Origin of the sequence: Lysobacter claricitrinus (assembly GCF_045866565.1) — a bacterium.
Taxonomy (GTDB): domain Bacteria; phylum Pseudomonadota; class Gammaproteobacteria; order Xanthomonadales; family Xanthomonadaceae; genus Cognatilysobacter; species Cognatilysobacter claricitrinus.
On the sequence record NZ_BAAFZV010000003.1, the window covers coordinates 57,672 to 278,721 of the forward strand.

The following is a 221,050-nucleotide window of genomic DNA, read 5'->3' on the forward strand; positions in this document are numbered from 1 at the left end:
TGCACGCGGCCGTCGTCGGCCCCGGTCAGGCCGAGCATCAGCGCGATGGAGGTGGACTTGCCGGCCCCGTTCGGGCCGAGCAGGGCGAGCAGCTCGCCGCCGCGCACCTCGAGGTCGAGGCCGTCGAGGGCGACGACGTTGCCGTAGCGCTTGCGCACGCCGGCGAGTCGGGCGAGCGGCGAGAGCGTGACCGTGGATCCCATGACGCGTCTCCGGTGGAAGGTGGCGCCACGATGCGCCGCGTGCGGACGGCGCGGCAGTCGCGGCTGTCAGCAATTCGACATGACACTCGTCAGGTGACGCGGGCCGGGGCGCGCCGTACCCTGCCGGCCAGTCGTCGCCCGATCGCCAACCGGCCGCAGAGCCGGTCATCCGGGCACACCCCGCCGTCGTAATGGAACGCGATGAACACGTCTGCTGATCTGCTCAAGGAACTCCGCATCGACCGCAACGCCGCGCCGCCGCCGACGAATCGTCGCGGGCTTTGGATCGGCGTCGCGATCGCCGTCGCCGTGCTCGCCGCGGGCGGCACCGCGTTCGCGCTGATGCGCGGTGGCGCCGCGACCGACGTCCACGTCGCGGATGTCACCGCGATCGGGGCCGGTGGCGCGAACGCGTCGGTGCTGGACGCGACCGGTTACGTCGTCGCACGTCGCATGGCCACCGTGTCGTCGAAGATCACCGGCAAGGTGCGCGAGGTGCGCATCGAGGAAGGCCAGCACATCGAGGCGGGTTACGTGATGGCGACGCTCGATCCCATCGACGCCGATGCCGCGCGTTCACTCGCGGGCGCGCAGGTCGCCGCATCGCGTTCGCAGATCGCCAGCGTGCAGGCGCAGTTGCGTGACGCCGAAGCGAATGCGCGACGCTTGTCGACGTTGGTGGGCCAGCAGCTCGTGTCGAAAGCGCAGTACGACCAGGCCGTCGCGCAGCGTGATGCCTTGCGCGCCCAACTCGCGACCGCGCAACGCGGCACGCAGGTGTCCACCGCGAACCTGCGCATCGCCGAGAACGGCGTCGACAACACCGTGGTGCGCGCGCCGTTCGCCGGTGTCGTCATCGCCAAGGCCGCGCAGCCGGGCGAGATCGTGTCGCCGCTGTCGGCGGGTGGCGGGTTCACCCGCACGGGCATCGGCACCATCGTCGACATGGATTCGCTCGAGGTCGAAGTCGACGTCGGCGAGGCCTACATCGGTCGCGTGCAGCCCGGCATGCCGGTCGAGGCGGTGCTCAATGCCTACCCGGACTGGAAGATCCCCGCCGAAGTGATCGCGATCATCCCGACCGCCGATCGCAGCAAGGCGACGGTGAAGGTGCGCATCGCGCTAAAGCAGAAGGACGGCCGCATCGTTCCCGACATGGGCGTGCGCGTGAGCTTCCTCGAACGGGAACAGCCGGCGCAGGCCAAGCGCGCGCCCGCCGCACTCGCGCCTGCCGCCGCGATCGTCGACCGCGACGGCAAGCAGGTCGCGTTCGTTGTCGACGGCGACGAGGGCAAGGCGACGGTGTCGCGGCACGACGTGAAGGTCGGCCGCACGCTGGGCGACGACCGCGAAGTGCTGTCGGGCCTCTCCGGCGGCGAACGCGTCGTGCTCGACCCGCCCACCAAGCTCGTCGACGGCGCGCGCGTGCGCATCGTCAAGGACGACGCCGAGACCGCGTCCGAATAACGCATCGCAACGCTCACAGGGAGAAGTGTCATGACGTTGGATCTGCAACAGGCCCAGGCCGACATGCGCCGGGCGTACTACGGCGGCGCGACGGGCATGGCCGCATCGGCGATCGCGTGGCTCGCAGCGGCGTGCGTCGCGTTGCGCGGCAAGCCGGACGCCGCGGTGTGGACGTTGCTGGTCGCCGGCATGTTCATCCATCCGGCGGCGATGCTGCTGTCGCGCGTGGCGGGGCGTTCGGGCGCGCATGCCAAGGACAATCCGCTCGGCCGGCTCGCGGGCGCGAGCACGTTCTGGCTGATCTTCAGCCTGCCACTCGCGTACGCGGCGTCGCGCCTGCACATCGAATGGTTCTTCCCGGCGATGCTGCTGGTCATCGGCGGCCGCTATCTCACCTTCGACACGCTTTACGGCGAGTCGCTGTACTGGCCGTGCGGGCTCGCGCTCGCGGCTGCCGGCCTGGCCCTTGGCCGCATGTTCGCGACGCCGTCGCTCGCCGCATTCGTCGGCGGTGCGATCGAACTCGCATTCGCCCTCGTCATCGCACTTCGCGAGCAGCGCGCATCCCGCGTGCTGAGCGCCGCCTGATCCATCCGACCGTTTTCGTAAGCAGGAGATCGCCATGTCGTCGCTCGTCAGCATCCGAGGCCTGCGCAAGACCTACCAGCGCGGCGCCGAACGCGTCGAAGTCCTCCACGGCATCGACCTGGAGATTCCCGAGGGCGACTTCGTCGCGCTCATGGGCCCGTCGGGCTCGGGCAAGTCGACGCTGCTCAACCTTATCGGCGGACTGGATACGCCCACCGGTGGCGAGATCGATGTCGGCGGTCGCCGCATCGACACGCTGCGCGCCGGCCAGCTCGCGCAATGGCGCAGCGACAACGTCGGCTTCGTATTCCAGTTCTACAACCTGATGCCCACGCTCACCGCGCAGAAGAACGTCGAGCTGCCGCTGCTTCTCACCAAGCTCAACGCCGCGCAGCGCGCGCGCAACGCGGCGATCGCGTTGCAGCTGGTCGGCCTGGCCGATCGCGCCAAGCACAAGCCGAACGAGCTGTCGGGCGGCCAGCAGCAGCGCGTTGCGATCGCTCGCGCCATCGTCTCCGATCCCACGCTTCTGATCTGCGACGAACCGACCGGCGACCTCGATCGCCAGTCCGCCGAAGAAATCCTCGGCCTGCTGCAGACGCTCAATCGCGACCACGGCAAGACGATCGTGATGGTGACGCACGATCCGAAGGCGGCCGACCACGCGCAGCGCACCGTGCATCTCGACAAGGGCGTGCTGGTCGACCAGCCGGCCTTCGCACACTGATCCCGTCGCGGCGCGCCATGCGCGTCGCCGTCTCCGCACCCGCGGAGCCTTTCGACGATTCGAAGAGGCGGTCATGAAATACCTGCATCTCATCTGGGCTTCGTTGTTCCGAAGCCGCACACGCACGCTGCTGACACTGCTGTCGGTGTTCGTCGCGTTCTTCCTGTTCGGCATGCTCGATTCAGTGCGTGTCGCCTTCAATTCGGGCGGCGACGTCACCGGCGCGAACCGCATGGTCGTGGCCTCGCGCCTGTCGATCACGCAGATGCTTCCGTACCGGCTGGATCCGCAGATCGCGTCGATTCCCGGCGTGCGCAAGTCCTCCTTCGCAGCGTGGTTCGGCGGCATCTACCAGGATCCGAAGAACTTCTTCCCGAACTTCTCGGTCGGCGACAAATATCTCGATCTCTATCCGGAGTTCCAGATGCCGCCCGCGCAGCGCAAGGCGTGGGAGTCCGACCGGCAAGGCGCGATCGTCGGCGAAACGCTGGCCAAGAAGTTCGGCTGGAAAGTCGGCGACATGATCCCGCTGCAGGCGACGATCTTCCCGACCAAGGGCAGCAACGACTGGCAGTTCAAGCTCGACGGCATCTTCCATATCGAAGACGTCAAGCGGAAAGGCCAGGAGCAGATCCTGCTGTTCCACTGGAACTACTTCGACGAGGCCAACGACTACGTCAAGGGGCGCGTCGGCTGGTACATCATCCAGGTCGACAACGCGGGCGTATCAAACCGTGTCGCAAAGTCGATCGACGCGCTGTCGGCCAACTCCGACCACGAGACCAAGACGCAGACGGAAGAAGCGTTCAACCAGTCGTTCGCCAAGCAGATCGGCGACATCGGGTTGATCGTCACGGCGATCATGGGCGCCGTGTTCTTCACCCTGCTACTGCTCACCGGCAACACGATGGCGCAGGCCGTCCGCGAACGCATTCCGGAACTCGCGGTGCTCAAAACGATCGGGTTCCAGGATCGCGCGGTGCTCGGGCTGGTGCTCTTCGAGTCGATCTTCCTGGTCGCGATCGGCGCGGTGCTCGGCCTCGTATTCGCGCCGCTCGCGATGCAGGTGGTGAGCCGCGGCAGCGGCGGTTTCATCGCGCTGCCCGATCGCCTGCCGCCGGAAAGTTGGGCGACCGGCCTCGTGCTGATGGTGCTGTTCGGCGTGCTCGCCGGCCTGCTGCCCGCCCTGCGCGCCATGCGCCTCAACATCGTCGACGCCCTGGCCGGGCGCTGAGGAGGACATCGTCATGCGCAACAACAATCGATTCCGCCGCCTGAAGCGTTTCCTGGGCAACGCGGGCGTATTCCTGCTACTCGTCGCGGCACTTGTGGTGTGGACGATGCTGCCGTGGCCCGCGGTGGCCGGGCTCGCCGTGCTCGTCGCGTTGTGGCTGTTCCTCACCCGCAGCGGGCGCCTCACGCTCGCGGCCGCGCAGGTCGGCATCGCCGGGCTGCCGCAACGGCTCGGTGCATCGTCGGTGATCGTGGTCGGCATCGCCGGCGTGGTCGGCGTGCTGGTGGCGATGCTCGCGATGGGCGAAGGCTTCCGCGCGACGCTCGCGAGCACCGGCGGCAACGACACGGCGATCATCCTGCGTGGCGGTTCGCAGGCCGAAACGAATTCTGTGATCACCCGTGATCAGGTGCCGCTGATCCAGTCGCTGGACGGCATCCAACGCGGTACCGATGCGCGCGCATTGATTTCGCCGGAGCTTTCGCAAGTGGTCAACATGCCGTCGATGGCGGATGGCACCGATTCCAATGTGCAGTTCCGCGGCGTCGGCCCATCGGCATGGCTGGTGCGGCCGAAGGTGAAGATCGTCGATGGCCGCAGGTTCACGCCGGGCCTGCGCGAGATCGTCGTCGGCCGCGGCGCGCAACGCGAGTTCCGCGGGCTCGAGGTCGGCCACAAGCTCAGGCTCGCGCAGCAGGAGTGGACCGTCGTCGGCGCGTTCGAATCCGGCGATTCGCACGAGTCCGAGCTGTGGGCCGACGTCGACGTGCTCGGCCCGGCGTACCAGCGCCAGGCGTTCCAGTCGGTGACCGCAAAGCTCGACGGTGCGACCGGCATCAAGCGCCTGAAGGCCGCGCTCGCCGCGGATCCCCGCCTCAAGCTCGACGTCATGACCACGCACGACTACTACGCCAAGCAGTCGGAAAACCTCACCAAGCTGATCAACATCCTCGGCAAGGTGATCGGTGTGATCATGGCATTGGGTGCCGTGTTCGGCGCGCTCAACTCGATGTACGCCGCCGTGTCCGGCCGTGCACGCGAGATCGCGACGATGCGTGCGCTCGGTTTCCGCGCGGTGCCGGTGGTGACCGCGGTGATGCTGGAGACGATGCTGCTCGCGTTCGCAGGCGGCGTCATCGGCGCACTCATCGCGTGGCTGATGTTCAACGGCCACTCGGTATCGACGCTCGGCAACAACTTCAGCCAGGTCGTCTTCCAGTTCCGCGTCTCGCCCGACCTGCTCTGGACGGGCCTGAAGTGGGCGCTCGGCATCGGGCTGGTCGGCGGCCTGTTCCCGGCGCTGCGTGCGGCGCGGATGGAAGTGACGGACGCGCTGCGGGCGCAGTGATGCCTACGCCGGCGGCTCGCTCTCCGCAGCCGCCGGCACAGCGGGCTTCGACGCCCGCGCCTTCGACAACGTGATGATCACGACGCCGACCAGGATCACCGCCATCGCGCCGACGTCGCCGGCGGTGAACCGTTCGCCGCCAATGAGCGCACCGAACACCACCGCGAGCGGCGGGTTCACGTACGCGTAGCTCGTCGCCAATGCGGGTCGCACGTGGTGCAGCAGCCAGATGTAGGCGGTGAAGCCGAAGATGCTGCCGGCGACGACGAGATAGAGCATCGCCAGCGTCGACGACGTGCTCGGCACCGCAGTGAAACGCTCGCCGTGGATCAGCGCGGCGACCAGCATCCAGCCGCTGCCGGCGATCATCTGCCCGCTCGCTGCCATGAAGGGTTCGGGCAGGTCCTGGTCGCGGCTCCAGATCGAGCCCCAGGCCCATGCGATCGGTGCGATGGTCAGGCACACCAGGCCGAGCGTCGAACCGCGCAGTGCGCTGCCGGCGTTGAGCCAGACCACGCCGAGAAAGCCGACCACCAGTCCGATCCATTCCACGCGCGACGGATGACGTCCGCGCAGCATCGCGAACAGGCCGGCGAACAGCGGCATGGACGCGACCGCGATCGCGGCCAGCCCGGAACTCACCTGCGTCTCGGCAAGGTTCACGAAGCCGTTCGACAGCAGCACCATGAAGATCGACAGCACGACCAGCGTTCGCCACTGCTTCGCGCTCGGCGCGGGCGTGCCGCGCAGTCGCAGCACGATGAACATCAGCAGGCCCGCGATGAACATGCGGCAGGCGCCGAGCATGAAGGGCGGATAGCCCTTCAGCGCGAAGCGGATGGCGAGGTAGGTCGAGCCCCACAACACGTAGAGCGAGGCGAGGGCGACGCCAACAGCTAGGGGCGACGCGGTGCGCGCGGACGGGGCGTGCATCGGGTGGGATCCGGGAAGAGCCGCGAGAGCGGCCGATCCGCACAGCCTATCGCCTGCGACGATGCATCGTCCGTGCCGGAGGTTGGATCACCGTGTTGCGCGCGGTGCGTCAGTAGCCGCTGCCGGCGTCCTCGATCACCTCGTCCTCGTAGTCGGTGAAGCGCTGCAGCTCGACGCCATCGAGCTGGAACTTCTGCGCCGCGGCGGAGAACGCCATGATCGACAGGATGCGCTGCGGTTCGCGCGCCCACGGCGGTACGTACACCGGCCGGGCGATCAGGCCCGACTGCAGGTACGGTTCCAGTGCGACCACGTCGCCCGTGGTGAGCCGGCCGACGAACAACATGCGCAGCAATTCCGCACGGCCTTCCTGCAGCGCCTTGCGCACGAACAGGTGGGTGATGAACAGTCCTTCGAGATATGCGCCGTCCTTGGTGAAGCAGATGCGTCCGCGCACGTCGCCGCCGCGGAATACTCGCGACGCACTGCGATAGCTTTCGACCTCGTTCTGGCCGGCCTCGAGGAAGCCCTTGAACACCTCGATGAAGTCGGCGCCGTCGAGCGCGTTCTGCACCATGATCACGCGCAACGCGATGCGTCGAAGCCGGACAATGTCCATTGCCCCGGTGACGCATTCCGCGAACGTCGCCAGGCCTTCCTGCGTGCGCGTCGTGCGCGGCGCGCCGAGTCCGAACGATTTGAGATGCGGCTGGTGCTTGCCGTTGAGCAACGTGGCGGTGTGGATGAACGCCTCGTGCTCGAGCAGCTGGTCGAGGTCCGCGTCGGAGAACATCGCGGTCGACCGCAGGCGCACCTTGCTGCTGCTCGCGGTCGCTTTCGACGACAGCGCGGGGTCGAGCACGACGTCGACGCGGTCATGGGTGAAAAACGCGCCGATGCGTTCGCGCAGGCGCACCGCGAACTGGTCGGCCGTCATCGAACATTCGACCGGCGGAAGCAGTTCGCGATCGACCAGGTCGTCGGTGATGCTCAGAACTTCGCGTGCGCCGTCCGCCGCGGTGGCGTGCTGGCTGCGGTATTTGATATCCGGCCGTCCGTACAGCAGCACCGAGCAGCGCGTGAACCCGGGGTGCCCGATCTGTTCGAGCATCCGCGCGGCGACGCGATAACTCCATGCGGTTTTGAACAACCAGTTGCCGACCGGATGGCCGCGGTCGAGCCGATGCATGATCGCGTCGAGCGCATCGAGTTCGCTGTCGAGTTGCACGGGAACGGTCGGCGGCTGCGGTAGTTGCGGCTTGCCCGCGCGCCAGCCGTCGAGGAACTGCGCCTCCATGGCGGCCGGCCAGCCGATCGCATTGAGCACGCGGATCTTGCGGCCGACGCTGCACAGGGCGCGGTCGCATTCGAACAGCGCGTCGAGACGCGCGTCGTTGTCGGCAAGGGGCGATACGGTGGCCACGATGGTGTGCTCCGCGGAATCGGCGTGCTCACGCGTCGCGTGCGACGCGACGCGCTCGTCGTCGATTAGAGGCGCTGCACGTCGCGCTGGATAGTGGCCCAAGGTGCATCGAAACCGCCGGTGCGGGACGCCGCGACGCGGTCTTGAACGCAACGCACGTCGATGCCGCATCCACCGCCGGCTCAGTTTTCTAAGCGGCTTTACGCGGCAAGCGTCCATTGAGCGGCAGGCGGGTCACCCGATAAGGTGGCGTCAACGTCCCGTGAAAAGCCCGGCCTTCGCCGTGCGGAGCACAGCTGCTGATGATGTTTCAGGCGATCCCACCGTTCGACGAAACGCCGTCCCACACCCGCTGGTTGCACGACCTGCGCAACCTGGTGAGCACGGCGAGCGTGGCAGCAAGCGTCGGTCGGACGCTGCTGCATGACGACGTCGAGTCGGCGCGCGAACTGCTGGTCGAAGCGGAGCGGGCGCTGCACAAGTGCCGCGAATTGCTCGCGAACGGTGGCGACCACGTGCGCGATGACGATTCGTTGTCGAACGAGCCGCCGCCGGTTGACGGCGATCGTCGGCACGGCAACGGTGGTCGCCGCACCGACGCTTAGTCGTCGAGCGGCAGTAAGGGCCGACTACGCGCGCTCGCGTTCAAGCACGCGCTGCTTGAGCGGCAGACCCCAGCGATATCCACCGAGCGAGCCATCGCCGCGCACGACGCGATGGCAGGGCACCACGATCGCCAGCCGGTTGCCCGCGCAGGCACGCGCCACTGCGCGCGCACCGCGCGGCGCACCGAGCGATTCCGCCAGTTCCGCGTAACTGCGCGTCTCGCCCTTCGGGATGCGCATCAGCGCGTCCCATACGCGCTTCTGGAACGCGGTGCCGATCAGGTCGAGTTCGACATCGGCTTTCAATCCTGCCAACGCATTCGCCACCGCCTGCAGTCGCGGCGCGAGATAGTCGTCGCGACCGTCGTCGACGCGCTCCAGCGTCGCCTGCGGAAACTCGCGACGGAGCTTCGCCTCGAGCGCCGTGTCGTCATCGCCGAGTTCGATCGAGCAGATGCCGCGTTCCGTCGCCGCGACCAGCGCACGGCCGAGCGCGGTGTCGATCAGGCTCCAGCGCACCGACTCGCCCGCACCGCCACGGCGATAGCGCGACGGCGCCATGCCCAGGCGCGCTGCGCCCGCTTCGTACACGCGTGAGGGTGAGCCGTAGCCGGCGTCGTACAGCGCGGTGGTGACGTCGGCACCGCCACGCAACGCCTGTTTGAGGCGGCCGAGCTTGCGCTGGGCGAGGTAGTCGGCCGGGCTCAGGCCGAAGCGCGCGGTGAAGCGGCGCTGCAAGTGCGCGGGACTCCAGCCGACCGCATCGGCCAGCTGCTGCAGCGTCGGCTCGCCGGCGTCGAGCAGGTCGCGTGCGCGGTCGAGTTTTTCGTTCGCTGTATCCATGCCGGAAACGATAACGGGCGCCCGGAGGCGCCCGCTATCCGTTTGTTGCGATGTGCGATGCGGTCAGTCGGCCCAGTGGCCCGGGCTGCGCGCCGTCGGCAACACCTTCGCCGACAGCTGGCGATCGGTGTTCAGCACGCTGACGGCGTCGCCCAGGATCGAAGCGGCTTCGCGCAACAGCGGGTCCGGACGCTTCTCGGCGAGCTTGTCGCGCTGCGCATCCTTGGCGATGTCGCGCTCGTTCGCCTGCAGGCCGTCGTCGTCGTCATCCGCAAGCGGATCGAGCGCGAGGCCCATCTTCGCGCGCTCGGCCTGGCGCGTCTTGCGCTTGGCTTCTTCCTGGTCGCGCTCGGCGCGGCGGTCGGCCTCATTGAGCGACACCGTCTTCTCCGCGCGTTCCTTGCGGAACTGCTCGACGTCCTGGCTCCACCACTGGAACTCGCGATCGGCGGCGATGCGCTGCTCGTGGTGCTGCAGCAGCGTGGGCAGGATCGGGCGGAAGTCGCCGTACGCGGTGTGCGGCACCGCGGCGATGCGCGCCCACGGCAATGCATTGTCGTAGGTGCTCTCGCCGAACTCGCTGGCATCGACCGACGCCGGGAACGCGATGTCGGGCACCACGCCCTTGTGCTGCGTCGAGCTTCCGCTCACGCGGAAGAACTGCTGCACGGTGAGCTTGACCTGGCCGAAGCGCGCCTGCTCGTTCGCGGGCCAGCGGTCGAGGTCGAGCAGCGTCTGCACGGTGCCCTTGCCGAACGTGGTCTCGCCGATGATGAGGCCGCGGCCGTAATCCTGGATCGCGCCGGCGAAGATCTCGGACGCCGATGCCGAACCGCGGTTGATCAGCACCGCGAGCGGGCCTTCCCAAGAAATCTGCTTGTCGTCGTCGCCATTGACCGTCACGCGGCCGCCGGATTCGCGCACCTGCACCACCGGGCCCTGATCGATGAAGAGACCGGTGAGTTCGATGGCTTCGTCCAGTGACCCGCCGCCGTTGTTGCGCAGGTCGAGCACCACGCCGTCGACGTGCTGGCCCTGCAGCGTCTGCAAAAGCTTGGCGACGTCGCGCGTGGCGGACGCGAAGTCCTTGTCGCCGCGGCGGCGCGCGTCGAAGTCCTGGTAGAACGCCGGCAGCTTGATGACGCCGATCTTCTGGGCAGGCTTGCCGTTCGTGGCCGGCACGTCGATGGTTTCGGCCTTCGCCGCCTGGTCCTCGAGGCGCACGCGGTCGCGCACGATGTTGACGCGCACGGGCTTGGAATCGAGCGGCGCTTCGGCCGGCACGATGTCGAGGCGCACGTTCGTACCCTTGGTGCCGCGGATCTTGGCGACGACATCGTCGATGCGCCAGCCGACCACGTCTTCCATCGCGCCGCTGGTGCCCTGGCCGACCGCCATGACGCGATCGCCCGGCTTGACCTTGCCGGTCTTCGACGCCGGGCCGCCGGCGACGATCTCGCGGATCGCGACGACGTCATCCTGCTTCTGCAGGACCGCGCCGATGCCTTCCAGCGTGTTCGACATCGTCAGGTTGAAGTTGTCGGCGCTGCGCGGGGTGAAGTAATCCGTATGCGGATCGACCGCGTTGGCGTAGCTGTTGAGGAAGGACTGGAACACGTCCTCGCCCTTCAACTCGCCGATGTTCTGCGCGAGATTGGCATAGCGCTTGTCCAGCGTCTTGCGGATCTCGTCGGGCTGCTTGCCGGCGAGCTTCAGGCGCAGCCAGTCGTTGCGCACCGACTCCTTCCACAGCGTGTCGAGCGCGGCGTTGTCGGCCGCCCACGGCACGTCCTTGCGGTCGTACTGGAAGTCGTCCTTGCCGCTGAAGTCGAAGATGTTCTGCTTCAACAGGCTGCGCGCGTACTGCGCACGCGCGGTGGCGTGCTGGCGATACGACGCGAAGATCGCGTACGCCGGGCTGAGGTCGCCGCCCTTGATCGCATCGTCGAGCTGCGTCTTGTAGACGTCGAACTTGGCGATGTCCTGTGCGGTGAAGAACTGCTTGTTCGGGTCCAGCGCTTCGAGATAGCGCTTGTAGATGTCGGCCGACAACGAATCGTCGAGCGCACGCGGTCGATATGCGTAGCGACTGTCCGACAGCAGCCCGTACACGAGCTTCGCCGCGGTCGCCTGGTCCGGCGTCGGCGCGTTCGGAATGGTGGTCGATCCGCTGTCCGGACGCGCGAGCAGCGCGAGCGGCGCGGTGAGGAGAAGGGCGAGCAGGGGAGTTTTGAGCTTCATCGGATCCGGGCGTGGGGACGCCGAACAGGTCCGGCGGATCGCCGGGATACCACGGTGGACACGGTTGAGACCGCAGCCCAGTGCCGAAAGTTGCACGAGGCGTCTTCCGCATATGAACGCGATGCGCGGCCGGGCGCAACCCGTATTCCGCATTCGTCGCCGTACGTTCAGGCCGGACTGCGGGCGTCGTCACCCAGCGGCCGTGCCTTAACGAAAACGTTCGCCGACTATGCGCCGCACGCACGGCAATGCGGCGTGGAGATCACGCGACAGTGCGTGTCGCGATCGAGTCGCTCAGGCGGTCTCGACGACGCCGGCTTCGGCCGCGGACCGGTCCGCGTGATACGACGAGCGCACCAGCGGGCCCGACGCGACGTGCGAGAAACCCAGCGCGTAACCGAACTCTTCGAGCTGCTTGAACTCGTCGGGCGTCCAGTAACGCATCACCGGATGGTGGTGCGGCGTCGGCTGCAGGTACTGGCCGATGGTGATCATGTCGACGTCGTGCGCGCGCAGGTCGCGCAGGGTGTTCTCGACCTGCTCCATCGTCTCGCCGAGGCCGAGCATGACGCCCGACTTGGTGGCGATATCCGGATGCTGCGCCTTGAAGCGCTGCAGCAGCGTCAGCGACCACTGGTAGTCGGCGCCGGGGCGCACGTTCGGATACAGGTCCGGCACCGTCTCGATGTTGTGGTTGAACACGTCCGGCGGGCTGGTCGCGAGGATCTCGAGTGCGCGATCCATGCGGCCCTTGCCGCGGAAATCCGGCGTCAGCACTTCGATCTTGGTGCGAGGCGAATGCGCGCGGATCCCGGCGATACAGTCGGCGAAATGCTGCGCGCCGCCGTCGCGCAGGTCGTCACGATCGACGCTGGTGACGACCACATAGCGCAGGCCCATGTCGGCGACCGTCGTGGCGAGGTGCAGCGGCTCGGCCGGATCCGGCGGCTTCGGACGACCGTGGGCGACGTCGCAGAAGCTGCAGCGTCGCGTGCAGACCTCGCCCAGGATCATGAAGGTCGCGGTGCCGTGGCTGAAGCACTCGTGGATGTTGGGGCAGCTGGCTTCCTCGCAGACGGTGACGAGGCGGTTCTCGCGCAACTTGGCCTTGAGATTGGCGACGGCGTTGCCCGACGGGATGCGCACGCGGATCCACGACGGCTTGCGCAGCACCGGGGCGTCCTCGAACTTCACCGGGCTGCGGCCGATCTTGTCGCCGCCGAGCTGCTTCGCGCCCTCGACCAGCGGCGCAGGCGCGCCTTCGACGACGGCGAGGGGAATGGTGCGGGGAGCGGGCTCGGTCATGGCATCGGCCGTGGAGGAAGCGATCCGGCGACGGCCGGGCCTGCATTGTCCCGCGCCGGGGCGGTCAACGCCAAAACGTGCGGGAAACGGTGGGGCGGCGTCAGGAGAACGCCGGTCGGTATCAGGCCGCGACGGGCGCCAGTTCGGGCGCGGAGGCGCCGACGGTCGACAGTCCGAACTGCCGGGCGATGTGCCCGATCAGTTGCGGCTTGATCACGTCGAGCCCCGGCCCGCCCAGGTCGGCGACGCTGGTCACCTGCAGGCCAGCGTAGCCGCAGGGGTTGATGCGGCGGAACGGTTCGAGGTCCATCGCGATGTTGAACGCGAGGCCATGGAACGTGCAGCCCCGGCGCACGCGGATGCCGAGCGCGCCGATCTTGGCGTCGTTGACGTAGACACCGGGCGCGCCGTCGCGGCGTTCAGCGTGGATGTTCCAGTCGGCCAGGGTGTCGATCATCGCCTGCTCGACCTTGCAGACGTAGTCCTTCACGCCGACCTTGAGCCGGCGCAGGTCGAGCAGCGGATACAGCACGATCTGGCCGGGGCCGTGGTAGGTGACCTGTCCGCCGCGATCGACATGGATGACCGGGATGTCACCCGCCATCAGCACGTGTTCGGGCTTGCCGGCCTGGCCGAGGGTGAACACGGGCTCGTGTTCGACAAGCCAGAGTTCGTCGGGCGTGGCGTCGTCGCGGCGGTCGGTGAACGCCTGCATCGCGCGCCAGACCGGTTCGTAGGGCTGGCGACCCAGGTCGCGCACGCGCGCGGGCGGCAGATCCCCGGCCGGCGGCGACGTCTCGCCCAAGTCGCAGGCGGCGGTTACAGCGTCCACTTCACTTCCGGATGCCCACGCAGCACCTCGTGCGCACGCTCATGCTCTTCGCGGTTGTTCGCGCGGAAGCGGATGCGCACGGAAACGTATTTGCCGCTCGACGACGGCTTCCAGGTCACGTCCTCGTGCAGCACGTCGACGCCCGCGTCGGACAGCAGGCGAGGCAACGTGACTTCGAGCCCGGCCTCGGCCGGGCCCATCGCGGAGAGTTCGAATTCACCCGGGAACTGGTACCCGTGCGTGGGGTTGTCGGAATGGATGTCCATCCGCCCACTATGGGGGCCGCCGCGTCGATCGCAAGCGAACCCCTACCGGCTGACTCAGTGACCGCGCTGGGCGGCCGACAGCGCGTCGCGCGATGCCGCCGAAGACGCGTCGAGCTCGGCGCGCGTATGGCAGACGCGCTTGGCGCGATTGCTTCCAAGTTCGCGTTCGAGCTTGCAGATCTTCTTGTCGCTGTCGTCGGCGACCTTCGGTGCCGCAGCCGGCTGCGTCGTGTCGGACGCCGCGGCCTGCGTGGCGCTCGTCGACGTCGTGTCAGCCATCTGGGCCTGGGCGGCGCCAGTCACGAGCATCAACGCGAGCAACATCGTCTTCATACGGAAAATCCTGGCGGGAAATGGATACGGTGCCACTGACGGCTCGCAATGGAGCCTGTCGAAGGTCAGGGATATGGCGTCGGTTCATGCAGGCGACGCACTTCGACATTGCCGCAAACGGCACGCGTTGTCCTGTGCCCTTTTGTTACAGCGGCCGGACCAGCGTCGCAGAACCGGGAAAGCCGGCGGCCGCCGGCTTTCCGCGCATCGTGACGGGTTTACTTCGACATCTGCAGCAGCATCGACGAGACCCAGCCCTTGTTGCCGAACTCGTCTTCGACCTCCCACATCGCGCCCTGCTTCTGGCCGGTCGGGTACAGCATCATGCCGACGTCGAGCGCACGCACGACCTTGCCCTTGCCGGCCGCGTCGCTGAAGAGGCGCGCGGGCTTGGCGACGGTGACGGCCTGCGTCGCGTTGGCGGCGCTGGCGTTGGCCGGCAGCCCGCCGAGCTGGGCGATCACGTCGGTATAGGCCTGCAGGTAGGCGAGGGTGATGACCTGGCCGACTTCGGTATTCGCGTAGCCGCCGGCGCCCAGGCCGCCGAGCCCCGAGCTGCCGAACAGGACGCCGCTTCCGGACCAGCCGAGGTCTGTCTTCTTGGCGTTGCCCTCGGCCATCGCGACCTGTTCGGACGAACGCACGTCGGTCACGGTCAGCACGACGTTGGCGGTCTTGCTCTTGAAGTTCAGGCCGCCGATGGCCGCGCCCGCCCGGCCGCCGATCAGGCCGCCCAGCAGGCCGCCGACATTCGCGCCGCTGGCGTTGTTGTTGGCGTTGACCAGGTCCGGAACCATCACGTAGTCGGCGGCCTTGACCTGGCCCTTGCCGATGTTGGAGCGGTTGCGCAGCTCGCCGCTGGCGGCCAGTTCGCGCTCGTGCATCGCCGCGTTCATGCCCGCGCCGCGATCGACCAGCGTGAAGCAGTGCGACTTGGCGACGAACAGCTTGATGAGCTTGCTCGGTGCTTCGAGCTGCTGGCCGGTCCACCAGTTGACCGCATCTTCCGGCTCGAGCACCGAGATCGTGCCGAGCGGACGCGCGCACGTCGGGATCTGCGCGGTCTGCTGCTGGCGGACTTCGTTGACGCTGGCCGCGGCGGCCGGCAGGGCAACGAAAGCGAGGGCGAGGAGGGTGGCGGTCCGTACGGTCATTGCGGTGTGCTTCCTGGCAGTTGGGTCGTCGGCGCGGCGCGCCGGCCGCAAGCATAGCGGCAGTAAAGACACCGCCGATCGGTTCGTCGCGCTAAAGAATCGCTAAGACGAAAAAGCCGGCACGAGGCCGGCTTTTTCAGTCAACACCATGCGTGGTGCTTACGAGTTCCACCACATCAGCAGCTCGTGCCAGAGGCGCTTGAAGAAGCCGGCTTCCTCCACCGCATCGAGCGCGATCAGCGGACGCTGCGCGAGCACCTTGTTGCCGAGCATCACCCGCACCATGCCGATCTTCTGACCCTTGGCGATCGGGCCGACGAGCTGCTTCGGCACGTCCATCACCGGCTTGAGCTGCTGGTAGCGACCGCGCGGCAGCGTCACCAGCATCGGTTCGGCGAGGCCGAGTCGCACTTCGTTCTGCTGGCCCTTCCACACCTTCTGCACCGCGACCTGCTTGCCGGCGTCGTAGAGCTTGTGCGTCTCGAAGAAGCGGAAGCCCCAGTTGAGCAGCGCCTGCGAATCGTTGATGCGCTGGTCGTCGGACGGCTCGCCCATCACCACCGACACCAGGCGCTGGTCGCCGCGCTGCGCGGACGCCATCAGGCAGAAACCCGCGGTGCCCGTGTGGCCGGTCTTGATGCCGTCGACCGACGGATCGCGCCACAGCAGGCGGTTGCGATTGTTCTGCGTGATCGGGCCGACCGTGTATTCCTTGATCTTGTTGAGCGCGTACGACTCGGGGTAGTCGTGGATCAACGCGCGGCCCAGCAGCGCGAGGTCATGCGCCGTCGTGTAATGGCCTTCGGCGGGCAAGCCGTCGGGATTCATCCAGTGCGTGTGCTTGAGGCCGATGCGCGTGGCATAGGCGTTCATCAGCGAAGCGAAGGCGTCCTCGCTGCCGGCGATGTGCTCGGCCAGCGCGATGGCGGCGTCGTTGCCCGACTGCACGACCATGCCCTTTTCCATCTCGATCAGCGGCGCGGTCTTGTTGACCTCGAAGCCCGAGTACGAGCCTTCGGTGCCCGCGCCGCCTTTGCGCCACGCGTTCTCGGTCATCATGACCTGATCGTCGCGCTTGACCTTGCCGGCCTTGAGTTCGGCGGCGACGACGTAGCTCGTCATCACCTTGGTGATGCTCGCCGGTTCGACCTGCGTGTCGTAGTTCTCGCCCGCGAGCACGTTGCCGCTGGCGTAGTCGATGAGGATCCACGCCTTGGCCTGCACCGCCGGCGGCGGCGGGACGGGCAGCTCGTCGATGGCCGGCGGCGGTTGGTTGTTCGGCACCGGGCCGGTCTGGGCAACGGCCAGGCCGAGCGTCAGGGAGAAACCGGCGGCGAGCAGGCCGGCAAGGCGGACGGGGGACTTCATCGTGACGGGACTCCGGGCCGGCGGGCGGCGATCGAACGGATGCGGACGGACATTCTGGACGCGTCGACGCCGCGGGCGAAACCCGCGCGGCGAATCAGTCGTGGACGCGTTGTGGCGTGGCGAAGCCTAGACCGCGGACGCGCGCGGCGAGTTCCGCCTCGGAAGCGGCGGGCAGCGGACCGATGCGCAGGCGCCAGATCGGCTGGCCCTTGGCGACGGCGTCGAACAGGCGGGCGTCGGCGATGCCGGCGCTGCGCAGGGTGGCGAGCGCGCGATCGGCGTTGTCGCGCGCGGAGAAGCTGGCGACCTGCAGGACCACCGCGTCGTCGGACGCGCTGGCGACCGGCGCGCTGGCGACTGGGGCGCTGCTCCCGGCTGGCGGCGGCAGCGGCGTTACCGACACCGGCGGCGGCACGAGCACCGGCGCAGCGGCCGGTGGCGCGATCACGGTGCGATCCGCCGACGCGACCTGCGTCGTCGACGGCGCGATCGCCGCCGGCTTGCCGGTGGCGACGTGCACGCCGCGCTGCGCCATCCAGTCCTCGAAACCCTGCGTCTGTGCGGTGCCGTCGGCGGCGCGCATCGCATAGCGGTAATCGCGCGTGGCGACGTCGAGGGCGGTGGGTGTGGGCGCGGGCCTGGACGGCGCGGTCGCGGCGGGCGTGGTCGACGCGAAGGTCGTGCCGGTGGCGGTGTCGCCCGGCTGCAGCGCTTCGACGCGCACGCGGCCGGTGCCGGCCGGATAGATGCCGAGCTTCACCGCGGCGGCGAGGCTGAGGTCCATCACGCGGCCTTCGTGGAACGGGCCGCGATCGTTGACGCGCACCACCACCGAATGGCCGTTGGCCAGGTTGGTGACGCGCGCGAAGCTCGGAATCGGCAGCGTCTTGTGCGCGGCGCTGAAGGCGTACATGTCGTACACCTCCCAGTTCGAGGTGCGTCGACCATGGAACTTCTCGCCGTAGTACGACGCGAGGCCTTCCTCGACGAAGCCGCGGGTGTCGTCGAGCACGCGGTACTGCTTGTCGAGCACCGAATACACCGGCTTGTTGCCGAGCTTGGAGCGCGGCAGCGCGACGACCTGCGGCTCGGGAATGCAGTCGATGTCGGGAATGGCGTTGGGAACGCGATCGTTCTCGTCGGGCCGGTACAACCCGCCAGCGACGTAATCGCCACGTTTGCTGACGTCTTCCTCGGCGGGGCGGTACCAGCTGCAGTCATGTCCTGCCGCAGTCGGCGGCGCCTGCACGACCGACACGCTCGGCGCCGGCGATGACGATGGGCGCGGAGCACTCGCGCAGGCGACCAGGCCCGCGCAGACCAGCACGACGACGATGTTCTTCATGGGGCCGGAGCAGTTCCCGATGCGGCGGCAGGAAGCGGCGGTATGTCGCGGCCGGCGATCGACTCGGCCAGCTGGTACACCGCCATCGCGTAATGCTTCGAGATGTTATAGCGGGTGATCGCGTAGAAATTGCGGAAGCCGAGCCAGTATTCGACGCCATCGGCGCCGTCGAAACGCAGCGGCATCGCAGTCGCATTCGCTGGTACGGGCCCAAGCGGACGGTAGCCGCGCGCCTGCAGGTCGGCGAGCGTGTAGATCGGATCGAGCGCATCGGGCTCGAACGCCGGCATCGCCGGATCGTGCGTCGCGCGCACCGCGACCGGGCCGCCACGCGTCCACCCGCCCTTCTTCACGAAGTAGTTGGCGATCGACGCGAATACGTCGGCCCGGCTGTCGAACAGGTCGCGACGGCCGTCGCCATCGGCATCCACCGCGAATTCGCGATAGCTCGACGGCATGAACTGGCCCCAGCCCATCGCACCGGCGTAACTGCCCTTGAGCTGGGTGATGTCGAAACCGGTTTCCTTGCCTAGCGCGAACAGCTGGCCGAGTTCGCCGCGGAAGAACTGCTCGCGCTGCTCCTCGCGCGCCGCCTTGGCCGGGTCGCCGCTGCGCGGATACGAGAACGCCAGCGTGTAGAGCGCATCGACGACCGGATAGCTGCCCTTGTTCGCGCCGTAGCTGGTTTCGACGCCGATGATCGCGGTGATGATCTCCGCGGGCACGCCGAAGCGCGCCTCGGCGCTGGCGAGGTCCGCGCGGTTGTCCGCGAGGAACTGGCGGCCGCCGTTGATCCGCGCATCGGTCAGGAAGATCGGGCGGTAGTCGCGCCACGGCTTCGCCTCGGCCGGCCGCGACATCGCCGCGACGATCGAATCGCGGACCCGCGCGTTGGCGAGCACCGACTGGATGTACGCAGGATCGATGCCGTACTGCTGCGCGGTGTCCTGCACGAACTTCGCGCGCGCGACTTCGAACGGCACGCGCGGCGGCAGCGGCGCCGGCGCGGGTGTTGCGGCTGGAGGCGGCAGCGTGCCCGGTGCTTTCGGCGGCTGCACCGCGCACGAGGCAGCGGCAAGCACGAGTGCACAGGTGAGCGAGCGAAGGATCGGGCGGCGAATCGTCGTCATCGTCGCGAGGTTATCACGCGATTTTCGCGCGAATCACACGATCTGCAGCCGCTACGGCGACGGTTCAGCGCCCCGTCGCCGCCAGCGCCACGCCGCCTGCGCGATCGCTGCGCCGAACGCATCGGCGATCGCGTCGAGCGGGTCGGCCGAACGGGTCGTGGTGAACACGCCCTGCGCGATCTCGATCGCAATGCCGAACGCGATCACGCCGACGAGCACGCGCAGCCATCGCGCCGGATACAGCCGCGTGCCGTATGCGGCGAGCAGTGCGTAGCCAAGCGCGTGTTCCAGCTTGTCCATGCCGTCGAACGCGGGCGGCGGCAGGTCGTGCGCGGGCAGCAGCGAACCGACCGTGATCGCGACGAACATCGCGATCCACACGGGCATCGCCCACGCCGGACGCGACGTCACAGGCGATGGCTCAGGTCGCCCACCAGGAATGCCGCGCCGAACTCGACGTCCTTCGAGAACCCCATCGCCTGGAAACGCTCGCCCATTTCGCTCGGCAGCGTCAGGTGCTTGACCTCGTTGGTGCGGCGCAGGCGTTCGGACTCGTCGTCGATGTGCTCGATGCGCGACAGCACGCCGGCCAGCCCGTTGCCGAGCAGGAAACTCGCCTGCGAGCAGTAACCGGCGAAGTCGAAGCCCGCCGACACGCCGGCTTCGGCCAGCGCGGTGAAATCCACCGACGCGGTGAGGTCCTGCAGGCCCGGCCATGCGAATACGTCGTCGTGCATGCGGTGGCGATAGAAGGCGCGCAACGTGCCGTCGCGGCGCTCGTCGGCGTAGTACTCGCCGCGCGCATAGCCGTAGTCGACGAACAGCATCGCGCCGCGCTGCATCCCGCCCGCCACCGCCTGGATCCAGTACGGCAGTTGCGGCAGCACTTCGGAGACGTAGCCGTCGGGCAACGATCGCCCGAGTCGACGCTCGATATGACGGACCGACTGCAGCAGCATCGAATCACCGGGACGCCATTGCGTCACGAAGCGCTCGCCGTCGCTGGCGACGTAGTGCTCCATCACCTCGCTGCCGCGCACGCCGAAACGCGGCGTCGGCAGCGCGTCGATGACCTCGTTGGCGAACAGCACGCCGTTCCAGTCGTGTGGAACGGGGCCGTCTATCCATTCGACCAGTTCGAACAGCATGGGATGCAGGCGCTCGAACAGCCGCGCGCGCTGGCGTTCGCGCAACTGCGCGGACGGTTCGAGGATCAGGTAGCGCGCCGGCAATGCGTCAAGTTCGAGCAACCGCATCAGCGCGACCTGCGCGAACGCGCCGGTACCGCCGCCGAGTTCCAGCATCAATGCGCTCGGGCCCAGTTGCTGCAACACCGGCGCGACGGCATCGGCAACGCAGGCGGCGAACACGGGACCGAGTTCCGGCGCGGTGACGAAGTCGCCGGCTTCGCCGAACTTCGTCGCGCCCGCGCTGTAGTAGCCGAGCCCGGGCGCATACAACGCGAGTTCCATGAAGCGCGAGAACGGAATCGCGCCGCCGGCCGCGGCGATCTCGGCGTCGATATGCGCGGCCAGTTTCCGGCTGTGCGCCTGCGCGGCCTCGTCGGGTGTCGGCAGCTCGGACGCGGCGCGCGCAGCAGGATCGATCGGCATCGGGACACGGGACGTGGGAGACTCGCGCAGGATACGGGACGGCTGCGGTAAGGAGCGTCGATGCAGGCGATGGCGACAGGCGATGCACGCCCGGTAGTGCTGGTCACGGGCGCGGCGCGGCGGATCGGCGCGGCGATCGCGCGCGGGCTGCACGCCGCGGGATGCGACATCGCGCTGCACTACCGCGCTTCGGCTGGCGAGGCGCTGGCATTGCGCGACGAACTCGAGCGCGCACGACCGGGATCGACGTTGCCGCTGCAGGCCGACCTCGGCGAGTTCGATCGTCTTCCCGAACTCATTGCGCACACGGTCGGACGCTTCGGTCGTCTCGACGGGCTCGTCAACAATGCATCGACGTTCCGGCAGACGCCGCTCGGCGACGTCACGCCGGCGCAGTGGGATGAGCTGTTCGCGTCGAACGCGCGCGCGCCGTTCTTCCTCGCTCAGGCCGCCGCGCCGCACCTGAGTGCGACGCGGGGCGCCATCGTCAACATCGTCGACATCTATGCCGACCGGCCGCTGCCGCGGCACGCGGTGTATTGCATGGCGAAAGCCGCGCTGGTGATGGCGACGAAGTCGCTCGCGCTCGAGCTCGGCCCGGACGTGCGCGTCAACGCGGTCGCGCCGGGCGCGATCCTGTGGCCGGAAAACGACGGCGACACCGCCGCGCGCGACGCGATGCTCGCGCGCACCCCGCTCGCACGCACCGGCACGCCGGAGGACATCGCCGACGCGGTGCGCTGGCTACTGTTCGACGCGCGCTATTGCACGGGGCAGGTCGTGGCCGTGGACGGCGGGCGGACGATCGTGGGCTGACTTCACCCGGGCACGGCGGCGGGCGTGCGTAAGTCGGGTGGCACGTCGATGCCTACCGCCATGCCGAACGATCGCGACACCAGCGCCTATCTCTACGTCCGCCCCGGCAGCGACCTTCCGTTGCACGCGGCGCGCGCCGCCACCACGGCGGCCATCGACGACGCCTGTGCCGCGGGCAAGCGTGGCGTGCTGGTCGACTTCCATGAGTGGCACGGCGTCGAGCGCCCTTCGCTCGCGCTGCGCATCGACAGCGTCTTCGAATGGGCGGCCGCGGCCGAGAAGGTGCAGGGCTTCGTGATGGCGCTGGTGATGCCGCCGCAGCTCGTCGATCCCGGCCGCATCGGCTTCATCATCGGCCGCCGGCTGGGTTTCAACTTCGACGTGTTCGGTGCGCTGGACGAGGCGAGGGCATGGATCGAAACCGAACTCGCGGCGCTGCCGCCGCGCGACGACGATGGCTTCGTTCTCAAACCAGACTGACGACGTCGCCGGCCAAGCCATGCTCGGCATGTTCCGCCCACAACGCGGCCAGCGTGCGTCCGGTGCCCGGCACGACCGCATCCGGCGCGATGTCCGCGAGCGGACGCAATACGAACGCATGCTTCAGCTCGGAACGGGGAATGCGCAGGTTGCCGGCGCCGTCGAGCACGCGGTCGTCGAACAGCACGATGTCGATGTCGAGCGTGCGGTTGGAAAAACGCGGGCCGCTGCGATCGCGGCCGTGCGCGTCCTCGAGCGCGTGCAGCCAGTCGTTCAGCGCCTGCGGTTCGAGGTCGCTGTCGATGATCGCCGCGGCGTTGAGGAAGGCGGGGCCGTCGAAACCCACCGCCGGCGTGCGGTACACCGGCGACACCACGAGATTGTCGAAGCGCGCATGCAGAGCGGCGATCGCGGCGCGCATATGGCGCTCGGGCTCGACGTTGCTGCCGAGGCTCAGGTAGGCGCGTCCGCTCATGCTGCGCGCGAGCGTTCGATCATCACCCCGACCGCGCGCGCGCCGCGCACCGCGCCGGGCTTGCTGAGCTTCAGCCGAAGGTGCTGCACGGGGAATTCGGCCAGCACGATTTCCGCGATGCGCTCGGCCAGCGTTTCCACAAGGCCGAAACCCGACGCGGCCACGTAATCGCGGATCCGCGTGCTCACGTCCTTGTAGTTCAGCGTGTGCGCGATGTCGTCGCTCGCGGCCGGGATGCGGTTGTCGAAGGCCATTTCGAGGTCGAACACCAGCGGCTGGCGCACGCGGCGTTCCCAGTCGTAGATGCCGATCAGCGCCTCGATCTCGAGGCCTTCGATGAAGACGTGGTCCATGGCGGCGTCCGGATGCGGTGCGGCGATGCTACGGAGGCGCCGCGCGATGTGCACTCATGCCGGCGCGATCTCGACCGCCGGCAGCGTCGACATGTCCCAGCGCGGCGTCACGTGCACGCCGAGGTCCGCGTGCTGGCCGGCCTGCAGGCGCAGCGCGCCGGCGAACGCGATCATCGCGCCGTTGTCGGTGCACAGCACCGGCGGTGGGAAGCCGACCACGGCGTCGCGCTTGGCCGCGAGTTCCTGCAGCTTCGCGCGCAGGCGGCGATTGGCGCCCACGCCGCCCGACACGACGAGCCGCCGGAAGCCGGTTTCATCGAGCGCGAGTGCGCATTTGATGGCGAGCGTGTCGACCACGGCGTCCTCGAACGCACGGGCGATGTCGGCGCGGGTGGCGTCGCTCTGGTCGGAGTCGCGCCAGGCGAGCAGCACCTGCGTCTTCAGGCCGCTGAAACTGAAGTCGAGGCCGGGGCGGTCGGTCATCGGCCGGGAGAACTTGAACGCGCCGGGCCGGCCGTTTTCCGCGATCGCCGCCAACTGCGGGCCGCCGGGATAGGGCAGGCCCATGAGCTTGGCGGTCTTGTCGAAGGCCTCGCCGGCGGCGTCGTCCAGCGTCTCGCCGAGCAGGCGGTAGCGGCCGACCGCATCGACGCCGACCAGCTGCGTGTGACCGCCCGACACCAGCAGCGCGACAAACGGTTCGGGCGCGAGGCCCGCGTGCAGCGCAGTGCGCTGGTCGGCGTCGTCCATCAGCGGCGCCAGCAGGTGGCCTTCCATGTGGTGGACGGCGACGGCCGGCACGTCGAGCGACCACGCCAGCGCGCGCGCCACGCCAGCACCCACCAGCAGCGCGCCGACCAGCCCCGGGCCCGCGGTGTAGGCGATGCCGTCCAGGTCGGTGGTGGCGATGCCGGCCTCGGCCAGCGTCTGCCGGATCAGCGGCAGCGTCTTGCGAACGTGGTCGCGGCTGGCGAGTTCGGGCACGACGCCGCCATACTGCGCGTGCAGCGCGATCTGGCTGTAGACCGCGTGGGCGAGCAGGCCGTCGGCGGTGTCGTAGACGGCGATACCGGTCTCGTCGCAGCTGGTCTCGATTCCGAGTACTTTCAAGGACTTGGCCTCGTTTCGGCGGTCCTGCCGTGGCCTGCGGCGGGCGGCATGACGAAAAAGTGAGAGCGGCGGCTTGCGGCGCCGCGGGGCAGGCCGATATCATAGGCGGCTCGCCAGCCTCGTGAGCTGGCGGTCCTAATCACCGAGATTCCTATGCCGAGCGTCAAAGTCCGCGAAAACGAGCCTTTCGAGTTTGCCCTGCGCCGTTTCAAGCGCACCTGCGAGAAGGCTGGCGTGCTCGCCGAGACCCGCAAGCGCGAGTTCTACGAGAAGCCGACGCAGGAGCGCAAGCGCAAGGCCGCTGCGGCCGTTAAGCGTCAGGCGCGCCGTTCGTCGCGCGACGTGACCAAGCGCCAGCGCATGTACTGATCCGCGACGCCGGTTCGCCGGCGCGCGTTGATGCAGAACGAAAGCCGACCACGCCCTGCGTGGCCGGCTTTTCTGCGTTCGGACACCGTGAGGTTGCGGTAACGACGCCGGGTCGGGTCATCCGCCGGCTCGGACGTCCCGGCGCGCGCTCGACGTGCGGCCTTGCGTCCCGTTCGGTCTCGCGAAACCGATCATCAGAACGGCCGTACCCACTGCAGCGTGCCCTGCCGGTAGCCATAGCCGGTGCCCGCGACGCCCGGGGTATCGCTGTACGAAAACGTCGCGCGCAGGTAGCTGCGGCCGGGCCGGATCGGGCTGGTCAGGGTCGCCTGTGAGAGCCGCGACGGTCGCCAGTCGGCGCCGGTCTGGCGCTGGCGGCCCCAGCCGGCGACCAGGCTGCCCACCCAGCCGCCGCTCAGGCGGTGGCGCAGCTGCAGCGCCGGAATTAGTTCGATGTAGTCGCCCGGCGCGAAGTAGTCGCCCGCATGCGGCGAGCTGTCGTGGAACGCACGCAGGCGCAGCTGGCCCGACAGCCCGATCCGCTCCGACAGCGTCTGCACGTAGTTCGCGCGCAGGTGCGTACGCAGGTTGCCGTCGTCGAAATCCTGCACGCCGCCGAGCAGGGTGACCTGATGGTGGTCACCCTCGCCGACCGGGAGGTCGATCGCGGCGCCGGCGAAGGTCACCGTCTGGCCCGTCGCCACGCCGTTGCGCGTCTCGAGCACATCGCGTTCGACGAAGAACTCGCTGCGATGGCGGCCCGGGCGCACGAAGCTCGTCGAGCCCAGCAATCGGTCGCCGTCGGTGCCGACGCGTCCGCTCCACTCCCAGGTTGTCGACGTTCCGGCGAAGCGCAGGAACGCGCGGTCGAACTGGTGCGCCGGGCCGCCGAGCGGCGAGATGCGCGCGCGTTCGAGTTCGATGCCGCGGTAGTGCTGCGCATCGACGAACGCCCAGTCCGCGGTGACGCCGATACGCGTGACTTCGGTGTTGTCGGCGTCGTTCGACAGGAACAGGTCGACGCCGGCGGCGGGCCGCGGATCCGCGTCCTGCGCGAAAGCCGCGGCGGCAACGAGCGCGAGCAGCGCGCATGCGGCGCGCATCACTTGGTTCCCCATCGCTTGTGCACGCCGAAGACTTCCTTGATGTAGCCGAGCACGCATACCGGTTGCAGCAGCATCGAATAGATCAGCATGTAGAAGAGGAAGCCGAAGATGTTGCGGCGGACGCGAAGTTCCTGTCGACGGAACATGCGCCGCTGGACGCGGAAGATGATCGCGTTCCAGACCAGCGCGAGCGGAAGCACCGCCAGCGTCATCGGGCCGGCGATGTAGTACCAGTGCAGGAAGATCGCCGCGAACACGCCTGGAATGAAGATCAGCGAGTAGACGAGGTCGAGCGGCAGGAAGAATGCGTTCCACCAGATGAAGAGCGTGGTCATCCGCGCCTTGAACAGCATCGACGGATGCGCCTTGAACGCTTCGAGCATGCCGCGTGACCAGCGTTGGCGTTGCCGCGCGAACACGCGCAGCTTTTCCGGTACGCGGGTGAACAGCACCGCGTCCTCGCAATAACCGATGCGCCAGCCGCGCTTGAGCATCGCCCACGACAGCACGATGTCCTCGCCGACACTTTCGGGCCAACCATCGATCTCGCGCAGCGCTTCGCGTTCGTAAAGGGAGAACGCGCCCTGCGCGACCAGCGTGCCGTGGTACATGCTCTGCATGCGCTTTACCGCGGCGATGCCGTGGAAGTAATCCCACTCCTGCGCGCGGGCGATCCACGTATCGCGCGAGTTGCGCACCAGCACCGCACCGGCCACCGCACGCGTGCCGGCGGGGTCCCCGAGGTAGCGTTCGACGATGTGCCGCAGCGCGCCGCCGTAGAGATAGGAATCGCCGTCGATGGTGACGACGAGTTCGTGCCGCGCGATTGCGAGCCCGCGATTGAGAGCGGCCGCCTTGCCCTCGTTGCGTTCGGCAAGGACGACGTGGACGTCGAAACGTTCGGGCAGGAGGTCGGGCTGCGCTGCGGTGGCTTTCGCGATCGCGACGGTCTCGTCCGTCGACCCGTCGTCGATGACGAGTATTTCGAGCGCGCCCGGATAGTCCTGCGCGCCGATGCTGCGCAGCGTGTCGGCGATGTTCTCCGCTTCGTTGTAGCAGGCGATCAGGATCGTCAGTGGCGGATAGCGGGACGCGTCGCGAAGCGCGGGCCGGCGGTCCAGCGAGATCGTCGCCAGCAGGAAGGCCTGCATGAAACCGGGGACGTAGGCGATGAACGTGATCGCGCCGATCGCGGCGGGCGCGCCGACGATGCCGGCGAGGCCATTGACCCAGGGCACCGACAGCCAGACGCTGAGCGCGGTCCAGATGATCGCGAACAGCAGGGAGAGCGTGTACTTGGCGGGGACCGGGATATAGGGCGCACGGCTCCGCGGCCCTCGCGGGCCCGGTAGCAGCGGATAGCGCTCGCGCACTGCCGGTGTCGGCTGCGATTCGGGCAGCTCGGCGCCGTACGCCAGAAGATTCATGGACGGTCCGCGGTCCGGATGAGCAGGTCCCCTTGTCCTGCACGACCCGTTCCAAGGGCCCTCGCATCCGTGCGGGGCTCGGCCGCGCTTCAGCGCGAGCCAGGTGATGGCCCGGTGAAGATTAGCAGAGCGGTCTCATCCGGCCGTGTAGGCGTCAGCCCAGCGTGCGCCCCGACTATCCGGCGTCTATCGCCTGTGCGACGCCGGCACGTCCGCCGCGGATTTCACGCCCGGCCCCGACTTGCCGGCGGAGGGCGCTTCAACGGGCCGTCGTGGGAAATCGGGCGCGAGTTCGGCGTCGACGCGGATCGGGCGCGCCCAGCGGTCGTAGGTGGCGACGATGTCGCGCTTGAGCGCGTGGAACCCGGGCGAGCCCGGTACGACGCCGACGTCGCCCGACACCGTGTCCCACGCGGGCGCCGGGTCCTTCGCCCGACGATCGGCGACGCTGCGACAGGGCTGGCCGGCCTGCTGAGCGAGGCTACACGCGTAATAGACGTCGCCGGGTGTCCAGCCCGGACGCGCCAGCAGCTCCTGCACGAGTTCGCGCGGCGCGCGGTGGTAGCGCGTCATCTCGTCGACGAACGCATCGCGATAGGTGGCGGCGTAGGCGTCGATGTCGGCGAGGCGCGCATCGACCCACGCGTCGCCGGTATGGCGCGCGGGCGCGGCTGCAGCCTGGCCGAACGCAGTGCCAGGAATGGCGACGCAGGCGATCAACAGGGCGGCAATGCGAAGGCGGGTCATGGGCGTCGCTCGGCTCGTGCGGCGCCGATCATGCGCGCGGTAGCGGCGTCCCGCCAGCGCCACGCGAAAAAGCCACGGCCGGGCGGCCGTGGCTTCGACGCGAACGAGTTGCTGAGGTTAGCGACCGTAATAGCCGTGCTGGTCGTAGCGCGGGTCGTAGTACTCGGCCTTGCACTTGCCGTTCTTGTTGCACTTCACGCGCTGCGCCTGTTGCGTCTGGCGGTAGTAGCCCGTCGCGCGGCCGTAGGGCGGGGCGGTGCGGTACGACGTGCCGTTGTAGTACGCGTTGTTGTAGCCAGTGCTGTTGTAGCCGGTGTTGTAACCGTTGTAGCCGTTGTCGACGACGCGGTAGTAGACCGGACGTCCGTAGGCATCCTGGCGCACGATCAGCCGATCCTGCGGGCCATAGTTGCCGCCGCTGTAGTACGGCTGGCCACCGCGGAACGCAACGTCCGCGATGTTGACGATCATCTGCGTGAGTTGATCCATCGACTGCGCCTTGGCCGGGGCGGGCGCGAGCGATGCGACGCCGAGCGTCGCGGCGAGGACGGCAGGTGCGACCCAGCGGGTAAGAGCCATGGAAACCTCCATTCGCCCCGCACCGTGCGGGACATGGGTCGACCATGCACCGTGCGAAGTGAATCCCTATTTAATTTCGGCCCGCAGCCGTGATCGGCTCAGCTCACGTTCGCTTTGCGGTCATCCCGCGTTCGATCTCGTCGAGAACGTCGAACAGCCCGCTCGCATCGTCGAGCGTGCGCACGCGCGACGCGTCGGCGATCGGCGCTTCGCGTTCGTGCACCCAGGTGAGGTGATACGGAACGTGCACGCCATGTCCGCCGAGTTCGACCACGGGCGCGATGTCCGACCGCATCGCATTGCCCACCATCACGAAGTCGCGCGCGTCGATGCCGAACTCCTGCAGCAAACGCGCGTAGGTGCCGACGTCCTTCTCGCTGACGATCTCGATGCGGTGGAACAGGTCGGCAAGGCCGGAGTCGCGCACCTTCGCTTCCTGATGGAACAGGTCGCCCTTGGTGATTAGCACCACCGGCCAGCGCGCGGCGACGCGTTCGACTGCGTCGCGGATGCCGGGCAGCAGCTCGACCGGATGCCGAAGCATCGACTGCGCCAGCTGCACGATCCGGTGGATGTCCGACGCGGCGATGCGTGCGTCGGTGATCTCGATGGCGGTCTCGATCATCGACAGGGCCATGCCTTTCACGCCGTAACCGAATACCGCGATGTTGCGTTTCTCCACCGCGTACAGGCGTTCGTGCAGCGCGTCGCCACGCAGTTCGACATACGGCGCGACGATCGATTCGAACGTCGCCTGCGCCTGCGCGAAATAGTCTTCGCTTCGCCACAGCGTGTCGTCGCCGTCGAAGCCGATCATCTTCAGTGCCATGCGCGGATTATCGCAGACAGCCCTCACGCCTCGTGTACCGGCCGCGCGCCACGCTGCCGCGATCCGGCACGTCCGCAACGCGTGCATACGAGGAGTCGCGATGAAGACCCGGCACGTCTACAGCACCACCGACCTCGACATGACCCGCGCGGCGATGAATGCCGCGCGCGGCGCCGGCATCGGCGAGGAATGCCTGATGCTGGTCGCGCGCTCGGACATCGAGCTCGACGCGATATCGAACGACCACAAGGAAGCCGACAGCGACGCCATCCCCGGCGCGATCAAGGGCATGGTCGCGGGCGGCGCGACGGGCCTGCTGCTCGGGCTGGCCGCGATGGTGTTTCCGCCGGTCGGCATCACGCTGGCGGGCGCGGGCATCGCCGCGTTGGCCGGCGCCGGCATCGGCGGTTTCTCGTCGGCGCTGTTCGGCTCGGGCCTGCCGGATCCGGTGCGCCAGAAATTCCATGACGAGATCGCCGCCGGCCGCATCCTGCTGGTGACCGACAGCGACCTGGCGACCCACAACCTCGCGCGTCCTGCCATCGAAGCCACCGGAGCGACGCTGCTGCCGTTCGAGCAGTCGACCAGCACACTGCGCTGATCAGCCGCTGCAGGCGCGCAGTGCGAGGTTGACCAGGATGGTCAGCACGACGGAGATGATCAGGCTCGGCAGGCAACCGGTGAAACGGACGCGGTCGGGCATGCGCACGTCTGGAAACGAAGGGCCGACGATGGTCGGCGTGGCGCGGTGAATGCGTCGTCGCCCCGACGTCGCGGTCGTACGCTGCCGCGCGCGTTCTATCGGCGCGATCCGCGCGTCGTCGCGGTCGAACTGCTCAACAAGGTGCTGGTGCGCGATGACGGCCGCCGCGGTCGGATCGTCGAAACCGAAGCCTATTGCGGCGCCGAAGACCCGGCCGCGCACAGCTATCGCGGGCCGACGCCGCGCACCGCGACGATGTTCGGCCCACCCGGGCATCTCTATGTCTATTTCACCTACGGCATGCACTGGTGTTGCAACCCGGTCTGCGGCGAGGTCGGCGACGGCGTGGCGGTGTTATTGCGCGCACTCGAGCCACTCGAGGGCCTGCCGCTGATGCGCGCGGCGCGACCGGGCGCGAAGCGCGACCTCGATCTCTGCCGCGGCCCCGCGCGGCTCTGCGCCGCGTTCGGCATCACCGGCGCGCAGGACGGCGCGAACCTCGTCACCGGCGTCGGCGGGCTGAGAATTGTGGACGACGGCACACCACCACCCGAACGCCCCGTAAGCGGCCGCCGCATCGGCATCCGTTACGCGGTCGATGCACAGTGGCGGTGGTACGTTCCTTGCAGTCCGTTTGTCTCGAAAGCCTGACACCCGTCACGACCCGCCGTTCAAGCAAAGCGCGCGCCGGGCCGTTATGACGGTAGGGAGGACTGCCCTCCCATTGGCGTGGCCGAGATGGCGGTCGGAGATGGACTCGATGGGAACGGCATTGAACGCGATGAGGAGCGAACGGGCACCGGCAGCGGAGCGTCAGCGCATCGGGCGCTCGCTCGGCGGCCTGCTCGACGCTGCCGACATCACGGACTTCGCCGAGCGCGTCGAGGCCTACCTGCTCGGCGAAGGCTACGAGCGGGTTGCGGTGGTCTGGCGCACCGCCGGCAGCGAACTGCATGCGTCGGCGACCGCGACGCTCGTGGACGGTGACCTCGACCTGGCGCGTTCGGCGCGTTCCAGCAACGACTGGGCGGTGGACCCGTCGCGCGGCCGCGTGGCCGCGTGCATCGAAGTGCAGGCCAGCGGCGACGCGATCGGTGTCGTCCTCGATGGCCAGGCGCACATGCGCGCGCAGGTGCGCGAGCAGTGCGAGCTGCTCGCACCGGTTGCGCGCGCGGTGTTCGAGAAGAACCGCCTCACCGAATCGATGCGTGCGCTGGAACGCTCCGAGCAGCTGCAGTCGGCGCTGTTCCAGATCGCCGACATGGCGAGCTCGGAAATGGACCTCGAGGACATGCTGCGCGAGCTGCATGCCATCGTCGGCCGCTTCATGTACGCCGAGAACTTCTACATCGCGCTGTACGACGAACAGAAGGACGCGATCCGCTTCATCTACCTCGTCGACACCGAAGACACGATCACGCGTCCGCCCAACGAGTTCATCTCGATGGACGTGCTCGAGCGCGGCCTGACCTGGTACGTGATCCGCGACAAGCATCCGCTGATGGGTTCGATGGCTGCGATGCGCAAGCAGATCTCGGGCCCGATGCGCGACATCGGCATGGACGCCTACGACTGGCTCGGCGTTCCGATCCTCGTCGGCAACAGCGTGCGCGGCGTGCTGGTGGTGCAGAGCTACATCGAGCGCCCGCGCTACACCCCGGCCGACCAGGCGCTGCTGGCGTATGTCGGCAGCCACATCCTGACCGCGCTCGACCGCAAGCTGCAGCAGGAAGAACTCGAGCGGCGCGTCGAAGAGCGCACGCAGGCGCTCACGTTGGAGGTGCAGGAACGCCAGCGCAGTGTCCGCATCCAGGAGACGCTGTACCGCATCGCCGAGCTGTCGCACACCGCGACCAATCTCGACGAGTTCCACGCGGCGGTACACCGCATCGTTGGTGAGTTCCTCGACGCGCGGAACTTCTACATTGCGCAGCTCTCCGACGACGGCAACACCCTGCATTTCCCCTATTTCGTCGACCAGTACGGCAACAAGGCGGAAAGCCGCCCGCTCGGCCGCGGCGTATCCGAGTACGCGATGCGCTACGGCAAGCCGCTGCTTCTCGACATGACGGACCCGGATACGATCGAACATATCCGCGACCTGCAGCGTCGCGGCGAGCTCAGCATGATCGGCAAGGAGTCGGTCGCATGGCTCGGCGTCCCACTGGTGCTGGGCGACACCGTCATGGGCCTGCTCGCGGTGCAGAGCTATACCCCGGGCGTCGGTTATTCCACGCGCGACCGCGAACTGCTCACCTTCATCAGCTACCAGATTGCGAATGGCCTCGAGCGCCAGCGCGCGGCGGCCGAACTCAAGAACGCGTATTCGGATCTCGAAAAGCGCGTTGCGGAGCGGACGTTCGAGCTGTCCGAACAGATCGAGGTGCGCGAGCAGATCGAGCAGCGCCTCAAGCACGAAGTGCTGCACGACTCGCTGACCGGCCTGCCCAACCGCGCCTACCTGCGCGACCAGCTGGTACGCGCGCTCGCCCATCGCGAACGCGACCCGCACTACCGCTTCGCCGTGCTGTTCATGGATCTCGACCGCTTCAAGGTCATCAACGACTCGGTCGGCCATCTGGTCGGCGATGCGTTGCTCAAGGAAGTCGCGCGCCGCTTCAGCAAGTGCGTGCGCGGCGGCCGCGACATGGTGGCGCGCCTGGGCGGCGACGAGTTCGCGATCTTGATGGAAGTTGATTCGCCCGAATCGGCGATGCGCATGGGCCAGCGCGTGATCGATGCGCTGAAGGAGCCGGTGCGCGTCGAAGGCAAGGAACTGTTCTCCGGCGTCAGCGTCGGCATCACCCTGAGCAGCCCGCACTACACGTCACCGGAAGACCTGCTGCGCGACGCCGACATCGCGATGTACCGCGCCAAGGCCGGCGGCCGCCATCGCATCGAGGTGTTCGACGAACAGCTGCACGAGCAGGCACTGCAACTGCTCGAAGTGGAAAGCGACCTGCGGCGCGCGATCACGCGCCAGGAATTCGAGCCCTACTTCCAGCCGATCGTCCGACTCATGGATGGCGCGGTGGTCGGTTACGAGGCGCTGATCCGCTGGAACCATCCGGACCGGGGCGTGCTTGCGCCGGGCGCATTCCTGCATGTCGCCGATGCGAGCGGCAGCATGGAGGCGATCGACTGGCAGATGTTCGAGCGCACGCTCGACTGCATTCCGGGGCTGCTCAAGCCGGGGCAGTACGTCAACCTCAACTTCTCGCCGCGCCACTTCCGTTCGCAGGAACTCGACGAACGTTTCCTGCAACTGGTCGCCGCCAAGGGCGTGTCGCCGTCGCAGGTGCGCATCGAGGTTACCGAGGGCGCGCTGCTCGAGAATCCCGAGCAGATCGGCCTGGTGTTCAACCGCCTGCGCGAGAGCGGCGTGCTGATCGCGCTCGACGACTTCGGCACGGGCTATTCGTCGCTGAGCTACCTGCACCGGTTCAAGCTGCACACGGTCAAGATCGATCGCTCGTTCATCAGCGACCTGCAGATCGAGGAAGAGGGCGGCAGCACCGCGGTGGTGCGCGCGATCCTCGCGTTGTCGCGCGCACAACGGCTCGAGGTGGTCGCCGAAGGCATCGAGACCGAGGCGCAGCGACACGCACTGCTGTCGCTCGGCTGCGAGCTCGGCCAGGGCTACTTCTTCGCCAAGCCGGCGTCGCTGGGATCGATCCTGGCGTCGCGCGGCCAGTGAAGCTCGCGGCATGTCCGCACCACGCGGGCCAGCGCGTCGCCGGGAACGCCGGTGCGCACCGCACGGCCACCGCCGTACAGGGTGAATGACCTCGCCAGCAGCATGCGGTCGAGGATGGGCGCGTCGAGGGCGATCTTGGACCGGTAACCCCCGGCCGTCGTCCGCTCCAGCGGGTATTCCATGCCGATGCCGTCGGCGATCAGCGTGACCTGCTGCAATTCGTCGGGAAGGATCGACGCGTCGATGCGCAGCAGCACCCGGGGATCGCCGCGGTCGCATTGCATGATCACGCCCGCATCGCCGGAGGGCGCGAGCCACGCCGCCTGCGCGCCGAGCCCCTCGCCGCGCGCCTGCCAGCGAATCGTCGCGGAAGCAGCCGTCGTCGCCTGACCAACTGCCGCTGGCGCGGCGTTCGCCCGCGCAGACACCAGCAGCGCCATCGCGAGCGCCAGCCTTGGCAATGTTGCCGCGGAATGTGACGACGGTCTCATTAAAGGCGCAACCTACCGCCCGGCCGTGCCGGTGGCGTGCATCTGGCGCAGGTTTCCGACCGGCGGCGTTATCCGGGCCTCACTGGCCCGTGGCCTCTATCTAACGCACGAGCGGCCAGCATCGTGGACATACGATGGAGGACGCCATGGGCAAGAACACCCACGACAAGCATCGCGACGCCGCCGGCCGCAGCAACCCGCCGCCCGGCCCCGACGACCTGGGCGGTCGTACGCACGCGCTGCGCGCCGGCAAGGACGGCCCGACCCAGCGCAAGTCGGCACAGCCGCACGAGTCGGCTACCCGCGATGCGGGCCGCGACGACCGTCGCGACGGCAGCGATAGCGGCCGCGGCTGAAAGCGGGCTGTGCACACCGATCCCGCCGAACAGCATGCGACCCGGCAGGCCAGCCGCATGGACGGCGTGGGCGACCTCGGTCATCGCGGCCACGAGGCCTCGCCCGCGAGCGGGCAGCACGCCCACGCGGCGGACACTGCCGCCGGGTTCGAACGCGTCGGTTCGCGCGGTCCCACTTCCCGTCACGGCCACCACTGACGCGTGGCAGCGAGCCAGGCCTACGTCGCACAAGAGCCCGATCGCGCAGCGGTGGACGCTATGCGCGGCAACGTGCTGCTGGAATTCGGCGCACCGTGGTGCCCGCACTGCATCGCCGCCGAGCCGCTGGTCGAACACGCGCTGGCGAGCCGCGACGACGTCGTCCACCTGCGCATCGAGGACGGGCGCGGCCGCCGGCTGGGGCGATCGTTCCGCGTGAAGCTGTGGCCGACCTTCGTGCTGATGCGCGACGGTGTCGAATATGCGCGTGCGGTGAGGCCGCGGTCGTCACGCGAAGTGGCGAGCCTTTTCGACGACGAGTGACGTGCGCTCGTCCAGCGGCGTGCGCCGCTGCGCAATCACCGACGCCGCGTGCACGACGCGCATGCATACCCGTCGCGATCGTTAGCGCGACCTGACTCGAATCCACGCGAGTCAGTTTCCAGCCGGGTCCCATTGCCTAGATTCGCAGCGTCTTTCCGAATCGAGTCCGCCATGCACGCCATCCGTTCGCTCGCCGTTGCCGTCCTTCTTTCCGCGACCGTCGCCGCACCCGCCGCGCAGGCGGCGTGCCACGACCGCGTCGTCTATCACAAGAAGCCCGTGCAGGATCCGCATCGCGTTACCGGCACGGTGCTGGGCGCCGCGCTGGGTGGCCTCGTCGGCCACCAGATCGGTGGCGGCACCGGCAAGGATCTCGCGACCGTGGGCGGCGCCGTCGCCGGCGGCGTCGCCGGCCACAAGATCCAGCGCCACCAGCAGGAAAAGACGGTCAAGGAAGTCGTGCGCGTCTGCGACTGACGCACATCGACTCGCATGACATCGCGGCGACGGCGTCGATGCCGTCGCCGCGCGTGCGTACACTGCGCGCCCCGCCGCACGACGCCCGCCGATGAGCGCCTACACCGATGTCGCCGAGGCCATCGTCGACCATGCCGATGCGATCGCGCGGCTGAGCGCGCAACGCCTGGACGCCACCGCATTCGACGCGGCGATCGACGAGCACGTCCACGCGATCCGCGTGCTGGCCGTGTCCCACATCGACCCGCTCGCCGACCGCGCCTTCTTCAAGGCGATCAAACTCGCGACGTCGCGCGTTGATGGCGTGTTCGTGCACATACCCGACGGCATCATCGAATTCATCATCGACACCGCGCGCGGCCAGCGCCGGTTCGAGCTGTGGAACGCCAAGGAACTCCGCGAGGGCGGGCCGGGCTGATTCACGGCTCCGCCGCCTCGCCGGCGTGCAGCGTCCTTGCGTGTTCTCCCGGCGGTCGCGAATACTCCGACACCGTAGTACCCATCATCGTTACCCACGCCGCTCGGCCCGCGACGGCGGCGTATGCATCGTCACGGTTTGTTTCGACTGGAGACGTCAGCCGTGATCGTTCCCATCAGTGTTCGCCTGTTCCTGATGGGACTGCTGTCGATGACGCTCGTCGGCCTGCTCGCGCTCGGTCTGGTGCGATGGAGCCTGGCCGACGCGCCGTCGCCGATGCCGCAGCGGGAGTCGCAGCGCGTGGATGCCCTGGCCGCTTCACTGTCGCAGCAGTTCGAGGCGCATGGCGATTGGCGTTTCCTGCCGGCAGACGCCGATGCGCGCACTGCGTGGCTCCGGTCCAACGTTGCGCGGTCGGCGGGTATTTCCGCCTACGCGCCCGGCGACGAAGCATCGACCCTCGCCGAACGCATCGCGCTCATCGATGCCAACGGTCGCCGCCTCGCCGGCACCGAGCCCGCGCCCGCGCTCGTCGCCATCGCATCGATCGATCGCCGCCGCTTGACGATTCCCGCGCACGGCGGCGTCGCCGGCTACCTGTCCGTCGCGCTGCCGCGAAACGCCGACGACGCGTTGACGGTCGCGTTCCTGATGCGCAAACAGCCCAGCCTCGCGGGGCTCGCCGCCTTGGCGTTCGCACTCGCGGCGCTCGCATCCGCGGTGGTCGCGGCGAGCTTCCGCAAACCATTGCGCGCACTCGTTGATGGTGCACGGCGGCTCGGTGACGGTGAATTCGACACACGCATCGACGCGCGTCGTCGCGACGAGTTCGGCGAACTCGCGCGATCGTTCAACGAACTCGGCGCGCAACTCGACGCGGCGCAAGCGTCGCGCCGGCGATGGATCGCCGACACATCGCACGAACTGCGCACGCCGCTTGCGGTGCTGCAGGCGCAGGTCGAGGCGATGCAGGATGGCGTACGGCCCGTCACCGCCGAAGGCCTCACCGCGATGGCCGCGCAGGTCGCTGCCCTGGGCACGCTGGTGAACGATCTCAACCAGCTCGCGCGCGGCGATGTCGGCACCCTGCAGCTCGACCTGCAGCGCATCGACCCATGGCAGGTGCTGGCCGCCGAATGGGCGCGTTTCGAGGACCGGCTGCGCAGCCGTCAGCTGCACCCGGAGTTGATCGCGCTATCCGCCCGCCGCGTCGCAACCGGCGACCCCGTGCGACTCGCGCAGGTGCTGCGCAACGTCCTCGAGAACTGCGCGCGCTACGCCGCGACGGGCGGTCGCGTCGTGCTGTCGGGTGAAGTCGACGCTTCCACTCTGTCCGTGCATATCGACGACAGCGCGCCCGGCGTTGCCGACGACGCGCGCGATCGCCTCGGCGAACGCTTCTTCCGCGTCGACGCATCGCGCAGCCGCGAACACGGCGGCAGCGGCCTCGGCCTCGCGCTCAGCCGTCAGATCGTCGAGGCGCATGGCGGACGATTGACCTTCGACGCCTCGCCGCTCGGCGGCCTGCGCGTCACCATCGCGCTTCCGGTGGACATCGCATGAGTGCAACCGTGCTGATCGTCGAGGACGAGCCCGAGCTGGCGGGGATCGTCGCCGACTACGTGCGTGCGGCCGGACACGAAGCGGTCGTCATCAGCGACGGCGCCAGCGTGCTCGCGCAGACGCCGCAGCTGCGGCCCGACGTGATCGTGCTGGACCTGATGCTGCCCGGGGTCGATGGCCTGACGTTGTGCCGCGAGATCCGTCGTGCGTCCGACGTGCCGATCATCATCACCACGGCCAAGGTCGAGGAGATCGACCGCGTGATCGGGCTGGAGACCGGCGCTGACGACTACGTCTGTAAACCGTACAGCCCGCGCGAACTGGTGGCGCGCGTCAATGCGCAGCTGCGGCGTTATCGCGGTAGCGCGGAAGTGGCACCCGCGATCGTCGTCGACACGGCGACGCGCAGTGCACGCATGCACGGACGCGCGATCGACCTGACGCCAACCGAATTCGCACTGTTCGCGGCGATGGCGCGCCGGCCGGGCGTGGTCTTCAATCGCGCGCAGCTGCTGGACGCGGTTGGACGCGACAACTTCGATGTCACCGAGCGCGCCGTCGACAGCCACATCAAGAACCTGCGTCGGAAACTGGTCGCGCAGGGTGGCGACGACGTGATCCAGTCCGTCTACGGCGCCGGCTACCGCGTCGAGTTCTGACCGGCTCCATCGTTCCTCCACAATCGCGGAAGACCCTGCGCGTGTCGATCAACGACGGACACGGAGCAGGACATGCACACGAGCAAGCGCAGGACGGGCATGACGACGGTGGCGCGCGCATGCGTCATCGCGATGGGGTTGTCGCAGGCGGCGTGCGCGGCGGCGCCGGATGCGACCATCGATGCGGCATCGCGCGGGCAGGTGATCTCGGCGGTGGTCGCGCAGCTGCAACGCGCCTATGTGTTTCCAGGCACGGCGAAGGTGATGGTCGCGGACCTGCGGGCGCGCGAGAAACGCGGCGACTTCAGCGGCGTCGACAGCGCGAACGACTTCGCCGACGCATTGACCAAGGCCATGCGCGACGCCAGCCATGACGCGCACATCGAAGTGCGCTACTCGGCCGATGCCGTGCCGGACATGTCGGCGAAGCCCGACGCCAGCCAGGCGCCCGACGGCGATGAACTTGCACGGCAGCGACGACTGAACTTCGGTTTCTCCGGCGTCGAACGGCTCAAGGGCAATCTCGGCTACCTCGACGTGCACCAGTTCGGTCGCCCCGCCGGCGCCGCACCGCGGATCGCCGCCGCCATGGCGTTCCTTGCGCAGACCGACGCCCTGATCATCGACCTGCGCAAATGCGGCGGCGGTGATCCGGAGACCGTGATGGCGTTCGCCGGCTACCTGTATGACAAGCCGACGCATCTCAACGACGTGTACTGGCGCGACGAGAACCGCCTTGAAGCGCGCTGGACCCCGGCGACGGTGCCCGGCCCGCGCTATGGGCAGCGTCGCGACGTCTACCTGCTCACCAGCAGCGATACGTTCTCCGGTTGCGAGGACCTCGCCTACGCGATGAAGAACAACCATCGCGCGGTGCTGATCGGCGAGACCACCGGCGGCGGCGCGCATGCGGGCGCGCCGCAACGCCTGACCGACCACTTCATGATGTTCGTGCCCACCGGTCGGCCGATCAATCCGATCACGCACGGCGACTGGGAAGGCGTCGGCGTGAAGCCGGATGTCGCGATCGATGCCGACGATGCGCTCGACACCGCGCAGATCGCCGCGCTGACGGTCCTCGCCGGCAACGAGCGCGACGCCGAGTGGAAGCGCAAGCTGGAAGAGCGCATCGGCGAGCTGAAATGAGCGGCCGGCGCGTGTGCGCGACCGTCGCGCGCGCGCGTCGTCCGGCGACGGCGTCCTCGGCTACAGCAGGTGTCGCAGCGCCGGCAGGTATTTCTCGCTGGAGCCGGTGTTGACCGCGACCACGCGATCGCCCGCCCGCAGCAAGCCGCGATCGAGCAGCTGCGGCAGTGCGGCGAGGCAGGCCGCGCCTTCCGGGCTGATCCAGTCGTGCGTGCGTCGCCATGTCGTCGACAACTCGTTCGCGATGTCGTCCTCGTCGACCGCCACTGCGGCGCCGCGGCTCGCACGGATGATCTGAAGCACGCGGAAGTGGCCGACGCCGCCCGGCACGTTGAGGCCGGTCGCCAGCGTGTGGCCGGCGTCGACGGCGGTGGTGTCGTCGGCGCCGGAATCGAATGCGCGCACCAGCGGCGCGGTAGCGGCGCTCTGTACGCACAGCATGCGTGGGCGCCGCGAGTCGATGAGCCCGAGCGCTTCGAGTTCGTCCCATGCCTTCCACATGCCGAGCACGCCGGTGCCGCCGCCAGTGGGGTAGATCACCGCATCGGGCAACGACCAACGCGTTTCGCCGGGCGGAGGCTCCGCGAGCTCGAGCCCCAGCGACTTCTTGCCTTCGATTCGCCAGCCCGGTTCCTGGAAGGTCGCCACTGAAAACCAGCCGCGCGGAATGTAGTGATCGCGGAGGAACGCGCCGGCTTCGCGAATGGTCGGCCCGACCAGTTCGAGCGTGACGCGACCGGGCCAGCGACGCGCGGCCGCGGCGACGCTGCCGAGGATCGGCATCGGCGTGTCGTCCGGCATCGCCACCACCACCGACAACCCGCCGGCAAGCGCATAACGCACCAGCGAGTCACCGGCATTGCCCTGCGTGGGCACCGCGAGTTTCGACAGCCCGAGTCGTCGCGCCTGCGCGGTGACCATCGCCATGCCGCGGTCCTTGAAGCTCTGCGTGGGGTTCGCACCGAAACCCGCATGCGCCTTGCCCTCGTCCTTGAGCTGCAGCTGCAGGCCGGCTTTCGAGGCGACGGGATGCGACGAATAGTCGAGCAGCGGCGTCGCGCCTTCGCCGAGCGGCACCAGGTGCGCGGCATCGGCCGGGTCGTTCGCGTCCAGCGCCATCAGCGCGCCGAAGCGCCACATGTCGCGACGCTGCGGGCGATACCACGCGGCGTGCGGTTGCTCGGCGGCGAGGCGTTCGAGGTCGAGCACCATCTCGACCGGCCGGCCATCCACCGGATCGAGGTTCATCGGCACGTCGGCGGAATATTCGACGCCGGACGCGATGCCGCGGACGCAACGCACGTAGCCCATGGGCGGACGCTCGAAAGACGATGCGTCCGTATCGCAGGCCCGCGCGCGGATTTCAACCGCGCGCGGTTCTTTCGATATGCCTCAGGTCGCGGCGGCCAGCTCGCCGCTCGTTTCCGGTGCTTCGGCCAGCCGGCGGAGCTTCGGCGCCACCACCGGCACCGTCAGCATCGTGCTGCCGATCGCCATCAGCAGCAGCGCGGTGAACGTCGCCGGCGTGATCAGCTGTTTGTCGAGCAGCACGTTGACGAAGATGATCATGATCAGCGCCTTGGTCTGCAGCAGCCAGCCGATCATCGACGCTTCGCCGCGCTTCCAGCCGAGCACGCGCCCGGCGAGGTGCACGCCGGCCAGCTTGCCGGTCACCGACGCGACGAGCAGTGCACCGGCGGCGAGGAACACCGTCGAACCGCCGAGCGACCACGCGGTCTTCAGGCCGGTGCTTAGGAAGAACACCGGCATCATCACCATCAGCACGTGGTGGCGCAGCTGGTCCATTTCCCTCTGGTCGAACCAGTCGGCGTCCATCACCACGCCGGCGAGGAACGCGCCGACCATGAAGTGCAGGCCCGACCAGTCGGCGCCGAACGCGCATAGCGCGAGCCAGATCAACGCGACGAACCAGCGGTCGCGCGCCGGCAGCTTCGGCATCAGTCGCCGATACAGAACGACGGCCACGGCGAACGCGACGAGGAACGCGACTTGGCGGCCGATGCGCTCCCAGTCCATCAGCACGACGGCGAGCACGCCCCAGATCGCCACGTCGTCGAGGCTGGCGTAGCGCAGGATGCGCTGGCCCATCGGCGATCGAAGGATTTCGAGCTTCTCCATCAGCAGGATCAGGATCGGCAACGCGGTGACCGCGCAGGCCATGCCGATGCCGACGACGAACTGCCACGACTGGCCCTTCTCGCCGATCCAGCCCGGAAACGCGAGCATGCCGATCGCGACCGCCGAGCCGAACAGCATCGGCACGCTGAGCGCGAGGCCGGCGGTGATCGAACTCTCGCGTCGCTTCGCCCATGCCTTGCGCAGGTCGAGCTCGATGCCGGCGATCATCACGAACAGCATCACCGCCCACCACGCCAGGCCGCTCAGCGACTTCACGACGTCGGCGGTGAATACGAAGCTGTAGTACTCCGGGTAGGCCTTACCGAGAATGCCGGGGCCGAGCAGGATGCCGGTGACGATCTGCACCACCACCAGTGGCGCGAAGTAGTCGGTGCGGCCGAGCCGCCATAGCAGGTAGGGAACCGCGAAGATGATCGCCATCGCGATCAGGAAGACTTCGGTGGTGCTCATCGCGTGCGGCATGCGGCGTCCCGGCCTTGAGGAAGCGCCGATGATGCCAGCCCCGCAAGGCGACGCGACGACGTTCGTCAGATCACCGCGGCGCCGCGTTCGATCAACAGCTCGCGCAGCAACGAACGATGACAGCGGGACTCGTCCTCGCAGTAGCAAACCACCGAAAAATCCGCGCCGTGCGACAACGCGGCCAGCGTATCGAGCACGTGGCGCGCCTCGCCTTTCGACATCTCGCTGCGGTAGCGCCGGGCGAACGCCGCCCAGTCGCGCGGCGTGGTCGCGGCGAAGGCGAGCGCGACGGTGTCGGCCTGCGGCGCGAGCGTTGGCAGCCAGACGTCGTAGAAGTCGCGCGATGCGAACTCGTCCTTGCGCACCCCACGTGGCGGGCGTCGCACGGTGCCAAGCCGCGTGCCTTCGTTGGGCAGGCGCGGCGAACCCAGGCGGACGATGCGGATGGCCATGGCGCACTCCGGAAAAGCGACGTCGCGATGCTCGCGCGCCGCGTCCCGGAGGCGCAAGCGATGGATCAGGCGGCGCGACGCAGCGCGGGTGCCGGGCGCGGGGTGCGACGGCGTTCGATGCCGACGTAGGTGCGGCTGATGACGGTCGGCAGGCGGAACACACGCGCGCGGCGGCGCATGCGCGCGTCGTCGTCGAGGTGTTCGCGATGCAACGCATCGGCGGTGAGGAAGGACAGGGCGAGCACCAGAGCGATCGTCAGCACGGTGCCGATAAGCATGAAGGCGGACATGGCGATGGAACGGATGCGTGCCGGGGCGGCACTCCTATTCCGATGCGCGCGGGACACCAAAAGTTGCATCGAAATGCGCCACTAGGTCGTCAGTCATGCAAGCGGCGGGATGGCCCGCAGACGCATGGCGCGCGCGTCCATTCGGCCGCCCGGCACGCGCGGTCCGCGCATCGACGGCATCGACATGCGTCGAGGCCCCGTCGGGAACCGCGACCGGCCTTCATGTCCAAGCGACGCTAGTGCGATCTACTAGTGCCATGAGTCCTCGCTACATCGCCGCCCGCCGCCCCGACGGCAGCCCCTCGCGACACCTGACCCGACGCCAGCTCGGGCGCATGCGCACCCGCTTCCAGCGGCTCGTGCTGTTGATGGCGACGACCCTGCTCACCGCGGCCTGCGTGATCCGCTGACCCCGCACGTACGCCTGCGGAGCGACTAGCATCGGCCGATCGTCCCGCCGGTGCTCCGTGATGTCGACGCCCGCTTTCGAAACGCACGAGGTCGCCAACCAGCCGCCGGAGTTCGCGCCACGCGACCTGTGGCGCGACGATGTCGCATTGCGCGATGCGATGCACCGCGAAGGCGGTGCCGCATTCGAGACCAACGTCGCCACGTACGGCGCGCTCGCCGGCGACGCGCTGTACGCGCTTGGATTCGACGCCAACCGCGATCGGCCGCGCCTGCGCACCCATGACGCGCGCGGCGTGCGAATCGATCGCGTCGAATTCCATCCCGCCTACCACGCGCTGATGGACGCGGCGATCGGTCACGGCGTCGCCGGGCTGTCGTGGCACGCCGCGCGTCCCGGCGCGCATGTCGCGCGTGCCGCGTTGAGCTACCTGCACCACCAGGCCGACGCCGGCACCAGCTGTCCGCTGACGATGACGCACGCAGCGGTGCCCGTACTACGTCGCGAGACGGAGCTGCGCGACTGGGCCGACAAGGCCGCCGCGCCGCACTATGACCGGCGCGAGGTGCCGATCGCCGAGAAGCGCGGCGTCACCCTGGGCATGGGCATGACGGAGAAGCAGGGCGGCAGCGACGTGCGCAGCAACGCGACGGTCGCCACGCCGCAGGCCGATGGCCGCTATGCGCTGGTGGGGCACAAGTGGTTCTTCTCCGCGCCGATGTCCGACGGTTTCCTCGTGCTCGCGCAGGCGCCGGGCGGACTCAGCTGTTTCCTGATGCCGCGCCTGCTCGACGACGGCGCGAAGAACGCGTTCCGGTTGATGCGTCTGAAGGACAAGCTCGGCGACTGGAGCAATGCGTCGTCGGAAGTCGAATTCACCGGGGCGCAGGCGTGGCGCGTGGGTGTGGAAGGTCGCGGCGTGACGACCATCCTCGAGATGGTGATGCTGACGCGTCTCGACTGCATGCTCGGTGCGTCGGCGGAGATGCGCATGGCACTCGCGCAGGCGATGCATCACGCGCGACACCGCATCGCGTTCGGTGCGCGGCTGCTCGAGCAACCGTTGATGCGCAACGTGCTGGCCGACCTTGCGCTGGAAGTCGAAGCGGCGGTGGCGCTGTCGATGCGCGTCGCACGTGCGGTCGATGGCGCGCCGCACGACGCCAGCGAAGCCGCGTTCGCCCGCATCGCCACGGCGATCGGCAAGTTCTGGCTGTGCAAGCGCGCGCCGGTTGCGGTGAACGAGGCGCAGGAGTGCCTGGGCGGCGCCGGCTACGTCGAGGAGTCGATCCTGCCGCGCCTGTACCGCCAGGCGCCGCTCAATTCGATCTGGGAAGGCAGCGGCAACATCCAGTGCCTCGACGTGCTGCGCGCACTGTCGCGCGAGCCGGCCGCGCGCGATGCGCTGTTCGCCGAACTCGATGCGGCGCGCGGCATCGATGACGCCTACGACGCCGCGATCGACGCGCTGCGGCGATCACTCGAACGCGGCCTGCCAGCCGAATCGCAGGCGCGCCGGCTGGTCGAGTCGCTCGCATTGGTGCTGCAGGCCGGCGTGCTGCTGCGCGCGGCGTCGCCGGTCGCGTCGGCGTTCGTGGCGACGCGCATCGCCGAGACCCATCGCCTCGCGTTCGGCACGCTCGACGATGCGCGCATCGATGTCGGCGTCGTCATCGATCGCGTGCTGCCTGCCTAGCTGCTGCGCGGCGCCCACGCCATCAGCACCGCGCCGCCGGCGATCATCGCGATCGCCAGCCATTCGCGCAGCGACGGTCGCTCGCCCAGCGCGACCGTCGCGAAGATCGCGACCAGCACCACGCTCAGCTTGTCGACCGGCGCCACCTGCGATGCGTGGCCGAGCTGCAACGCGCGGAAGTAGCAGACCCACGACGCGCCCGTCGCCAGCGCGGACAGCGCGAGGAACAGCAGCGTGCGCGGGGGCAGCGCACGCGGGTCGCTCCACTTGCCGGTGAACGCGACGAACATCGCGAGCACCGCAACGATGACGAACGTGCGCAGCAGCGTCGCGAAATCCGAGTCGACGCCGTGCAGGCCGATCTTCGCGAAGATCGCGGTGAGCGCGGCGAACGTGGCCGAGAGCAGGGCCCAGACGAGCCATCCGGTGGTGGTGGGCATGTGCTGGCTCCGTGGCGGATGGACGCAGCCTAGCCGTGCGAGGCGTCGACGGGCGTGTCGATGCCGCTGGCGGTCGTCGGATGGCCGCTGCGCAACCGCGACAGGCGGTGGCGCCACGTTTCGGCGGTCTGCGGCTTGACGAACAGCATCACCACCTCCGGATGCGCGGCCTGCACGCCCGATTCGATGCGGCGGATGCACTGTTCGATGCGTGGGGTGTCGAGGTGGTCGTGGAAGTCCGCGCTGAGCGCGGCGACCACGGTGTCCGGGCCGAACTGCTGGGTGATCACGCCGTTCGCGCAGCGTACGTCGGGGTCTAGCGATGCGATGCGCAGGATGTCCTCGCGCACCGCACGCCCCGCGCTCTCGCCCACCAGCAGCGCCTTGGTCTCGCGCGCAAGCAGGGCCGCGGTGACGGCGAGGATCAGGCCGATCACGATCGACGCGGCGCCATCGAAGCGTGGGTCGCCGGTCGCCTGCGCGAGCGCGATGCCGGCCAGGGCGACGACCAGGCCCGCGAGCGCGGCGGTGTCTTCGAACAGCACGGTGAACGTGGTTGGATCCTTGCTCTGGCGGAACGCCTGGAACCAGCCGAGCGCGCCCTTGTCGCGGCGGAACTGGCGGATCGCGACCACCCACGAATAGCTTTCGAACAGCATCGACGCGGCGAGCACCGCGTAGTTCACGAGCGGCCGCACCATCGGCGCCGGATGCCGCAGATGGCGCACGCCTTCGTAGAACGAGACGCCCGCGCCGAGTGCGAACACCAGCAGCGCCACGATGAAGGCCCAGAAGTACAACTCGCGGCCGTGGCCGAACGGATGCGCTTCATCCGGCGCGCGGTTCGCGCGGCGCATGCCGTACAGCATCAGCACTTCGTTGGCGCAATCGACCAGCGAATGCACGCCTTCGCTGAGCATCGCCGAACTGCCGGTCACGGCAGCGGCGACGAACTTGGTGACCGCCACCGCGACGTTGCCCAGCAACGCGGCGATGACGACCCTGTGGCCGGAAGACGCCATCGCACCATCGCGGAATCGGGGCGGCCGATGCTCGGCTGCATGGCGTGAACCGGTTGTCGTCCCGCAGGTTTCGCGCGACGGTCAGCGCGCGGCCAGCTTCGCGCCTGTTCATCGGCGGCGTCCTCACGCATGCGGCGACAGGCTGTCATGCCGGTCGCATCCGCGGCCGAATCGAGGAGAGGCCATGACCACGTCGAAGAAGCCCGCGTCCGAGAACCCGAACATGATCCGCGCCGCCAACCAGGGCGAGATCGACACGCAGACACAGGACGACGCGCAGCTCGCGCCGAAGGGCAACAACGCCGACCAGTCGGAAGGCGCGAAGACCGAAGGCCAGTCGACGGCGATGCACGGGCAGGGCGCCGGCTTCAATCGCAACATGCATTGACGGCGATGCGCGCGCCGATCTCATTCGACGATCGGCGCGTGCATGCACTCGATGAACGGTGCGGTGCGCAGACGACACCGTCGCGATGCGTGCGTAACGCGCAGGGTGCGAGGGTCGGGACGTCCATGACGGAGGCGGCGCAATGAGCACGACCGGCAACGAAAGTCATTCCAATCCGATCTCGCGGGTGTTCTCGCGGATCTTCCACCGCGACGACGCGCCGAAAGCTACGTCGCCCTCGGTGACCACAACCCCTCCGACGGCTGCGACGAACGAGCCACAACAGATCACGCCCCGCGTCGTGCCGCCTGCGCCCGCGCTGCAGGCATCGAACGCGCAGCCGGCGCAGACGCCGGCGACATCTCCCGCCGCCGTCGCACCCACGCCGACCGCGACGCAGCGCACGTACACCGTGCAACAGGGCGATTCGCTGTCGAAGATCGCCAAGCATGTCTACGGCGACGCCGAACGCTGGCACCTGATCTTCGACGCGAACCGGGAGCGCATCAGCGACCCGGATCGCATCTATCCGGGACAGGTCCTGATGCTGCCGGATCCGCCGTCGCTGCATTGAGTCGACGCGACGCCCTGCGTATCGAACGAAGCCGGGTGCATGCCCGGCTTCGTCGCATGTGCGCGTCGCTCGCCACCGCTGCTAGCATCCCCGCGCCGGCCGGGGAGCCGGTGCAATGGCCGCGTGGCGGCCCAACCCAGGGGATGAATCAATGAAGACCGGATTCGCGGCCGCGACCGCTGCGCTGCTGCTCGTTGCAGGCGCCGCGCAGGCGAAGGGCGCCATCACCAAGACCGACACGGCCATGTACGAAGGCCAGGCGCCGCAGGCCGCCGCTAAGGCGCTGCTCGACGCTGCGATGGTGCAGACCGAAGGCGGCAGCTGGGAGCGCATCGGCGTCGGCCGCGTGCTGTACCTCGGCGGCAGGAAGAGCGATGCGCAGGCGATCTTCGACCAGGTCCTGGCGGGCAAGCACGACGCCGGCGACGTCTACCGCATCGCGCGCGTGTACGCCGAGGCGCACGACTGGGCCAAGGCCAAGCCGATGTTCGACCAGTTCCTCGCGATGGGCGACTTCGACGAGAAGGAGCTGTCGGAAATCGGCGCGTACTACCTGCTCAACGGCGATCGCGCCACCGCCGAGAACTACTTCCGCCAGGCGATCGCGCGCGACCCGAAGAGCACGTGGGCGTCGATGCGCATGGCCGGCGCGTACATGGGCGTCGAACCGCAGCCGTAAGCGGCCTCGATGCGCTGGAAAGGCCGGCCACGCGCTGGCCTTTTTTGTTGACGCGTCGATGCTGAACGCGACAGGGCGCGACGCGGCGATGCGTCAAGAAGCGCCGCGTGGCGCCGATAGACGATCCGAGTCGCCGGGCCCGGCGATCCAACGGATCCCCGCATGAGTTCCCCGCCGGCGCCGGCCGCGACCGCCGCCTCGCCCTACCAGCACGCACTCGACCGCGGCTTTCCGAAGCTGCGCTTCGAGCCGTTGCTCGAACGCGAGTTCCAGCGCTTCCACAGCCGCGTGAACCTGCCGCGCGTGCGCTGGTCGGCGTGGCTGGCGTTCGCGCTGTACGGCGCGTTCGTGGTGCTCGATGTGCTGACGCTTCCGCGCGACGTGAGTCGCTGGACCGCACCCATTCGCCTGTTCGCGATCATGCCGCCGTTCCTGTGGGTGATCGTGGCGACGTATCGCGACGCGTGGCAGCCGCGCATGCAGGGGCCGATCACCGTCGCCGCGGCGATGGCGGGGCTCGGCACCGTCGTGCTCATCGCGATCGGCCTGCAACGCGGGCACCCGCTGCCGTATGAAGGCATCCTGCTGGTCGCGATGTTCATCTACCTTCTCGCCAGCCTCGGCTGGTGGCGCGCGCTCGCGGTGAACGTCGCCACGCTGGTTGCGCTGATCGGCGCCGAGCTCGCGTGGCAGTCCGATCCGCAGGCGCGGCTGTACCAGGTGGTGTTCATGCTCGCGGCGAACGTCGTCGGCGCGACCGGCGCCTACTTCCTCGAACATTCCACGCGCTCGGTCTTCCTCGTGCAGCGCCTGCTCAACGAGCGCGCGTCGCACGACGGCCTGACCGGCCTCGCCAACCGCGTCGCGCTCGACGAACACGTGTCGCGCGCGTGGCGACAGGCCGTTCGGGAGCGTGCGTCGATCGCCATCGCGATGGTCGATGTCGACCACTTCAAGCGCTACAACGACCGCTACGGCCATGCCGAGGGCGACGTCGCGCTGCAGGCGGTGGCCGGCGTGGTCGGCGCGCAGGCGCGACGTCCGCTGGATCTCGCCGCGCGCTACGGCGGCGAGGAATTCATGCTGGTCTGGTATCGCCCGGCCGACGGCGAGCTCGACGCGCTGGGCGAACGCCTGCGCGCGGAGATCGAAGCGCTGCGCATCCCCCATGCCGACACCGACGGCGGCGTGCTCACCGCGAGCGTCGGCATCGCCTGCGTCGTCGCCACGCCCGCCGGCTCGCCGCAACGCCTGATGGAAGCCGCCGACGCGGCGCTGTACGCGGCGAAGCAGGCCGGCCGCAACGGCGTGCATGTGGACGCTGCACCGGTCGCGGCGATGGCGCCCGTCGTCGCGTCTTGATGCGCGCTTGATGCGGTGTGCGGTCCGATGCCGGCAGCCCGACGAGCCGCCCACATGCACGACGCCGCTGTACCGTCCCTCCAAGCACCGGCGCGTTGCAGGGCGCAGTACCCGCGTCGCCGCGCATGCTGAGCCCCGGCGGCCCGCGCTGGCCATGGACCCGGCCTCAAGTGCCGCCGCACGCGGCCGTTAATGCCGTTATCCCTTCCCCGGCCCGCGAGATGACGCACGTCCTGATCGTCGAAGACGACGCCACCACCCGCGACGGCCTCGCCGGGCTGCTCGAGCTCGAGGGCTTCAGCGTCAGCCGCGCCGAGAACGGGCAGGTCTCGCTGAGCCTGCTGCGCGCCGGCCTGCGGCCCGACGCGATCGTGCTCGACCTGGTCATGCCGGTGATGGACGGCCTGCGGTTCCTCAAGACGATCCGCAGCACCATCCACTCCACCATCCCGATCCTGGTGATGACCGCGGTCGGCGACCAGGTCGACCTCGACAACCTCGCCGAGGACATCGGCTGCCGCGTGCTGTCCAAGACCGGGCCGATCGAGCCCCTGCTCGACGCGCTGCGCGCGCTCGGCTGACGCGTTACTGCGCGAGCGCCATCGCGTCGAACGCGGCGTGCGCCAGCACCACCGGCCACAGCCGCCCGGTACGCGCGTACCAGCCCGCGAACAGCAGGCCGACCGGAATGATCATCACCGCCGGCGCGCCCTGGTAGAGGTGGTACGACAGGCGCAGCGCGGTGCTGACGTTGATCGCGAACGCCGCGCCGCGCAGTGGCTTCAGCACGCCGACCACGTAGCCGCAGAGGACCAGTTCCTCGAACAGCGGATTCACCATCGACACCAGCGCGACCATCGCCAGCGGAATGCCGTGCGCGACGATCGCATCGGGCGGCATCGGCGGCACCTGCACAAGGACGCGCATCGCGATGTCCACCGCATTGCAGGCGAACGCGGTGACGACGGTCAGCAGCACCGCCGCCGGCAGGTCCCAGCCGCTCCAGACCACGCCGAGGTGGCCGCGCTGCCAGCCGCGCACGCGCAACAGTGCCAGCAGCGCGACGAGCACGATGGCTTCGTACACGACGAGCCCGCGCAGGCCGTCCTCGGTGATCATCGGTTGCGTGGACGGCGCGAACAGCGACGTCAGGCTCGACAGCACCGGCAACGCGAACGCGGCCAGCACGACGAGCACGAATTCGGTGCGCTGCGACATGGTCCGCATGCGGTGTGCGCCCTCCCGGATCGCGCGACGCGGAAGCATACCGGCCGTTGGCGACGCGCTGCACGCGTTCGCCAATGCCGCCGTGCTTAGATGCGGCGACTGCCGGAGTCCGTCATGCGCGCGTTCGCCGTCCCGTCGTTCCTGCACCCGCGGCGTCATCCCTCCGCCTACCTGCTGGGCGTGCAACTGCTCAGCCTGGTGCTGTACGCGCCGCTCGGCGGCACCGAATCGGAGGCCGGGCGCGCACTGTTCAGCGCGGCGACGCTGGCCGTGGTGCCGCTCGCGGTGTGGGTGGTGCGGCGGAGCCCGTCGGCGAACTCGGTGGCGTGGGCGCTGGCAATTCCGGCGATGCTGCTGTCGATCGCAGCCATCGTGTTCGACCGGCCCGGGCTGGTGGTCTGGTCGTCGCTGATCGAGTCCGCGCTGTACTTCTACGCCGCGACCAGCCTGATCGGCTACATGCTGCGCGACCACGAGGTCACCACCGACGAACTGTTCGCGTCGGGTGCGACGTTCACCCTGCTCGCGTGGGCGTTCGCCTACAGCTACGTCGTCTGCCAGGCGTGGTATCCGCAGAGCTTCACCGGTGCGATGGAACCGGAACGTGCGCGCACATGGCTGGAGCTGCTGTTCCTCAGCGTGTCCACGCTGTCGAGCGTCGGCAACGGCGACATCGTGCCGCTCGGCCCGCAGGCGCGCGTGCTGGTGATGTTCGAGCAGATGGCGGGCATCGGCTACGTCACCGTGGTGGTGTCGCGGCTGATCGGCCTGTCGACGCGGCGACGGCGCTGACGTCGCGTCGCGGCGGGTGTCGCGGTCGAGGTCGCTGCGGCAACGAAGGCGACCGTCGCGCAACGACGCCGCGCGGCGGTCAGGACATTGACATCGCGTCGCGTGGCGTACTGTCGGCCCACGCGCATCCGCGGGAGACCGCCATGTCACCGAATCGTCTGTTGCCCGTCGTGCTCGCGTTGGCGATCACGGCCTGCGCGAGCACGGCGCCGTCGTCCATGCCGACGTCCGCCGCCGCACCGAAAGTCCGCAGCATCGCCGTGGTCTGCGCGCCCGGTGGCGTCGACCTGAAATGCTTCGAGCGCGCCAGCGAGTTCTGCCGGCCGAACGCCTACGACCTGTTCGACAGCGACGGCCGCCCGGCGACGGTCGCAGACGCCCAGCTGCGGGTCGTCGAGGCGCGCTGCAGGCCCTGACGCCGCACGTCGGCCTGCGCCACGACGCCGGCCGACCGCACGTAAGATGCCGCCATGGACGCGGCCCCGCTCGAAATTTCCACCCGGGACGACGGCATCGCCGTATTGGCGGTGCACGGCAGCGGCACGGTGGCGGCCACGCGTCGCGCCGTGCGCGCCGCATTGATCGACGTGCAGCACGCCGGCCATCGTCGCGTGGTGATCGACGTGCGCGCGGCGACGGGTCTCGGCAATCCCGGCGTGATCGAACGCATGGACACCGTGCGCGAATGGGCGCAGATCGCCGTGCCGGGGCTGTCGCTCGCATTCGTCGCGCTGGCGGATTTCCTCGACGAGGACCGCATCGGCATGATCGTCGCCAATCGGCTCGGTTTGAATGCGCAGGTGTTCTGCTGCCGCGAGGAAGCGGTCGACTGGCTCACGCGGCAGAAGGCGTTCCGCGTCGCGGATGTCGACGACGCGCTGGCGCTGCAGCGTGATTGATTCGCGCGCACATGCGCTCCCGCAGGCAGCGCACGCACTCGCGTATGACGCGCGCGTCGACGACTAGAAGCGATACACCGCGCCGATGCGCACGCCGCTGTCGCGGAAGTTGAGGTTGCCGGTAAAGCTGTCCTTGTCGGCGTCGATCTTGACGCGGCGAGACGTGTAGTCGGCGGAGAAGCCCCAGCGTTCCCACGGGAACCATTCGACCCCGACGCGCGCGAAGTACACATCGCCATCGAGGCCGCTGGAGTTGAGCGAGAACCAGCCGCCGTCGGCGCCGAAACGCCAGTCCGAATCGCCGCCCGGCACCCAGCGCCATGAACCGCCGAGCGTCGGTACCGGAAGGTCGGCCGACACTTCGCCGCGCGCGTTGTTGGTCACCGGCGCGCCGTTGGCGTCGCGTTCCAGTTCGATCGACAGGTCGATGCGGTACCAGGTCAGTCCCAGTTGCGGGCCGATCGCCCAGTTCGGATTGTTGACCGCCCACCACGTGTAGTACGCCTGGTACGCGTCGATCGCGCTCTCGGCGTGCACCGTCGCGTTGGCCTGGTAGGTGTTGCCGTCGAAGTCGATGGTGCGGCTGAGTTGCCGCGACGCACTGGTGTCGTCCTGGTAATAGGCGATGCCGAACTCGTGGTTGTCGAGCGGGCGCCAGCTGAAGCCGACGTAGGCGATCGCGTTGCCCTGGCCGAGGTCGAGATCGCGGTCGAGGTCGACATCGTTGCCGCGCTGCGTCGAGCCGTCGGCGCGCACCTGCGTGTCGAATTGGGTGACGTAGCCGCTCAAGCGCGCGCTGAAGGTGTCGAGCGGCGTCACCGCCTGCGCGATCAGTGGCGACGACGCGACCATCGCCGACAGCGCGAGCACCAGCGGGCGACCGGCGACGGAAAAGCGAGGGATCGGTTGCATGGTCGACGTCCTCGTCGGGGGAGTTTCATCGTCCCGCTCGGTTGGCCGCAGGCAAATGCCGTCTGTCGGCCTTGCACGACGGGGCAGCGGTGCTTGCACGCCAGCCCGCGCCGCGCGTCGTCGATGCGGCCGCGCTGCACATCGACGGCGACCGCCCGACTCTCGACCGCAGCTTGCGGCGAAAGCCTGCATGGGACGGACCCGACGTCCCGCCACCACGTCCACCCGCCGCCCCCGCGTGCCCGCGCACTACACTCGCGGCTTCGATCAGGGGGCGACATGAAAGCCAGCGGCATTTCCTTCCACCATGCCTGGGCGTTCTGGCTCGGCTGCGCGCTGATTACCGCCGGTGTGTTCGCGCACGTGCCGATGTTCATGATGGGTAAGTACACGCACTGGCAGATGGTAGGCATGCCGATGACCAGCGGCATGGTGCTGGGGATGCTCGCGATCCCGCTGGGCCTCGCGTTCTCCTGCTACGGGCTGATGCCGCGCATGGCGCGCATGCGCATCGCCGGCGGTGCGTCGTCCGCGCCGTTGCAGTTCCACATCGCCGACGGCGTGCCGCTGAACATCGAGCACTGGAAGCTCGTGCTGGTGCTGACGGTGACGCTGGCCATCGACGTGATGAAGCCGGCTACGCTCGGCTTCGTCGTGCCCGGCATGAGCGCCGAGTACCAGATCGCCAAGCCGACCGCGAGCCTGCTCGCACTGTGCGCATTGACCGGCACCACCGTGGGTTCGGTGGTGTGGGGACGCATCGCGGACGTTTCCGGGCGTCGCGCGGCGATCCTGCTGTCGGCGCTGATGTTCATCGGCACCGCGATCTGCGGCGCGATGCCGTCGTTCGGCTGGAACCTGGCGATGTGCTTCCTGATGGGCGCATCGGCCGGCGGCCTGCTGCCGATCACCTTCACGCTGATGGCGGAGACGATCCCGGCTGCGCATCGCGGCTGGTTGCTGGTCGCACTCGGTGGCATCGGCACGTCCGCCGGCTACCTGCTCGCGGCCGGTGCGGCGGCAACGCTGGAACCGATGTTCAGCTGGCGCGTGCTGTGGCTGCTCGGCCTGCCAACCGGCGCGGTCATCATCATCCTCAACCGCTTCATCCCGGAGTCGCCGCGCTTCCTGTCGACCATGGGCCTGGAACACGTCGCACGCGCGGTGCTGCAGAAATTCACCGGGCGCGTGCCGGACGGCATCGAGGTGGAGGACGCCGCGCATCCCGGACCGCCGGTCATCGACGAACAACACGCGGCCTCGGGCATGCGCATGCTGATGCGCGGCCGCCATGCGCGCATCAGCGCCGGATTGATGGTCTGTGGCATCGCCTGGGGGCTGGTGAACTTCGGCGTGCTGCTGTGGCTGCCGGTGAACCTCACCGCGCTCGGTGTCGACGCCAAGGCCACCAGCGCATTGCTGGCGAAGTCGGCGATCTATGCGTTGCCCGGCATCGCCGTTGTCGTGTGGCTGTACCACCGCTGGAGCAGCTACCGCGCGCTCGTGCTGTTCATCGGGCTCACGGTGCTCGCGCTGCTCGCGCTGGGCGCGATCGGCCTGCTCGGCCTGCGCTCGCAGGCGACGGTGATCGCGGTGGTCGTCGCGCTGCTGGTGAGCGTGAGTGGCGTCATCGCGATGCTGATTCCGTACGCCGCGGAGATCTATCCCGTGCATCTGCGCGGCACCGGCTCGGGCGCCGTTGCCGCCAGCTCCAAGCTGGGCGGCATCCTCGGTGCGGGCCTGGGCGTGTATGGCTTTTTCCAGAATTTCGCGATGTCCGCACTGCTGATCGCGATTCCGATGGCGGTATCGATGGTGATGCTGCTGCTGAGCGGCATCGAGACGCGGGGCATCGCGCTCGAGGACATCCAGGCCTCGCTCGAGCACTGATCGCGCCGATTACGCGCGCACCGGCGATTCCGGGCGCGCACCGCGCGCGGCGCGATGGAACAACCAGGCCGATGCGAGCCACATCGGCACGAACATGCCGGCTGCGTAGACACCCTTGCCGTCGTGCCCGGCGACCATCGCGTACATCGCCGCGGCCATCTGCGCGGCCGCGGTGGCGAGCAGGGCGACGGCCATGCCGCGTGCGCGGAATCGGGCGATCGCCGCGCCGATCGCGCCGACCATCAGCACGCCGGCGAACACCAGGTTCGCGACGTCGCGTTCGCTGTCGATGATGCCCACGGCGAGGTCGACCCACACCAGCAGGAAGCCGGTCATCGCCGCAACGCCCGCACCTGCGCGATACCACCGGTCCGGCGACATGCGCGTCGCGACCTCGTACACGCCACAGGTCCCGTAAAGCAGCACGCCCATCACCGCGAAATCGAGTGCGGTCCAGTCGACGTCGCGGGTGAAGCGCATCGCGATCGCGGGCACCAGCAGCAGCGCAGTGGCGACGCCCCAGATCAGCGGGCGCAGTCGATTGCGTGGCGTAGTCGGATTCGTCGTGGCCATGTGGGGGTCTCCTTTGCCTGGGATGGCGGCGGCGCGAGGCCGCGCGATGGAACCAGCGTGCATCGCCCGGATGCGTCGGCGATGGCCCGGATGTGAAGCGGAGACGAAGTCGCGGCGGGCGATGCGGCCGTCGCGCCCCGCCATGAACCGCGCCCTCCCGGCGGTCGCCGCGGCCGGCCGGGCCCGGGGAATGAGCGTAGGATGGGCCGGGTCTTTGCATCATTCGCGCGCTGCGCACGGCCGCTCGGCCGCCCGTCTCGCTCTCCCTCCACGCGCAACCGCTTGCCGCGGACGCCCCTTCGGGAGCAGCAGCATGTCCCGTATTTCCCTTTTCGTTTCCGATGCCCGTACGTCCGGCCTCCGCGGCCCGCGCGTTGCCGCCGGTCCGCCGGCGCCCGCGCGAGGCCTCGTCACGTGAGCGCGCTACCCGTCGTCGCCACCGCCGATTGCGGCCGCTGCGACGCCGTGTGCTGCCGGCTCACGGTCGTCGTCCAACCCGAGGACGGCATCGCCGAACACCTCACCACCGTCATGGACGGCGGGCTCACCGTGATGGCGCGCGACGCCGAGGGCTGGTGCGTCGCCGTCGACAGCGCGCGCATGTGCTGCTCGATCTACGACGCGCGCCCGGAAGTCTGCCGCCGCTTCGCGATGGGCGGCCCGTACTGCGATGCGGTGCGCGAGGACTACGCGGTGCACGGCTCGCGCCTCATCGAATCCATGCTTGTCGGAGAACCCACATGACCGGTAAACCCCCCATTCGCCCCCTCGTCACCGCCGTGCCGTACGCGCGCCGCGTCGACCTGTCGCGCCAGATCACCAGTGAGCACATCAACGAACACCTCGCGGCGTTCCAGGCCGCCGGTGGACAGGTCGAAGTGCTCGGCAACACGCCGACGCGCAAGCACAAGGACGGCGCCCCGCCGGTTCAGCCACAGGCCTGATCCGGCGTACTCTCCAACTTCCCCACAGGAGCAATCCACTTGCCGAAGCCCAACTACGCATTCGAAAAGCGCCAGCGCGAGCTCGCGAAGAAGAAGCAGAAAGACGAGAAGGACGCGCGCAAGCGCGAGGCGCGCGGCGAAACGCGCACCGGCACGACCGACACCACACCGCCGCCGGAAGGCGCGCGCTAGTCGACCATCGCGCGGCCGGGCACGCCCGGCTCGCAGGCGATCCGTCCGCGATGCGCATCCGCGCGCATCGGGGACAACCGATCCACCATCATCCAGCGACGCGATCGCGCGTCGCGCCTGACCGGCTACGCGCCGGCCGGACGCACGTTCATGCCCAGCGCCGCCGCGATCTCGCGCATTCCCTCGTCGTCGCGGCTGTGCGTCATCCAGCCCGCCTGCACGTCCGGGCCGGCGTCGCGCACCCACAGCGTGTAGTGATGCTCGCGCAGCCGGTCGAACGCGATGTCGAGCAGCTCGGGCACGTCGGTGCCGTCGAGGAACTCGTCATCGGTCGGGTCTTCGACGCCCCAGTCGATCTGCAGGTCGAAGCGCGATGCTAGCTCGTCCAGGCTTTCGACCAGCCCGCGTGTGTCGTCATCGCCGACGTGGAACCCCGACTTCCAGTCGATCGCATCGCGTAGCGCCTCGACGCCCGCATCGACGTCGTCGGTGCCACCGGTGGTTTCCCGCCACGCGGCGAACTGCGCCTGCGCGCCATCGACGTCGTCGGGATTGATGAGCAGCAACAGCTGCCAGATCACTGCCTCGAGCGCGGCCTCGTCGTCGAGGTCGGCATGCGATTCGAAGGCGTGCGCGAAGTTGTCGTCGGGATCGAATTCGGAATGCATCGCGGTGGCCGGCGGAGGCGGGCGGCCATCATCGCGCCGCCGCGGTGAAGATGCGCGTGCCGGGCGGTGGAATTCGGCGCGCGGCGGCATCGCCACGCGCACGGCTCATCCGCCGTCCGCGGGAACCTCGGTGGTGACGGCCGGCGCGGTAAGCACGACCAGGTTCGCGTCCCGACCCTTCGTGCTCAGCAGCGTGAGCCGCGTGGTGTTGTCCTGGCCGTCGTGAAGCACCTCGATCGCCGTGCTCGCGCCGTTCGCGCCCGACATCCGCGTGTAGAGCGTCTCCATCGTGTCGCCATCGCGAAGCGTGGTCGACTCCGCGCCGCTCTCGACCGTCTGTCCGCCGGCTTTGCGCGTCATTGCGATGGGTCGTCCGTTCGCGAACAGCACGCCACCGTCGTCATCGAATTGACGGAAGCAATAGACGTAGCTGAGGTCGGCGGCGGCTTCGACCGGCGCGCCTTCCCAGCGGAAGTTGCCGTCGTGCAGCGCAATGAAGTCACGATGGCTCGACGTCAATCGCGGCTGCTCGCGCACCGGGCCGCTCAGTTGCCGGGTAAACGTGCTCTTCCAGCACCGCGTCAGCGGCGACGGCTCACGTGCGGCCACGGGGCCTGCAAGGGCCAGCGCGAACAACGCGAACACGGCGGGAGTCTTGGCGGACATGGAGGGCCTGGCGGGGTGGGTTTCGCCGAATGCTAGCTGACCTTCGGCTGGTTTTCCGCCGGCCGGTCCGCCATCGACCGGGCCGTTCGCGTCGACGCCAAGTGTCGAAATGGGCCGGGCAGCGTTGCCACCCGGCCCGATGCATCAGCTCCGGCTCGAGCGCTTGCGCGCCGTCGACTTGCGGGCGCCGGCCTTCTTGGCCGTGCTCTTGCGTGCGCTCTTTTTAGCGGCGGACTTGCGCGCGGTCTTTTTCGCGGCCGACGCGCGTCCGCCCTTGCGGGCCGCCGCCTTGCGTGCGGTCGAGGTCGACTTGCGTGCGGCCGACTTCTTCGTTGCGCTCTTGCGCGTCGAGCTCTTCTTGGCCGCGCTCTTGCGGGCGCCGCTCTTCTTCGCGGCGCTCTTGCGGGCCGTGCTCTCTTTGACAGTGCTCGTCCTGGCCGTGCTCTTGCGGGCGCCGGCCTTCTTTGCGGTCGACTTGCGGGCCGTCTTCTTCGCGGCCTTCTTCGTCGACTTGCGACCGCCGGATTTCTTCGCACCGCCGTCCTGCTTGTTCACCGTGGCCCAGGCGATACGTTCAGCGGCGCCTTCGGAACGGCCGCGAGCGCGCTCGCTGTCTTCGATGTGTTCGGCCTGGCGTTTCTGCTTGCTGGAATACGACGACTTGTCACCACGCGGCATGTCGGTCTCCTTGTGCGGCGCTCGGGGTTGCGCCGCCGCCGGGATAACAACGCGGTTGTCGACGCGATGACAAGATGCATGCGACATCAGCGCGTCGCCGGTCACCACTTGGAGGTCAGGGACCGCAACGCAACTCGCCGCGTTCGCGTTCTCCGGCGCTCGCAATCCATGCGTCGCTGCCGGCGCCTTCAAGCGTGAACGAAGGCGGCAGCGTGGCGTCGCCCGGATTGCGGAACTCGAAGCGGATGCGCGATGCGCGCTCGTCGAACTCGACGAGCCGGTACGCGCGTGACGGCAGCGATCGTGGGCCATTCGGCATCTGCACATAGACCATGGACACGCGCGCGTCGCCGGCGAATTCGATGTCGTGGTCGGCGCTCGAGAACGTGCACAGCGTGGTGTCGGCCCATGCGGGCGTGGCGATGGCGATCAACAGCAGGGCGGGAAGCATGCGCATCGTGGATCCCCTTGACGTAGCAGACGTGCGTCGCGCGACCGTCTGGCTCGGCGTCGACGATAAGGGATGGCGAAGCTGCGGAGCGGAGCAACCCGACGTGCATGACGAATCACGCGCGCCCGACGTCCGCATCGCCTGAGTCACCGGCGCTGCCGATCCGCGCGCTTCGACGCCGCTTCCGGCACAGACGCCACCACGGCGCGCACCAGTCGATTCACCGCGATCGCGGTCTGGTCCTCGTCGTAGGCGCCGGCGGTCGTGACCATCACGATGTCGAGCTCCGGAACCACGAACACGCGCTGCCCGCCGTTGCCGAAGCCCGCGTGCCAGGCGAGCCTGCGCCCGTGCCAGTCGGCGGTGCCGGCCCACCACTGCGCGCGATAGGTGAAATCGGAGACACCGGTGGTGCGGCCGCGTGACCACGAGTCGTCCATCCACGCCGCCGGCACGATCTGCGCGCCGTGCCACCGGCCGTGGTCCTGCGCGAGGCGGCCGATCTTCAGCAGGTCGCGCGGGCGCAGGCGCAGGCCGTTGAACGCCATCGGGCGACCGTGCAGATCCTTGACCCAGTCCCAGTGGCGAATGCCGAGCGGCACGAACAGGCGTCGCGCGGCGTATCGCTCGATGTCGTCGCCGGTACCGCTCGCGATCATGTCGGCCAGCAGCGCGGTGCCGCCGCCGTTGTAGTTGAAGGCGGTCCCGGGCGCGGTGGCCATCGGGCGCTTGAGCACGTACAGCGGCAGGTCGCGACGCGAGAACAGCCGCAACTCGTCGTTGATGCCGGGCGCGCCTTCCGTCCAGTCCAGGCCACTGCTCATGTCGAGCAGGTCGCGAACACGGACGCGGCTCGCGTTCTCCGCGGCGACGTCCTGCAGTTGCGGATACACCGTCGACAGATACGCGTCGGGCGGCGGCACCTTACCGTCGGCGAGGGCGATGCCGTAGAGCAGCGACGTCACGCTCTTTCCGATCGAGCGCACGTCGTGCAGCGTGGACGGACCGAAGCTGCGTCGGATCGACACCAGCGCATAGACCGAACGGTCCCGGCCACCCTGGTAGTACTCGGCGACGATGCGCCCGTGGCGTTCGACCAGCACCGAGTGCACGTTGTACGGGCCATCGAGCACGCGTTCGATCGCGGTGGTCAGCGCCGTGCCGTCGAAGCCTTCGGCGGCGGGTGTCGAGAGCGCCCAGCCGTCGTCGAGCGCCACCGGCGTCGGCCCCGTCCGTGGCTCGACCGGACGCCACCACACGAACCACGCGGCGGCGACGAGGACGAGGACGAGCTGGACGAACCGGAGCGCTCGGAACGACATGCGTCGCCTTCAGGCGGGACGAGTCGCGATTCTGCACGCAAACCGCGTCGGCCCGCGCCGTGGGTTCGACGCGCGGCCTGCGCGCGCTCAACCCGGCCAGTAGCCGTCCGGCCAGCGCTGCATCACCGCGCGATAGCTGTCGGGATCGACGTACCACATCTGCGGCGCGCGCCAGCCGATGCAGCGGTCGTCGACGCGCAGCGTCAACTGCTTCGGGCTCTGGCCGAGCAGTTCGCACAGAAGCGCCCAGTTCGGCGCGGTGATGGACACGAAGTCCTGGGGTGGGCGGGTCGATCGGATGGCGGCCATGCATCCAGTCTCGACGCGCGCATCTCACCGGCTGAGAAGCCTTGCGCGGCGCGGGTTTGGCGCCGCCGCCGGCGTCCGCCTCAGCCCTTGCGCACCAGCGCGACACCGGCAACGACCAGCAGTGCGCCCATGACGCGAACCGCGCTGACGGGTGCGCGCGTGAGCCCGAACGCGCCGTGGTGGTCCAGCCACAACGCCATCGCGATCTGTCCCGCGATGCCGAGCGTGATCAGCGATGCCAGGCCGATGCGCGGCGCCGCATACGCCGCGATGGCGACATAGGTCGCGCCGTACACCCCGCCGATCCACGCGTACCAGGGCAGCGGCGCGAACGACGCCAGCCCGGGTCGATTGCCACTCGCGAGCCAGGCGACGAACAACGCGGTGGTGCCGACCGCGAACGAAATCAGCGCCGCTAGCAACGGCGACCCGCCCGCACGCGCCAGCATCACGTTGGTCGGCGCCTGCAGCGCGATCAGCGCGCCGGCGAGCACGACGAGGAGCATGGGGAGCAGCGCTGCGAGATTCATCGGGTGGTACTCCGGGAGCGAGAGGGGCTTGGGCAGCGCGGGGTCATCGCACGATCAGAGCTGCGCGAAATGGCTCGTGTCGGCGGGCAATTCGATCGGTGCGATCGGCGTCGCGTAGTCGAAACGGAACGTCGCCACGCGCGGCCCGTCTCCGTCGTCGCCGATTCTCGACTCCTCGAACACGACCGGAAGACCGTCGGCGCGGATCGTCACGTCCAGCACGCGGGTCGTCGCCGGTTGCCCGGCATTTTCCGGCGGCGACATTCCCGGACCAGCGGCGAATACCACCATGTCGCTCAACTCGATGCGTACGCGCCGGCACAGCTCGCCGTTGCAGATGCCGATCAGGCGGTGCGCAGCGACCACCTGGCCGTCGTCGAAGGGGCGCAGGCCGAGCTCGATGGTGTCGTCGGCGCAATACGGACCGACCGGTTGGTCAACGCAGACCCTGTCCACTACCGCGACCGCCCGATAGTCGCTGCGCACTTCGCGGAGCCGGATCGGCGACGCATTGAGGTAGTCGTCGTAGCCGCCGGTCGTCGTGCCGTCGTCGTGCTGCAGTGCGACGCGCGCATGCACGCCGGTGCGTTCGCGCTCCAGTAGCCGCGCGTTGGCGAGGCGGAACAGCAGGACGGCCACCGGATCGGGTCGCATCGCCGACGAGGGCACCACGGCGAGAACGCCGAAGATGACGGTACCGGCAACGACGATCGCAGTGCGCCGCATCTGGGGCTCCGGAGGAACCGGCGCAGCGTAGCAGGCCGATCACGCGCGTCGGCGCCAGCGGGAACGCGCCGCTCGCCGGTGTGTGCAGACGGGCGGTCGCGCGTGGACTGCGATGGGCGGCAACCTTGCCTTCCCCCAACCGAAGGAGTGCGACATGTACATCGACGGCATGGTGCTGCCGCTGCGCGAAGAGAAGCTCACCGAGTACACGACGATGGCCGACGTCTTCGCGACCAAGGCGAAGGCGCTGGGCGCGATCGGTACGGTCGAGGCGCTCGGTGACGGCCTCGAGCACGGTCACACGACGGACTTCTTTCGCGCGGTGAAAGCGGAAGACGGCGAGAACGTGGTGTTCTCGTTCATCGTGTGGCCCGACAAGGCGACGCGCGACAGTGGATGGGAAAAGCTCATGGCCGATCCCGACATGCAGCCCGGCGCGCAGCCGATGCCGTTCGACGGCAAGCGCCTGTTCTGGGGCGGTTTCAAGCCGATCGTCAACACCATCGACATGCGGTGAGCTGGCGCGCCGCGCGCCGCATGCGCGGCGCGTTGGCTGCGGTCGTTCGACCACATCGTGATGGACGCGTGCCTGCAGCACGTAGCCGCAGTCCATCGATCGTTGTCATCTTCGGCTATGCGCGCTGTGCTTGCGTCGAGCATGAGCAGGATTCACCGATGTACACGTCGGCCTGCAAAGGCGTTCCGCTCGGCATGGTCGAGCGTTGCTGTGTAGCGATGGAGGCGGGCGACGCGATCAATCGGCACTACGACGGTGTCGACAAGGCGTCATTCGCCGCCATAGCCGGGCAGAGCGCGCAACGGACGGCTGCGCGTCCCGGCAGTCGAACGAATTCCGCGCCTACGACACGTCGTCGCAGCGCTGACACCTCGCACCACCCGCGCGCCTACGGCGCCTTGAACGACAGCACCACCGATTCCGCGCTGCGCTCGGCAGGCCCGTGGAATACCGCTTCGATGTTGTTGCCATCGGGGTCCAGCAGGAATGCCGCGTAGTAGCCGGGATGGTAGGGGCGCTCTCCGGGCGCGCCGTTGTCGGGTGCCGCCCGCGGCGAGCCCGGTGCGATGGAATGCATCGACCGCCGCGCGATCGCGTGCCTGGAATGCGAGGTGGTGCCGGCCGGTGAGCTTGCCCTGCGCGGCCGGGCTGTCTGCCGAGGAGACGAACAGTTCGTCGTACCAGAAGTGGTCGTCCGTCGCCCCGCCGAGCGGAATGCCGAGCGTCGAAAGCACGGCGTCGTAGAAGCGGCGACTCGCGGCCAGGTCGCGAACAACCAGATGGACGTGATCGATGAGCCGTCCGCGATGCAATGTCTGGGCTGCCATGCGTCTATGTCCCGGATGCGCGTCGCGGCAGCGTGGACCGCGGGGCTTCGAGGCGGAGTGGAGACGACTGTGGCAACGCACGGTCATCCCGCATGGATACGGCCGTCGTCGCGGCGATGCGGACACGCGACCCCGATCCGCACCATCGGGCGTTGATGACCACGTCCGCTCCGGACCCGCGCGCCGCTTAAGCTGTAGGCGAGCTGCGGGCCGGTCCTGGGGAGGGCCGCGGCCGTTTCCAACGCCATCTCATTCCAAGGGGAACACCATGCGTCCAATCACGCTTGCCGCGCTGTCCTGCTGCCTGCTCGCCGTCGCTCCGCTCGCCCATGCCGACGCCTCGATCGAAAAGCGCCTGACCGAGCGCGGTGTCCGCTTCCAGAAGGACGGCGATGGCGACTATCGCGTCGTCTACAACTACAGCAAGGAAGGACGGACGCAGCTGGTGTTCGTCAGCGGTTCGACCGAGACGACCGATGCGTTCACCGTGCGCGAAGTGTTCGCACCGGCCGGTAACATCGACGACGACAACATTGACGGCGCCGCCGCGCTGAAGCTGATGACCGACAGCCGCCGTAGCAAGCTCGGCAGCTGGGAGCTCAACGGCAAGACGCTCGTCTACGTCATCAAGCTTCCGGACAGCGTCAACGCCGCCGAACTGGAAGACGCGATGGACATGGCCGCGACGAAAGCCGACGACATGGAAATCGAACTCTCGGGTGGCAAGGACGCGTACTGACCGGGCGCGGCGCGCGGGTGGCGGATGCCGTCACCCGTGTCGCCGCCGCGGGAGCGCATCGACAGCAATGCACGCCCGTGCATCACTCACTGCAGACCCGTCCACGCGCGAATGAATGGCGCGAGCTGCGGCAGCAGGTCGACCATGCCGTGCAGCGGCACCACCAGCCACAGCGAGCGCGTGCGCGTCCACAGCACGCCGAACGCGACACCCGCGGGCGCGACCATCACCACCGAATAGGCGATCGCCCACGCGGGCGTGGCATGCGCGACGCCTTCCATCAAATGGCCGCCGCGCATCCACAGCCCGGGTGCGTGCGCGAGGCCGAACAGCAACGACGCCCATGCCACCGCGGCGACGGGCGAGCGTGTCGCATCCTCCAGGCGCTGCTGCAGCACGCGACGGAACAGCACTTCCTCGCACAGCCCGGCTTCGATCACCTGCCACGCCAGACATGCCGGCACGGCCCACAGCAGTGTCGACGTCGGGGGTGCGAGCTCCGCCAGCGTGTGCAGGCCGCGGCCGAACGTCGCCTGGAACGCGAGATAGGCGAGAGAGAGAACACCGAACGCCACCGCCAGGCGCGTCGACGACAGCCGCACGCGCATGCGGTCGCCGTGCAGGAAGACTGCCGCTGGCAGCAGCACCATCGTCACGAGTTTCAGCGCGAGTTGCGCCGTCGTCTGCGCGGGCTCAGTCGGTACCGCCGCATTGAGTGCCGAAAAGCCCCAGCCCAGCACGAACACTGCGAACGTCGCGAGGTAGGCCAGCACCGGCGTTGCGCGCGCCGCCGGTTGCAGCGATGCGGGGCGCAGCCGAAGCGTCAATCCCCACGCCAGCAGCGGAAACACGACGGCCAATGCGGCGAGCAGGAACAACGGCTCGGCCACGCTCGCGTCGGGCATGCGCATGAGCACGGCGAACGAGGCGGCATAGGCGAAGGCGACGACGGCCAGCGCGAGGCCGGCATGGGTTCGGGCTGACCATGAGCGAGGCATGCGGCAAAGGATGCCGCGCCGCGCGCGACCCGGCACGCGCGGGTGGTCACCGGGACGATCGGCACGTGCAGCGTGCCGGCGTCGCATCCGGATCAGCTCAGGCCGCTACCAACACGCCCCGTCATGCCCCACGGGCGCGGCGTGCCGTGTGCGCGCGGCCGAAATCGCCGCCGGAAATCCGCGGCAGCGCTACTCGCGCGCGAAATCCTCGACGCGCACGATCTTCAGCCACGCGTGGCCCTTGGCTTCTTCGTCCGCGACGTAGTCGTCGAGCGCCGAGGCCGCTTCGTCGCGGCTGTCGAAGCTGCCGGAAACGCTCATGTTCTGCGCGCTGATCTCGGCGGTGCCGCAGGACTCTTCCGCGTAGTTCTGCTCGGCGTAGTTGCCGAAGCCGAAGCGCGCCGAATCCCTGCTTTCCTGCGGCTCGTCGCCGCCGGCGTCCTCGTCGGTCTGGATGCTGACCACGGCGGCGAACATGTAGACGTTCTCGTCGGCGGCGTCGCTGCATTGCGCGGTCGCCCAGTACCAGCGCTCGCCGGCCATCGCGAACGCGGGCAGCGCGGCGAAACCCAGCACGGCGAGTCGGATCAGACTTTTCATGGCGACGGCCCCCTGCCGCGTCGCCCGGGTTGGCCGCCGGCCACACCCGGGATGCCTCGTTGTCGTGTCGCACCGTGGGCCGTGCCCGTCGCTGCGATGCGCCGGTCGACCGCGCCGACGCCGCCGGTTCGACTCAGGTCGGCGTGAACGGCTTGCCCGCCTTCTTCTCGTTCTTCGCCGCGCGCTTTTCCTGCGGCGTCTTCGCGGGCTTCTTCTTGGTTTCCTTCTTGCGGTCCATTCCCTTACTCATGGCGCACTCCACGTCCGCAGGACGGCTGCGGGTCGCGCAGAGCATGGCACGGCGCCGGCATGCACGGCAGCGTGGGCCGGCAGTCCGGCCCCACCGCGCACCACGCCGGCGTCGTACGGCCGCCGTTACTGGCCGACGCGGCCACGCTGCAGCGTCTCGGCATCGAGGTTGAGCAGCGGCGTCGCGCCACCGCTTACCGTCGGCAGGTGGCCGTCCCAGCGTTTGATGGCCTCCAGCTGCGCTTCGACGCGACGCAGCTCGATGAGTTCGGGCGTCACCGCCGTGCGCTGCGCCTGCAGGGCGACTGCCTGCGCCTCAGCGTTCAGCTTCTGCGACTCGGCGAGGCCGCGCGCTTCGGCGACGCGCTGCTCGGCCTCGACCTGGATGCGGGCAAGGTCGCGCTCGGCCTTGAGCTTCTGCTGCTCGGCCACCGTCTTCGCTTCGATCGCGGTGTCGAACGACTCGCTGAACTTGAAGTTGGTGATGGCGAATTCGTCGACGATGACGCCGTGCCGCGTGAGCCGGTTGCTGACCGATAGCCGGATGCGGTCGGACACTTCGGGACGCTTGGTCACCAGCTCTTCGGCCGTGAACAGCGCGGTCACCGCCTTCATCGCCTCCTGCACGGTCGGGTCGATGATGCGCGGCTCGATATTTTCGAATTCGCCGATGGTGCGGTAGACGCGCACCACCTGCGTCGGGTCGACGTGGTAGTTCAGCACCACCTGCGTGCGCACGCGCTGCAGGTCGCGCGATGCGGCCTCGCTCTCGGTCTCCGACCGCTCGATCAGCACCGGCATCTTGTAGACGGTCTGTACCAGGGGCGTACGCCAGTGCAGGCCTTCGGCCAATACCTCGTTCGACGCGCTGCCGAACGTGAGGCGGACGCCGCGGTGCCCGTTCGGCACCACTGCGAACGGCAGGAAGACGAACAGCACGACGAGCGCGACGAGCGCGATCACCACCCACTTGACCAGGCCCGCGCCCGACCGGCTCGGGCCGGCGGACATTGTGTTGAAACGCATCGAGAGTTCCCCTTGCAATCGAATGACGCGTGCGACGAGCCCCCGCCCATCGAACGCCGCTGTCCCCTGCGTGCAGGGCAGCGTATGAGACCACCTGCGCCACCGGGCTGCCAGATGCCGGCGTGGCGACGGACCTTCGCGGCCGGGTGCACGAGTGCGAACCGCGCCACGACGCCGGCGGTCATCGCCATATCCCGACGCCGCCGCCCCGGCGTCGCCTATGCTCCGTGGCGTGCCAGGCCGCGCGTTGCGTAGCGCATGCGACGCACCCCACCGATGCCGTCCCCGGAGACCACGCGTGATCGATCCGCTCGCGAACACCACCGTCGCCGCGACCATTCCGACCGCGCCGCCGCCGTTCTATCGCCACCTGTATTTCCAGGTGCTCGCTGCGATCGTCGCCGGCGTGCTGCTCGGGCATTTCGATCCCGGCCTCGGCGCGTCGATGAAGCCGCTGGGCGATGCCTTCATCAAGCTGGTCAAGATGATCATCGCGCCGGTGATCTTCCTCACCATCGTCACCGGCATCACCGGCATGCAGCACCTGCGTGGCGTCGGCCGCGTGTTCGCCAAGGCGATGGCGTACTTCCTGTTCTTCTCGACGCTCGCGCTGGTGATCGGGCTGGTCGTCGCGAACGTGGTGCAGCCAGGCGCGGGCCTGCACGTCGGCCTCGACACGCTGGATCCATCCACGGTCAACGACTACGTCGCGCGTTCGCACGAACTCACCCTCACCGGCTTCCTGCTCGAGATCGTTCCGACCACGCTGGTCAGCCCGCTGGTCGGCGACAACATCCTGCAGGTGCTGTTCGTCGCCGTGCTGTTCGGCATCGCATTGACGCTGACCCGTGCCCGCGCCCAGCCGGTCATCACCTTGCTGGATGCGCTGCTGGCGCCCGTGTTCCGCGTCGTGCACATGCTGATGCGGCTGGCGCCGATCGGCGCGTTCGGCGCGATGGCGTTCACCATCGGCAAGTACGGGCTCGGTGTGCTCGCGAAACTGGCCTGGCTGGTCGGTACGTTCTACCTGACGTCGCTGCTGTTCGTGCTGGTGGTGCTCGGCATCGTCGCGCGACTGTGCGGTTTTTCGGTGTTCAAGCTGATCCGCTATCTCAAGGCCGAACTGCTGCTGGTGCTCGGCACGTCGTCGTCGGAGTCGGCGCTGCCGTCGCTGATGGAAAAGATGCAGCAGGCCGGCTGCGCGAAGTCGGTGGTCGGGCTGGTGGTGCCGACCGGCTATTCGTTCAATCTCGACGGCACCAACATCTACATGACGCTCGCCGCGCTGTTCATCGCGCAGGCCACCGACACGCCGCTCACGCTCGGCCACCAGATCGCGCTGCTGCTGGTCGCGATGCTCAGCTCCAAGGGCGCCGCCGGCGTGACCGGTGCAGGCTTCATCACGCTGGCGGCCACGCTCGCGGTGGTGCCGGAAGTGCCGGTGGCGGGCATGGCGCTGATCCTCGGCGTCGACCGCTTCATGAGCGAATGCCGCTCGCTGACCAACTTCATCGGCAATGCGGTCGCGACGGTGGTCGTCGCGCGCTGGGAAAACGCGCTGGATCGCGGCGCGCTGGCCGATGCACTGGACGGACGGCCGCGGCTCGCCGCCGCGACGGGTGATTCTGGCGACGTGCCGATCGACTGATCGCCATTGCGCGACCGGAGCATCGCCTGTCGCCCGTCGCCCGGGCGCAGCGCCGCGTCGCTGATTGGTTGTGCGCCACGCGCACGCGTCGATCGCGGGTGCCCTACACCGGCGCGTGCAGCGGGCGAATCGATGCAGTGCCTCTCGATGTGCGTCGCTGTCGCGTGTATCGCGACATCCACTACCGCTGCTTCGATTCACGACGACGCCACCACGCGCCGCCTACGGTCGCGTTCGTCCCACACGGAGCGCGCCCATGGCCACACCGAGCAAACGCATCGCCATCCTTGCCACCGACGGCTTCGAGCAGTCCGAACTGATGAAGCCGCGCGCGTTGCTGAAGGAGGCGGGATTCCACGTCGACGTAGTGTCACCGAAGGCCGGCGCGATCCGCGGCTGGTCGAAGAAGGAGTGGGGCGACAACGTGCCGGTGGACGTCGAGCTGTCGCAGGCGCGCGCCGACGACTACGACGCGCTCGTGCTGCCGGGCGGCGTCATCAACCCGGACCAGTTGCGCACGCAGGAGGCCGCGGTCGAGTTCGTGCGCGCGTTCGATCGCGCCGGCAAGACGCTCGCCGCGATCTGTCACGGTCCGTGGCTGCTCGTCGAAGCCGGCGCGGCCAAGGGGCGCAACGTCACCTCATGGCCATCCGTGCGCACCGACCTGCAGAACGCCGGCGCAACATGGAAGGACGAAGCCGTGGTGCGCGACGGGCATGTCATCACCAGTCGCAAGCCCGACGACATTCCCGACTTCACGCAAGCGGTGATCGACGCGCTTCGGTGATGCAGGGCGCGCTGGCGGACATCGACGCCGCGCGTCGACGTCCCGTCGCATGTTCGCCGTCGCCGACGTGGATGGCACATTTCCGATCCGCCGCTGTGCGTACGCGGCAGCACCGGATGTGCGAAGCCGGCATCGTGCCGCGTTGTTTTCGACTAAACGCGACGGTTGGCTGTCGTCAGCCGCCGCGCACCCGCAGCGTCAGCCCGCGCAGGAAGTAGCGCAACAGCTGGTCGCCACACAGGCGGAAGTTCTTGTGGCCGGGCTGGCGGAACAGCGCGGACAGCTCGGGTTTCGAGATGGGATGCCCGGCGGCAGCGAACACCTCGTGCATGTCGACGTCCTTGAGCTCGAACGCCACGCGCAGTTTCTTCAGCACCGCGTTGTTGTTGACGCGCTTTTCCGGCGCACGCGGCACGGCGTCCTCGCGCGGGCCGCGGCAGTGGATGACCAGGCCATCGAGGAACAGCCCGAGCAGGCGGTCGTCGAAGTCGGCGAAGCCCGGCTCATCCTCCTTGCGCAGGTAGGCCTGCACGTCGGCTTTCTCCAGCACCACGCCCGGGTCCGCCATCTGGACGAGGTTGGCGACGTGGGCGTCGCTGAGGTCGAGCATGTAGCGCACGCTGCGCAGGACGTCGTTGTTGATCATGGGAATGCACCGCGCAGGGCTGAAATACCCGCGCAGCATAAGGGACTCGTCGCGCGGCGATCGCACGTTGGCCGCCGCTGGTCACCCGCCGCGACCGCCGGCGGGCGCCTCAGTGCGGTAACGGGAACGATGGAATCGGCTGCACCACGCCGTAGGTCTCGCGCGCGGGTTTGCCGGTAAGCGGCGGCAGTGCGAGCACCGCTTCGCTGTATCGCGCGCCCGGCATGCGGTCGAGCAGGTCGCGGATCAGCGTCAGGCGGCCGCGTTTCTGGTCGTTGAAATCGACCAGCGTCCACGGCGCCTGCTTGGTGTGCGTGGCGAGCAGCATGGCGTCGCGCGCGTCGGTGTAGGCCTGGTAATGCGTGCGCGCCTGCAGGTCGATAGGCGACAGCTTCCAGCCCTTGAGCGGATCGTTGCAGCGTTCCTCGAAACGTTGTTCCTGTTCCTTCTGGTCGACACACAGCCAGTACTTGAACAGGTGGATGCCGTCGTCGACGAGCAGGCGTTCGAACAGCGGCGCCTGTCGAAGGAAGGCGTCGTACTGCGCATCGGTGCAGTAACCCATCACCCGCTCCACGCCGGCGCGGTTGTACCAGCTGCGATCCATCAGCACGATCTCGCCCGCCGCCGGAAGGTGCGCCACATGGCGCTCGAAATACCACTGCGCGGCTTCGCGATCGGTCGGCTTGGGCAGCGCGACGACGCGACACTGGCGCGGGTTGAGATGCTCGGCGATCGCCTTGATCGCACCGCCCTTGCCCGCACTGTCGCGCCCTTCCATCAGCACCAGGACGCGACCACCGCTATGCAGCAGCGACTGCGAGAGCGCGATGAGTTCCAGTTGCATCGGCTTCAGCAGGTCGCGGTAGGCGCTCTTTTTCAGCTGGCTCATGGCGGTCTCGGCGAGGGCGGTGCGGGTGGGGGTGGAGGATGGCGTCGCGGCTGTGCTCGGGTGGTGGCGCGTCCGACGGGTCCGGCTTCGGTGCGTGCACGCCTGGAGCGCCACGCGTCGAGTCTTCTGCGTGCTGGCGCGCCTGCGCCTAGGCGTCCGACTCGGACTGCACGTGCACGTCCACGTCGTCGTCGCCGTGCACCTCGAGGAGCACCGTGATCGGCCGGCAGCAGACCTGGCAGTCCTCGATGTAGCGCTGCGAGCCGCCGCTGCTGTCGAGCACGAGGTCGATGGGTTCACCGCAATACGGGCAGCTCACTTCCCGGGTCGACAGCATGGCGTGCTCCTCAGCGTGTGCGTGGATCGTCCGTCTTGCAGGCGAGTCTGCGGTCCACGACGTGAGGGTTGCTGCGTGGTGATCACCGCGGTCGACCTCATCATGCTGCGGCGACCGCCTGCGTCGCAGCCGTTCCAGCGCGTCAGGAAACGCCGGGAAGCGGTGGCGGCTCGGCGCGGGCGACGTCGGTGGTTGCCGCCGGCGCCCGTCCGCGCAGGTCGCGGTCGAACAGCACGTAGGTGCCGGCGACCATGTCGCCCAGGCGCTGCTTGTGTCGCGACGCGATGACCGCGATGCCGGCCGGTATGCCGCCGGCGAGCACCGGGTTGACCTCGATCAGACGGAACAGTGTGCGCACGACGGCCTGGCCCAGCGAGGGGCGACCGCCTTCCGCGTTGACGACGCGCGTGAATGTCAGGAACTTGCCGACCGTCTTGCCGAATACCGCTTCCATCGCCGGGAAGTAGGCCACCAGCAGGCCGAGCCACACGACGATCGTCGCCTGGTACCGCGCATTGCCGAGCACGTAGTCGGGGATGAGCAGGAACGACACCAGCACGATGAAATCGATCCAGGCGCCAAGCCATCGGCGCACCACGATCGAGGCGTCGTACCCGGCGGCGATGGATGCGGCTGGATGTGTCGGCGTGTGGCCTTGCGCGTGATTCGTCATTCGGGGTCCCCTGTTCCTGTTGTGCGCGCGTCGGTGTCGACGGCTGGGTTGCATTGTGGCGTGCCGTTCTCGCCCGTGTCTTCCGCGTGGCAAGACCAGCGAGCTGGATGTGGGCGATGGCGCGGGGAGGGCAGGGGTTCGATCCATCGCAAGAACGGACAGATCGCTTACCTCGGTCCCGGCTCGACCCGCTCGGGCTGTGCGCATCACGACAGCGACGCCCACGCCGATCAGTAACGAAACCCCGCCTGCCCTTTGTTGCCGCGTCATCACCCGTGCGAAACGTCCGCGGCCGATCATCGACCGGACGACCGCCCGCGGTCTGCTGTCCTGCTGCCCGGAAGGACGCCATGTCCAGCCTCCACCCCAGCGATGCGCTCGTGCCGGTCGTCTGCGACGCCGACCAGCTCGACGCCTACCTCGCCGCCTGCGCGGCCAGCAGGACACGGCCGGTGCTCGACGCGCTGTTGATGACGCGATCGGCCTGGATCGAGCGCGCCGCCGGCAATGGCGAGGCCGCGTGGGAGCACGCGACCAAACTCGGGCTGCCGCTGATCGACCTGATGCGCGTCCCGCAGCATCCCGACGTCAAGAAGATCTTCCCGGACACCGCCGCGCGCCGCCTGCATGCCACGCCGATCCTCAGCGCACACGGCTACCTCGCGGTGGCGGTCGATCCCGGCACCGACGAATCGATGGTGTCGACGCTCGGCTTCGTGACCAACCAGCCCGTCGTAGCGCTGGTGTCGACCACGCAGGCACGGCTGGGAAACATCGGGCCGCACGACGACCACGACGAAGACCAGCTGATCGCGTTGCAGATGGGCATCAAGCTCGGCCAGCGCGAAGCGCAGCGCGTCGAACAGGAAGACGAACTCGCCGCGAAGTGGACGATGATCCAGGCGATGCGCTCGCTGGTGGCGTCGGCCGTGCGCCTGCGCGCTTCGGACATCCACATCTCGCCCGGCCCGAAGAGCTATGAAGTGCTCTTCCGCATCGACGGCAACATGGTCCACCAGCGCAACATCCTGCGCGACGTCGCCGCGCTGGTGCTCAACCGCGTCAAGGTGTTCGCCGACATGGACATCGCCGAGCACCGCCGTCCGCAGGACGGCCGCGGCACCTACCAGCTCGACGACACGCATTCGGTCGACCTGCGCATCTCGATCATTCCCACCGTGCTGGGCGAAAGCGTAGTGGTGCGCCTGCTCGACACCGAGGAAAGCCTCAAGACCATCGACCAGATCGAGCTGCCACCTGACGACCGCGCCGTCCTCGACGAGTTGATGAGCCGCTCGCACGGCCTGTTCCTGGCCACCGGGCCCACCGGTTGCGGCAAGTCCACGACGCTGTACGCGGTGTTGCAGGAGTTGCGCCGCAAGCCGATCAACATCCTCACGGTCGAGGACCCCGTCGAGTACACGCTCACCGGCATCCGCCAGATGGAGGTGAACACCAAGATCGACGTCAGCTTCGCCAATGCATTGCGTGGCTTCCTGCGCCACGACCCCGACGTGATCATGGTCGGTGAGATCCGCGACCGCGAAACCGCGCGCATGGCGGTGGAAAGCTCGCTCACCGGCCATCTCGTGCTGAGCACGCTGCACACCAATACCGCCGCAACGACGGTGACGCGGCTGCTCGAGCTCGGCGTGGAGGCCTTTCTTCTGCGCGCCGCGCTGACCGGCGTGATGGCGCAACGATTGGTGCGCCTGACCTGCGACCACTGCCGCATCAAGGAGAACCCGGCGCCTTACTTCCGCGCCGCGCTCGGTGTCGGCGACGACGAAGAATTCACCATCGGTCGCGGCTGCGATCGATGCCACCACACCGGCGTTTTCCGGCGGTGCGCCGTGTACGAGCTGATGCGGATCACGCCAGCGATCCGTGAGCTGATCGCGCCGGGCGTCGAGGCCGACCGCATCCACGCGGCGGCGCTGGCCGGCGGCATGATTCCCATCACCCAGGCCGCCGTGCGGATGGCGCGGAACGGGAGGATTTCGCTGGCGGAGGCGTATCGCATCCGCGCGGATTGAGCGCGATGCGTCGCTGTGCCGCAGCCGTCATGCCTGCGTGTTGCAGGAAACGACGGTCAGGAGAAGGGCGTCTTCTCCGACGGAACCACGGCGTTGCCCGAACTACTTCGCTGGAGTCGCCTCGGCCGCGCGGGTCTTCTGCACGAGCTCCCTGTAGGCGTCGTCCGATGCGCGTGTCTTCCTGTCCGATGCCTCGATCGTGCGACACGACTGCACAAGCGCCTCCCGCTGAGCCGATGCCATCGTGCCGCTTCGGAAGTCGGCGACCAGTTTCGCGATCGATGGAGCGTTCGTCTGCTCCTTCAGCTGGGGCATTTGTCGCGTGGCTGCGAAGCACGACGGATTGTCGTCGCGGTAGCGGGCCAGCACGCGATCGAACGAAGCGCCGGTCTCCGGTGCAACCTGGCTGCAGACATGCGCCATCACCGAGATGTCCAGGGTCGCGGAAAACACGACGCGCCCCGCGCCCGCGCACTCGGGCGGCGCCTGCTGCGCCTTTAGCGTGGTCGCTTGAAGCATCGCTGCTGCAGCCACGAATACGACGTGGGACACCTTCATGGTTCGGGCCTCGATTGGCAGGGCTGCGGCCGGCGATCTGTCTAGATCACCGCGTCGGCGTTCGTCCTGTAGCAAATCGAACCGGACCCGGTTTGTCCACGCCCACGGCGCATCGCCAGCCGTCGGCCCGCGATTGCAGCGTCGCCGACCGACGCGCCACCATGCCGCGTCGTGCACGGCTCGCCGTCGCATCCCCATCCATTCCCGCCGGAGGCCGCATGTCCCAGTCCCGATCGCGCATTCCCGCCTGGCTCGCCACCCTCGCGCTATGCAGCGTCGCCGCGTCCGCACAGGCCGCCGACGTCGCACTCGCGCGGCTCGACTGCGGCAGCGAACCCGAGCCGGTCAGCGTGGCCTCGTTCTCCGACACGTTCGAGCACGAGTCGCTCAAGCTGCCGCTGACCTACAGCTGTTACGTGATCCGCCACGGCGACCGCTACCTGGTCTGGGACACCGGCAACGCGATGGACGGCGCGCCGGACGCGCCGAAGGTGTCGCTCGTCGACCAGCTCGCGCGCATCGGCGTCAAACCCGACGCGGTCGACTTCGTCGGCATCAGCCACTACCACAACGACCACACCGGTCAGGCCGCGTCGTTCCCGAAGGCGACGCTGCTGATCGGGCAGGGCGACTGGGCCGTCATCAGCGCCGACGCGCCGCCCGCGGGCGTTGACGCGAAGTCGCACGCCGCGCGGCGTGCACGCTTCACGCCGTGGTTGAGCGGTGGCGCGAAGGTGGTGCCGGTCGCCGGCGATCGCTACGACGTGTTCGGCGACGGCTCGGTGCTGATGCTCGACCTGCCGGGGCACACGCCGGGCCACCACGGGCTGCTGGTGAAGCTCGCGCAGAAGGGCAACGTGCTGCTGACAGGCGATGTCACCCACTTCCGCGAGAACTATGCGAGCGATGGCGTACCGACGTGGAACAGCAACCGCGCGGATTCGCTGGCGTCGCTGGATCGATTCAGGAAGATCGCGGGGAATCTGAAGGCCACGGTGATCATCCAGCACGATCCGCGCGACATCGCGAAGCTGCCGGTGTTTCCGGAGTTCGCGAAGTAGGCGGTCGGGTTCGATCCAATGGAGAAGGGCCGGCCGTTCGGTCGGCTTTTTTCATTGGTGACGGCGGAGATTGTGTGGGGTCTTGCGTGTGCACTAGCCGAGCGACATCGGAGCGAAGATCGAAAACCGAGCCGGACCGCTCTTTCGGGTCGGGTTCGCGTCAGGTCGTGCGCATGCACCGTGCGCGGCGGGTGGGTTTCGTTCGCGGGCTAGACTGGAGACCCGCATGGAATATCCCGATGACCGACGCGTCCGCTGAACCCCTGTACCGGCTCTATGGCGAGATGGCCGCGTTGAAAGCTGTCGTGGGCGTGATGTTGCCGTTCAGTTCACAGCCGCAGGCGCTGCTGGCGGTGATCGAATCGCTGGAACAGGCGACGCTCGAAACGCTGGGCGCGTTGCCCGAGGAACATCCGATGCGCGACGGATTCCAGGGCACGCTCGCGAATTACCGGCTGATCCTTCGGAAGTCGATCGAGGATGCGGCGCGCGCGGCCGACAGCGCGGCGAACGACGCCGGCTAGTCGTGATGGGTTGTGCGTTCGGGGCGCGTCCGCGCGCGGCGGTCGCGGCGTGAACGGGCCCGGGGTTAGGCAAGGGCGTTTCGTGCGCTGGCGTGCCTGAGTCACTTTTCCTTGCTGGTGCAAAGAATAGGCAACCAAGAACAACGCACGTTTCCCTACGGATCTACAGCTCGCGCAGACGGCGTGTCGCGAGCGCAACACTCGGTCTCCTGCTTAGCCCGCCGCAGCGCGGCGCGCGTTCGGACGCGCGCGAGCCACTTGCGACCAGTGCGCGCTCACCTGGGGTGCGACGGCCGAAGTCCTGTCGGCCGCCGTTCGGGTCTGGTGTCGTTACGCGGCCGTTGCAGCTACGAAGATCGGGAAATGGAACCTGATTACTTTCCCGTAGTCGCGGTGCAGGATCAGCGCGACGCGATCTGCTGTACCGCGCGTCAGGCGCCGAGCAACTCGACCTCGAATTTCAGCGTCGCGTTCGGCGGAATCACGCCGCCGGCGCCGCGCGCGCCGTAGCCCAGGCCGGGCGGGATGATCAGCGTGCGGACGCCGCCTTCGCGCATGCCCTGTACGCCTTCGTCCCAGCCCTTGATGACCATGCCGCCGCCCAGCGGAAAGATGAAGGGCTCGCCATGGTCTTTGCTCGAGTCGAACTTCTCGCCCTGCTGGCCGTTCTCGAACAGCCAGCCGGTGTAGTGCACGACCACGTTACGACCGGGCCTGGCTTCCGGGCCCGTGCCGACGACGGTGTCTTCGTACTGCAGGCCGGAGGCGGTGGTGGTGTAGGGCATGGGGAGTCCTGTCGGTCGATGGGATCGCACCGAAGTGTAGCGGTCAGCAGGAAACGCCCTCAGGTTCGTTCTGCTGGAAATATTGAACACGGCTTTTCCTCGCCGGGCTGTTCACGTCCGCGGAGGCAGTCTTTTCCGATTCCGACTCCTGCGAGCCCGCCATGCGCCGTATCGCCGTCTGTTTCCTCGCCGTCATGCTCATCGCCACGCCTGCAGCGGCCGCGGAACTCAATCGTCCGGTGGCCAGCGTCGATCTGCAGCGCTATGCAGGCACGTGGTACGAGCAAGCGCACCTGCCGATGTTCTTCCAGCGCGACTGCGCGCGCGACACGACGGCCACCTACACGCCGCGCGCCGACGGCCGCATCGACGTGCTCAACCGCTGCACCACGGCCGACGGCGCGCGCAAGCAGGCGCAAGGCATTGCACGACGCGTCGGCGACAGCACGTCGCAACTCGAAGTGCGCTTCGCGCCCGCCGCGCTGTCGTTCCTGCCGTTCGTATGGGGTGACTACTGGGTCGTTGCGCTCGACGACGACTACCGCTGGGCGATGGTCGGCTCGCCGGGCCGCGACTACCTGTGGATCCTCGCGCGCGATCGCGTGCTCGATGCCGGGGTGCGTGAACGGCTGGTCGAGCGCGCGCGGGCGATGGGGTATCCGGTGGAGCGGCTGGTGGTGACGCCACAGACGACACGGTGAGTCGGGTAGACCTCTGGCCGGAACTCCCCGTGGGAGCGCGCACTCCCGAATGACTGCGGAACGGGACGCTGCTCCCATCCTCGCTGACCGCGTTTCGCTCCGGCCTTGGGCCGCGCATTGGCGACGTCCTCACCCGGTGAGACGTTCGCAGCGGATCGTGTCGCGATGCTGCCGCCAATGACACGCGCCGACCTTCCCGCCACACCGCTTCCACCCGGCTTCCGCTGGGCATGGTCCGATTACGGCGCGCAGATCCATCTGCTGCATGGCGATGCGCCGACATGGGTCAGCGTCGCGGTGGTGGGCGCCACGTATTACGGGTCGTATGAAGTACTGACCGGCAAGCATCGTCGCGTGTACATGCGGCGATGCTTTTCACTGCTCCCGCGCGCGTTGGGGTTTGCGCAGCGCTGGCTGGTGCTGCGGGCGGAGGATGTCGTCGCCGAGCTGGACGGTCGCAAGAAGGATCCGACGCTTGCGCTGGATCCTGGCGAGCACGATTGGCGGGAAGTGCGGGCAGGGCGCGGACGTATGCCGCGGGGCGCCATGCGGTCGATGAATCCGCATTCGTCGAAGGGGATTTGCCGGATTGAGCGGGCTTCGAAGGGTGGGTTGGGGTAGCGGTTCGACGAGTGCCCGACTTGTGGCAGAAGGGAAATTCCGTTCGACGCGGTGAGTCGTTGCGCGCGAATGTGCGTCGGAGATCGGCGCTTAGGAGCGTTTCGTGCGCTGGCGCGCCCGAGTTACTTTTCTTTGCTGGTGCAAAGAAAAGATAACCAAAAGAAAGCACCTTCCCCGACGAATCTACAGCTCGCGACGTGCGGGCTCCTCGCGATCGCCACACTCGGCATCCTGCCTCGGGTGGCGACGGCCGACGTCCTGTCGGCCGCCCTTCGGGTCTTGTGTAAGCACGTCAGTGTGCGAGTTTCGAAATGGAACCTGATCCCGTTTCTGTTCGCGACAGCTGAGAAGTGAACCTGGCCCGCTATTCCTTGTTAATCCGGCGATCTGGTTGGATCGGGGCCAAGTGACGTCGGACTGTAGAGAGCACCTTTCTCTTCCAGGAATCGAAACTTCGCCGTTCCCGAGAAGCCGTCGATGCTCTTGGCAACGATGGTCTCAACAAGTCCATGGTCGACGCTATTCGGTCCGTAGTAGAGCTCGTCGCGATAGCAGAAGACCACTTTCGCACAAAACGTTTCAGCGCCCTGCCATTCCCTCAAGTCGCGAAATAGAGGGCGCTTATCGGCTCGACGTTCTGCTTCAGGCCCTAATGTCAGAGTGCAAAGTACAGCCTTGCTCGCTTGCCTAGCGAAATCGCACAAGCACAGGAGCACGCCACGCTCTTGATTTTGTTGTCCGGTCGTTAGGTACTCGAGGCCATCTACAAGCACGAAGTCATACGCGTCGTTGGTTGCCGCTTCCAACGTCCTTTGTAGATCTGCTAGGGACCTTATCGGTGTGTCGTCCACTGTGATGTCAGCTTCCCTCAGCGCCCGGATGGCTCCTACTACGCGCGACCAGTCTTCATCCTCCAGCTCCCCCCCTTAACAGACGTGGGCGAGATATCAGGCCAACAGCACACAGCAAGCGATTCGTATATTGGTTGGCGGCCATGTGCTGGCTGAGAACTAGTACTTTCTCCTTGCCGGTTAGCGCGGTGTGGATAGTCGCCGCGCAACCTAGATCGATATGGCCGTGTTCAGGTCTTGAGGCAACGAGGGCAACTTCGCCCCGCCAGATCCCGTCAGTCATTTCGTCGAGCTCGGCGAGACCGAATCCGATATTCGGGCGTACCTGATTGACGTAGCGGGTTTGAAGCGTGTCGAAGTTCGCCGCTAGACGTTCTGTGAGCTTCTTCGGCCGAGAAATCGAAGGTGCTTCCACGCCAGGCAGGTCACGTATTGCCTCTCGAACGCCCCGGGCGACGCTCAGCCACCCTTCGTCTTCGTTAATCCAACTTGTGATCGGGCGGCCATCGTACGGAAGGCGCTTGATGCGCTCGAAAGGTACGCCTTCAAGGTCGGTTGGGCGAACCACGATTGGTATAACAACGCAGCGACCGTTGTCATGCCGCTCAAGTGCCGTTTGTAGTTCTGTTTTGTAGCAGTAGTCCGAGGCAATGAAGTCGTGGGACACCAGAAGCAATACGACGTCTGCGTCTTTAAGTTGCGCGAGGATGGCGTCGTCGATGTGCTTACCAGGCGCGATTCGATGGTCCGACCAAATCTCGATTTCGTTGGCACGCGTGGCAGTTGCGAGTGCATTCACCAGCGCCAGCCGGTGATTTTCGTCCTTGTGGGAATAGCTGATGAGCGCTCGTACTGGGCGTTTCATGTCTTCTTATCCGACGGTCCTAACGGTCAAAAAATTAAGGCCAAGCACATCCGAAACGTGCTTGGCCTCAATCGAGCGTGTGTAGGCGACTCTACTCACGTGCCGATCAGATCGAGCTCCTCCATGCGGATCGCCATCGCCGTCGGAGAGACCTGAAACATCGACGACATCGATTGAACGTGGCGACCGCCATATGTGATCGCCTGCGCCAGTGCCAGCGAAATCCCCCGTGTGCACTTCATCGAGTTAATGACTCGCGTGATGGACGTGCAATAGAGAGCGAAGGCCGTCTCTTCAGTGAGGACGAACCGTTGGGTCAGGAAATTTTCTTCGAAGCGCTGGCGTACCTGCCTTTCGGGCATGAGAAACACGGACGCGAAGTAATCGGCTTCCAGTTCTTTCTGGCTTCGACGGGTGGTGGGCCCGTTCGAGGCGCGGTCGCGGTGAACGATGCCTTTTGGCGCGTGTAGTACTACGTGTCCGAGTTCATGCGCTGCAGTGAAGAGTTGGGCTTCACGCGATAGCTTCGTGGAGATCGTCACGACCTTCTGTTCGGGATCTAGCGTGCCGGCAATCTCCACTTGCCTTCCCTCGTCCCAGTCGACGCCAGGTGTGTCAGTGGATTCAATCTCGTAGCCCTTCGACAGCAGGGCCACACCCGGGTCCAAGACATCCATGGGATGGGCGGGAACATTGCGACGCCAAAGCTTCTGTCGATCGTTCCACATCGACATCTGGACGAAGCGCGCCTGATGCGCGATCTGAATGCGACGTTGCGGCGGTAGCGCAATAAGAGCGGCCATTTCCTTTTCCTAGCAGTAAGTGAAAGTTACTTAGCTGCTCGGGATTAGCCGCACTTGCTGTATCCGCAGTTCAGACACGTTGCACATCCATCCATCAGCACCAGCGCCTTAGTGTTGCACTTGTGGCACATGGTCGCGCTCGGCGGGAAGCTGGTGCCGTCGCCGGTGACCGACACGCTCTCGTTCGCGGCGGGCTGGCTGGCGCGTTCGTAGGCGGCGCGCTTTTCGGCGATGAGGGCGAGCTGGGCGTCGGAGAGGTCGTGGTCGACGATCATGCCGATCGACTTCAGGTGGTCTTCCACCACCGCGCCGATCTCGGCGACCAGGCTCGGCATGTACACGCCGCCGGCCTTGAAGTAGCCGCCGCGCGGGTCGAACACGGCCTTCATTTCGTCGACCAGGAAGGTGACGTCGCCGCCCTTGCGGAACACGGCGGACATGATGCGGGTGAGGCCGACGATCCACTGGAAGTGGTCCATCGACTTCGAATTGATGAAGACCTCGAACGGGCGGCGCTGCTCGTGCTCGGTGCCGGCGTTGAGCACGATGTCGTTGATCGTCACGTACATGGCGTGCTCGACCAGCGGCGTCTTGATCTTGTAGGTCGAACCGATCAGCACTTCGGGGCGCTCGAGGCGCTCGTGCATCTGGATGACGTCGGCGGTCTTGGGTTCCGCCGGGGCGGGGCTGCTGGCCTGGGCGTCGCGCGCGCGGTCTTCGGCGCTGATCACGGTGTAGCCCTTGATTTTCTTCTCGATCTTGACGGCCATCGGCCCGGTCCCCGTTGCTGCTTTCTGTTGTTGATTGATGGACGCGTCGCCGTGGCGGCGTGTCGTGGAAGCGAAGGTGCCGGCGGCGGACCGCCGGCACCGGGTGCTGCGTGGATCAGCGGCCGCGCGCGGCCGTCTTGCGTGCGCCCTTCTTGGCGGCGGTCTTGCGAGCGCCTGCCTTCTTGGCTGCCGTCTTGCGCGCGCCCGCCTTCTTGGCCGTGGCCTTGCGCGCGCCGCCCTTCTTGGCGGCGGTCTTGCCCGTGGCCTTCTTGGCGACCTTGCGCGCCGTGCCCTTCTTGGCCGCGCTCTTGCGAGCGGTGGCCTTCTTCGCTGCGCCCTTCTTCGCGGCGGTGGAGCGACGTGCGGTGGACGCGACCTTCTTGACCGCGGCGCCTGCGCGCTTGACGGCCTTCTTGGTCGCCTTGGTCACCGCCTTCTTGACCGCACGCACCTTGCGGGTGGTGGCGGCCTTCTTGCCGGCGGCGACGCGCTTGGCGGACTTGCGTGCGCCGGTCTTCTTGGTGGCGGCCTTGCGGGCCGTCGTCTTCTTGGCGGTGGCCTTCTTCGCGGTGGACTTGCGAGCACCGGCCTTCTTGGTCGCCTTCTTGGCAGCCGACTTGCGCGCACCGGTCTTCTTGGTGGCGGCGCGGGCTTCCTTGCGAGCAGCGGCAGAAGTGCGGGCGAGGCTCTTCTTCGCGTTCTTGACCGCGCGGCCGACCGCGCGCTTGGCGGTGGTGGCGGTTTCGCTGACCTTGTCGACGGCGGTGCTGGCGGTGTCGGCGATCGCGCTGCCGATGGTGCTTGCGGTCTCGGCGACGGTGCTCGCCGCGTTCGACAGCGTGGTCGTCACTCCATTTCCATTGCTCATGGGACTGCCCTCCTCGGGGCTTTGTTATGCGGAATCGGGATAACGGTGAAGCGTTATCGCGGCGACCTATAACGTCGCTGCACACAACATGGTGTGAAAACTACACGCATTGCATCGGGGGTTTTTTTATCGGGACCGATGCGTTCCGTCGACTCGAATCGGAACGCACGCGCCACGCGCGCGCCGGATACGTGGCCCGGCGCGTCGCGGGTACCGGTCAGAACTTGCCGTAATAGCCTTCCTTCAGCGCATCGAAGAGGTTGGCGGCGGTGTGCTTCTCGCCGTCGTATTCGATCTCCTCGTTGCCGCGGACTTCCACCACCGAACCGTCTTCCAGCTCGAAACGGTAGGTGGTGTTCTCCAAGTCCTTCTCCTTGACCAGCACGCCCTGGAAGGCGGCCGGGTTGAAGCGGAACGTGGTGCAGCCCTTCAGGCCCTGCTCGTGGGCGTAGCGGTAGATGTCCTTGAAATCCTCGTACGGGTAATCCGTCGGGACGTTCGCGGTCTTGGAGATCGAGCTGTCCACCCACTTCTGCGCGGCGGCCTGCACGTCGACGTGCGCCTTGGGCGTGATGTCGTCGGCCGAGATGAAGTAGTCGGGCAGGGCGGCACCGGGCTCTTCCGAGAACGGCATCGCCTTGTCGTTGACCAGCTCGCGGTAGGCGAGCAGCTCGAACGAATAGACGTCGACCTTTTCCTTCGACTTCTTGCCTTCGCGGATCACGTTGCGGCTGTAGTGGTGCGCGAACGACGGCTCGATGCCGTTGGACGCGTTGTTCGCCAGCGACAGCGAGATGGTGCCGGTTGGCGCGATCGAGCTGTGGTGGGTGAAGCGCGAACCGGTCTCGGCCAGCGCCTCGACCAGCTCCGGCGCGACCTCGGCCACGCGCTGCATGTAGCGCGAATACTTCGCGTGCAGCACCTTGCCGGTGATTTCCTGGCCGATCGTCCAGCCGTCCTTCGCCATTTCCGGGCGCTTGCGCAGCATCTCGGCGGTGACGGCGAACGTCTCGTCCATGATCGGGGCGGGGCCCTTCTCCCTGGCGAGCTCGAGGCCCATTTCCCAGCCGGCGACGGCCATCTCGCGCGCGATCTGCTCGGTGAACTCGCAGGACTCCTTCGAGCCGTACTTCATGCGCAGCATGGTCACCGTGCTGCCGAGGCCGAGGAAGCCCATGCCGTGGCGGCGCTTGCGCATGATCTCGTCGCGCTGCTGCTGCAACGGCAGGCCGTTCACTTCGACCACGTTGTCGAGCATGCGGGTGAACACGCGCACGACTTCGCGGTACTCGTCCCAGTCGAACGTGGCCTGGTCGGTGAACGCATTGCGCACGAACTTGGTGAGGTTCACCGAGCCCAGCAGGCAGGCGCCGTACGGCGGCAGCGGCTGCTCGCCGCAGGGGTTGGTGGCGCGAATGGTTTCGCACCACCAGTTGTTGTTCATCTCGTTGACGCGGTCGATCAGGATGAAACCCGGCTCGGCGTAGTCGTACGTCGAGACCATGATCATGTCCCACAGGTGCCGCGCACGGATGTGGCCGTAGATGCGGCAGGCGACCAGGCCGTCCTCGCGCGACACGTAGTTGCGGTGCGTCGGCCATTCGCGCCAGACGACCTGCTCTTCATTGGTCAGGTCGAGGTCGTTCTGTTCCTTGACGTGCACCGGGAACACCAGCGGCCAGTCGGCGTCGGTCTTGACCGCGTCCATGAAGCCGTCGGTGATCAGCAGCGAGAGGTTGAACTGGCGCAGGCGGCCGTCTTCGCGCTTGGCGCGGATGAAGTCTTTGACGTCGGGATGCGAGACGTCGAACGTGCCCATCTGCGCGCCGCGGCGACCGCCCGCCGACGACACGGTGAAACACATCTTGTCGTAGATATCCATGAAGGACATCGGGCCGGACGTGTAAGCGCCGGCGCCGGCGACGAACGCGCCGCGCGGACGCAGGGTCGAGAACTCGTAGCCGATGCCGCAGCCGGCCTTCAGCGTCAGGCCCGCTTCGTGGACCTTCTCGAGGATGCCGTCCATCGAGTCCTCGATGGTGCCGCTGACGGTGCAGTTGATCGTCGACGTGGCCGGCTTGTGCTCGAGCGCACCGGCGTTCGAGGTGATGCGGCCGGCGGGGATCGCGCCGCGGCGCAGCGCCCACAGGAAACGCTCGTTCCAGTACTTCTGCTTGTCGGCCGTGGGCTCGGCCTCGGCGAGCGCCTTGGCGACGCGCTGGTAGGTGCCGTCGATGTCCGCGTCGACCGGCGCGCCGGTCTTGGTCTTGAGCCGGTACTTCTTGTCCCAGATGTCCAGCGACGCGGGCTGAAGTGAAATTTCCCCATCCGCGTTCGGGGTCTTGCCCATGCCGACTACCTCCAGGCGCACCGTGCTCATTCCTGCGTCATCTCCGATCAAGGCCGCGCGAGACGGCCGAATGTTTGGGGTCGACCGACGTCGTGGCGGCGGTCGTAATAGGGTGTGTTTCACGGGGCGACAGTCCGTCGAAGCGGCCGTGAAACCACTCGAAAGGGCGTCGGGATGCGCGGTCCGGAGCCTCCCGCCCCGAAGCCTGATACCTCAACCTGTTCCCCGTCGAGCCATCGTGAACCACAAGACTTAGTGGTCACGCGAAGACGTGAAACTACGCGCACCCCCCGCCGGACGTCAACGTCTTGACGACCGTCACGTACCGACTTTTCGCCGTGTTTCGATGCTGCGCCGCGGCGGCCCGACGAGCGGTGCCGGGAACTGCACCAAGCGGCGGCGGTCGGTGATGGACTTGAATCGACGACGCGATGCCGCGACATCGATCACGCGACCGCTATTCAGCCTGCCGAGGACCGCGATGGCTTCCCCCCGCACCACGTTGCTCACGCTCTCCATCGCCGCCGCGTTCGGCGGATTCGTCGCCACCGCCTGCCGCGAGGCGATCGACCACGACGCGCAGGCCGCGCCCGCGACCGCGATCGCGCTGCCGGCCACCGCGGCGCTGCCGACCGCAGTCGGCTCGACGCCGATGCCCTCGCTCGCGCCGATGCTCGCGCGCGTCACCCCGGCGGTGGTCAGCGTGCATTCCAAGCAGCGCGTGCGCGTCAGCCCGTTCAACGACCCGGTGTTCGCGCAGATGTTTCCGGGCCTCACCCAGGAGCGCATCAGCGAATCGCTGGGTTCGGGCGTGATCGTCGACGCCGCGCGCGGGCTGATCCTCACCAACCACCACGTCATCGAAGGCGCGGACCAGGTGTCGATCACGCTCGCCGACGGGCGCACGCTGCCGGCCGAATTCCTCGGCAGCGATCCCGACACCGACATCGCCGTGATGCGGATCAAGGCCGACAAGCTGCAGGCGATCAACTTCGCCAACTCCGACCAGCTGCGCGTCGGCGACTTCGTGGTGGCCGTCGGCAACCCGTTCGGCATCGGCCAGACGGTGACCAGCGGCATCGTGTCGGCGGTGGGCCGCAGCGGCCTGCCGGGGCTCGGCTACCAGAACTTCATCCAGACCGATGCGTCGATCAATCCGGGCAATTCCGGCGGCGCGCTGGTCAATCTCAACGGCGAACTCGTCGGCATCAACACCGCGAGCTTCAATCCGCGCGGCGCGATCGCCGGCAACATCGGCCTAGGCTTCGCGATCCCGGCCAACCTTGCGCACAACATCGCCGAGCAGTTGCTGACCAACAAGGTGATCCGTCGCGGCACGTTCGGGCTAGAAGCGCAGGACCTCACCGACGCGATCGCACGCGGCCTCGGCATCAACGCCGACGGCGGCGCGGTGGTCACGCGCGTGTTCGCGGGATCCGCGGCGGCGCAGGCGGGCCTGCGCGCGGGCGATGTCATCACCTCGGCGAACGGCCAGCGCATCACCGGTCGCGATGCGCTGCGCAACTTCGAGGGCCTGCAGAGCCTCGGCAGCCGCACCACGCTGCAGGTGCTGCGCGGCGGCAAGCCGGTGCAGGTGCAGGTGGGGCTGCAGGAACAGCCGCGCGCGCTGGCCGGCGCTGACGTCGACCCGCGCCTGGCCGGCGCGTCGTTCACCGAATTGCCCGCAAGCCTGCGCAGCGCGGGCGTGTCCGGCGTGCTGGTGGAGTCCGTCGCACGCGGCTCGCGGGCGGCGCAGAACGGTCTCCAGTCCGGCGACGTGGTGCTCGCATCGTCGACCGGCGCGTTCGATGACCTGCCGGCCTTCCGCGCCAGCTTCACACAGCGGCCGTCAGAGTTGGCGCTGCGAGTGATGCGCGGCAATCAGCAGGGCGTGCTGCCCATGCGGTGAGCCGCCGAATTTCCACGGAACATCAGGAGAGCGTTCATGGCCACCAACAACAACGGTTCGTCGAGCGAAGTGGCGACCACCGGCACCTTCCGCTCCAACATCGGCGAGGCCGGCAGCAGCCTGAAGCAGGCGGCGGTCGACACCGGCGATGCGCTGAAGAACGCCGCGGTCGCGGCTGGCGAGGAACTGCGCGTCGGCAAGGCCAACCTCAAGGCGGACCTCGCCGACTCCGCGCTGGCCGGCATCGCCGCGGCCGAAGTCGCCGGTGGCGCCGCGCGCGAGCAGATGGACCAGTTGATGGACAAGGGCCGTGATCTCGTCGACAGCGCGGCCGAGCTCATCCGCGAGCGTCCGCTGGCGAGCTTCGGCGTCGCCTTCGCGGCGGGCTGGCTGATCGCGAAGCTGGCGCGCGGCGGCGGCAGCGACCGCTGAGTCGACCCGTGACCGGCGCGGGGAGCGCGAACGATACGGAGCGCCCGGGTCCGACGGACCCGGGCGTTTCGCATGGCGATGCGCCGCCGCCCGATCTCGAGGAATCGCTGCGGCAGGTCGTCGCCGCGGGGCGTTCGAGCCTGTCCGCGGCGAACGATGCATCGAAGGCGTTCCGCAGCCTCGTCGCCGCCGACATCTCGCTCGCGCGCAGCGCGCTCGGGCGCACGCTGGCGTTCACCGGCCTGGCCATCGCGTTCGGTGCGAGCGCCTGGCTGCTGCTGATGGCGAGCGTGATTTCGGTTCTGGTGGGGCGGGTCGGTTTGTCGTGGACCGTCGCGCTGCTCATCTGCGCGATCGTCAGCGTCGTGCTGTGCGCGCTCGCCGCGTGGATGTCGATCCGCTACTTCGAGCACACGCGCCTGCAGGCGTCGCGACGCCAGCTCGCTCGGCTCGGGTTCGGCGAGCTCGCCGACTTCACGCCGACTCCGGGTTCGGCCGACACCGCAGCGGACATCGAAAGCGGGGACGTCGAGAACGCGTCGGGCAAACCGGTGAAAGACAAGAGCGGCGTGCCCGTCACGCCGCCCTGAGACGAGCACATGGCGACGTCATTCAAGCAGCTCATCGAGAAGGTCGGGCAGGCCGAGCTCGCGCTCGAAGCGAAGGAGCGGCAGGTCGCCGCCGACTGGCGCCAGCTCAAGGCGTCGTGGAAAACCGGATGGACGCCCGGGCGCATCGTCATCGCGGGCCTGGTCTCGGGTTTCGTGATCGGGCGCGTCGAGCCCGCCAGGAGCGTCGCCAAGGGCAGTTCCATCATGCAGATGATCACCGCGCTGTCCGGCCTGTTCGCCAGCGCGACCGCACAACACGCCGCCAGCCACGTCGACAACGTGGCCGACGATGTCGGCGAGGTCGCCGACACGGTGCAGGCCGTAGTACCCGACACCGCACCGCTGGATATCTGACGAATGACTAGCACGACCCCGCAGCACACCATCGTCCCGCCGGGCGACCCCATCGCGCCGCCCGACGACGACGCCACGCAGGCGGTGCACGCGCGGCCGCGCGCGTCGTTCGCGGTGGTGACGCTTGCCGTGCTCGCCACCGGATTCACCCTGTGGGCGGCGCAGGGGCTGATCCTGCCGGTGCTGCTCGCGATGTTCTTCGCGCTGGTCGGCAACCCGATCATCCGCGTGCTCAAGCGCATCTACGTGCCGCGTTTTCTCAGTGCGCTGCTGGTGATCACGCTGGGCTTCACCGCCGCGGTGCTGCTGGTCGAACAGCTCGTGCAACCGGCGACCGAATGGGTGCACGACGCGCCGAGCGGCATCCGGCAACTCGCGCCCAAGCTGCGCGAAATGATCAAGCCGGTGCACGAGGCCAACCAGGCCGCGCAGCGCCTCGCGAACGCGGCCACGGCGGGCGCGAATGGCGAGAGCCGCAACGTGCAGGTGGTGCGCACCGAAAGCAGCGGCGACCCGTACCGCTGGCTGATGGGCACGCCGAAGCTGGTGAGCTCGCTGCTCGCCGTCGTGCTGCTCACGTTCTTCTTCATGGTGTACGGCGAGAACCTGCAGCGACACGCGCTCGCACTCGTGCCGACACGCCAGCAGCAGAAGCTGACGGTCGAGATCCTCACCTCGATCGAACGCGAGATCTCGCGTTACGTGCTCACCATCAGCGTGATCAACATGGTCGTCGGCGCGGTGATCGCGCTCGCGCTCAACCTGATCGGCGTGCCGACGCAGGAAGCACTGCTGTGGGGCACGATGGCGATGCTGCTCAACTTCGCGCCCTACGTCGGCCCGTTGATCGGCATCCTCACGCTGCTGGTCATGGGCTTCCTGCGCTACAAGGACTGGATGGCGCTCGCGCCCGCCGGCATCTACCTGCTCGTGCACACGCTCGAAGGCCAGCTGATCACGCCGATCGTGCTTGGCCGCAGCATGCGCCTGTCGCCGCTGATCCTGATCCTCGCGCTGATGGTGTTCGGCTGGGTGTGGAGCATGATCGGCCTGCTGCTCGCGGTGCCGCTGCTGGTCTGCGTCAAGCTGGTGCTGTCGCGCATCGAAGGCCTGGAAGGCTGGGCGCGACTGCTCGAATAGGCCTCAACGCGCGAACGGCGACGGCCCGTAGAAGCGCGCGAGATGCTCGGCGACTTTCGGATACACGCGACGCAGGACGTCTGGCGCGCTGAAGTGGTATTCGCTGACGACGGCGAAGAATTCGTCCGGCGCTTCGGCCGCGTAGTCGTCGATCGGTGCGCGGCGACCGCCATCGAGCCGCGCAGTGAGATCGTCGAACGCGGCCTGGAAATCGGCGCTCCACCGCGCATGCCAGTCGGACGGCAACGGCGGCGTGCCGTCGAGTTCGCCGTCGAGCAGGTCGAGTTTGTGCGCGATCTCGTGCACCGCCACGCAGAAGCCCTCGTTCGGCGACGCGCAATCGGCCTGCACGTCGGCCCAGGACAGGATCAGCGGGCCGGCTTCCCAAGCCTCGCCGATCAGGTCGTCCTCGCCCTCGTGCAGTACGCCGGCGGCGTCGACGTGGCTGCGATTCACGCGGAACGCGTCGGGATAGACGATCAGCTGCGACCAGCCGCGCAACGCGGCGACGCCGAGTTCCAGCACCGGCAGGCAGCACACGGCGGCCAGCAACGCGCGATCGCGGTCATCGAGTTCGAGATCGCCCACCGGCGTGATCGCGCGATTGCGCAGGAACCACGCGGCCAGGCAGGACAGGCGCTCGCGGCGCGGCGCGTCCAGCGCAGCCGCCCACGGCAGATGCGCGACGACGTGCGCGTCGAGCTCAGTTGGAAGCGGTGTGTCGGGTCGATCGGGTCGCGCGAGGCGACGCAGCCAGCCGATCACGCGTCAGCGGAACATGCCCGGCAGGAAGCTGTGCCAGCGCAGGCGCGGCGCGTTGCCGACGTCACCGTGCACGCTGGGGCGCACGTGGCTTTCGCGCGCGGGCGCCGCGTCGCGGATCGGGGCGGCAGGCTTGCGGACCTCGGCTTTCGCCGCCGACACGGTGTCCGGGCAGGCGCCGCTGTCCGGGCTCGCCAGGCGCACTTCGCGCGCCGCGACATCGGCGCAGGCGAGAAGCATCAGCAGGCACAGGCAGATACGGCGCATGGCGACCCCCGGATCCGGGCGTGTCCCGGAACCCCGTGAGGATAACGCGAATCCCCGCGGCCGACCGGACCGGGCGTCGGCGCCGGTTCACGGCCGTCATAATGGCCCGATGACCTCCGCGCCTCCCGACCGCCCGGCCCGCCCGATGGACGACCGCGCGCTGCTCCGGGCGCTCGCGGATGGCCCGGTATCCGGCGACGCGCTGGCCCGGACGGCCGGCACCACGCGTGCCGCCGTGTGGAAGCGGATCGAAGCGCTGCGCGAGGCCGGCGTGCCGGTCGAGGCCGCCGCTGGCAAGGGGTATCGCCTGGCGATGCCGCTGGACCTGCTCGACGTCGACGCCATCCGCGCCGCGCTGCCGGCCGACGCGACCAGCGGGCTCGCCGCCCTCGATATCGCGTGGACCATCGATTCGACCAACACCGCGCTGCTGCGCGAGCCGGCGCCGCAGCGCGGTGCGCGCGTGCTGTTCGCCGAGCGCCAGACCGGCGGACGCGGGCGTCGCGGACGCGCCTGGCAGTCGCCGCTGGGCGCGAGCCTGCTGCTGTCGGTGTCGCGCGCGTTCGACGGCGGCCTCGCACGCCTCGGCGGGCTCAGCCTCGTCGCCGGCATCGCAACGGCGTCCGCACTGCGCGCCGCGGGTTTCCACGACGTCGGCCTGAAGTGGCCGAACGATGTCGTCGTCGAGCGCGACGGCGTGCTTCGCAAGCTCGGCGGCCTGCTGGTCGAAGGCGGCGGCGAACATGCCGGCCCGGCGCTCGCGGTGATCGGCATCGGCCTCAACGTGCGCTTGTCGGACACCGCGGCGAGTGCGATCGACCAGCCGTGGATAGACGTCGCGACGCTGGGCGAGGCGCCATCGCGCAACGCGCTCGCGGCGACGCTCCTCGCGCACCTGCTGCCGGCGCTCGACGCGTTCGACCGCGACGGCTTCGCACCGTTCGCCGCGCGCTGGGTGGAGTTCGACGTGCTGCGACATCGCGACGTCCTGCTGCACCTGCCCGATCGCACCGAGCCCGCGCGCGTGCTCGGCCTGGCTGACGACGGCGCCCTGCGCGTGCGCACCGCGGACGGCGAGCGCGACGTGCACGCCGGCGAAGTCAGCCTGAGGGTCGCGGCATGAGCACCTGGCTGTTCGACTTGGGCAATACGCGGCTCAAGTGCGCGCCGCTCATCGACGGACGTGTCGGTGGGGTGCAGGCGGTGCCGCACGTCAGTGGCGGCATTGCGGACGCGCTCGACGCGGTACTGCCGGCGCGTTTCGACGTCGCCTACGTCGCGAGCGTCGCCGGCGAGGACTTGCGAGTGGAACTGCTCGACGCACTGGTGACGCGCTGCACGCGAATCGAACTCGCGCGCACGCAGGCGCGGTTCGCCGGTCTTCGAATCGCATACGCGGTGCCCGCGCGGCTCGGCGTCGACCGTTTCCTCGCCATGCTCGGTGCGGCTCGACACGCGCAAGGCGCGGTGCTGGTCTGCGGCGTCGGCACCGCGCTCACCATCGACCTCGTCGACGCCGATGGCCTGCATCGCGGCGGCCGCATCGCGCCCTCGCCGGAGCTGATGCGCGACGCCTTGCACCAGCGCGCATCGCAACTGCCCGTTGCCGGCGGCGACTGGGTCGACTGGGCCGACGACACCACCGATGCGCTCGCCTCCGGCTGCCTGGGCGCCGCGCTCGCGCTGGTTCGCGACGCACGCGACAGCGCGCGCACGACCCTCGGCGTCGAACCGACGCTTCTGCTGCACGGCGGCGGCGCACGGCCGCTGCACGAACGGCTGCACGGTGCGCGCTTCGCCGAGTCGCTGGTGCTCGACGGCCTCGCACGCTGGGCCACGACGTGAGCGACGTCACGTCGCGGCGCCACGCCCGGCAAACCGCGCTCGCTAGAATCGACCCATGCTGATGCGTGCGCTGCTCGTGCTGTTGCTGGTGCTCAACGCGGGTGTCGCCGCGTGGTGGGCGCTGCACGCGCCTGCGCCGACGAGGTCGACGCCGATGCTGCCGGCCGATGTGCCGACGTTGCGGCTGGTCGGTGAGCCGACCGCGTCGATCGCCGCGTCGACCGTGCCGCCGCGCGTGGCGACGTCGCTGCGCTGCTACCGGTACGGGCCGTTCTCGAATGCGACCGCGTTCGACGCCGCGCGTCGCGCGATCGTCGCCCAGGTCGCGTGGACCGCGACCGCCGAGCAGCTGGCCGGTACGCCGCGCGCGTGGCGGGTCGTGCTGCCGCAACCGGACCGCGCGACCGCCACCGCGACCGCTGCGCGCATCGGCGCCGCCGGTTTCCGCGACTACCTGGTCATGCCCGACGGCGGCACCGACGCCAACGCGATCGCGCTCGGGCGTTACCGCAACGAAACGTCGGCCCGCGAGCGCGTCGATGCACTGGCCAAGGCGGGCTTCCCCGCGCGCGCCGAGCCCGTCGGCGCGCGGGTCGTGCGATGGCTCGACGTCGCCGCGACCCCTGCCTTCGCCGCCCATTCGGCGACGCTCGGCCTGGAGGGCGCGCCCATCGACTGCGCCGGGGTCGTCCGCGACGGGCGCTACACTATCGCCGCGCCGGCTTAGCTCAGTTGGTAGAGCAACTGATTTGTAATCAGTAGGTCGTCGGTTCGATTCCGACAGCCGGCACCATCCCCGCCCGCGCCATTCGCCGGTGGGGTTCCACCCGACGTACGAAGCCGCCGCGGTGTTGTAGTGTGACCTCCATCGCGGCCGGGGGGCGTCGCGGGGAGGACACCGGTGTCCGCACGGCCCGGAACGCGCAAGGGTTCGATCGACGTGGGCACGATGCTGCCGCACGTCGTCGTCGGGTCGGCGATGTTCGCGTTCGCCGCGATGCTGGCCCTTGCACTCGGCCGTGTCACCGGCGGCACCGCATCGCTGTGGATCGCCAATGCGCTCGTCGTCGGCTACGCCGTTCGCAGGCCGCAGGCACGCGTGGCGCCGCTCGTCGCGATCACCTTCATCGGCACGCTGCTGTCGGCCGGCTATCCGTGGCAGTACGCGCAGGCCGTCCTCGCCGCGGGCGTCGCCAACGCGGTCGAGGTCGCGATCGTGCTCGCCGTATTCCGGCGCATGCGGCTGGGGCTCGACGCGGCGCCCGACGGCGTCCGCGTGCTCACCGGATTGACGATTGCCGTCGCGCTCGCGCCCGCCGTGGGCGCGCTCATCGGCGCATCGGCTCCCGGCCCCAGCAGAGGCTGGGGCGACCTGTTCCTGCGCTGGTTCTTCGCCGACGCGTTCGGCATGTTCGTGGTGCTGCCGTTCGCATGGTCGTATTCGCGCGCGGAGGGCCGCGAACTGCTACGAGGTCGACGCGGTGCGGAACTTGCCGCGTGCGTGGTCGCCTCGGTGGCGGTGTCGTTCGTCGCGGTCGCGCAGCTGCGGCACCCGTACGCGATCATCGCGCTGCCGTTGCTCGTCGTCGCCACGCGCGGTGTGCTCGCCACGTCGATCTGCAACGTCGCGGTGATCATCACGGTGGTGACCGTGACCTCGTTGCAGCAGCACGGCGTGCTCGCGGCGCAGGACGATGCGAACGATCCCGCACTGCAGTTCGCCTGGTTCCAGGCCTGCGTCAGCGCGATCGGGCCGCTGTTCGTCGCCGTGCTGACCGCCGACCGCGACCGCGAGCGCACGCGTGCCGCGCAAACCGCCGAACGGCTGCAGGTGATCGCCGACAACCTGCCGGCGTACGTCGCCGAGTTGGGTCCCGACCTCAGCTATCGCTTCGCCAACCACAAGTACTCGATGTGGCTCGGCAAGGCGCCGTCGTCGCTCATCGGGCGCACGCCGGCCGAAGCGCTGGGCGAAGACGCCGCGCAGCGCGTGCGCCCGTACATGGATCGCGCGCTGGCTGGCGAACCCCAGCGCTTCGAGTTCGACCTGGCCGGCCAGCGCCTCGACGTGTTCTACGAACCGCTCGCGCATTCCGGCGGCTTCGTGCTGATGGCGCACGACGTGACGTGGCGTTACGAGGCGGAGCGCCGCTTCCGCCTGCTGCTTGAATCCGCGCCGGACGCGATGGTGCTGTTCCACCCGGAAACACGGCTGATCCTGCTGGTGAACCACCAGGCCGAACTCATGTTCGGGCGCCCGCGTGCGGAACTGCTCGATCATCGCGTGGCGGAGTTCGTCGAGGGCTTCGATCGAATCGACTGCGAGGCGATCCGCGCGCATCTGGAAGCGCGCGCCGCGCGCACGCAGGGCGACGTGCTCGAGCTGCAGGCGATCCATCTTGGCGGCATGCATTTCCCGGTCGAAGTGGTGCTCAGCGAATTGCGCTCGGGCGACGAGCTTCAGTTCGTCGCCGCGATCCGCGACGTCTCCGCGCGACGCCGCACCGAACGCGCACTGCAGGAAGAACGCGAGCGCGCGCAGGTCACGCTGAATTCGATCGGCGACGCCGTGGTGACCTACGACACCGCGCGCGTGGTCACCTCGCTCAACCCGATCGCCGAGGCGATGACCGGACTGACGCGCGACGACGCGATCGGCCGCCAGTTGCAGGACGTGGTGCGGCTGCACCACGCCGACGGCCGCCCGGAATCGCGCGAGGGCGCCGCGCTGCTGCATTGCCACGATGGCCAGGAACTGCACGTCGAGTACGCGCATTCACCGATCAGTGGTGCGGACGGGCGCGTCGTCGGTGGCGTGACCGTACTGCGCGATGTCAGCGAAGTGCGCGCGATGGCCGAGCGCATGTCGCACCTCGCGCAGCACGACTACCTCACCGGCCTTCCGAACCGCGTGCTGCTGCAGGATCGCCTGTCGCAGGCGATCCACCAGATCGGCCACGGCGCGCACGGCGCGGTGCTGTTCGTCGACCTCGACTTCTTCAAGACGATCAACGATTCGCTCGGCCACCAGGTGGGCGATCGCGTGCTGCAGGAAGTCGCGCGCCGCCTGGCCGCGGTGGTCGACGCCGAGGACACGGTGAGCCGGCAGGGTGGCGACGAGTTCGTGCTGCTTCTCACGCGCCTGTCCGATCCGAGCGACGCCGCGCGCGTGGCGGAGAAGCTCATCGCGTCGATCGAGGCGCCGCTGGAGATCGATGGCCGCGCGCTGCACGTGTCGGCCAGTGTCGGCATCGCGCTGTTCCCGGAAGACGGCCAGGACATCCGCACGCTCACCAAGCAGGCCGACACCGCGCTGTACCACGCCAAGCAGACCGGCCGCGCGCGCTACAGCTACTTCACCGCGGTGATGAGCGAACGCGCCGACCAGCGCCTGCGCCTTGAAAGCGAATTGCGCACGGCGGTGAGCGACGACCAGCTGTTCCTCGTCTACCAGCCGAAGATCCGCATGCCGGGTCGATCGGTGTCGGGCATGGAGGCGCTGGTGCGCTGGCGGCATCGCGACGGCCACGTCGTGCCGCCGGGCGATTTCATCCCGGTGGCGGAGGAAACCGGGCTGATCGTGTCGATCGACGAGTGGGTGCTGCGCGAGGCCTGCCGGCAGAACCGCGCATGGATCGACGCAGGCCTGCCGTCGCTGCCGATCGCGGTGAACCTATCGCTTGCGCGCTTCGATCCAGAACGCATCGTCGGCGGCATCGCGCGCGCACTGAGCGATAGCGGCCTCGCGCCGTGGCTGCTGGAAGTCGAGCTCACCGAGAGCCAGATGCTCGACCACAGCGAGCGCGCGTCGCAGCTGATCCAGGGCATCCGCAAGTTGGGCGTGCGCGTGTCGGTCGACGATTTCGGCACGGGCTATTCGAGTCTGGGCTACCTCACCCAGCACCGCTTCGATGCGATCAAGATCGACCGCTCGTTCGTGCAGGGCCTGCCGGGCGAGCCGGGGCAGAAAGCGGTCGTCGAAGCGATCCTCGGCATGGCGCGCGCGCTCGACTACCGCGTGGTGGGCGAGGGCGTGGAGACCAACGAGCAGGCCGACGCGCTGCTCGCGCTGGGTTGCCACGAGATGCAGGGCTTCCTGCTCGGACGGCCGATACCGGCGGCGGACATGGAGCGCCGCCTGCGCGAGGAGCCCGCCGCGCCGCTTTCGCCGTCGCCTCACCCGGATCGCGCCAACCTCGAACCATCCCGGTAACGAGGAGTACGACCATGGCAGATGACATTTCCGGCGGCGCGCCGGCGAGCGGCGTCGGCCGCCAGAACGACGGCGACCCGACCGCGCGCGGCGCGGACCGCATCACAACCTCCATCGACGATCGGCAGGCCATCGAAGGCCGCGACGACGACGATCTCGCGGCGGCGAGCGAGCGCGAAGCCGTGCGACAGGCCGCGCGCAGCACGCCGTCGTCCGCTGACGTCCGCAGCGACGATCGCGGGCTGCCGGACGACGAACCGCGCTGAGCAACAACGCGCGCCGGGGTCGCCGATACAATGCGGCCACCGGCCGGGCCTGCTGGGACGGGTGTCGCGGCGCCCGGGCGCGGAGATCCGCATGTCCCGTTCCTATCTCCCCGTCACCCTGATCGGTGCGCCGACCGACGTCGGCGCTGGCCATCGCGGCGCGCGCCTCGGGCCGGACGCCCTGCGCATCGCCGGCCTCGGCGAAGCACTCGTCGCACGCGGCGTCGACGTCGTCGACCGCGGCAACATCGACGGCCCGCGCAACCCGTGGCTCGATGCCGTCGACGGCTATCGCCACATCGCCGAAGTCACCGAATGGAATCGCCTCGTCATGGACGCGATGTACGGCGAGCTGCAGGCCGGCCGCATGCCGATCCTGCTCGGCGGCGACCACTGCCTCGGCCTCGGCTCGATCACCGGCGTCGCACGCTGGTGCCGCGAGCAGGGCAAGAAGCTGCGCGTGGTGTGGCTGGATGCGCACGCCGACTTCAACACCAGCGACGTCACCCCGTCCGGCAACATCCACGGCATGCCGGTCGCGTGCCTGTGCGGGCTCGGCCCGACGCCGCTGACGCACCTGGGTGGCAGCGCGCCGGCGATCCGCGCGGAGGACATCCGCCAGATCGGCATCCGTTCGGTCGACGAAGGCGAGCGTCGCCTGATCCGCCAGCACGGCATCGACGTCTACGACATGCGCTACATCGACGAGGTCGGCATGCGCGCGGCGATGGAGGAAGCGCTCGACGGCCTTGACGACGACACCCACCTGCACGTGAGTTTCGATGTCGACTTCCTCGACCCGTCGATCGCGCCGGGCGTCGGCACCACGGTGCTCGGCGGCCCCACGTATCGCGAAGCGTCGCTCGTCATGGAGATGATCTGCGACACCGGTCGACTGGGCTCGCTCGACATCATGGAACTCAATCCGCTGATCGATGACCACAACCGCACGGCGATCCTCGCGGTCGACCTGATCGAAAGCCTGTTCGGCAAGTCGACGCTGCTACGTGATTGACGCGTGATCGCGTTGTCCGCGTCGCACGCATGAATGCACCATGACGACGAACCGCCTGTCGCAGCAGCAGTCGACATTTGTTTCACACGCCTCCCTGTGTCATTCGCCCCACGGATATTCCATGCCGCATTTGCGGCTCTCCAGGAGATGACACCATGAAGCGTCTGACTGCCCTGCTGCTCCTCGCAATGTTTTCGATGAGCACCCTCACCGCCTGCAACACGATGGCGGGCGCCGGCAAGGATGTTCAGAAGGTTGGCGAGAAGGTCGAAGACAAGGCACAGGACTGCAAGGACGCGCATTGCTGATCTGCGCGCGTCGCGAATGACCAAAGGGCCGGAGCAATCCGGCCCTTTTTCGTTGTGTCGCGACGTGCTGCGTCGAATCACCAGCCCGGCGGCGGGTCGGGCACGAAACCGCTGCCCGGAAACGCGCGCGGCGCGCGCGGGTCGCGGCTGCCGTACGGAATGACGCCGCGTTGCACGAGCGCATACCGGTCGTCGTAGCGGATCTCGCTCACCTGCACGGGCGTACGGCTGGCGCGCACGAATCCAGTGCGCGAGACGGGCGAATACTCCCTGTCGCCATGCCCGGTGCCGATCGACTGCGCCTCCTGCGGCGCCGCGTTGGCACGTGGCTGCGCACCGGCGGCGTCGGCCTCGCGGCGCTCCGGCAGGTACACCGGCGGAGGCGGAGGCGGCGGCCGCGCTTCGTCGAACACCGCGATCCCGATTACGCCCACGTTGCGCGGACGCCCGGTGCGCGCGGCATAGCTGTCCTGCAGGTCGGCGAAATAGAACTGCGCGACGTCGTTCAACGACTTGCGCCAGCCGGTGATCTCGGTGGTCGCATACGGCTCGAGCACGTAACCCGCCTGGCCCGCACTCGCTGTCTGCCCGGTCACCGCGTTGACGCCGTCCACGCTGAGCACCACCAGCACGCGCGCGCCGCTGTGGTTGGCGAGCCGCACGGCGTAGCGGTGCCCGGGCGCGCCCGCCACCCACGCCTGACCCCGCCAGCCGTATTCAGGTAGCGCGCCGTACGCGGTGCGGTCGACGATGGACATGTCGACGCGATCGGCGTTCCAGCTGCGGGCGTGGGCGACGCCGGTGGCGAACAGGGCGGCGAGCGCGAGGACGGCGGCACGGGATGGGCGGGACATGGCGGTGCTCGGCGGTGGGATGCAATCGTCAACGCGCGACGCCGCCCGACAGGGTTGCGACCCCCGCCCGCGTTCATCGCGCACCGGCCCGGGCCGCCCGGCGCCGCGCGGTAAACTCGCCGGCCACACGGTTTCGCGCACCACGATGACCCGCACCCGCGTCCTTACCGGCATCACCACCTCGGGCACGCCGCACCTCGGCAACTACGCCGGCGCGATCCGGCCGGCGCTCGAGGCCAGCCGCTACCCGTCCGTCGAAAGCTTCTATTTCCTCGCCGACTACCACGCGCTGATCAAGGTGCAGGACCCGGCGCGCGTGCAGCGCTCGACGCTCGAAATCGCCGCCAGCTGGCTGGCCTGCGGGCTCGATCCGTCGACCGTCTGGTTCTACCGCCAGAGCGACATCCCCGAGATCCCGGAACTCACGTGGCTGCTCACCTGCGTCGCCGGCAAGGGCATCCTCAACCGCGCGCATGCCTACAAGGCGGCGGTCGACAAGAACCGCGAAGCCGGCGAGGACGACGATGCCGGCATCACCGCCGGCCTCTTCATGTACCCGGTGCTGATGGCCGCGGACATCCTGATCTTCAACGCGGACAAGGTGCCGGTCGGGCGCGACCAGATCCAGCACATCGAGATGGCGCGCGATTTCGGCCAGCGCTTCAACCATCTGTTCGGCGAGCACTTCACGCTGCCCGAAGCGGCGATCGAGGAGCACGTCGCAACGCTGCCCGGCCTCGACGGCCGCAAGATGAGCAAGAGCTACGACAACGTCATCCCGCTGTTCGCGCCGCGCGAGCAGCTGAAGAAGCTCATCTATTCGATCCTCACCGATTCGCGCGCACCGGGTGAGCCGAAGGATCCCGACACGTCGAACGTGTTCCAGCTCTACCAGGCGTTCTCGACGCCGCAGCAGGCGGCGGAGATGCGTCGCGCGTTCGAATCCGGCATTGCGTGGGGCGACGCCAAACAGGCGCTGTTCGAGCGTATCGACGCGGAGATCTCGCCGATGCGCGAGAAGTACGAAGCGCTGATCGCCAAGCCGCAGGACATCGAAGCGGTGTTGCGCGATGGCGCATCGCGGCTGCGCGCGCGCTACGCGACGCCGCTGCTCGCCAGCCTGCGCGATGCGGTCGGCCTGCGCGATCTGTCCAGGGTGGCGGTCGCCGCGTCGAGGGACGACGACAAGCCCGCGCCTGCGATGTTCAAGCAATACCGCGAGAGCGACGGCAAGTTCTACTTCAAGCTCGTGCGTGGCGATCGCGTGCTGCTGCAGAGCGCGGGCTTCGACGCGCCGCGCGATGCCGGCCAACGCGTCGCAGCGCTCAAGCAGGCCGCGAAGCTGGATGACGAGGCATTGCTCGCCGACGGCGCGACGCGCGCCGAAGTGGACGCCGCCCTTGCGCAGATGGCGGAGGCCGCTGCGTGAGCCTGTCCATGCAGCAGATGCTCGCGCTGATCCTGTTCCTCCCGTGGTTCGCCATCCTGATCGGTTTGTACTGGTTCTATCCGCGGCAGCCGCGCAACGCGGCGCGCCGTCTGTTCGATCTCGCATCGATCGCCATCGCACTCGTCGCGTTCGTGCTGATGATCCGCTGGGCGCATGGCTACGCCGTACCAACGGGCACCGCGGGCAACATCTGGCGACAGGTGCTCGCGACGACGGCGGGCTATGCCGTGTTCCTCGGTGTGATGACCGTCGCATGGTTCCTGCGACGTCGCTGGCTGCGCAGCGAAAACGCCAACCGATAAACGGCGTTTAAACCTTCGGCCCACGCGCCGCATCGATAAGCCATGTCGACGACGCCTCCGTCGCGACGTCCGCTCACACAAGGCTTGTCCATGACTCATCGTCCGACCCGCGAGGCGCTCTGCGTCGCGCTGCTGCTCGCCGCTGCGACGCTGCACGCGCAGGAATCCGCGCCGCCCGCGTCCGCCGCGCCCGCGGTGAATACCTACCTGCCCGCGGACTTCGCGCGTTACAACCCGCACAACGCGCTCGACATGCTCAAGCAGGTGCCGGGCTTCGTGATCCGCGAGGCCGAGCAGGAGCGCGGCCTGGGCGAGGCGACGGGCAATGTCGTGATCAATGGCCAGCGCATCTCGGGCAAGTCCAACGACGTGCTCACCGAACTCACGCGCGTGCCGGCGGCGAACGTCGTGCGCATCGAGATCGTCGACGGCGCGAAGCTCGCGATTCCCGGCCTGAACGGCCTCGTGGCGAACGTGGTCACCAAGGCCGGCGGCATGAGCGGTCAGTGGTCGTGGAAGCCCGACATCCGCAAGTACTACACGCGCCCGCAGATCACGCGCGGCGACGTGTCGGTGAGCGGCTCGAAGGGCGGGCTGCAGTACAACGTCGGCCTGAGCAACAACGGCAACCACAGCGGCGCAGGTGGCGGAACGGTGATCTACAACGCCGACGGCAGCGTGCGCGACGTGCGCGACGACGCCTGGACCGGCGAATCCGACAACCCGACGCTGAGCACGCGCCTGACCTACACCGCGGCCGACGGCGACATCGCCAACCTCAACGCGTCGGTGTCGAAGGAGTTCTACCACTACCGCGAGGACGGCACGCGCAGCGGCCCGGGCCTGCCGGATCGCACGCGCGCCGTGCGCGAGAACGAAGGCGGGCATTCGTACGAGATCGGCGGCGACTACGAGTTCGGCCTCGGTATCGGCAAGCTCAAATTGATCGGTCTCGATCGCTTCCAGCACCAGCCGTACGACCAGACCGTCGTCACGCATTACGTCGACGGTTCGCGACCGGACGACGGCAGCCGCTTCGCGCGCGACAGCGAGGAATCCGAGAAGATCGCGCGCGCCGAATACAAGTGGACCACCGGCAAGAACGACTGGCGCATCTCCGCCGAAGGCGCGTTCAACTCCCTCGACAGCGCGTCGAGCATCGCCGTGCTCGACGCGACCGGCGCGTTCATCGGGGTGCCGCTGCCGGGCGCCAACGCGACGGTGAAGGAAGACCGTTACGAAGTGATCGGCAGCTGGGGTCATCCGTTCGGCGATGCGGTGAAGTTCCAGATGTCGGCCGGCGGTGAGTATTCGAAGCTGCAGCAGGCCGGCGCCGGCGGACTGACGCGCACCTTCATCCGCCCCAAGGGCTCGATGTCGCTGGCGTGGAAGGCGAGCGACGTGCTCGACGTCAACGTGAAGCTGCAGCGCAAGGTCGGCCAGCTCAACTTCTACGACTTCCTCGCCTCGGTGAACCTCAACGACGGCGTGCAGAACGCGGGCAACCCCGACCTGGTCCCGCAGCAGAGCTGGGAGCTCGAAGTCGAGACGACGCGCAAGTTCGCCGACTGGGGCACCACGACGCTGCGTCTCTACGATCACCGCATCGACGATTACATCGACACCATTCCGATCGGTGCCGACGGCGAAAGCCCCGGCAACATCGACAGCGCGCACGAGTACGGTTTCGAGTGGAAGGGCACGTGGAAGCTCGACCACGTCGGCTGGCACGGCGCGAAGGTCGACACGCGCTGGTGGGTGCAGCAGAGCGACGTCAAGGATCCGCTGACCGGCGAACAGCGTCGGACCAGCTGGAGCCTGATCCATTTCTGGGACGTGTCACTGCGCGACGACGTGCCCGGCACGTCGTGGGCGTGGGGTTTCGACGTCAACCACGAGCTCGATTCACGCAACGTGCGCCTGACCGAGATCGATCACACCTGGGAAGGCCCGGTGTGGGGCTCGCTGTTCCTCGAACGCAAGGACTTCTTCGGCCTGACCGTACGCGGCACGCTGAGCAACGTGCTGGGCGCCGGCAGCTATCGCGACCGCTACGTCTACGACGGCCGTCGCACCGGCCCGCTGGATTTCCACGAAGTGCGCGACCGCCGCATCGGTCCGATCCTGTCGCTGGCGATCACCGGCACGTTCTGATCCGCGCACTCCGTGTTCCGCCCGCGCGGTCGACCTTCGCGTCGTCCGCGCGGACAATGCGTGCATGCACGGCCTTTTCGTCACCGGTACCGACACCGGCGTGGGCAAGACCCGCGTCGCCACCGCGCTCGCGCATGCGCTGACCCGCGCCGGCGTTCGCGTGCACGCGCGCAAGCCGGTCGAATCCGGCGTCGACGCGCGTATCGGGCCGGCCGATGCGCAGGCGCTGCGTGACGCGGCGGGCGCACACGAAGCGATTGACATGGTCTGTGCGTTGACGCTGCGCGCCGCGCTCTCGCCGGAGCGGGCCGCGGCGCTCGAAGGCGTTCCACTGCCGCTTGAACGCCTGGTGGAAGCGGCGAAGCGCGGTGTTCGCGACGACGGTTTCGTTCTGGTCGAAGGCGCGGGCGGCTTCTACTCGCCGATCGCGGACGGTGCGCTCAACGCGGATCTCGCGAGTGCACTCGGCCTGCCGGTGTTGCTGGTCGCATCCGACCGGCTCGGTGCGATCAACCACGTGCTGCTCAGCATCGAAGCCGTGCAATGTCGGGGGCTCCACCTCGCGGCGATCGTGCTCAACCGCACCACCGCCGACGTCGATGCGGCGATGGACAACGCCGCAGACCTGCGACATCGACTCGCCATTCCCGTGATCGAACTGCCGCACGGCGACGATGCCGGTCGTGACGCGTGGTCACGCGAAGCCGATGCACTCGCGCCGCTGGTCGATCACCTGCGCGCAGCGCGATGAATACCACCATGCGCGACGCCGATATCGAGCGTGCGGTTTCGCTGCTGCGCGCGGGCGGACTGGTCGCGTTCCCGACCGAAACCGTCTACGGGCTCGGCGCCAATGCGCGCGATGCCGAAGCGGTATCGAAGATATTCGCCGCGAAGGGACGACCTTCGGATCATCCGCTGATCGTGCACATCGCATCCGCGCAGGCGCTGTCGCAGTGGGCGTCGCGCGTGCCGGAATCCGCAACGAAACTCGCCGCGGCGTTCTGGCCCGGCCCGCTCGCGATGGTGCTGCCGCGCGCGGCCGGCGTGCCGGATGCGGTGACCGGCGGCCTCGACACCGTCGCGCTGCGCGTGCCGCGGCATCCGGTGGCGCTCGCATTGCTGCGTGCGTTCGACGGCGGGCTCGCCGCGCCGTCGGCGAATCGCTACGGTCGCGTCAGTCCCACGCGCGCTGCGCACGTGCGCGAGGAACTCGGCGATCGCGTCGATCTGGTGCTCGACGGTGGCGCCTGCGACGTTGGCGTCGAATCGACCATCGTCGATCTCTCCGGTGACGTGCCGGTATTGCTGCGCCCCGGCGCGGTGACCGTCGCGATGCTCGAACGCGTGCTCGGCACGCCGGTGCGCGCAGCGGGCGAGGGCTCGACGCCCGCGCCCGGCCGCAAGCCGTCGCACTACGCGCCGCGCGCCAAGGTGCTGCTCGCCAGCGACGCCGAAGCAGTGAGCCTGGCGCGCTGCTTCCAGTCCGGCGGCGCGCGCGTCGGTCTGCTGTCCACCACCGCACCGATGGAGGCCGGCATCGACTGGCTCGGCCTTCCCGCCGATCCCGACGCGCAGGCGCGCGAGCTCTACCAGCGGCTGCGCGACGCCGATGCGCTCGCACTCGACATCGTGGTCGCCGTCGTACCGCCGCTGCGCGATGGCATCGGCGAGGCGCTGCACGACCGGCTGCGCCGTGCGGCCGGTCTGGGCGACGGCGCGCCCGATGCGTCAGACTTGCACGCATGACGAACCGCCTCACCATCACCCGTCCCGACGACTGGCACGTGCACCTGCGCGACGGCGCCATGCTGCGCGACGTGCTGCCCGACACCGCGCGCCGATTCGGCCGGGCGATCGTCATGCCGAACCTCGTGCCGCCGGTGGTGACAACGGACGATGCGTCGGCATACCGCGGCCGCATCCTTGCCGCGCTGCCCGGTGGCGCGACGTTCGAACCGCTGATGACGCTCTACCTCACCGAAGGCACCACGCCCGACGAGATCGAGCGCGCCAAGGCCAGCGGCTTCGTGCACGGCGTAAAGCTCTACCCCGCGCATGCGACAACGAACTCGAGCCACGGTGTCAGCGACCTGCGTCGTTGCGCGGCGACGCTCGAAGCGATGCAGCGCATCGGCATGCCGCTGCTCGTGCACGGCGAAGTGACCGATCCCGACGTCGACGTGTTCGATCGCGAGGCGGTATTCATCGACCGCGTGCTGGCGCCGCTGGTGCGCGATTTCCCGCAGCTCAAGATCGTGCTCGAACACATCACCACGAGCGCGGCCGCGGACTTCGTGACCGCCGCGCCCGCCAACGTCGGCGCGACGATCACCGTCCACCATCTTCTGCTCAACCGCAATGCGATCTTCGCCGGCGGCCTGCGCCCGCATCACTACTGCCTGCCCGTACTCAAGCGCGAGCTGCATCGCCAGGCGCTGGTGAAGGCGGCGATCTCCGGCTCGCGGAAGTTCTTCCTCGGCACCGACAGCGCGCCGCATCCCAAGCATGCTAAGGAATCGGGCTGCGGTTGCGCAGGCATCTACACCTCGCACGCGGCGATCGAGCTGTATGCGGAAGTGTTCGACGCCGCCGGCGCGCTCGACAAACTCGAAGCCTTTGCGAGCTTCCACGGGGCGGATTTCTACGGCCTGCCGCGCAATGCGGATCGCATCACGCTGGTGCGCGAGGACGTCGCGGTGGCCGACACGGTGCAGGCCGGTGGCCACGAACTGGTGCCGTTCCGCGCAGGCGCGACGGTGGGCTGGAAACTCGAGGCGTAACCGTTATGACGCGGCTTCGGCCAGCGCGAAGTCGGTGTAGTAGAAGCGGTCGTCGCGCAGCACCTGGTGACCCGGGCGCACGTCGATCGCGGCGTCGAACATCGGGCCGCCGACGACTAGCGTGTGGAATTCGCCGTTCTCGCCGCAGGGGTCGCAATCGCCGGGTAGGGCGGCGAGCAACGTGTCATCGAACGCGCGGCCGGAGAACGTGGCGTCGAGTTGCTGGGTGTCGACGCAGCACAGGTGCGCGCGAAGCCCGCCGGCGATCATCTCGCGCGCGAGCCGCGCGGTGTCTTCGCCGAACAGCGGCGTTTCGATACGCCAGCCGAGCGCCGCGCACGACGCTTCGCGCCAGCTGCGCACGTCGTCGAGAAACAGATCGCCGAACGCGATGGTGTCGAGCGTCGGCCAACGCGCCCTGGCGCGCCCGAGCGCATCGGCGATCGCCGCTTCGTAGCGCGCGTTGTCGCACTGCGGCTCGATGGTCGCTTCGATCAGCGGGAGGCGGGTCGCGCGCGCCTGTGCATGCAGCACGTCGCGACGGATGCCGTGCATCGCGATGCGGTCGTAACCGCTGTTGACCGTGGTGAGCAGCGCGACGACGTCGACGTCATCGCGCTGTTGCAATGCGAGCAGTGTCCACGCGGCGTCCTTGCCGCCGCTCCACGAGAGCAGCACCGGACGCCGCACGGCCGCGATCAGGCGGCGGTGACGTCGCGCAGCTGCCAGTGCGTACCGGCGAGCAGGCGAAGGCGATGGCGGACGACGTCGCCGGGCAGGCGCGTGGTCAGCACGAGGTCGATGTGCAGGTCGCGCTGTTCGCCGGTCGCGGTGGCGGACGGATCGGTCGCGCCCAGCGCGGGATCGACGTCTTCCGGATCGCCTTGCCCGTCGCGCCAGCGGTCGAATACCTGCGTGGTGCGCATCGCCTGTTCGAGTTGCTCGGCGAAACCGTCCGCGCCGTGCGCGGTGAACGAGGTCGCGGAATCGTCGCCACGGGCGGCGGCGCCGTCGGGCAGGCGGATGTAATAGCGCGTCGACATGGAACAGCTCCTGGGCGTGTCGCGTTCAGAGTATTCAGGATGCCACGGTCGCTTTGTGAAAACGCGGCATGCGGCCTGAACGACGACGGCCCGCCGAAGCGGGCCGTCGTCCGTGCTGCGCGACCGGCGATCAGTCGCGGTCGGCGCCGGCGGTGGCCTCCTGCCCGAAGCTGCGGCCGTCGTGGCCGCGCTGCCAGAAGAACACCGGCGCGGGCGTGCCGCGGCCGCCGATCTCCTTCATGTCCGCATCGACGTCGAACAGCCGGCCGTCGACCATCACGTAGCGCGTATCAATCGTGCTGCGGATGTTGTCGAGCGGGTTGCTGTTGAGCACGACGAGGTCGGCCTTCTTGCCGACTTCCAGCGACCCGGTCTGCTTCGAAAGGCCCAGGTAGTCCGCGCCGTCGATGGTGGCGGCGCGCAGCGCGTCGAAGTTGCCCATCGCCTGCGCGAGCATCCACGTTTCCCAGTTCGCCGACAGGCCCTGCAACTGGCCGTGCCCGCCGACCTGGATGTGGATGCCGGCGTCGCGCATCTTCTTCGCCGACTTCGCGATCTCGACGTGCCAGTAGTCCCAGTCGGGCGCGATCTCGCGACGGATGCTGCGTGCATCCAGCGTCTCACGCGGGAAGAAGCGCGCGAGCTTCTTGTCCTCCCACACGTTGTCGTGCGCGTACCACCAGTACTCGCCCGACAGGCCGCCATAGGTGACGACCAGCGTCGGCGTGTTGCGCACGTCGGTCTGCGACCAGACGCCCAGTACGTCCTTGTACAGCGGCGCGACCGGGATGTTGTGCTCGATGCCGGTGACGCCGTCCAGCATCATCGGCATGTTGTGGTTGAACGTGGAGCCGCCTTCCTCCACGACCAGCATGCCGAGCTCGCGCGCGGCCTGGTTGATCTGCTGGTGCTGCTCGCGACGCGGCTGGTTGTAGCTCTTGACCGAGAACGCGCCGACCGCCTTCATGCGACGCAGGTGGCTGCGCGCATCATCCAGCGAATTGATCACCGCCTTGAAGTCGCCGTCCGCGCCATAGAGGATCGTGCCGGTCGAATACAGGCGCGGGCCGACCATCTTTCCGGCCTTCAACAGTTCGGACTGCGAGAAGACGTACTCGGTGCTCGCCGACGGGTCGTGCATCGTGGTGATGCCGAACGCCAAGTTGGTGTAGTACGCCCAGTTCTGCTGCGGCACCACGCCCGAACCGAAGTTCGCCGAGTGCGCATGCACGTCGATGTAGCCCGGCACGATGGTCTTGCCGTGGGCATCGATCACGCGCGCGCTGCCCGGAACGCCGACCTGCGACGCAGGGCCGACCGAAACAATGTGATCGCCCTGCACGACCACCGTGCCGTCGTCGATCACCTCCTGCGTGTGCTCGGCATCGCGCATGGTGACCACGCGTGCGTGCGTGAACGCGACCGTGCCGTCCGGTGCGTACACCGTCTGCGTGAGGCCGACCGCGACGCCGCCATCGTTGCTCGGCTTCGGAATCTCCTTCGGCGCACCCGGCACGAACGCGAATGTTTCGCGCAGGTCACGCGAGAAGTAGCGGTCACCGACCATCCAGTGCAGCGATTTCGAGTCCGCGGCCCAGTGCAGGTAGCTGCCGACGTCCGCGGTGACCTGCGTCACCGGCACGGCCTTGCTGTCCTTCGACAGTTCGACCGACTGGCCGGTTTCCACCAGCGGCGTCACGTAGGCGTTGAACAGTTCGGTGAACGCGACCCACTTGCCGTCGGGGCTGATGGTTACCGTGTCGGGATACTTCAGCGAGAACACTTCGCGCGGTTCTTCGCTGTTGAGGCCGACCGACATCAGCTTCTTCTTCAGCCCGCCGCCGGTGAAGTAGTAGACGCGCGTGCCATCGGCGCTGAACTGCGGGGTGTCGCCTTCGTCGGCGATGCGGTGCGCGCCGCTGCCGTCGGCATTCATCACGTAGATGCCCTGGTCGCGCGTCCACGCCGAGCCGGTCATGCCGCTGCCGCCGCTCTTGGCGTAGACGATGCGACGGCTGTCGGGCGAGAAGCGCGCGCCGTAGTAGTAGCCCTTTTCGCTGGTGAGCTTGCGGCCTGCGCCGCCGCCGTTCGCATCGCGCAGCCAGATCGCCGACAGGCCTTCGTCCGACCACGTCGTGTAAAGCAGCTTGCTGCCATTCGCGCTGAAGCTCGGCTGGTATTCGTAGACGCCGCTGTTGTTCGTCAACCGCTCCGGCGTGCCGTTCGGCAGCGTCTTGAGCCACAGCTGGCCGACGGCGTTGAAGATCAGCGTCTTGCCGTCGGCACTGGTGGCGACGTCGCGGATCATCTTCGGTGTGAAGGTGCCGGTCTCGATGTCGTGCGTGAAGCGCAGTGGTTCGGCGACGGTCTGCTCGATGTCCGCGGTGAACGGAATGTTGGTTGGTTTGCCGCTCGCCATGTCGACGCGCCACAACTTGCCCTGCGCCCAGATCACGACGTTCTTCGAATCCGGCGTCCAGTTGAAGTCGGTGTACGGGCCGAAGATCGCCCACGCTTCCTGCTGGTCGTGCGACAGGCCGTCCCACACGGGGCGCACTTCGCCGCTCTCGAGATCCATCACGTGCAGCACGGACTTCTCGCGCACGCGCTTCACGAACGCGAGCGACTTGCCGTCGGGCGAGGGCTGCGGACGGACCGCGCCGCCCGGCGTGTCGATGACGGTCTCCACCTTGCCGGTCTTCCGGTCGAGGCGCTTGATCGCGTAGATGACGCCGTGCGGATCCTTGTTGTACTGGAACGTCGGACCGGGGCTGACGTCCTCGGAGAAATAGACGTAGCGGCCATCCGGCGACACCGCAGGTTCGCCGAGATCCTGCTGGTCGTTCTTCTGCTTGGTCAGCTGCAGGCCGGTGCCGCCGCCGGCGACGTGGTACATCCACAGCTCGCCCGCGCCGAGCGAACGCTCGCCGGTGAAATGCTTGCGACCGATCAGGAACTGGCCGTCGGGCGTCCATGCCGCGTTGTTGAGCAGGCGGAAATCTTCCTTCGTCACCTGCACCGCATTGCTGCCGTCAAGGCGCATGCGCCAGAGATTGTTGCCGCCGCCGCGATCGCTAGTGAACGCGACCTGCGTGCCATCCGGCGAGAAACGCGGCTGCACGTCCCACGCGGGGCCGCTGCTGATGCGCGTCGCCTTGCCGCCGCTGATCGGCAGCAGATACAGGTCGCCCATCATCGAGAACGCGAGCTGGCGACCGTCCGGCGACACGTCGACGTCGAGCCACGTGCCTTCGTCGGTGCTGAAGCGGATCGTCTTGGTCGGGCCGTGCGGCGCGTTGACGTCCCACTTCTTCTCGTCCGCCGCGTCGGCCTTGCCGCGGCCGCGTTGGGCCTGGCCGGGGTCCTGCGCCTTCGGCACGCCGGCAGGATTGAGCGCGTCCTGCTCGAGTTGCGCATCCGGCGGCGCGGGCGGCGGCGCATCGCCGGCTTTGGCGGCCTGCGCGAACGCGGGGGCGATGGCGAGCGAAAGCGCGCCGGCGAGTGCGACGGAAAGCAGCGAACGATTCGGGGTCATGGCGTCGAAGGGCGTGATAACCCTTCGACGGTACCGGAGCGGCGGTGGCGCGGACCGGGCCGGAAGTCAGGTGCGCGTGACGCGCGTCGCCATCATTCCCAGGCGGGTGCGTCGGATGCGAACGCCAGTGTCAGCGAGCCGCGGCCGACGTTGACCATGCCGGTCAGGCTCATGAGGCTTTCGAACATCTCGACGCGATGCGTGCGGCAGGTTTCGACCAGCTCGTTGTAGCCCGGCAGGCGATGCATTTCCTCGAGCGGGCCGCCGTAGCTGATCGCCACGGTGGGCGTGAGCAGCTTGCCGTCGCGCACGCGGCGCGCGGCGAAGGTGAAGAGCTTTTCGGCGGCGGTCTCGAAGCCTTTGACCTTCGCGACCGGGCCGGTTTCGCCGCGGTTGCAGTGCAGGATCGGCTTGATGTCGAGCGCGCTGCCCAGCGTCGCGCTGAGGAAGCTGACGCTGCGGTCGCCGCGATGGCGCGTGCGGGCGCGCAGGTAGTTGAGGTCGCGCGGGACCATGTAGGCCTGCGTGGCGAGCGCGACCTGCTCGATGCGCGCGCGCATCTTCGGCGCGCCTTCCTGCGAGTCGCGCAGGCGCACGGCTTCCACCGCCGCGACCGCCTGGCCGGAGAACACGCTCTGGGTATCGATCACGCGCAGCGAGAATGGCGTCGTGATGCCGGCGGCGCTGCGCGGTCCCTTGTATTCGTTGAGGATCGCGAAGCTCGCCTGCGACGTGTTGTCGAAGATCGGGCTGCGCGTCTTGGTGATCGTCATGCAGAAGACGTAGTCGTACTCGACCACCAGCTTCTTCAGGAACAGGTCCTGCACCTGCTGCACGGTGAACGGCTGCGTTTCCGCCTGTGCGATCAGTTCGACCGACTGCGCGTCGAGGAACTCGAGCGTCGCCTGTTCGTTGCGCTGGTCGGCCAGCACGGCGTTGCCGATCTTGACGGTGATCGGCAGCAACGTGATGTCGTGCTGCGAGAAGTAGTCGAGCGGAAGATCGCAGGCCGAGTCGACGACGAGTCCGATGCGCATGGGTCAGGCCCCTTTGGCTTCTGATTGTTTTTTGGCAGAGAGGATTATCGGCGGCGGCGCTGGAATCTTGATCGCGCCGCGCTGTGTGTCGTTCAGCAACCCGTGCTGCGGTGCAGCGCGACCTGCCGCACCAGCGCACCGGCATCCGTGCCCGATGACAGGTACAGCGTCGGCTGGCTGACGTTGTAGTGATCGGTGCTGTCGAGGATCAGGTCGAGGTGGCCGTCGTGGTCGAGATCACCCGCGAACAGCAACGCGGGCGCCGCGTCGTCGCCCAGCATCAGGCTGCCGTCGTTGTAGCGGCCGGCCGGAAGTCGCAGCAGTACCTGCGCGTGCGCGCCGCCATCGAGTACGACGTTGCAGGCGTCGCCGCGCGCCGTGCAGTCGAGCCGCAGGCGATATGTCGCGCCGCGCAGTTTCAATGCCAGCGGCGTGATGGACAGCGGGAGCGGCGCGACGCCGGTCCATGCGGTGGCCACCGGCCCGGCGTACAGCCGCGGGCCGCGCAGCAGGAAGCTGGCATCAGCGACGCGGGTCGAGACCTCGTGCGCGGTGGCGTCGCCGGCCGCATCCGCTACTTCGTCGTGCACGCGGCGCACGCGTGCGGTGGTCGCGACGAGCGCGCTGCGCGGCCGCGTCACCTGCAGGGCGAGCCAGGCCTCGCCGTCGCGGGCGGCGGATTCGCCGTCGTGGAAGGTACCGACCGGCTGCAGCGCGAAGGCCGCGACGAGCGCGGCGGCGATCAGTGCCATGCCCCTAGGATCGCGCCGTACAGCAGGAACTGCACGATGTGGTAGCCGCCGTCGATCAGCCACAGTGTGAGCGGGCGATTGGCGAACGTGTAGTTGATGCCGAAGCTGGTGGCGACGAACAACAGCCCGATCACTGCGCCGATGCCGGCACCGCGCAGCGCCCCGACACCCGCGGGCAGTGCGAGCGCCATCGCGGTCGCCGACACCAGGCTCAGCACGAATGCGGTGCCGAACACGCGCGCGGGATGTTTCGGCGATGCGTTCGAATCAATCCCCGCGGCGCGCGACCACGCCTTCAGGAACAGGGGGCCATACCAGAAGCCGCCGAGCGCGAATGCGGAGGCTGCCGCGACGAGCACGGGCCAGGGGTTGATGGTGGAGAAGACGGGCATGCGAGGTTCCGGGGCAGGGCGGCGCTCCCCGGCGCCGGACCGTCGCGGAGCGTACGCGAAGTGACGCAGCGCACAATCACCACGTGTCGGCCGTCGCAGGCGGCACCGCCGGGGTCACCGGCGATGCCGCGGGTCGATCGGGCGTCAATGCGCCTGGTCGGGCACCGAGTAGGCGCGCGGCAGGGGGCCCTGCGGCGCGAGGTAGCGATCGCGCAGGTCGGTCTGGCGGCTGCGCATGGTGATCGCGCGGCCGTCCAGCCACACCTGCTTCGCGACGTTGGCGACGTCGAGCGGATCGCCGGTCCAGAGCACCAGGTCGGCACGCTGGCCGACCGCGATCTGGCCGCTGTCGCGGATGCCGAACACCTCGGCCGGCACGCGGGTGAGCGCGGCGAGGCCGTCCTCCCACGACAGGCCGTTGGCGACCGCGTTGCCCGCCAACTGGCGCGTGTTGCGCGCGTTGTGCGTCGGGTTCTCGCCGCCCTGCACGATGCCGACGGTGACGCCGGCCTGGCGCAGGATCGCCGCGTTGTCCATGCGCGCGCCGATCTCGTCGAAGTTCGCCGGCAGGTCGGCCAGCGGATCGACGAACACGGGCACCTTGGCCGCGGCGATTTCGCGCGCGACGCGCCACGCCTCGACGCCGCCGACGATGCCGACGCGCAGATGCTGGCGCTGCGCGAACTTCAGCAGCTGGTGGATGTCGGCCGCGCGGTCGACCTGGAACATCACCAGGCCTTCGCCGCGCGCGAACTTCGCCAGCACGGCGCGCCCGGCGGGCGTCAGGCTGGCGGCGTTCGTCGTGGCCGGGATGCGACCGCGCGCTTCGTCGAGCCATTGCTCAAGCAGCATCCACTGGCCGGCGCGCGAATGGCCCGATTCCTCGCTCACCTGGTCGCCCAGCGCGACGAACAGCACACGCGGGCCGATCGGATCGGGCGAGCCGTCGAGCCGCACCATGCCGCCCTGGCCCAGGATGATCGAGCCGCCTTCGCCGAGGCCCGGCATCAGCATGGTTTCGCCGATGCCTTCGATGCGGTTGACCGGCACCGCGGTCGCATCCGGATTGAAGGCGAGGGTGACGTCGAACTCGGGGCGCACGTTGATCGCGCGACCGTCCTGTCCCATGCCGAGACCGGCGTCGACGGTCGAGTCCTCGCCCGAGACTTCCTCGACACCGAGATGCGTGAGGCCACCGAACAGCGCGGGCGTCACGGGGGCGCCGTTGGCGTCGACGGTGGGGGTGTTCGCCGGCGCGGCGAGGTCCGCGCCGACCGCGACGATGCGGCCGCCATGCACCAGCACGTCGGCGCTGCGCAGCGTGCCGCGCGCGGTGGCGGTGTGCACGGTCGCGTTGCGGATCAGCAGTTCCTGCGCGGATGCGGAGCCTGCGAGCGCGAACAGCAGCGCGCCGGCGAGGATGGAAACGCGGCGGTTCATCGCACACCTCCGGTCGGCGCGGCGCCCTGGCCGAGCATGAAATCCGACACCGGCTGGCGCGAACGATCCTTGCGGTCGTAGACGCGTGCGCCGTCGACGTAGACCTGTTCGGCCTGCGCGTAGCTGCTGAACGGCGTGCCGTTCCACACGACCACGTCCGCCATCTTCCCGGCCTCCAGCGTGCCGGTCTTGTCGAGGATGCCGAGCGCCTTCGCCGGGTTCTGCGTGATCCACAGGATCGCGTGTTCGGGCGCGATGTCGATGCCGGCGAGTTTCGCGTGCGCGATCACCTTCGCTGCTTCCTGGTTCAAGCGCTGGATGCCTTCCTCCGAATCGGAGTGCACGATCGCGCAACCGTTCTTCGCCCGATCCACCAGCGCGATGTTTTCCTGGATGCCGTCGTAGGCCTCCATCTTGAAGCCCCACCAGTCGGCCCACATCGCGCCGCAGACGCCTTCGGCGGCGAGGCGGTCGGACAGCTTGTAGGCCTCTACCGCGTGGTGGAATGCGGCGATCTTGAAGCCGAATTCCTTGGCGAGGTCGAGCATCGTCGCCATTTCGTCAGCGCGATAGCAGTGGATGTGCACGCGGATGTCGCCGTTGATCGCGCCGGCCAACGTATCCATCTTCAGGTCGCGCTTGCCGCCGGTGGCGTTCTCGCTATCGGGCTTGGGGTCGGCCGACCACCAGTGTTCCTTCTTCGCCGGCTGCGGACGGTTCTTCTTCAGGTATTCGGTGGCGTCGATGAACGCCGCGCGGTAGCCCGCGACATTGCCCATGCGCGTCGACGGGCCGCCCTTCTTGCCGTACACGCGCTTCGGGTTCTCGCCGCAGGCCATCTTCAGGCCCCACGGTGCGCCCGGGAATTTCATGCCCTGGTAGGTCGTCGACGGCACGTTCTTGAGCGTCACGCCGCGGCCGCCGATCAGGTTGGCCGAACCCGGCAGGATCTGCAGCGAGGTGATGCCGCCCGCGAGCGCGGTGAGGAAGCCTGGGTCCTGCGGCCAGATGGAGTGCTCGGCCCAGACGTTCGGCGTGGTCGGGCTGGTCGCCTCGTTGCCATCGCTCTGCGCGCTCACCGACGGACTGGCGTAGACGCCGAGGTGCGAATGCACGTCGATGATGCCGGGCGTCACCCACTTGCCGGTGCCATCGACGACGGTGGCGTCGGCCGGCGCCTCGAGGCCGCGGCCGACGCTGACGATCGCGCCGTCGCGCATCAGCACGTCGGCGCCGTCGAGGCGTTCGCCGGTGCCGGTGAGCACGGTCGCGTTGCGGATCAGCACCGGATACGACGGGAGCCGCGTGTACGTGCTGGGATACGGGTCCTGCACGAAGCGCGAGGGCGCGCTGGCGGCGCCCGCGGCGAGCGGGACGGCCAGTGCGACCGTGCAGACGAATGAGCTGAGCAACCTGAGCATGGTGGTTCCGCGGGCAGGACAGCCGACGACCGTAGCCGCCCGCCACCGATCGTCACCGTGCCCTTGGTCATGCCCGGGCGGACGCACATGCAGGTTCCCGCAATCCGGCGACGTATCTCGGGAGCGTGTCCCCGGGCGCGTCCACCCGCCACGTCGTGCGACCATTCAAAAGAAAAAGGACGGAATCGATGAAAGACAAAGACCAGATCGTCGCCAACTGGCTGCCGCGCTACACCGGCGTGGCGCTCGAGGATTTCGGCAGGCACGTGCTGCTGACCAACTTCGGCGGCTACCTGCAGACCTTCGCCCGCCTGATGGGCGCGCCCATCGTCGGCCTCGACAAGCCGATGCCCAGCGCCACCGCCGACGGCATCACCATGATCAACTTCGGCATGGGCAGTCCGAACGCGGCCACGCTGATGGACCTGCTGTCGGCGATTTCGCCCAAGGCGGTGCTGTTCCTCGGCAAGTGCGGCGGCCTCAAGCGCCGCAGCCAGCTGGGTGACCTCGTGCTGCCGATCGCCGCCATCCGCGGCGAAGGCACGTCCAACGACTACATGCCGCCCGAAGTGCCCGCACTGCCCGCGTTCGCCCTGCAGCGCGCGGTGTCGACCATGATCCGCGACCTCGGCCACGACTACTGGACCGGCACCGTCTACACCACCAACCGCCGCGTCTGGGAGCACGACGAAGCGTTCAAGGACTACCTGCGCAAGCTGCGCTGCGAAGCGATCGACATGGAGACCGCAACGATCTTCGCCGCCGGCTTCGCCAACCGCATCCCGTGCGGCGCGTTGCTGCTCGTGTCCGATGCACCGATGACTCCGGAAGGCGTCAAGACCGCCGAATCCGATGCGCGCGTCACCGCCGATTTCGTCGACAACCACATCCAGGTCGGCGTCGAGGCATTGCGTCTCATCCGGCGACACGGCAAGTCGGTCAAGCACCTTCGTTTCGACGAATAAGCGGGCCCGACAGGCGGTCTGCGACGTCGCGACCCCTGAGATGTCGTGCACGCAGACTGTCACACCAGACAGGAGCGGGACATGGAGCAGGCCTTCCTGGTGGTCCTCGGCGCGGCGCTGACGTGGGCCTTCTATTTCATCCAGCGCCGCGTGGAACGCCGGCGCACCACCGAGGCGATCGAGCGCAGCCAGAAGCTGCTGACGCTCAAGCAGGGGCTAGAAGGCTCGAAGACCAGCCTCGGTGACCTGCAGCGGTTCGAGGCGGGGCTCGTCGGCAAGGCGCAGAGTGCGGTGGAGATCGCCGACGGCTATCTCGCGCGCGCCGAGGAAGTGATCGAGCGCGGTGCGATCGACGTGCTGCGCGACGACGAGTTCACCGCGCAGGCGCGCGAGCGCTTGCTGTTCGCCGATGCCAGGCTGCATCGCGTCGTCGCGCGCCTGCGCGAACAACTCGATGGCGAAGGGCAGACCGCGTTCGACCGCACGCACGCCGCGTGGCTGCAGTTCCGCGACCGGCACGCGCTGTTCATCGCGCAGTCGTATGCTCGCGGCCCGATCCGCGCGCTGATCCAGGCGGTGACGCTGGAAAGCCTCACCGCCGCATGGATCGCCGAACTGGAGACGCAACTCGGTGAATGACGCGATCACCACCGCCGCCGATGTCGTCGCGTTCTGGCGCGACGCTGGCCCGTCGAAGTGGTTCACGCGTGACGACACGTTCGATGCACGTTGCCGCGGCCTGCTCGACCTGCACTTCGCTGCCGCACGTCGCGAGCTTGATGCGTGGGGCGCGGATGCGGTCGGCGCACTCGCACTGGTTCTGCTGCTCGACCAGATTCCGCGCAACGCGTTCCGCGGCCACGCGCATGCATATGCGACCGATCCGTTGGCGAAGTCGATCGCGATGCAGGCGATCGACGCCGGCTTCGACCTCGCGACCGAGGAACTGCTGCGCAGCTTCTTCTATCTGCCGTTCGAGCATTCCGAATCGCTCGATGACCAGCGCCGCGCGCTCGCGCTGCATCGCGAACGCCTTTCCGCGCCCGACGCCGATCACTGGGCGAAGCTGCATCTCGATGTCATCGAACGCTTCGGCCGCTTTCCGCATCGCAACGCCGCGCTCGGACGCGTGACGACGCCGGAGGAGAAGACGTTCCTCGACAGCGGCGGATTTTCCGGCTGACGCGACAAAGAAAAACGGCCGCGTTCGCGGCCGTTTTCGCATGCGTCGGTTGCGTGTCGATCAGTAGCGCGGCACTGCCGTGTCGACCTGCTGCGACCACGCGTCGATGCCGCCCTCGACGTTGTGCACGTTGGTAAAGCCCAGTCGGCGGAAATGCTCGGCCGCGGCCGCGCTGCGACGCCCGTGGTGGCACAGGAATGCGAGCGGCGTGTCTTTCGGCAACGCTTCGACCTCCGCGGTCGCGTCGCCGTCGAGCACAGAGAACGGCACGCGCACCGACGCGACCGCGCGTTCTTCCGGCGGCCGCACGTCGACCAGTGTCAGCGCGCCGTCGCCGAGCATGCGCGCCGCGTCGGCCGCGCTGATCGACTTCACCGTCTTCGCGTTCGGGTTCTCCACCACCAGTCCGCGACCGCGTTCGTCGTCGACCCAGTCGATGCGCAGGCCGTTCGCCCGCGGCGCGCTGGCCAGGTCGAACTGCGCGCGGATGCCATCGACCTCGGCCGCGATCGCCTGCGGATCGATCGGCCCGAGCTGCAGCTGCGCGCGATGGTCGGCGTCGACCGCCACCTGCAACGCATAGCCCGGGCCGGCATCGGCGATCGCGCTGCGCAGCATCTCGGCGGCGGCCGGCGTGATCTCGATCGACGGCGGCGTGCGGTCCGGCGCCTGGACGCCGAGCAGTGCGTGCAGCTCACCCGAGTTCGCCATCTGCACCACGATGTCGCTGCCACCGACCAGCTCGCCGTCGACGTACAGCTGCGGAATCGTCGGCCAGTCGCCATACGCCTTGATGCCCTCGCGGATCTCCGCATCGGCCAGCACGTTCACGTGCGCGTAATCGATGCCGAGCCCGCCGAGCACGCCGACAGCCTTCGCCGAGAACCCGCATTGCGGCGCACGCGGAGCGCCTTTCATGAAGAGGACGACGCGGTTGGACTGCAGCAGCGTGTCGATGCGGGCGCGCAGGGCGGGGTCGAGTGACATGACGTTAACCTTCGGGAAATCGAATCGTCATTCTACGGCGCGGCGCGTGCAGGCCGGCGTGGCATGATGCGGCCATGACTGTTCCGCCCGTGGCAATGCATCGCGTTCCGCGTCACCCGCACGTGTGGTGGATCGCCCTGCTGCTGGCGCACGTCGTCGCCATCGGGCTGTGGTGGCACTACGGCCTGCAGCGTGGCTGGCATGTCGCGTTGCCGCTGCTGATCGCCTCGCATCTGGCGCTGGTGTGGGGCACGCTTCGGCCGGATTCGCGGCTGTTCGGACCGGCGCTGACGCGGCTGGAGACCGACGAGCGCGTGCTGTGGCTGACTATCGACGACGGCCCGTCCGACGAGACGCCCGCCGTACTCGACCTTCTCGACGCGCATGGCGCCCGCGCGACGTTCTTCCTGGTCGGCGAGCGTGCGCGGCAGCGACCTGAACTCGTGCGTGAAATCGTCCGGCGCGGTCACGGCGTCGGCAACCACAGCGATTCGCATCCGACTGCGCGCTTCTGGGCGCTCGGCCCGCGTGCCATGCGTCGCGAGATCGAGCGCGCGCAGGCCACGCTCACCGAACTCGTGGGTTCGCCGCCGGTATGGTTCCGCGCCGTGGTCGGCATGGCCAACCCGTTCGTGTTCGCGCCGCTGCAGAGGCTGGGCCTGGCACGCGTCGCATGGACGGCGCGTGGTTTCGACGGCGCGGTATCGGATCCGCAGCGGGTCGTAGGTCGCGTCGAGCGCCTGCTCAAGCCCGGCGTGATCGTGCTGGCGCACGAGGGCGCGTCGCATGGGCGCAACGTCGAGACGCTCGCGTTGATGCTGCGCAGGTTCGACGAGCTCGGTTATCGCTGCGTGCTGCCGGTGCCGGCGCTGTCGACGCGTGGCCCGAGCCTGCCCGCCGCCGAGTCGACCGTCGCCGACTGACCGGTTACGCGCCTACTCGCGCCAGGCGACGATCTGCCAGTTGTTGAACGGCGTATTGCCGTTGAGTGGCGTGATGTCGTAGCGCAGGCCGGCGGCATCGAGGCGGCCGCGCAGGAGCGCTTCTTCGGGATAGCGATGCGGCGCGGAATACATCCAGCCCGCGACCGCCGCGAACGTGTCGAATGCCTTGCTGGTGCGCGCACGCCAACCCGGCGTTTCCAACCCGCTGCGAATGAACAGCCGTGCGCCCGGCGCCAGCATCGACGTGACCGCGTCGAGCACGCGAACCTGCGCCGCGGTATCGATGTATTGCAGGACGTCGAGCAGCGCGACGCTGCCCGAATGCTCCGGCATGACGTGCGCGAGGTCGACCGCGTCGAATGTCACGTCGCGCAGGCTGCTGCGCGCCGCGACGCGGCGCGCACGTTCGATCTTGGCGGCATCGATATCCACGCCGCGATACGGAAGGTCGACGCCGGCTTCGCGCAGCGTGTGCGCGAGCAGGCCGATGCCGCAACCAAGGTCGAGCAGCGGTGCGCGCGTGTCGCGCAATGCGTTGGCGACGGCCGGGTACAGCGGGTCGCTGCCGAGCTTGGTGCGCGTGTAGTAGTAGTGCCAGCGATTGCCGAACGAACGTTCGGGCAGGAAGGCGCGCGCGATGGTGCGTGCGCGCGCGCCGTCGAGCGGGCGACCGACCACCACGGCGCTCACGCGTCGTCGCCGAGAAGGCGATGCGCGGCGGGCAACGCCGCCTCGACCCAGCGCGCATACATCGCGCCGGATGGATGCAGTCCGTCGGCGACGAGCATGTCGTCGTGATCGCCGCCATCGCGACTGATCGGCGTGATGTCGACGAACGCGATGCCGCGCGCGGCGCACATCGCGCGCGCGACGTGGTTGAACTGGTCGATTTCGCGCGCGACGGCCACGCTGTCCCGGCCTTCGTTGCGCGCAAAGCGCGTGGCGCCCCAGTCGGGAATCGACAGCATCAGCATGCGGTCGACGCGGCCGGCGGCGAGCGTCGTCGCGGTGTCGAGCAGCGGGCCGAGTTCCTCGCGGTAGTCGCCGACGCTGCGGCCGCGGTACTGGTCGTTGACGCCGATGCCGATCGTCACGAAGTCGAACGTGCCGAGCGGTTGCGCCAGGACGATGCCGGTCCCGAGTTCGTCGCTGGTCCAGCCGGTGGTGGCGATCACGTGCGGGTCGTCGATGTCGACGCCACGATCGCGCAGCACGCGCGCGAGCTGCACCGGCCAGCGGTCGTTCGCGTCGACGCCTTCGCCGCAGGTGTAACTGTCGCCGAGCGCGAGGAAGCGCACGTCAGGCGACCTGTACGCGGCTCGCGCTGGCGGACTGCGCGCGTCGCTCGAGCACGCGGTCGACGCGCGAGAACACTTCGCGCAGCTGTTCGGGTTCGGGCAGCAGGGTGACGCGGAAATGGTCGCGGTCGCGCATGTTGAAGCTGGTGCCGGGGACGATCAGCACGCCTTCGGTTTCCAGCATCTCGAGCGCGAAGGCCTGGTCGTCGAAGCCGACCGCGGCGTCGCCGACGACTTGCGGAAAGCCGTACAGCGCGCCGGCCGGCGTGCTCATGCGCAGGTGGCGGCTCGCGGCGATGGTTTCGACGACGGCGCGTCGTGCTTCGAACAGGCGGCCGCCTGGCGCGGTGAGCGCGTGGATGGTCGACGCGCCCGACAGCGCGGCGTCGATCGCGAACTGGCCCGGCACGTTGGCGCACAGGCGCAACGCGCCGAGCAGGTCCATCGCGTGGTGGAAGTCGCCGACCGCGAGCGGGTCGCCGCTCAGCACCGCCCAGCCCACGCGCCAGCCACAGGCGCGATGCACCTTCGACAGGCCGCCGAACGACAGGCACGGCACGTCGCCGGCGAGCGGGGCGAGCGGCTGGAAGGTCGCGCCGTCGTAAAGGATTTCGTCGTAGATCTCGTCGGACATCAGCAGCAGGCGATGCTTCGCGGCGATCGCGACGATGCGCTCGAGCAGCTCGCGCGGATACACGGCGCCGGTCGGGTTGTTCGGATTGATCACGACGATCGCGCGCGTGCGCGGGGTGACCAGCGCTTCGATGACGTCGGGGTCGGGCAGGAAACCGTTTTCGGCCGCGCACGGGTAGTGCACCGCACGGCCGTCGTTGAGGATGGTCGCGGCCGTCCACAGCGGGTAGTCCGGCGACGGCACCAGCACTTCGTCGCCCGGGTTCAGCAGCGCGCGCAGCGACAGGTCGATCAGCTCGCTGACGCCGTTGCCGATGAACACGCGCTCAGGCGAGGCGTTGGGCGTGCCGCGGCGGCGGTGGAAGTCGGCCAGCGACTCGCGCGCACCCGGCAGGCCCTGCTGGTGGGTGTACGGGTCGGTTTCGTGGATGCGGTCGGCGATCGCGCGCTGCAGGTGTTCCGGCGCGCGGAACCCGAACGCGCCCGGGTTGCCGATGTTGAGCTTGATCAGCTTGCGCCCCTGGGCTTCCAGCTCGCGCGCTCGCCGGGCCAGCTCCCCGCGGATTTCGTAGCGGACTTCGGACAGGCGTTCGCGGGTCTTGAGGGCGTGGGACATGGAAGCGGCGGTGGGACGCGGAAAATGGCGGCCAGCCTACCGGAAAACCGGCCCAGCCCGCCCGGCGCTGGCGCCCGGTCTGGCTAGAATCGGCGCATGACGCAAACGCCGGCTTCCCCCACGCCCGACCCCGGCGCCCTTCAAGCGATCGGCTGGCCGATGGGCGAGGCCGGAGATGGCCCGGCCGCCTGGCGCGACGCCCTCGCGGCGCACCCCGGTGCGCGACCGGTCCGCGTGGTCGAGCAGCACCGCACCGGGTATGTGGTCGCAGACGCGCCGGGCGACGGCTTCAACGTCGAATCGCTGGGCGACTGGCTGCGCCCCGCCGGTTATCGCGACGGCCGCACGGATCCCACCGACCGCCCCGGCGTCGGCGACTGGCTGCTGATCGAGGGCGACCGTCGCCAGGCCAAGGCGGTGGCGCTGCTGCCGCGCTGGTCGGCGATCAAGCGCGGCGCGGCCGGCGAGCATTACCGCCAGCAGCTGATCGCCGCGAACATCGACGTTGCTTTCGTGGTCTGCGGGCTCGACGGCGACTTCAACCCGCGCCGCATCGAGCGCTACCTGCTGCTGGTGCAGGGCGGCGGCGTCGAGCCGGTGGTGGTGCTGACCAAGATCGATCTGGCCGACGCGGACGCGGCGGCGGCGATCCTGCGCGCCGCGGTCGGTGAATCGCTCGCCGTCGTCGCGGTGAATTCGAAGGACGCCGCGAGCGTCGCGCAACTCGATCCGTGGCTGGGTGCGGGCCGCACCGCGGTGCTCGTCGGCAGTTCGGGCGCGGGCAAGTCGACGCTCACCAACACGCTGCTCGGCATCGAGAAGATGAAGACCGGCGAGGTGCGCGGCAACGACTCGCGTGGCCGCCATACCACCACGCATCGCGCGCTGATTCCGCTGCCGCAGGGCGGTTGCCTGATCGACACACCCGGCATGCGCGAACTCAAGCCGACCGGCGAGGAGGACGTCACCGACACGTTCGCCGACGTGGAAGCGCTCGCCGCCGAATGCCGCTTCCGCGACTGCAAGCACGAGAAGGAACCGGGGTGCGCGGTGCGCGCCGCGGTACAAGCGAAGACGCTCGATCCATTGCGTCTAGCGAACTTCATGAAGCTGTCCGGCGAGGTCGCAGGCGCGGCGACGCGACTCGCCACGCGCCGCCAGCAGAAGGCCGAGTCGAAACCGGGAAGCAAGCCGGGCGGCCGGCGTCCCGACGACAAGTACGGGAAGCGCTAGTGGCGACGCCCGCTTCGCTGACACCGGACATCGTGCATCACGCCGCGCTCGACGCGCGCATGGTGCGCGTCGCCCGCGACATCCGCGTGCTCGCGCTGGTGAGCTGGCCCGCCGGCGAGGAAGCCGCGTTCCTCGCCGCTTACGCGGCCGGCACTGCGAAGCCGCCGGTGATCGCGTATCCGAAGATCGATTTCAGCGCCGCGCGCGCCGAACTCGAAGCGCTCGTGCGCGAAGCCGACCCGCAGCATCCGCTCGGCCAGTACCTGATCGACTCTGCGCGCAGCTGGAAGATCGCCGCGCTGATGTGCGAGTCGCTCGGCACGCCTACCGTGCTCGCGCATTCGAAGGAGTTGTACGGCACGCCGAACGAGGCCCTGCCCGGAAACGGGCCGACCGCGCGCGAGGCCGCGCAGCATTTCATCTCGATCGCCGACGAGCTCGACAGCGGCCTGCTGTCGCCGTCGGAAAGCGTCCACATCTCGGCGACCGCGCTGCGCCTGCAATTGCAGAACGATCTCGACGACTACTTCAACCGCCGCGTCATCGACGTCGAACTCGATCCCGACCTCATCGCCAAGGCCGCCGCCGGCGCCACGCGCATCCGCCTGCGCGCCAGCGCGAACTTCAGCCTGTACGACCGCGACCAGCTGCTCAACCACGAAGCCTTCGTGCACTCGATCACCGCGCTCAACGGCCGCGAGCAGCCGGTGCTGTCGAGCCTGTCGCTGTCGTCGCCGCGCACCACCGCCACGCAGGAAGGCCTTGCGACGTTCGCCGAGCAGATCACCGGCAGCATCGACATCGGCCGCATGAAGCGCATTTCGCTGCGCATCGAAGCGGTCGCACGCGCGCTCGACGGCGCCGACTTCATCGAGGTGTTCCGCTTCTTCCTGGAGTCCGGCCAGACAGAGCAGGAGAGCTTCTCGTCGGCGCAGCGCATCTTCCGCGGCGTGCCGACCACCGGCGGCTACGCGTTCACCAAGGACACCGTCTACGTGCGCGGCCTGGTCGGCGTGCATACGTTCTTCCGCTGGGCGCTGCGCAACCGCAAGCTGCCGCTGTGCCGCTACCTGTTCGCCGGCAAGATGACGCTGGCCGACGTGCAGCGCTTCGAGCCGCTGTTCGAGTCCGGCGCGCTGCTGCCGCCGCACTGGCAGCCGCCGTGGCTGACGCGCATCAACGGGCTCGCCGGGATGCTCGCGTTTTCGCTGTTCGCCAACCGCATCCGGCTCGACAGCATCGCCGACGAAGGCGGCTTCATGCTCGATTTCTGACGCCGGGCGCCCCCCACCGTGCGCGTGCGTCCGAACCGACCGATCCCGCCGGGTAGAATCGAGAGCCCGCCCCGCCTCGCGACCCGATGACCCAGAGCAGCAGCGACGATCTGAAGCAGGCCGCCCTCGAGTACCACCGGATCGACCCACCCGGGAAGATCAAGGTGTCGCCGACCAAGCCGCTCGTCACCCAGCGCGACCTCGCGCTGGCCTACTCGCCCGGCGTCGCCTACGCCTGCGAGGCGATCGTTGCCGACCCGAATGCCGCTTCCGAGCTCACCGCGCGCGGCAACCTGGTCGCGGTCATCTCCAACGGCACCGCGGTGCTCGGCCTCGGCGACATCGGCCCGCTGGCCGGCAAGCCGGTGATGGAAGGCAAGGGCGTTCTGTTCCAGAAGTTCGCCGGCATCGACGTCTTCGACATCGAGGTCGACGAGCGCGATCCCGACAAACTCGTCGACATCATCGCCTCGCTCGAGCCCACCTTCGGCGGCATCAACCTCGAGGACATCAAGGCGCCGGAATGCTTCATCGTCGAGCGCAAGTTGCGCGAGCGGATGAACATCCCCGTCTTCCACGACGACCAGCACGGCACCGCGATCATCGTCGGCGCCGCGGTGCTCAACGCGCTTGAGGTCGTCGGCAAGAAGATCGGCGACGTGAAGCTCGCGACGTCGGGCGCCGGCGCGGCCGGCATCGCCTGCCTCGACATGCTGGTCGCGCTCGGCATGAAGCCGGAGAACATCCTCGCAGTCGATCGCGACGGCGTGCTGTACACCGGTCGCGAGCACATGGACCCGGACAAGCAGCGTTACGCGCGCGACACCGACAAGCGCACGCTGGCCGACATCATGGTTGGCGCCGACCTGTTCCTCGGCCTGTCGGCGGGTGGCGTGCTCAAGCCGGAGATGGTCGCGACGATGGCCGACAAGCCGGTCATCCTCGCGCTCGCCAATCCGTATCCGGAGATCCTTCCGGAAGACGCGAAGGCGGTTCGCCCGGATTGCATCATCGCGACCGGTCGCTCGGACTATCCGAACCAGGTCAACAACGCGCTGTGCTTCCCGTACATCTTCCGCGGCGCGCTCGATGTCGGCGCGACGGAGATCAACGAGGCGATGAAGCTCGCCTGCGTGCGCGCCATCGCGAAGCTCGCGCGCATGGAGTCGTCGGACCTCGGCAGCGCGTACGGCGGCGACGTGCCGAAGTTCGGCGCCGAGTACCTGATTCCGCGTCCGTTCGACCCGCGCCTGCTGGTGATGCTCGCCCCGGCGGTCGCGCAGGCCGCGATGGATTCGGGCATGGCCAAGCGCCCGATCACCGACATGCGCGCCTACGAGGAAAAGCTCGGGCAGTTCATCTACCGCACCGGGCTGATCATGAAGCCGGTGTACGACCGCGCGCGCAGCGATCTCAAGCGCGTCGTCTATGCCGAGGGCGAAGAAGAAAACGTGCTGCGCGCCGTGCAGACGGTGATCGACGAAGAGCTCGCGAAACCGATCCTGATCGGTCGCCCCGACGTCATCCAGACCCGCATCGAGCGCCTCGGCCTGCGCATGCGCCCGGGCGTCGACTTCGAACTCACCAACATCAATTCCGACCCGCGCTTCGACAGCTACTGGCAGCAGTACCACGCGCTCACCGAGCGTCGTGGCGTCACCCCGGCGGCCGCCAAGAACCTGCTGCGCTCGCGCCCCACGCTGATCTCCGCGCTGATGGTCGAGCGCGGCGAAGCCGACGCGATGATCTGCGGCGTGGTCGGCCGCTTCCACAAGAAGCTCGGTTACCTGCGCAGCGTGTTCAACTTCGACCGCGGCGTCACCGGCACCGCGGCGATGACGGCGGTCATCAACAACCTCGGCACCTGGTTCTTCCTCGACACGCACGTGCAGCTCGATCCCTGCGCCGAGCAGATCGCCGAAGCCACGCTGCAGGCGACATACCGCCTGAAACTGTTCGGCATCGAGCCGAAGGTCGCGCTGCTGTCGCACAGTAACTTCGGCAGCCACGACAACGCGTCGGCGCACAAGATGGCGAAGGTGCGCGAGATCCTGCTCGACCGCGCGCCCAAGCTCGAGATCGAAGGCGAGATGCAGGCCGACACCGCCTGGGACGAGGAACTGCGCTTCCGCATGTTCCCGAACTCGCGCCTGCGCGGCCGCGCCAACCTGTTCGTCATGCCGAACCTCGACGCCGCCAACATCGTCTACAACATGGTGCGCGTGATGACCGACGGCGTCGCCATCGGCCCGATCCTGATGGGCCTCGACAAACCCGCGCACATCCTCACACCCGCATCCACGCCACGACGCATCGTCAACATGACGGCGATCGCGGCGGTGGACGCGCAGATAAGGGCGGCGCAGGGCGCGAAGCGGGGCTGATCGGATGGGCGCGGCGCGGCCCACGGCAACCATTCTCGTCATTGCGTATCGCAACGAAGGGACGATCGCCGACGCACTTCGCTCGGCGCTCGCGCAGACGGTGCCGTGCGAGATCATCGTGTCCGACGACTCGGGCGGCGACCGCACGCTCGATGTCGCCCGCGAGATTGCTGCAGGCTACGACGGGCCTCATCGGATCACCATTCGTAGTACGCCCGTCAACATTGGCCTGTGCGCGCATCTAACTGAGCTTGCGCAACTTGCAACGGGCGACGTGCTCGTCTGTTTCGCCGGGGACGATGCCAGCTATCCACAGCGCGTAGAGAAGCTGCTCGATCGCTTCGTTGCGTTTCCGGATGCGCAGATCGTCGGTTCGCATGTCGATGATGTCGATGCAACGGGCGCGCTTCTGAAAGCGGGAACGCGCGGAACTCCGGAGATGATCGACCAGCGCTGGCTGTTGCGGCGCGGCAAGCTCGCCGCGGTGCTTGGCGCATCGATGGCGATCCGGCGGACACTCCTGACCGAGTTTCCGCCGCTGGAGGGCAAGGTCGAAGACAACATGCTCACCCTGCGCGCCGTTCTGGCTGGCGAGTGCCACTGCCTGCCCCAGGCGCTCGTTGCCTACAGGCGGCATGACAGCAACCTGGGCGACTGGGTCTTCGACCGCAGCGGCACCGACTACGCCGCGTTCGAGCGCAGGCAGCGGCGTGTTCTTGCGATGTATCGGGAGATTGCGGCAGATCAGCGTCGGTGTATCGCGGCGAGACCGGATCTCCCGGTAGCGCGCCGGATGGCGGGGCAGCAGCTCGCTGACATGTACGCGCTGGAAGCCGACATGCGCGAAGCGGTTCTCGATCGTCCACGCCGGGAGTGGCTCGGTCCACTCTGGTCCGGTCTTCGTCATCCGGGCCTGCGCCGGAAAAGTGCGGAGCGCGCGCTCAAGCTACTGCTGCCGCGGAGCATCTTCGGCCGCGGCTGATCAGGCAGCGTGGGTCCGGCGCACCTTTTTTGCGAATCGCGTCCACAACCGCAGGGCGTCAAAGCCTGTCGCACCGGACCAGTGGGGTGCGGCGTCCCGCTGGGACCACAGGGTTGCGAGCAAAGGTCGCAGCGTCCCGTCATCAAGTGCACGCTCGATGTCGGCATGCAATCGCGCTGCGGTGCCTGCATCGCGCAGTCCACGCGTCGAGTACGCCGCAGCTAATGCGCGACGTGTCTGCAACCAGTCGACACTCTCGCGACGCCGACTTGTCGGCGCATGTTCGCGTCCCATGGCCGAGAACGCGTCGCAGTGCCGGCGAAATCGCACGAGCGGCTCAGGCACGTACCGCACGCCATTGCCCCCTGCGGCGCATAGCGCGAGCCACCAGTCATGATAGGTGTCATCCGGAAACGGTCGCGCGCGCTCCAGCAGGCCGCGTCGGATCAGCGTTGCGTGACCTGACACCGAATTGGCGAACAGGAATTTCACCGGCTGCGTGCCGTCGAGCATGTCGGTGTCATCGGAGACACGTCGCCCGAGGTCGGCGCCTTCACAGTCGATGTATAGCGAATCGCAATAGACGAGGTCAGCATCGCCGATCGAGTCGAGGAGACGACGAAGCTTGGTCGGCTCCCAGAAGTCGTCCTGATCGCACGGCGCGAGGAAGGTGCCGCGACACAGAGACAGCGCTCGCTCGAAGCTTTTCGCAGGGCCCAAATTGGTGTCATTCGCCGACCACGACACGCGCACGTCGCGCGCAGCGTAGTCGGCCAGAATCGCTTGCGTTTCATCGCTCGAGCCATCGTCCACGGCTACAAGCTCCAACTCCACGTCCCGCTGAGCGAGCACAGAGTCGATCTGCTCGCGTAGATAGCGCCCACCGTTATAGGTGCTCAGTGCGACGGAGACCGGGACAGTCTGCAAGGTCGTCATGGGCGCTTGGAGCTGTCGGGGTGTAAGTGCGAACTTATACCCAACCGGGCCTCGGGCAGGAAGATTTGCCCGCGCCGTGCGCCGCCGCTCCGATGAGGGGCGGCGCGTCGCTCCTGCCGCCGCCTCAGGGCCTAAGCGTATAGACCGGTGCGTCGACGACGCCCTTCCGCACTTTCTCCAGCACGCCGGCTAGTTCCGCTTTCCGTTCCGGATCGGTGGCGGATGCGACGAGGGCTTCGAGGACGGCGACGTGCGCTGTCTGCCGCGCATCTGCCGCAGGCACCGCGATGTCCGGTTTGACACCGACATGCTCCCAGTTCGTATGCGTCACCGGATTGATCGATCGGCTATGCGGGATGAACGCTGCGAAGCCGTGGCCGAGGGGGTAGAGATCGCCCGGGTTGGAGCCGCCGCCGGTGGTTTCGCCGACAAGCGTCGCGCGCTTCTGCGTCTGCATGTCGTACGCGAACTCTTCGCCCCCGGAGAACGTGCCGGCTGATGTCAGCACGTAAACGGGCTTGGCGTAGCGCGGCTGCACGTTGGGATTGGTCCAGAACTGTTGGGTGCTGTCACTGGCGCGGCTGTAGATGTCGTTGAGATGGCGCTGGTCGCCGACCGGAAAAAAGTGACTCATCAGGTGGGCGACGGTGTTCGGCTCGCCGCCGTGGTTGCGGCGCAGATCGACAATCAGCGCGTCGGTGCCCTGCAGCAGCGTCATCGCGGCGGACATCGCGTCGGCGACGAGTTCGGTCGGGCCGAAGCCGCGTACTTCGATGTAGCCGATGTTGCCGGGCAGGCGCGAAATGCTTTCGATGCCGAAGCCGCGTTCGGCCATTTCTTCGCGACCACGCGCCACTTCGGCGGCATCCGGAAACGGCGGCGTTTCGGCGCTCGGCGGATGGAAGTCCGGGTCGTAATGGATGTTGAAGTGTCCGTCGTCGCCGAGCGTGCGCATGTCGTTCGCGAGGTGCTTTCCGAACGTGGCGATCGTCGCGTCATTCGAATAGATCCCGCTGCCCTCGCGACTGCGGATCGTGGACGCGAGCTTGGCGCCGGCGTCGGGGAAGACGTAACGCTTCTGCAGTTGCGTCGCGAGCGTTTCGATCACGTCATGCCGGTCGGTCGCGCTGATCGGCGCTTCGTCCGGCGCGTGCGCGGCGTGGGCGAGGGGCGCGAGCGCGAGCAGCGTCGCGAAGAAAAGGGTCGGTCGGTGCATCGGGCAACTCTCCTTGTGGGTGGCGGCGCGCGCCGCTTGGCTACTAATCAATTAGTACTTACCGGCAAAAAAACTCAGCGCGGAGGGCCTTCGAGATTCACCGTCTCGGTCGCCCACGTGCCGCGTTCGCGTCGTGCGACCACGTGCACCATCGACTCGCCCTTGGGACCACGCAACGTCATGCGCATGTCGGCGTGGCCGCGGCTGTCGTCGACGTTCATTTCGCCGTGCAGTTCGCGACCGCTGACGCTGACCGGCGTGCCGAGTGCGGACTGCACGCCGCGATCGGCACTAACCTTCTGCAGCAACGCCTTGAACTCGGCGCTGTCGGTGATCGCGGGCGGCGCCGGCGGTGCGGGCGGCGGCGGGATCGCGGCAGTGGGAGCGGTCGCCGGGACAGCATGCGCAGCAGGCGCCCCCTTCGGTGCACGCATCCGGGCCGGCACTGCGTTCGGCGTCGCAGGTGCAACAGGTGCGGGCAACGCCACGGGCGATGCGGGGGCTGCCGGCGCGACAGGTGCCGCCGCGGTGGCATGAGCCTTCGGGTCGTAGACCGGCGGCGGAGGCGGCGGGGGCGGCGCGGGCACTGCAAGCGGCGCGGGGGGCGGCGGCGGTGCGGGTGGTGCAGGCGGCGGAGCGATTCGCGACACGTCCGCGAGCCACTGACGCGTGGCAGGCGTGATCGGCTTGGCGACGCCGTTTTCGGTGTACGACTCGACGAGGCTGCCGTCGAGATTGCGCTGGCCGCGGTATTCGCGCGTGGTCGTGCCGTTGTTGTCGGTGATGACGCTGACGTCCGGCACGTTGCCGTTCTTGCCGCTGGACTCGATGTGGATGTTGACGCCCTTCGGGCCGGCGCCGACCTGCCAGGCCGTGAGCGCACCGGCGACGAGAAGCACCAGGCCGGCGATGCGAGCGCCGCGCCGCGCAGGCGCGGATGTTGGAGCGATCAAACGTGTGATGCGTTGCATGAGGGAACCTCCCGTTGCTGCAAGCGCGAAGCGGAGCGTGGGATGCCGGTGGTGCTCGAGATGCGCGAGCGCTTCGGCGAGAGCGATGGCGTCTCCGCAGGCCGCCACCGCAAGGTCGTCGCAGGCGTGTTCGCGTTCGAGCCGGATGCGCCGGCCCAGCCACCACGCCGCGGGATGGAAGAACAGCAACGCTTCGACCACGCACTGCACGCCGTTCCACAGCCAGTCGAGCCGTGCGACGTGCGCGAGTTCGTGTGCGACCAAAGCTTCGATCTGCGCGGTCGGCAGGCGTCGCAGCAGTTCCGACGGCAGCCAGATCACCGGTTTCACCAGTCGCGCGGTGAACGGCACCAGCACCTCATCTGCGAGACGCACGGACACGTCACGCGTGATCCGCAACGCGACCCGCAACTGCTCGACACGCGTCCGCAACGGCTCCGGCAACTGCGCCCACTGCAAACGATCAAGCCGTTCGACATAGCGCCAACCACCGAGCCGCCACACCAGCACCGCGAGCACGCCGAGCAACCAGATCGCGACGAGCATCGACGCGAGTGGCGTGGACTCCTGCACGATCACACCCGCTGCCGCGCGCACCGTCTGCACCGGCGCTAGCACTGGTAAGGCTGACCCGAGATCGGCGGACGTCGTGACGCCGAGTGCAAACGCCGCCGGCACCGCGACCATCGCGACCAGGAACGCCATCGCCACCGAATGCCGCAACGCCGCCGATGCACGCGTCATCGACGCCAGCACCAGCGCCGCCATGCCCGCGATCACCGCATCCATCCACAGCGAATGCAGCAGCGCCGACGACAGCGCCGAGGCGAACAGAAGTTGCGTGCTGGCGGCCATGTCGATCACTTCGCCTGTCGACGCGCTTTCGCTTCGGCGATCATCCGCGCGATCTCGTCGAGCTCCTGCTCGCTGGCGACGCCGTCATCCAGCGCGCGCTGCACCAGGCTCGCCGCCGAACCGGAGAACGCACGGCGCATCAGGTCCTTGACCAGCGAGCGCTGCACCACGCGTTCCGGGTGCACTGGCGTATAGGCGTGGCTGCGCTCGCTCTCGTCGCGATGCACCAGCCCCTTCTCCGACATGATCGTGAGCATCTTCAGCACGGTGGTGTAGGCCGTGTCCTTCGACTTCGAAAGGTCGGCGTGCACCTCGCGCACGGTCATCGGCGCCTTGCGGGCCCAGAGCACGCGCAGCAGGGCGAGTTCGCCTTCGGTGGGTTGGGGGGTCGACATGCGGTTCTCCGGGGTACGGCGCATTTAGTACTAATCAGTTAGTAGACGTCAACGGCCGTCCGTCGGCATGGCGTGGCCGACCCCAAACGACCCCCTGCATCACCGCGAAAACATGCGCCTGCGTACGTCGCGAGGTAATCGTTTGCAGTGCGTACGGCTGCTGAGAGTCGTCTCAGACCCCACTGCTAGAATCGGCGCTTCCCCTGTACACACTTCAGCGGCCAAGGGGCCGTGGACGAATGATCGGCAATCTTTCCAGCGCCATTTCCGAACTGCTGCACGACGATCCGGACCCGACCGAGAGCCGCGAGTGGCTCGAATCCATCTCCGCGGTCATCGACCACGCGGGCCCCGAACGGGCTCACCAGCTGCTGGAAGGCATGGTCGAAGTCACGCGCCGCGCCGGCGCGCACCTGCCGTTCTCGCCCACCACCGAATACGTCAACACCATTCCGCCGCACCTCGAGGCCAAGAGCCCGGGCGATTCCGCGATGGAATGGCGCATCCGTTCGATGCTGCGCTGGAACGCGATGGCGATGGTCGTGCGCGCCAACCGCAAGCCGGGCGAGCTCGGCGGCCACATCGCGTCGTTCGCGTCGTCGGCCACGCTCTATGACGTCGGCTTCAACCATTTCTGGCGCGCCCCCAGCGCCGACCACCCGGGCGATCTCATCGGCTTCCAGGGCCACAGCTCGCCGGGCATGTACGCGCGCAGCTTCCTCGAAGGCCGCCTCACGCAGGACCAGCTCGACCACTTCCGCATGGAAGTCGACGGACGCGGCGTCAGCTCGTACCCGCACCCGTGGCTGATGCCTGATTACTGGCAGCTGCCGACCGTGTCGATGGGCCTCGGCCCCATCGCCGCCATCTACCAGGCGCGCAACTGGAAGTACGTCGAAGGCCGCGGCCTGATGCCGAAGACCGACCGCAAGGTCTGGTGCTTCCTCGGCGACGGTGAAACCGACGAACCCGAAAGCCTCGGCGCGATTTCCGTGGCCGGCCGCGAAGGCCTCGACAACCTCGTCTTCGTCGTCAACTGCAACCTGCAGCGCCTCGACGGCCCGGTGCGCGGCAACGGCAAGATCATCCAGGAACTCGAAGGCCAGTTCCGCGGCGCCGGCTGGAACGTCATCAAGACGATCTGGGGCAGCTACTGGGATCCGCTGCTCGCGCGCGACACCACCGGCAAGCTGCGCCAGCTGATGATGGAAACCGTCGACGGCGAATACCAGAACTGCAAGGCGTTCGGCGGCAAGTACACGCGCGACAACTTCTTCGGCAAGTACCCGGAAACCGCCGCGCTCGTCGCGTCGCTGTCGGACGAGGACATCTGGCGCCTCAACCGCGGCGGCCACGATCCGCACAAGGTCTACGCCGCGTACCACGAGGCGATGAACACCAAGGGCATGCCCACCGTCGTCCTCGCCAAGACGGTGAAGGGCTACGGCATGGGCGCCGCGGGCGAAGCGCTCAACCCCACGCACGGCACCAAGAAGCTCGACGACACCGACGTGCGCGCGTTCCGCGACCGCTTCAACATCCCGGTCAGCGACAAGGAACTCGAAGGCGGCGCGATCCCGTTCTTCCACCCGGGCGAGAAGTCGCCGGAAGTCGAATACATGCTCGAGCGCCGTCGCGCGCTCGGCGGTGCGCTGCCGCAGCGTCGTCGCAAGGCCACGCAGTCGCTCGAAGCGCCGAAGCTCGAAGTGTTCGAGCGCCTGATGAAGTCGACGGGCGATCGCGAGATCAGCACCACGATGTCGTTCGTGCAGGCGCTCAACATCATCCTGCGCGACAAGCAGGTCGGCCCGCGCTGCGTGCCGATCGTCGCCGACGAAGCGCGCACCTTCGGCATGGAAGGCCTGTTCCGCCAGCTCGGTATCTACGCGCCGCACGGCCAGAAGTACAAGCCGGTCGACCGCGACCAGCTCATGTACTACCGCGAAGACGCCGCGGGCCAGGTGCTGGAAGAAGGCATCACCGAAGCGGGCGCGTTCGCCAGCTGGATGGCCTCGGCCACCAGCTATTCGACGAACGACCTGCAGATGATGCCGTTCTACATCTACTACTCGATGTTCGGCTTCCAGCGCATTGGCGACAGCGCGTGGCAGGCGGCGGACATGCGCGCGCGCGGCTTCCTGCTCGGCGCCACCGCCGGCCGCACCACGCTCAACGGCGAAGGCCTGCAGCATGAAGACGGCCACGGCATGGTGCAGGCCAGCTTCATCCCCAACTGCCGCAGCTACGATCCCACGTTCTCGTTCGAAGTCGCGGTGATCCTGCACCACGGCATGCATCGCATGCTCAACGAGCAGCAGGACGAGTACTACTACATCACCCTGATGAACGAGAACTACGCCCACCCGGACATGCCGGAAGGCGCGGCCGACGGCATCATCAAGGGCATGTACCTGCTGCAGGGCGGCGCCAAGGCCAAGAAGGGCGAGCTGCGCGTGCAGCTGCTCGGCTCCGGCACCATCCTGCGCGAAGCCATCGCCGCCGCCGAACTGCTCGACAAGGATTTCGGCGTCACCGCCGACATCTGGTCCTGCCCCAGCTTCAACGAGCTCGCGCGCGAAGCCGTCGACTGCGAACGCTGGAACCGCCTGCACCCCGAAGACACGCAGCGCGTGCCGTACGTGACGTCACTGCTGCAGAGCCGCACCGGCCCCGCCATCGCCGCGACCGACTACATCCGCGCCTACCCCAACCAGATCCGCGAATACGTGCCCATGCGCTACACCGTGCTCGGCACCGACGGCTTCGGCCGCAGTGATACGCGCGAGAACCTGCGTCGCCACTTCGAAGTGGATCGCTTCCACATCGCGCATGCGGCGATTGCTGCATTGGCGGCGGAAGGGAAGATGACGGGGAAGGATGTGGCGAGGGCGATCAAGCAGTACAAGCTGGATGTGGATAAGCCGAATCCGATTTCGGTGTAAATCGAGATTGCAATCCACTGAATAAACCAAAGGCGGCTTCGAGCCGCCTTTGCCTTTTCTAGGCCCTCTGGTGGCCGGAGTCGCCATCCACTAGGCTCGGCGACGGGACTTTTCGGGAGGGGAAAAGTGATCCGCCGCCTCGCCATCCGCAACTACCGCATATTCAGACAACTCGATCTCGAGTTCAGTGACGGCATAAACGTCCTCGTCGGACCGAACGACATCGGCAAATCGACACTACTCGAGGCGATCTCGCTGGCGCTGACGGGTCGGCTAGCGGGCAAGCCTTTCGCCTACGAGCTGTCGCCATATCACGTCAACAACGCCGCCACTCGGGCCTACTCAGACTCTCTGCGAACTGGCCGTGCTGCTACGCCGCCAGAGATCATCATCGAGCTCTATCTCTCTCCCGACTGCGGCGCTGAAGCACTGCGCGGGACGAACAACCTCTCGGGCGAGGACGCCATCGGCGTCCGCCTTCAGGCTCAGCTGGCGCCTGAATTCCACGATGAATATTCGGCGTTCGTGGCCACCGTTCGCGACGGTGCTTTGGTCCCGACTGAATATTACCGAGTCGACTGGACAGCTTTTTCGGGGCAGAGCATTACGTCCCGAAGTGTCCCGATCGATGTCTCCATCGTCGACCCCGCAGCATTGCGTCTTCAGAATGGAATAGACACACACCTTCAGCAAATCATTAGCGCGCAGCTGCAGCCGAGTGAACGCGTCGAGCTATCACGTGAATATCGAAGCCTGCGGGAGACCTTTGCGGAGCGCAAATCCGTTCAGGAGATCAACAAGAAGCTGCAGGGCGACAGCGGGCTACTTACCAATCGGGCGCTGAGCCTAGGAGTTGACATCTCTCAACGGTTTACGTGGGAGCGAGGTCTGGTCGCACATGTAGATGAGCTGCCCTTCCACCTGATAAGCAGAGGCGAACAAAGCGCGATAAAGACGGTGCTTGCACTAGGGCAGCGCGCCCGTGACTGTCATGTTGTGCTGATCGAAGAACCCGAGGCGCACCTCTCGTATACCAAGCTTCGCTCACTGCTTGAACGAATCGCCGACCAGTGTCGCGGACAGCAAGTGATCATCGCCACGCATAGCAACTTTGTCCTAAACAAGGTGGGGCTCGAACACCTAGTCCTTCTTGGGCCGGAAGGCCCGCTGCGGATGACGGATCTGCCGGATGGCACAGTCGACTACTTCAAGAAGCTAGCCGGGTACGACACGCTCCGGATGGTCCTCGCTCGCGCGTCAATACTCGTGGAGGGTCCGTCGGATGAGCTGGTGGTGCAGCGGGCCTATCGCGACAAACACGGCCGCCTGCCCATCGAGGATGACGTCGACGTCATCAGCGTAGGGTTAGCGCATAAGCGCTTCCTCGATATCGCGGTTCGAATCGGCAAGCCGGTGCGAGTAGTAGTCGACAACGACGCGAAGCCAGTGAGTAACCACCAGACACGTTTCCAGGAATACCTGATCAAACCCAACGTCGAGCTTTGTGTCGGCGACGGTGCTGGAGGTCGCACGCTGGAAACGCAGATCGTCGCCGCAAATGACTTGGAGTTGTTGAACAAGGTTCTCGGGCAAAAGTTCACCAGCTCGGACGAGCTGTTGGACTTCATGCTCAAAAACAAGACAGAGGCTGCTCTAGCGATCTTCCAGTCTGAGGACGTCATTGACATGCCGCCCTACATATCCCGCGCGATCGCTCATGTCTAACACGGCGATTCTTGCTTGCGCTGGTTCGAGGAAGACGGAGACTGTCATCGACCACGCGCTGTCGACGAAAGAGCGGTCCCTGATTCTGACGTTCACTGCTGAGAACCAGAAGCAAATAGTTCACCGCATTCGGGAACGCATGGGCGTGGTGCCGCCGAATGTCGTCGTAATGGGCTGGTTTGCGTTTCTCATTAACGAGTGCGCAAAGCCCTACCAGCGCGCGTTGACTGGCCAGCCCTTCAAGATCGCCGGCCTGAACTTCAAGGGCCGGCGTGCAAGGTACACACCGAAAACCAGTCTGCACTTCTACTTAGATTCTGAAAGCAGGCTCTATCGGGACGAGACGGCTGACTTTGTAGTTCAGTTAAACCAGGCGTCGGCGGGTGCTGTTAAGCGTCGGCTGGAAGCAATCTACGACCGTATCTTGATCGATGAAGTTCAAGATTTAACTGGATATGACCTTGATGTGCTGGACATGCTTTTGGCGTCCCGCATTTGCGTCACGCTAGTTGGCGATCCTCGCCAACATACCTTCAGCACAAACCTAAATCGTCGGCACGCAAAATTTTCAGGCGTCGGCATGCTCGACTGGCTCAAAGCGCGCCGCTCGATTTGCTCAATTGAGGAGCGCAGCGAATCGTATCGTTGCAACCAAGCGATTTGCGACTTTGCGGACGCGCTGTACCCAGCGTTGCCGCGCACGACGTCAAGAAACTACGAGTGCACTGGGCATGATGGTGTTTTTGGTGTGGGAGCGGATCGTGTTGCGGAATACGTGAAAAAGTGGAGCCCAGTCGTTCTGAGGCACGATAGAAACTCAGATACGGCTGGTCTGCCAGCTTTGAACTTTGGTGTATCAAAGGGCTCGACCTTTGACCGCGTTCTTATATTCCCGACCGCTCCGATCCTGACGTATCTGGCCAAGCGTGATCCAAGTAGGTTGAAGTCGCCTGAAAAGTTGTACGTAGCAGTGACACGTGCTCGATTCAGTGTTGCGTTCGTGGTGACGCCGATCAGCCGCGCGGCGATGATTTCACTCCCTGTTTGGTAGCGCCGGCAGCTTTGGTGTGGGGGGACTACGCATAAATGTTCCAAGTGCACATAGAGATGTTCGACTCATTGATTCCTCTAATGGACGACGAGACGTGACATGCAAACAGCACGAAGCCTAGTTGACGGGCGCGAGTACACAGCGCAGCAGCTCGCGCAGTTTCCTGACAGCGATCGACAAGCACTGAGGGGTCAGTTGGTCTGCATGTTCTGCGGCCAGCAGGCGCACTACCGTAGAGCTACGCGGGCAGGCACGAATGGGCGAAGCCGTTCGGCCTGCTTCTACTGTCTTCCCCACGGAGAAGACTGCGAGATAACACGGGTGAACGGCGATCCTTGGGATGCGGAGGAGAGCGACTCCACAGTTGGAACGTGGGAAAGACGTGGGCAGACGCTGGTGGTCCAAATTCTCTCTGAGGAGCCTCCAGCTGATGCGGTGGAAGATGCGCTAGCAGCTGACCCTGAAGAGGGTCAGCGAAGTAGAAGCGGCGGCGCACGTACGAGGCAATCGTCGACTGTGAGGAGGGGGCCTCAGCGCTTACTTGAGCAGCTGGTCGACTGGCCTTCGTTCAGGACAAGTGCGCTTCCGATTCGAATGCCTGATCCGAATCAGACAGAGATGCCAGTGCACACTGCCTTTGTTCGCTTTGAAGATGCTGATCCTGAGCGGCATACGGAGCATTGGCACGGATTTTGGGGCGTGCTCCCGCCACTGCGGTACTGGTCTTATGGGAATGCTCACTACGCGAACTTCGGCATTGCCCAGCGTAGCTTTCGAATCGCGATTCACGATCGCGATATACCGGCGATCCTCGAGAGATTTAGGCTTTCCAGAATCCAGGAGCTAGTCGGTGGCCATTTGTTGCTCTTCGATATTGCGCGCATTTCGACTACCGGTAGGTTCACGGCGGACGTCAATTCGGTCAATCACATTGGATTCCTCAGATCCGAGTCATAGGCTGGCTATGCGCAATGCGCCTGGACTAGAACGCACCACGGGGTTTCATGCCGGTTGTCGCTTGGACAAAAGGGGTCAGGTTCCATTTCCGCCGGCCGGATGAAACCGCGTAGTCCGGCGGGATCGCGCCGTTGATCAGCCTATGTCCGCTCCCGACCCGGAGCGAAGCGACTGCCAGGTCGTGCGGTGTCCGGCACCTCTTCGTGGCGCGCGCGCGACGCTATGCACGCAGCTTGACCGCGGAAGCGGAGCTGTCGGCGGGAAACTAGACGCGCTCTTCAGGACGCGCAGGCGATGCTCGTTGAAGTGAACGCGCATGACGACCCGGTCGGAAAGCGGCTCCATCGGTACGTGTCCGAGCAGTTGCACGTTGCGACCGCGGCGCTTGAGCTCGGTGGTCGCGAATCCCGCCACGGCGTCCATCAGGGGCGGAAAGCGGTGCGCCGGGCGCGCGCGGCGCTGCTACTGGGTTGGCCGCGTCCGAACGCGGGTGTGGCGCTTGCGCTGGATCAGCTCAAGCGCGCCAACGACCAGCTATCCGATCTGCGCGATGCGAATGCGCGGGTCCATGGAGAAATGGGGTCAGGTTCCATTTCCTCGACTAGCCGAAAAAAGACGGGTCGGAGTGGAGTTTTCTGATCCGGCAAAAGCACGGTTCAGAGCGGTGTTTCCTTAGGCTTCGTTGGCAAAGTCGAGTCTGTCCCCTGTCTTCGCCTCACAAGCGACCGGATGCATGCCGGCCTTCACGGAAGAGGGGCGTAAGGTCGGCGGCTCCCCATCACAGGAGGCGCGCCATGGTCAACGTAGCTCTGTTCGTCCGCTTGGAAGCCAAGCCGGGAAAAGAGAAGGACGTCGAGCGGTTCCTGCTGGGCGGGCTTCCGCTGGTGCAGGCGGAGCCCGCGACCACCGCATGGTTCGGTATTCGTCTGGGGCCGTCGACGTACGGCATCTTCGATGCCTTCCCCGACGAGGCCGGTCGTCAGGCGCATCTATCGGGCAAGGTTGCCGCTGCCCTGATGGCGCACGCCGGAGAACTTTTCTCCGCGCCGCCGTCCATCGAAAAGGTCGACGTTCTGGCGGCGAAACTGCCGGGCTCGTGAACCGGCTACCCATTCGGTTCGACGTCGTGCTCGGTGGGTGGGTTCGTCATCGACGTTTGCCACGCGAGTGAATGCGTTCGTCGAGGGACTTGCGTTCGGGAAATGGAGTCTAGAGACGGGGTCAGGATCCATTTCTTGCCGGCCGACGATACGTCCGTGTCTGCCGTGCACCGGAGGCGGAGCCTGAGCTCAACCCTCCGCGTTGCCCGCACCGGGCATCGGCTCGGGCACCCTCCGATGCGGACTGCCCGCCCACAGCGCCTGCGGAAATACCGCGCGGCGGAAGATGCGCCACCTGGGAACCCCCCGCTTGGTGTCGAGTTCAATTCCCTCGTTCCGGTACGCATCGGCGATGAGCTGGCTGCAATACGCCCGGTTCGGGTTCGTCGCGTTGAACAGATTGAAATTGAACGGCGTGTCTGCCGTCGCGTGTGCGAGGCAATACGCTGCAACGGATTCGCGCACGCGTCTCTCCTCCTCTGCGGTCAGTCCCCTGCCTTGCAGTGGATACGCGACGCCGACCAACGTGTCGACAAATAGTCGCTTGCCTACGAGCGCGTCGGCATCCCAATGGTTGCCGGGCATCGTGAGTAGCGTGACGCCGTGGATGTCCGCTTCGATGAACCGCCCATTCGGGCCGACGTACAGCGCGCAATGATCCACCTCGCCGGGTATCAGCGCGCCGATCGCCGTCCAGAGCCGCCGGAAGAAACCGCCCCGGCCTCCGTCGCGCATGCACAGGATGTCGCCGGTTCTGATCGGCAGCCCATCGATCTCGTAAACGCTATCCATGGATCATCGTTCTCGTGCGGAAGCAGGGGCCAGCGCGCAGTCTCCGCCAGGGGAAATGGGGTCAGGTTCCATTTCCATCTGGCGTTACTGGCCTTCGGCCGCGAGCTTGGCACGCGACTTGGCGTCACCCAGCGCCGCGGCACGTTCTAGCAATGCGCGCGCTGCGGCGCGATCGCCCTCGCTGTTCCGTTCCAATCGCATGACTGCGGCGTTGTACGCCGCGATCGCACTACCCTTCGCCGCGGCGTGCTCGAAGCTGGCGAGTGCCCTGTCCGGGCAGAGGTAGAAGATGTCCCAGCCGGCGGCCGCGCGCATCAGCAAGTCCGGCTCGTCGTCGGGGATGCTGCCCTCGACGAACGCAGGCCAGCCGCCTGCAAGCGCCACCATCACGTCGGCGCCTTTCGGAACGAAATAGGAACCCGCGCCTTCGCGTCCGGTGTACGCCTGTCGGGTTGTGTGACGTTTGCCGTCGGCGGACAGCCACAGGAAGCCGTCCTCGCCTCGCACGGGAAACCCGTCGAGCGCCTTCGACAGCCGGTCGGCGAGCGACGGTACGCCCGGTGCGGGCGATACGCCCGTCCACGAACCGATCAGGTCGATGCGCCGCTCGCTTGCGTCTCGATTCGCGCGCACCACCGCGGCGACGTCATCGACGGTGAGGATGCGCATGTCGCCGTCGTACATCCGCCACGGACTCGTCTGCATCCCCACGTTCATGACCGTGGGGTCGTCGGGCATGGCCTTCATGTACTCGAACACGACGTTGTTGGAGAGGACACAGTCAGTTGACGACTTCGGTGAGCAGGTGGGCACGGTGACCACGCCCGACAGCGCGAGGTGCGAGGTATCGCAGGCCATCGCGACGGGGCTCAGCAGACAGAGGGCGAGCAGGGCGTGTCTCATGGCGTCGATCGGGCGGAAAGATGGGCCAGCGTAGCCCGAACTCGCGATCGCATTGCCGGCTATTGCGCTTAGCGAAAATGGAGTCAGGTTCCACTTCCGGAAATGGGGTCCGAGAGAAACGGCGTCAGGTTCCATTTCCCAATCGATATGGAGTTGGGTTCCGCTTCGGGACGCAGCTAGGCGCATTCCTCAAGACGCGTAGGCGAAGCTCGTTGAATGAGCGCGCACGAAGACCAGGTCGGAAAGCCAAAACAGGGGTCAGAGTGGAGTTTTCTGATCCCCAATGGAAGAAGCGGGTCAGCTTCCATTTGCCCGTGACCTAGACAGCGCTCCCGCGCAGCGGGATTCAATGCCGTCCAGCTTCGTTCCTGATCGGCGTAATGCGTCGGCATGCGCCGGTAATCACGTCGCGCGTAAGAAGAGAAATCGGGTCAGGTTCCATTTCGCCTGGCGCCGAAGCTGCGGATTTCGATCGTCGACCCCGTGCCACGGAATGGATGGCGCCTTCAAGCCCATGTGCGTGTTCCGAAACGTCGTGGCTGATGCCGACTGCGCCGCGCGCGGCCTCAGCCCGGCGCCTTCCAGTGCCGCACGGGGTTCACGCATTCCAGATAGCGCCGCGTCAGTGCGTTGGACGCATCGTGTCCGTGGATGACAGCAGGGCTTCGCGCCGAAAGCGTGCTTACGCAATCCGCGTGGCGCGCTTCGATCATGGCGCGGCATGCGTCACCGTCCTGCGGAATGTCGCGCACGGGCGCCCAGCATTCGTGCAACGCGAAGTCCTTGAACAGTTCGAAAAAGGTCTCGCGGGGCACGTCCATGTCGGCAATGCGATCGGGCATGTACAGGGCGTACTTCGCTTTCGCATCCTGTGTGCCCGGCGCACGCTCCGCGCTGCCCGGCGAAACGTCGGCATGGTGCGTTGCCAGACGGACGCCGGCATAGAGCACTGCGCCCGCGGCGATGACAACGAAGAGGTGTTTCATTTGCATCCGATGCACCTGACGAGAGGCGCGCGCTCAGGGCGCATAGACAAGACGGAAGCCCTGGTTGTCGATGGCAACACCTTCGCCATCGGCCCAGCTGCGTTCCGTCGATGACGACACGCTGGCGTAGTTGTTCCAGCCGCCGCCGCGCTTTACGTGGTGGCCGCAGTCGCCTTCATCGCGCCACGCGCTGCCATCCGCCGGCGCGTGCTGGTAGTTCGGGTTCCAGCAGTCGAGCGTGAGCTCCCACACATTGCCGTTCATGTCGTACAGCCCCCATGCGTTGGGCTTTTTCTTGCCGACCGGCTGCGTGCCGTGGCTGCTGAGCGTGTCGACCCACGCCAGCTCGTCGATCGGCGCATCGCCGCACACCTCGACGTGCTGGCCGCCGGCGCGGCACGCGTACTCCCATTCCGCTTCAGACGGCAGGCGGATCCGGCCCGTGCCATCCAGCGATGTCGCCATTGCCACCGCATCCTGCCAGCGCACGCCGTCCACCGGCGCCCGCGGTGACTGCGTCAACCGTGACGGATTCGCGCCGGTGACCTGTCGGTACTGCGCTTGCGTCACCTCGTAACGCCCCAGATAGAAGCCGCGCAGGCAGACCCCGTGCTCGGGCTGCGCCGCCTCGCGGTTGGCATGCGAACCTGATTCGGGGACGTCCGGAAAGCCCATGCGAAAACAGCCGCCGGGCACCCAGACGAACTCCATGCCCGTGCGCGGTTCGCGCCACTGCGCGCCGGCCACCGGCGCCTTCGCCCGCCCTGCGTTATGACGCCACAGCGCCGCGCCCGCGACCAGCGCAATGACGATCAACAACATCAGAAGTGCGCGACGCGACATGGAGCAATCTCAAACGGGGCCGGCGCATGGTAGCGGCAGTTCGCACGAGCAGAGCGGCGCAGATGATCAGGGAGTCGACTTTTCAGAAACGGGGTCAGGTTCCATTTCCACGACAGTTAGTGAGTAAGCCACTGGATCGAGCGTCGCGTCGCTACGACTCGGGCGCGTGCGCCCTGCGGCAGAATCCACGGCATGGATATCGAGAGCGTCCAGCGCCTGTGTGCATCGTTCCCCGGCGCGGTCGAACACCTGCGGCCGCCGCCGATGAACATCCTGGTCTACAACCTGGGCGATAAGACGTTCGCCTATTTCAAGACCAGTGAACCCGAACGTTGGCGCTTCAGCGTGCGTGTCACGCCGGATCGGTTCCTCGAACTGACCGACATGCCCGGCGTCAAACCCGCCCGCTACATGGCGCGATTCCACTGGGTCACCATCGTGGATGTCAGGCGGATGCCGGAGGCGTACCTGACCGAGCTGGTGACGTGGTCGTACCGGCGCGCCTTGGGCTCATTGAGTCGCAAGCGCCAGCGGGAACTGGCCGGCGACATGGTGGGCCTGGAGCTGATCGGACGGCTGCCCTGTCGCTGAGTCGGAGGAACGGGAAGCGGGGTCAGGTTCCATCTCGTGGAAACGTCGCGTATGCAGCGTCGCGACTGCCCTGCGGCGAAGCTCAGCTCGGGTCGCAACGGAGCGCCTGACGATGAGCTACCTCCACATTGAGCGGGACCGGCTTCGCCGCTTCCTCAGCCCGTGGCACCACGGGTCGGGCCCCGTCGTTTGGCAGCCCGATGCCGCCGACGCGAACGGGGAGGCGAAGCAGAAGCTCATCGCCCTTGCAGCGGACACGGTGGCTGCGTGCGACCTGGCAATGAAGGGGCGGGCACATGCGATCCCCGCATTCGACGATTCCGACTACACGACGTTGGAGCAGGCGCTCATCGACGACTACGAGCGGGACAGGTTCCTCGCCCTCGCGCAGGCCTGCCAGCTCGCACTTCACGAGCTGCGTCGCTTCGATACCTAGCCGCCAACGCGGGCTTCCGTGCCCGCGCTGACGTCCACCCTCACTCAGTGCTTCTGCGCTTCCTTCGCCTCTTGCTGGTGTTCGGCGCGTTCCTTCGCGGGCGTCTCGTCCTTCACGCTCAACACCTTTCCGGTGTGGGCGTCGACAAGTACTTCGGTCACGCCGGCCACGCCGTGGCGCGCGATGTCGAACGACCACACCTGCCGATGCATTTCGTTCTCGAGCTCGGCGCTCTTGATCACGCCATGCTCCACGCGATGCAGCGCGATCGTTTCGGCCTTGGCCTTGCTGATGGTGGGATGCGACTTGGCCTGCGCGCCGCCGGCAGCGAGCAATGCAGCGGCGAGCAGGGCATAGCGAAGCGGCGTGTTCATGACGCGGTCTCCGGGTGTGGACACGCAGCATCGCCACGCCGGAAGAAGCGCCTGATCAACGGTGTCTCAGGCGCGCGTTAGGTCGAGCTTCGAATCAGCTCGCATTGCGATAAGTGGCAACCGCGTGATGCGTGTCGCTTGCCCGTCTAGTTTCAGAAGCACTTTGGGCTATGCCCCGCCGCCCGCGCGCTGCGGGCGAGCGGCTGCAGCGAAGGCGCACGCGTGCTGAGATCGCGCAGTCGGTTGGCAGGGTTGGGGTGTGTCGACAGGAACTGCGGGGCACGTGCGCCCGACGCCGCCTCCATGTGCTGCCACAGTGTCACCGCACGCGCGGGGTCGAAGCCCGCCTGCGCCATGTAGCGCTGGCCGAGCGCATCGGCTTCGGATTCCTGCTCGCGCGAGTTCGGCAGCAGCAGGAACAGCTGCGCACCGCCACCGGCCGCGTTGACGAGGCCGCGCGTCGTGGTCGCCGATGCGTGCCGGCTGGCGATCGCGCCGAGCACCTGCAGGCCTGTCTGCGCGACCAGCTGACGCGAGACGCGCTCGTTCGTGTGGCGCGCGACCACGTGCCCCATCTCGTGGCCGAGCACCGCCGCCAGCTCATCCTGCGACTGCACGATGCGGAACATGCCGGTGTTCACGCCCACCTTGCCGCCGGGCAGCGCGAACGCGTTGGGCGTGTCGTCGACGAAGACGCGCACTTCCCACGCCTGCGTGGAATACGGCGCCGGCAGCGTCGCGCGCAGCGAGTTGACCACGCATTGCACGGCGGCCTGCTGACGCGGGTCCGTGGACATCTTCTGCGTCGCCTTCATCTTGGCGAACTCCTCCTGGCCCATCTGCGCCAGCTGCTCGTCGGAGACGAGATGCAGCGGTTGGCGGGCGGCGCTGGCGAGCGGCATGCAGGCCGCGGCGAGCGCGAGGGCGAAGGTGGCGTGGCGAAGGGGCTGCATCGTCGACTCCGTGATCGGCTATGCGGCGATGCTTGGCGGGCCGCAATGAATGGCGCGCGAAGCGTCGGGTAGATGATTCAGGTCGCGTGCGGGTCGTGCGCAGGCGTGGCCATGAAGAAGCAGTAGCGCCGTTCGCCAACGAAAACGTCCCGCCAGAAAAGGCAGAGAAGGGGTCAGGCTGCATTTTCGACGAGGGTAGGGCCTCGAATTCCCGCCCGGGCAGGCACAAGCAGGGTCAGGGTGGGCCGCAGTGAGCGCCGACACACGCGCCGCCTCGCAACGCCGCTGGAGTTCTCGGCAGCGTCAACGTCGAACGCACCAATCCACCGCCGTTGACCTTCGCGTCCATGCGCGCGTGGACACTGTCGGCAGTCCACCTGATCGAGCGCCCATGATTCCCCTTTCCGTTCTCGACCTCGCCCCGGTGGGAGAGGGTCGCGATGTCGCGCAGGCGTTCGCGCACATGCGCGATCTGGCGCGCCATGCCGAGCAGCTCGGCTACCGCCGCTACTGGCTCGCCGAACACCACAACATGCCGGGCATCGCCAGCGCGGCCACCGCGGTGCTGATCGGGCACGTGGCGGGCGCGACGGCGACGATCCGCGTGGGCGCCGGCGGCGTGATGCTGCCGAACCATGCGCCGCTGCAGGTCGCCGAGCAGTTCGGCACGCTCGCCACGCTGTATCCGGGCCGCATCGATCTCTGCCTTGGGCGCGCGCCGGGCACCGACCAGCCGGCCACGCGCGCGCTGCGCCGCTACTACGCAGGTGCGGACGAGTTCCCGCGCGACGTCGTCGAACTGCTGGGCTACTTCGAGCCGGTGCAGCCTGGGCAAGCCGTGCAGGCGGTGCCGGGCAGCGGCGTCGAGGTCGAGCCGTGGATCCTCGGGTCGAGCCTGTTCGGCGCGCAGCTCGCCGCCAAGCTCGGCCTGCGCTACGCATTCGCCTCGCACTTCGCACCCGCCGCGCTGGAGGACGCGCTGCACGTCTACCGCGCGCGGTTCGAACCATCGGCCAAGCTCGCATCGCCGCACGTGATGCTGGCGATCAACGTCGTCTGCGCTGACACCGACTTTGAGGCGCGACGCCTGTTCACCACGCAGCAACAAGCCTTCATCAACCTGCGTCGCGGCCGCCCGGGACTCGTACCGCCACCGCTGGCATCGGCTGAAGACCTCGACACCTTCTGCAGCCCGATGGAGAGAGCCGGCATCGAGCAGGCGCTGGCGTACTCGGCGGTGGGCTCGCCGTCGACGGTCAAGGCGTGGGTGGATGCGTTCGTCCAACGCCATCAACCCGACGAACTGATCGTGACCGCGAATATCCACGATCCGGATGCACGGCTGCGGTCGTATGCGCTCGCGATGGAGGCGTTGGGAGCTTGAGCGGGATCACGCGACCGTAAAGCGGCAACACCGCGGCAAGGTGTTACCGCGGTTGCCGGAGCCGCAACCGCTCAGCGCGTCAGCGCTCCGCCCCGGGTATGCATCTGGTGCTCACCGGGCTGTGCGATTTCCGGACGTGGCGACAGCTGGGCGAGCATGTCGCTGGATGCATGCAGTGACTGGACGGACGCCGTCCGCGTCTCCAGCGTTGCCATGCGCTCATGCTCGGGCGCGCCCCCCGGCATGACCTGGACGGCACGTACGAAGCGCGGTGGCTCACCGAAGTCGACCCGGTCGATTCGCTGCAGGCCGGCGTCGCGGGCCGAGACCACCAATGCAGCTGCGATGTTCGCGCTGTGCACTCCGGGCGTGATGCCCCGCGTCCGTTCCGCGGCCTCGACCAAGCCGAGCGTGCGCTCGAAGAGCGGGTAGTCGGGGTGGCTGGTATCGGTCAGGCGAAGGCCGTGGAGGGATGTGAGTGCCTCGCGGCTCGCACTGTCGACGCGCCCCGTTTCGGGCAACCCGTGGTCGTGCTGGAAGCCCTTCAGCGCTTCCCGCGTATGCCGTCCGACGATGCCGTCTTCGGCCAGCGGTGCGCCGCGCGCGTCACGCGCGCCGAGATCGTTAAGGTCGCTCTGCAGGCGGGCGATCTGCGGGTCGACAGGCCGTGCATTGCCCAGGTGCGCCGCGTTCGCGTGGGTGGACGGTACATGCGTGATATCGCCCGTTGGCGTCGCGCCTACCGCGCGGTCGGTCGGGTGCGATGCGACTGTCGCGTGTTCGTGAGGCGTCGTCGAGGCGTGCAGCGGGTGACGGATCTGGAACTCTGGCTTGGCCCGTAGCGCACCAACGATGTGGGTCGTGTCGCCGTCCCAGTAGCCGTGCGGTTTCACGGTCACCGTCTCTGGGCCTCTGCTGCTTTGCGAGCCGATGAACTGGATCCGCCCGTCGGCGTCGTATCCCTTGAAGATGCCGACGTGCTGACTGCGCCCATCCGAGAACAGCAGGATGTCGCCTCGTGAAAGCACGCCGTTTGGTGCGCGAGCCTGGCTCGCGGAAATGACCTCGAAATGCCGTCGGGCGTACGCCGTGACATCCGTCCCGCTGAACAGTGTATGCGTCGAGAAGTCGCGCGCATCCTCGCCAGAGACGCCGTAGCCGGCATTCTTGAGGCCGCGCCAGACGAACGCCGAGCAGTCAACGCCGCGTCTGCCGTCGTGGTCTAAATCCTGCTCGGTGCGGCTCAGATCGCGGCCGGGCTTGGAATTGTCCGGACGGCCGTATTCAAACATGGTTCCGGAACGGAAAAAGTGAAGCTCCGCCTCCGCGTAGATCGATGCTGGGCCGCCGATTGGCGCGACCGATGGGCGCGCGAGCGCAGGCTCACGACTGCTTTCACCGATTCGGAAACCCTCGAACCTCTGAATGCCACGAGCCAACGCGTGTCGCTCGGGAGCGGACATTTGATCGACCGTCTTGCCGTGCAAATCGACGCCGAGCTCCTGCGCAGTCCGATGGATGGAAGCGATCTGCTGCGCGTGATGCGTGCCGCCGCTGTAATCGGACTTCGAGTACCGGTGCACCAGCTCTTCGACGGTCTGGGAGTGGTAACGCCCCGAGAGCAACTTAAGTTGTGCAGCTTCTCCGGCCTGCACCGATTCGAAAACCGCGTTCCCCCATTGATCGAGGCCCACTACGCCGTCGTAGTACTTCCTCGCGTCGGCGACCGCCTGTTCGCGTGTGCGATGCGAGTGCGCGGTTTTGTCTGCGCTTCCCGCGAACTCGAACTTGAGGTTCCCAGGGTTGTTGTTGCGCCATGATGCCGAGCCTCCGGTACGCGTCTCGACGCTTCCGTCGTCGTACTCGAAGGTGCGTGTCCTGCCGACCGATGAGATCAGGCGAGTGATGCGATGGTCCTGCGACATTCCATGTCTCCTGATTGCTCCCAGCGTGCTGGGTTACATCCCGTTCGAAAAGTCCTCGATGTCCTCGCGGCGCACCCATCCTTGAGGGCATGCGTCCGTCGGACGGCCATTAGTCGCGATGCGGCATCGGGTGGCGTCGCCGTTCCATTGGCTCACCTTCCGGTCGCCGTAGGTCGAGCACAGGCGGTTTCCCTGACATGCGGCAACATCTGAGGCCGGGACCATCGCTACGTAGAAATACGAAGGATCTTGTCCCACCGAACCCACGGCCTGAATACAGACGAGCTGTCCTGCGCCTAAGACGGCAGGCGTAGATGCGTCGTTGGGCGGTAATGCGTCCCGCAACTCGGCACCGCCGTCGTTCATCACTCCACCGAAGTACCCGTCCGCCCCGCAATCCGGACGCAGGTCGACGTCGTAGATGTCGCCGTTCTCCGGCTTTCCACCGATGCATGCGAGGTCGCCACCCTTCTGCGTGCACTCCACGCGAATCCGTTTGGCGAACTGCGCCAGCGATTCGACCGGCGCGGCATGCGCTTCGGCGGCGTCGGCGGACGGCCGGTGCGGCGCGGTCGGCGAAGGTGATACCGATTGGATCGGTTGCGCGCCGGACGAGTCAGTCCCCGTGCACGCGGACAGAAGGAGCATCGCGGCGCATACAAGCGCGGGTCGAATCATCGTGACAATCCCTGTCGTTGTGATGGCCAGCTGCTGTCGGGTGGCCGCGTTGAGGTGGCTAGCGTAACCGCGGGGGCGTTGAGTGTGAACAAGCGCGGTCAATAGCCTGGCTGACTTCATCCGCCACTCTCCCAGACGCAACGCCGGCGATTCATCCGGCGACGCAGTCGGTCATTCCGCTGGGAAAGACGTGTCCACGCACTGCCCTCCACGCACGGGCGCGATGAGAGCGGGCAGGGGGCGCGCAGCGTCGTCGAGGCGCGCACACGCGGCAACGGAGAACCGCCCGGCGCCATGTAGGACTTTTCCCCGGGTGGACGAGCGGTGACCTGCGTCCGGGCCGTTCGCCGCGGGCGCGGTGTGCGCCTGCACGATCGACGCTGGAGGGCAGCGGCGCGGGACTCGCCGCGGGCCGGCCCTGCATCGGCGCCAACGCACAACGCCGCGCGGACCACGGCGTGGCGATGGTCCGGCAGAGCGGTCAGGAGGCGGCCCGGCGCCTACCGCATCACGTGCTAGTCGGCGTCGGCGTAGTGCGCGCGCATGCGCCGGTAGTCGCGCCGGTACGCACCGGCCAGGCGCGTCTTTGCAGTAGCGCTCAGCAGCTTGCCCGAGACCTGGAAGAACTTTGTCTCTTCCTCGCGCAGATGGTGGTGCACCTTCTTCGACAGGGCGCGCGCGGTGTTCATCCAGCCGCGATCGAACGGCTGCCCCTTGCGCATCGTCTCGATGAATTCGTCGATCTGGTGGTGTTCGTGCAGCGCATGCCGCGACGAATCCAGGCCGGCATCGTGCTGCAGCATGGCCACGTAGAGCGTGCGTTCTTCGGCGGCTTCGTGGGCGGCCAGTTCGATGCGCAGTTCGCGGAACACCTCGCGTCGGCGCTCGCCGTGCGCCGGCGTGCGCAGCAGCGATCGGCACAGCGAACGCTGGATCTCGTGGCTTTCGCGCAACGCGTCGTAGAGGGTCTCGGGCATCGGGGTCTCCGGGGGTCAGCCGATACGGTAGGCCCCGCGCGTGCACGACATGGGAAGAGGAAGAGCGCCGACCGGATTTCAGTGGAGCCATGGGGCGCGATCACCCCACGGATGTCCGCAACCACAGCGCGCAAAGCGCGTCCGGGACGATTCGCGCCGCGGCGACGGAGGTCGCGCCCCCGTCGCCGCGGTTCCGGACATCGCCTTACATCCCGTATAGACGTTCGCCCATCACCTCGCGCAGCGGGGGCTCGCCCACCTGCGTGACGTTCGCGCGCTTGCCGCCGACGACCCGCTGCGTCGACACACCCACGGTGCCATCGCCACGATCCACGATTGCGCCCGTTTTCGCGTCATACACGCGCGTGACCAGACTCGCACCTTCGGGAACGCCATTGCGGCGCAGCTCGCTCTTGAGCACCTGCACGCGCAGTGGCTGGTCGCGACGTGCAACGGTGCGCTCGCGCGAAATGAGTCGCGGGCGCTCATTGGGTGCGGCCAGCCACGTCGCGACGATCACTTCGCGCTCGTCGACGATCCACAGGCGCCAGTCGTCCCACAGCGGGATGACCACGATGTCGCAGTCCAGCCGTGCCGACGCTTCGCCGCGCTTCATGCGCCACAACTCGCGGCCGTGGATGTTGTCCTCGGCGCTGAAGAACAGCATGTCGTCGACCTGCACGCCGCGCGACGGGAATGAGCCCGGATTCGGCGTGCCGTCGGCGGGCATGATGTCGCGCACCAGCGCGGTCTGGCTGCCGTTGAAGATGTAGGGCTCGGCGTTCTGCCAGTCGTCGTGGAAGCCACTGAAAAACAGCGAGCCGACTGCGGTATACGGGCTGATGCCACTCACGCCCCACGGCAACGCGGCCGGTCCGCTCGGCAAAAGCACGAGGTTGCTGCCGTCGAAGCGGTGCAGGCCCTGCGCCGCGGTGAAGTACAGCTTGCCGTTGAAGACGGTGAAATCACCGGGCTGGCTGAAGGAAAACGCATGGGCGGGAAGCGTGGCGACCTTGGCAGGCGCGCCGATGCCGGTGTATTTCCACAGCTCGTCGCTTTCGAACGGTGGATCGGCGGGCACGACGCTGCCGAAATAGATCGCGTCGCCGTACACGCCAAGGTCGAACCCGTAACTGGTGGTGTTGCCGGCGGGCGCAAGTTGCTTGACCAGCTTCATCGCCGTGCCATCGAACGCCCACAGGCGATACTCCGCGCCGACCGCCTTGACGAAATACAGCCGGTCCTTGAACACCACGAACGGGTGGGCGGTGAGGCTGCTGGTTTCAAACGCGCCGGCCACGGCGTTGGCGGCGCCGACCAATTGCGTGGTGGTGCCGTTGTAGCGCCACAACTTGCCCGCGCCGTCGACGTAACGCACGAAATACAGGTTGCCCGCGTAGACGGTAAGCGCCGCGATCTCGACCTTCTGCCCACCCGCCGCCGGATCGGGCAGCATCGCGATCGCACTGCCGTTGCTCATGTACAGGTTGTCGCGATCGGCGCTGCTGCGCGCGGCGAAGAACAGCGCGCCGTTGTATCGCGCGAAGGCATGGGGTTGCGACCCGGTCGCACCGGGCGCGATGTCGCCGACCATCGTCGGTGAGCCGTTGCCGACGCGCCATAACTCCGAGCCATGAGTGCCGTCGTCGGCCTGGAAATAGAGCGTGTCGTTGAACTCGGCCATCAGTTCGTTGGTGGACGAGAAGCCGAAGATCGGGTGGGTGGACCCCGGTGCGCCCGGGTTGAGATCGGCCACCATCTCGGTGCTGCCGGTCCACGTGGCGGACTTGCGGCAGTTGCGCATGGTGTACGCCTGCGCCGGAGCGGCAAGCAGCAGGCTCGCAACGAACAGCGAGAGTGTGGTCGCGTGCAGGAATGGGTGCATCGATGACGGGCGCATGGGGGAGTCTCGTCGTGCCGCCGCGAAGTGCGGCCCGGCAAGGTTCCGCGCGTTTCACGGGTCCGGGCGTGGGCATATCCGCCGTCACGGCGTAGGACTTTTCCGCAACTGATGAGCGGGGTCGGGGAGATGGGGAATAGGGGGTGGGTTCCATCGCCGCGGCGGCGTGTCTTCGAAAATCGCCCGCGGCCGACGCGGCCACACTCCGTTGCCGTTCGACGGGCGTGAAAAGGGGTCAGGTTCCATTTCCCGGATGGGCTTGGATGCCAACCCCGATCACCTGATTCGATGTTCACGCATCGAACATCAACCTGCGGACAGCGCATTCGACAGCGGGTCGCCGCACGATGACCGCAGACTGCACCGCCTCGCCAACAGGCACGCCCTCGCGCCTACCGTGGATGGCCGTCGCGCTTGCGTCGATCGTTGCATGCGCGACGGTGGCGCCTCCACCAGCGGCCCCGCCGGCGGCGGTGGTCGAAGTGCCGACCAGGCCATCGGAGTTCACGATCCCGGCCGGAGAGTTGGAGACGTGGAACGCGATCGGCCAGCTTCTCGTGCGCATGGACGGTGTCACGTATCAAGGCCGGTCGCAGAAGCTCGGTCTGTACGCCGTGGACTACGAAGGCGAGTCGTTCCTGATCCTCACGCGGGGGCTCGTGGCCAGCGCGGAGATACGCACGCTCACCACGGAGGTGCGCGTCGCGCTGCAGGACGGATCCACCGACCGAAGCGCCGCGGCGACCGAACTGCTCGCGGACCTGCAGGCACGGCTGCCCGCTGAACTCATCCGGATTGCGGCGTTGCCGAAACCGGAGCCTGCGAAGGCGAAGGCAGTCGGCAAGAGCGCTCGGCATTAGAAGGCCCCGGGGCGCTTGGTGTTCCATGCTCGAGAAGCAGTCGTCCACGGAAAAAAGCGGACGGGGAAGGCAAGAAGGTGCGATCGGGCAGATGGCAGGTTCGATTTCGGAATCGTGCGGATCGGTACGCTTCGGCTAGCGTGACCGTCGATCGCCGGCGGCATCCGATTGCCCTGTAGACAAAGCATGTTTACGCTGACCCGACGCATGGGAACACGGACCGTTCCACGCCGGCCGACCGTGCGCACTAAAGGAGCTCGTGCATGTCCCCCCGTTTGATGATCGTGCTGTCTGCCATGTTGCTCGCGGGATGCGATCGCCCCGCGCCGGCCGCGAATAGCGCGCCAACGCCACCGCCCGCGGCAGCGCCCGTCGCCGCCAGTTCGCCCGATAACAAGTTGCCGCCGGCCTTCCCGCCCGACTCCTGCACGTTGGATGGCTACAAGTCCTTCTTCGAAGCGTTCGTGCGCACGCCCACTGCCCGTGAAGCGTTGACGGCTATCGAGGCGAAAAACGCCGCCTTCGACGTCGACCTTCGCGACTACAGCTGGGTGCAGGCATCCCAGCCGGACATCTCGCTCGATATCGACGAGACGCGATCGGGCTCGACGTTCATTGTGACCGCGCGCCCGGTGGAGCGTGACGAAAATGACGAAGTAACCCGCGTGCTGGGCCCGGCCCGCACGTATCGATTCGTTTTCAGCGGATCGTGCTGGCGCTTCGCGGGCGGCAACTGACGTACAACCGAATTAGTCCTGACAGGGAAGGGCCAATGACTCGCTATCGGATCAGCGAAAGTGCGGAACACGGCGTCGAACGGGTCCACGCGTACCGGGACCTCGAAATCCACCACCCGAGCCAGCACGGTCACCAGCCGGGTCGCTCGTACGCCACGGTGGACGGGCACCGCGAAGAGGTGCTGAAGGCGCGCACGTCGGACGGGCACCTGATGGTGTCCAAGGATTTCGTTCTCACGGACGAGCAGGGCCGGCGCAACATACCCGTGCCGTCGCCGGCCGCCGGTTATGTCGGAAAGGTGGACGCGCGTAACGGGCTCGTGTGCATCTTCGACCACAAGGGCGGCGAGCTCATCGCGCAGATACGGCATATGGATCTGGCGGGATCCGGGCTGCACGAAGGGCAGACCGTGGCCTACGGCCAGCCGCTGGGAACGCAGGGCGGCTACGGACATGGCAAATCCGACGCCTATGCAGTGCATACGCATATCGACTTCAACACGTCGCGCCTTGACGACTTCAAGCGCTACTTCACCGACATCGACCGCGGTGCGATCGAAATCGGCCGCATGCCTGCGCACCGCGCCGAGTCGTCGACACTGCGACCGGCTACTGCAGGCACGCATCACGGAGGTGCGCCATCGCACGCGGCGATCGGCCTTGCGCAGCGTACGTTGAACCATCTCGGCTACACCGGTGCCGACGGACGACCGCTCGCAGTGGACGGTGTCCTCGGCCCCAATTCGCGCCACGCCATCGAACAGTTCCAGCGCGATCACCACCTGCCGCGGTCCGGAGGACTCGACGACGCCACGGCGGCCCGCGTCACTGTCGAAGGACGCACGATGGCGAGCGACCAGCACCCGGCTCACGGCCTGTACCGGCAGTCGCTCGATGCGGTGATCGACTTGAACCGTCGCCACGGCGTTCCCGATGGCACCCACACCACGCGACTCGCCGCAGCCATCGCCGCCGACGCGTTGCAGCACCACATGTGCCGTATCGACCGCGTCGAACTCAGCGAAGACCGTCGATTCGCGCGCGGCGTGGAAGTCAGTGCGACGCGCGACGAGTCCGCACTCAATCGCACGACCGGAGCGATCGACGTCACGCGCGCGGTACAGTTGCCGCTCGCCACCAGCAGTGACGTGGCGTTGAATGCGCACCAGTCGAACGCAGCGCGACATACGCACGCCGAGCCCGCCATCACACGAGCGTCATTGCCGTAATCGACATGCCATGCGCCTCGCGCGCGGCCCGGTAGAAATTCACCCCGCGTGCACTAAAAACCCCTGCCGTTCCGCAACGAGACAGGCGCGCTGCGTTACTCCTGCTTGCGTCACCACCGAAGCAGGAGGTCGCAATGTCCACCGACGGCAAGACACCATTCGATCACGTCAACGACACCCTGACGCAGCTCAAGGAGATGCGTCATTACTCGAAGAACAACGTCGAGCGGCTCACCACGCAGTGGCTGCTGTTCGATAGCGAGCTCAAGAAGCTCAAGCACGCCGATCACATCGAGGACCTGATGGTCCGCGCCGGCGAGCTGCACGAGGCGATGGAGGCGGAGATCGCCGAGCTCGAGGAACTCGCGGTATCGCTGAAGCCCGTCACTGACGACGCCGAGGGCGCCAACGGCACCATCCACTGACGCAGGCTGCTGCATGTCACACAAAAGGCGCCGGCAACGGCGCCTTTTGCTTGCCCGCCGCGGCGTTTCGCCCCCGGTCCATGGCCCGCGGCCGCCCGCACCGGATGTTCAGGCCGGCCGCGAACCGTGCGCGTCATCGCTGACCGCCGCGTGGTCCGCACCGCAAGATCGGCTGGAAAGGCCGCCGGGGGGAGGGCCGACGCCAGCGCATTGACGGCGCCGGTACGGTGCTTGCTTACTCTCCGCTAGACCGGTGCCGTAACGGAGGAGCGGATGGAGGTGGGGCGATTGCGCCGCGTGCCGGAGCCGGCCAGCGACGGGTTCACGCTCGTCGAGCTGGTGCTGGCGGTTGCGGTGCTCGTGATCCTGGCGACGATTGCCAATGCCGCGTACAGCGGGGTGATCGAGCGCGCGCGCGTCACGCACGCCATGAGCGATATCGCCGAGTTCCAGATGCGGATCGAGCGCTACCGCAGCGCCAACGGCGACTACCCCGACGAGCTGGACGCCGTGAATCGCGACGGTCGCGTCGACCCATGGGGCAATCCGTATTACTACACGCTGCTGGAAGGCGTTAAGGGCCACGGCACGGCGCGCAAGGACCACAAGTTGAACCCGCTCAATTCCGACTACGACCTGTTCAGCGCCGGGCGCGACGGCGTGTTCAAGACGCAGATCACGCAGAAGGACAGCCTCGACGACGTCATCCGCGCGCGCACCGGGAGCTACATCGGCCTGGCCGAGGATTACTGACCGCCGATGCCCGACCGGTCGGAATTCCGCATCGAAGGCACGTGGCTGCGCAGCCGGCTGGCGCGGCGCATCTTCCTGATGTTCTGCGCAATGGCGTTCGTGCCGGCGGCGCTGGTGTTCGGGCTGACGTGGCGCCAGGCCGACCGCGCCATGGAGGCTTCCGAACAACGCAGCGCGCGCGCCGAGACGCGCTTCGTTGCGTTCACCATGCTCAGCCGTCTGCAGAGCGCCGAGGCACTGCTCTCGCGCATCGCGGAGTCGAATGCGACAGCCGTGTCCGGCGGTTCGGGCGTGTTCGATGCCGTCGTGCACCGGCCGCTGGACAGCAGCGTCGCCGCATCGGCGCTACCGCGGCTGCGCATTTCCGCGGCCGGCGAATCGCACGACATGCGGGTCGTCCTGCTGACAACGCGGCGCCAGCCGGACGGCGCCGCATCCGTCTACGCCGGCGTGCTGTCGCCGCACTACCTCTGGCATCCGGACGACGATGTCGTGGACGGCACGCGGGTGTGTGTACGTTCCGGCACGCACAAGCTCGGTTGCGAAGGCAGCGTTGCGCAGGGTGTACGCCTGGTACACGACGCGTGGGACCTCGATCTGCGCACCGAATTCGACGCCGCCGCATGGCGCTTCGACCTCGAGCGTGGGCCGGCATCGGCGCGCGGTCCGCAAGTGCAATGGTTCGCGCTGCTCGCCGCCGGCGTGTTGCTGATGGCGATGCTGATGAGCTTGGTGCAGATCCGCCGCACCCTGGTGCCACTGGAGCGGCTGATGGATCGCATCCGCACCTTCTCCGGCTCGCGCGCCAAGGCGACATCGCAGCGCGCACCCGACGAACTCGCCGCCCTGTCGTCGACGTTCGACGACATGCAGCAGCGCATCGGCGGGCAACTCGCGCGCTTGCGGGGCTTGTCGTCAGTCGATGCCGGGATCGTGTCGCGCGACTCGCTCGATGCCATCCTCGGGCGCGTCGCGTCGCAGTTGCGCGCATTGCCGGGCATCGCCGACGCCGCGATCGCCATCGAGCTCACCGTCAACGGTGCGCGCGAGGTGCATCCAGCCGACGCAGCGCGCGGCGCACTCGACTGCGACGCCGCATTGCGTCTGCTCGATTCGACGACAGGCGATTCCGTCGACGGCCACTGGCTGCGTATTCCGGATGCAGATCGCGCGACCAGCGTCGGCGCGCCTTCGTATCGGCTGTCGATCGGCCAGCAGAACGAGCCACAGGCATGGGTGCTGCTCGTCGCGCAGCACGCGACACAGCTCGATCAGGAAACACTCGACGCCGCGCGCCAGTTGGCTGATCGCGTCGCCATCGCGCTCGCCTTGGACGCGCGCGAACGTCGGCTGGTGCACCAGTCGCGTCACGATGAATTGACCGGCCTGCCGAACCGGCGCGCCGCGATCGAAGCGCTGGATGCGGCGATCGCCACGTCGACGGGATCGTTCGCCGTCGTCTTCATGGATCTCGACCGGTTCAAGTCCGTCAACGACGGGCTGGGCCACGCGCTCGGTGACGGCCTGCTGGTGGAAGTCGCCGGGCGTCTGCGCGGCGCATTGCCCCTGAACGACGTCGTCGCGCGATTCGGTGGCGACGAATTCGTCTTGCTGCTGCACGACGTTGCGCGCCCGGACGAGCTCGACGTCATCCGCGCACGCATCGACGACGCGCTCGCCGTGCCGCTGGTGATCGACGGCCACGTCATGGCGATCCGCTACAGCGCCGGCTTCGCATTCCATCCTGCCGATGGCACGAGTGCGCATGACCTCGTGCGCAAGGCCGACGTGGCGATGTACCAGGCCAAGCAGGACGGCGGCGGACGTTTCGCGGCGTACTCGCCGGGGATGAATGAAGCGGCGCGCGATGAAGTCGAACTCGTCGCCGCGATGCGCGGGGCGCTGGCCGCCAACGCGCTGGACGTCCACTACCAGCCCCGCATCGATGCGCGCTCCGGCGCGTGGGCGGGTATGGAGGCGCTGGTGCGGTGGCACCACCCGGCCCGCGGCTGGATTCCACCATCGCGATTCGTGCCATTGGCGGAGCGACACGGGCTGATCGATGCGCTGGGCGCGTTCGTGACGCGCGCGACGTGCACGAACATCGTCTCGTGGCGCGCGTTGGGGCTCGAGCCGGGACGCGTGGCGATCAATGTGTCGAGCGAACAGCTGCGCACGGGCGCGTTGATCGACGACATCGGGCGCGTGCTGCTCGACACCGGCGCGCAATGGTCGGACCTGGAAATCGAGATCACCGAATCGCTGCTCATCAGCGACGCCGAAACCAGCGCACGCCAGCTGCAGACGTTGCGTGACCTCGGTACGTCGGTCGCCATCGACGATTTCGGCACCGGTTACAGCTCGCTCGCCTACGTCGCGCGACTGCCGCTGGACACGATCAAGATCGACCGGTCGTTTGTGGTCGCGCTGGACCAGCCGGCGACAGCGTCGGTGGTGAAGTCGATCCTCGCGCTGGCGTCGACGCTCGGCAAGGACGTGATCACCGAAGGCGTTGAAACCGAATCGCAACTGAGTCTGCTGCGGTCCTGGGGCTGCGACGTGTTCCAGGGCTATCTGTTCCATCGGCCGATGCCGGCGATCGACATTCAGCGGCTGCTCGAAGCCGCGTCTGTCGCCTGAGCCGGTTCACCCGCGGCGTCGGTCGACAGGCGGGGCCTGCGGCGGCGTCACCGGGTGCAAGCCCCCTTCATCGTCCGCAGTCACGCCTTCGTCGATGTTTACGTCGGCGGATGCCACGCACCGGCCGGCAGTGCGCAACTCGAATGTTGCGGCGTCGAACGGGGAGGCTGCGGAATTGACGCGACATCCGGTGTGCCGCGACCGTCAGGAATCCAATCATGAGCACCTCAAACCCCGTTCCGATCCGCATCGACTTCGTCTCCGACGTCGTCTGCCCGTGGTGCGCGATCGGACTCGCGGCGCTCGAGCAGGCGATTGCGCGGGTCGGTGACGACGTCGACATCGATCTGCACGTGCAGCCCTTCGAATTGAATCCGGACATGGCGCCGGAGGGCGAGGACATCGGCGAGCACCTGCGTCGCAAGTACGGGATGTCCGACGCGCAGCTGGAGCAGAATCGCGAGGCCATCCGCGAGCGCGGCGCCGCGTTGGGTTTCACGTTTACCACCGGCGCTCGAACGCGTACGTACAACACGTTCGACGCGCATCGCCTGCTGCACTGGGCGGCGACCGAAGGCCTGCAGCTGCCCCTGAAGCACGCCCTGCTGCGTGCCTATTTCACCGACGGCGAGGATGTAAGCGACGCCGCCACGCTCGTGCGCATCGCCAGCGAAGTCGGCCTGCCCGCCGAGCGCGCGGCTGAGATCCTGGCGTCCGATGAATACGTCGACGACGTTCGCGCGGACGAACAGACCTTCCTGCGCGCGGGCATCCACTCGGTGCCGGCGCTCATGTTCGACCGTGAATACCTGGTGTCCGGTGGCCAGCCCGTCGACGTGTTCGAGGGCGTTCTGCGACAGATCGCGGGGAAGCGGCGCGAGTGACGGCAGGTTTTCGTTGGCGGTATCGACGCCGCTGCAGGCGCTTGGCGTCGCTGCCACGGTGCAGCCGCCAACCGCGACTAGAATGGCCGGAGCCCCGTCGCCGTTGCAGCGCGTGGGGTTAATTCAACTGGACCTGGGGAGGTCATCCGTGCGTCGCATGTCTTTGGTGGTTCTGCTTGCTGGCGCTGTGGCGTCACCGTGTTTCGCCCAGTCGCGCCCGATGACGCCCGACGAGAAGGACTTCCTGACCTATCTCCAGAGCGTCAGCGCGCCGGTGATGCACGAGGTGTGCGCGCCGCTGTACACGTCGATCGCCGGGACGCACGAGAAGATCGACGCCTGGGCGCAACAGAATGCCGACGCGATCGCGCACGGTCGCGAAGTGCAGACGGCGCGCCTGCAGAGCGGCGAGACGATCGACACGTACGAGGCCGGCGTTCGCAAGCATCTCAAGGCGATGATGGTCGCGGCACCGATGGACAAGATGTCGAGCCAGTGCGTCATGTTCATGCTGATGGCGACGCCGAGGAAGGTCGACGCGGCGAGCCCGGCACCCGCAGCTGCGGCACCCGCCGCGTCGCCGCAGTCGTGATCGTGTCGGCGTAACGGAAACGTACATGGCGCGCACTCGCAATCCGCTGCAGGACCAGTTGCTCAAGGCCGGCCTGGTCAAGAAATCCCAGGTCGACCAGGCGGCGCGCGAGCAGGCCAGGCAGCGGCAGGGCAAGGCGCCGCCGTCGCCGAACACGCAACAGGTCGAAGCGGAACGCGCACGCGCCGAACGCGTGGAGCGCGATCGCGCGCTTGCGGCCGAGCGCAATGCGCAGGCGCGTGCACACGAGCAGCGCGCGCAGGCGCGGCAGATCATCGATACGCAGCGTGTGCTGGCGAAAGGCGACATCGACTATCGCTTCGCCGACGGCGACGCCATCCGCTCGGTGCTGGTCGACGCGGCGTCGCGCGCGCAACTCGCCAGCGGCGCGCTGGTGATCGCGCGCCTGGATGACGGCTACGCCCTCCTGCCCCGTACTGCAGCGGAAAAGGTGAATGCGCGAGACTCGTCGATGATCGTGCTCGACCATGCCGCGGCGTCCGCGTCCGCGAGCGCGACGCCGGCCTCCGACGATGACGCGTACTACGCGCAGTTCGAGGTGCCGGACGATCTGATCTGGTAGTCGGGATTGCCAGCCCGCCGCACCATCGGCAGCGGTCTCGGCATTCGAATCTCAGCGTGTCGGGCGCGTAGTCACCGTGACAACGTCGGCGGCGACATCGGCGTCGGCGATCGGCTCGCGACCGGCAACATGGCGCGTGTAGAGGATGTCCCAGTCCTCGCCCGGCACGATCGACCGCAGGGCCGCGCGGATGTCCTGCCATGCGTACGCCCGCGTGCCGTGGTCGGTGGACCGCCATAGCGTCGAAAAGACGTCGTCGAGCGCGTGCTTTCCACCCGTGGCACGCCGGATCCGTGCATCCCAGTCCAGTGCCACGAGCGCGCCGCCGCTGTAGAGCGGCGGGCCCTTGTGTGTTCCCGGCGCGTCCAGCGGGGTTTGCAGGCGCCGGGCGGCGTCCACGTGCGCGGCGACTTTCGCGCGGAACTGCGCGTCGGTCAGCAGATGGGCATCGAACAGCGTGGTGTTCGCGGTGTAGTCGGTGAAGCCTTCCTGGAACCACTGTGTCGCCGCGTAGTCGCTGCCACGCAGCCGCCAGCCGTTCCAGTAATGGAAGAGTTCGTGCGCGATCGTGTTCTGCCAGACCGCACGCGTTGCGATGTCGCCTGGCGTCGTCGTGTTCAACGCGAAGCTTGCGCGGAACGATTCACCGCCGGTGTCGGCCTGCGGTAGCAGCACGACAAGATAGTCCTGCACGTGCGGTGTCGGCATCGACGCGATGTAGCGTGGCAGCGCCGCGCGTATGACGTGCGACACGTCGGCGCGTCTCGCGCGCCACGCACCGAATGCCAGCGTGCTTACGCGGAAGCCGCCGGCGGCCTGCGTGTCCGGTTGCATGCGGGTGATCGCGAACAGGTTGTCCACCAGGTCATCTGCCGACTCCGCGCGAAATCGCGACGTTCCGCCATCGCGATTCCACGGCGTTACCGCGCGCCAGCCGCGAGGTACCGCGAACGCGACGCGTGCGGCCTGCATCGCCTGCGTCGTGATGAACAGCGAGCGCCCGGTTGCGACGAACGTGTCGGCGTCGGCGAACGCGGACTCGCGCGGCGCCGGCCAGTGCTGCGCGGCAAGCACCGCGTAGTCGACGTCGTATTCGACGCGCAACGGGCCAGTGCAGCCCGCTTCGAGGCGCCAGCCATCGCTCCCGGCCGATGTCGCCGTGCAGGCACTGCCGCGCGAACCGGTCACGCGAAGCGCGGAGACCAGCGAGGGCCAACTTCCGGTCGCGACCGGTTCCGCATCGGCCGGCCACGACTGCGCCATGCGCAGCCGGTCGTCGCGAAGCGGCAGGTCGGCGGTGACGTGCAGTCGCATCGGCGAGGTGTGGACGACGCGGACCGAATAGCGGGCGTCGGCGTTGGTTGCCGTCCCATCACTGCCGTGCGCAGCGGTCGCAATCGACGCCAGAACGATCAACGCAAGCGGGGAACGTACGCGCATCGCCAACTCCCGAGGGCCGACGTCAGCATGCATCAATCGCGGCCGCGGCGAGAGCGCCGTGCCGCGTTTCCGGTGCACGGGCGCATCGGGCCGCGCCCAGCTCCGGACGAGCGCACGGCCACGGCGGCCGGCGTGACCTAGAATGCCCGCCCGTCTCCACCCGGCCTCGCAGCCAGGATTTCCATGGCACCCAAGGCCACCGTCGTCAAAGCCGAGTTGCAGGTCAGCGACATGGACCGGCACTACTACGCGTCGCACAACCTCACGCTGGCGAAGCACCCGTCGGAGACCGAAGAGCGGTTGATGGTGCGGCTGCTGGCGTTCGCGCTGTATGCCGACGAGCGCCTGGAGTTCGGTCGCGGCCTGAGCGACGAGGACGAGCCGGCGCTATGGCGTCGCGATTACACGGGCGAGATCGAGCAGTGGATCGAACTCGGCCAGCCCGACGAGTCGCGCATCCGCAAGGCCAGCGGCCGTGCGCAGCAGGTGGTCGTCGTGAACTACGGCGGACGCGCGGCCGACGTGTGGTGGACCAAGAACGCGCCGACGCTGACGCGGCTGAAGAACCTCACGGTGATCGACATCGACACCGACGGCGTTGAAGCGATCACCGCGCTGTTCGACCGCGGCATGCGCGTTACCGCGATGATCCAGGACGGCGAACTGCAGCTGATGGACACCACGCGAACCGTCGCGTTGCGTCCGACGGTGCGCATGGGGACGCCGCTCGGCGCGAACTGACGTCGCGCGTCGTTCGCGCGCGTCACGGGCCATCGTCAACGCCGCGAATACGCCAGCTGCACCACCAGCGTTTCCTTGCCGCGTCGCGTTTCGAAGTAGCGGACGACGAAGTGCCCGTCGTCCAGTTGCTGCAGTTCTTCGCGCGTCGGTATTCGTTGCCCGTCGTCGGCGGCCATGTCGCCGCTGAGTCGATAGGTGCGCGTGCCTGTGTCGTAGCTGCCGCGCATCACGATGACCTCGGTCAGGTTGAGGTCCATCCATGTCGAGATGTACCGCCGCGTGGCCGGGTCGTAGCCGATGTAGCCGAGCGCCTGGAACGGCACGCGCGAGCCGACGCGCAGGTCCTGTTGCAGCTGTCGACCGCCCAGCACCATCGCGAACATGGCCGTGCCGGTGTCGACCTGCGGTGGTCCGGGCTGCAACCACAGTTCCTGCTTCACGCTCCAGAGCCCGGTCAGCTCGGCCAGTCGTTGGCCCGCGGTCGTGTCGGTGTGCGGGCGCGAGGGAAGTGCGCTGTCGGCGCTGCGTGCGGTGGTGCCGGTCGTCGCCAGCAGCAGCGCTAGAATCACTGCGTATCCGTTGTTCATCGATCGTGGTCCCCGTCGAATGACTGGCGGTCATGCTTGACCGCTGACTGCCGCGCGGCGCGCACGTTCGGCTGGTCGCGGGCACGAAAGGATGACTTGTGGGACTTCTTCGTCTGGCCGGCCGGATCGAACCTGTCGCCATGAGCGATACCGGCAGGCCTGCGTGTTACCCGGCTCCTGCGGTCGGTGCGACGTTGCCGTCGCTCGACGTGCTCGCCTCGCCCGTGCCGGTCGGACGTTTCGATTCGCCGGTCGACCACCGACATGTGCTCTGCCTGCACGTGGGCGAGCCGGTGCCCGTGACGTATCGCGTGGGCGGGCACGAGCGTCGTGGGACGCGCCTGCACGGGCAGTTCTGCGTGGTGCCCGCCGGTTCGAGCACGCGGTGGGCACTGTCGAAGCCGGCGACATCGCTGCTGCTGCGGCTGGCGCCGTCCGTGATGCGCGACGCAGCGAAGTCCATTGATCGTGCGGGCGGCGAGCTCGCGCCTGCGATCCATATCCGTGATCCGCAGATCGAACGCATCGGCTGGATGATGCAGGCCGAAAGCGACAGCGGGTATCCGGCAGGACGCTTGTTCGCTGACGGTCTTGCATGGGCGCTTGCGGCGCGCCTGCTCGCGTTGCAATCGCGTGCACCACTCGACGCCGCGACCACCTCGCGTGCGTTGCCCGCGTGGCGGCTGCGACGCGTCGTCGACTACATCGAAGCGCACCTGGACGAGGATCTTTCACTGGCCGAGCTTGCCGGCGTCGCCGGTTACGCCGTTTCGCATTTCAAACCGCTGTTCAAGAACGCGACGGGCATGACCGCGCATCGCTTCGTGATGGAGCGCCGCGTCGAGCGCGCGCGGTTACACCTGGTCGAAGGCGGCATGGGTGTCAGTGACGTCGCCGCGCTCACCGGGTTCGCACACGCGAGTCACCTCGCACGGTGCATGCGTCGCGTTTTGGGCGTTACGCCGGGGCAGGTCGCTGCGGTGCGTCGTCGCGGGACGAATTAGCGGGTGCGTTCGCTGTGCGTCGTTCCGGCACAAGTCGGCGGCGGGCCTAAACGCATCGCGGCTCCGAGTACACGCTGGACGTCGAGATGCGAGACGTCGGCGCCACGATGCCGCCGTCGTTGCATAGGCAAGCGATGGAGCATGCTGCCGGCGCGAATCGACACCGTCGCGCGACGGAGACTGTCAGACGCATCAGGGATACCGTTGCCACCGCGCGTTGACCCGAGCAAACAGCAGTTACTCGTCGCGCATCGTTACGACGAGCTTGCCGCGCGCATGCCCGGTGGCCATGGCGGCCATTGCGTCGACCGCGGCATCGCGTGGATACACATGGCCAACCGGCGCCGACAACTCGCCCGCCGAGACGCGGTCGGCGAGCCATGCAAGGTCGTCGACATTCTGTTGGGCGATGAACGTGGTCTGCCGCTCGCCGTGCACGGCATTCGCGGCGACCACTTTCACGACCTGCACCAGGGGCTGCATGCCCGGCGCGTGGAAGCCCGCCGCTATGTGCACGCCGCCGGGTAACAGCAGTCGGCGCATCTCGCGCAGCGGATGGTTGCCGATCAGGTCGACGATCGCGTCGTAACGCTCGACAGTACTAGTGAAATCCGTTGTGCTGTAGTCGACGACCGTCGCTGCACCGAGCGCGCGGACGAAGCCAACATTCTTCGGGCCACATACGCCCGTCACCGTCGCACCCAGCAACGTTGCGATCTGCACGGTGAACGCGCCGACGCCGCCGGATGCGCCATTGACGAGCACCCGCTGACCCGCCTGCACGCCTGCGATGTCGCGCAGTGCCTGCAAAGCGGTCTGCCCGGCCACCGGCAGCGCGGCTGCGTCGACGAACGAAAGCGCGCCGGGTTTCAATGCGAGCCGCATCGCCTTGGCGCACACGAATTCCGACAGGGCGCCGCGCGCGCTGCCGAATACCGCGTCACCCTCCTGCCAGCCGCCCGCGGATTCGCCCACCGCGTCGACGACGCCGGCCAAGTCCACCCCGGGCCCAAGGCGCGGCCGACGCACGCCGGTCATCAGGCGCGACAACGCGCCGCCCGCCATGAAACGCCAGTCCATCGCGTTGATCGACACCGCATGCACGCGGACGCGCAGCTCGTCCGCGGCCGGCGCGGGCAGCGGCCGTTCGACCCATTGCAGCGTCTCGACCCCGCCGTAGGCGAGCTGCCTGAGCGTCTTCATCAGCCGAGTAGACGCCGATGCGGAAGGTTCTCCATGGGCCGGAAGTCGCCCTGGGTAATGGTGTCCTCGACGGGAGCTCCGTTGGCTAGGGCAAAGTCATGCCCCTCGTCCGCCGCTTGATGCCGGGCGTGGCGGTCGGGTGTCCATATTTCTTCACTGCACCGATCCGACGAACGTGTCCAAGTCGACTGCTGCGTTCCATCCGCTGCGGTAGTCTTGGCATTCGCTGGCAAATGGAGACGGGCCGTGCCGACTATGGGTGTGGAAAACGAAGACGCAGTGAAGAGCCTGATTTCCGCGGTCCAAGACGGCGACGCTCATCGTGTTTCGTCGCTGTTCCAATGTTCACAACAGGATGTGGAGCGATGGAACGACGAGTGGCTGAGCTATTTGAGCCGCGAATGGCAATTGCAGCTGACGCCGTATACGGAGCTCCGCGATCACCCGCCTCTGCCGGCCGACCCGCTGGACCTTATCTCGCTGTCGCTGGAGCCGGGCTGGAATCTCGCACTCTATTGTGACGCCGATGCGTTGCAGGGGCGGCACGTCATGGAACTCGGGTGCGGCTGCGGAAATCTCGGAAAGCAGCTCGGACGTTACGTCGCGTCCTATCTGGGCGTGGACTTCAGCACCATGGCGCTGCAGGTCGCGCGGCTGGTGTCGCCGTCAAACTGCACCTACGTTCATGTGGGCGACCATCGGTCGCTCGAGTCGCACGTCGGCACGGTCGACACGGTCGTAGGTCGATACTTTTGGATCCATCAGAACTTCGAACTCGGGCGGCAAAACCTGACGTTTCTCGAGCGTTTCCTGCGACCGGGCGGACGCTTGTACGCGGACTTCTTCTGGCCGGACCCCGAAGCGGAGCACTACGTCGTTCTCTCGCCAACGGATAGCCTGTCGAAGACCTTCCCGTCGGCGATGTTCCGCTACACGCTCGACGACGTTCGAGAATTGATTGAAGGCAGTCGGTTCAGGATCGTGCGACAGGCCGAATGCCGGACCATGGAGCGACGTTACGTGCTTCTGGAGCGTTTCTAGTGTCTCTGACAGCTGCGGAATGCTGGGAAGTTGCCGTTCGCCGAAAAATGGATCTGCCCGCGGGCGCGTCGTTCGATGTGCTCGAAGAGCCCCGCCGCACGTGGGCGTACTACATGCTTGGGGCAGTCGAGCGGGGCCGCGGTGTGATTACGAATCTCCAAGCGCACGGATGGCAGCCAGGTGTTCGCTTTCTCGACGCAGGCTGCGCCTATGGGGGGCACCTCGTCGCTGCGTCACAAGCGGGGGCAAGCCGCGTCGTAGGTGTCGACGTCGATGCGAATTATCTGGCCCTCGCTCGCGAGCTGCTCGCCAGCCACGGCGTTGAAGGACGCCTCGAGGAAGGGAGTATTGACGAGCGTCGTGTACTCGACAGCCTTTGTTCAGACGGGCTTTTCGACGTGATTACGTGCACCGACGTCTTGGAGCACGTCGACGATGCTGCTTCGACATTGGAAGCATTGTCGAGCTGCTTAGCGCCGGGTGGCACGCTATACATCACTGTGCCGAACTTCCGTAATCCGGACTGGGTGAAGGCTGATCCCCACTTTGGGATAGCCGGCATTACGCTTCTGCCGCACGATATCGCGCGTAGTGCGGCGTTCGCAGTGCATCCGTGGCTACCGCGATATAGCGTTGGCGATTACCATCCGCTTGCGTGGTACCGAGAGCGGCTTTCCGAGCTCGGCATGCAGACCTGGCTGCTTAACGCCGGCGCAGGTACTTTGCAGGAGCAGGCGGGCCGGGTGCGCAGGGCTGCGATGGAACTGTGTCGACTCGAACCTGATTCCCGACTACCTGACGCGCTCGCTGAACGCGTCCGGACCTCCGCGGCGGAGTGGGCGAACGAACTCCTATCCAACGTCTCGGCAGAGACGCCGGATCCGCTGCAATTGGATGAATACGCTGTTCAAACGTGGGAACTGCTTGCTGTAAATGGATAGGTGACGTCGCTGCGAAGCGCGTGCATCGACCCATCTTCCACGAATGGCCCATTGCGTCGCGCGCGCGTGTGATCGATCTATTTACGGTCGACGTTCCGCGCTGCACAAATTATCCGATCCGGTCGGACATAACGGAACTGGGCGTGTCGCCGCTGCAGGGCGTTACTGGGCCCATGATCCTCATCAGCGACAGGCCATTGCGCTGCCCCTGGTCGCCCTGGTTGTTGTTGAAGACCACGTGCAACTCCGCAACGCGCTGGGCGAGATCGCGAATGGGCGTCGCGATTTCGGTAAGTTCGTCGTCGGAATAGTCGTAGTCGAACCGGTCGCTGGCGACGGTGGCGGCCTTGCTCTCCCACTTCGCGTGATTGCGGCCGTGCATGCGCACGATGGCGAGGCGAGGTGACGCGATGTCCCAGACCTGCGGAATCGACCTGGCGCCCACCTGAGGTTCGTCGACGACGACATGGGCGACGCCGAGGTCACGCTCCATCGCAAGCGTCATCCCGTCATGGCGGCCGTCGTACCAGGCGCGGTTGCGGAACTCGAAAGCGAGGAGGTGACCAGGCAGGCGGCCCACGCACTCCTCGAGATGCCGCTTCCAGTCCGGCGACGGTATGACCCAGGGTGCGAACTGGAAATGCAGCGCGGTGAGTTTGCCGGCATCGCGGAGTGGCTGCACGGCGCGTTCGAAGCGCTGCCACATCTCGTCGCGAATGCTGTCGGGAAGATCCTTGTAATAGATGTTGCGCTTGTGCTCGAGCAACGGAGCGAGCTCGCGTGCGATATCGGGCGGCAGTGCCTTCGCGGGCGTCTGGTGCCCAGTAAAAATGCGGAACGCTTTGAGGTTGAACGTGAACCCGTCCGGCGTGCGTTCGGCCCATAACTGCGCGTTGCGTTCGCTGGGCATCGCGTAATAGCTGGAGTCGACTTCCACCATCGGGAAATGGCTCGAATAGAAGCGCAGCCGATCCTCCGCGGACGAACACCCGCGTGGATAGAACAGCTTCGACTGGATCAACGTCGGATCCGTCCAGCTCGCCGTGCCGATGCGAATAAGGCCCATGTCGACAGCGTAGCGCGGTTGGCGTGTGCATGAATGGGCGTGCATGTTTTGTACACATGACGGAGGCGTCGTCGCGCGCGCACGATTGCTGCGCGCTGAACATGGCCGCTGCATAACGCAACGCTAATGTTGAGGTCACTTCTCCGCACGGCTGCACCGCGTAGCCTGAAGACCGTCCGCAATGCGGGCGATGTCGAAAGATGTCGATCAGGAGGAAGCATGAACCGTAACGATCAGAACACGTCGAATCGCAACAGCAACAATCAGAACCTCGACAACAACTCGCAGTCGCGCCAGGCCTCGGGCCGCAACGACAACAGTGTTTCGCAGCAGGGTGCATCGCGTCAGGGCAGCCAGCAGAACCTCGGGCAGCAGGGCTCGGGCAAGAACGATCTCGGATCCGGCAAGCAGAGCGGCAGTTCGTCGTCGCGCGACAGCGGCTCCAACCAGTAAGTGAGTAGTGCTCGGTAACGAGCATCGGGAAGAGGGTCGAGTGAGCCTTGAAGGGACAGCACCTCGCTGTCCCTTCTTTTTGCGTGCGTGTTGCGGCGGAAAGGCCGGGCTCGTTTCGTGCAGCGGCGAGGAGGCGGGCGACCGCCAGTCAGGTGGCGGCCGCGCGCTGGCGCGTCACGAATGCCTGCAGTTCCGCATAGAAGTCGTCGAACATCGCGACGGCATTGCGCTCGATATCGCGGAAGTCCTCGAGCGCCGCCACCAGTCGGTCGCCGTTGCGCGAAAGCCGGTGCGCAAGGCGCGCGACCGCCCGGTCCACGTGCGCGCGTTCGCGATAACTGCCCAGCCAGTCGTGCTCCGCCATGCGCGGCACGATCGCCTGCAGTCGCGGCGGCAGCTCATCCTGTCGCGCACGAAGCATCGCGTACGCGCGCGCGGTGAAGGCGTCTAGCGGGACGTCGCTCCAGCGTGGCCAATCGCGCGCGAGCAGATGGTCGAAGTAGACATCGAGCACGATGCCGGCGTAGCGCCGACGCCCGTCGGGGAAGTGCGCGCGCAACGCGGTGACCGCGGGATGCGTATCGGTAAACCGGTCGACGCGCCGGTGCAGCAGCATCTCGCGCCGCTCGACGTCGCCCCACGCGTCCAGGCCGCTCGACCCGAACACGAAGTCGCCCAGCAACGCGCCGAGCATGGCCGCATCGCTCTGTCGTGCGAGGTGCATGTGGGCGAGCCAGTTCATGGACGCACTTCGGAGTGGGTCGTCAAAAAGGGATGTGGGCAGACACTCGCACGATCGTATCGCGCAGCCGCCGACGGCAGGCGACGTAATCGCGACCGTCCCAGGCGACGCGGAGGCGGCGACGTAGTTTCAACGCGCATCCCGACACCTGCACTGCCCACTCGGCAGGATCACCATCGCATTCGCGGCTCGTACGGAATGGCCTGGTGAACCGTTCGCAGCGTGCGTCGGTGCGCTTGCCGCTGTCACCAACGCTCGTTACGGAACAGTCGGAGATCGGTCGCTACGCTGGCGGTGATCTTGCTGCGGCGGCAGTGGTGCGCGACGCGTCCTGGTCGAACGCAGCGCGTGGACCAGTTCGAGCATTCCGCGCACCTGCCGATGATCGAGGTACCAGGGCGCGTGCTGAAGGCGCTGGTGGACGACGTGCGACCGCTCGCGAAGACCACCTGCAGGAGCGCGCGGCGAACCGAGGCGCGCATCAATGCGACGTCGGCGCCTGGCTCGTCGCCACGAGTTCGCCCTTGGCGATGACATGGCCGTGCATCGCGGCGACGACGTCGTCGCGCGTCGCGTTTGCCGCGAGCGTGAGCGCGCGGTCGAGGGCGAACACCTGGAAGTGGTAGTGATGCGGCGGATCGCCGGCGGGCGGGCGCGGACCGAAGTAACCGGTGGCGTTGCGACCGTTGTGGCCCTGCTGCATGCCGCGGACCGCAGTGGGCGACGCCTGCGTCGGAACGCCTTCGGGCAGCGCGTGCACGCCGGCAGGAATGTTCCACGCCACCCAGTGCGCGAACGGCTGTGCACGCGGCGCATCCGGGTCTTCGACGAGCAGCACGTAAGTCTTCGCGCCGTTCACCGGCGTCCACGCGAGCGCCGGCGAGACGTTGTCGCCGTACGCAGTGTGATGCGGTGCGATCGCGGTGCGCGCGCGGATCTGCGGCGACGTCACCGTGATCGCCGGCGCCGATGCCGCGACGATGCGTTCGATGGCGACGGATTTCGCGGCGGTGGCAGTTAGGGGCGCGGGCGCTGGCGACGCCCCTTCGCGCAGCGCGGGTCCGGACGGGCTGCCCGTCGGCGCGGGCTGGCCGCGCGCGGGGCCCATGGCAACGAGCAGTGCGGCCGCGAGCAGGCACGGCAGCAGGACGCGACGTGCATTCATCGTGGTCTCCCGGTGCAGACGTCGTATCAAGTCTCACGCGGGCGGCGTCGACCGCGGGTCACTGCGGCCGTGGGCGACCGTTCGCCGGCCGACGGCTGAACGCCGCCGAGCGGCCGTGCAGCGGCCGTCACGCCGGCGGTATAAGACTCGAACTCCATTCCCGATCCGACGTCCACGTGTCCACGCATTACGCCGCACTCAATGTCGCCAACGATGCGCCGATCGAAGTGATCCGCGCGGCGTATCGCGTATTGGCGGCGCGTCATCACCCCGACCGCCGCGACGGCGACCCGGATGCGTCGCGGCGGATGCAGCGCGTCAACGATGCATGGCGCGTGCTGTCGGATCCGGCAACGCGTGCGCGCTACGACCGCGAGCTTCGCCGCAAGTGGAAACGGCGTGTGTCGGACGACGGCCAAGCGGCCATCACGGCGACGCCGAGTGTCGTCACGGTTGCGCCGGTCGCGGTGCGCCAGCGCGTTGCCGCGACCTACGCGGAGTTCGCCGGCTTCGGACGCCGGTTCTAAACGCCCTGGCTCACTCCGCGTACGCGGCGTCCGCCGGCACGCGCACCGCACCTTCCATCAATACGCGTGCGCTGCGGCTCATTACGGCCTTGGTGACGCTCCACTGGCCGTTCACCTGCGACACCGCAGCCCCGACGCGCAACGTGCCCGATGGATGGCCGAAGCGCACCACGTCGCGTACGCCACCGCCCGCTGCTTCGTTCACCAGGGTGCCCGGAACGGCGGCCGCCGTCGCGATCGCGACCGAGGCCGTGCCCATCATCGCGTGGTGCAGCTTGCCCATCGACATCGCGCGCGCGAGCACGTCGATGTCACCGGCGCGAACGGTCTTTCCGCTGGACGCGACGTAATCCCTGGGCGGCGCGACCCACGCCACCTTCGGCGTGTGCTGGCGCGTGCCGGCCTGGTCCAGGCTGTCGATCAGGCCCATGTGCACCGCGCCGGCCGCGCGGATCGTTTCGAGCCTGGCGAGCAACGCGCGATCGTCGTTGACCGCCGACTGCAGTTCGGTGCCGTCGAAACCCAGATCCGCCGCGCGCATGAAGATGGTCGGGATGCCGGCGGTGATCAGGGTGACGTCGAAGCTGCCGACACCCGGCACGTCGAGCGTGTCGATCAGGTTGCCGGTCGGGAACATCGCGCCGGTATCGCCGTCATCCGACGGGTCCACGAATTCCAGCGGAATTTCGGCGGCCGGGAAGGTCACGCCATCGAGTTCGAAGTCGCCGGTTTCCTGCACCGCGCCATTGGACATCGGCACGTGCGCGACGATCGTCTTGCCGATGTTCGCCTGCCAGATGCGTACCGTGCAGTGGCCGTCGCGCGGCACGCGCGCGGGGTCGATCAGGCCGTTGGCGATCGCGAACGGACCGACCGCCGCCGACAGGTTGCCGCAGTTGCCGCTCCAGTCGACGAACGCGGTGTCGATCGACACCTGGCCATAGAGATAGTCGACGTCGTGATCGGGCACGTCGGACTTCGACAGGATCACGCACTTGCTGGTGCTCGACGTCGCGCCACCCATGCCGTCCGTGTGCTTGCCATAGGGATCGGGCGAGCCGATCACGCGCATCAGCAGCGCATCGCGCGTCGCGCCGGGAACGCGTGCGTTCCCGGGCAGATCCTGCAAGCGGAAGAACACGCCTTTGCTGGTGCCGCCACGCATGTAGGTGGCGGGGATGCGGAGTTGGGGCAGGAAGCTCATCGGTGCTCGCAGAAGTGGGAGGTCGGCAAAACGGCCGGTGCTCAGTTGTCGGGAATATTGGGTTCGACCAGCGTGGCCAGCTGCGCCAGCGATTCCTGCCAGCCGAGATAGCAGAACTCGACGGGAATCGCGGCGGGGATGCCGGCCTGCACGATGGAGATGTCGGTGCCGCAGAGCACGGCGCGAAGCTCGACCGTCACATCCATCACGCCCGGCAGGTTCGGGTCGTCGAAGTGATCGGTGTAGCGGATGCGTTCGTCGGGCACGAGCTCGTGGTACTCGCCGCCAAACGATTCCACCTTGCCGGTGCCGAAGTTGGTGAACGACATGCGGAAGGTTCCTCCAACGCGCGCATCCATGTGCTCGACATTCGCGACGAAACCATAGGGCGGCAGCCATTTCGCCATCGCGGCGGGTTCGAGGAAGGCGCGATACACCTTCGAAGGCGGCGCGCGCAGGACGCGGTGGAGGCGGACGGTGCCGGTAGTGGTGCTGGTCGTCATGCGCAGGTCCTCGTCGTGGGAGCGGGTCAGAAAGGCAATTCGGATTGGGGCTCGATCGCCGGCGCCAGCGGCCATGAGTCGAGCGTGCGGTATCCGTAGGGATAACTCACGACCTCGACGAGCTCGATGCTGTCGATGGTCCAGTCGATGGGATCGATCATCACTGTCTCCGGCGACGACGGTGCGCGATAGCTCAGCGTGATGTGCGGCGCATGGCGACCGCTCTTCTCGCCTTCGGCATCGAGCGCTGCGCGCACGCTTCGCAGCAGCGCTGCGAACCCGTGCGACGCCGCAGACGGCTCGAGACGCGCGTGACCACCCGCGAAGCTCACGCGATCGAAGCGCAGTACGAAGGGCGCAGCGGCGACGCGCGATCCCGCGCGGCGATAGATCTCGAGCGAATCGCGAAGCAGCAGGTCCGACAGCGACTGATGCCAGTTCTCGGGCGTAAACAGCCGGCTCCCGAGCCGATCGAGCACGCCCGTGCGCTCCAGCTCGGGCAATACGGCAGCGCGGAACGCCGCCGGAGGCCGACGCATGAAGAACTTTTCACCGGCGTTCGCCATCGTCGGTCAGGCGGCGCTCTGGGCGCCTTCAAGAAAGTCGTTCGCAAAGCGCTGCAGGACGCCGCCGGCTTCGTAGATCGACACCTCTTCCGCCGTGTCGAGACGGCACTTCACCGGTACCTCGAGGATGTTGCCGTCCTTGCGGTGGATGGCGAGCGTCAGCGTCGCGCCCGGCGTGCGTTCGCCGGTGACGTCGAACGTCTCCGTGCCGTCGATCGCGAGCGTCTTGCGGTTGGTGCCCGCTTCGAATTCCAGCGGCAGCACGCCCATGCCGATCAGGTTGGTGCGGTGGATGCGCTCGAACCCTTCCGCGGCGATCGCTTCGACGCCCGCAAGTCGCACGCCCTTGGCTGCCCAGTCGCGCGAAGAACCCTGGCCGTAGTCCGCGCCGGCGATGATGATCAGCGGCTGGTTGCGCGCCATGTAGGTTTCGATCGCTTCCCACATGCGGGTGACCGTGCCGTCAGGCTCGATGCGCGCGAGGGAGCCCTGGCGCACGTTGCCGTTCTCGTCCGTCACCATTTCGTTCAGAAGCTTCGGATTCGCGAACGTCGCGCGCTGTGCGGTGAGGTGGTCGCCGCGGTGCGTCGCGTAGGAATTGAAGTCCTCTTCCGGCACGCCCATCTTCGCGAGGTATTCGCCTGCCGCGCTGTCGAGCATGATCGCGTTGCTCGGCGAGAGATGGTCGGTGGTGATGTTGTCGCCGAGCACCGCGAGCGGACGCATGCCGCTCAGCGAGCGCGCGCCGGCGAGGGCGCCTTCCCAGTACGGCGGGCGGCGGATGTAGGTCGACATCGGGCGCCAGGCGTACAGCGGCGTGACGGGGGCGCTGTTGTCCACGCGCACGTTGAACATCGGATCGTAGACCCGACGGAACTGCTCGGGCTTGACGTGCTCGCGCACGATCGCGTCGATCTCCGCGTCGGTCGGCCACAGGTCCTTGAGCGTGATCGCCTTGCCCTGCGCGTCGGTGCCGAGTACGTCCTTCTCGATGTCGAAGCGGATCGTGCCGGCCAGCGCGTAGGCGACGACGAGCGGCGGCGAGGCGAGGAAGGCCTGCTTCGCATACGGATGGATGCGGCCGTCGAAATTGCGATTGCCCGACAGGACGGCGACGGCATAAAGGTCGCGGTCGATGATCTCCTGTTGGATCACCGGATCGAGCGCGCCACTCATTCCATTGCACGTGGTGCAGGCGAAACCGACGATGCCGAAACCGAGCTGTTCGAGCTCCGGCAGCAGGCCGGCTTCTTCCAGATACAGCTGCACCGCCTTCGAGCCTGGTGCAAGCGAACTCTTCACCCACGGCTTGCGCACCAGGCCAAGCGCGTTCGCCTTCTTCGCGAGCAGGCCCGCGGCAATGACGTTGCGCGGATTCGACGTGTTGGTGCAGCTGGTGATGGCGGCGATGATCACCGCGCCGTCCGGCATCAGGCCCTGCGCTTCCTGCGCGCGCGCGGCGTCGAGGTTGACCGCGATGCCGCGTTCGGCGAGATCGCTCGTCGGCAAGCGCCTGTGCGGATTCGACGGCCCGGCCATGTTGCGCGTTACCGTCGACAGGTCGAACGTGAGCGTGCGCTCGTACTGCGCGTCGGCGAGGTCGGATGCCCACAGGCCGGCCGTCTTCGCGTAGTTCTCGACGAGCGCCACCTGCTGCTCTTCGCGGCCGGTCAGGCGCAGGTAGTCGAGCGTGTTGTCGTCGATGAAGAACATCGCCGCGGTCGCGCCGTATTCGGGCGCCATGTTGGAGATGGTCGCGCGGTCGCCGAGTGTCAGCGCGGCAGCGCCTTCGCCGCGGAACTCCAGGTACGCACCGACAACTTTCGCCTGGCGCAGGAACTCGGTGAGCGCGAGCACGATGTCGGTCGCGGTGATGCCTTCATGCGGACGCCCGGTCAGCTCAACGCCGACGATCTCCGGCAGGCGCATCCACGACGCGCGGCCCAGCATCACGCTCTCGGCCTCGAGGCCGCCGACGCCGACGGCAATCACGCCCAGCGCATCCACATGCGGCGTGTGCGAATCGGTACCGACGCAGGTGTCCGGGAACGCCACGCCATCCTTGACGTAGATCACCGGTGACATCTTCTCCAGATTGATCTGGTGCATGATCCCGTTGCCCGGCGGGATGACATCGACGTTGCGGAATGCGTGCTTCGTCCATTCGATGAAGTGGAAGCGATCCTCGTTGCGACGCTCCTCGATCACGCGGTTCTTGGTGAATGCATCGGGATCGAAACCGCCGCATTCCACCGCGAGCGAGTGGTCGACGATCAGCTGCGTCGGCACCACCGGATTGATCTGCGCCGGGTCGCCACCGCGTTCGGCGATCGCATCGCGCAGGCCGGCGAGGTCGACCAGCGCGGTCTGGCCGAGGATGTCGTGGCAGACCACGCGCGCCGGGAACCACGGGAAGTCGAGGTCGCGGCGGCGTTCGATGAACTGCTGCAGGTAGGCCGACAGCATCGACGGATCGGCGCGGCGCACGATGTTCTCGGCATGCACGCGCGAGGTGTACGGCAGCGTCGCCCACGCACCGGGCGAGATCGCGTCGACCGCCTCGCGGGCGTCGAACCAGTGCAGCGGCGTGCCGGGGAGGGGCTTGCGGTAGGCGGTATTCATCGGGCGCGGATTCGATGGAGGACGCCGGCGGCTGGGGCCGCGCCGGCATCGCCGGAAAGCGATCGGAACGATCGGACGGGCCGGGCACGCCGGCAGGCCGCCATTATCCCGCAGTCGTGGCGGTCGGTCGGAACCCGCGATGGAACGACGCGGGGCGACGACGCGACGGGCGCGTCAATGCCGCTTGCTCAGGCCTCGGCGTCGTACGCGGCCTGCAGCGGTGCGAGGTCGAGCTTGCGCATCGCCAGCATGGTGCGCATGACGCGGGCCGCGCGCGCGGGGTCGGCGTCGGTCAGCCAGTCGGGCAGCCAGGCCGGCACCACCTGCCAGGACACGCCGAAGCGGTCCTTCAGCCAGCCGCACTGCTGCGCCATCGGATCGCCACCGCGGCCCAGCGCGTCCCAGTAGTGGTCGATGTCGTCCTGCGTATCGCAACGCACGACGAAGGAGATCGACTCGTTGAAGCGGAACAGCGGGCCGCCATTGAGCGCGGTGAAGCTCTGGCGGTCGAGCTCGAACTCGACGGTGAGCACGCTGCCCTTCGGCCGGTTCGCGGCACGCGCGGAGGCGGCGTCGTAGCGCAGCACGCGCACGATGCGCGAGTTCGGGAAGATGTCGCAGTACGCGGTCGCGGCCTCTTCGGCGGTGTCCGCATACCAGAGGCAGGGCGTGATTCGGCTGACGAGACCCATGCGGTCGCTCTCCTGGCGGCCGGTGCAGTGTCGCATCCGGTCGTTAGGTGCGCGTTCGCGCGGGCGCAGCCCGTAGAACACGGGGACGGAGCCTGCGCTCCGTCCCCGCGAAACCGCCGGCGACGAGGGGAAGCCGGCGGCGGAGCGCGATTACGGCATCAGCACGGTGTCGACCACGTGGATCACGCCGTTCTTCTGCATCACGTCGGCCACGGTGACGTGCGAGGTGCCGCCCTTCGCATCGGTCAGCACGATGCCGCCGGCGCCGTCGTCCTTCGCCGTCAACTTCTCGCCCTGCACGGTGGTGAGCGTGGCCGTGCCGTTACCCGCCGCGATCTGTTGCTTGAGCGCGGCGGCATCAAGCGCGCCGGGCACCACGTGGTAGGTGAGCACCTTGGTGAGATCGGCCTTCATGTTCGGCTTGAGCAGCGTGTCGACCGTGCCCTTGGGCAGCTTGTCGAACGCGGCGTTGGTGGGCGCGAACACGGTGAACGGGCCTGCGCCCTTCAGCGTGTCGACCAGGCCCGCCGCCTTCACCGCGGCGACCAGCGTTGTGTGGTCCTTCGAGTTCACCGCGTTGTCGACGATGTCCTTGTCGGCGTACATGGGCGCGCCGCCCACCATGGGGTTCTGCATCGGCATGGCGTCCGCGGCCGTTTCGGCGGGCGCCGCGGTCGGTGCGGGCGCCGGCATCGCGTCGGATGACGCGGTTTCCGGCGCCGTCGTGGTTTCGGTGGTGGGGCGGCTGCAGGCCGCAAGCGGGAGTACGGCGACCAGGGCAAGGCTGAGGACACGGATCTTCATGGGACGCTCCGGGGGAAATGACGTGTCCGATTGGAGGACACCCCGACGTCTACGGCGTCGACTGGCGCACGGATGCAGTCCCGACTGGAATTTTTCTGCACATGGCCGGAACGGCATGTGTCAGCGGTAACCCGCCGCCTGCAGCTCGAACAGTTCCGCATAGCGGCCGCGCTCGGCCATCAGCTCGTCGTGCGTCCCCGACGCTTCGACCTTGCCGCCGCCCAGCACGAGGATGCGGTCGGCCATGCGCACGCTGCTGAAGCGGTGCGAGATCAGGATCGCCGTGCGGCCTTCGCTCAGTTCCTTGAAACGCTGGAAGACTTCGAACTCGGCGCGCGCGTCGAGCGCGGCGGTCGGTTCGTCGAGGATCATGACCTGCGCATCGCGCATGTAGGCACGCGCGATCGCGATCTTCTGCCACTGCCCGCCGGACAGGTCGACGCCGGTGTTGAAGCGACGACCGATCATCTGGTCGTACTGCAGCGGCAGCGCCTCGATCACTTCGTCGGCGAGCGCGCGCCGCGCCGCTTCGCGGATGCGCGCCTCGTCGTCCATCGCTTCGAGCCTGCCGACGCCGATGTTCTCGCGCGCGGTGAGGTGGTAGCGCACGAAGTCCTGGAAGATCACGCCGACGTTGTTGCGCAGGTCGTCGAGGTCGTAGTCGCGCAGGTCGCGGCCGTCGAGCAGGATGCGGCCTTCGTCGGGGTCGTAAAGCCGCGCGAGCAGCTTCACCAGCGTGGTCTTGCCGGCGCCGTTCTCGCCGACCAGCGCGAGGACTTCGCCCGCGCGCAGCTCGAACTCGAGCCCGCGCAGCGCCCAGCGCTCCGCATCGGGATACCGGAAGCCGACGTTCTCGAACGCGAAGCCGCGTTCGATCCGTCTCGGAATCAGCGCGGCGTCGGGCTTGGAGGTGATCTCCGGTTCGATCTCGAAGAACGAGAACAGGTCGTCGAGGTACAGCGCCTGGCCCGCGACCTGCGAGAAACCGATCAGCAGGCCTTCCAGCAACTGGCGCAGGCGACGGAAGCTGCCGGCGAGGAAGGTGAGGTCGCCGATGGTGAAATCACCCTTGACCGTGCGCCACACGATGTAGGCATACGCGACGTAGTAGCCGAGCGTGCCGAGCGCGGCCAGCACCGTGCCCCAGATCGCGCGGCGTCGTGCGAGTGCACGGTTCGCCGCGTAGAACTTGTCGGCGAGTACGCGGAAGCGATCGATCAGGAACCGGTGCAGCCCGAAGATCTTGATCTCTTTCGCGGTGTCCACGCTCGCGCCGGTCTGGCGCAGGTATTCGAGCTGGCGACGCTCGGGCGTCCACTGGAAATTCAGCGAATAGCCGAGCGCATTGAAGTGCGCTTCGCCGACGAACGCCGGTACCAGCGCGATGCCCAGCAGCACCATCAGCCACGGCGCATAGGCGAGCAGGCCGATCGCGAAGCTCACCACGGTGATGGTGTCCTGCGCCTGCCCGAACAGCTGGCTGAGCAGGTTCATGCGGCCCATCGTCTGCCGGCGCGCGCGGTCGAGGCGATCCTGCAGGTCGGGGTCTTCGAAGTCCTCGAGGTCCAGCGTCGCCGCGTGTTCCATCAGGCGGATGCTGGTCGCGTTGGTGAACAGCTCCGACAGCAGGCCATCGACGTAGCTCGCCGCGCGCGCCATCAGGTCGGACACCACCGCGAGCACGAACTCGCCGAGCACCAGCAGCGCGAGGTGATGCAACGCGCCGCTCGCCCATAGCGTGCGCAGGTCGGCGTCCGCGCCGGCGACGGTGACGAGGTGGATCGCCTCGTCGATGATCAGCTTGCCGATGTAGAGCAGCGCGACCGGCGTCAGCGCCTGCGTGAGGCGCAAGACCAGGCTCGCGAGCGTCAGCTGCGGGCTGGTTTCCCAGATCTGGCGCAGGAACGGGCGCAGGTTGCGCAGGGCGTCGACGCGTTCGCGAAACGGCATCGACGCGCGACGGGGCATGGTGGGCGACGGCATCGCGCCATTGTCGATACACGCCGTGAAGCGCACGGGAGGTTCAGGCGAGCAGGCGCACCGCGACGGCGACGATGGTGACGAACGCGATCACGGCGAGCGTCGGCGCGGCGATGCGCAGGTCGGCACGCGACGGCAGGGCCGCACCAAGCAGCGTGCCGGCGACCCACGCATGCAGCGCGATCGCGACGCCCCGCGCATCGGCAAGGAACATGACCACCCACGCGAGCGCGCCCGGCAACAGCAACAGCGGTGCCAGCGCGATCGGCCCGGCGCGCCACCACGTTGCGCGGAACGCGACCGCGCCGAGGCGCCATCCCGTTCCCGTGCGTTCGGGCCAGAGCCGCGGAAGTCGCGGCTGCGCGCCGAGCGCCAGCGCAACAACGTAATGCGCGAGTTCGTGTGCGAGCGTGCCGGGCAACGCGAACGCGGCGTACAGCCACAGGCCGAGCCGGCGTGCGAAACGTTGCAGTACCAGCACGGCGGCGACCGCGCACCACGCGCCCACCGGCACGGTGGCGAGCGTGTCGCGCAGGCTGTCGATATCGAAGGTCACGCGCGAAGTATGCGCATGCGGCGGTGCTGCGGATCGGGCGCGTCAGTCGGCGGCGCGCAGGATGTCCTGTCCGTCCAGCGACTTCGGCGTCTTGCCGAGCGCCGAGCGATAGCGCATGTACAGCGCTTCCACCTTCGCGAGGTACTGCTGCGTCTCGCGATAGGGCGGCACGCCGCCGTAGCGCGACACCACGCCCGACCCCGCGTTGTACGCGGCGGCGACGAGGCGCAGGTCGCCGCGATAACGGGTGGCGAGCTGTCGGATCATGCGCGCCGCGGCGTCGATCGACTGGTCGGGCGACGTCGGGTCAGCGCCGAATTCACGCGCCGTCTCCGGCATCAGCTGCATCACGCCGACCGCGCCCTTGGGGGACACCGCGGCCGCGTTGAATCCGCTCTCGGCATGCGCGATCGCACGCAGGTAGGCGTCGTCGACACCGGTCTTCTTCGACGCCGCCTTGAACTGCTTGGCGTAGCGATCGATCTGCGGTTTGCCGACCTGGCCGAGGCCGGCATGCGCGGGCTCGCCGGGCGGCGTTTCGACGGTGAACGACAGCACCTTGGTCGAGCCCGGCAACTTGCGCGTGCTGTAGACGGTCTTGCCGTCCTGCTCGCGCTCGTAGAGGTTGCCCTTCACCACGCCGAGCGCACCCCAGAGGTTGGGCACCTTCACTGCGTCGTCGGCGATGGTTTTCGCTTCGCAGCGCGAGCCGGGCTCCGGCGCTGTGGCCAGGCTGACCGTGCCATCGCGCACGCAGCGATAGACGGTGCGCGCCTGCACCTGAGGTGCAAGCACGAGCAACGGAAGCAGCAGGAGCAGGGCGCGACGCATGGCGCGCATCCTAGGCCCCGCGCATGAACACGGGATGTGCCCGAGGTCAGGGGGCCGATCCGCCAGCGGCATTGCGTGGGGTCGCAGCGGCAGAGGCGACCCACGGCCGCTTGTGCCTACACTCGGGCTTTCCCGCCCGACAGGTCCCTGCATGAAGCTCCGTCTCGCGCCCGTGTCCGCTGGCCTGCTGTCCGCCGGCCTCCTTGTAACCGGTCTGTTCGCCGCGGTTGCCAGCCAGGCGCAAACGCCGGCTGCCGGCGCGTCGGTGCGGCCCGTCGTGCTGAAGGCCGCGCACCTGTTCGACGGCCGCAGCGGTCGCATGGTCGAACCGGGCGTGGTGGTGGTGCAGGGCGAGCGCATCATCGGCGTCGGCGCCAACGCCGCGTATCCGGATGGCGCGCGCGTGATCGATCTCGGCGACGCCACGCTGCTTCCCGGCTTCATCGACGCGCACACGCACATCGCCGACGACCACGACGACGACTGGGCCGCCGGCATCTACAACGGAATGATGCGGTTCCCGGCCGAGCAGGCCTTCCACGCGCAGCGCAACGCCAAGGTCACGCTCGACGCCGGCTTCACCACCATCCGCGTGCTGGGCGCCAGCGACTTCATCGACGTCGCGCTACGCAACGCGATCAACGGCGGCTACGCGACCGGCCCGCGCATGATCGTCGCCGGGCACGCGATCGGTTCGACCGGCGGCCATTGCGACAGCGCCCCGTACCCGCCGACGCGCGTCATCGCGTCGACACCGCTGGAAGGCGTGTGCAACGGCGCCGAGCAATGCCGGGAAGCCACGCGCCTGCAGATGAAGTATGGCGCGGACGTCATCAAGATCTGCGCGTCCGGGGGCGTGCTCAGCGAGTCCGATCCGGTCGACGTGCCGCAGCTCACGCCGGACGAACTCAAGGCGATCATTTCCGAGGCGCACAACTGGGGCCGCAAGGTGGCCGCGCATGCGCATGGCGACACCGCGGCGCGGTTGGCGATCGAAGCCGGTGTCGACTCGATCGAGCACGGCAGCTTCCTGAAACCCGAGACGCTGCAGCTGATGAAGCAGAAGGGCGTCTACCTGGTGCCGACGCGCACCACGTTGCTGTGGACGGAATCCAAGCTCGCCGGCTATCCGCCGAAGATCGCCGGCAAGGCGCACGCGGCGTACACCTCGCACGAGGCGATGCTGCGCAACGCGATCCGCATCGGAACGCCTATTGCACTCGGCACCGATGCGGCGGTGTTCCCGCACGGTCTCAACGGTCGCGAGTTCGGCGATTACGTCGACGTCGGCATGTCGCCGGCGACCGCGCTGATGACCAGCAGCATCGGCGCGGCCACGCTGCTCGGCGTCGAGCACGATACCGGCACGCTCGAAACCGGCAAGTACGCCGATATGGTCGCCGTGCCCGGCAACGTGCTCACCGACATCCGCGCAACCGAACACCCGGTTTTCGTGATGAAGAACGGCCAGGTGGTGCGCGGCCCGGACTGAAACTACGCAAGCAAGCGACGCCGCGTGTCTCCACGTGGCGATCACCATGCTGAAACGTACCGGTACGCGATAACCGGATTGCATGACAGGTTCAGGCTGCCGGGGCTAGCGTGGCCGCAAATCGTCAGGAGAGAGTCCCATGATCCGCAAGTCACCGCTCGTGCTGATCACCGCATTGCTGCTCGCCGGCCCCGCGTTCGCCGATCCGGGCCACGGCAAGGGCCACGGACACGACAAGGGCGACAAGGGCCATGAGGTCGCGCACGTCGAAGGCATCCGCATCGGCGAGCCGAATCCGCACGGCCCGGTAGTGGTCCATCACGATAACGGCCGTCACCTCGGCCAGTACAAGAAGTGGGCGCGCGGCCAGCATCTGCCGAACACCTACCTGGTGCCGCGCTACTACGTGACCAACTACACCGTGTACCACCTCGCGCCGCCGCCTCCGGGCATGGTCTGGGTTCGTCCCTACCAGGACGCGCGCGACGTGTATCTGGTGCAGACCGCGACCGGCCTGATCTCGCGCATCCTCGGTATCTGACGCACGAGATCGTTACGCATCACGTTCACGACCAGCCCCGCATCCGCGGGGCTTTTCGTTTGCGCCGTCAGTTACCCAGCGTGTCGCTCGCGCTGCAGGGCGGCGTGCCGTTCGCCGAGGCGCTGACGCACAGCCGGAACGCGTGCAGTCCGGTGACCTGGCGTGATTCGCCGGACGCGACGTCGTAACGACGCACGCGCGTCGCGCAGTCCGCTTCGTTCGGGCAGCCGCGTGGCAGTACGAGGTAATGGCAGGTGCCGCTCGCGCTGCGTACGCAGTCGAAGCGGGCCACGCCATCCTGCACGGTCGCGCGGCTGAACATCACGTCCGCACCCGCGCCGACGATGCGATGCACGACGGTGTCGCGATGGCCATCCCAGCCAGCGAGCGATGCGATGAATGCGAACAGGGCGAGAAGCTTGTCCATGGCGATTCCTCCAGTTCAGACCGGCCGGAACAGCGCCATGAACGGCGCGCTGACGGCGAGGGTTTCGTCGCGGCCGCGCAGGCGCAGCGTGCCGCGACCGGTGTCATCGCGGATCACGCCGGCGACGGCCTTCATGTTGACGACGGTGGAGCGGTGGATCTGCTTGAACGTGTTCGGGTCGAGCCGTGCAAGCAGTTCGCGCAGCGACGTGCGCAGCAGCGCTTCGCCGTCGGCGGTGACCACCGTTGTGTACTTGTGGTCGGCGCGGAAGTAGACGACCTCGTCGACCATGATCAATCGCGTTTCCCGACCTGCGCTGGCGGTGAGCCAGGTGAGTGGTTCGGAGGCGCCCACTTCGCGCGGCAACGTCGTGCCCAGTTTCGCGAGCAGTGCGGCGAGTGCGTCGTCGCGATCCTGTCCGCGCCGCGCCTGCAGGCGTTGCACGGTGGCGTCGAGGCGTTCAGCGGTCACCGGCTTGAGCAGGTAGTCGACCGCGCCACGTTCGAATGCGGCGATCGCGTGCTGGTCGTAGGCGGTGACGAACACGATCTGCGTCTGCGGGCTGGCTTCGGTCGACGCCGCGGCGACTTCGAGTCCGGTGAGGCCCGGCATGCGGATGTCGAGGAAGGCGACGTCTGGGTGGTGTTCGACGATCGCGTCGACTGCGCTTGCGCCGTCCTCGCACTCGGCGACGATCTGCAGCGTCGGCCATGCGGTCTTCAGCTGCGCGACCAGCGCATCGCGCAGCAGTGTTTCGTCCTCGGCAACAACGCAGGTGGCGGTGGGCTCAGACATGGCGCGCAGCCTCGCGTTCTGCCGGCACGGTGAGCGTGGCGGCCACGCCGGCGGGGAAATTCGCGACCACCGCCAGCGACGCGGCGCCATCGAAGGCGAGCTTCAGCCGCTCGCGCACGTTCTTGAGGCCGATGCCGGTACCGCTGGTCGACGTGCCACCGAGGCCTTCGCCATCGTCGGCGACGGTGACGGCGACCTGGTCATCGTTCCGGCGTGCGCGGATCCACACCGTGCCGCCGCCGGTGCGCGGTTCCAGCCCGTGCTTGACCGCGTTCTCGACCAGCGTCTGCAGCATCATCGCGGGCAGTCGCGTCGTGCGCAGCGCCTGCGGCACGTCGACCTGCACGTCGAGCCGGTTGCCCATGCGCACCTTCATGATTTCGAGATACGCCAGCGCGCGTTCAAGCTCCGCGCCGAGCGTCGACGGCGCATCTTCCGCGCGCGGCAGCGAATGCCGGAGGTACTGGATGAGATGGCCGAGCATCACCTCGGCGCGTTCGGGATCGCTGCGCGTCAGCAGTTGCGCGCTGGCCAGCGTGTTGTAGAGGAAGTGCGGTTCGACCTGCGCATGCAGCAGGTTGAGCTTGGCGACCGTAAGTTCCTTCTCGGTCGCGGTGCGCGCGGCGGCCATCTGCTCGCCGCGACGCATGTCGGCGACGCGGCGCGTGATCGCACGCGTAATCGCTTCGGCGTTTTCCAGGTTGGTGCCGTCGTCGACCAGGAACCAGTCGCTCCACGCACCGATCTGCGGCTCGCAGACGAAGGTGACGCTGCCGGTGTCGTGCGTCGGCGTCACCGTCGCGAGGATCTGGTTGTGCTGCGAGCCGAACGCGGTCAGCGGGTTCCAGCGCTCCAGCGTGGTGCGGCCGTAGGTATCGGGGCGACGCACGTGGGCGCGGATCTGCAGGCTGTCGCGCGTGCTCGACACGGTCTGGATGCCGGGCAGTTCGCGGATGGCGGCGTCGAGCAGGTCGAAGGCCTGGCCGGCCTCGAAGGGAATCTCCACTTGCCGGCGATGGCGATTGCCGAGCGCGTCGCGGTCAACGTAGCCGGCGATGAGGCGCACGCGCCGCAGATGCGAGAACGCGCCGGCGACGACGAAGGCCATCGTCGTCATGCCGGCCGCGACCGCCGGGAACTCCCAGCCGCCGATCCACGGGATGCTGGAATACAAGGCGGTGCAGAACACCACCGCCAGGCCCCAGGCGATGGTGATGCGGAGGACGAAGGCGATGCTCTTGAACACGGGGTGGGTCCGATCAGGCGTTGCGGCGAGCATAGTGACGCCGAATCGCGCGTCGACCGCCATGCGACGAAGCCGGGAATCGGTGGAGCGAAAGGCCAGGACGCTGCGTCGGACGTGTCGCCGCCAGCGGGCTCAGGCGGGGTCGATGCGTCGCTGCATGATCCAGTCCTCCAGCGGATCGTCGCCGACCTGGAACGTCGCCGTGCCGACGATGCGGAAGCCGGCGCGCCCGTAGACGGCGATCGGGCCCGGTGCACGCTGCCAGACGCTGAGCCACAGGCCGTCCGCACCGCCCGCGCGCGCGGCGTCGATGGCGGTATCGAGCAGGCGTCGCCCCAGCCCCTGCCCGATCGCGCGTGATGCGAGGTAGATGCGATGCAGCTGCGCGGGCCGGTGCAGGTCGACGCCGGCAGGCGGCGTCGACGGCAGCCGCACCTGCAGCACGCCGAGCCAGTCGTTGGCGTCCGCGACGATCCACGTCATGTGCGAGGGATCGGCGAGTTCGGCGGCCTGCTGCACGGCCCCGAATGCATGGTCGAGGTAGGCGTCGACATTCGCCGATGTGCTGCAGTCCGCGTAGGCCTCGACGAACAGCTGGCGCAGGAACGCAGCGAGCCGCGCGGCATCGTGCGGCGCGGCCCGGCGGATAACAGGGATGTGGGGCGACGCCGTCATCCGCAGCGTCGTGGGAGCGGGCGCACTCAGGCGGCGCGGACTTCGGCGTCGTCGGTGGCGGGTTCGACGCGGTAGGCGGGGTCGCTGCGGTCTTCCGGACGCACCGTCAGGCTGCGCACGCCGACCACGCGGCCTTCGCGGGAAATCATCGCGAAGCCCTTGTGGTCGTGCGCCACGAACACCGCGGACGATTCGCCGCGCACGAACAGCAGGCGCCAGCCGAGGTATTCCAGCCAGCTCAGCTTCGCGCGCTGCGCGAGCGGGAGGCGGCGTCGAACCTCGAGACCCGGGACGGGGCGGCAACGACGGCGGTCGTAAATGAGCATGGCAGCTCCCGGCGCGGAGGCGTAACGGTAGGTGGCGGACGTTTCGGCCAAGTGAAGCCGGCCGTGGGCGTTTATGCCAGACGCGGTCGGCCGTGCGCACCGCGGGGCCACCGATCCCGACGCTTCGGCGCGCGGGCGGCGCCAAACGGGCGATGGGCGGTCGACGAACCTCCAATGGACGTTCGCTGGATGCTGCAGTCGCAGCGAAGCCGCCGTCAGTGCGTCGGCGCGACCCGCCAGACCGCGTTGCCGACGTCGTCGGCAACGAGCAACGCGCCGTCCCCCGCGATCGCGACGCCGACCGGACGACCCTGCGCGTCGCCCCTCGCATCGACGAAGCCGGTGAGCACGTCGCGCGTCGCACCGGCGGGTCGGCCGTCCGCGAACGGCACGAACACGACGCGATAGCCGGCAAGTGGCGTGCGGTTCCATGAGCCGTGCAGGCCGACGAACGCGCCGTCGCCGAACACCTGCCGCAGCGACGCCGACGTATTGAAGGCGAGGCCGAGCGGCGCGACGTGGTTGCCGAGGCCGTAGTCCGGCACGCGCGCCGCCGCGACGCGATCAGGCCGCTGCGGTTTGACCCGCGGGTTGACGTGCGCGCCCCAGTAACTGTACGGCCAGCCGTAGAACGCACCGCGCTCGACATGCGTGAGGTAGTCGGGCACGAGGTCGTCGCCCAGTTCGTCGCGTTCGTTGACCACCGCCCACAGCGTCGACGTGCCCGGCTGCCACGCGAGCCCCACCGGGTTGCGCAGGCCGTCCGCGTAAATCGTCGTGGTGCGCGTCTGCGGATCGATCTCGAGGATCGCCGCGCGCGACGCCTCCACCGCCATGCCGTTCTCGCCGGCGTTGCTGTTCGAGCCGACCCCGATATACAGGCGCGTGCCGTCAGCCGACGCGACCAAGCTTTTGGTCCAGTGATGATTGAACTCACCGGTTGCGCCGGGCAGGTCGACGACGTGCTCGGGCGTCGCATCGATGCGCGTGGCACCGATCGGGTAATGCACGCGCACCAGCGAGTCGGTATTGGCGACGTACAGCGTGTCGCCGACCAGCGCCATGCCGAACGGCGAATGCAGGCCGGTCATGAAATCGCTGCGCATCTCGGCGCGGCCATCGCCGTCGGCGTCGCGCAACAGCACGATGCGTTCGGGGCTCGGCACGCCGGCGCCGGCCTTGGCCATGACGTGTTTCATCACGGTGCCCTTGATGCCGCGTATGCCGCTCTTGCCCGCCGGCCCGTTGCTTTCGGCGACCAGCACGTCGCCATTGGGCAACACGTACAGCCAGCGCGGATGATCGAGACCCGTTGCCAACGGCACGACGGAAAGACCCGGCGCGGCGGTCGGCGTCGCACCAGCGGGCCAATGCACCGCGGGCGCGATGTCGACGCGCGGAATCAATGCGTGGTGCGGCGGCGGCAGCGTCGGCGACGGACCGACGCCCGTGTCCTGCGGCGCGGCGAGCGAGGCGCTGCACGCGACAACCAGTGCGACGAAAGCGAGCGGACGCAGCGACATGGCGGGCACCCCGTTAGAACTGCCGACAGGCTCGCGTCGCGCCCGTCGCGAGGCCGCGAACGAGGTGTCGCGGCGACCGCCCGTCGTGTCGTCACAGCCGCTTCGCGACCGCGGCCGGATAGTGCGGCCCATGCAATATTTCGCCTTCGTCGAACGCGACGCGAACCGTCATTACTCGATCACGCTGCCCGACTTCCCCGGCTGCGTGACCGAAGCCCAGAGCCTGGGTGCGATCACCGATGCGGCGCAGCAGGCGGTGTCGATCCACCTCGCCCGCTGCGTGACGCCGCTCGGCCGGCCGATGCGCGCGGAGATGCTGCCGCCGTCGTTCGAAACGCGCGAAGGCTACTGGATGCTGGTCGACATGGCGCCGGTGATCGCGGCGTATCCGCCGGGCGTGGGCTGGTAATCAGGCGGGCGCGTTCTCGGGCGCTGCCCTGGCCGCTGCGGCGGCACGCAATTCGGGCCGACGCCGAACCTCGCGCAGCAACGCGTTGAGATCGCGCGACGGATCGTCGTTCGCGATTTCGCCGGTCGCCACCATTTCGACGATGCGGTTGAGCCGGAACTGGCGGAACGCGTTGCGCAACCGGCACCACGCGCCCAACGTCCACGAGCCGCCCCAGAACACGATGCACAGCGGTTCGACTTCGCGCGTGCTGGCGTCGCCGCCTTCGTTGCGATAGTCCAGCCGCAGCACGCGGCGTGAACTGATCGCGTCGTTGAGCGTGTCGAGCAGCGCGCCGAACTCGCGCGTGGATTCGCCGCGGCAGTCGGGTGCGAGGATCGCCGTGCGATCGCCGAACGCGCGGATGCGGTCGGGAATCGACGCCTCGATCTTCACCAGTGCACGCGCGGCACTGTCGCTCAGGCGATTACCCGCGAACGCACGCGCGAAACGGATCCCGACGACGACCGCTTCGATCTCGTCCTCGTCGAACATCAACGGCGGGATGTCGGCGCCGTGGCGCAACACGTAGCCGACGCCGGCCTCGCCTTCGATCGGCACGCCCGAGCGCTGCAGGTCGGCGACGTCGCGATAGACCGTACGCAGCGAGACGCCGAGCGTTTCGGCGAGGTCGCGCGCGAGCACGGCGCGGCGCCGGCCGCGCAGTGCGTTCACGAGCAGGAAAAGCCGGTCGGCGCGGCGCATCGGTCGATTGTAGCGACGCGCCGCCACCATGCCGGCTCAGGCCGCTACCGCCTCGCGACGTTCCGCCTGCGACGCCGCGTATTCGGCATCGAGCGCGGTCGCCCGCTGGATGCCCGGGTGCGCGGTGGCGCGCGCGACGTAATCGCGAAACACGGCTTCGTCCGGCACCAGCTTGAACGCCAGCGCCCAGCGCAGCGCGGTGCCCCAGAGCACGTCCGCCGCGGTGAAGCGCTCGCCCAGGAGGTAAGGGCCGGTCGACAGCTGCGCCGCGAGCGCGCGCATCACCGTGTCGTAGTCGCCATACGGCGAGCTCATCGCCGCGCCGGCGCCGCGTTCCTGCGAGCGGTCGATGATCGCCGGCTCGAAGCTCGCGCCGTAGAACGCGACCCAGCGCAGGTACGGCCCGCGCAGCGGGTCGTCGATCGCAGGCGCTAGGCCTTTGTCCGCATAGAGATCGGCGAGGTAGAGAAGCACCGCGACCTGCTCGGTCACGACCGCGTCGCCATGGCGGATCGCCGGCACCTTGCCGAGCGGGTTGATCGCCAGGTAGTCGGGTTGCCGCTGCGTGCCTGCGACCAGGTCGAGCATGTGCAGGTCGTAGTCGGCGCCGAGCGTTTCAAGCAGGGCGAGCGTGCACGCCGCGCGCGAATGCGGGGCGTAGAAGAAAGTGATCCGTCGCGACATGGTGGGCTCCTTGCTGGGATGGCGACGCCGGCAGCCGAGCGGCTCGTTGCGTCGTGATCCCAGTGTCGGGCGGGCCTACTGACAGCGTGGTGTCAGCAGTGTCGCGTCCTCGCTGCGTCCGTCAGGCGACGCGACGCGGCGCCTCGTGCAGGCGCACCACGGCGTCGCGGAAGTGGCCCACGTTGAAGGGCTTGCGACAGACCGGCGTGCGCGCGAAACGCTCGGGCAACTGCGCGGGTTCGTTGGCGGTCGCGAACATGAAGGGGACACCGCGCGCGACCAATGCGTCCGCCACCGGGTAGACGACCTGCTGGCCGAGATTGACGTCCAGCACCGCGGCGTCGATTTCCGGTACGCGCTCGATCAGCGCCAGTGCGTCCTCGACCGTGGTCACCGGCCCGAGCACGATCGCGCCCATGTCGCCGAGTGAATCCGTCAGGCCGAGCGCGAGGACGAATTCGTCCTCCACGAGCAGCAGTCGCAGGCCTTCGATTCCGTCCATCGTGGTCGTCGTGTCCGCCCCACCCGGGCGTGGCGATGAGGATGCGCCGCCTGCCGTTGCGTCGGCGCGAAAGCGCGGCCGGCACGCGCGCGGCGATGCCGCGTGTTCAGCGATCGAGACGGGCGAGCGCCGCCATAGCCGCGTCGCGGTTTCCGTCGTCGAACTGCGTCACCTGCAATGCATCGAGCGACACGCCGTCGAGACACCGCGCGTTGACGCTGTAGCCATCCGGATGGCTGCGCGGCACGTAGAAACTCTTGATCCCGCAATGCCCGCAGAACAGATGGCGCGCGGTACCGGTATTGAAACGATAGTCGACGATCGCGTCCGCGCCCTGCAGCAGGCGGAAACGGTCCGCCGTCACGATGAGGTGCAGGAAGCCGGTCATGCGACAGACCGAGCAATTGCAGTCGAGCACGTGCAACGGCGACGGCGCATCGACCTCGAAGCGGATGCGGCCGCAATGGCAGCCGCCGGTGTAGGTGGTGAGTTCGGTGGTCATGCGGGCATTGTCGTCGACGCGTGCGGCGTCGGAAGCGGTCCAACGCGACGGCGTTCGTCGGCGACGAATGGCGATTGCGAATTCGCCGCACGCTGGCGTACGGTCGAGTCGGGCATACCGCCTGACGGAGGATCGACGATGGCCGCATCCACCTATGCACCCCGCCTGCGCGATGGCGCGATCGCCGACATGAACGTGACGCCGCTGGTCGACGTGATGCTCGTGATGCTGGTGATCTTCATGATCACGGCGCCGGCCCTCACCCGTACGTTGCCGATGAACCTGCCGCGCCCTGGGCCGCAACCGCCATCGACGCCGCCGCGGGCCGAACTGCACGTCGATGCGATCGGGGGTTACACGCTCGACGGACGCGCACTCGATGCGAAGGCGCTGCGTGCGGCGCTCGACAGCATCGGCCGCGTCGCGCCCGACACGGTGCTGCATGTCCGCGCCGCGGCCGACAGCGAATACCAGGGGTTCGCGACCGCGCTTGCGGCGGCGCAGGACAGCGGGATCGCGAACATCGCGCTGGACGAATAGGGCCGCCCGGTGAACGCGCGGCTTCACGTCGCGATGCAAAGAAGTTGACGCGGTCTTAACCGCGTCGTGATCCCATAACGCCGGGCGACGATTTATCGTCGTCGCCTCGGCACTTGTGGGAATTCGTGAATGACATTCACCGAACCGGTCGGGCCCGATACCCTTCACTCGGGGATCGCGGGCCTCGACACCGTTCTGGGCGGCGGCTTCACGCCTAACCGCCTCTACCTCATCGAAGGCGTGCCCGGCTCGGGCAAGACGACGCTCGCGCTGCAGTTCCTCCTGGAAGGCGTGCGACGCGGCGAACGCGTGCTGTACGTCACGCTGTCGGAGACCGAACAGGAACTGCGCGAGATCGCGGCGTCGCACGGATGGTCGGTCGACGGCGTGCACGTGCACGAGCTCGCACCCACGCACGACAGCCTCGACCCCGACTCGCACTACACGATGTTCCACCCGTCGGAGGTGGAGCTCGGCGACACCACGCAGCGCATCCTCGACCGCGTGCAGGAACTGCGCCCCGCGCGCATGGTGTTCGACTCGCTCGCCGAGCTGCGCCTGCTGTCGGGTTCGCCGTTGCGTTACCGGCGCCAGGTGCTGGCGCTCAAGCAGTACTTCGTCGGGCAGAAGTGCACGGTGTTGCTGCTGGACGACAGCGCGGTGGCCGAGCACGGCCTGCACGTCCACACGCTGGTGCACGGCACGATCTCGCTCGACCAGATGAATCCCGAATACGGCGGCGATCGCCGGCGGCTGCGCGTCACCAAGTTCCGCGGTCGCCGTTTTTCCAGCGGTTTCCACGACTACCAGATCATGACCGGCGGGCTGCGGGTGTATCCGCGCATCATCGCCGCGCAACATCGCCGGGACACCGTGCAGGGCGCGGTGTCGACAGGCCTGCCCGAGCTCGACAAGTTGCTCGGCGACGGCCTGCATCGCGGCACCAGCACGCTTCTGATCGGCGCCGCGGGCACGGGCAAGTCGTCTCTGGCGGCGGCCTGCGCGCTCTCGGCCGCGAACCGCGGCGAGCGCTCGGCCGTGTTCACCTTCGACGAAACGGTGCAGTCGTTCCTGACGCGTTCGCGCGGCATCGGCCTCGGTGTCGAAGCCGCGCTCGACAACGGCAGCATGAGCATCGAGTCGATCGATCCGGCCGAGTTGTCGCCGGGCGAGTTCGCGCATCGCATCCGCGATGTCGTGGTCAACGGCCATGTCACCACCGTCGTCATCGACAGCCTCAACGGCTATCTGAGTGCGATGCCGGAGGAACGCTTCGTGCTGGTCCAGCTGCACGAACTGCTCGCATTCCTCGCGCACTACGGCGTCGTCACCATCCTGATCAGCGCGCAGCAGGGCCTGATCGGCCAGATGCAGAACGCGCTGGATGTCAGTTATCTCGCCGACGCCGTGGTGCTGCTGCGCTATTTCGAAACGCGCGGCGAGGTGAAGCAGGCGATCTCGGTGCTGAAGAAGCGCACCGGCGGCCACGAACGCACGATCAGGCCGATGGAGATCAGCGACGGCGGCATCAACATCGGGCAGCCGTTGCGGCAGTTCCGCGGCGTATTGACCGGCGTACCGTTCGAGCGCGACGAAGATTCCGGATCGGTGCAATGAGCGCGGCGGCTGCCGACGACGCGATCGCCAACCGGTTGCTGCTGCTGTTGCCGACGCGCCGGGACTGCCTGCTGACAGCCGAGGTGCTGGGGCGCGACAACATCGAAACGCATCCGTGTTCCTCGACGGCCGAACTCGAGCGCGAGCTGCAACGCGGCGCCGGCGGCGTGTTCGTCTGCGAGGAACTGCTGGCCGCGGGCGCGCACGCGGTGATCGCCCGCGCCGTGCAGCGGCAGCCGCCGTGGTCGGACCTGCCGGTGCTGATTCTCGCGCGCGAGGGCAGCGATTCGCGGCAGGTGTCCGAAGCGCTCACCGAACTCGGCAACGTCATGCTACTCGAGCGCCCGCTGCGCTTGGCCGCGTTGTCGAGCAACGTGCGGACCGCGCTGCGCGCGCGCGAGCGCCAGTACCAGATCCGTCGCCATCTCGAAGAGCTCGGCGCCGCGCGCGATGCGCTCACCGAGAGCGCGCGTCACAAGGACCAGTTCCTCGCGATGCTCGGCCACGAACTGCGCAACCCGCTGGCGCCGGTGCGAAATGCATTGCACCTGCTGATGTCCGACCAGCGCATGCCGGACGACGACCTTGCGCTGTGCGGGATGATGAAGCGCCAGGTCGACCACATGGTGCGGCTGGTCGACGACCTGATCGATGTGTCGCGCATTTCCCGCGGCACGATCGCGCTCAAGCGCGAACGCGTTGACCTCGCGACGGTGCTGCAGCACGCGATCGACCAGAGCCGCCCGCTGATCGAGGCCGGGCGCCACCACCTGCGGGCATCCCTTGGCGATGCACCGATCGAGATCGATGCCGACCCGGTGCGCATCACCCAGGTGTTCGGCAACCTGCTCAATAACGCGGCGAAGTACGCGGAACCGGGTGGCGAAATCGTGGTGAGCCTCGAGCGTGCCGGCGACAGCGTTCGCGTGCTGGTGCGCGATCGCGGCATCGGTATCGAGCCGGAAATGCTGCCGCACGTGTTCGAGCTGTTCACCCAGGGGCGGCGCGAGAAGCACCGCGCGCACGACGGCCTCGGCATCGGCCTGACGCTCGTGCGCAACCTCGTCGAAATGCACGGGGGCACGGTCGAGGCGCGCAGCGACGGCCGCGGTTGCGGCGCGGAATTCGTGGTCACGCTACCGCTGGCCGCAACGCGTCCCGCCCACGTACCCGCGCCGGCCACGCGTCGCGACCACGACGACGTGCACCCGGCGACGCGCGTGCTCGTCGTCGACGACAACATCGACGCCGCGGAATCGATGGGCATGGTGCTCGAGCTGCTCGGCATCGAACACCGGGTGGTGTTCGACGGCCCGTCCGCGGTGGATGCGGTGACCGCGTTCCGCCCCGACGTCGTGCTGCTCGACATCGGCATGCCGGGCATGGACGGATGCGAGGTCGCGCAGCAGATCCGTTCGCAGCGCGAGTACGACGACGTGCAACTCGTCGCGCTCACCGGCTGGAGCCAGGCGCAGGACCGCGAGCGCACGCGCGCCGCGGGCTTCGATCATCATCTCAGCAAGCCGGTCGACATCGGTGCGCTGCAGGCGTTGCTGGATACCGCGCCCGCCGCGGTGATGCAGGCGACGCGTACGGGCGCGTTGCAGGCGTCGTCGGGCGGCTGATCAGCGCGGCGCGGACCTGGCGTCGCGCAGCGCGGCGCCCACCGCTTCGCGCACGACGTCGACGACGTTTCGCGCCGCACCGTCGACGTTCGGCAGGTTGCCGAGCATGTCTTCGAACAACCGCACGCGATCGATGCCGGTCTGCTTGGACATCGCATCGGTCGCCGCGAGGATCGCGACCGCGACGCCCACCGACATCTCGCCCAGTGCCTGCCCGACCGCCTGTGCGACCGCGCTCGCCAACTCGTTCTGCTCCATCGTCGTCTCCTCAGCGGATCAACCGCGACCGTGTCGGGCGGTGATACACGACAACGCCGCGAGCGGCCGTGACGGCCCGTTCGCGGCGTTGGACTGCAGCGGAAAACTGGTTGGATCAGCCGCCGCTGGAATCGGCGAGCGTGGCGTTCGCGGACGCGCGAGGCGGCGGTGGCAGCGTCGGTGCGGCGGCGTTGCTGGCGGCGGGCTTGTGGCCGGCGGCCGCCTGCTGTTGCGCCGCGCGGGTCAGCTCGGCCATGACCGCGCCGAACGCGCTCTTGGGCTTCGCTTTCGCGGGCGTCGTGTCCGCACCAGTCGCGGGCGCGCTCGGAGCAGGGCCGTTGCTGCTTTGCGCATGCACGCATGCCGGCGCGATGAGCGCGGCGAGAGCAAGGGACAGGATGCGGCGCATGGCGGACCTCGGTACGGCGGCTTCGATGGCGGTCAGGGTAGGGGCCGCTTGCGACGACGCGCGTGAAATCGAACGCATTGTTTCAACGTCTTTCGACGGCCGTATCGCGCGCGCTCAGCGACGTGCACGCGCCGTGAGCGCTGCAACGAAAACGCCCGGCTTTCGCCGGGCGTTCCGTGTCACCACACCTTGACCCGCTTGTCCGGGGCCAGGTAGAGCGCCTGTCCCGGTTTGACGTCGAATGCGTCGTACCACGCGTCGATGTTGCGCACCGTCTGCGCGCGATAGCGGCCGGGCGAATGCACGTCGGTCAGCACGGCATTGCGCATTGCCTCGTCGCGCGCCTTGCTGCGCCACGCCTGCGCGAAGCCGAGGAAGAAGCGCTGGTCGGGGGTGAAGCCTTCGAGCGTCTGCGGCGTCTTGCGCTGTTGTGACAGGTGGTACGCATCAAGCGCCGTCGCGATGCCGGCGACGTCGGCGATGTTCTCGCCGAGATTCAGCTTGCCGTTGATCGACAGGTCCGGGAACGGCTTGTAGGTGCTGAACTGCGCGGCGAGCGCCTGGCCCGCGGCGTCGAACTTCTTGAAGTCCGCCGGCGTCCACCAGTTGTGAAGCTTGCCCTGCGCGTCGAAGAGCGCGCCGGAGTTGTCGAACGAATGGCTGATCTCGTGGCCGATGACCGAACCGATCGCGCCGTAGTTCACCGCGTCGTCGGCGTTGGGGTCGAAGAACGGCGGCTGCAGGATGGCGGCGGGGAAGATCAGGCGATTCTCGAGCGGGATGTTCACCGCGTTGATCGTCTGCGGCGTCATGTACCACTCGTCGTGCGACACCGGGCCCGTCAGCTTGGCGAGGTTGCGCTGGTACTCGGCCATGTCGGCGCGCTGCGCGTTGCCGAGCGCGTCGTCCGGCTTGATCTCCAGCGCGCTGTAGTCGCGCCACGTATCCGGGTAGGCGATCGCCACCTTCAGGCCCTCGACCTTCGCCTTCGCAGCGGCCTTGGTCTCTGGGCTCATCCAGTCGAGGGCGTCGATGCGCTTACCGAACGCGGCGACGATGTTCTTCACCATCTCCTCGGCGCGCGTCTTGGTCTTGGGGTCGACGTAGCGCTTGACGTACTCGTGGCCGACGGCCTCGCCGAGCACGTTGCTGGTCATCGACACCGCGCGCTTCCAGCGGTCACGCTGCTGCGGCGTGCCGTTGAGCGTGTGGCCGTAGAACGCGAACTGCTCGTCGGCGAACGCCTTGGGCAGCAGCGCGGACGCCCGGTCGAGCGCGTGGAAGGTCAGGTAGTCCTTCCAGGTGTCGATCGACTCGCTGCCGGCGAGCCTGGCGATGCCGGCGACGGCCTCCGGCTGCCAGACCACGAAATCCTTCTGCGCGCCGAGCTTGGCGGCGTCCATGAAGGCGGACCAGTCGAGGCCCGGCGCCTTCTTCGCGAAGTCGTCCTGCGTCCAGACGTTCTTCGAGCCACGCTCGACGTCGTTCGTCTGTTCCTGCGTCGCGCTCACCTTCGCGATCGATGTTTCCAGCGCGACGATGCGTTCGGCCTTCGCTGCGGCGTCGGCGATCCCCGCGAGTTCGAGCACCTTCTGCACGTGTGCCTGGTAGGCCTTCTTGATCTCGGCGCTGCGGCCGCTCTCGAGGTAGTAGCTGCGATCCGGCAGGCCGAGGCCGCCCTGCACGAAGTAGGGCACGTTGCGCGACGGATCGTGGATGTCCTGCGTGATCCACACGCCGAACGGGCGATCGGTGAAGTAGTCGGTGTTGTTGAGCAGGTCGACGTCGGCGCGCAGCTCGCCGCCGAACTCCCGCGACAGCGAGGCGCGGTCGGTGATCGCATTGATCGCGTCGAGCGTCGGCTTCAGCGGCGCGATGCCCTTGGCCTCGATGCCGGCCTCGTCCATGAACGCGGTGTAGTAGTCGCCGATGCGACGCAGGTCGCCGCTCGCGTTCTTGTCCTTCGCTGCGCCTTCGATCAGGTCGCGCACCTGCTTTTCGGTGTCGAGCGAGATGCGGGTGAAGCTGTTGAAGCTGGAGCGGTCGGCCGGGATCTCGGTCGACTTCATCCAGCCGCCGTTGGCATACAGGTAGAAGTCGTCGCCCGGCGCGACCGACTTGTCCATGCCGGCGGTGTCGAAGCCGAACGTGCCGAGCACGGGCTTGGTGGCAGCGGGCGCGGCCTTCGGCGCCGCGGCTTCAGGCTGCGGCGTGGGCTGCTTGTTGCAGGCGGCGAGGCCCGCGACGAGCGCGGCGGAAACGGTGACGGCGAGCAGGCGGCGGGGCAGCGGTCGCATGGCGGAGTCCGTGGTGGAAACCGCCGAGCCTACCCGCTTCCCGCCGCGTGCCGCGTGTACCGGAAGTCAGCGCGCGCTGATGATGAAGCTGCCGAACGAAATGCCGAGCTCGACGCCTTCGCCGACGCCTGACAGCGCGAGCGACACCGGGCCCTTCGTCACCACCTGCGCCTTGCCCGCCTTGCCGGCCGCGGCATTCGCCTCGCCGGTCGCGTAGCCGCCTAGCACGTCGCGGATGGTGTGCACGCCGGCGAACTTGCCCTTGCCGGTGACCTTGGACTTGCCGACGGTCAGTCCGCCGCCCTTGGCCTCGATCTTGACCGCGAGCTTCTGGCCGTTGCTGCACGAAACCGTGCCCGAGCCTTCGGAGTGTTTGTAGAACGCGCTCCAGCCGGTCATCGAGAAATTGAGCGTGCACGACAGGTCGGCGGCGGAGGCGGGCAGCGCGGCGAGCGAGAGCACCGCGGCGATGATCAGGGGGCGCAGAGTCATGGCGGAGGCCGTTGTGGGGAGGGCGTCCCGAGTATTGCGCGAACCCGGTTGAAGACCGTGCATTCGTGCTGCACTGCACGATGTGACGCAGTGCCGATCGTTGCACATGGCACGCGCGTCGCGGCCGCTTCCGCACGTACGATCCGGCGCTTTCCACGCCATCGGACCACCGAATGCCCCGTCCCGCCCGCCGCCTGCTTCCGCTGCTCTGCGCCGCCGCCCTGGCCGCTGCGCCCGCTTTCGCCCAGGACATCGCACTGACCAGCGCGCAGGTGCCGGTGCCGGCCGACACCGCGTATCCCGGCACGCTGTCGATCGCCGTCGACGCCACCGACCTCGCGCGCCGCATCGTGCGCATCCGCGAGGAGATCCCCGCGCAGCCGGGCCGACTCACGCTGCTCTACCCGCAGTGGCTGCCGGGTAACCACGGCCCGTCGGGCCCGCTCGACAAGATCGCCGGGCTCGCGTTCACCGCGAACGGGCAGAAGCTCGCGTGGACGCGCGATCCGCTCAATGTCTTCGCGTTCCATGTCGACGTGCCGCAGGGCGCGACGTCGGTGACGGCCGAGTACCAGTTCCTAACGCCGACCGACAGCTCGCAGGGTCGCATCGTGATGACGCCGAACATGATGAACCTGCAGTGGAACGCGCTGGTGCTTTACCCCGCGGGCCACTACGCGAGCCGCATCGACACCGCGGCCACGGTGAAGTACCCGGCCGGGTTCACGGCGGCCACGGCGCTCGACGTCGCCAGCACGAACGGGGACACCACCGTCTACCGCAACGTGCCGCTCGACATCCTCGTCGATTCGCCGATCTACGCGGGCCGCTACGGCAAGGTGATCGACCTCGCGCCGGGTGCGAAGGTGCCGGTGCGGCTCAACGTGTTCGCCGACGCGCCGAAGTACCTCGAGGCCAAGCCCGAGCAGATCGACGCGCATCGCCGCCTCTACCAGCAGGCGATGAAGCTCTACGGCGCGCAGCACTACGACCACTACGACTTCCTGTTCTCGCTGTCCGAGCAGCTCGGCGGCAATGGCCTCGAGCACCAGCGTTCGAGCGAGGACGGCGAGGACACCGGCTACTTCACCGACTACGACCCGAAGGCCGGCTTCAGCGACCTGCTCGCGCACGAGTACACGCACTCGTGGAACGGCAAGTACCGTCGCCCCGCGGACCTGTGGACACCGAACTACAACGTGCCGATGCAGGACTCGCTTCTGTGGGTCTATGAAGGGCAGACGCAGTACTGGGGCAACGTGCTGACCGGTCGCTCCGGCCTGCGCAGCAAGCAGGCCGCGTTCGATGCGCTGGCGCTCACGGCCGCGACGTATGCCGAGAATCGCCCGGGCCTGGCCTGGCGCGCCGTGCAGGACACGACCAACGATCCGATCATCGCCTCGCGTCGCCCGAAGTCGTACCGCAACTACCAGCTGTCCGAGGACTACTACTCGGCCGGCCAGATGATCTGGCTCGAAGCCGACGCGCGCATCCGCGCGAAGACCGGCGGCAAGAAGTCGCTCGACGATTTCGCCCGCGCGTTCTTCGGCGTCAACGATGGCGAGTGGAAGGTGCAGAACACCTACACCTTCGACGACGTGGTGAAGACGCTCGACGGCGTCGTGCACGACGACTGGGCCACGTTCCTGCGCGACCGCCTCGACGGCCGCGTTCCGCTCACCGGCGGGGTCGAGGCCGCAGGCTGGAAGCTCGTCTACAAGGACGAGCCGAACGGCGTCGCCAAGGCGGCGGCGAAGGGCGGCGGCGCGGACTTCGTGTATTCGCTGGGCCTGTCGATCGGCAAGGACGGCAAGGTGTCCGACGTGCGCTGGGACAGCCCGGCATTCAACGCCGGCATCGGTACCGGCATGACCGTCATCGCCGTCAACGACCGCGAGTACAGCAAGGACGCGCTGTCCGAGGCGGTGAAGGCGGCGAAGGACGACAAGGCGCCGATCCGCCTGATGGTGAAGTCGTTCGATCGCTACCAGACGATTCCGGTCGACTACCACGGCGGCCTGCGCTATCCGCACCTGGAACGCATCCAGGCCAAGCCCGACCTGCTGTCGTCGATCTACGCCGCGCGCTGACACACGCCGGCCGCGTGCGGTTCGCCGCACGCGGTCGTCAGTATCGCGATCAGAGCCGCTCGATCGATCCGGTCGGAGCGGTGCAGGCGTCGACCGTGCCGTCGCCGCCCGCGGTGCCGGTGACGCGCACGCGATCGCCGACTTTCAGGTTTCCCGCGGTATCCAGCCCGCGACCCTTGCACAGGTTCCAGCGCGCGGGCAGGGCGACGCGAATGCTGCCATTGGCGGTATCGACGGTGAGAACGCCACTGCCGTCGTAGGCCCAGGGCGCGGTATCGATCGCCGTAACGCGGCCTTCGATCGCATTGCCGGTCGTTGCGTTCGACGCCGGTGCATGCGCGCACGCGGAGGGAAGCAGTGCGATCACTGCAATGGCGAGAGCAGACAGTCGTGGCATGCGGCGGGTCCCGATGGGCGATGCGGCCGAGCCTAGCGCGGCGCACGCGAATGCGCGTGCATGCATCGTCCGTCAGGTGGCGAACAGCTGGCCTTCGATGTCGGCGAACGCCTTGAACTCCACCGCGTTGCCGGACGGGTCGAGGAAGAACATGGTCGCCTGTTCGCCGGGCTGGCCGAGGAAACGCACGTGTGGCTCGATCACGAACGCGATGCCGGCATCGCGCACGCGTTCGGCGAGCGTGGCCCAGTCGTCCAGCTCCAGCACCACGCCGAAATGCGGGATCGGCACGTCGTGGCCGTCGACCGCGTTGCCGCCGATGACGCGCGGTTCCATGCCATCGACACGATGGCAGACCAGCTGGTGGCCGTACAGGTCGAAGTCGACCCAACGCTCCGCACTGCGGCCCTCCGCGCAGCCGAGCGCGCCACCGTAGAACGCACGCGCGGCGGCGATGTCGTGCACCGGGATGGCGAGGTGGAACGGCGTGATGCGACGTCCGCTCACATCACCACCGACAGGTTGAAACGTGCACCGTCGATCGCGCGCGGGCGCAGGAAGTCGAGCACGCCCTGCACGTCCTCGCGCACCGCGATGCGCGCCTTGGAGTCGAGCGCGACGTCGGTGTCGAGCGCCGCGTCCAGGCCTTCGAACAGCAACAGCGCCTGCCCGGCTTCGCACCACACGCCGGACGCCAGCATCGCGGCGTTCGTGTCGTCGTCGGGCAGGTCGATCTCGCCGAAGTTGAAGCGCAGGTCGGTGGTGTCGACCATCGCATCCAGGCGCGGCAGCCCGAGCCGGTGCGCGAGCGCGTCGAGCGCGTGGCGATGTCGATACAACGCGAGCCGGTCGGCGCCCTCGCAGTCGAGTGCGCCGTCGCGTGCGACGTGTGCCCAGAACACCATGGCCATTCCGCGATCCCCCGTGGGTCGACCGCGGATGCTCGCACGAGCGCATGGCGCACGGTCAGCCCGGTCGTCGGCACGCGTCGACGCGTCCGGATGGGGCCGCCGAGTGCAGGCGACGCGACGTCGCCAATGCACCTTGGCTAGCATGAACGGACCCCGCGCGACGTCCCGCGGATTCACGTGCCGCCGACCGCCGCCGCGAAGGATGGAAGTCCCCGGTTACAGAAGCCCACCATGCGATCGATGCACGTCCTGACTCCCCTCGTGTCCGCGCTGTCCGTCGCATTGCTGGCGGCGTGCTCGATGTCACCCAGTCCATCGACCGACACGAAGCCGGCCGCCGCGCCTGCGGCACCGGCCGCGACGACGACGCCGGCGGCAGCGCCCGGCACCGCCGCGCCGCCCGGCATGCAGGACGCGCAGTCCGGCGCGCCGACCACCGCGACCATGCCGGTTGCGACCGGCCCCGGCGCACCCGTCGCAACCACGCCCGCGCCGCCGCCGATCGTCGCGGCCGCGGGCGACGCCAAGCTCGCCAAGGACGATCCGCTGCGCGCGCAGGTGTTGCTCGAACGCGCGTTCTTCTCGCCCGGCGAAATCGACGGCGCTAAGGGCAGCAACATGCAGCGCGCGGTCAAGGCGTTCCAGACCGCGCACGACCTCAAGGCCAGCGGCACGCTCGACAGCGCGACGTGGGACCTGCTCAACCAGGACACCGCGCCGGTGCTCGTCGACTACACGCTGACCGCCGACGACCTCGCCGGCCCGTTCGCGAAGACCCCCAAGCAGCCGATGGACATGGCGAAGATGGACGCGTTGCCGTACGAGACCGCGCTGGAGAAGATCGCCGAGAAGTTCCACATGGCGCCGGCGCTGCTGAAGAAGCTCAACCCCGACGTCGACTTCGCCGCGCTCGACAGCACCGCGGATGCGGCGTCGAGCGGCAAGGCGGACGCCACGTCGACCGCCAAGACGGATGCAGCGGCGAAGGTCGATGCGACGAAGACGGCATCGACGTCCGCATCGACGAAGACCGCACCCGCCGCCGGCACCACCATCACCGTCATCCACGTGGCGCCCGGCGAGCAGTTCCCGACGCCGGCGAAGATCGTGGTCGACAAGTCGGAGTCGGCGTTGCTGCTGGTCGATGCCAGCGACAAGACGCTTGGCGAGTTCCCCGTGACCACGGGCAGCGCGCAATTCCCCCTGCCGATCGGCGACTGGAAAGTGACCGCGGTGCAGCAGAACCCGGTGTGGCACTACGACCCCAAGCTGATCGCCGGCAGCAAGAAGACCGACAAGGAAGCGGACGTGAAGCCGGGCCCGAACAATCCGGTCGGCATCGTCTGGATCGGCCTGACCAAGGAGCACTACGGCATCCACGGCACGCCGCACCCCGATCGCATCGGCAAGACCGAATCCAACGGCTGCATCCGGATGACCAACTGGAGCGTGCAGGCGCTGTCGAAGGTGGTGTCGCAGGGCATGCAGGTGACGATGCGCGAGTGACGCGTGCGCGGCCCGTCGTCCGCGGCGAGCCGCATCTCCCGGACTAGTGAGTCCTGTCGATCGCGCGCGGCAGTGTGTCGTGTGCGAATTTCGACCATCGCGCCCCGCTGCATGCACGCAGCCTTCGATGCGGCCCCCACCGCACGTCGGCTTTCGAGCGGGTCGAGGGTAGGTCGACGACTCTGCTGGCCGTCCGCCGTCATCGCGCCCGACGCCGCAACGAGTGCAAAGCAATTCCCACTGCGCGTCGACCCGCGCCGTCGCGTACTGCGACGTGGCGCGTCACGGCACGCACTCAGCTGCGCCGGGCCTTACCCGCGGCGACCGACGCGGAAGGACCGACCGCGCAGGGCATCCGGCCTTCGCGCCGACCGCCTAGACTGTCGGCCCGCGGATTTTCGACCGACCCCATGCGCCCGTCCCTCGCCCCGCTGTTCCTCGCCCTTGCGCTCGCCGGCTGCCAGCAGCATGCCGTTCGCGCCGATGCACCTGCTCCCGTGCCGGCACCGGCCGAGGTCGCGAAGACCGCCGTCGCCGCCGACGACAACCTCAACGCCGTGCTGTGGATGCAGACGTCGGACGAGTACCGCGCGAATTCATTGCAGACCTATCGCGCCGCGGCGCGCGAACTCGATCGCGCGCTGAAGGATCGCAACTGGGATGCACTCGATCCCGCCGAGCGCAGCAATCCCGCAGGTGGCCTGCCGCCGGCGGTGATCTTCGACGTCGACGAAACGGTGCTCGACAACTCGCCCTACCAGGCGCGGCTGGTGCAGGCCGGCGGCGAATACAACGAAGCGCTGTGGGCGGAATGGGTCAACGAGCGCAAGGCGACCGCCGTCCCCGGCGTGCTCGAGTTCGCGAAGGCCGCGCAGGCGCGTGGCGTCGCGCTGTTCTTCATCTCCAACCGCGCGGTGGACCTGAAGGACGCGACCATCGCCAACCTGCGCAGCGCAGGCCTCGCGGTGAAGGACGACGCCTTCCTCGGCCTGGGCACCGTGGTGCCCGAGTGCGAGCAGGACGGCAGCGACAAGAACTGCCGCCGCCAGCTGATCGGCCGCAAGTACCGCGTGCTGATGCAGTTCGGCGACCAGCTCGGCGATTTCGCGCAGGTCGCGCCCAACACCCCGGCCAACCGCGACGCGCTCTACGACGCGCACCGCGACTGGTTCGGCGAGCGCTGGTGGGTGCTGTCGAACCCGAGCTACGGCTCGTGGGAACCCGCGCTGTTCGACAACGACTACAGCAAGCCGCGCGACGCACGCCGCGCCGCCAAGCGCGAGGCGTTGCGCCTCGCACGCTGAGCGCGACGCGCGATCGCGACGGAGCAGGACGATGACCACCACCGATCCGCGCGTCGACGCGTATATCGCCAAGGCCGCGCCGTTTGCGCGGCCGCTGCTCGAACGCCTGCGTCGCGACCTGCACGCGGCCTGCGCCGATCTGGACGAATCGATCCGCTGGGGCCGCCCGGTGTTCATGCACAACGGGCGGCTCATCGCCGGCATGGCGGCGTTCAAGCAACACGCGAGCTTCGGCTACTGGCGCGGCGGCGAAGTGGTCGGCGAGGCGCGCAACGATGGCATGGGCCAGTTCGGCCGCCTGCAGTCGCTCGACGACCTGCCGTCCAGCACGGACATCGCCGGACAGGTGCGCCGCGCGGTCGAGCTGGTCGACACCGACGCACCGCGGCCGGCGCGCACGCGAACGCCGCGCCCGCCGCTGGAGATGCCGGACGCGATGCGCCAGGCGCTCGACGCGCACCCTGCCGCGCGTGCCACGTTCGACGGTTTCTCGCCCAGCCAGCGTCGCGACTACATCGAGTGGATCGTCGAGGCCAAGCGTGACGACACCCGCGCGCGGCGTCTCGCGCAGGCGCTGGACTGGCTGGCCGAGGGCAAGCCGCGCCACTGGAAGCACCTGCCCGGCTGAAGGTTGGGCCGGCCGCGCCGTTAAGGGATGAGGCGGACCACCTCGGTCGCCGCCGCGGGATCGTCCCGCCGACGTCGTTTGCGGGGACGCCGATGTACGACCACATGCCGTCGGCAGCGGGTGCACCGCGGGCCGGCGCTCCAACGGAGCCGTCGATGCGCACCTGCGCGCGTCGCGGGCGTGCGCGTCGACGGAGGCGCGCATGAGTCGCGCGTCGTTGCGTCGCCAGCTCGCCGCTGGCGTGATGCTGGTGCAGGCCGTGCTGATGACCGCGTTCGTCGCGCATGCGGTGCTGCGCCAGCAGTCGTCGCTGCGCGAGGCCGAGTCGCGCCACGTCCACCAGTTGTCGACCCGCGCCGCCGCGCGGCTGGCGCCAGCGCTCGCGCGCGGCGACCGGGCGGCCGTCGACACGATCGCGCGAACGCTGTTCGATGACGCAGGCCTCGCGGCCGTCGCGGTCGTCGACGCGAACGGCGGCAGCGTGCTTCGTCGCGGCGACGCGCCGGCCGGCATGGTGCTGCCGCTGTACGCGAATGGCCGCGATGTCGGCACGTTGCGCGTCGTCTCCGATCCCGCGCCGATCGACCGCGCGCTCCGCGACACGCTGCGCGACGGCCTCGCGTTCGCGCTGATCGCGGTGGCGCTGGGCGCGCTGCTCGCCATCGGCCTGGCGCACATGGTCACGCGACGCCTGTACCGGCTGCTCGATGTCGCCGACGCCGTGCGCGAAGGCCGCCACGACGTGCGCGCACCGCCGAGCCGCGTGCACGAGGTCGGTCGTCTCGTCGACTCGTTCAACGGCATGCTCGACGCGCTCGCCGAACGCGAACAGGCGTTGGCGCGTGCCAACGAGGAACTCGAGGCGCGCGTCGAGGAACGCACCGCCGAACTCGTCGAGAGCGCCGCGAACCACCGCGCGATCCTCGAACAGGCGAACGACGCGTTCATCATGCTCGACGAGGAGGGCCGCGTCGTCGAATGGAACCGCGCGGCGCGCACGATCTTCGGCTGGTCGCGCAGCCAGGCGTATGGTCGACGCTTCTCCGAGTTGCTGCTGCCCGAGCTGCAGCGCGAGGATTTCGACGCCGACGTACGCACGTTCATCGCGGGCGGCGAGGCGCAATGGATCGGCCGTCGCGCCGAGATGCAGGCGTTGACGCGCGACGGCCGCGAGATTCCGACCGAGTTGTCGATCCGCTCGCGCTGGCGCGGTGATCGCCGCTATTTCGATGCATTCCTGCGCGACATCACCGAGCGCAAGCAGCTCGAGGTCTCGCTGGCGATGCAGGCGCTGCACGACCCGCTGACCGGCCTGCCGAACCGCAGGTTGTTGCTCGAATCGCTGCCGCGCGCCATCCAGCGCGCGGACCGCAATGGCACCGCGCTCGGCGTGTACTTCATCGACCTCGATGGCTTCAAGCAGGTCAACGACACCTGCGGCCACGACGCCGGCGACGACGTGCTGCGCGAATTCGCCTGCCGCATCCGCGACTCGGTGCGCGCCGTCGACATGGTCGCGCGCTTGGCGGGCGACGAGTTCGTGGTGATCGCCGAAGCCTTCGCCGAGCCGATGCCCACCGCCGACATCGTTGCCGGCAAGCTGCTGCGCGTGGCCGAGGCGCCGTACCTCGTCGGCGATACGCCGCGGCACCTGTCGTCGAGCGTCGGCGTCGCGGTGTACAAGCCCCGTAGCGGCATCGACGCAACGACACTGCTGTCGCGCGCCGACCAGGCCATGTACAACGCCAAGCGCAGCGGCAAGGGTCGCGCCACGCTGTGGGCGCCGGAACTGGCGTCCGCCGCGTCGCACTGAGTCGACGCGGCGCAACGCGACCGTGCGTTAGGGTTCGGCGTCCTTCCGACGCGAGTTGACGATGAGCCTGCCCGACACCATGACCGCGATCGCCGTGCGCGACGGCGCGGGTCCGGCCGACGCCTTGCACCCGGTGATCGCCGATCGTCCCGAACCGGCGCCCGGGCAACTGCTGCTGCGCGTCCTCGCCGCCGGCGTGAATCGCCCCGACCTGCTGCAACGCGAAGGCCGCTATCCGCCGCCGCCCGGCGCGCCCGCCACGCTTGGGCTGGAGGTCGCGGGCGAAGTCGTGCAGGCCGCGGGCCGCTGGCATGAAGGCGACCACGTTTGCGCACTGCTCGGTGGCGGAGGCTATGCGCAATACGCGGTGGTCGATGCGCGCCACGCATTGCCGATTCCCGCGGGCCTCGACATGGTGCACGCCGCGGCCATCCCCGAAACCGCATTCACCGTGTACGCCAACGTGTTCGAGCATGGCGCGCTCAAGCCCGGCGAGACGCTGCTGGTGCACGGCGCGACGTCGGGCATCGGCGTGATGGCGATCCAGATGGCGAAGGCGCATGGCGCGCGCGTGATCGCAACCGCGCGCGGCGCCGAGAAGGCGCAGGCGGCGCGCGATCTCGGCGCCGACATCGCGGTGGATAGCACGCGCGAGGAGTTCGGCGCGATCGCGAAAGCCGCAGGCGGCGTCGACGTCGCGCTCGACATGGTCGGCGCGCCGTACTTCGCGCCGACCATGGAGGCGCTCAACACGGGCGGTCGCATCGTCTACATCGCGTCGCAGGGCGGCGACATGCTCGAGGTGCCGGTATGGATGCTCATGCGCAAGCGCGCGGTGCTCACCGGTTCCACGCTGCGGCCGCGCGACGCCGACGAGAAGGCGCGACTTGCCGCCGAAGTCGAACGCGTGGTGTGGCCGTGGATCAATGATGGCCGCGTGCGCGTCGTCGTCGATCGCACGTTCCCGCTGGTCGATGCCGCGCAGGCGCATGCCTGGCTGGAATCGGGCCGGCACACCGGCAAGGTGGTGCTGGTGACGTGACGCGTCGTCAGGCGATCGGGGTGACGTCGTCGCCGATCGCGATGGGGCCGGTACCGCGCGGAATCAGGTTCATCCCGAACGCGACGCCCTTCGGCGTGCGTCGATAGGTCAGCAGCGTACGCAACGGTTCGCCCGCGGGATCGCGCGTCATCGTCGCGGGATCGATCGTGGTGAACACGCAACGTATGCACGTCTTCACCGCGTCGAATTCAATGCCGCCGATGCGCACGCGTCGCCAGTCATCCTCGGCATGCGGCGCAACTCCAGCGACGACGATGTTCGGGCGGAAGCGCGCCATCGGCACGGGCGAGGGCAGGCGTGCATTGAGGCCGTCGAGCGCCGCCTGCGAGATCACCAGCAGCGGATAGCCATCGGCGAAGCTGACTTCGTCGCCCGCAGTCGCGTGGTCCGGGTCGACCGGTCGATGCACGCTGTCGTCCATGTGCACGAGCCGCGCGGGAATGCCGAGGTAGCTCGACAGCCATGCCGCCACGTCGTCGCCTGCATCGACGGCTTCGACGCGGTCGTCCCAGATGACGACGCTACGGCGCGTTGCGTTCGGCGCCGGAGAATCGACGCGGATCGGCGGCGCGTCGTTCGCCGACAGCGCGATGCCGCGTGCATCAGGCAATGCGCGGATGCCCACCAGTCGCGGGTGCTTGCGTGCGGTCAGGAAGTGGCCATCCGCGTCGACGGCCAGCCAGCGGCGATCACCGGCGGGGCCGCGCGGCGTGATGTCGAGCGCGTCGACCGCCAACGGCGCGCATGACTTCAGCGGGTACAGGTGCAGCGAGGCGACGTGCATTCGAGGTGGTGGCTCCGGTCAGGCCACCATTATCGCCATGCGCGGCGTCAGGCCGGGCGGCCGAGCTTCTCGCGCTGCATCCGCTCCAGTTCGATCTGCTCGCGCTTTTCCTGTTGCTTGCGCAACTCCTCGCGACGGATCGTTTCGGCTTCTTCGGCGCTCGGTGCGGCGTGCAGCGACAACGACAGCGCGGCGGCATTCGCCGGTTCGCCACGCTGGCTCTTGAGCTTGATGTTCAGTCGCAGCTCGTTCGCCGAATCCGCATTGCGGATCGCCTCGTCGTAGCTGATCAGGCCGTCGTTGTAGAGCTCGAACAGCGCCCAGTCGAACGTGCGCATGCCAAGCTCGCGCGACTTGTTCATGATCCCCTTGAGCTCGTTGAACTCGCCCTTGAAGATCTTCTCGGCGATGGTCGGCGTGTTGATCAGGATCTCGATCGCCGCCGCGCGGCCCTTGCCGTCCTCCGTGCGCACCAGTCGCTGCGAGACGATCGCGCGCAGGTTGGCGGACAGATCCATCAGTAGCTGCGTGCGGCGTTCTTCCGGGAAGAAGTTGATGATGCGTTCCATCGTCTGCGACGCGCTGTTGGCGTGCAGCGTGGACAGGCAGAGATGGCCGGTTTCGGCGAACGCGATCGCGTGCTCCATCGTCTCGGCGTCGCGGATCTCGCCGATTAGGATCACGTCCGGTGCCTGCCGCAGCGTGTTCTTCAGCGCGTGGTGCCAGCTATGCGTGTCGACGCCGACCTCGCGGTGCGTGACCAGCGATTTCTGCGACGCATGCGCGTACTCGACCGGATCCTCGACCGTGATGATGTGTCCGGCCGTGGTGCGGTTGCGGTGGTCGAGCATCGCCGCGAGCGAGGTTGACTTGCCCGAGCCGGTGCCGCCGACCAGCAGGATCAGCCCTCGCTTGGCGAGCACCAGATCCTTGAGCACGTCGGGCAGGCGCAGCTTCTCGAAATTCGGGATTTCCGCGGCGATCGTGCGCAGCACCATGCCGACGTGGCCCTGCTGCATGAACACGTTGACGCGAAAACGCGAGACGCCGGGCACGACGATCGCGAAGTTGCACTCGAATTCGGTCGCGAATTCGGCGCGCTGCTTCTCGTTCATGAGCGAACGCGCCAGCTGCTGGGTGACGGCGCCGGTGAGCTTCTGCGGGCTCAGCGGCGTCATCTGCCCGTGCGCCTTCATGCTCGGCGGGAAATCGTGCGCGATGAACAGGTCCGAGCCGCCGGCGTTCGCCATGGCGGCCAGGAGCTTGTGCATGTAATCGCGAGCCTGGTCGTCGGTGAGCTGGGTCATGCGCGGCGATCGGGGGAGACCCCTGCGATATCGGCCGCGCGCGCCGACGATGAACAGCGTGAACCGTGCGCCGCGTGGCGATCCGGAGATCGCACACGGTTCCGCGGCCTCAGCCGGCGTCGGCGTCCGACGTGGCGTCGGGCAGCAGCGCGAACGGTTCGACGCTGCCGCGAAGCTTCAGCGTCATCGGCTGGCCACGGCGGTCGCGCGCCTTGCCGGCGGCGACGCGGATCCAGCCCTCGCTCACGCAGTACTCCTCGACGTCAGTGCGCTCCTTGCCGTTGAAGCGGATGCCGATGCCGCGCTCGAGCAGGGCGGCGTCGTGGAAGGGGCTGCGCGGGTCGGTGGCGAGGCGGTCGGGAAACGTGTCGGTCATGGTCGATGGGGCCGGGTGAATCGGGCCGGCATTATCGCAGCCGACCGTGACCTACCGCCCGTGCGGCCGCTGATCGCTTGCCGCTAGGCTCGGGCGTATGAACGAGACGCCGCCCTACACGCTCCGGTTCGAGCCGCGCGAGCACTACCTGTTCGCCCGCGTCGACGGGCCCGAGGACACGTTCGAGGTGTCGATCGCCTACTGGACGGAGATCGAGGCCGAGTGCCGCGCGCGCGGCGTCCGCCGGCTGCTGGTGGTCGAGGCGCTGGCCGGCAATGCGGTGCCCGCGGAGATGGCCGACGTCGTGGACGCCCTGATCGGCATGGGTTTCCGCGACATGCGGGTGGCCTACGTGGACGCGACCGAGGACGCCGGCCTGCTGGTCGCGGCCGAGGCGCGTGCGGTCAATGCGGGGCTGGTCGGGCGGGTGTTCCGCGACGAAGCCGGAGCCGAGCGCTGGCTGCTGGCCGATCCGCAGCTGGACGAAGCGGCGGCGCCGTCGGTCGCACTGCCGCTGCCTCCCGCCTGAAGAAGCGACAGACGGACGTTGCAATTGGCCGGAACACGCTCTACGGTAGCTCCGCTGCTCCGGGGGTCACCGTGACCTGTGACCCGATGCTGTAGATCGCTGATCCGCTCCATCGTTGCTAGATCACTCCTTGTGAACAGCGCCATCGCCGCCCCGTGCGGCACCTTTAGATATGTTCCAGGAGTTACACAATGTCCCGTGAAACCGGCACCGTGAAGTGGTTCAACGACGCCAAGGGCTTCGGCTTCATCAGCCGCGAGAATGGCGAAGACGTCTTCGTGCATTTCCGCGCGATCCAGACCCAGGGCTTCAAGTCGCTGAAGGAAGGCCAGAAGGTCTCCTTCACCGTGACCCAGGGTCAGAAGGGCCTGCAGGCCGAGGCCGTTCAGCCGGAGTAATCCGCGCTGACCCTCTGGTCGCAAATTAAAAAGCCCGGCTTCGGCCGGGCTTTTTTTTGCGCGCGATCGGGAGGCGATGCTCAGCGCACCTCGACGCGCGCACCACCCGCGCCGCGCGCCTGCGCCAGTGCATGCTCCGCGCATTCGAGCGCGTCGCTGCCGCGCTCGCCGGGCTCGACCGTCGCCAGGCCAATGCTGAGCGTGACCGGCACGCCGAACGCCGGATTGCCGGCGAGATCGGACAGCCGCACGCATTGCGCCACCGCCTGCGTCAGCGGCAGCGGCATCACCATCGCGAATCCGGTGCCGATCCTCGCGACACGGCCCTCGGCCACGTCGCCCGCGCTCAGCAGCCGGGCGAGTTCGCGCAGGATCCGCTGCGTTTCCTCGCGGCCGTGGATGTCCTCGAACGTGTCGAGTTCGTCGATCTCGATGCGGGCGACCTGCAGCTCTTCGCCGCCGCGTGCGGCGATCTCGGCGTCCAGCGCCTCGGCGAACGCGGCGGGGCCGGGGAGCCGGGTCAGCGGGTCGACCACGCCTTTCGGCGCAGCCTGCGGCGCGTGCGACTGCAACAGCGCCTCGTGACGGACCAGCTGCGAGGCGAACCATTCGCGCTCGCGCAGGTGCAGCTTCAACAGCCGGCTCGCGCGGCGCAGTTCGATCATCCGCGCGACCTGGCGCGCCAGCGCCTGCAGCACCTCGATCTGCGGTTGCGTCAGCGTGCGCGGCTCGCGATCCAGTACGCAGACCGTACCGACCGGCATGCCGCCCGCCTCGATCGGCGCACCCGCATAGAAGCGATAGCCCTTCTCGGTGACCAATGGGTTGTCGGAAAAGCGGGGATCAGCGGTGGCGTCTTCGACGACCAGCGGGTCGCCCGGGTCGAGGATGGCGTGCGCGCAGAACGAGATTTCGCGCGGGGTTTCGGCGTCATCGATGCCGACGCGCGCCTTGAACCACTGGCGGTCCGCATCGACCAGCGAGATGGTCGCGGTCGGCGCGCGGCAGACCGTCGCGGCGATGCGCACGATGTCGTCGTAGTCGTCTTCCGGCGCGGTGTCGAGGATGCCGAGCGCTTCGAGCAGCGTCTGGCGGGACATTTCGTTGGCGGGCAGGGCGGCGGCAGGCATGGCGCGTCGGGCAGTGGGAGTCGCCCCAGCTTAGCGATACGCGCATCACGCGGCATGTGGGGAATTCCCCCGCAAACGCGTGAAGAAAGGTGATGCGCGTCGCGCTTCAGCCCGCGCCGTCGTCCGTGCGCACCGCATTGCCGCCGGCGTGTTTGGCCGCGTACATGCGGCGGTCCGCCTGCGCGATCAGTTCGTCGGCGGTCATCGTGCCGGCCATCTGCACGACCACGCCGACGCTGGCCGACACGCCGACCGACGCCGGTCCGACATCGACCGGCAGTGCGAGCGCATGCCGCACCTTCTCGGCGACGCGGCGCGCGTGCGTCGCCGGATCGCGCACGTTCTCGAGCACGATGACGAATTCGTCGCCGCCGAGCCGCGCGACGATGTCGGTCTTGCGCACCGCCGCCACCAGCCGGCGCGCGCATTCGCGCAGCAGTGCGTCGCCGGCGTCGTGCCCCAGCGTGTCGTTGACCTGCTTGAAGCGGTCGAGGTCGACGAACATCACCACGATCGCGCCTTCGTGCCGCGCGCTGCGGTCGATCGATCGCGGCAGGCGTTCCATCAGGCCGCGGCGATTCGGCAGCCCGGTCAGCGCATCCTGCCGCGCCTGCTCTTCGAGCACCGCCATCAGCCGTTCGAGTTCCAGCGTGCGCTCGGCGACCTTCGCTTCGAGGTCCTCGTGCGCGCGCTGCAGCGCCGCTTCGGCGGCCTTGCGCGCGTCGATGTCCTCGACCACCACGATCAGGTGGACCGGCGTACCGGTGGCATCGCGACGCAGCGAAACGCGCCGGCGTGTCCAAACAGCGCGGCCGTCCGCACAGCGCAGGCGCGTTTCGATGTCGAAAGAATCGATGTCGCCGGCGAGCAGGCGCGCCATGTCGACCGCATCGGCGTCGCGATCGTCGGGATGCACGACGTCGCGCAGCGCAGTGCCGGCGAGCGCGTCGACGTCGCGGCCCAGCAGGTCGGCGAGGCGGCGGTTGATGCGCAGCCAGCGGCCGTCGAGCGTGACGTGCCCCATGCCGACCGCGGTCTGCTCGAACGCGAGGCGGAAGCGTTCCTCGCTGTCGGCGAGCGCGGCCGATGCGGCCTCGCGTTCGGTGACGTCCTGAACCAGCGACAGGATCGAACTGACGCGGCCGCTGGAATCGAACAGCGCGGAGTCGAACCATTCGCAGACGCGCACGCGTCCGTCGCGCGCGACCATGCGCACGGTGTGCACGTTGCGCGACGCGTCGCGCGAGGCGAGGCGTTGCATCGCCGCGTCGACCGACGCGGCGTCGCCGGGATGCAGCAGAGGCGCGGTCGACGGCTCGCGGCCGAGGATCTCGTCCTCGCGCCAGCCGAACATCTCGCGCGCGCGATGCGACCAGTGCGACACGCGCAGCTGGCGATCCCATTCGATGGTGGCCAGCGGCGAGTTGTCCGCGTGCAGCTGCAGGCGCGCGAGCGCGCGATCGAGTTCGTGCGTGCGCTGCGCGATTCGGCGTTCGAGCTCGTCGCGATGGCGCAGCAGCGAATCGCGCGCGCGGACCTGGTCGGTGACGTCACGCGCGGTGCAGTACAGCCGCGCGACGTCGAATTCGCGCACCTGCCATTCGATCCAGCGATAGCCGCCGTAACGCGAGCGCAGGCGGCCGCGGAACGTCGCATCGGCAAGGCCGCCGCGCACGTCGGCCAGCTGCGCGAGCACGCGATCGCGATCGTCGTCGTGCACGAATTCGCCGACGCGGTGACCGAGCAGCTCGCGCGCGGGCCAGCCCAGCGTCGCTTCCCACGCCGGATTCACTTCGACGAGGCGATCACGCGCATCGACGAATGCGAGCAGGTCCGGCGTCAGCGCGAAGAAGGCGTCGCGCTCGGCGATCGCGTGCGACTGCGCCGACAGATCTTCCGCATGCACGACGAAGCCGGCGACGCGGCCGTCGACATCGACCATGCGCAGCAGGTCGAGCACGGGGCGACCGCCGACGTGGTCGGGTTCCAGGCGCAGGCGCGCGCGTCGCCCGGCGAGCAGATCGTCGAGCGCGGCCGCGTGCAGCGGGCCGGCGAGGCTGCGCAGTGAAGGCAACGCGTCGGCGCCCAGCATCGATCGCAGCGCCGCATTCGCATGCAGCCAGCGCGCGGAGTTGTCGACGCAGCCGATGCCGAACGGTGCGTCGGCGAACGTGGCCTCGAGCGCAGTGTCGAGCGATCGGTCGAGGGTGGCGCTATTCATGGCGCCGATTGCTGCGCGGCAACACGCGCAGGCGTCGCAGGCATGCATGAGCCGCGTGCGGCGCGGCCGCGAAGCGCGGCGAAGACGCCCCGATGTCGTGTGGTTCGCATGGTTCGGCCGGCGTGGAATTCAGGGCACGGGCGCCCGGGCGGCGCTCAGGGTGGAGCGCACGGGGCCCAAGATCAAGCGCGGGCCTCAGTCGGCGTCGACCTCGAGGTTGAGCACGCGGTCGACCAGGCGGGTGATGTGGCGCAGCTGGTCGTCGAACGCGGGCGCGCTGACTTCGCGATCGGGCCGGCGCAGCGGGGTCAGGCTTGCGCGGATTTCGCAGGCGAGCGCGACAAGCTGTTCGCCCTGCGCGCGCACGCGGTCCCGCTCCGCCTTCGCTACGCGGTATTGCTCGGTGACGTCGACGAGCAGGTCGAGTCCACCGACGACCTCGCCGTTGTCGTCGATCAGCGGGCTTGCATAGCTCAGCGCGTGGCGACGACTGCCATCGGGACGCGCGAGCTGCACGCGACGACCGTGATGCGCCACGCCGTCGGCCACCGCGCGCGCGAGTGGCGATGCGTTGTGCGGCATCGGCCGGCCTTCTTCGTCGAACAGTTGCACCGCACCGCTCCAGCGCGGCGTGTCGTCATCGCGCGTCGGTTGGCAGCCCCAAAGCGCAACCGCTTTAGGCGTGCAATGGGTAATGCGACCGCGTGCGTCGCAGACGCAGGCGCCGGCGGGCAGGAGATCGAGCATCGGATGCAGGTGCACGAGCGCGCCGCGCGTCGCGTGGGATCCTTGAACCTGCATGTGCATTACCCGGAACTCCGCAACGTGAGGGGCCGGCGAAGATTTGCCTAGTTCCGTGAAGCATGCGTCAACGCTGCCTGTTCATTGGCGACGTGTCTTTTCGCACAGTCGCTTCAACGTGTTTACGAACGACGCTCGAGCTCGCTGCGATCGATGTGGCGCACTTCGAGGATCTGGTCGAGGTAGAGATCGACCCAGCGTGCGTCCTCGGGATGATCGAGCGCCTGCTGCTCGATGCGCACGGTGCCGTTGGTGCCCTCGGCGCCGTCGGGGTCGAAGAACTGCTGCGTGATCGGCCGCGCGGCGACGGTGCCGGTGAAGACGCGCCCGTCGACGAGGGTAATGCGCACGTGCTCGTCGTTCGGCAGGTCGCAGGCCAGCGCCTGCAGGCGGTCGATGTCGGGCTGGCGGGTGTAGACACGGGGAGCGATGCGCATGCGGTGGTCTCCTGGTGGCTGGATGCTCGCTGCCCGCGCGCCAAACCGTGGTGAACGAAGCGGCTTCACGCCGGCGCGAACAGCCGCTGCGCAGCATCGGCGGCCGGAGGTTCCACATGCTTCGTTACCTGCTCGTCTTCGCCATCGGCGCGCTGCTCGGCGCGAACGTCGCGTGGTACTACGCGCGCTCGAACGCCGCGCCATGCCCGACAACTCCAACCGTAGCGGCAACGCCGCCGGCGTCGACTGCATCGGCACCCGCTCCGACAACGTCGACGCCACCGGCATCGGCCGCAGCCGCACCCGCGCCTGCGCCAGCAGCGACGCCCGCGGTCACCACCACGCCGGCGATCACGTCGAGCGGCCTGATCATTCCCGTGCAGGGCATCGCGCCCTCGCAGCTGGTCGACACCTACACGCAGAGCCGCGCCGCAGGCCGCCTGCACGAGGCCATCGACATCATGGCGCCGGCCGGCACGCCGGTACTCGCCGCGGTGGACGGGCCGGTCGCCAAGCTGTTCACCAGCAAGCTCGGCGGCCTGACCATCTACCAGTTCGATCCGGAGGGGCGTCGCGTCTACTACTACGCGCACCTGCAGGGCTATGCCGCCGGGCTCGCCGAAGGGCAGGCGCTGAAGCAGGGGCAGGTGATCGGCTACGTCGGCAGCACAGGCGACGCAACCCCGGAAGCGCCGCACCTGCATTTCACGGTCGGCGATCTCGGGCCCGAGAAGCAGTGGTGGAAGTCCACCGCGATCAACCCGTATCCGTTGCTCGCGCGCTGACTCCCGTGGATCAGTGCACCGTGCGTGCCTGCGCCGAGAAGCGGCGCGCGTAATCGCGTTCGTCGGCGATGCGCGTCACGAAGCCGTCGTCGACATCGGGCGCGCCATAGACCGCGTAGACGACGCGATCGTCCGCCGTGCCGACTTGCCGGAGGCTGTAGCGCGGCGCGCCACCGCCCGTGTTCTCCGGGTAATGCTTCGGTGGCTGCGGACCGTCCAGGTCCATTTCGCTGTTGTCGACTACGCCCCCGACGAAGAGTGCACGGATCATGTCGCCTCCGGATGGATGGGATGCAGGCAGACTGTCCCGGCGCGTGTTCGCATGCGATGAAGCGGGTGTTGCGGTCGCGGCAATCGGCGAGGCCCTAGACTGTCGCGCCGCCCGACCCTGACGCCGCCGTGCACGCTGATCCGGCCCTCGACGCCCTGTTCCTTCCCTTCGACGACGAGCTGCTGCCGTCTCCGGCCGGAGCGGCCTTCCTCGGCGCGCGCCCCGGCCCGGCGTTGCAACGCTGGGCGCCCCTCGGCATCTCCTGCGAGCAGGACTATCGCCCCGCGGCGGCCGCGCTCGAGCGCAACGGCATCGAGGTCGCCGCTGCCGAGTTCACGCCGCCACCCACCTTCCCCACCGTGCTGGTGCTGCCGCCGCGCCAGCGCGAACAGTCCCGCGCGATGCTGGCCCGCGCGATCACGCTGGCCGGCGATACCGGTCGCGTCGTCGCGTGCGCGGCCAACAACGCCGGCGCGCGCTCCATGCAGGACGACCTCGCCGCACTCGCGGGCGAGGTGAACGTGCTCAGCAAACACAAATGCCGCGTGGTGTGGACGCAGCCGGGCGGCAGCGTGCCGTCGGTCGTGCAGGAGTGGCTGGCGCTCGATGCGTCGCGGCCGATCCTTGGTGGCGACGTGCTGAGTCGTCCCGGCCTGTTCGCATGGGATCGCGTCGACGTCGCATCCGCGCTGCTCGCCGCGCACCTGCCGACCGATCTCGCCGGACGCGCCGCCGACTTCGGCGCCGGCTGGGGGTATCTCGCGATCGAACTGCTGACGCGCAATCCGGGGGTCGTGGCGCTCGACGCGTACGAAGCGCAACGTCGCGCGCTGCCGCTGCTCGCGCACAACCTCGCGCGCTTCGCGCCGCGCGTGGCCATCGACACGCACTGGGCCGACGTCACCGCCGGCATCGACACGCGCTTCGACGTGATCGTCAGCAATCCACCGTTCCATGCCGACGACCGCCTCGATCGCCCGGACCTCGGACGGCGCTTCATCGAAGTCGCGGCCGCGGCGTTGAATCCCGGCGGACGTTTCTTCATGGTCGCCAACCGCCATCTGCCGTACGAGGCGACGCTCGCTACGCTGTTCCGCGACGTGCGCGTGCTCGTCGACGCACGCGGCTTCAAGGCGTTCGAGGCGCGGCGATGAAGCTGCTGCGACTGATCGCCAACCTCGGCTACGGCTCGCGCCGGCAGGTGCAGCAGATGTTCCGCGAGGGCCGCATCACCGATGCCGGCGGCGACGTGCTGTATGCCGACGACGTGCGCGATCCTTACGACGTCCGCTTCGATGGCGAGCCGCTCGACCCGCCGCCGGGCCTCGCGCTGATGCTGCACAAGCCCGCCGGCTACACGTGTTCGACCAAGGACACCGGTCGCCTCGTCTACGACCTGCTGCCGCCGCGCTTTCGCGCGCGCGATCCGATCCTGTCCACCGTCGGCCGGCTCGACCGCGACACCAGCGGACTGCTGCTGATGACCGACGACGGCGTGTTGCTGCACCGGATCATTTCGCCGAAACACCACGTGCCCAAGGTCTACGAAGCGACGCTGGCCAACGACCTGCGCGGCGACGAGGCCGCGCTCTTCGCGAGCGGCACTCTGATGCTCGACAACGAAACCACGCCGCTCGCGCCCGCGACGCTCGAGGTTATCGACGCCCGCCACGCGCGCCTCACCATCACCGAAGGCCGCTACCACCAGGTGCGCCGCATGTTCGCCGCGGTGGGCAATCACGTCGACGCATTGCATCGCGCGCGCATCGGTGCGCTGGGGCTCGGCGACCTGCCGCCGGGCCAATGGCGCTCGCTGACGCCCGCGGATATCGACGCCGTCTTCGCCGGTTGATCCGCCGGATCGCCGGCGCCTAGCCGGCGCGGCGCTGCAGCTGGAAGACGTCGTCGATCGCCGCGTCGAGCGCCTCGGCGATGAGGAACGCGACTTCCAGCGAGGGCGAGTATTTCTCGCCTTCGATCGCGATGATCGTCTGCCGCGTCACGCCGGCGGCATCCGCAAGGTCCTGCTGCGTCAGGGCCGCGTCCTGGCGCAGTTCGCGCAGGCGATTCGTCAGGCGCCGCGTGGCCTTGCCCACGTCAGGCGCCCCGGCGGTACAGCGCGATGCGTGCGCCCGCGTCGCAGATGTTCGACAGCACGAGCGAGCCGAACAGCACGTGCACGAAGGCGAAGTTGCCGGGAATCATCAGGGCCACCGCGAGCGAAACGAACACGCCGGTCGCCAGCAGGTACGACGCGATGCGGCCTGCACGCAGGTCGATGCGCGTATCGCGTTCGTCGCGCTGCACGCCGCGCGAGAGCTCACGCCGGCTCGCGATGGCGAGAACGATGTGGCCGGCGACCTGGAGCGCGACCAGCGCCGCCACGGCGACGCAGAACAGCGCCATGTCGCCGGGCCCGACGTTCGCACCGTGCCCCGGAAGGATATGTGCGAAGTAACCGCCGTACACGACGACCAGTGCGATCAACACCAGCCACTGGCTTTTTTCCTCGAACGAAACCGGCATGACGGCGCACCTCGCGATGTATGAAAAACCTTACATCGAAGGTTGCGCCCTGGCCGCGACGCATGTCAAGAAAAATTTACATCACGGTTCGAGGAGCCGACGGAAGGCGTCGGCGCCGAGCCGCCGCATCGTCGCGATGTTGCGTTCGACGATCACGTCCGGATCCGGATACGCGGCGACCGCGCGATCGATGCTGGCCTCGCGCAGCAGGTGCAGCGTGGGGTAGGGCGTGCGGTTCGTGCAGTTCGACGCATCGTCCGCGGGCTCGCCGGCAAACACGTAGTCGGGATGGAAGCTCGCGACCTGGATGTCGCCTTCCAGCCCGAGCCTGCGCAGCGTGCGATCGGCGACGTCGAGGAAATCGTTGTAGTCCGCAAAATCCTGCAGCACGTGCGGATGCACGATCAGCGTGGTGTCGGTGTAGTCCGCTGGCGTTTCCTGCAGATGCAGAAGTTCGCGTTCGAGTTCGTCGCCAAGCGTTTCGGTGTCGCGTGCGTCGCTCAACACGAAGCGGATCTGGCGCTTCACGTGCACTGCCTTCGCGAACGGGCACAGGTTGAGTCCGATCACCGCGCGCTCCAGCCACCGGCGCGTCGCGGCGATCTCGACGGGCTCGTCGCCGGCGTCCACTCAGTCGCGGAAGTTGTCGAACTGCAGCGGGCGCTCGAATTCCGCGCCGCGCAGCAGCGCCATCACGCCCTGCAGGTCGTCGCGCTTCTTGCCGGTCACGCGCAGCTTGTCGCCGTTGATCTGGCTGTCGACCTTGGCCTTGCTGTCCTTGATCGCGGTCTGGATCTTCTTCGCCAGCTCGCGCTCGATGCCCTGCTTGACCGCCACCGTCTGCCGCGCGCCGGCCACGTTCACCAGCACGTCCTTGAATTCGAGGCAGCGCGCGTCG

General features: G+C 68.0%; 236 protein-coding genes, 1 tRNA gene and 2 pseudogenes (2 of these 239 only partly in view). 109 read left to right on the forward strand and 130 right to left on the reverse strand.

All coding sequences use genetic code 11. The features are described 5' to 3' along the window. On the reverse strand, positions 1–203 hold the 5' end (the start) of the coding sequence (locus ACKTTN_RS11995; RefSeq protein WP_407910133.1) for an ABC transporter ATP-binding protein. It extends 700 nt beyond the left edge of the window; 203 of the gene's 903 nt are visible here — the first part of the coding sequence; it begins with the start codon at positions 201–203; its stop codon lies beyond the left edge, outside the window. A gap of 201 nt (positions 204–404) precedes the next feature. Here ACKTTN_RS11995 and ACKTTN_RS12000 point away from each other — a divergent pair, with 201 nt between their 5' ends. From ACKTTN_RS12000 to ACKTTN_RS12020, 5 genes are all read left to right on the forward strand, one after another. Then, positions 405–1,670, forward strand: a complete 1,266-nt coding sequence (locus tag ACKTTN_RS12000; protein WP_407910134.1) for an efflux RND transporter periplasmic adaptor subunit — start codon at positions 405–407, stop codon at positions 1,668–1,670. 30 nt (positions 1,671–1,700) lie between these two features. After that, positions 1,701–2,258: a DUF7010 family protein gene (locus tag ACKTTN_RS12005; RefSeq protein ID WP_407910135.1), complete on the forward strand. Its 558-nt coding sequence runs from the start codon at positions 1,701–1,703 to the stop codon at positions 2,256–2,258. Positions 2,259–2,292: 34 nt separating this feature from the next. Then, positions 2,293–2,985, forward strand: a complete 693-nt coding sequence (locus tag ACKTTN_RS12010) for an ABC transporter ATP-binding protein (RefSeq protein WP_407910136.1) — start codon at positions 2,293–2,295, stop codon at positions 2,983–2,985. Positions 2,986–3,058: 73 nt separating this feature from the next. Beyond that, the gene (locus ACKTTN_RS12015) at positions 3,059–4,219 is read left to right on the forward strand and encodes an ABC transporter permease (protein WP_407910137.1); all 1,161 of its coding nucleotides are present in this window, start codon (positions 3,059–3,061) and stop codon (positions 4,217–4,219) included. Between the two features lie 13 nt (positions 4,220–4,232). Further along, on the forward strand, positions 4,233–5,567 hold the full coding sequence (locus tag ACKTTN_RS12020) for an ABC transporter permease (protein WP_407910138.1): 1,335 nt from the start codon (positions 4,233–4,235) through the stop codon (positions 5,565–5,567). Between the two features lie 3 nt (positions 5,568–5,570). Here ACKTTN_RS12020 and yedA read toward each other — a convergent pair whose 3' ends face one another. Further along, positions 5,571–6,500, reverse strand: a complete 930-nt coding sequence (gene yedA / locus ACKTTN_RS12025; protein WP_407910139.1) for a drug/metabolite exporter YedA — start codon at positions 6,498–6,500, stop codon at positions 5,571–5,573. 109 nt (positions 6,501–6,609) lie between these two features. Next, entirely contained in the window at positions 6,610–7,923 is a 1,314-nt protein-coding gene (locus ACKTTN_RS12030) for a tyrosine/phenylalanine carboxypeptidase domain-containing protein (RefSeq protein WP_407910140.1), read from the reverse strand. 305 nt (positions 7,924–8,228) lie between these two features. Between ACKTTN_RS12030 and ACKTTN_RS12035 the strand changes: the two genes are divergently transcribed. Further along, complete coding sequence (locus tag ACKTTN_RS12035; RefSeq protein ID WP_407910141.1) at positions 8,229–8,528, forward strand: hypothetical protein; 300 nt, start codon at positions 8,229–8,231, stop codon at positions 8,526–8,528. Between the two features lie 24 nt (positions 8,529–8,552). On the opposite strand, the gene ACKTTN_RS12040 is transcribed toward ACKTTN_RS12035, so the two are convergent. The 12 genes from ACKTTN_RS12040 to ACKTTN_RS12095 form a co-directional block, all read right to left on the reverse strand. After that, entirely contained in the window at positions 8,553–9,371 is an 819-nt protein-coding gene (locus ACKTTN_RS12040) for a methylated-DNA--[protein]-cysteine S-methyltransferase (protein WP_407910142.1), read from the reverse strand. A 63-nt stretch (positions 9,372–9,434) separates the two neighbouring features. After that, positions 9,435–11,612, reverse strand: a complete 2,178-nt coding sequence (locus ACKTTN_RS12045) for a carboxy terminal-processing peptidase (RefSeq protein ID WP_407910143.1) — start codon at positions 11,610–11,612, stop codon at positions 9,435–9,437. Between the two features lie 294 nt (positions 11,613–11,906). Continuing rightward, positions 11,907–12,917, reverse strand: a complete 1,011-nt coding sequence (gene lipA, locus ACKTTN_RS12050) for a lipoyl synthase (protein ID WP_407910144.1) — start codon at positions 12,915–12,917, stop codon at positions 11,907–11,909. A gap of 121 nt (positions 12,918–13,038) precedes the next feature. Beyond that, a complete protein-coding gene (gene lipB, locus ACKTTN_RS12055) occupies positions 13,039–13,722 on the reverse strand; it encodes a lipoyl(octanoyl) transferase LipB (RefSeq protein ID WP_407910499.1) in 684 nt (227 codons plus the stop codon). 14 nt (positions 13,723–13,736) lie between these two features. Beyond that, entirely contained in the window at positions 13,737–14,015 is a 279-nt protein-coding gene (locus ACKTTN_RS12060) for a DUF493 family protein (protein ID WP_407910145.1), read from the reverse strand. Between the two features lie 54 nt (positions 14,016–14,069). Further along, a complete protein-coding gene (locus tag ACKTTN_RS12065) occupies positions 14,070–14,348 on the reverse strand; it encodes a hypothetical protein (protein ID WP_407910146.1) in 279 nt (92 codons plus the stop codon). Between the two features lie 218 nt (positions 14,349–14,566). Then, the gene (locus ACKTTN_RS12070) at positions 14,567–15,502 is read right to left on the reverse strand and encodes a CsgG/HfaB family protein (RefSeq protein ID WP_407910147.1); all 936 of its coding nucleotides are present in this window, start codon (positions 15,500–15,502) and stop codon (positions 14,567–14,569) included. Between the two features lie 159 nt (positions 15,503–15,661). Next, a complete protein-coding gene (locus ACKTTN_RS12075) occupies positions 15,662–16,870 on the reverse strand; it encodes a D-alanyl-D-alanine carboxypeptidase family protein (RefSeq protein WP_407910148.1) in 1,209 nt (402 codons plus the stop codon). Between the two features lie 94 nt (positions 16,871–16,964). Further along, positions 16,965–18,236, reverse strand: a complete 1,272-nt coding sequence (locus ACKTTN_RS12080; RefSeq protein WP_407910500.1) for a septal ring lytic transglycosylase RlpA family protein — start codon at positions 18,234–18,236, stop codon at positions 16,965–16,967. Further along, positions 18,212–19,345, reverse strand: a complete 1,134-nt coding sequence (gene mltB, locus ACKTTN_RS12085; RefSeq protein ID WP_407910149.1) for a lytic murein transglycosylase B — start codon at positions 19,343–19,345, stop codon at positions 18,212–18,214. The genes ACKTTN_RS12080 and mltB overlap by 25 nt, the downstream gene beginning before the upstream one ends. Before the next feature lie 51 nt (positions 19,346–19,396). Continuing rightward, positions 19,397–19,756: a VanZ family protein gene (locus ACKTTN_RS12090; protein WP_407910150.1), complete on the reverse strand. Its 360-nt coding sequence runs from the start codon at positions 19,754–19,756 to the stop codon at positions 19,397–19,399. Beyond that, a complete protein-coding gene (locus ACKTTN_RS12095; RefSeq protein ID WP_407910151.1) occupies positions 19,753–20,958 on the reverse strand; it encodes a class I SAM-dependent methyltransferase in 1,206 nt (401 codons plus the stop codon). The genes ACKTTN_RS12090 and ACKTTN_RS12095 overlap by 4 nt, the downstream gene beginning before the upstream one ends. A gap of 69 nt (positions 20,959–21,027) precedes the next feature. Between ACKTTN_RS12095 and ACKTTN_RS12100 the strand changes: the two genes are divergently transcribed. Continuing rightward, the gene (locus ACKTTN_RS12100; RefSeq protein WP_407910501.1) at positions 21,028–21,774 is read left to right on the forward strand and encodes a pteridine reductase; all 747 of its coding nucleotides are present in this window, start codon (positions 21,028–21,030) and stop codon (positions 21,772–21,774) included. Positions 21,775–21,834: 60 nt separating this feature from the next. Continuing rightward, positions 21,835–22,254, forward strand: a complete 420-nt coding sequence (locus ACKTTN_RS12105) for a hypothetical protein (protein WP_407910152.1) — start codon at positions 21,835–21,837, stop codon at positions 22,252–22,254. Here the strand turns inward: ACKTTN_RS12105 and folK are convergent. Genes folK through tsaD form a run of 3 tightly spaced genes read right to left on the reverse strand, consistent with a single transcriptional unit; the run spans position 22,241 to position 24,192 of the window. Further along, positions 22,241–22,729 (reverse strand): 2-amino-4-hydroxy-6-hydroxymethyldihydropteridine diphosphokinase, encoded by a 489-nt coding sequence (gene folK / locus ACKTTN_RS12110; protein ID WP_407910153.1) that lies wholly within the window; start codon positions 22,727–22,729, stop codon positions 22,241–22,243. The two genes, ACKTTN_RS12105 and folK, sit on opposite strands and share 14 nt — an antisense overlap. Further along, positions 22,726–23,082, reverse strand: coding sequence for a dihydroneopterin aldolase (folB, locus tag ACKTTN_RS12115; protein ID WP_407910154.1), 357 nt, complete (start codon positions 23,080–23,082; stop codon positions 22,726–22,728). The genes folK and folB overlap by 4 nt, the downstream gene beginning before the upstream one ends. Before the next feature lie 54 nt (positions 23,083–23,136). Then, on the reverse strand, positions 23,137–24,192 hold the full coding sequence (gene tsaD, locus ACKTTN_RS12120; protein WP_407910155.1) for a tRNA (adenosine(37)-N6)-threonylcarbamoyltransferase complex transferase subunit TsaD: 1,056 nt from the start codon (positions 24,190–24,192) through the stop codon (positions 23,137–23,139). Between the two features lie 153 nt (positions 24,193–24,345). Here tsaD and rpsU point away from each other — a divergent pair, with 153 nt between their 5' ends. After that, positions 24,346–24,561 carry a 30S ribosomal protein S21 gene (gene rpsU / locus ACKTTN_RS12125; protein WP_115647413.1) on the forward strand — a complete coding sequence of 72 codons (216 nt, stop codon included), beginning with the start codon at positions 24,346–24,348 and terminating at the stop codon, positions 24,559–24,561. Positions 24,562–24,755: 194 nt separating this feature from the next. Here the strand turns inward: rpsU and ACKTTN_RS12130 are convergent, their stop codons facing one another. The 5 genes from ACKTTN_RS12130 to ACKTTN_RS12150 all read right to left on the reverse strand — a co-directional run bounded on the left by ACKTTN_RS12130 (position 24,756) and on the right by ACKTTN_RS12150 (position 29,276). Beyond that, positions 24,756–25,664 (reverse strand): hypothetical protein, encoded by a 909-nt coding sequence (locus ACKTTN_RS12130; protein ID WP_407910156.1) that lies wholly within the window; start codon positions 25,662–25,664, stop codon positions 24,756–24,758. Continuing rightward, positions 25,664–27,094, reverse strand: a complete 1,431-nt coding sequence (locus tag ACKTTN_RS12135) for a glycosyltransferase family 2 protein (RefSeq protein ID WP_407910157.1) — start codon at positions 27,092–27,094, stop codon at positions 25,664–25,666. The genes ACKTTN_RS12130 and ACKTTN_RS12135 overlap by 1 nt, the downstream gene beginning before the upstream one ends. Positions 27,095–27,280: 186 nt before the next feature. Further along, positions 27,281–27,841 carry a hypothetical protein gene (locus ACKTTN_RS12140; RefSeq protein WP_407910158.1) on the reverse strand — a complete coding sequence of 187 codons (561 nt, stop codon included), beginning with the start codon at positions 27,839–27,841 and terminating at the stop codon, positions 27,281–27,283. A 117-nt stretch (positions 27,842–27,958) separates the two neighbouring features. After that, entirely contained in the window at positions 27,959–28,420 is a 462-nt protein-coding gene (locus ACKTTN_RS12145; RefSeq protein WP_407910159.1) for a hypothetical protein, read from the reverse strand. Positions 28,421–28,523: 103 nt separating this feature from the next. Then, positions 28,524–29,276 carry an HAD family hydrolase gene (locus ACKTTN_RS12150; protein ID WP_407910160.1) on the reverse strand — a complete coding sequence of 251 codons (753 nt, stop codon included), beginning with the start codon at positions 29,274–29,276 and terminating at the stop codon, positions 28,524–28,526. A 73-nt stretch (positions 29,277–29,349) separates the two neighbouring features. On the opposite strand from ACKTTN_RS12150, the gene ACKTTN_RS12155 reads away from it, so the two are divergent. From ACKTTN_RS12155 to ACKTTN_RS12165, 3 genes are all read left to right on the forward strand, one after another. Next, a complete protein-coding gene (locus ACKTTN_RS12155) occupies positions 29,350–29,850 on the forward strand; it encodes a hypothetical protein (protein ID WP_407910161.1) in 501 nt (166 codons plus the stop codon). A 147-nt stretch (positions 29,851–29,997) separates the two neighbouring features. Next, a complete protein-coding gene (locus ACKTTN_RS12160; RefSeq protein ID WP_407910162.1) occupies positions 29,998–30,603 on the forward strand; it encodes a DNA-3-methyladenine glycosylase in 606 nt (201 codons plus the stop codon). Positions 30,604–30,733: 130 nt separating this feature from the next. Then, entirely contained in the window at positions 30,734–33,649 is a 2,916-nt protein-coding gene (locus ACKTTN_RS12165; RefSeq protein WP_407910163.1) for a bifunctional diguanylate cyclase/phosphodiesterase, read from the forward strand. Here ACKTTN_RS12165 and ACKTTN_RS12170 read toward each other — a convergent pair. Next, entirely contained in the window at positions 33,592–34,089 is a 498-nt protein-coding gene (locus ACKTTN_RS12170) for a hypothetical protein (RefSeq protein ID WP_407910164.1), read from the reverse strand. The genes ACKTTN_RS12165 and ACKTTN_RS12170 overlap by 58 nt on opposite strands. A 197-nt stretch (positions 34,090–34,286) precedes the next feature. Between ACKTTN_RS12170 and ACKTTN_RS12175 the strand changes: the two genes are divergently transcribed. The 7 genes from ACKTTN_RS12175 to ACKTTN_RS12205 all read left to right on the forward strand — a co-directional run bounded on the left by ACKTTN_RS12175 (position 34,287) and on the right by ACKTTN_RS12205 (position 39,281). Continuing rightward, the gene (locus ACKTTN_RS12175) at positions 34,287–34,496 is read left to right on the forward strand and encodes a hypothetical protein (RefSeq protein ID WP_407910165.1); all 210 of its coding nucleotides are present in this window, start codon (positions 34,287–34,289) and stop codon (positions 34,494–34,496) included. 201 nt (positions 34,497–34,697) lie between these two features. Continuing rightward, positions 34,698–35,018 (forward strand): thioredoxin family protein, encoded by a 321-nt coding sequence (locus ACKTTN_RS12180; RefSeq protein ID WP_407910166.1) that lies wholly within the window; start codon positions 34,698–34,700, stop codon positions 35,016–35,018. A 171-nt stretch (positions 35,019–35,189) separates the two neighbouring features. Next, the gene (locus ACKTTN_RS12185; RefSeq protein ID WP_407910167.1) at positions 35,190–35,495 is read left to right on the forward strand and encodes a glycine zipper 2TM domain-containing protein; all 306 of its coding nucleotides are present in this window, start codon (positions 35,190–35,192) and stop codon (positions 35,493–35,495) included. A gap of 91 nt (positions 35,496–35,586) precedes the next feature. Next, positions 35,587–35,913 carry a hypothetical protein gene (locus tag ACKTTN_RS12190; protein ID WP_407910168.1) on the forward strand — a complete coding sequence of 109 codons (327 nt, stop codon included), beginning with the start codon at positions 35,587–35,589 and terminating at the stop codon, positions 35,911–35,913. A 162-nt stretch (positions 35,914–36,075) separates the two neighbouring features. Beyond that, entirely contained in the window at positions 36,076–37,476 is a 1,401-nt protein-coding gene (locus ACKTTN_RS12195) for an ATP-binding protein (protein WP_407910169.1), read from the forward strand. Then, entirely contained in the window at positions 37,473–38,135 is a 663-nt protein-coding gene (locus tag ACKTTN_RS12200; protein WP_407910170.1) for a response regulator, read from the forward strand. Before ACKTTN_RS12195 ends, ACKTTN_RS12200 begins: the two co-directional genes overlap by 4 nt. Positions 38,136–38,207: 72 nt before the next feature. Then, complete coding sequence (locus tag ACKTTN_RS12205; protein ID WP_407910171.1) at positions 38,208–39,281, forward strand: S41 family peptidase; 1,074 nt, start codon at positions 38,208–38,210, stop codon at positions 39,279–39,281. 60 nt (positions 39,282–39,341) lie between these two features. Here ACKTTN_RS12205 and ACKTTN_RS12210 read toward each other — a convergent pair whose 3' ends face one another. From ACKTTN_RS12210 to ACKTTN_RS12225, 4 genes are all read right to left on the reverse strand, one after another. Then, positions 39,342–40,592, reverse strand: coding sequence for a threonine synthase (locus tag ACKTTN_RS12210; RefSeq protein WP_407910172.1), 1,251 nt, complete (start codon positions 40,590–40,592; stop codon positions 39,342–39,344). Between the two features lie 81 nt (positions 40,593–40,673). Further along, on the reverse strand, positions 40,674–41,903 hold the full coding sequence (locus ACKTTN_RS12215; RefSeq protein WP_407910173.1) for a cation:proton antiporter: 1,230 nt from the start codon (positions 41,901–41,903) through the stop codon (positions 40,674–40,676). A gap of 65 nt (positions 41,904–41,968) precedes the next feature. Then, complete coding sequence (locus ACKTTN_RS12220; RefSeq protein ID WP_407910174.1) at positions 41,969–42,355, reverse strand: DUF488 domain-containing protein; 387 nt, start codon at positions 42,353–42,355, stop codon at positions 41,969–41,971. A gap of 65 nt (positions 42,356–42,420) precedes the next feature. After that, positions 42,421–42,645, reverse strand: a complete 225-nt coding sequence (locus ACKTTN_RS12225; RefSeq protein WP_407910175.1) for a hypothetical protein — start codon at positions 42,643–42,645, stop codon at positions 42,421–42,423. Between the two features lie 257 nt (positions 42,646–42,902). Here ACKTTN_RS12225 and ACKTTN_RS12230 point away from each other — a divergent pair, with 257 nt between their 5' ends. Both ACKTTN_RS12230 and ACKTTN_RS12235 read left to right on the forward strand, forming a co-directional pair. Continuing rightward, positions 42,903–43,055 (forward strand): hypothetical protein, encoded by a 153-nt coding sequence (locus ACKTTN_RS12230; RefSeq protein WP_407910176.1) that lies wholly within the window; start codon positions 42,903–42,905, stop codon positions 43,053–43,055. 60 nt (positions 43,056–43,115) lie between these two features. Then, the gene (locus ACKTTN_RS12235) at positions 43,116–44,750 is read left to right on the forward strand and encodes an acyl-CoA dehydrogenase family protein (RefSeq protein ID WP_407910177.1); all 1,635 of its coding nucleotides are present in this window, start codon (positions 43,116–43,118) and stop codon (positions 44,748–44,750) included. Here the strand turns inward: ACKTTN_RS12235 and ACKTTN_RS12240 are convergent. After that, on the reverse strand, positions 44,747–45,190 hold the full coding sequence (locus ACKTTN_RS12240) for an EamA family transporter (RefSeq protein WP_407910178.1): 444 nt from the start codon (positions 45,188–45,190) through the stop codon (positions 44,747–44,749). The two genes, ACKTTN_RS12235 and ACKTTN_RS12240, sit on opposite strands and share 4 nt — an antisense overlap. A 29-nt stretch (positions 45,191–45,219) precedes the next feature. Next, entirely contained in the window at positions 45,220–46,212 is a 993-nt protein-coding gene (locus ACKTTN_RS12245; protein WP_407910179.1) for a cation diffusion facilitator family transporter, read from the reverse strand. A gap of 184 nt (positions 46,213–46,396) precedes the next feature. Between ACKTTN_RS12245 and ACKTTN_RS12250 the strand changes: the two genes are divergently transcribed. The 5 genes from ACKTTN_RS12250 to ACKTTN_RS12270 all read left to right on the forward strand — a co-directional run bounded on the left by ACKTTN_RS12250 (position 46,397) and on the right by ACKTTN_RS12270 (position 49,796). Further along, positions 46,397–46,600, forward strand: a complete 204-nt coding sequence (locus ACKTTN_RS12250; protein ID WP_407910180.1) for a hypothetical protein — start codon at positions 46,397–46,399, stop codon at positions 46,598–46,600. Positions 46,601–46,841: 241 nt separating this feature from the next. Further along, positions 46,842–47,174: a LysM peptidoglycan-binding domain-containing protein gene (locus ACKTTN_RS12255; protein ID WP_407910181.1), complete on the forward strand. Its 333-nt coding sequence runs from the start codon at positions 46,842–46,844 to the stop codon at positions 47,172–47,174. A gap of 151 nt (positions 47,175–47,325) precedes the next feature. Continuing rightward, positions 47,326–47,853 (forward strand): tetratricopeptide repeat protein, encoded by a 528-nt coding sequence (locus ACKTTN_RS12260; RefSeq protein WP_407910182.1) that lies wholly within the window; start codon positions 47,326–47,328, stop codon positions 47,851–47,853. Positions 47,854–48,015: 162 nt separating this feature from the next. Then, the gene (locus ACKTTN_RS12265; RefSeq protein ID WP_407910183.1) at positions 48,016–49,215 is read left to right on the forward strand and encodes a GGDEF domain-containing protein; all 1,200 of its coding nucleotides are present in this window, start codon (positions 48,016–48,018) and stop codon (positions 49,213–49,215) included. A gap of 221 nt (positions 49,216–49,436) precedes the next feature. Continuing rightward, entirely contained in the window at positions 49,437–49,796 is a 360-nt protein-coding gene (locus ACKTTN_RS12270) for a response regulator transcription factor (RefSeq protein ID WP_407910184.1), read from the forward strand. A gap of 4 nt (positions 49,797–49,800) precedes the next feature. Here ACKTTN_RS12270 and ACKTTN_RS12275 read toward each other — a convergent pair whose 3' ends face one another. Next, positions 49,801–50,433 carry a CPBP family intramembrane glutamic endopeptidase gene (locus ACKTTN_RS12275; RefSeq protein ID WP_407910185.1) on the reverse strand — a complete coding sequence of 211 codons (633 nt, stop codon included), beginning with the start codon at positions 50,431–50,433 and terminating at the stop codon, positions 49,801–49,803. A gap of 123 nt (positions 50,434–50,556) precedes the next feature. On the opposite strand from ACKTTN_RS12275, the gene ACKTTN_RS12280 reads away from it, so the two are divergent. The 3 genes from ACKTTN_RS12280 to ACKTTN_RS12290 all read left to right on the forward strand — a co-directional run bounded on the left by ACKTTN_RS12280 (position 50,557) and on the right by ACKTTN_RS12290 (position 52,133). Continuing rightward, positions 50,557–51,234: an ion channel gene (locus ACKTTN_RS12280; protein WP_407910186.1), complete on the forward strand. Its 678-nt coding sequence runs from the start codon at positions 50,557–50,559 to the stop codon at positions 51,232–51,234. Between the two features lie 143 nt (positions 51,235–51,377). Beyond that, positions 51,378–51,650: a hypothetical protein gene (locus tag ACKTTN_RS12285; RefSeq protein ID WP_407910187.1), complete on the forward strand. Its 273-nt coding sequence runs from the start codon at positions 51,378–51,380 to the stop codon at positions 51,648–51,650. A 54-nt stretch (positions 51,651–51,704) separates the two neighbouring features. Then, positions 51,705–52,133 (forward strand): hypothetical protein, encoded by a 429-nt coding sequence (locus ACKTTN_RS12290; protein ID WP_407910188.1) that lies wholly within the window; start codon positions 51,705–51,707, stop codon positions 52,131–52,133. Positions 52,134–52,196: 63 nt separating this feature from the next. Here the strand turns inward: ACKTTN_RS12290 and ACKTTN_RS12295 are convergent, their stop codons facing one another. Next, positions 52,197–53,045 (reverse strand): hypothetical protein, encoded by an 849-nt coding sequence (locus ACKTTN_RS12295; RefSeq protein ID WP_407910189.1) that lies wholly within the window; start codon positions 53,043–53,045, stop codon positions 52,197–52,199. A gap of 279 nt (positions 53,046–53,324) precedes the next feature. Between ACKTTN_RS12295 and ACKTTN_RS12300 the strand changes: the two genes are divergently transcribed. Further along, positions 53,325–54,935: an MFS transporter gene (locus ACKTTN_RS12300; protein ID WP_407910190.1), complete on the forward strand. Its 1,611-nt coding sequence runs from the start codon at positions 53,325–53,327 to the stop codon at positions 54,933–54,935. Positions 54,936–54,944: 9 nt separating this feature from the next. Here ACKTTN_RS12300 and ACKTTN_RS12305 read toward each other — a convergent pair whose 3' ends face one another. Further along, positions 54,945–55,508, reverse strand: coding sequence for a hypothetical protein (locus tag ACKTTN_RS12305; protein ID WP_407910191.1), 564 nt, complete (start codon positions 55,506–55,508; stop codon positions 54,945–54,947). Between the two features lie 414 nt (positions 55,509–55,922). On the opposite strand from ACKTTN_RS12305, the gene ACKTTN_RS12310 reads away from it, so the two are divergent. From ACKTTN_RS12310 to ACKTTN_RS12320, 3 genes are read left to right on the forward strand one after another with little or no spacing between them, the layout of a single operon-like run. Further along, positions 55,923–56,252: a YkgJ family cysteine cluster protein gene (locus ACKTTN_RS12310; RefSeq protein WP_407910192.1), complete on the forward strand. Its 330-nt coding sequence runs from the start codon at positions 55,923–55,925 to the stop codon at positions 56,250–56,252. Continuing rightward, positions 56,249–56,452 carry a hypothetical protein gene (locus tag ACKTTN_RS12315; RefSeq protein WP_407910193.1) on the forward strand — a complete coding sequence of 68 codons (204 nt, stop codon included), beginning with the start codon at positions 56,249–56,251 and terminating at the stop codon, positions 56,450–56,452. Before ACKTTN_RS12310 ends, ACKTTN_RS12315 begins: the two co-directional genes overlap by 4 nt. Before the next feature lie 39 nt (positions 56,453–56,491). After that, on the forward strand, positions 56,492–56,644 hold the full coding sequence (locus ACKTTN_RS12320; RefSeq protein WP_407910194.1) for a hypothetical protein: 153 nt from the start codon (positions 56,492–56,494) through the stop codon (positions 56,642–56,644). Positions 56,645–56,769: 125 nt separating this feature from the next. Here ACKTTN_RS12320 and ACKTTN_RS12325 read toward each other — a convergent pair whose 3' ends face one another. The 8 genes from ACKTTN_RS12325 to ACKTTN_RS12360 all read right to left on the reverse strand — a co-directional run bounded on the left by ACKTTN_RS12325 (position 56,770) and on the right by ACKTTN_RS12360 (position 61,994). After that, positions 56,770–57,312 (reverse strand): DUF6630 family protein, encoded by a 543-nt coding sequence (locus ACKTTN_RS12325; RefSeq protein WP_407910195.1) that lies wholly within the window; start codon positions 57,310–57,312, stop codon positions 56,770–56,772. Between the two features lie 105 nt (positions 57,313–57,417). After that, positions 57,418–57,978: a hypothetical protein gene (locus ACKTTN_RS12330; RefSeq protein ID WP_407910196.1), complete on the reverse strand. Its 561-nt coding sequence runs from the start codon at positions 57,976–57,978 to the stop codon at positions 57,418–57,420. A 144-nt stretch (positions 57,979–58,122) separates the two neighbouring features. Further along, the gene (locus ACKTTN_RS12335; RefSeq protein WP_407910197.1) at positions 58,123–58,656 is read right to left on the reverse strand and encodes a hypothetical protein; all 534 of its coding nucleotides are present in this window, start codon (positions 58,654–58,656) and stop codon (positions 58,123–58,125) included. 115 nt (positions 58,657–58,771) lie between these two features. Next, positions 58,772–59,113, reverse strand: coding sequence for a hypothetical protein (locus ACKTTN_RS12340; protein ID WP_407910198.1), 342 nt, complete (start codon positions 59,111–59,113; stop codon positions 58,772–58,774). 140 nt (positions 59,114–59,253) lie between these two features. Next, positions 59,254–60,429 carry a serine hydrolase domain-containing protein gene (locus ACKTTN_RS12345; protein ID WP_407910199.1) on the reverse strand — a complete coding sequence of 392 codons (1,176 nt, stop codon included), beginning with the start codon at positions 60,427–60,429 and terminating at the stop codon, positions 59,254–59,256. An 87-nt stretch (positions 60,430–60,516) separates the two neighbouring features. Further along, positions 60,517–60,738, reverse strand: coding sequence for a hypothetical protein (locus ACKTTN_RS12350; protein ID WP_407910200.1), 222 nt, complete (start codon positions 60,736–60,738; stop codon positions 60,517–60,519). An 80-nt stretch (positions 60,739–60,818) separates the two neighbouring features. After that, a complete protein-coding gene (locus ACKTTN_RS12355) occupies positions 60,819–61,268 on the reverse strand; it encodes a DMT family transporter (RefSeq protein WP_407910201.1) in 450 nt (149 codons plus the stop codon). A gap of 54 nt (positions 61,269–61,322) precedes the next feature. Continuing rightward, positions 61,323–61,994: a hypothetical protein gene (locus ACKTTN_RS12360; RefSeq protein ID WP_407910202.1), complete on the reverse strand. Its 672-nt coding sequence runs from the start codon at positions 61,992–61,994 to the stop codon at positions 61,323–61,325. Positions 61,995–62,148: 154 nt separating this feature from the next. Between ACKTTN_RS12360 and ACKTTN_RS12365 the strand changes: the two genes are divergently transcribed. After that, positions 62,149–62,511, forward strand: a complete 363-nt coding sequence (locus ACKTTN_RS12365) for a DUF1428 domain-containing protein (protein ID WP_407910203.1) — start codon at positions 62,149–62,151, stop codon at positions 62,509–62,511. 388 nt (positions 62,512–62,899) lie between these two features. Here ACKTTN_RS12365 and ACKTTN_RS12370 read toward each other — a convergent pair. After that, positions 62,900–63,338 (reverse strand): annotated as a pseudogene (locus tag ACKTTN_RS12370) (VOC family protein). A gap of 268 nt (positions 63,339–63,606) precedes the next feature. Between ACKTTN_RS12370 and ACKTTN_RS12375 the strand changes: the two are divergent. Beyond that, the gene (locus ACKTTN_RS12375) at positions 63,607–64,077 is read left to right on the forward strand and encodes a hypothetical protein (RefSeq protein WP_407910204.1); all 471 of its coding nucleotides are present in this window, start codon (positions 63,607–63,609) and stop codon (positions 64,075–64,077) included. A gap of 86 nt (positions 64,078–64,163) precedes the next feature. Here ACKTTN_RS12375 and ACKTTN_RS12380 read toward each other — a convergent pair whose 3' ends face one another. From ACKTTN_RS12380 to ACKTTN_RS12390, 3 genes are all read right to left on the reverse strand, one after another. Next, positions 64,164–65,075 carry a CPBP family intramembrane glutamic endopeptidase gene (locus ACKTTN_RS12380; protein WP_407910205.1) on the reverse strand — a complete coding sequence of 304 codons (912 nt, stop codon included), beginning with the start codon at positions 65,073–65,075 and terminating at the stop codon, positions 64,164–64,166. 189 nt (positions 65,076–65,264) lie between these two features. Further along, entirely contained in the window at positions 65,265–65,675 is a 411-nt protein-coding gene (locus ACKTTN_RS12385; RefSeq protein WP_407910206.1) for a hypothetical protein, read from the reverse strand. A gap of 375 nt (positions 65,676–66,050) precedes the next feature. Continuing rightward, the gene (locus ACKTTN_RS12390) at positions 66,051–66,950 is read right to left on the reverse strand and encodes a prohibitin family protein (RefSeq protein ID WP_407910207.1); all 900 of its coding nucleotides are present in this window, start codon (positions 66,948–66,950) and stop codon (positions 66,051–66,053) included. A 301-nt stretch (positions 66,951–67,251) separates the two neighbouring features. Between ACKTTN_RS12390 and ACKTTN_RS12395 the strand changes: the two genes are divergently transcribed. Then, complete coding sequence (locus ACKTTN_RS12395; RefSeq protein WP_407910502.1) at positions 67,252–68,598, forward strand: dicarboxylate/amino acid:cation symporter; 1,347 nt, start codon at positions 67,252–67,254, stop codon at positions 68,596–68,598. A 256-nt stretch (positions 68,599–68,854) separates the two neighbouring features. Continuing rightward, a complete protein-coding gene (locus tag ACKTTN_RS12400; protein WP_407910208.1) occupies positions 68,855–69,385 on the forward strand; it encodes a type 1 glutamine amidotransferase domain-containing protein in 531 nt (176 codons plus the stop codon). Between the two features lie 175 nt (positions 69,386–69,560). Here the strand turns inward: ACKTTN_RS12400 and ACKTTN_RS12405 are convergent, their stop codons facing one another. The 4 genes from ACKTTN_RS12405 to ACKTTN_RS12420 form a co-directional block, all read right to left on the reverse strand. Then, positions 69,561–70,031 (reverse strand): YehS family protein, encoded by a 471-nt coding sequence (locus tag ACKTTN_RS12405; protein WP_407910209.1) that lies wholly within the window; start codon positions 70,029–70,031, stop codon positions 69,561–69,563. Positions 70,032–70,140: 109 nt separating this feature from the next. Beyond that, positions 70,141–70,923, reverse strand: coding sequence for a polyphosphate kinase 2 (ppk2, locus tag ACKTTN_RS12410; protein WP_407910210.1), 783 nt, complete (start codon positions 70,921–70,923; stop codon positions 70,141–70,143). Positions 70,924–71,071: 148 nt separating this feature from the next. Then, entirely contained in the window at positions 71,072–71,260 is a 189-nt protein-coding gene (locus ACKTTN_RS12415; protein WP_407910211.1) for a CPXCG motif-containing cysteine-rich protein, read from the reverse strand. 142 nt (positions 71,261–71,402) lie between these two features. Continuing rightward, positions 71,403–71,933 carry an RDD family protein gene (locus tag ACKTTN_RS12420; protein WP_407910212.1) on the reverse strand — a complete coding sequence of 177 codons (531 nt, stop codon included), beginning with the start codon at positions 71,931–71,933 and terminating at the stop codon, positions 71,403–71,405. 350 nt (positions 71,934–72,283) lie between these two features. Between ACKTTN_RS12420 and ACKTTN_RS12425 the strand changes: the two genes are divergently transcribed. Then, on the forward strand, positions 72,284–73,969 hold the full coding sequence (locus ACKTTN_RS12425) for a GspE/PulE family protein (RefSeq protein ID WP_407910213.1): 1,686 nt from the start codon (positions 72,284–72,286) through the stop codon (positions 73,967–73,969). Between the two features lie 102 nt (positions 73,970–74,071). Here ACKTTN_RS12425 and ACKTTN_RS12430 read toward each other — a convergent pair whose 3' ends face one another. Further along, a complete protein-coding gene (locus ACKTTN_RS12430; RefSeq protein ID WP_407910214.1) occupies positions 74,072–74,704 on the reverse strand; it encodes a hypothetical protein in 633 nt (210 codons plus the stop codon). Between the two features lie 41 nt (positions 74,705–74,745). Between ACKTTN_RS12430 and ACKTTN_RS12435 the strand changes: the two genes are divergently transcribed. Together ACKTTN_RS12435 and ACKTTN_RS12440 are read left to right on the forward strand one after the other, a co-directional pair. Next, positions 74,746–75,588 (forward strand): N-acyl homoserine lactonase family protein, encoded by an 843-nt coding sequence (locus tag ACKTTN_RS12435; protein WP_407910215.1) that lies wholly within the window; start codon positions 74,746–74,748, stop codon positions 75,586–75,588. A 239-nt stretch (positions 75,589–75,827) separates the two neighbouring features. Then, the gene (locus ACKTTN_RS12440) at positions 75,828–76,112 is read left to right on the forward strand and encodes a hypothetical protein (protein ID WP_407910216.1); all 285 of its coding nucleotides are present in this window, start codon (positions 75,828–75,830) and stop codon (positions 76,110–76,112) included. A 431-nt stretch (positions 76,113–76,543) separates the two neighbouring features. Here ACKTTN_RS12440 and ACKTTN_RS12445 read toward each other — a convergent pair whose 3' ends face one another. After that, entirely contained in the window at positions 76,544–76,897 is a 354-nt protein-coding gene (locus tag ACKTTN_RS12445; protein ID WP_407910217.1) for an FKBP-type peptidyl-prolyl cis-trans isomerase, read from the reverse strand. Between the two features lie 161 nt (positions 76,898–77,058). Between ACKTTN_RS12445 and ACKTTN_RS12450 the strand changes: the two genes are divergently transcribed. Both ACKTTN_RS12450 and ACKTTN_RS12455 read left to right on the forward strand, forming a co-directional pair. After that, a complete protein-coding gene (locus ACKTTN_RS12450; RefSeq protein ID WP_407910218.1) occupies positions 77,059–77,598 on the forward strand; it encodes a lipocalin family protein in 540 nt (179 codons plus the stop codon). A 165-nt stretch (positions 77,599–77,763) separates the two neighbouring features. Then, positions 77,764–78,219, forward strand: coding sequence for a hypothetical protein (locus tag ACKTTN_RS12455; protein WP_407910219.1), 456 nt, complete (start codon positions 77,764–77,766; stop codon positions 78,217–78,219). Between the two features lie 374 nt (positions 78,220–78,593). Here ACKTTN_RS12455 and ACKTTN_RS12460 read toward each other — a convergent pair whose 3' ends face one another. The 6 genes from ACKTTN_RS12460 to ACKTTN_RS12485 all read right to left on the reverse strand — a co-directional run bounded on the left by ACKTTN_RS12460 (position 78,594) and on the right by ACKTTN_RS12485 (position 84,756). Beyond that, complete coding sequence (locus tag ACKTTN_RS12460) at positions 78,594–79,136, reverse strand: DnaB-like helicase C-terminal domain-containing protein (RefSeq protein WP_407910503.1); 543 nt, start codon at positions 79,134–79,136, stop codon at positions 78,594–78,596. Continuing rightward, the gene (locus ACKTTN_RS12465; protein WP_407910220.1) at positions 79,126–79,935 is read right to left on the reverse strand and encodes a toll/interleukin-1 receptor domain-containing protein; all 810 of its coding nucleotides are present in this window, start codon (positions 79,933–79,935) and stop codon (positions 79,126–79,128) included. Before ACKTTN_RS12465 ends, ACKTTN_RS12460 begins: the two co-directional genes overlap by 11 nt. A 95-nt stretch (positions 79,936–80,030) precedes the next feature. Continuing rightward, entirely contained in the window at positions 80,031–80,738 is a 708-nt protein-coding gene (locus ACKTTN_RS12470; RefSeq protein ID WP_407910221.1) for an ImmA/IrrE family metallo-endopeptidase, read from the reverse strand. A gap of 44 nt (positions 80,739–80,782) precedes the next feature. Continuing rightward, on the reverse strand, positions 80,783–81,508 hold the full coding sequence (locus tag ACKTTN_RS12475) for a TSCPD domain-containing protein (protein ID WP_407910222.1): 726 nt from the start codon (positions 81,506–81,508) through the stop codon (positions 80,783–80,785). Between the two features lie 115 nt (positions 81,509–81,623). Then, positions 81,624–82,376 carry a hypothetical protein gene (locus ACKTTN_RS12480; RefSeq protein WP_407910223.1) on the reverse strand — a complete coding sequence of 251 codons (753 nt, stop codon included), beginning with the start codon at positions 82,374–82,376 and terminating at the stop codon, positions 81,624–81,626. A gap of 217 nt (positions 82,377–82,593) precedes the next feature. Beyond that, entirely contained in the window at positions 82,594–84,756 is a 2,163-nt protein-coding gene (locus tag ACKTTN_RS12485) for an adenosylcobalamin-dependent ribonucleoside-diphosphate reductase (protein WP_407910224.1), read from the reverse strand. Positions 84,757–85,207: 451 nt separating this feature from the next. On the opposite strand from ACKTTN_RS12485, the gene ACKTTN_RS12490 reads away from it, so the two are divergent. The 5 genes from ACKTTN_RS12490 to ACKTTN_RS12510 are packed head-to-tail and all read left to right on the forward strand — an operon-like array spanning position 85,208 to position 89,172. Further along, a complete protein-coding gene (locus ACKTTN_RS12490) occupies positions 85,208–86,635 on the forward strand; it encodes a trypsin-like peptidase domain-containing protein (RefSeq protein ID WP_407910225.1) in 1,428 nt (475 codons plus the stop codon). A 36-nt stretch (positions 86,636–86,671) separates the two neighbouring features. Beyond that, positions 86,672–87,067, forward strand: a complete 396-nt coding sequence (locus tag ACKTTN_RS12495; protein ID WP_407910226.1) for a hypothetical protein — start codon at positions 86,672–86,674, stop codon at positions 87,065–87,067. An 8-nt stretch (positions 87,068–87,075) separates the two neighbouring features. Continuing rightward, positions 87,076–87,657 carry a phage holin family protein gene (locus tag ACKTTN_RS12500; RefSeq protein ID WP_407910227.1) on the forward strand — a complete coding sequence of 194 codons (582 nt, stop codon included), beginning with the start codon at positions 87,076–87,078 and terminating at the stop codon, positions 87,655–87,657. Positions 87,658–87,666: 9 nt separating this feature from the next. Continuing rightward, positions 87,667–88,032: a hypothetical protein gene (locus ACKTTN_RS12505; protein ID WP_407910228.1), complete on the forward strand. Its 366-nt coding sequence runs from the start codon at positions 87,667–87,669 to the stop codon at positions 88,030–88,032. Between the two features lie 3 nt (positions 88,033–88,035). Beyond that, positions 88,036–89,172 carry an AI-2E family transporter gene (locus tag ACKTTN_RS12510; protein WP_407910229.1) on the forward strand — a complete coding sequence of 379 codons (1,137 nt, stop codon included), beginning with the start codon at positions 88,036–88,038 and terminating at the stop codon, positions 89,170–89,172. A 3-nt stretch (positions 89,173–89,175) separates the two neighbouring features. Here ACKTTN_RS12510 and ACKTTN_RS12515 read toward each other — a convergent pair whose 3' ends face one another. Together ACKTTN_RS12515 and ACKTTN_RS12520 are read right to left on the reverse strand one after the other, a co-directional pair. After that, complete coding sequence (locus ACKTTN_RS12515) at positions 89,176–89,937, reverse strand: M90 family metallopeptidase (protein WP_407910230.1); 762 nt, start codon at positions 89,935–89,937, stop codon at positions 89,176–89,178. A 3-nt stretch (positions 89,938–89,940) separates the two neighbouring features. Continuing rightward, a complete protein-coding gene (locus tag ACKTTN_RS12520) occupies positions 89,941–90,201 on the reverse strand; it encodes a hypothetical protein (RefSeq protein ID WP_407910231.1) in 261 nt (86 codons plus the stop codon). A gap of 145 nt (positions 90,202–90,346) precedes the next feature. Here ACKTTN_RS12520 and birA point away from each other — a divergent pair, with 145 nt between their 5' ends. The 8 genes from birA (at position 90,347) to ACKTTN_RS12560 (ending at position 97,848) form a co-directional block, all read left to right on the forward strand. Next, entirely contained in the window at positions 90,347–91,324 is a 978-nt protein-coding gene (birA, locus tag ACKTTN_RS12525; RefSeq protein ID WP_407910504.1) for a bifunctional biotin--[acetyl-CoA-carboxylase] ligase/biotin operon repressor BirA, read from the forward strand. After that, positions 91,321–92,046, forward strand: coding sequence for a type III pantothenate kinase (locus ACKTTN_RS12530; protein WP_407910232.1), 726 nt, complete (start codon positions 91,321–91,323; stop codon positions 92,044–92,046). The genes birA and ACKTTN_RS12530 overlap by 4 nt, the downstream gene beginning before the upstream one ends. A gap of 55 nt (positions 92,047–92,101) precedes the next feature. After that, the gene (locus ACKTTN_RS12535) at positions 92,102–92,773 is read left to right on the forward strand and encodes a hypothetical protein (protein ID WP_407910233.1); all 672 of its coding nucleotides are present in this window, start codon (positions 92,102–92,104) and stop codon (positions 92,771–92,773) included. Next, positions 92,764–92,839, forward strand: a tRNA-Thr gene (locus ACKTTN_RS12540). The genes ACKTTN_RS12535 and ACKTTN_RS12540 overlap by 10 nt, the downstream gene beginning before the upstream one ends. A 108-nt stretch (positions 92,840–92,947) precedes the next feature. Then, a complete protein-coding gene (locus ACKTTN_RS12545; RefSeq protein ID WP_407910234.1) occupies positions 92,948–96,259 on the forward strand; it encodes an EAL domain-containing protein in 3,312 nt (1,103 codons plus the stop codon). Positions 96,260–96,273: 14 nt separating this feature from the next. Next, the gene (locus tag ACKTTN_RS12550; RefSeq protein ID WP_407910235.1) at positions 96,274–96,525 is read left to right on the forward strand and encodes a hypothetical protein; all 252 of its coding nucleotides are present in this window, start codon (positions 96,274–96,276) and stop codon (positions 96,523–96,525) included. Positions 96,526–96,616: 91 nt separating this feature from the next. Then, complete coding sequence (gene rocF, locus ACKTTN_RS12555) at positions 96,617–97,540, forward strand: arginase (protein ID WP_407910236.1); 924 nt, start codon at positions 96,617–96,619, stop codon at positions 97,538–97,540. A gap of 155 nt (positions 97,541–97,695) precedes the next feature. Continuing rightward, positions 97,696–97,848: an entericidin A/B family lipoprotein gene (locus ACKTTN_RS12560; RefSeq protein WP_407910237.1), complete on the forward strand. Its 153-nt coding sequence runs from the start codon at positions 97,696–97,698 to the stop codon at positions 97,846–97,848. A gap of 77 nt (positions 97,849–97,925) precedes the next feature. Here ACKTTN_RS12560 and ACKTTN_RS12565 read toward each other — a convergent pair whose 3' ends face one another. After that, positions 97,926–98,702 carry a hypothetical protein gene (locus ACKTTN_RS12565; protein WP_407910238.1) on the reverse strand — a complete coding sequence of 259 codons (777 nt, stop codon included), beginning with the start codon at positions 98,700–98,702 and terminating at the stop codon, positions 97,926–97,928. A gap of 145 nt (positions 98,703–98,847) precedes the next feature. On the opposite strand from ACKTTN_RS12565, the gene ACKTTN_RS12570 reads away from it, so the two are divergent. The 6 genes from ACKTTN_RS12570 (at position 98,848) to pyrC (ending at position 105,391) form a co-directional block, all read left to right on the forward strand. After that, positions 98,848–100,131 (forward strand): tryptophan--tRNA ligase, encoded by a 1,284-nt coding sequence (locus ACKTTN_RS12570; RefSeq protein WP_407910239.1) that lies wholly within the window; start codon positions 98,848–98,850, stop codon positions 100,129–100,131. Beyond that, on the forward strand, positions 100,128–100,454 hold the full coding sequence (locus ACKTTN_RS12575; RefSeq protein ID WP_407910240.1) for a hypothetical protein: 327 nt from the start codon (positions 100,128–100,130) through the stop codon (positions 100,452–100,454). The genes ACKTTN_RS12570 and ACKTTN_RS12575 overlap by 4 nt, the downstream gene beginning before the upstream one ends. 90 nt (positions 100,455–100,544) lie before the next feature. After that, positions 100,545–102,608: a TonB-dependent receptor plug domain-containing protein gene (locus ACKTTN_RS12580; RefSeq protein WP_407910241.1), complete on the forward strand. Its 2,064-nt coding sequence runs from the start codon at positions 100,545–100,547 to the stop codon at positions 102,606–102,608. 64 nt (positions 102,609–102,672) lie between these two features. Further along, positions 102,673–103,359, forward strand: a complete 687-nt coding sequence (bioD, locus tag ACKTTN_RS12585) for a dethiobiotin synthase (RefSeq protein ID WP_407910242.1) — start codon at positions 102,673–102,675, stop codon at positions 103,357–103,359. Next, on the forward strand, positions 103,356–104,357 hold the full coding sequence (locus ACKTTN_RS12590; RefSeq protein WP_407910243.1) for an L-threonylcarbamoyladenylate synthase: 1,002 nt from the start codon (positions 103,356–103,358) through the stop codon (positions 104,355–104,357). Before bioD ends, ACKTTN_RS12590 begins: the two co-directional genes overlap by 4 nt. Next, entirely contained in the window at positions 104,354–105,391 is a 1,038-nt protein-coding gene (gene pyrC / locus ACKTTN_RS12595; RefSeq protein WP_407910244.1) for a dihydroorotase, read from the forward strand. Before ACKTTN_RS12590 ends, pyrC begins: the two co-directional genes overlap by 4 nt. A gap of 3 nt (positions 105,392–105,394) precedes the next feature. Here the strand turns inward: pyrC and ACKTTN_RS12600 are convergent, their stop codons facing one another. The 8 genes from ACKTTN_RS12600 to ACKTTN_RS12635 form a co-directional block, all read right to left on the reverse strand. Next, a complete protein-coding gene (locus tag ACKTTN_RS12600; protein WP_407910245.1) occupies positions 105,395–106,081 on the reverse strand; it encodes a Dph6-related ATP pyrophosphatase in 687 nt (228 codons plus the stop codon). 8 nt (positions 106,082–106,089) lie between these two features. Next, positions 106,090–106,434 carry a hypothetical protein gene (locus tag ACKTTN_RS12605; RefSeq protein WP_407910246.1) on the reverse strand — a complete coding sequence of 115 codons (345 nt, stop codon included), beginning with the start codon at positions 106,432–106,434 and terminating at the stop codon, positions 106,090–106,092. Between the two features lie 130 nt (positions 106,435–106,564). Then, complete coding sequence (locus tag ACKTTN_RS12610) at positions 106,565–109,969, reverse strand: amidohydrolase family protein (protein ID WP_407910247.1); 3,405 nt, start codon at positions 109,967–109,969, stop codon at positions 106,565–106,567. Positions 109,970–110,061: 92 nt separating this feature from the next. Beyond that, complete coding sequence (locus ACKTTN_RS12615; RefSeq protein WP_407910248.1) at positions 110,062–111,006, reverse strand: DegV family protein; 945 nt, start codon at positions 111,004–111,006, stop codon at positions 110,062–110,064. 92 nt (positions 111,007–111,098) lie between these two features. Beyond that, positions 111,099–111,758: a hypothetical protein gene (locus ACKTTN_RS12620; RefSeq protein WP_407910249.1), complete on the reverse strand. Its 660-nt coding sequence runs from the start codon at positions 111,756–111,758 to the stop codon at positions 111,099–111,101. Then, complete coding sequence (locus tag ACKTTN_RS12625) at positions 111,749–112,150, reverse strand: DUF1761 domain-containing protein (protein WP_407910250.1); 402 nt, start codon at positions 112,148–112,150, stop codon at positions 111,749–111,751. Before ACKTTN_RS12625 ends, ACKTTN_RS12620 begins: the two co-directional genes overlap by 10 nt. Before the next feature lie 144 nt (positions 112,151–112,294). Beyond that, a complete protein-coding gene (locus tag ACKTTN_RS12630) occupies positions 112,295–113,590 on the reverse strand; it encodes an amidohydrolase family protein (protein ID WP_407910251.1) in 1,296 nt (431 codons plus the stop codon). Beyond that, positions 113,587–115,011, reverse strand: a complete 1,425-nt coding sequence (locus ACKTTN_RS12635) for an amidohydrolase (protein WP_407910252.1) — start codon at positions 115,009–115,011, stop codon at positions 113,587–113,589. The genes ACKTTN_RS12630 and ACKTTN_RS12635 overlap by 4 nt, the downstream gene beginning before the upstream one ends. Positions 115,012–115,199: 188 nt before the next feature. On the opposite strand from ACKTTN_RS12635, the gene ACKTTN_RS12640 reads away from it, so the two are divergent. The 3 genes from ACKTTN_RS12640 (at position 115,200) to ACKTTN_RS12650 (ending at position 117,159) form a co-directional block, all read left to right on the forward strand. After that, positions 115,200–115,976, forward strand: a complete 777-nt coding sequence (locus tag ACKTTN_RS12640; protein WP_407910253.1) for an AMP nucleosidase — start codon at positions 115,200–115,202, stop codon at positions 115,974–115,976. An 81-nt stretch (positions 115,977–116,057) separates the two neighbouring features. Next, positions 116,058–116,615, forward strand: a complete 558-nt coding sequence (locus ACKTTN_RS12645; RefSeq protein ID WP_407910254.1) for a lysozyme inhibitor LprI family protein — start codon at positions 116,058–116,060, stop codon at positions 116,613–116,615. Further along, entirely contained in the window at positions 116,608–117,159 is a 552-nt protein-coding gene (locus ACKTTN_RS12650) for a DUF924 family protein (RefSeq protein ID WP_407910255.1), read from the forward strand. The genes ACKTTN_RS12645 and ACKTTN_RS12650 overlap by 8 nt, the downstream gene beginning before the upstream one ends. A gap of 60 nt (positions 117,160–117,219) precedes the next feature. Here the strand turns inward: ACKTTN_RS12650 and grxD are convergent, their stop codons facing one another. Beyond that, the gene (gene grxD, locus ACKTTN_RS12655) at positions 117,220–118,146 is read right to left on the reverse strand and encodes a Grx4 family monothiol glutaredoxin (protein WP_407910256.1); all 927 of its coding nucleotides are present in this window, start codon (positions 118,144–118,146) and stop codon (positions 117,220–117,222) included. Positions 118,147–118,220: 74 nt separating this feature from the next. Here grxD and ACKTTN_RS12660 point away from each other — a divergent pair, with 74 nt between their 5' ends. Next, entirely contained in the window at positions 118,221–119,069 is an 849-nt protein-coding gene (locus ACKTTN_RS12660) for a polysaccharide deacetylase family protein (protein WP_407910257.1), read from the forward strand. A gap of 12 nt (positions 119,070–119,081) precedes the next feature. Here ACKTTN_RS12660 and ACKTTN_RS12665 read toward each other — a convergent pair whose 3' ends face one another. From ACKTTN_RS12665 to ACKTTN_RS12675, 3 genes are read right to left on the reverse strand one after another with little or no spacing between them, the layout of a single operon-like run. Then, positions 119,082–119,771 carry a class I SAM-dependent methyltransferase gene (locus ACKTTN_RS12665; protein WP_407910505.1) on the reverse strand — a complete coding sequence of 230 codons (690 nt, stop codon included), beginning with the start codon at positions 119,769–119,771 and terminating at the stop codon, positions 119,082–119,084. 5 nt (positions 119,772–119,776) lie between these two features. Then, positions 119,777–120,388, reverse strand: coding sequence for an SGNH/GDSL hydrolase family protein (locus ACKTTN_RS12670; RefSeq protein ID WP_407910258.1), 612 nt, complete (start codon positions 120,386–120,388; stop codon positions 119,777–119,779). Position 120,389: 1 nt separating this feature from the next. Next, positions 120,390–121,637: an aminotransferase class I/II-fold pyridoxal phosphate-dependent enzyme gene (locus ACKTTN_RS12675; RefSeq protein ID WP_407910259.1), complete on the reverse strand. Its 1,248-nt coding sequence runs from the start codon at positions 121,635–121,637 to the stop codon at positions 120,390–120,392. Between the two features lie 96 nt (positions 121,638–121,733). On the opposite strand from ACKTTN_RS12675, the gene rsgA reads away from it, so the two are divergent. From rsgA to ACKTTN_RS12695, 4 genes are all read left to right on the forward strand, one after another. Next, the gene (rsgA, locus tag ACKTTN_RS12680) at positions 121,734–122,870 is read left to right on the forward strand and encodes a ribosome small subunit-dependent GTPase A (protein WP_407910260.1); all 1,137 of its coding nucleotides are present in this window, start codon (positions 121,734–121,736) and stop codon (positions 122,868–122,870) included. Between the two features lie 59 nt (positions 122,871–122,929). Beyond that, positions 122,930–124,144: a flavohemoglobin expression-modulating QEGLA motif protein gene (locus ACKTTN_RS12685; protein WP_407910506.1), complete on the forward strand. Its 1,215-nt coding sequence runs from the start codon at positions 122,930–122,932 to the stop codon at positions 124,142–124,144. Positions 124,145–124,230: 86 nt separating this feature from the next. Next, the gene (locus ACKTTN_RS12690) at positions 124,231–126,528 is read left to right on the forward strand and encodes an NADP-dependent malic enzyme (RefSeq protein ID WP_407910261.1); all 2,298 of its coding nucleotides are present in this window, start codon (positions 124,231–124,233) and stop codon (positions 126,526–126,528) included. A 4-nt stretch (positions 126,529–126,532) separates the two neighbouring features. Then, entirely contained in the window at positions 126,533–127,510 is a 978-nt protein-coding gene (locus ACKTTN_RS12695; protein ID WP_407910262.1) for a glycosyltransferase, read from the forward strand. Here the strand turns inward: ACKTTN_RS12695 and ACKTTN_RS12700 are convergent, their stop codons facing one another. From ACKTTN_RS12700 to ACKTTN_RS12715, 4 genes are all read right to left on the reverse strand, one after another. Continuing rightward, positions 127,511–128,446, reverse strand: coding sequence for a glycosyltransferase family 2 protein (locus tag ACKTTN_RS12700; RefSeq protein WP_407910263.1), 936 nt, complete (start codon positions 128,444–128,446; stop codon positions 127,511–127,513). It abuts the gene before it with no gap. A 124-nt stretch (positions 128,447–128,570) separates the two neighbouring features. Then, positions 128,571–129,662 (reverse strand): S41 family peptidase, encoded by a 1,092-nt coding sequence (locus ACKTTN_RS12705; RefSeq protein WP_407910264.1) that lies wholly within the window; start codon positions 129,660–129,662, stop codon positions 128,571–128,573. Positions 129,663–129,736: 74 nt separating this feature from the next. Next, complete coding sequence (locus ACKTTN_RS12710; protein WP_407910265.1) at positions 129,737–131,488, reverse strand: cytochrome c oxidase assembly factor Coa1 family protein; 1,752 nt, start codon at positions 131,486–131,488, stop codon at positions 129,737–129,739. 5 nt (positions 131,489–131,493) lie between these two features. After that, a complete protein-coding gene (locus ACKTTN_RS12715) occupies positions 131,494–131,883 on the reverse strand; it encodes a BlaI/MecI/CopY family transcriptional regulator (RefSeq protein WP_407910266.1) in 390 nt (129 codons plus the stop codon). A 239-nt stretch (positions 131,884–132,122) separates the two neighbouring features. On the opposite strand from ACKTTN_RS12715, the gene aceE reads away from it, so the two are divergent. The 5 genes from aceE (at position 132,123) to ACKTTN_RS12740 (ending at position 139,658) form a co-directional block, all read left to right on the forward strand. After that, entirely contained in the window at positions 132,123–134,825 is a 2,703-nt protein-coding gene (gene aceE, locus ACKTTN_RS12720) for a pyruvate dehydrogenase (acetyl-transferring), homodimeric type (RefSeq protein WP_407910267.1), read from the forward strand. A 126-nt stretch (positions 134,826–134,951) separates the two neighbouring features. Continuing rightward, the gene (locus tag ACKTTN_RS12725; RefSeq protein WP_407910268.1) at positions 134,952–136,550 is read left to right on the forward strand and encodes an ATP-dependent nuclease; all 1,599 of its coding nucleotides are present in this window, start codon (positions 134,952–134,954) and stop codon (positions 136,548–136,550) included. Next, entirely contained in the window at positions 136,543–137,601 is a 1,059-nt protein-coding gene (locus ACKTTN_RS12730) for a UvrD-helicase domain-containing protein (RefSeq protein WP_407910269.1), read from the forward strand. The genes ACKTTN_RS12725 and ACKTTN_RS12730 overlap by 8 nt, the downstream gene beginning before the upstream one ends. 1,251 nt (positions 137,602–138,852) lie before the next feature. After that, on the forward strand, positions 138,853–139,197 hold the full coding sequence (locus ACKTTN_RS12735; protein WP_407910270.1) for a hypothetical protein: 345 nt from the start codon (positions 138,853–138,855) through the stop codon (positions 139,195–139,197). 155 nt (positions 139,198–139,352) lie between these two features. Beyond that, positions 139,353–139,658: a putative quinol monooxygenase gene (locus ACKTTN_RS12740; protein ID WP_407910271.1), complete on the forward strand. Its 306-nt coding sequence runs from the start codon at positions 139,353–139,355 to the stop codon at positions 139,656–139,658. Between the two features lie 189 nt (positions 139,659–139,847). On the opposite strand, the gene ACKTTN_RS12745 is transcribed toward ACKTTN_RS12740, so the two are convergent. The 4 genes from ACKTTN_RS12745 to ACKTTN_RS12760 all read right to left on the reverse strand — a co-directional run bounded on the left by ACKTTN_RS12745 (position 139,848) and on the right by ACKTTN_RS12760 (position 143,182). Further along, positions 139,848–140,450 carry a hypothetical protein gene (locus tag ACKTTN_RS12745; protein ID WP_407910272.1) on the reverse strand — a complete coding sequence of 201 codons (603 nt, stop codon included), beginning with the start codon at positions 140,448–140,450 and terminating at the stop codon, positions 139,848–139,850. A gap of 84 nt (positions 140,451–140,534) precedes the next feature. Beyond that, positions 140,535–141,539: a hypothetical protein gene (locus ACKTTN_RS12750; protein ID WP_407910273.1), complete on the reverse strand. Its 1,005-nt coding sequence runs from the start codon at positions 141,537–141,539 to the stop codon at positions 140,535–140,537. A gap of 380 nt (positions 141,540–141,919) precedes the next feature. Next, the gene (locus ACKTTN_RS12755; RefSeq protein ID WP_407910274.1) at positions 141,920–142,339 is read right to left on the reverse strand and encodes a hypothetical protein; all 420 of its coding nucleotides are present in this window, start codon (positions 142,337–142,339) and stop codon (positions 141,920–141,922) included. Between the two features lie 33 nt (positions 142,340–142,372). Next, positions 142,373–143,182 (reverse strand): formylglycine-generating enzyme family protein, encoded by an 810-nt coding sequence (locus ACKTTN_RS12760; RefSeq protein WP_407910275.1) that lies wholly within the window; start codon positions 143,180–143,182, stop codon positions 142,373–142,375. A 192-nt stretch (positions 143,183–143,374) separates the two neighbouring features. Between ACKTTN_RS12760 and ACKTTN_RS12765 the strand changes: the two genes are divergently transcribed. Both ACKTTN_RS12765 and ACKTTN_RS12770 read left to right on the forward strand, forming a co-directional pair. After that, positions 143,375–143,773, forward strand: coding sequence for an MmcQ/YjbR family DNA-binding protein (locus ACKTTN_RS12765; RefSeq protein WP_407910276.1), 399 nt, complete (start codon positions 143,375–143,377; stop codon positions 143,771–143,773). 112 nt (positions 143,774–143,885) lie between these two features. Beyond that, positions 143,886–144,209, forward strand: coding sequence for a hypothetical protein (locus ACKTTN_RS12770; RefSeq protein WP_407910277.1), 324 nt, complete (start codon positions 143,886–143,888; stop codon positions 144,207–144,209). A gap of 44 nt (positions 144,210–144,253) precedes the next feature. Here the strand turns inward: ACKTTN_RS12770 and ACKTTN_RS12775 are convergent, their stop codons facing one another. After that, complete coding sequence (locus tag ACKTTN_RS12775) at positions 144,254–144,583, reverse strand: PepSY domain-containing protein (RefSeq protein ID WP_407910278.1); 330 nt, start codon at positions 144,581–144,583, stop codon at positions 144,254–144,256. A 152-nt stretch (positions 144,584–144,735) separates the two neighbouring features. Further along, the gene (locus ACKTTN_RS12780; protein WP_407910279.1) at positions 144,736–145,536 is read right to left on the reverse strand and encodes a M48 family metallopeptidase; all 801 of its coding nucleotides are present in this window, start codon (positions 145,534–145,536) and stop codon (positions 144,736–144,738) included. Positions 145,537–145,927: 391 nt separating this feature from the next. Between ACKTTN_RS12780 and ACKTTN_RS12785 the strand changes: the two genes are divergently transcribed. Next, positions 145,928–146,920, forward strand: a complete 993-nt coding sequence (locus ACKTTN_RS12785) for an LLM class flavin-dependent oxidoreductase (RefSeq protein WP_407910280.1) — start codon at positions 145,928–145,930, stop codon at positions 146,918–146,920. 71 nt (positions 146,921–146,991) lie between these two features. On the opposite strand, the gene ACKTTN_RS12790 is transcribed toward ACKTTN_RS12785, so the two are convergent. The 4 genes from ACKTTN_RS12790 to ACKTTN_RS12805 all read right to left on the reverse strand — a co-directional run bounded on the left by ACKTTN_RS12790 (position 146,992) and on the right by ACKTTN_RS12805 (position 152,400). Continuing rightward, a complete protein-coding gene (locus tag ACKTTN_RS12790) occupies positions 146,992–148,845 on the reverse strand; it encodes an XVIPCD domain-containing protein (protein ID WP_407910281.1) in 1,854 nt (617 codons plus the stop codon). 33 nt (positions 148,846–148,878) lie between these two features. After that, entirely contained in the window at positions 148,879–149,493 is a 615-nt protein-coding gene (locus ACKTTN_RS12795) for a hypothetical protein (protein ID WP_407910282.1), read from the reverse strand. A 545-nt stretch (positions 149,494–150,038) separates the two neighbouring features. Further along, the gene (locus ACKTTN_RS12800; RefSeq protein WP_407910283.1) at positions 150,039–150,500 is read right to left on the reverse strand and encodes a hemerythrin domain-containing protein; all 462 of its coding nucleotides are present in this window, start codon (positions 150,498–150,500) and stop codon (positions 150,039–150,041) included. Positions 150,501–150,705: 205 nt separating this feature from the next. After that, positions 150,706–152,400 carry a hypothetical protein gene (locus ACKTTN_RS12805; protein WP_407910284.1) on the reverse strand — a complete coding sequence of 565 codons (1,695 nt, stop codon included), beginning with the start codon at positions 152,398–152,400 and terminating at the stop codon, positions 150,706–150,708. A gap of 401 nt (positions 152,401–152,801) precedes the next feature. On the opposite strand from ACKTTN_RS12805, the gene ACKTTN_RS12810 reads away from it, so the two are divergent. The 9 genes from ACKTTN_RS12810 to ACKTTN_RS12850 all read left to right on the forward strand — a co-directional run bounded on the left by ACKTTN_RS12810 (position 152,802) and on the right by ACKTTN_RS12850 (position 161,103). Beyond that, a complete protein-coding gene (locus tag ACKTTN_RS12810; protein WP_407910285.1) occupies positions 152,802–153,260 on the forward strand; it encodes a hypothetical protein in 459 nt (152 codons plus the stop codon). A gap of 263 nt (positions 153,261–153,523) precedes the next feature. Further along, positions 153,524–153,997, forward strand: coding sequence for a hypothetical protein (locus tag ACKTTN_RS12815; RefSeq protein WP_407910286.1), 474 nt, complete (start codon positions 153,524–153,526; stop codon positions 153,995–153,997). Positions 153,998–154,032: 35 nt separating this feature from the next. Continuing rightward, positions 154,033–155,226 (forward strand): XVIPCD domain-containing protein, encoded by a 1,194-nt coding sequence (locus ACKTTN_RS12820; RefSeq protein WP_407910287.1) that lies wholly within the window; start codon positions 154,033–154,035, stop codon positions 155,224–155,226. 134 nt (positions 155,227–155,360) lie between these two features. Next, complete coding sequence (locus ACKTTN_RS12825) at positions 155,361–155,651, forward strand: hypothetical protein (RefSeq protein ID WP_407910288.1); 291 nt, start codon at positions 155,361–155,363, stop codon at positions 155,649–155,651. 279 nt (positions 155,652–155,930) lie between these two features. Continuing rightward, a complete protein-coding gene (locus ACKTTN_RS12830) occupies positions 155,931–156,404 on the forward strand; it encodes a type IV pilin protein (protein ID WP_407910289.1) in 474 nt (157 codons plus the stop codon). Between the two features lie 6 nt (positions 156,405–156,410). After that, positions 156,411–159,044: a putative bifunctional diguanylate cyclase/phosphodiesterase gene (locus ACKTTN_RS12835; RefSeq protein ID WP_407910290.1), complete on the forward strand. Its 2,634-nt coding sequence runs from the start codon at positions 156,411–156,413 to the stop codon at positions 159,042–159,044. 218 nt (positions 159,045–159,262) lie between these two features. Next, complete coding sequence (locus tag ACKTTN_RS12840) at positions 159,263–159,928, forward strand: DsbA family oxidoreductase (protein WP_407910291.1); 666 nt, start codon at positions 159,263–159,265, stop codon at positions 159,926–159,928. Positions 159,929–160,148: 220 nt separating this feature from the next. Then, positions 160,149–160,520, forward strand: coding sequence for a hypothetical protein (locus ACKTTN_RS12845; RefSeq protein WP_407910292.1), 372 nt, complete (start codon positions 160,149–160,151; stop codon positions 160,518–160,520). A 25-nt stretch (positions 160,521–160,545) separates the two neighbouring features. Continuing rightward, a complete protein-coding gene (locus tag ACKTTN_RS12850; protein ID WP_407910293.1) occupies positions 160,546–161,103 on the forward strand; it encodes a DUF2058 domain-containing protein in 558 nt (185 codons plus the stop codon). Between the two features lie 51 nt (positions 161,104–161,154). On the opposite strand, the gene ACKTTN_RS12855 is transcribed toward ACKTTN_RS12850, so the two are convergent. Beyond that, positions 161,155–162,417, reverse strand: coding sequence for a M61 family metallopeptidase (locus tag ACKTTN_RS12855; RefSeq protein WP_407910294.1), 1,263 nt, complete (start codon positions 162,415–162,417; stop codon positions 161,155–161,157). 309 nt (positions 162,418–162,726) lie between these two features. On the opposite strand from ACKTTN_RS12855, the gene ACKTTN_RS12860 reads away from it, so the two are divergent. Then, positions 162,727–163,284, forward strand: coding sequence for a YaeQ family protein (locus ACKTTN_RS12860; RefSeq protein ID WP_407910295.1), 558 nt, complete (start codon positions 162,727–162,729; stop codon positions 163,282–163,284). A 35-nt stretch (positions 163,285–163,319) separates the two neighbouring features. Here the strand turns inward: ACKTTN_RS12860 and ACKTTN_RS12865 are convergent, their stop codons facing one another. Continuing rightward, a complete protein-coding gene (locus ACKTTN_RS12865) occupies positions 163,320–163,871 on the reverse strand; it encodes a DUF1579 family protein (protein ID WP_407910296.1) in 552 nt (183 codons plus the stop codon). Between the two features lie 140 nt (positions 163,872–164,011). Between ACKTTN_RS12865 and ACKTTN_RS12870 the strand changes: the two genes are divergently transcribed. Continuing rightward, positions 164,012–164,875: a helix-turn-helix domain-containing protein gene (locus tag ACKTTN_RS12870; RefSeq protein WP_407910297.1), complete on the forward strand. Its 864-nt coding sequence runs from the start codon at positions 164,012–164,014 to the stop codon at positions 164,873–164,875. Between the two features lie 237 nt (positions 164,876–165,112). Here the strand turns inward: ACKTTN_RS12870 and ACKTTN_RS12875 are convergent, their stop codons facing one another. Beyond that, a complete protein-coding gene (locus ACKTTN_RS12875; protein ID WP_407910298.1) occupies positions 165,113–166,078 on the reverse strand; it encodes an NAD(P)-dependent alcohol dehydrogenase in 966 nt (321 codons plus the stop codon). 279 nt (positions 166,079–166,357) lie between these two features. Between ACKTTN_RS12875 and ACKTTN_RS12880 the strand changes: the two genes are divergently transcribed. Together ACKTTN_RS12880 and ACKTTN_RS12885 are read left to right on the forward strand one after the other, a co-directional pair. Beyond that, positions 166,358–167,119, forward strand: a complete 762-nt coding sequence (locus tag ACKTTN_RS12880; protein ID WP_407910299.1) for a class I SAM-dependent methyltransferase — start codon at positions 166,358–166,360, stop codon at positions 167,117–167,119. Next, the gene (locus tag ACKTTN_RS12885) at positions 167,119–168,060 is read left to right on the forward strand and encodes a class I SAM-dependent methyltransferase (protein ID WP_407910300.1); all 942 of its coding nucleotides are present in this window, start codon (positions 167,119–167,121) and stop codon (positions 168,058–168,060) included. Before ACKTTN_RS12880 ends, ACKTTN_RS12885 begins: the two co-directional genes overlap by 1 nt. A gap of 109 nt (positions 168,061–168,169) precedes the next feature. Here ACKTTN_RS12885 and ACKTTN_RS12890 read toward each other — a convergent pair whose 3' ends face one another. After that, positions 168,170–169,126, reverse strand: coding sequence for a DUF72 domain-containing protein (locus ACKTTN_RS12890; protein ID WP_407910301.1), 957 nt, complete (start codon positions 169,124–169,126; stop codon positions 168,170–168,172). Positions 169,127–169,345: 219 nt separating this feature from the next. Here ACKTTN_RS12890 and ACKTTN_RS12895 point away from each other — a divergent pair, with 219 nt between their 5' ends. Then, positions 169,346–169,579, forward strand: a complete 234-nt coding sequence (locus tag ACKTTN_RS12895; protein ID WP_407910302.1) for a hypothetical protein — start codon at positions 169,346–169,348, stop codon at positions 169,577–169,579. 148 nt (positions 169,580–169,727) lie between these two features. Here the strand turns inward: ACKTTN_RS12895 and ACKTTN_RS12900 are convergent, their stop codons facing one another. Beyond that, the gene (locus ACKTTN_RS12900) at positions 169,728–170,321 is read right to left on the reverse strand and encodes an acyl carrier protein phosphodiesterase (protein ID WP_407910303.1); all 594 of its coding nucleotides are present in this window, start codon (positions 170,319–170,321) and stop codon (positions 169,728–169,730) included. A 481-nt stretch (positions 170,322–170,802) separates the two neighbouring features. Then, a complete protein-coding gene (locus tag ACKTTN_RS12905; protein WP_407910304.1) occupies positions 170,803–171,486 on the reverse strand; it encodes a YbhB/YbcL family Raf kinase inhibitor-like protein in 684 nt (227 codons plus the stop codon). 176 nt (positions 171,487–171,662) lie between these two features. Between ACKTTN_RS12905 and ACKTTN_RS12910 the strand changes: the two genes are divergently transcribed. Next, positions 171,663–172,013: a J domain-containing protein gene (locus ACKTTN_RS12910; protein WP_407910305.1), complete on the forward strand. Its 351-nt coding sequence runs from the start codon at positions 171,663–171,665 to the stop codon at positions 172,011–172,013. Between the two features lie 10 nt (positions 172,014–172,023). Here ACKTTN_RS12910 and prpF read toward each other — a convergent pair whose 3' ends face one another. From prpF to ACKTTN_RS12955, 9 genes are all read right to left on the reverse strand, one after another. Continuing rightward, complete coding sequence (prpF, locus tag ACKTTN_RS12915) at positions 172,024–173,217, reverse strand: 2-methylaconitate cis-trans isomerase PrpF (RefSeq protein ID WP_407910306.1); 1,194 nt, start codon at positions 173,215–173,217, stop codon at positions 172,024–172,026. Between the two features lie 41 nt (positions 173,218–173,258). Continuing rightward, complete coding sequence (locus ACKTTN_RS12920) at positions 173,259–173,795, reverse strand: SRPBCC family protein (RefSeq protein WP_407910307.1); 537 nt, start codon at positions 173,793–173,795, stop codon at positions 173,259–173,261. Beyond that, positions 173,747–174,259, reverse strand: coding sequence for a 2'-5' RNA ligase family protein (locus tag ACKTTN_RS12925; protein ID WP_407910308.1), 513 nt, complete (start codon positions 174,257–174,259; stop codon positions 173,747–173,749). Before ACKTTN_RS12925 ends, ACKTTN_RS12920 begins: the two co-directional genes overlap by 49 nt. Before the next feature lie 33 nt (positions 174,260–174,292). Beyond that, positions 174,293–176,908: a Fe/S-dependent 2-methylisocitrate dehydratase AcnD gene (acnD, locus tag ACKTTN_RS12930; protein WP_407910309.1), complete on the reverse strand. Its 2,616-nt coding sequence runs from the start codon at positions 176,906–176,908 to the stop codon at positions 174,293–174,295. Between the two features lie 188 nt (positions 176,909–177,096). Then, complete coding sequence (locus ACKTTN_RS12935) at positions 177,097–177,600, reverse strand: VOC family protein (protein ID WP_407910310.1); 504 nt, start codon at positions 177,598–177,600, stop codon at positions 177,097–177,099. A 150-nt stretch (positions 177,601–177,750) separates the two neighbouring features. After that, entirely contained in the window at positions 177,751–178,293 is a 543-nt protein-coding gene (locus ACKTTN_RS12940) for a fasciclin domain-containing protein (protein ID WP_407910507.1), read from the reverse strand. Between the two features lie 231 nt (positions 178,294–178,524). Continuing rightward, a complete protein-coding gene (locus tag ACKTTN_RS12945) occupies positions 178,525–180,387 on the reverse strand; it encodes an ABC transporter ATP-binding protein (RefSeq protein WP_407910311.1) in 1,863 nt (620 codons plus the stop codon). A gap of 40 nt (positions 180,388–180,427) precedes the next feature. Next, complete coding sequence (locus ACKTTN_RS12950; protein ID WP_407910312.1) at positions 180,428–180,940, reverse strand: hypothetical protein; 513 nt, start codon at positions 180,938–180,940, stop codon at positions 180,428–180,430. A 42-nt stretch (positions 180,941–180,982) separates the two neighbouring features. Further along, positions 180,983–181,780: a lytic transglycosylase domain-containing protein gene (locus tag ACKTTN_RS12955; RefSeq protein WP_407910313.1), complete on the reverse strand. Its 798-nt coding sequence runs from the start codon at positions 181,778–181,780 to the stop codon at positions 180,983–180,985. A 142-nt stretch (positions 181,781–181,922) separates the two neighbouring features. On the opposite strand from ACKTTN_RS12955, the gene ACKTTN_RS12960 reads away from it, so the two are divergent. Together ACKTTN_RS12960 and ACKTTN_RS12965 are read left to right on the forward strand one after the other, a co-directional pair. Next, positions 181,923–183,263: a metal-dependent hydrolase family protein gene (locus tag ACKTTN_RS12960; RefSeq protein ID WP_407910314.1), complete on the forward strand. Its 1,341-nt coding sequence runs from the start codon at positions 181,923–181,925 to the stop codon at positions 183,261–183,263. Between the two features lie 139 nt (positions 183,264–183,402). After that, entirely contained in the window at positions 183,403–183,804 is a 402-nt protein-coding gene (locus ACKTTN_RS12965; protein ID WP_407910315.1) for an RcnB family protein, read from the forward strand. 67 nt (positions 183,805–183,871) lie between these two features. Here ACKTTN_RS12965 and ACKTTN_RS12970 read toward each other — a convergent pair whose 3' ends face one another. From ACKTTN_RS12970 to ACKTTN_RS12995, 6 genes are all read right to left on the reverse strand, one after another. Next, positions 183,872–184,231: a hypothetical protein gene (locus ACKTTN_RS12970; protein WP_407910316.1), complete on the reverse strand. Its 360-nt coding sequence runs from the start codon at positions 184,229–184,231 to the stop codon at positions 183,872–183,874. A 15-nt stretch (positions 184,232–184,246) separates the two neighbouring features. Beyond that, positions 184,247–185,026 carry a LytR/AlgR family response regulator transcription factor gene (locus ACKTTN_RS12975; protein ID WP_407910317.1) on the reverse strand — a complete coding sequence of 260 codons (780 nt, stop codon included), beginning with the start codon at positions 185,024–185,026 and terminating at the stop codon, positions 184,247–184,249. Then, positions 185,019–186,272 (reverse strand): sensor histidine kinase, encoded by a 1,254-nt coding sequence (locus ACKTTN_RS12980; protein WP_407910318.1) that lies wholly within the window; start codon positions 186,270–186,272, stop codon positions 185,019–185,021. Before ACKTTN_RS12980 ends, ACKTTN_RS12975 begins: the two co-directional genes overlap by 8 nt. Positions 186,273–186,404: 132 nt before the next feature. Continuing rightward, positions 186,405–186,947 (reverse strand): GNAT family N-acetyltransferase, encoded by a 543-nt coding sequence (locus ACKTTN_RS12985; RefSeq protein WP_407910319.1) that lies wholly within the window; start codon positions 186,945–186,947, stop codon positions 186,405–186,407. A 26-nt stretch (positions 186,948–186,973) separates the two neighbouring features. Then, a complete protein-coding gene (locus tag ACKTTN_RS12990; RefSeq protein ID WP_407910320.1) occupies positions 186,974–187,273 on the reverse strand; it encodes a hypothetical protein in 300 nt (99 codons plus the stop codon). Positions 187,274–187,488: 215 nt separating this feature from the next. Then, positions 187,489–188,796, reverse strand: a complete 1,308-nt coding sequence (locus tag ACKTTN_RS12995; protein WP_407910321.1) for a PQQ-dependent sugar dehydrogenase — start codon at positions 188,794–188,796, stop codon at positions 187,489–187,491. A gap of 130 nt (positions 188,797–188,926) precedes the next feature. Here ACKTTN_RS12995 and ACKTTN_RS13000 point away from each other — a divergent pair, with 130 nt between their 5' ends. After that, positions 188,927–189,205: a type II toxin-antitoxin system HicB family antitoxin gene (locus ACKTTN_RS13000; RefSeq protein ID WP_407910322.1), complete on the forward strand. Its 279-nt coding sequence runs from the start codon at positions 188,927–188,929 to the stop codon at positions 189,203–189,205. Here the strand turns inward: ACKTTN_RS13000 and ACKTTN_RS13005 are convergent, their stop codons facing one another. The 4 genes from ACKTTN_RS13005 to ACKTTN_RS13020 form a co-directional block, all read right to left on the reverse strand. Further along, positions 189,206–189,949, reverse strand: coding sequence for a helix-turn-helix transcriptional regulator (locus ACKTTN_RS13005; protein WP_407910323.1), 744 nt, complete (start codon positions 189,947–189,949; stop codon positions 189,206–189,208). A 36-nt stretch (positions 189,950–189,985) separates the two neighbouring features. After that, the gene (locus tag ACKTTN_RS13010) at positions 189,986–190,633 is read right to left on the reverse strand and encodes a glutathione S-transferase family protein (protein WP_407910324.1); all 648 of its coding nucleotides are present in this window, start codon (positions 190,631–190,633) and stop codon (positions 189,986–189,988) included. A 121-nt stretch (positions 190,634–190,754) separates the two neighbouring features. Then, positions 190,755–191,135, reverse strand: a complete 381-nt coding sequence (locus ACKTTN_RS13015) for a response regulator (RefSeq protein WP_407910325.1) — start codon at positions 191,133–191,135, stop codon at positions 190,755–190,757. A gap of 106 nt (positions 191,136–191,241) precedes the next feature. Further along, the gene (locus ACKTTN_RS13020) at positions 191,242–191,637 is read right to left on the reverse strand and encodes a GFA family protein (RefSeq protein ID WP_407910326.1); all 396 of its coding nucleotides are present in this window, start codon (positions 191,635–191,637) and stop codon (positions 191,242–191,244) included. Positions 191,638–191,775: 138 nt separating this feature from the next. Here ACKTTN_RS13020 and ACKTTN_RS13025 point away from each other — a divergent pair, with 138 nt between their 5' ends. The 3 genes from ACKTTN_RS13025 to ACKTTN_RS13035 all read left to right on the forward strand — a co-directional run bounded on the left by ACKTTN_RS13025 (position 191,776) and on the right by ACKTTN_RS13035 (position 195,419). Continuing rightward, the gene (locus ACKTTN_RS13025) at positions 191,776–192,177 is read left to right on the forward strand and encodes an ExbD/TolR family protein (RefSeq protein WP_407910327.1); all 402 of its coding nucleotides are present in this window, start codon (positions 191,776–191,778) and stop codon (positions 192,175–192,177) included. Between the two features lie 129 nt (positions 192,178–192,306). Continuing rightward, the gene (locus ACKTTN_RS13030) at positions 192,307–193,794 is read left to right on the forward strand and encodes an ATPase domain-containing protein (protein ID WP_407910328.1); all 1,488 of its coding nucleotides are present in this window, start codon (positions 192,307–192,309) and stop codon (positions 193,792–193,794) included. Next, positions 193,791–195,419 carry a hybrid sensor histidine kinase/response regulator gene (locus tag ACKTTN_RS13035; RefSeq protein ID WP_407910329.1) on the forward strand — a complete coding sequence of 543 codons (1,629 nt, stop codon included), beginning with the start codon at positions 193,791–193,793 and terminating at the stop codon, positions 195,417–195,419. Before ACKTTN_RS13030 ends, ACKTTN_RS13035 begins: the two co-directional genes overlap by 4 nt. On the opposite strand, the gene ACKTTN_RS13040 is transcribed toward ACKTTN_RS13035, so the two are convergent. The 4 genes from ACKTTN_RS13040 to ACKTTN_RS13055 all read right to left on the reverse strand — a co-directional run bounded on the left by ACKTTN_RS13040 (position 195,420) and on the right by ACKTTN_RS13055 (position 198,875). Then, a complete protein-coding gene (locus tag ACKTTN_RS13040) occupies positions 195,420–195,677 on the reverse strand; it encodes a hypothetical protein (protein WP_407910330.1) in 258 nt (85 codons plus the stop codon). Positions 195,678–195,792: 115 nt separating this feature from the next. Continuing rightward, positions 195,793–196,086 (reverse strand): hypothetical protein, encoded by a 294-nt coding sequence (locus tag ACKTTN_RS13045; RefSeq protein WP_407910331.1) that lies wholly within the window; start codon positions 196,084–196,086, stop codon positions 195,793–195,795. 179 nt (positions 196,087–196,265) lie between these two features. Next, positions 196,266–198,383 (reverse strand): M13 family metallopeptidase, encoded by a 2,118-nt coding sequence (locus ACKTTN_RS13050; RefSeq protein WP_407910332.1) that lies wholly within the window; start codon positions 198,381–198,383, stop codon positions 196,266–196,268. A 66-nt stretch (positions 198,384–198,449) separates the two neighbouring features. After that, positions 198,450–198,875 carry a hypothetical protein gene (locus ACKTTN_RS13055; protein WP_407910333.1) on the reverse strand — a complete coding sequence of 142 codons (426 nt, stop codon included), beginning with the start codon at positions 198,873–198,875 and terminating at the stop codon, positions 198,450–198,452. Positions 198,876–199,048: 173 nt separating this feature from the next. Here ACKTTN_RS13055 and ACKTTN_RS13060 point away from each other — a divergent pair, with 173 nt between their 5' ends. Further along, positions 199,049–200,965, forward strand: coding sequence for a M61 family metallopeptidase (locus ACKTTN_RS13060; RefSeq protein ID WP_407910334.1), 1,917 nt, complete (start codon positions 199,049–199,051; stop codon positions 200,963–200,965). A 49-nt stretch (positions 200,966–201,014) separates the two neighbouring features. Here ACKTTN_RS13060 and ACKTTN_RS13065 read toward each other — a convergent pair whose 3' ends face one another. From ACKTTN_RS13065 to ACKTTN_RS13075, 3 genes are all read right to left on the reverse strand, one after another. Then, entirely contained in the window at positions 201,015–201,362 is a 348-nt protein-coding gene (locus tag ACKTTN_RS13065; RefSeq protein ID WP_407910335.1) for a hypothetical protein, read from the reverse strand. A gap of 72 nt (positions 201,363–201,434) precedes the next feature. Continuing rightward, complete coding sequence (locus ACKTTN_RS13070; RefSeq protein ID WP_407910336.1) at positions 201,435–201,869, reverse strand: VOC family protein; 435 nt, start codon at positions 201,867–201,869, stop codon at positions 201,435–201,437. Further along, positions 201,866–202,273 carry a hypothetical protein gene (locus tag ACKTTN_RS13075; RefSeq protein ID WP_407910337.1) on the reverse strand — a complete coding sequence of 136 codons (408 nt, stop codon included), beginning with the start codon at positions 202,271–202,273 and terminating at the stop codon, positions 201,866–201,868. Before ACKTTN_RS13075 ends, ACKTTN_RS13070 begins: the two co-directional genes overlap by 4 nt. Before the next feature lie 231 nt (positions 202,274–202,504). Between ACKTTN_RS13075 and ACKTTN_RS13080 the strand changes: the two genes are divergently transcribed. The 5 genes from ACKTTN_RS13080 to ACKTTN_RS13100 all read left to right on the forward strand — a co-directional run bounded on the left by ACKTTN_RS13080 (position 202,505) and on the right by ACKTTN_RS13100 (position 208,566). After that, the gene (locus ACKTTN_RS13080) at positions 202,505–203,779 is read left to right on the forward strand and encodes a L,D-transpeptidase family protein (protein WP_407910338.1); all 1,275 of its coding nucleotides are present in this window, start codon (positions 202,505–202,507) and stop codon (positions 203,777–203,779) included. Between the two features lie 410 nt (positions 203,780–204,189). Continuing rightward, positions 204,190–205,083 (forward strand): 5'-nucleotidase, lipoprotein e(P4) family, encoded by an 894-nt coding sequence (locus tag ACKTTN_RS13085; protein ID WP_407910339.1) that lies wholly within the window; start codon positions 204,190–204,192, stop codon positions 205,081–205,083. Positions 205,084–205,114: 31 nt separating this feature from the next. Further along, positions 205,115–205,711, forward strand: coding sequence for a YdeI/OmpD-associated family protein (locus ACKTTN_RS13090; RefSeq protein WP_407910340.1), 597 nt, complete (start codon positions 205,115–205,117; stop codon positions 205,709–205,711). 202 nt (positions 205,712–205,913) lie between these two features. After that, positions 205,914–207,524, forward strand: coding sequence for a diguanylate cyclase domain-containing protein (locus ACKTTN_RS13095; RefSeq protein ID WP_407910341.1), 1,611 nt, complete (start codon positions 205,914–205,916; stop codon positions 207,522–207,524). A gap of 61 nt (positions 207,525–207,585) precedes the next feature. After that, complete coding sequence (locus ACKTTN_RS13100; protein ID WP_407910342.1) at positions 207,586–208,566, forward strand: NAD(P)H-quinone oxidoreductase; 981 nt, start codon at positions 207,586–207,588, stop codon at positions 208,564–208,566. A gap of 7 nt (positions 208,567–208,573) precedes the next feature. Here ACKTTN_RS13100 and ACKTTN_RS13105 read toward each other — a convergent pair whose 3' ends face one another. From ACKTTN_RS13105 to ACKTTN_RS13115, 3 genes and pseudogenes are all read right to left on the reverse strand, one after another. Continuing rightward, positions 208,574–209,371 carry an MOSC domain-containing protein gene (locus tag ACKTTN_RS13105; protein ID WP_407910343.1) on the reverse strand — a complete coding sequence of 266 codons (798 nt, stop codon included), beginning with the start codon at positions 209,369–209,371 and terminating at the stop codon, positions 208,574–208,576. 206 nt (positions 209,372–209,577) lie between these two features. Beyond that, positions 209,578–210,678, reverse strand: a pseudogene (locus tag ACKTTN_RS13110) (PilT/PilU family type 4a pilus ATPase); the annotation flags it as partial. Between the two features lie 109 nt (positions 210,679–210,787). Next, positions 210,788–211,054: a DUF3297 family protein gene (locus tag ACKTTN_RS13115; protein ID WP_407910344.1), complete on the reverse strand. Its 267-nt coding sequence runs from the start codon at positions 211,052–211,054 to the stop codon at positions 210,788–210,790. Between the two features lie 97 nt (positions 211,055–211,151). Here ACKTTN_RS13115 and ACKTTN_RS13120 point away from each other — a divergent pair, with 97 nt between their 5' ends. Beyond that, positions 211,152–211,583 carry a hypothetical protein gene (locus ACKTTN_RS13120; RefSeq protein ID WP_407910345.1) on the forward strand — a complete coding sequence of 144 codons (432 nt, stop codon included), beginning with the start codon at positions 211,152–211,154 and terminating at the stop codon, positions 211,581–211,583. Positions 211,584–211,774: 191 nt separating this feature from the next. Beyond that, positions 211,775–211,981: a cold-shock protein gene (locus ACKTTN_RS13125; RefSeq protein WP_115647238.1), complete on the forward strand. Its 207-nt coding sequence runs from the start codon at positions 211,775–211,777 to the stop codon at positions 211,979–211,981. 80 nt (positions 211,982–212,061) lie between these two features. Here the strand turns inward: ACKTTN_RS13125 and ACKTTN_RS13130 are convergent, their stop codons facing one another. From ACKTTN_RS13130 to ACKTTN_RS13145, 4 genes are all read right to left on the reverse strand, one after another. Beyond that, positions 212,062–213,111, reverse strand: coding sequence for a sensor domain-containing diguanylate cyclase (locus ACKTTN_RS13130; RefSeq protein WP_407910346.1), 1,050 nt, complete (start codon positions 213,109–213,111; stop codon positions 212,062–212,064). Positions 213,112–213,217: 106 nt separating this feature from the next. Further along, positions 213,218–215,332, reverse strand: a complete 2,115-nt coding sequence (locus ACKTTN_RS13135; protein ID WP_407910347.1) for a PAS domain S-box protein — start codon at positions 215,330–215,332, stop codon at positions 213,218–213,220. A gap of 195 nt (positions 215,333–215,527) precedes the next feature. Continuing rightward, on the reverse strand, positions 215,528–216,139 hold the full coding sequence (locus ACKTTN_RS13140; protein WP_407910348.1) for a PAS domain-containing protein: 612 nt from the start codon (positions 216,137–216,139) through the stop codon (positions 215,528–215,530). 116 nt (positions 216,140–216,255) lie between these two features. Then, positions 216,256–216,570: a DUF3247 family protein gene (locus ACKTTN_RS13145; RefSeq protein WP_407910349.1), complete on the reverse strand. Its 315-nt coding sequence runs from the start codon at positions 216,568–216,570 to the stop codon at positions 216,256–216,258. A gap of 116 nt (positions 216,571–216,686) precedes the next feature. On the opposite strand from ACKTTN_RS13145, the gene ACKTTN_RS13150 reads away from it, so the two are divergent. Then, positions 216,687–217,355: a M23 family metallopeptidase gene (locus ACKTTN_RS13150; RefSeq protein WP_407910350.1), complete on the forward strand. Its 669-nt coding sequence runs from the start codon at positions 216,687–216,689 to the stop codon at positions 217,353–217,355. A 10-nt stretch (positions 217,356–217,365) separates the two neighbouring features. Here the strand turns inward: ACKTTN_RS13150 and ACKTTN_RS13155 are convergent, their stop codons facing one another. Continuing rightward, on the reverse strand, positions 217,366–217,626 hold the full coding sequence (locus ACKTTN_RS13155; protein ID WP_407910351.1) for a hypothetical protein: 261 nt from the start codon (positions 217,624–217,626) through the stop codon (positions 217,366–217,368). Between the two features lie 128 nt (positions 217,627–217,754). Between ACKTTN_RS13155 and ACKTTN_RS13160 the strand changes: the two genes are divergently transcribed. Both ACKTTN_RS13160 and ACKTTN_RS13165 read left to right on the forward strand, forming a co-directional pair. Continuing rightward, positions 217,755–218,780, forward strand: a complete 1,026-nt coding sequence (locus ACKTTN_RS13160; RefSeq protein WP_407910352.1) for a class I SAM-dependent methyltransferase — start codon at positions 217,755–217,757, stop codon at positions 218,778–218,780. Then, entirely contained in the window at positions 218,777–219,478 is a 702-nt protein-coding gene (locus tag ACKTTN_RS13165; RefSeq protein ID WP_407910353.1) for a pseudouridine synthase, read from the forward strand. The genes ACKTTN_RS13160 and ACKTTN_RS13165 overlap by 4 nt, the downstream gene beginning before the upstream one ends. Positions 219,479–219,497: 19 nt before the next feature. Here the strand turns inward: ACKTTN_RS13165 and ACKTTN_RS13170 are convergent, their stop codons facing one another. The 4 genes from ACKTTN_RS13170 to ACKTTN_RS13185 all read right to left on the reverse strand — a co-directional run. Further along, positions 219,498–219,722, reverse strand: coding sequence for a helix-turn-helix transcriptional regulator (locus tag ACKTTN_RS13170; RefSeq protein WP_407910354.1), 225 nt, complete (start codon positions 219,720–219,722; stop codon positions 219,498–219,500). A 1-nt stretch (position 219,723) separates the two neighbouring features. Further along, positions 219,724–220,152 (reverse strand): hypothetical protein, encoded by a 429-nt coding sequence (locus tag ACKTTN_RS13175; RefSeq protein ID WP_407910355.1) that lies wholly within the window; start codon positions 220,150–220,152, stop codon positions 219,724–219,726. A gap of 81 nt (positions 220,153–220,233) precedes the next feature. Further along, positions 220,234–220,782, reverse strand: coding sequence for a DUF1415 domain-containing protein (locus tag ACKTTN_RS13180; protein WP_407910356.1), 549 nt, complete (start codon positions 220,780–220,782; stop codon positions 220,234–220,236). Beyond that, on the reverse strand, positions 220,783–221,050 hold the 3' portion of the coding sequence (locus ACKTTN_RS13185; protein ID WP_407910357.1) for a YajQ family cyclic di-GMP-binding protein. Its footprint extends 215 nt past the window's final position; only the last 268 of its 483 coding nucleotides appear in the window; its start codon lies beyond the right edge, outside the window; the stop codon is at positions 220,783–220,785.

Coding starts and splice junctions, on each gene's coding strand:
- ACKTTN_RS12000 (WP_407910134.1), top strand. CDS start 405: ATGAACACGTCTGCTGATCTGCTCAAGGAACTCCGCATCGACCGCAAC.
- ACKTTN_RS12005 (WP_407910135.1), top strand. CDS start 1,701: ATGACGTTGGATCTGCAACAGGCCCAGGCCGACATGCGCCGGGCGTAC.
- ACKTTN_RS12010 (WP_407910136.1), top strand. CDS start 2,293: ATGTCGTCGCTCGTCAGCATCCGAGGCCTGCGCAAGACCTACCAGCGC.
- ACKTTN_RS12015 (WP_407910137.1), top strand. CDS start 3,059: ATGAAATACCTGCATCTCATCTGGGCTTCGTTGTTCCGAAGCCGCACA.
- ACKTTN_RS12020 (WP_407910138.1), top strand. CDS start 4,233: ATGCGCAACAACAATCGATTCCGCCGCCTGAAGCGTTTCCTGGGCAAC.
- yedA (WP_407910139.1), bottom strand. CDS start 6,500: ATGCACGCCCCGTCCGCGCGCACCGCGTCGCCCCTAGCTGTTGGCGTC.
- ACKTTN_RS12035 (WP_407910141.1), top strand. CDS start 8,229: ATGTTTCAGGCGATCCCACCGTTCGACGAAACGCCGTCCCACACCCGC.
- ACKTTN_RS12040 (WP_407910142.1), bottom strand. CDS start 9,371: ATGGATACAGCGAACGAAAAACTCGACCGCGCACGCGACCTGCTCGAC.
- ACKTTN_RS12045 (WP_407910143.1), bottom strand. CDS start 11,612: ATGAAGCTCAAAACTCCCCTGCTCGCCCTTCTCCTCACCGCGCCGCTC.
- lipA (WP_407910144.1), bottom strand. CDS start 12,917: ATGACCGAGCCCGCTCCCCGCACCATTCCCCTCGCCGTCGTCGAAGGC.
- ACKTTN_RS12060 (WP_407910145.1), bottom strand. CDS start 14,015: ATGGACATCCATTCCGACAACCCCACGCACGGGTACCAGTTCCCGGGT.
- ACKTTN_RS12065 (WP_407910146.1), bottom strand. CDS start 14,348: ATGAAGACGATGTTGCTCGCGTTGATGCTCGTGACTGGCGCCGCCCAG.
- ACKTTN_RS12070 (WP_407910147.1), bottom strand. CDS start 15,502: ATGACCGTACGGACCGCCACCCTCCTCGCCCTCGCTTTCGTTGCCCTG.
- ACKTTN_RS12075 (WP_407910148.1), bottom strand. CDS start 16,870: ATGAAGTCCCCCGTCCGCCTTGCCGGCCTGCTCGCCGCCGGTTTCTCC.
- mltB (WP_407910149.1), bottom strand. CDS start 19,345: ATGACGACGATTCGCCGCCCGATCCTTCGCTCGCTCACCTGTGCACTC.
- ACKTTN_RS12095 (WP_407910151.1), bottom strand. CDS start 20,958: ATGCCGATCGATCCTGCTGCGCGCGCCGCGTCCGAGCTGCCGACACCC.
- ACKTTN_RS12100 (WP_407910501.1), top strand. CDS start 21,028: ATGGCGACAGGCGATGCACGCCCGGTAGTGCTGGTCACGGGCGCGGCG.
- ACKTTN_RS12105 (WP_407910152.1), top strand. CDS start 21,835: ATGCCGAACGATCGCGACACCAGCGCCTATCTCTACGTCCGCCCCGGC.
- folK (WP_407910153.1), bottom strand. CDS start 22,729: ATGAGCGGACGCGCCTACCTGAGCCTCGGCAGCAACGTCGAGCCCGAG.
- folB (WP_407910154.1), bottom strand. CDS start 23,082: ATGGACCACGTCTTCATCGAAGGCCTCGAGATCGAGGCGCTGATCGGC.
- rpsU (WP_115647413.1), top strand. CDS start 24,346: ATGCCGAGCGTCAAAGTCCGCGAAAACGAGCCTTTCGAGTTTGCCCTG.
- ACKTTN_RS12130 (WP_407910156.1), bottom strand. CDS start 25,664: ATGCGCGCCGCATGCGCGCTGCTCGCGCTCGTTGCCGCCGCGGCTTTC.
- ACKTTN_RS12135 (WP_407910157.1), bottom strand. CDS start 27,094: ATGAATCTTCTGGCGTACGGCGCCGAGCTGCCCGAATCGCAGCCGACA.
- ACKTTN_RS12140 (WP_407910158.1), bottom strand. CDS start 27,841: ATGACCCGCCTTCGCATTGCCGCCCTGTTGATCGCCTGCGTCGCCATT.
- ACKTTN_RS12145 (WP_407910159.1), bottom strand. CDS start 28,420: ATGGCTCTTACCCGCTGGGTCGCACCTGCCGTCCTCGCCGCGACGCTC.
- ACKTTN_RS12155 (WP_407910161.1), top strand. CDS start 29,350: ATGAAGACCCGGCACGTCTACAGCACCACCGACCTCGACATGACCCGC.
- ACKTTN_RS12165 (WP_407910163.1), top strand. CDS start 30,734: ATGAGGAGCGAACGGGCACCGGCAGCGGAGCGTCAGCGCATCGGGCGC.
- ACKTTN_RS12170 (WP_407910164.1), bottom strand. CDS start 34,089: ATGGCGCTGCTGGTGTCTGCGCGGGCGAACGCCGCGCCAGCGGCAGTT.
- ACKTTN_RS12175 (WP_407910165.1), top strand. CDS start 34,287: ATGGGCAAGAACACCCACGACAAGCATCGCGACGCCGCCGGCCGCAGC.
- ACKTTN_RS12185 (WP_407910167.1), top strand. CDS start 35,190: ATGCACGCCATCCGTTCGCTCGCCGTTGCCGTCCTTCTTTCCGCGACC.
- ACKTTN_RS12190 (WP_407910168.1), top strand. CDS start 35,587: ATGAGCGCCTACACCGATGTCGCCGAGGCCATCGTCGACCATGCCGAT.
- ACKTTN_RS12200 (WP_407910170.1), top strand. CDS start 37,473: ATGAGTGCAACCGTGCTGATCGTCGAGGACGAGCCCGAGCTGGCGGGG.
- ACKTTN_RS12205 (WP_407910171.1), top strand. CDS start 38,208: ATGCACACGAGCAAGCGCAGGACGGGCATGACGACGGTGGCGCGCGCA.
- ACKTTN_RS12210 (WP_407910172.1), bottom strand. CDS start 40,592: ATGGGCTACGTGCGTTGCGTCCGCGGCATCGCGTCCGGCGTCGAATAT.
- ACKTTN_RS12215 (WP_407910173.1), bottom strand. CDS start 41,903: ATGCCGCACGCGATGAGCACCACCGAAGTCTTCCTGATCGCGATGGCG.
- ACKTTN_RS12220 (WP_407910174.1), bottom strand. CDS start 42,355: ATGGCCATCCGCATCGTCCGCCTGGGTTCGCCGCGCCTGCCCAACGAA.
- ACKTTN_RS12225 (WP_407910175.1), bottom strand. CDS start 42,645: ATGTCCGCCTTCATGCTTATCGGCACCGTGCTGACGATCGCTCTGGTG.
- ACKTTN_RS12230 (WP_407910176.1), top strand. CDS start 42,903: ATGAGTCCTCGCTACATCGCCGCCCGCCGCCCCGACGGCAGCCCCTCG.
- ACKTTN_RS12235 (WP_407910177.1), top strand. CDS start 43,116: ATGTCGACGCCCGCTTTCGAAACGCACGAGGTCGCCAACCAGCCGCCG.
- ACKTTN_RS12240 (WP_407910178.1), bottom strand. CDS start 45,190: ATGCCCACCACCACCGGATGGCTCGTCTGGGCCCTGCTCTCGGCCACG.
- ACKTTN_RS12245 (WP_407910179.1), bottom strand. CDS start 46,212: ATGGCGTCTTCCGGCCACAGGGTCGTCATCGCCGCGTTGCTGGGCAAC.
- ACKTTN_RS12250 (WP_407910180.1), top strand. CDS start 46,397: ATGACCACGTCGAAGAAGCCCGCGTCCGAGAACCCGAACATGATCCGC.
- ACKTTN_RS12260 (WP_407910182.1), top strand. CDS start 47,326: ATGAAGACCGGATTCGCGGCCGCGACCGCTGCGCTGCTGCTCGTTGCA.
- ACKTTN_RS12265 (WP_407910183.1), top strand. CDS start 48,016: ATGAGTTCCCCGCCGGCGCCGGCCGCGACCGCCGCCTCGCCCTACCAG.
- ACKTTN_RS12270 (WP_407910184.1), top strand. CDS start 49,437: ATGACGCACGTCCTGATCGTCGAAGACGACGCCACCACCCGCGACGGC.
- ACKTTN_RS12275 (WP_407910185.1), bottom strand. CDS start 50,433: ATGTCGCAGCGCACCGAATTCGTGCTCGTCGTGCTGGCCGCGTTCGCG.
- ACKTTN_RS12280 (WP_407910186.1), top strand. CDS start 50,557: ATGCGCGCGTTCGCCGTCCCGTCGTTCCTGCACCCGCGGCGTCATCCC.
- ACKTTN_RS12285 (WP_407910187.1), top strand. CDS start 51,378: ATGTCACCGAATCGTCTGTTGCCCGTCGTGCTCGCGTTGGCGATCACG.
- ACKTTN_RS12290 (WP_407910188.1), top strand. CDS start 51,705: ATGGACGCGGCCCCGCTCGAAATTTCCACCCGGGACGACGGCATCGCC.
- ACKTTN_RS12295 (WP_407910189.1), bottom strand. CDS start 53,045: ATGCAACCGATCCCTCGCTTTTCCGTCGCCGGTCGCCCGCTGGTGCTC.
- ACKTTN_RS12300 (WP_407910190.1), top strand. CDS start 53,325: ATGAAAGCCAGCGGCATTTCCTTCCACCATGCCTGGGCGTTCTGGCTC.
- ACKTTN_RS12305 (WP_407910191.1), bottom strand. CDS start 55,508: ATGGCCACGACGAATCCGACTACGCCACGCAATCGACTGCGCCCGCTG.
- ACKTTN_RS12315 (WP_407910193.1), top strand. CDS start 56,249: ATGACCGGTAAACCCCCCATTCGCCCCCTCGTCACCGCCGTGCCGTAC.
- ACKTTN_RS12325 (WP_407910195.1), bottom strand. CDS start 57,312: ATGCATTCCGAATTCGATCCCGACGACAACTTCGCGCACGCCTTCGAA.
- ACKTTN_RS12330 (WP_407910196.1), bottom strand. CDS start 57,978: ATGTCCGCCAAGACTCCCGCCGTGTTCGCGTTGTTCGCGCTGGCCCTT.
- ACKTTN_RS12335 (WP_407910197.1), bottom strand. CDS start 58,656: ATGCCGCGTGGTGACAAGTCGTCGTATTCCAGCAAGCAGAAACGCCAG.
- ACKTTN_RS12340 (WP_407910198.1), bottom strand. CDS start 59,113: ATGCGCATGCTTCCCGCCCTGCTGTTGATCGCCATCGCCACGCCCGCA.
- ACKTTN_RS12345 (WP_407910199.1), bottom strand. CDS start 60,429: ATGTCGTTCCGAGCGCTCCGGTTCGTCCAGCTCGTCCTCGTCCTCGTC.
- ACKTTN_RS12350 (WP_407910200.1), bottom strand. CDS start 60,738: ATGGCCGCCATCCGATCGACCCGCCCACCCCAGGACTTCGTGTCCATC.
- ACKTTN_RS12355 (WP_407910201.1), bottom strand. CDS start 61,268: ATGAATCTCGCAGCGCTGCTCCCCATGCTCCTCGTCGTGCTCGCCGGC.
- ACKTTN_RS12360 (WP_407910202.1), bottom strand. CDS start 61,994: ATGCGGCGCACTGCGATCGTCGTTGCCGGTACCGTCATCTTCGGCGTT.
- ACKTTN_RS12365 (WP_407910203.1), top strand. CDS start 62,149: ATGTACATCGACGGCATGGTGCTGCCGCTGCGCGAAGAGAAGCTCACC.
- ACKTTN_RS12375 (WP_407910204.1), top strand. CDS start 63,607: ATGCGTCCAATCACGCTTGCCGCGCTGTCCTGCTGCCTGCTCGCCGTC.
- ACKTTN_RS12380 (WP_407910205.1), bottom strand. CDS start 65,075: ATGCCTCGCTCATGGTCAGCCCGAACCCATGCCGGCCTCGCGCTGGCC.
- ACKTTN_RS12385 (WP_407910206.1), bottom strand. CDS start 65,675: ATGAAAAGTCTGATCCGACTCGCCGTGCTGGGTTTCGCCGCGCTGCCC.
- ACKTTN_RS12390 (WP_407910207.1), bottom strand. CDS start 66,950: ATGCGTTTCAACACAATGTCCGCCGGCCCGAGCCGGTCGGGCGCGGGC.
- ACKTTN_RS12400 (WP_407910208.1), top strand. CDS start 68,855: ATGGCCACACCGAGCAAACGCATCGCCATCCTTGCCACCGACGGCTTC.
- ACKTTN_RS12405 (WP_407910209.1), bottom strand. CDS start 70,031: ATGATCAACAACGACGTCCTGCGCAGCGTGCGCTACATGCTCGACCTC.
- ppk2 (WP_407910210.1), bottom strand. CDS start 70,923: ATGAGCCAGCTGAAAAAGAGCGCCTACCGCGACCTGCTGAAGCCGATG.
- ACKTTN_RS12415 (WP_407910211.1), bottom strand. CDS start 71,260: ATGCTGTCGACCCGGGAAGTGAGCTGCCCGTATTGCGGTGAACCCATC.
- ACKTTN_RS12420 (WP_407910212.1), bottom strand. CDS start 71,933: ATGACGAATCACGCGCAAGGCCACACGCCGACACATCCAGCCGCATCC.
- ACKTTN_RS12425 (WP_407910213.1), top strand. CDS start 72,284: ATGTCCAGCCTCCACCCCAGCGATGCGCTCGTGCCGGTCGTCTGCGAC.
- ACKTTN_RS12435 (WP_407910215.1), top strand. CDS start 74,746: ATGTCCCAGTCCCGATCGCGCATTCCCGCCTGGCTCGCCACCCTCGCG.
- ACKTTN_RS12440 (WP_407910216.1), top strand. CDS start 75,828: ATGACCGACGCGTCCGCTGAACCCCTGTACCGGCTCTATGGCGAGATG.
- ACKTTN_RS12445 (WP_407910217.1), bottom strand. CDS start 76,897: ATGCCCTACACCACCACCGCCTCCGGCCTGCAGTACGAAGACACCGTC.
- ACKTTN_RS12450 (WP_407910218.1), top strand. CDS start 77,059: ATGCGCCGTATCGCCGTCTGTTTCCTCGCCGTCATGCTCATCGCCACG.
- ACKTTN_RS12455 (WP_407910219.1), top strand. CDS start 77,764: ATGCTGCCGCCAATGACACGCGCCGACCTTCCCGCCACACCGCTTCCA.
- ACKTTN_RS12465 (WP_407910220.1), bottom strand. CDS start 79,935: ATGAAACGCCCAGTACGAGCGCTCATCAGCTATTCCCACAAGGACGAA.
- ACKTTN_RS12470 (WP_407910221.1), bottom strand. CDS start 80,738: ATGGCCGCTCTTATTGCGCTACCGCCGCAACGTCGCATTCAGATCGCG.
- ACKTTN_RS12475 (WP_407910222.1), bottom strand. CDS start 81,508: ATGGCCGTCAAGATCGAGAAGAAAATCAAGGGCTACACCGTGATCAGC.
- ACKTTN_RS12480 (WP_407910223.1), bottom strand. CDS start 82,376: ATGAGCAATGGAAATGGAGTGACGACCACGCTGTCGAACGCGGCGAGC.
- ACKTTN_RS12485 (WP_407910224.1), bottom strand. CDS start 84,756: ATGAGCACGGTGCGCCTGGAGGTAGTCGGCATGGGCAAGACCCCGAAC.
- ACKTTN_RS12490 (WP_407910225.1), top strand. CDS start 85,208: ATGGCTTCCCCCCGCACCACGTTGCTCACGCTCTCCATCGCCGCCGCG.
- ACKTTN_RS12495 (WP_407910226.1), top strand. CDS start 86,672: ATGGCCACCAACAACAACGGTTCGTCGAGCGAAGTGGCGACCACCGGC.
- ACKTTN_RS12505 (WP_407910228.1), top strand. CDS start 87,667: ATGGCGACGTCATTCAAGCAGCTCATCGAGAAGGTCGGGCAGGCCGAG.
- ACKTTN_RS12510 (WP_407910229.1), top strand. CDS start 88,036: ATGACTAGCACGACCCCGCAGCACACCATCGTCCCGCCGGGCGACCCC.
- ACKTTN_RS12520 (WP_407910231.1), bottom strand. CDS start 90,201: ATGCGCCGTATCTGCCTGTGCCTGCTGATGCTTCTCGCCTGCGCCGAT.
- birA (WP_407910504.1), top strand. CDS start 90,347: ATGGACGACCGCGCGCTGCTCCGGGCGCTCGCGGATGGCCCGGTATCC.
- ACKTTN_RS12530 (WP_407910232.1), top strand. CDS start 91,321: ATGAGCACCTGGCTGTTCGACTTGGGCAATACGCGGCTCAAGTGCGCG.
- ACKTTN_RS12535 (WP_407910233.1), top strand. CDS start 92,102: ATGCTGATGCGTGCGCTGCTCGTGCTGTTGCTGGTGCTCAACGCGGGT.
- ACKTTN_RS12550 (WP_407910235.1), top strand. CDS start 96,274: ATGGCAGATGACATTTCCGGCGGCGCGCCGGCGAGCGGCGTCGGCCGC.
- rocF (WP_407910236.1), top strand. CDS start 96,617: ATGTCCCGTTCCTATCTCCCCGTCACCCTGATCGGTGCGCCGACCGAC.
- ACKTTN_RS12560 (WP_407910237.1), top strand. CDS start 97,696: ATGAAGCGTCTGACTGCCCTGCTGCTCCTCGCAATGTTTTCGATGAGC.
- ACKTTN_RS12565 (WP_407910238.1), bottom strand. CDS start 98,702: ATGTCCCGCCCATCCCGTGCCGCCGTCCTCGCGCTCGCCGCCCTGTTC.
- ACKTTN_RS12570 (WP_407910239.1), top strand. CDS start 98,848: ATGACCCGCACCCGCGTCCTTACCGGCATCACCACCTCGGGCACGCCG.
- ACKTTN_RS12580 (WP_407910241.1), top strand. CDS start 100,545: ATGACTCATCGTCCGACCCGCGAGGCGCTCTGCGTCGCGCTGCTGCTC.
- bioD (WP_407910242.1), top strand. CDS start 102,673: ATGCACGGCCTTTTCGTCACCGGTACCGACACCGGCGTGGGCAAGACC.
- ACKTTN_RS12590 (WP_407910243.1), top strand. CDS start 103,356: ATGAATACCACCATGCGCGACGCCGATATCGAGCGTGCGGTTTCGCTG.
- pyrC (WP_407910244.1), top strand. CDS start 104,354: ATGACGAACCGCCTCACCATCACCCGTCCCGACGACTGGCACGTGCAC.
- ACKTTN_RS12605 (WP_407910246.1), bottom strand. CDS start 106,434: ATGTCGACGCGCTATTACATCCGCCTGCCCGACGGCGCCGCCGCCCGT.
- ACKTTN_RS12610 (WP_407910247.1), bottom strand. CDS start 109,969: ATGACCCCGAATCGTTCGCTGCTTTCCGTCGCACTCGCCGGCGCGCTT.
- ACKTTN_RS12615 (WP_407910248.1), bottom strand. CDS start 111,006: ATGCGCATCGGACTCGTCGTCGACTCGGCCTGCGATCTTCCGCTCGAC.
- ACKTTN_RS12620 (WP_407910249.1), bottom strand. CDS start 111,758: ATGGCACTGATCGCCGCCGCGCTCGTCGCGGCCTTCGCGCTGCAGCCG.
- ACKTTN_RS12625 (WP_407910250.1), bottom strand. CDS start 112,150: ATGCCCGTCTTCTCCACCATCAACCCCTGGCCCGTGCTCGTCGCGGCA.
- ACKTTN_RS12630 (WP_407910251.1), bottom strand. CDS start 113,590: ATGAACCGCCGCGTTTCCATCCTCGCCGGCGCGCTGCTGTTCGCGCTC.
- ACKTTN_RS12635 (WP_407910252.1), bottom strand. CDS start 115,011: ATGCTCAGGTTGCTCAGCTCATTCGTCTGCACGGTCGCACTGGCCGTC.
- ACKTTN_RS12640 (WP_407910253.1), top strand. CDS start 115,200: ATGAAAGACAAAGACCAGATCGTCGCCAACTGGCTGCCGCGCTACACC.
- ACKTTN_RS12645 (WP_407910254.1), top strand. CDS start 116,058: ATGGAGCAGGCCTTCCTGGTGGTCCTCGGCGCGGCGCTGACGTGGGCC.
- grxD (WP_407910256.1), bottom strand. CDS start 118,146: ATGTCACTCGACCCCGCCCTGCGCGCCCGCATCGACACGCTGCTGCAG.
- ACKTTN_RS12660 (WP_407910257.1), top strand. CDS start 118,221: ATGACTGTTCCGCCCGTGGCAATGCATCGCGTTCCGCGTCACCCGCAC.
- ACKTTN_RS12675 (WP_407910259.1), bottom strand. CDS start 121,637: ATGTCCCACGCCCTCAAGACCCGCGAACGCCTGTCCGAAGTCCGCTAC.
- rsgA (WP_407910260.1), top strand. CDS start 121,734: ATGACGCAAACGCCGGCTTCCCCCACGCCCGACCCCGGCGCCCTTCAA.
- ACKTTN_RS12685 (WP_407910506.1), top strand. CDS start 122,930: ATGGTGCGCGTCGCCCGCGACATCCGCGTGCTCGCGCTGGTGAGCTGG.
- ACKTTN_RS12690 (WP_407910261.1), top strand. CDS start 124,231: ATGACCCAGAGCAGCAGCGACGATCTGAAGCAGGCCGCCCTCGAGTAC.
- ACKTTN_RS12695 (WP_407910262.1), top strand. CDS start 126,533: ATGGGCGCGGCGCGGCCCACGGCAACCATTCTCGTCATTGCGTATCGC.
- ACKTTN_RS12700 (WP_407910263.1), bottom strand. CDS start 128,446: ATGACGACCTTGCAGACTGTCCCGGTCTCCGTCGCACTGAGCACCTAT.
- ACKTTN_RS12705 (WP_407910264.1), bottom strand. CDS start 129,662: ATGCACCGACCGACCCTTTTCTTCGCGACGCTGCTCGCGCTCGCGCCC.
- ACKTTN_RS12710 (WP_407910265.1), bottom strand. CDS start 131,488: ATGGCCGCCAGCACGCAACTTCTGTTCGCCTCGGCGCTGTCGTCGGCG.
- ACKTTN_RS12715 (WP_407910266.1), bottom strand. CDS start 131,883: ATGTCGACCCCCCAACCCACCGAAGGCGAACTCGCCCTGCTGCGCGTG.
- aceE (WP_407910267.1), top strand. CDS start 132,123: ATGATCGGCAATCTTTCCAGCGCCATTTCCGAACTGCTGCACGACGAT.
- ACKTTN_RS12730 (WP_407910269.1), top strand. CDS start 136,543: ATGTCTAACACGGCGATTCTTGCTTGCGCTGGTTCGAGGAAGACGGAG.
- ACKTTN_RS12735 (WP_407910270.1), top strand. CDS start 138,853: ATGCTCGTTGAAGTGAACGCGCATGACGACCCGGTCGGAAAGCGGCTC.
- ACKTTN_RS12740 (WP_407910271.1), top strand. CDS start 139,353: ATGGTCAACGTAGCTCTGTTCGTCCGCTTGGAAGCCAAGCCGGGAAAA.
- ACKTTN_RS12745 (WP_407910272.1), bottom strand. CDS start 140,450: ATGGATAGCGTTTACGAGATCGATGGGCTGCCGATCAGAACCGGCGAC.
- ACKTTN_RS12750 (WP_407910273.1), bottom strand. CDS start 141,539: ATGCGCCTAGCTGCGTCCCGAAGCGGAACCCAACTCCATATCGATTGG.
- ACKTTN_RS12755 (WP_407910274.1), bottom strand. CDS start 142,339: ATGAAACACCTCTTCGTTGTCATCGCCGCGGGCGCAGTGCTCTATGCC.
- ACKTTN_RS12760 (WP_407910275.1), bottom strand. CDS start 143,182: ATGTCGCGTCGCGCACTTCTGATGTTGTTGATCGTCATTGCGCTGGTC.
- ACKTTN_RS12765 (WP_407910276.1), top strand. CDS start 143,375: ATGGATATCGAGAGCGTCCAGCGCCTGTGTGCATCGTTCCCCGGCGCG.
- ACKTTN_RS12770 (WP_407910277.1), top strand. CDS start 143,886: ATGAGCTACCTCCACATTGAGCGGGACCGGCTTCGCCGCTTCCTCAGC.
- ACKTTN_RS12775 (WP_407910278.1), bottom strand. CDS start 144,583: ATGAACACGCCGCTTCGCTATGCCCTGCTCGCCGCTGCATTGCTCGCT.
- ACKTTN_RS12780 (WP_407910279.1), bottom strand. CDS start 145,536: ATGCAGCCCCTTCGCCACGCCACCTTCGCCCTCGCGCTCGCCGCGGCC.
- ACKTTN_RS12785 (WP_407910280.1), top strand. CDS start 145,928: ATGATTCCCCTTTCCGTTCTCGACCTCGCCCCGGTGGGAGAGGGTCGC.
- ACKTTN_RS12790 (WP_407910281.1), bottom strand. CDS start 148,845: ATGTCGCAGGACCATCGCATCACTCGCCTGATCTCATCGGTCGGCAGG.
- ACKTTN_RS12795 (WP_407910282.1), bottom strand. CDS start 149,493: ATGCTCCTTCTGTCCGCGTGCACGGGGACTGACTCGTCCGGCGCGCAA.
- ACKTTN_RS12800 (WP_407910283.1), bottom strand. CDS start 150,500: ATGCCCGAGACCCTCTACGACGCGTTGCGCGAAAGCCACGAGATCCAG.
- ACKTTN_RS12805 (WP_407910284.1), bottom strand. CDS start 152,400: ATGCGCCCGTCATCGATGCACCCATTCCTGCACGCGACCACACTCTCG.
- ACKTTN_RS12810 (WP_407910285.1), top strand. CDS start 152,802: ATGGCCGTCGCGCTTGCGTCGATCGTTGCATGCGCGACGGTGGCGCCT.
- ACKTTN_RS12815 (WP_407910286.1), top strand. CDS start 153,524: ATGTCCCCCCGTTTGATGATCGTGCTGTCTGCCATGTTGCTCGCGGGA.
- ACKTTN_RS12820 (WP_407910287.1), top strand. CDS start 154,033: ATGACTCGCTATCGGATCAGCGAAAGTGCGGAACACGGCGTCGAACGG.
- ACKTTN_RS12825 (WP_407910288.1), top strand. CDS start 155,361: ATGTCCACCGACGGCAAGACACCATTCGATCACGTCAACGACACCCTG.
- ACKTTN_RS12835 (WP_407910290.1), top strand. CDS start 156,411: ATGCCCGACCGGTCGGAATTCCGCATCGAAGGCACGTGGCTGCGCAGC.
- ACKTTN_RS12840 (WP_407910291.1), top strand. CDS start 159,263: ATGAGCACCTCAAACCCCGTTCCGATCCGCATCGACTTCGTCTCCGAC.
- ACKTTN_RS12845 (WP_407910292.1), top strand. CDS start 160,149: ATGACGCCCGACGAGAAGGACTTCCTGACCTATCTCCAGAGCGTCAGC.
- ACKTTN_RS12850 (WP_407910293.1), top strand. CDS start 160,546: ATGGCGCGCACTCGCAATCCGCTGCAGGACCAGTTGCTCAAGGCCGGC.
- ACKTTN_RS12855 (WP_407910294.1), bottom strand. CDS start 162,417: ATGCGACTGCACGTCACCGCCGACCTGCCGCTTCGCGACGACCGGCTG.
- ACKTTN_RS12860 (WP_407910295.1), top strand. CDS start 162,727: ATGGCACCCAAGGCCACCGTCGTCAAAGCCGAGTTGCAGGTCAGCGAC.
- ACKTTN_RS12865 (WP_407910296.1), bottom strand. CDS start 163,871: ATGAACAACGGATACGCAGTGATTCTAGCGCTGCTGCTGGCGACGACC.
- ACKTTN_RS12870 (WP_407910297.1), top strand. CDS start 164,012: ATGAGCGATACCGGCAGGCCTGCGTGTTACCCGGCTCCTGCGGTCGGT.
- ACKTTN_RS12875 (WP_407910298.1), bottom strand. CDS start 166,078: ATGAAGACGCTCAGGCAGCTCGCCTACGGCGGGGTCGAGACGCTGCAA.
- ACKTTN_RS12890 (WP_407910301.1), bottom strand. CDS start 169,126: ATGGGCCTTATTCGCATCGGCACGGCGAGCTGGACGGATCCGACGTTG.
- ACKTTN_RS12895 (WP_407910302.1), top strand. CDS start 169,346: ATGAACCGTAACGATCAGAACACGTCGAATCGCAACAGCAACAATCAG.
- ACKTTN_RS12900 (WP_407910303.1), bottom strand. CDS start 170,321: ATGAACTGGCTCGCCCACATGCACCTCGCACGACAGAGCGATGCGGCC.
- ACKTTN_RS12905 (WP_407910304.1), bottom strand. CDS start 171,486: ATGAATGCACGTCGCGTCCTGCTGCCGTGCCTGCTCGCGGCCGCACTG.
- prpF (WP_407910306.1), bottom strand. CDS start 173,217: ATGAGCTTCCTGCCCCAACTCCGCATCCCCGCCACCTACATGCGTGGC.
- ACKTTN_RS12920 (WP_407910307.1), bottom strand. CDS start 173,795: ATGGCCGCTGGCGCCGGCGATCGAGCCCCAATCCGAATTGCCTTTCTG.
- ACKTTN_RS12925 (WP_407910308.1), bottom strand. CDS start 174,259: ATGCGTCGGCCTCCGGCGGCGTTCCGCGCTGCCGTATTGCCCGAGCTG.
- acnD (WP_407910309.1), bottom strand. CDS start 176,908: ATGAATACCGCCTACCGCAAGCCCCTCCCCGGCACGCCGCTGCACTGG.
- ACKTTN_RS12935 (WP_407910310.1), bottom strand. CDS start 177,600: ATGGGTCTCGTCAGCCGAATCACGCCCTGCCTCTGGTATGCGGACACC.
- ACKTTN_RS12940 (WP_407910507.1), bottom strand. CDS start 178,293: ATGCCGGCGCCCGCACCGACCGCGGCGCCCGCCGAAACGGCCGCGGAC.
- ACKTTN_RS12945 (WP_407910311.1), bottom strand. CDS start 180,387: ATGCCGTCGCCCACCATGCCCCGTCGCGCGTCGATGCCGTTTCGCGAA.
- ACKTTN_RS12955 (WP_407910313.1), bottom strand. CDS start 181,780: ATGCGCGCCATGCGTCGCGCCCTGCTCCTGCTGCTTCCGTTGCTCGTG.
- ACKTTN_RS12960 (WP_407910314.1), top strand. CDS start 181,923: ATGAAGCTCCGTCTCGCGCCCGTGTCCGCTGGCCTGCTGTCCGCCGGC.
- ACKTTN_RS12965 (WP_407910315.1), top strand. CDS start 183,403: ATGATCCGCAAGTCACCGCTCGTGCTGATCACCGCATTGCTGCTCGCC.
- ACKTTN_RS12970 (WP_407910316.1), bottom strand. CDS start 184,231: ATGGACAAGCTTCTCGCCCTGTTCGCATTCATCGCATCGCTCGCTGGC.
- ACKTTN_RS12975 (WP_407910317.1), bottom strand. CDS start 185,026: ATGTCTGAGCCCACCGCCACCTGCGTTGTTGCCGAGGACGAAACACTG.
- ACKTTN_RS12985 (WP_407910319.1), bottom strand. CDS start 186,947: ATGACGGCGTCGCCCCACATCCCTGTTATCCGCCGGGCCGCGCCGCAC.
- ACKTTN_RS12990 (WP_407910320.1), bottom strand. CDS start 187,273: ATGCTCATTTACGACCGCCGTCGTTGCCGCCCCGTCCCGGGTCTCGAG.
- ACKTTN_RS12995 (WP_407910321.1), bottom strand. CDS start 188,796: ATGTCGCTGCGTCCGCTCGCTTTCGTCGCACTGGTTGTCGCGTGCAGC.
- ACKTTN_RS13000 (WP_407910322.1), top strand. CDS start 188,927: ATGCAATATTTCGCCTTCGTCGAACGCGACGCGAACCGTCATTACTCG.
- ACKTTN_RS13005 (WP_407910323.1), bottom strand. CDS start 189,949: ATGCGCCGCGCCGACCGGCTTTTCCTGCTCGTGAACGCACTGCGCGGC.
- ACKTTN_RS13010 (WP_407910324.1), bottom strand. CDS start 190,633: ATGTCGCGACGGATCACTTTCTTCTACGCCCCGCATTCGCGCGCGGCG.
- ACKTTN_RS13015 (WP_407910325.1), bottom strand. CDS start 191,135: ATGGACGGAATCGAAGGCCTGCGACTGCTGCTCGTGGAGGACGAATTC.
- ACKTTN_RS13020 (WP_407910326.1), bottom strand. CDS start 191,637: ATGACCACCGAACTCACCACCTACACCGGCGGCTGCCATTGCGGCCGC.
- ACKTTN_RS13025 (WP_407910327.1), top strand. CDS start 191,776: ATGGCCGCATCCACCTATGCACCCCGCCTGCGCGATGGCGCGATCGCC.
- ACKTTN_RS13030 (WP_407910328.1), top strand. CDS start 192,307: ATGACATTCACCGAACCGGTCGGGCCCGATACCCTTCACTCGGGGATC.
- ACKTTN_RS13035 (WP_407910329.1), top strand. CDS start 193,791: ATGAGCGCGGCGGCTGCCGACGACGCGATCGCCAACCGGTTGCTGCTG.
- ACKTTN_RS13040 (WP_407910330.1), bottom strand. CDS start 195,677: ATGGAGCAGAACGAGTTGGCGAGCGCGGTCGCACAGGCGGTCGGGCAG.
- ACKTTN_RS13045 (WP_407910331.1), bottom strand. CDS start 196,086: ATGCGCCGCATCCTGTCCCTTGCTCTCGCCGCGCTCATCGCGCCGGCA.
- ACKTTN_RS13050 (WP_407910332.1), bottom strand. CDS start 198,383: ATGCGACCGCTGCCCCGCCGCCTGCTCGCCGTCACCGTTTCCGCCGCG.
- ACKTTN_RS13055 (WP_407910333.1), bottom strand. CDS start 198,875: ATGACTCTGCGCCCCCTGATCATCGCCGCGGTGCTCTCGCTCGCCGCG.
- ACKTTN_RS13060 (WP_407910334.1), top strand. CDS start 199,049: ATGCCCCGTCCCGCCCGCCGCCTGCTTCCGCTGCTCTGCGCCGCCGCC.
- ACKTTN_RS13065 (WP_407910335.1), bottom strand. CDS start 201,362: ATGCCACGACTGTCTGCTCTCGCCATTGCAGTGATCGCACTGCTTCCC.
- ACKTTN_RS13075 (WP_407910337.1), bottom strand. CDS start 202,273: ATGGCCATGGTGTTCTGGGCACACGTCGCACGCGACGGCGCACTCGAC.
- ACKTTN_RS13080 (WP_407910338.1), top strand. CDS start 202,505: ATGCGATCGATGCACGTCCTGACTCCCCTCGTGTCCGCGCTGTCCGTC.
- ACKTTN_RS13085 (WP_407910339.1), top strand. CDS start 204,190: ATGCGCCCGTCCCTCGCCCCGCTGTTCCTCGCCCTTGCGCTCGCCGGC.
- ACKTTN_RS13090 (WP_407910340.1), top strand. CDS start 205,115: ATGACCACCACCGATCCGCGCGTCGACGCGTATATCGCCAAGGCCGCG.
- ACKTTN_RS13095 (WP_407910341.1), top strand. CDS start 205,914: ATGAGTCGCGCGTCGTTGCGTCGCCAGCTCGCCGCTGGCGTGATGCTG.
- ACKTTN_RS13100 (WP_407910342.1), top strand. CDS start 207,586: ATGAGCCTGCCCGACACCATGACCGCGATCGCCGTGCGCGACGGCGCG.
- ACKTTN_RS13105 (WP_407910343.1), bottom strand. CDS start 209,371: ATGCACGTCGCCTCGCTGCACCTGTACCCGCTGAAGTCATGCGCGCCG.
- ACKTTN_RS13115 (WP_407910344.1), bottom strand. CDS start 211,054: ATGACCGACACGTTTCCCGACCGCCTCGCCACCGACCCGCGCAGCCCC.
- ACKTTN_RS13120 (WP_407910345.1), top strand. CDS start 211,152: ATGAACGAGACGCCGCCCTACACGCTCCGGTTCGAGCCGCGCGAGCAC.
- ACKTTN_RS13125 (WP_115647238.1), top strand. CDS start 211,775: ATGTCCCGTGAAACCGGCACCGTGAAGTGGTTCAACGACGCCAAGGGC.
- ACKTTN_RS13130 (WP_407910346.1), bottom strand. CDS start 213,111: ATGCCTGCCGCCGCCCTGCCCGCCAACGAAATGTCCCGCCAGACGCTG.
- ACKTTN_RS13135 (WP_407910347.1), bottom strand. CDS start 215,332: ATGAATAGCGCCACCCTCGACCGATCGCTCGACACTGCGCTCGAGGCC.
- ACKTTN_RS13140 (WP_407910348.1), bottom strand. CDS start 216,139: ATGCACATGCAGGTTCAAGGATCCCACGCGACGCGCGGCGCGCTCGTG.
- ACKTTN_RS13145 (WP_407910349.1), bottom strand. CDS start 216,570: ATGCGCATCGCTCCCCGTGTCTACACCCGCCAGCCCGACATCGACCGC.
- ACKTTN_RS13150 (WP_407910350.1), top strand. CDS start 216,687: ATGCTTCGTTACCTGCTCGTCTTCGCCATCGGCGCGCTGCTCGGCGCG.
- ACKTTN_RS13155 (WP_407910351.1), bottom strand. CDS start 217,626: ATGATCCGTGCACTCTTCGTCGGGGGCGTAGTCGACAACAGCGAAATG.
- ACKTTN_RS13165 (WP_407910353.1), top strand. CDS start 218,777: ATGAAGCTGCTGCGACTGATCGCCAACCTCGGCTACGGCTCGCGCCGG.
- ACKTTN_RS13175 (WP_407910355.1), bottom strand. CDS start 220,152: ATGCCGGTTTCGTTCGAGGAAAAAAGCCAGTGGCTGGTGTTGATCGCA.